This is a genomic window from Kineosporiaceae bacterium, assembly GCA_016713225.1.
Classification (GTDB): Bacteria; Actinomycetota; Actinomycetes; order Actinomycetales; family Kineosporiaceae; genus JADJPO01.
The window spans coordinates 461,372-692,057 of sequence record JADJPO010000003.1 but is presented as its reverse complement, the minus strand read 5'-3'; the positions used below and the strand labels follow the sequence as shown (position 1 = coordinate 692,057).

The following is a 230,686-nucleotide window of genomic DNA, read 5'->3' as shown; positions in this document are numbered from 1 at the left end:
GCGAAGTTCTCGCGGAACAGGTCCTCGTGCTCTCGCAGGGCGGTGTCGGTGTCGAGGAACAGCACGCCCTTCTCCTCCAGGTCCTCGCGGATCTGGTGGTAGACCACCTCGGACTCGTACTGGGCTGCCACCCCCGCGATCAGCCGCTGCTTCTCGGCCTCGGGGATGCCCAGCCGGTCGTAGGTGCGCTTGATGTCCTCGGGCAGCTCCTCCCACGTGGTGGCCTGCTTCTCGGTGGAGCGCACGAAGTACTTGATGTTGTCGAAGTCGATGCCGCTGAGGTCGCTGCCCCAGGTCGGCATCGGCTTGCGGCCGAACAGCCGCAGGCCCTTGAGCCGCATCTCGAGCATCCAGTCCGGCTCGTTCTTGAGCGCCGAGATGTTGCGCACGACCTCTTCGTTCAACCCTCGACGAGCGGTGGCACCCGCGGCGTCCGGGTCGGCCCAGCCGTACTCGTAGCGGCCGAGGCCCTCGAGTTCGGGGCGGGCTGTGGTGGTCATCGGCTCTGCCTCTCGGTGGACGGCTGGTGCGCTGAGGACGGGTGGTTCGGTGAGGACTCGCGGGGCGTGGGGTTCTCGGGGACGTAGGTGGTGCACACGTGCTCGCCGTGGGCCAGGGTGGCGAGTCGTTGCACGTGCACCCCGAGCAGCCGTGAGAATGCGTCGGTCTCGGCCTCGCACAGCTCGGGGAACTCGCGGGCGACGTCCTGCACCGGGCAGTGCCCCTGGCACAACTGGACCCCGAGCGAACCCGCTCCGGTGGCCGGGACGGGGACGGGACGGGTGGTGGCGGCATAGCCGTCACTCGACAGCGCCTCGGCCAGCGCGCTCGCCCGGTCCGACGGGCTCTGTCCCGCGGCCTCCACGGCATCACGGTGGCGGTGCTCGAGGTCGGCGACGCGTAGGTCGGCGAAGCGGCGGACGGCGTCCGGGCCGGCCACATCGGACAGGTACCGCAACGCGGAGTTGGCCAGGTCGCCGTACCCGGTGGTCATCTCGGCGTGACCGGTGTCGGTCAGGACGAAGGCACGCGCCGGGCGGCCTCGGCCCCGCTGACGGGGGGCCGTGGTCTGCCAGGTGGTCACCAGCCCGGCGGCCTGCAACTGGTCGAGCTGGCGCCGCACGCCGGCCGTGGTCATGCCCAACTGGTCGGCGATGTCGGCAACGGTCACCGGCCCGCGGCGCAACACCACCTGGGCGATGCGGTCGCGGGTGCGCTCGTCGCTCTCGGGGAGCGGTGGCGACTGCCCGATGAATTTCACGACATAAGTATTGCGTTAATCGCGGCACGTCTCAACTCGGGCTCGAGTTGCCCCGCCGGACGGGCACGGAACAGTGCCGACCTAGACTGCCGACCGTGACCCCGGACGCCGCGTTGCAGCTGGATGAGCTCACGGTCCGCTACGGCGGTCGGGACGGCCGGATCGCGGTCGACGGATTGAGCCTGATCGCCCCGCTGGGTCGGGTGACAGCCCTGCTGGGGCCCAACGGAGCCGGCAAGACCACGACCGTCGAGTGCTGCGAAGGCCTGCGGCAGGCCACCTCCGGGCAGGTACGGGTGCTCGGTCTGGACCCGGTCGCCGACCACCGTCGGCTGCGGCACCGGGTGGGTGTGATGCTGCAGGACGGCGGGCTGCCCACCGGTGCCCGGGCCGGCGAGGTGCTCCGGCACGTGGCCTCGCTCCACGAGAACCCCGAGGATCCCGCGGAGCTGATGCACCGGTTGGGCCTGACCGAACACGCCCGCACCATGGTGCGACGCCTGTCCGGCGGCCAGCGGCAGCGTCTGGCGATGGCACTGGCCCTGGTGGGCCGGCCCGACCTGGTCTTCCTGGACGAGCCCACGGCGGGCCTCGACCCGCAGTCGCGCCACGCCGTCTGGGACATCGTGCGTGAACTGAGTGGGCGCGGGGTCAGCGTGGTGCTCACCACCCACTTGATGGACGAGGCGGAGACCCTCGCCGATCACGTGGTCGTGATCGATCGCGGCCGGCTGATCGCCGAGGGCAGTCCGGCCGAGCTCACCGGTGGCTCGGCCGACGCCCTGACCTTCTCGGGGCCGGCCGGGCTCGACCTGATCGATCTGGCCGCAGCGTTGCCGGCCGGGGCCACCGTGGCCGAGACCGCAGCAGGTCAGTACAAGGTGTCGTCCCACCCCGACTCCCCACTGGACGCCGCTGCGGTGGCTGCGGTCACGGCGTGGTGTGCGGCGCATCACGTGTTGCCCGAAGGGCTGACCCTGGGGCGGCGCAGCCTCGAGGACGTGTTCTTGCACCTGACCGGACGGGAGATGCGATGACGGCCACGGCCCGGGCGCTCGCCCAGGCGCAGTTCGACACCCGGATCATGCTGCGCAACGGCGAGCAGCTGTTGCTGACCATGATCCTTCCCTCGCTGATCCTGATCCTGCTCAGCCGGGTGGCGCTGCCGGGGGTTCGGCTGCAGCCCGGCGAGCACTGGGTGGACCTGATCGCTCCCGGCGTGCTCGCGTTGGCGGTGATGTCGATCTCGTTCACCGGGCAGGCCATCGGGACGGGCTTCGACCGACGTCACGGTGTGCTGCGGATGCTGGCCACCACCCCCCTGGGACGCAGCGGGCTGCTCACCGGCCGCATGCTGGCGGTGCTGGCCGTCGAGGTGGTGCAGGTCGTCGTCCTCGGGGTGCTGGCCACGGCGCTCGGCTGGCAGCCGCGCCTGGCCGGGGTGGGCGCCGCCGTCGTCCTGATCCTGTTGGGCACCGGCGCCTTCGTGGCGCTGGGCCTGCTGCTCGCCGGCACGCTGCGGGCCGAGGCGGTGCTCGCGGGCGCGAACCTGGCCTGGGTGCTGTTGCTCGCCGGTGGTGGCGTGATCGCGCCGAGCAGTGCCATGGGGTCGTGGGGACAGGTGGCCCGCTGGCTGCCCTCCGGTGCCCTGGGTGACGGGTTGCGAGCAGCGCTGATCGACGGTCGATGGGACGGTTTCGCCGTACTCGTCCTGGCGGCCTGGACGATTGTGGCCACGGCCATGACGATCCGGTTCTTCCGCTGGGAGTGAGCAGTTCTAGGCTGCAGTCATGACGACCGGAACAACCCCGGACCAGCTCTCCGTGTCGACCTCCGCCCCCTGGGGCGCCGCGCGCATCGCGCTGCTGGCCAACCTTGTCTCTCAAGTACTGATCGTGCTCACCGGCGGTCTGGTTCGGCTCACCGGATCGGGCCTGGGCTGTCCGACCTGGCCGCAGTGCACGCCGGGCTCCTTCACCCCGGTGGCGCACCAGGCCGAGGGCTATCACAAGAACATCGAGTTCGGTAACCGCACCCTGACGTTCCTGCTCACCGCCGCAGCCATCGCGGTGTTGGTGACGGTTGTGCGGGTCAACCGTCAGCAGTGGAAGGCGGCCTCGCTGCCCCTGCTGCTGGTGGTGGCCCAAGCAGTGCTCGGTGGCGTGACGGTGCTGCTCGACCTGTCGCCGTCCATCGTGGCGGCCCACCTGCTGCTGTCGATGGTCTCGATCGCGATCTCGACCTGGCTGTGGTTGAGCCTGCCGCCGCGGGCACCCTTCGCCGAATCGGCCCCACCTGCCGTGGCCCGGCCGCTGGTATCGCTGGCAGCAGCCAGCGGCAGCGCCGTGCTGGTGCTGGGCACCGTGGTCACCGGATCGGGTCCGCACTCCGGGGACGCCGACACCCCAGCTCGCTTCGGCTTCGACCCTCGTCTGGTGAGCATGATCCACTCGGGGTCCGTCTGGATCTTCGTCATCGGGCTGGTGTCGCTGCTCGTGATCCTGCGCCGCGCCGGCGCCACCGGGGCGCTGTACCGCTGGGCACACATCGCCTTCGGCATCGCCGTGGTGCAGGGCGTGGTGGGCTACGTGCAGTACGCCACTGGCCTGCCGTGGGGTGTGGTGGCGGTGCACATGCTGCTCGCCGGTCTGATCGTCATCCCGGTCACCGCGATGGTCGAGACGCTACGCCGATACCCCCGCACTCGCTGACCCCCGGCGACCTCACTGACTCGGTGATCATGCAATCCGTGCACGCTCGTGAAGCTCTTCACGAGCGTGCACGGATTGCATGATCACGAAGAGGCGGGACTCAGGCCCGTGCAGCCCGGTGGATCGGGCCGTGGGTCTCGGCACAGCACGTCGCGGCGGCATCGGCAGCCTCCGCCACGTGGTCACCGAGATGGTCGACCTGCAGCGTGGTGTGCCCGATCTGGTGCTCGGTGCGCAACAGCTCCTCGATCGCCGTCCGGATGCCGTGGCAGTCGCCGTGGTCGGCCACGATCACGTGCGCGCTGAGTGCTGCCTGCCCCGAGGTGATCTGCCACAGATGCAGGTCGTGCACCTCGACCACGGCGGGCAGGCCCACCAACTGGGTCCCGATCGCGTCGACGTCCATGCCCGCCGGTGCCGCTTCGAGCAGGATCCGGCTCGACGCACGTACCAGTCCCGAGCCGGAGGTGACCATCAGCACGACGACGATCAACGACGCGATGGCATCGGCTCGGGTGAACCCTGTGAGCACCATGACCACTCCGGCCGTCAGCGTGGCCAGGAAGGCGAACAAGTCGTTCAGGATGTGCTGGAAGGCACCCTGGACATTGAGGCTGGACCGGTTGGCGCGCGAGATGCAGGCCACGGCCAGCAGATTCACCACAACCCCCACGGCGGCGGTCACCAACACCAGACTGCCGACCACCTGGGGAGGGTTCACCAGCCGCCGAACCGCTTCGACGGCCAACCATGCGCCCAACAGCAGCAGGGTCCAGCCGTTGGCCTGCGCAGACAGGATCTCGGCACGCTTCAACCCGAAGGTGTATCCGCCCTGGGGCGGGCTCTGAGCCAGCCGCATGGCGATCAGCGCGAGCACGAGCGACATCGTGTCGGTGAGCATGTGTGCGGCGTCCGAGAGCAGCGCGAGCGAGTCGGCGATCAACCCGACCACCACTTCGCCGAGCATGAACACCATGATCAGAATCAGGGCGGCGAACAGCCACCGGCGATCGGCATCGGGGCTGATGTCGTGTCCGTGATCGTGCCCGTGCTCCCGGCTGTGCGCGTGGCCGTCAGCGGTCATGGCGACGTCAGAACAGTGTGATCCGCAAGAAGGGGTCCACCGCCACGGCGGTGAAGAGCAGCGTCAGGTAGGTGATCGAGAGATGGAACAGTCGCATCGGTGCGAGCACCACCGTCGCGCCCGCGGCCGATCGCTTCGCCCGCGAGAGCAGTCGATGAGCCTCCAGGAGGAACATCGCCCCGGCGACCACGGCGGTGCCTGCATAGATCAACCCGGTGGCCGGCACCAGCAACAGCGAACAGGCGACCATCGCCCAGGCGTAGATCACCGATTGGCGCGCCACGGTGACCTCGGAGGCGACCACCGGCAGCATCGGCACCCCGGCCGCCGCGTAGTCGTCTCGGAAACGCATCGAGAGCGGCCAGTAGTGCGGCGGCGTCCACAGGAAGATCACACCGAACAGCACCAGTGGCTCCCACGAGATGCTGTCGGTCACGGCAGCCCAGCCGATGAGCACCGGCATGCACCCGGCAGCGCCACCCCACACGATGTTCTGCGATGTCCGCCGCTTGAGCAGCAGGGTGTAGACGAAGACGTAGAACAGGATGGCGCCGAGGGCCAGCATCGCCGACAGCGGGTTCACGGTCACCATGAGCAGCACGATCGACAGCGCGCCGAGCAGCACACTGAAGACCATGGCGTGCCGGGGCGCGATCACCCCGGTGGCCAGGGGCCGGTGGGCGGTCCGGTTCATCACGACGTCGATGTCGCGGTCGAAGTAGCAGTTGAGCGCATTGGCGCTGCCGGCAGCCAGCGTTCCGCCGACCACCGTCATGATCATGGTGAACACCGAGGGCAGGCCACCCGCCGCCAGGATCATCGTGGGCACGGTGGTCACCAGCAGGGTCTCGATGATCCGAGGCTTGGTGAGGGCCACGTAGGCCTTGGCCATGGTCGCGAAGGACGGCCGCGGCCTGGACTCGAGGCGCACCTGGTCCGACGGGATCGCGTGTACGCGGGGATCGACGGTCGTCACGGCGTCCTTTGCTGATCGTTCCGGCGGGGCTGGTGGGACGGACTCACTCTACGCGGCCCCCCGCCGCATCGAGTGCCACGGCTCGCAGTTGCCACGATCGGCGGCGTGGGGACGGCGCCGGAAGGCCGGGACCGGCCGCTGTGGCACGGTGCGTCCGCCACATCTGCGCAGGAGATCGCCGTGGCCTCCGGGGTAGGCTCCGGCCTGGGAGAGCCGGCCGGGGCCGGGCATGAAGACCGATGTCGATCTTCACTGAAGTCGGACCTGACTCGGACCGAGAACACACACCTGCGCACCATCGGCCCGACTGCTACCCCAGAGCCCTCACCCACAGCGACACCACTTCACCGACAGCCGACCCGGTCAGCCAACCGGGCGGCATCTCGAGCCGAGGATTGACGTGACCATCGACCACGAACTCGACCAGCGCCTCGACGGCCGCCCGAGCACCGGCCTGACCTGGGGCGAGCTGGACCGCCGCGCCGTGGACACCGCCCGGCTGCTCGCCGCCGACGCCGTCCAGAAGGCCGGCAGTGGCCATCCGGGCACCGCGATGAGCCTCGCCCCGGTCGCCCACCTGCTCTACCACTACGTGATGCGGCACGACCCGGCCGATCCGCACTGGGCCGGGCGCGACCGGTTCGTCCTGTCCTGTGGGCACTCCAGCCTGACCCAGTACATCCAGCTCTACCTGACCGGCTACGGCCTCGAGCTCGCCGACCTGCAGGCACTGCGCACCTGGGGTTCGCTGACCCCAGCCCACCCCGAGGTGCGCCACACCGCCGGAATCGAGATCACGACCGGCCCGCTCGGGTCGGGACTGGCCAGCGCGGTCGGCATGGCATACGCCACCCGATTCGAGCGCGGCCTGTTCGACCCCGATGCCGCACCGGGCAGCAGCCCGTTCGACCACACCATCTGGGTGCTCGCCTCGGACGGCGACATTCAGGAGGGCGTGTCCAGTGAGGCGTCGTCCCTGGCCGGCCTGCAGCAGCTCGGCAACCTGGTGGTGGTCTACGACCGCAACCGGATCTCGATCGAGGACGACACCCAGGTCGCGCTCGGAGAGGACACCGCCGCCCGCTACGCCGCGTACGGCTGGCACGTGCAGACCGTCGACTGGACCGGCGGCGCCGGCCCGGAGAGCGGCAAGGCCGGGACCTACCGGGAGGACGTCCCGGCGTTGTTCGACGCGTTGCAGGCGGCGAGGGCCGAGACCGGACGCCCCTCGCTCATCGTGCTGGACACCGTGATCGCCTGGCCGGCCCCGAACCTGATGAACACCGGCAAGTCGCACGGTTCTGCCCTGGGCACCGCCGAGATCCAGGCCACCAAGACCCTGCTCGGGTTCGATCCCGAACAGACCTTCCAGGTGGACGACGACGTGCTGGCTCACACTCGCGCCGTCCGCGATCGCGGTGCCGCCGCCCACGCGGCCTGGAGCACCCGGTTCGAGCAGTGGTCGGCGACAGCCGGCCCCGACCGCGTCGCCCTGTTCGAACGGTTGCGCGAGCGCCGCCTGCCCGAGGGCTGGACGGCGGCGCTGCCCACCTTCCCGGCCGGCAAGGACGTCGCCACGCGCAAGGCGTCCGGCGAGGTGCTCAACGCCATCAAGGATGTGCTGCCCGAGCTCTGGGGCGGCTCGGCCGACCTGGCCGAGAGCAACAACACCACGCTCGAGGGCGAGTCCTCGTTCCTTCCGGCCTCGATCAGCACGCAGGCGTGGGGTCAGGGCGACCCGTACGGGCGGGTGCTGCACTTCGGCATCCGCGAGCACGCCATGGGCGCCATCCTCAACGGCATCGCCCTGCACGGCGGCACCCGGGTCTACGGCGGTGCCTTCCTCGTGTTCAGCGACTACATGCGGCCCTCGGTGCGCCTCGCCGCGCTGATGCAGTTGCCGGTGACCTACGTCTGGACCCACGACTCGATCGGCCTCGGCGAGGACGGCCCGACCCATCAACCGGTCGAGCACATCGCCAGCCTGCGCGCGATCCCCGGGCTGGACGTCGTCCGGCCCGCCGACGCCAACGAGACCGCGTGGGCCTGGCGGATGGCGCTGGAGCACGCCGACCGGCCGACGGCGTTGTGCCTGAGCCGGCAGAACCTGCCCACCGTCGACCGCACGAACGGCGAGTTCGCCGACGCCGCCGGGGTGGCCCGCGGCGGATACGTGCTGGCCGAGGCATCCGGCGGCGCCCCGGCCGTGGTGTTGGTGGCCACCGGATCCGAGGTGCAACTCGCCGTTGAGGCGCGCCAGCAGCTCGAGCAGGAGGGCATCGCCACCCGAGTGGTCTCCCTGCCGTGTCGGGAATGGTTCGACGCCCAGGACGCTGGGTACCGCGACCAGGTGTTGCCGCCCGCCGTACGCGCCCGGGTCTCGATCGAGGCCGGGGTGGGCCAGGGCTGGCGCGAGGTCGTCGGTGATGCCGGGCAGATCATCTCGCTGGAGCATTTCGGTGCCTCCGCCGCCCCGGCCCGGTTGTACGCCGAGTTCGGCTTCACCGTCGAGGCGGTCGTGGCGGCTGCCCGGCAGAGCCTGCAATCCGTCGATTCCACGGGAGGGACCCGATGAGTGCGACCAACCCCGCCGTCGCCGCGCTGAGCGCGGCCGGAGTCTCGATCTGGCTGGACGACCTGAGCCGCGAGCTGATGGCTTCGGGTGAACTCGCCCGGTTGGTGGCCGAGGCCGGGGTGGTCGGGGTCACCACCAACCCGACCATCTTCGCCACGGCGCTGGCCAAGGGCGACCGATACACCGACCAGGTGCGCGCGCTGGCGGCCCGGGGCGCGGATGTCGACCAGGCGGTCTTCGAGATCACCACGGACGACGTCCGCTCGGCGTGCGACCTGTTGCGTCCGGTCTACGAGGCGACCGACGGCCGCGACGGCCGGGTCTCGATCGAGGTGGACCCTCGGCAGGCTCGCGACGGGGCGGCCACCATCGCCACGGCCCGTCGGCTGTGGGCCACCGTCGACCGCCCCAACGCCATGATCAAGATCCCCGCCACGATCGAGGGGCTGCCCGCCATCACCGCGGCCCTGGCCGAGGGCATCAGCGTCAATGTCACGTTGATCTTCAGCCTCGACCGGTACCGCGCCGTGATGAATGCCTGGCTCAACGGGCTCGAGGGAGCGCTGCAGGCAGGTCGGGATCTGTCGCGGATCGACTCGGTGGCCTCGTTCTTCGTCTCCCGGGTGGACACCGAGATCGATCACCGGCTCACCGCGCTGGCCACGCCGGAGGCGCTCGCCGCCCGCGGTGAGGCGGCCCTGGCCAATGCCCGGTTGGCCTACCAGGCCTTCGAGGAGGTGACCTCCACGGCACGGTGGCAGACCCTGGCCGCCGAGGGCGCGCGCCCGCAGCGCCCGTTGTGGGCCTCCACGGGGTCAAGGAGCCGAGCTATCCCGACACCCTGTACGTCAGCGAACTCGTGGCACCCGGCACGGTGAACACCATGCCGGGCAAGACCCTCGACGCCGTGCTCGACCACGGCCCCCTCGCCACCGAGGGTGGCGCCGCCCCTGACACCGTGCGCGGCACCTACGACGAGGCGGCCGAGTTGCTCGACCGACTCGCTGCGCTGGGGATCGACTACGCCGAGGTCGTCGACACCCTCGAACACGAGGGAGTGGACAAGTTCGCCAAGAGCTGGGCCGATCTGCTGGCCACCGTCTCGGACGAGCTCGCCCGAGCCGCCGCCCTCGACGAGGGCGAGTCCGGTCAATGAGCCCTGCCGCCATCACCAAGGGGCGCAACCCGCTGCGCGACGAGCGCGACAAGCGGCTGCCGCGGATCGCCGGACCGTGTGGTCTGGTGCTCTTCGGGGTCACCGGCGACCTGGCCCGCAAAAAGCTCATGCCGGCGATCTACGACCTGTCACACCGAGGGTTGTTGCCACCGGGCTTCTCGCTGATCGGGTTCGCCCGTCGCGACTGGGCCGACCAGGACTTCGAGCAGATCGTGCACGACTCGGTGCGCCAGTACGCCCGGACGCCGTTCCGCGAGGCCGTCTGGCGCCAGCTCGCCGAGGGCTGCCGGTTCGTACCGGGCGAGTTCAGCGACGACGCCGCCTTCGACGAGCTGGCCAAGGTGGTGGACGAGCTCGACTCGGCGCGCGGCACCATGGGCAACTGCGCCTTCTACATGTCGATCCCGCCGAAGTTCTTCCCGGTGGTCACCAAACAACTCGCGCGCTCGGGCCTGTCCGAACCGGTCGGCGACCAGTGGCGCCGGGTGGTGATCGAGAAGCCGTTCGGCCACGACCTGGCCTCGGCTCGCGAGTTGAACACGGTGGTCGAGGCGGTGTTCCCGCCCGACGCGGTGTTCCGGATCGACCACTACCTCGGCAAGGAGACGGTGCAGAACCTGTTGGCGATGCGGTTCGCCAACCAGATGTTCGAGCCGATCTGGAATGCCAACTATGTCGACCACGTGCAGATCACCATGGCCGAGGACATCGGCATCGGCGGCCGGGCCGGGTACTACGACGGCATCGGTGCGGCACGTGACGTGATCCAGAACCACCTGCTGCAACTGCTCGCGCTGACGGCGATGGAGGAGCCGGTCTCCTTCGACGCCCAATCCCTGCGGGCCGAGAAGGAGAAGGTGCTCAGCGCCGTCCGGCTGCCACCCGACCTGGCCAAGCACACCGCCCGCGGTCAGTACGCGGCCGGGTGGCAGGGCGGTCAGAAGGTGATCGGCTATCTCGAGGAGGAGGGCATCTCCCCCGCCTCGGCGACCGAGACCTTCGCGGCGATCCGGGTGGACATCGACACCCGCCGCTGGGCGGGGGTGCCGTTCTACCTGCGCACCGGCAAACGACTCGGACGGCGGGTCACCGAGATCGCCGTCGTGTTCAAGCGGGCGCCGCACCTGCCGTTCGAGCACACCGCCACCGAGGAACTCGGCAAGAACGCCATCGTGATCCGGGTGCAGCCCGACGAGGGCGTGACCATCCGGTTCGGCGCCAAGGTGCCGGGCACCCAGATGGAGGTGCGCGACGTCTCGATGGACTTCGGGTACGGCTCGGCCTTCACCGAGGCCTCCCCCGAGGCCTACGAGCGGCTCATCCTCGACGTGCTGCTCGGTGACCCGCCGCTGTTCCCCCGGCACGAGGAGGTCGAGCTGTCCTGGCAGATCCTCGACCCGATCACCCAGTTCTGGGCAGCCAAGGGCACCCCCGAGCCGTACGGCTCGGGTACCTGGGGGCCGCCCTCGGCGGACGCGATGATGGCCCGCGACGGGCGTTCCTGGAGGCGGCCATGATCATCGACCTGCCCGACACGACCACGGCGGCGCTGAACCGCAAACTGGTCGAGCTGCGTGACAGCGGCGGCGCGGTCGCCCTCGGGCGGGTGCTCACGCTGGTCATCGTGACCGACGACGGCGAGACCGAGTCGGCCATCGGCGCGGCCAACGACGCCAGCCGGGAGCATCCCTGCAGGGTGATCACCGTCGTGCGCGGCACCCGACGCGGGGTGAACCGGCTGGACGCTCAGATCCGGGTCGGCGGGGACGCCGGGGCCAGTGAGGTGATCGTGCTGCGGCTCTACGGGCCGCTGGCCGAGCACGGTCACAGCGTGGTGGTGCCGTTGCTGCTGCCCGACGCTCCGACCGTGGCCTGGTGGCCCGGGATCCCGCCCGAGACACCCTCGACCGATCCGATCGGTGCCATGGCCCAGCGCCGGATCACCGACGCCGCGATGGCCGCCAAGCCGGCCAGGGCTCTGGCCCAGCGATCCGCCACCCATCGCCCGGGCGACACCGACCTGGCCTGGAGCCGGATCACGTTGTGGCGCGGCCTGCTCGCGGCCGCCCTGGATCAGCCGCCCTACGAGCCGGTGCGTTCGGCCACCGTGACCTCGGGGGTCGACAGCCCCAGTGGCGACCTGCTCGCGGCCTGGTTGGCGTTCTACCTGAAGTGCCCGGTCAAGCGGATCCGCACCCAGGCCGGCTCGGGGTTGACCGGGGTACACCTGGACCGCGCCTCCGGCCCGATCGATCTGGTGCGCCCCGACGGCCACGTGGCGCACCTGACTCAGCCGGGCCAGCCCGAACGACGCATCGCCCTGGCTCCCCGCGCCGATCGCGACTGCCTGGCCGAGGAGTTGCGCCGGCTCGACCCGGACGACGTCTACGGCGAGGTGATCACCAAGGGTATGGCCCTGCTGGCGGCCAAACCCACCACCAAACCCACCACCAAGCCCACGACCAAACCGGCAGCCGGATCGGCAGCCAAACCGGCGGCCACCAAGAAGCCGGCAGCGGAGGCCACGGCGTGACGGCGCCGACTGTTGTCGTCCATCGGGACAGCGACGTCCTGGCTCACGCCGTGGTGGCGCGGCTGGTGACCCGGCTGGTCGACGTCCAAGCGGCGCGGGGGCACGCGCACCTCGTGCTCACCGGGGGCGGGACCGGCATCTGGTGTCTGGCCTGTCTGCGCAACAGTCCGGCCTGTGACGCGATCGACTGGTCGGCACTCGACGTCTGGTGGGGCGACGAGCGCTTCCTGCCCACCGGGCACCCCGATCGCAACGCCACCCAGGCGCGAGAGGCCTTGCTGGACCACGTGCCGATCCCGGCCGAGCGGATCCACGAGATGCCGGCCTCCGACCACGCGGTGGACGTCGACGATGCGGCTGCCCAGTACGCCCAGACCCTGAAGCAGTACGCCCGCCCGGAGGATCACGCCGAGGTTCCCTCGTTCGATGTCCTGCTGCTCGGCATGGGGCCGGACGGTCACGTGGCCTCGCTGTTCCCCGAGCACCCGGCCCTGTACGCCGGCGTGGACGACGGACTCACCGTGATCGGGGTTCGGGGCAGTCCCAAGCCGCCCCCCGAGCGGGTCTCGCTGACCATGCCGGCGATCCGGGCCGCGCGAGAGGTCTGGCTGGTCGTCGCGGGAGCGGACAAGGCCTCGGCGGCCGCCGCGGCGTTGACCGGGGCCGGTGAGTTGGCCCTTCCCGCAGCCGGTGCCCGAGGCCGGGCCCGCACCCTGTGGCTGATGGATCGCGCCGCCGCACCCCGGATCTGAAACCCCTCGGTGATCAGGTAATCCGTGCACCTCTGCGCCGTTCGGCCGATGGATCGGCCTGGGCAGCGTGCACGGATTACCTGATCACCGAGGGTTGGGTCAGCGAATGATCTTGCGGCTGCGCAGCGACTCCAGGGCTTCGGCCAGGATGGCCTCGCCGTCGGCGTCGCTCCGCCGCTCCTTCACATACGCCAGGTGGGTCTTGTAGGGCTCGTTCTTGGGTGCCGAGGGCGGATTGTTCTGGTCCTGACCGGCCGGGAAGCCGCAGCGCGGGCAGTCCCAGGTCTCCGGCGGCGAGACACCGGCCTCCTCCGAGAAGCTGGGCTGGGTCTCGTGGCCGTTGGCGCACCAGTACGACACCCGGAACCTGGGGGCCGTCTCCCCCCGCTCGGCCTCGCCCATGGGCCCGGCACCGACACGACTCCCCCGGATGGCGTTGCCACTGGCCACCGATGTTCCTCCTCAGGTCGAGAACTTGCCGAACCGCGCGATTACGCGGCGAATCGATCCATCACGCCGAGCAGGATGATGACCACCGTCCACACCAGGGCGATGGCGATGGTGAACCGGTTGAGGTTCCGCTCGGCCACGCCGCTGGAGCCCAGCGACGACGCCGAGCCGCCCCCGAACATGTCGGACAGACCGCCGCCACGACCCTTGTGCAGCAGGATCAACAAGGTCAGCACCAGACTGGTCAGCAGCAGGAGGACCTGCAGCGTGATTCGAGCCGCCGTCATGCGCTCAGCCTAAGCGATGTCCGGGCGTGCTCCCGCCATGGCGCATCGCAGCAGTTGCGAGAGCTCACGCCGTGACGTGGCTGCGGTACCGGGCGATCGAGGCGAACTCCGCGGCGTCCAGGCTCGCGCCACCGACCAGGGCGCCGTCGACGTCCGGCTCGGACATGATCGAGGCGACGTTGCTCGCCTTCACCGACCCGCCGTAGAGCACCCGGACGCCGGCCGCCAGCTCGGCCGAGTAGAGCTCGGCCAGCTTGGTGCGAATGGCGCCGCAGACCTCCTGGGCGTCGGCCGGGGTGGCCACCTCGCCGGTACCGATGGCCCACACCGGCTCGTAGGCGATGACGATGCTGGCCGCCTGGTCGGCGGGCAGACCCTCGAGACCACCGACGACCTGCGCCAGCGTGTGCTCGATGTGCCGGCCCTCCTTGCGGATCTCCAACACCTCGCCCACACACATGATCGGGGTGAGCCCGTGCTTGTAGGCCGCCTTCACCTTGGCGTTCACCACGGCCTCGTCCTCACCGTGGTATTCGCGGCGCTCGCTGTGACCGATCACGGCGTAGGTGCAGCCGAGCTTGGCCAGGAACGCCCCGCTGATCTCACCGGTGTAGGCGCCGGAGTCGTGTGCGGAGATGTCCTGTGCGCCGTACTTCAGGCCGAGCTTGTCGCCGTCGACCAGGGTCTGCACCGAGCGGATGTCGGTGAACGGCGGGATGACCGCCACCTCGACCTGCTCGTAGTCGTGCTTGCCGTCGGAGAGCGTCCAGGCCAGCTTCTGCACCAGGTGGGTGGCCTGCTGGTGGTCCAGGTTCATCTTCCAGTTGCCCGCCATCAGCGGGACGCGCGTGGTCGCCACGAATCAACCTTCCAGGATCGAGATGCCGGGCAGGGTCTTGCCCTCGAGGTATTCCAGCGACGCGCCGCCGCCGGTGGAGATGTGGCCGAAGGCCGAGTCGGCAAAGCCGAGCTTGCGCACCGCGGCAGCCGAGTCGCCACCGCCGACCACGGTGAGACCGCCGTTGGCGGTGACCTCGGTCAGCACCTGGGCCACGGCCTTGGTGCCGGCCGCGTAGGGCTCCATCTCGAACACGCCCATCGGGCCGTTCCAGAACACGGTCTTCGCGTCGGCGATCTTGGTGGTGAACAGGGCAGCCGACTGCGGGCCGATGTCCAGGCCCATCCGGTCGGCGGGGATGGCGTCGACGCCGTACACGTCGTGCTCGGCGTCGGCGGCGAAGGCGGTCGCGGCGACCACGTCGACCGGCAGCACGACCTCGACGCCCTTCTCGGCAGCCGTGGCCAGGTAGCCCCGCACGACGTCGAGCTGGTCGGCCTCGAGCAGGCTGGTGCCGACCTCGTGGCCCTGCGCCTTCAAGAAGGTGAAGAGCATGCCACCACCGATGATCAGCCTGTCGGCCGTGTTCATCAGGTTGGCGATCACGCCGAGCTTGTCGCTCACCTTGGAGCCACCCAGGACGACGACGTAGGGACGCGCCGGGTCGACGGTCAGTCGGCGCAGCACCTGCACCTCGGCGGCCACCAGACCACCCATGGCGTGCGGCAGCCGCTGGGCCACGTCGTAGACGCTGGCCTGCTTGCGGTGCACCACGCCGAAGCCGTCCGAGACATAGACGTCGGCCAGAGCGGCGAGCTGGTCGGCGAACGCGCCGCGCTCGGCCTCGTCCTTGCTGGTCTCACCGGCGTTGAAGCGGATGTTCTCGAGCACGGCGACATGCCCGTCGGCGAGGTCGGCCACCACCTGTTGCGCCGACGGACCCACGGTGTCGGTGGCGAAGGCCACCGGGCTGCCGAGCAACTCGCCCAGCCGCGCGGCCACCGGAGCCAAGGTGAACTTGGGGTCCGGGGCGCCCTTCGGCCGGCCGAGGTGCGCCACCACGATGACCTTTGCACCGGCGTCCGTCAGCGCCTTGATCGTCGGGAGCGAGGCCCGGATGCGGCCGTCGTCCGTGATGGTCGTACCGGTCTGCTTGTCGAGCGGGACGTTCAGGTCGGAGCGGACCAGGACGCGCTTGCCGCGCACGTCACCCAGGTCGTCCAGCGTTGTCATGACTTCGGCTCCCAGTTGCGGCGAGATGTGGCTGCAGGGTGGTGACGTGCTGATGCCAGTCGGGTGGGCGTGCGCCGTGGCGCACGCCCACCCGAGTGTGGCTGTGGTCGTGCGGACGGATCAGGCGCCGACGATCTTGGTCAGGTCGACGAGACGGTTGGAGTAACCCCACTCGTTGTCGTACCAGCCGACGATCTTGGCCTGGTTGCCCTGCACGGTGGTCAGCCCGGCGTCCAGGGTGCAGGAGGCCGGCGAGGTCACGATGTCGCTGGAGACGATCGGGTCCTCGGTGTACTCCAGCACGCCCTTCAGCGCGCCTTCGGCAGCCTTCTTGTATGCCGCGTTGATCTCTTCCTTGGTGGTCTCGCGACCGAGCTCGACGGTGAGGTCGGTGGCCGAACCGGTCGGCACCGGCACGCGCATGGCGTACCCGTCGAGCTTGCCCTTGAGCTCGGGGATCACCAGGGCGATCGCCCGAGCGGCGCCCGTGGTGGTCGGGATCATGTTGGTGGCGGCGGCACGCGCCCGACGCAGGTCCTTGTGCGGGAAGTCGAGGATGACCTGGTCGTTGGTGTACGCGTGGATCGTGGTCATCAGGCCCTTGACGATCCCGAACTCCTCCAGCAGCACCTTGGCCATGGGGGCCAGGCAGTTGGTGGTGCACGAGGCGTTGGAGATGACGTGGTGCTTGGCCGGGTCGTAGTCGCCGTCGTTGATGCCGATGACGAAGGTGGCGTCCTCGTTCTTGGCCGGAGCCGAGATGATGACCTTCTTCGCGCCGGCCTCGATGTGGGCCTTGGCCTTGGTGGCGTCCGTGAAGTGGCCGGTGGACTCGATGACGACGTCCGCGCCCAGCTCCTTCCAGGGCAGCGCACCCGGGTCGCGCTCGGCGAGCGCCTTGAACGACTTGCCGCCCACGGTGATCGACTCGTCGTCGTAGGACACGTCGAGGCCGAGCCGGCCGAGAATGGAGTCGTACTTGAGCAGGTGAGCGAGCGTCTTGTTGTCGGTGAGGTCGTTGACCCCGACCACCTCGATGTCCGCACCCGAGGCGAGCAGAGCTCGGAAGTAGTTGCGGCCGATGCGGCCGAAGCCGTTGATGCCAACCCGAACGGTCACGTCAAGATCCTCCCTGGACGCCGGTGACGGCGTCGCTACGTGTGGTCAGATACGGCAACCCTATGGGTTACCCCTGCGTACGACCCAACCGGGCCCGGCGCTCGCAGGTGCAGGTCGATGGTCCCGAAGGTCCACCCGGCCGGATCGCATCAGAACGTTTTCATACACTGTTCAACCCACGGTCGCGTGACCGACGTCTCGTCGGCCGCGCGTCGTCGTGTTCGTGGGTGAACCGGTCAGGCGTCGAGCATGTCCGGGGTGAGATTGGCCTCCGTGCCCGGCACGCCGAGCTCGCTCGCCCGCTTGTCGGCCATCGCCAAAAGCCGCCGGATGCGGCCCGCGACGGCGTCCTTGGTCATCGGCGGATCAGCCAGCTGGCCCAGCTCCTCGAGGCTGGCCTGCTTGTGTTCGAGCCGCAGGGTGCCGGCGGCCCGCAGATGGTCGGGCACCTCCTCGCCGAGGATCTCCAGTGCCCGCTCTACCCGAGCCCCCGCGGCCACCGCCGCGCGAGCCGAACGCCGCAGATTGGCGTCGTCGAAGTTCGCCAGCCGGTTCGCGGTCGCCCGGACCTCGCGGCGCATCCGCCGCTCTTCCCAGGCCATCACGGCGCCGTGGGCCCCCAGCCGGATCAACATGGCGCCGATGGTGTCGCCGTCGCGGATCACCACTCGGTCGATGCCGCGCACTTCGCGGGCCTTCGACTGCACCCCGAGCCGACGGGCCGCGCCGACCAGCGCCAACGCGGCCTCCGGACCGGGACAGGTCACCTCGAGCGCCGAGGACCGTCCGGGCTCGGTGAGCGACCCATGGGCCAGGAAGGCGCCGCGCCAGGCCGCCTCGGCATCGCAGGTGGCTCCCGAGACCACCTGAGGGGGCAGCCCCCGCACCGGCCTGCCGCGCGAGTCCAGCAGACCGGTCTGGCGGGCCAGGGACTCGCCGTCCCGCACCACGCGGACGACGTACCGGCTGCCCCGGCGCAGTCCCCCGGGAGCCAGCACGATGACGTCGCTGGTGTGGCCGTAGACCTCGGCGATGTCCTTGCGCAAGCGCCGGGCGGCATGCCCGGTGTCCAACTCGGCCTCGATCACGATCCGGCCGCTGACGATGTGCAGCCCACCGGCGAAACGCAGGGTGGCGGACACCTCTGCCTTTCGGCAGCAGGGCTTCGTCACCGGGAGCCGGCTGAGCTCATCCTTCACCAGCGCCGTCAGAGCCATGGCTGACATCCTGCCATCGCCTCCGCTGCCGTACGGCCGGGCTGCTGATCCCAATTGACGATCCTGGGCCTCCACTGTTCGGCCCCCGTTGCGCCCAACGCGCGCTGATCGGGGGGTGGTTCGGGTCATCGGCCGGCCTCGCGGACCACGTCGCCGACCACTCCGGCGAAGGCATCGCGGTAGGCGGCGGCCAGGCGCAGGGCGTCGTGGCGGGCGGTACCGTCGCCCAGCCCGACCTGGCGCATCACCAGCCGGGCGCCGAGCCGGCGCGCGACACGGTCGAGGGCCTCGGCGTCCTCGACAGCCGAGGGGTCGGCCAACACCAGGTCGATGGTCAGCCCCGGCGCATGATCGGCGAGCACTTCGAGGTGAGCTTGGGCACTCAGCCCCCGCGTCTCGGCCTGAGCGCTGAGGTTCATGGTCACGCATCGCCGGGCGGAGGTCTCGTGTAGCGCGACGGCCAGCTCGGGCACCATCAGGTGCGGCAGCACGCTGGTGAACCACGAGCCCGGCCCGAGCACCACCCAGTCGGCGTCACGGACAGCCGCCACGGCCTCCGGACACGCCGGGGGCCGGCGGGGCACCAGGTGGACCTCGGCGACGTCCCCGGCGGTCTTGGCGACGGCCACCTGCCCACGCACGATGCGTACGGCGTCCGGATCGGCCGCGTCCAGACCGCGCACCGAAGCCTCGATCTCGAGCGGGACGGCCGCCATCGGCAACACGCGGCCGCGCGCACCGAGCAACCGGCCCACCCAGTCCAACCCCGCCACGGGATCCTCCAGCCGTTGCCAGAGGGCCACGATCAGGAGATTGCCCAGGGAGTGATTGTCCATCGGGCCGGTGCTGTGGAATCGGTGCTGAAGCACATCACGCCACAGTCGCCCCCACTCGCCGTCCTCACACAGGGCCGACAGCGCCATGCGCAGGTCGCCGGGGGGCAGCACGCCGAACTCGCGGCGCAGCCGTCCGGAGCTGCCGCCGTCGTCGGCCACCGTGACCACCGCCGTGAGCCGATCGGTCAAGTGGCGCAATGCCTGCAGCGAGGCAGCCAGACCATGGCCACCCCCCAGCGCCACGACAGCGCCCGGGCCACTGCGCCCGATCACTCCCGCCCCAGGTCTCGATGGACCGTGGTGGCGCGCACGCCCTCCGCGCCGAGCATTCGCGCCAGCGCCTCGGCCATGGCCACCGATCGGTGCTTCCCCCCGGTGCACCCGACAGCGATGGTCGCGTAGCGCTTGTTCTCGCGAACGTACCCGCCGAGCACCGGCTGCAGGGTCTGGGCGTAGTACTCGAGAAACTCCTTGGCCCCCTCCTGCGAGAGCACGTAGCTGCTCACCGAGGTGTCCAGACCGGTCCGTGGCCGCAGCTCGGGGATCCAGAACGGGTTGGGCAGGAAGCGCACGTCGGCGACATGATCGGCGTCCAGCGGAATGCCGTACTTGAACCCGAACGACATCACGGTCAGCCGTAGCCCTGGGCCGCCGGCGTCACCGAAGGCCTGCGCCACCTTGGCCGACAGCTGGTGCACGTTCAGGTGAGAGGTGTCGATCACGGTGTCGGCCCGGCCCCGCAGCTCGGTGAGCAGCTCACGTTCGCGTTGGATGCCGTCCAGCAGCCGGCCCTCGCCCTGCAACGGGTGGGGGCGGCGCACGGATTCGAACCGGCGCACCAGAGCGCTGTCCTCGGCGTCCAGGAACAGCAACCGGTGGCCGATCCCCCGTTCGGCCAGTTCGGCCAGGGCCTGGTTCAGCGCCGAGAAGAACGACCGGCCCCGGACGTCGACAGCGACCGCCAGGTGGCCCACCTCGGGAGCGGTCTTGCTGACCAGGTCGACCAAGGAGGAGATCAGCGCCGGCGGCAGGTTGTCGACCAGGTACCACCCCAGATCCTCGAGCACCTTGCCCGCGGTCGACCGGCCGGCCCCCGACATCCCGGTGATGACCAGCAGTTCCGCGTTCTCACTCAAGAAGCTCTCCCGTCGCCGCGTCGAATGCCGGCATCGCCGCCGGCTGCTCGGGACCCCTCCCGAGTTCGCTGCCCACCCCGACATCAGTGCCCACCCCGAGCGCCGCCATGACCGATGCTGCCACGCTCGGACCGATTCCCGGCACCGAAGCGATGTCTTGCAGGTCGGCTGCCCGCAACCGCTTCACCGAACCGAAGGCCGTCAGCAGCGCCTTCTTGCGCACCGGGCCGAGACCCGGGACGGCGTCCAGCTCGCTGACGGTCATCGCCTTGCTCCGCCGTTGCCGATGGTGGGTGATGGCGAATCGGTGCGCCTCGTCACGCAGCCGCTGCAGCAGGAACAATCCCTGGCTGCTGCGCGGCAGCACCAGCGGCAGATCCTGTTCCGGCAGCCAGACCTCCTCGAGCCGCTTGGCGAGCCCACACAGCGCCACGTCCCCGATGCCCAGTTCGGTCAGCGCCCGCGCCGCGGCGGCGACCTGTGGCTGGCCCCCGTCGACCACCACGAGGTGAGGTGGATAGGCGAACCGGCGGCGTTCGGCCGGTTCGCCGTCCACGGTGGGCTCCTCGGCCAGACGGGTCTGGTCCTCGAGGTAGCGACGGAACCGACGGGTGATCACCTCATGGATCGAGCTCAGGTCGTCGCTGCCCTCGCGCACCGTGAACCGGCGGTACTCCGAGGTCCGGGGAAGGCCGTCCTCGAAGACCACCATCGAGGCGACCACGTGCTGGCCCTGGATCGTCGAGACGTCATAGCACTCGATCCTCAGCGGCGCCTCGGCGAGCCCCAGGGCTTCTTGAATCTCTTGCAGGGCAACGCTTCTGGTGGTCAGGTCGCCGGCCCGCCGAGTCTTGTGCAACGCCAGCGCGGCGCTCGCGTTGCGCGCCACGGTCTCCATCAGGGCACGCTTGTCCCCGCGCTGTGGCGTCCGGATGTGCGCCCGGCTGCCGCGCAACCGGCTCAGCCAGGCCTCGAGCAAGTCGGCCTGGGCCGGCGCCTCGGGCACCAGGACCTCACGCGGTACCGGGGTGCCACCACCGGCGCCGCCGGCCTCTGCGACGTCACCGGCCTCGCCGTAGACCTGCTGCAGCAGGTGCTCGATCAGGTCGGCCGTGGAGAGATCCTCGACCTTCTCGACCACCCAGCCCCGTTGACCGCGCACCCGGCCGTCCCGCACGTGGAACACCTGCACCGCGGCTTCCAGATCGTCCTCGGCGAGACCGAACACGTCGGCGTCGGTGCCATCGGGCAGCACCACGGCATTGCGTTCCAGGGCGCGGCGCAGCGCTGCGGCATCGTCGCGCAGCCGCGCGGCCCGCTCGAACTCGAGCGATTCGGCGGCGTCGGCCATGTCACGCTCGATGCGGCGCAGGAACCGTTGGGTCTGACCGGACATGAAGTCACAGAAGTCCTGGGCCAGCTGCCGGTGCTCCGCCGCATCCACGGTGCCCACGCACGGCGCCGAGCACTTGCCGATGTAGCCCAGCAGGCACGGGCGGCCCACCTGACCGGCCCGTTTGAAGACCCCGTTGCTGCAGGTCCGCACCGGGAACACCCGCAACAGCAGATCCACCGTCTCGCGGATGGCCCAGGCATGGGCATAGGGCCCGAAGTATCTGGTGCCCTTGCGTTTCGCGCCGCGCATCACCTGGACCCGGGGATAGGTCTCGCCCATGGTCACGGCCAGGTACGGATATGACTTGTCGTCGCGGTACTTGACGTTGAACCGCGGGTCGAACTCCTTGATCCAGGCGTACTCCAACTGCAGCGCCTCGACCTCGGTGGCCACCACGGTCCACTCCACAGAGGCCGCGGTCAGCACCATCGACTGGGTACGTGGGTGCAGCGTGGTGAGGTCGGCGAAGTAGGAGGTCAGCCGCTGGCGCAGGCTCTTGGCCTTGCCGACATAGACCACACGACCGTGTTCGTCCCGAAACCGGTACACCCCTGGCGATTCGGGGATCTCCCCCGGCCGGGGTCGGTAGTTCGCCGGGTTGGCCACGGCGGCGACCCTAGGCCTTGGCGGCGGCCTTGCGGGGCCGAGCTGCTGCCGCCGTCCGCCGTCCACCCGAGGTACCGATCGTCGAACCGGACGAGGACGTCTCCGCCGAGGCGGCGCGCTTGGCCGGTGGCTTCCGGGTCGGCTTTCCCCGGCCCGACAACACCGGGGCGAGGAACCGTCCGGTGTGGCTGGCCTCGACTCGGGCCACCTGCTCGGGGGTACCTTCCGCGACCACCAGGCCGCCGCCCGAGCCACCCTCCGGCCCGAGGTCGACGATCCAGTCCGCGCTCTTGATCACGTCCAGGTTGTGTTCGATGACGATCACCGTGTTGCCTTTGTCCACCAGGCCCTGCAGGACGGCGAGCAACTTGCGGATGTCCTCGAAGTGCAACCCCGTGGTCGGCTCGTCGAGCACGTAGACGGTGCGCCCGGTGGACCGCTTCTGCAACTCGGCGGCGAGCTTGACCCGCTGGGCCTCACCCCCGGACAGCGTGGGTGCCGGCTGCCCCAGCCGGACATAGCCCAGACCGACCTGGGCCAGGGTGGTCATGTGCCGGGAGATCGCCGGCACCGCGGCGAAGAACTCCGCGGCCTCCTCGATCGGCATGTCCAGCACGTCGGCGATGGTCTTGCCCTTGAAGTGCACCTCGAGCGTCTCGCGGTTGTACCGCGCCCCGTGACACACCTCGCAGGGCACGTAGACGTCCGGCAGGAAGTTCATCTCGATCTTGATGGTGCCGTCACCCGAGCAGGCCTCGCACCGGCCACCCTTGACGTTGAACGAGAACCGGCCCGGCTGGTAGCCGCGCACCTTGGCCTCGGTGGTCTGCGCGAACAGCTTGCGGACGTGATCGAACACCCCGGTGTAGGTCGCCGGGTTGGACCGCGGGGTACGACCGATGGGGCTCTGGTCGACGTGCACCACCTTGTCGAGGTGCTCCAGGCCGGTGACGTTCTTGTGGCGGCCGGGCACCTGACGGGCACCGTTCAGCTTGTTGGCCAACACGGTGTAGAGGATGTCGTTGACCAGGGTCGACTTGCCCGACCCACTCACCCCGGTGACCGCGACGAAGCAACCCAGCGGGAAGGAGACGTCGATCCCCGCCAGATTGTGTTCCCGCGCGCCCACCACGGTGACCCGACGGGTCTTGTCGACCGGACGGCGCACCAGGGGCAGGGCGATCTCGCGACGTCCGGACAGGTACTGCCCCGTGAGCGAGTCGGGGTGGGCCAACAACTCGGCCACGGACCCCGAGTGCACCACCTGCCCACCGTGTTCGCCGGCGCCCGGGCCGATGTCGACCGCCCAGTTGCTCGCCCGGATCGTGTCCTCGTCGTGCTCGACGACGATGAGCGTGTTGCCCAGGTCGCGCAGCCGCGTCAGGGTCTCGATCAGCCGGCGGTTGTCGCGCTGGTGCAACCCGATGCTCGGCTCGTCGAGCACGTACAGCACCCCGACCAGGCCGGAGCCGATCTGGGTGGCCAACCGAATCCGTTGCGCCTCGCCACCGGACAGCGTGCCCGCCGCCCGATCGAGGGAGAGATAGTCGAGCCCGACGTCGAGCAGGAACCCCAGCCGGGCGTGGATCTCCTTCAGCACCCGGTCAGCGATCTGCCGCTCGCGCGAGGTGAGGTCGAGCGCACCGAGGAAGTCGGCCGCCCCCCGGATCGGGAGGGCGCACACCTGGGCGATCGAACGGCCCCCGACCAGCACCGCCAGCGACTCCGGCTTGAGCCGGGCGCCCTGGCAGGCCGGACACGGGATCTCGCGCATGTAGCCCTCGTAGCGCTCCCGGCTCCAGTCGGACTCGGTCTCGGAATGGCGACGCTGGACGAAGGAGACCGCGCCCTCGAAACCGGTGGAGTACGAACGCTCCCGACCGAACCGGTTGCGGAACTTCACGTGCACCTTGTGGTTCTGGCCGTGCAGCAGGGCCTGCTTGGCCCGCTGCGGCAGAGCCCGCCACGGGGTGTCCATCGAGAAGCCCAGGTCATCGCCCAGGGCAGCCATCAACCGGGTGAAGTAGTCGGCACTCCCCTGGGTCCACGGAGCGATGGCGCCTTCGGCCAGGGTCAGGTCCTCGTCGGGGACGATCAGCTCGGGGTCGACCTCGAGCTTGGTGCCGATGCCGGTGCACTGAGCGCAGGCGCCGAACGGGTTGTTGAACGAGAAGGTGCGTGGCTCGATCTCGAACGAGCTCAGTTGGTGCTCGTTCGGGCAGGCCATCTTCTCGCTGAACCGGCGCTCCCGGTCAGGGGAACCCTCGGCCTCGTCGACCAGGTCGATGGTCAGGATGCCGCCGGCCAGCCCCAACGCCGTCTCGACCGAATCGGTCAACCGCCGCTTGGCCGAGGACTTGGCCACCAGCCGGTCGATCACCACGTCGATCGAGTGCTTGAGCTTCTTCTCCAACTGCGGCGGCTCGCTCAGCGAGACCACCTCACCGTCGACCCGAGCCCGCGCGAACCCCTTGGTCTGCAACTCGCGGAACAGGTCGGCGTACTCGCCCTTGCGCTCCCGGACGACGGGGGCCAAGACCTGGAACCTGGTGCCCTCGGGCAACTCCAGCAGCCGGTCGACGATCTGCTGCGGGGTCTGCCGCTGGATCGGCTCGCCGCAGGTCGGGCAGTGTGGCCGGCCCGCCCGCGCCCACAACAGGCGCAGGTAGTCGTACACCTCGGTGATCGTGCCCACCGTCGAGCGAGGGTTGCGGTTGGTCGACTTCTGGTCGATCGAGACCGCCGGGGACAGCCCTTCGATGAAGTCGACGTCGGGTTTGTCCATCTGCCCCAGGAACTGCCGGGCATACGCCGACAGTGACTCGACGTACCGCCGCTGGCCCTCGGCGAAGATCGTGTCGAAGGCCAGAGAGGACTTGCCCGACCCGGACAGACCGGTGAACACGATGAGCGCGTCACGCGGCAGGTCGAGCGAGACGTCCTTGAGGTTGTGCTCGCGGGCGCCCCGCACCACCAGTCGATCGGAGGCGCGGCCGGAGAGAGTATCGGTCACGTTCCTCATGCTAGGTGGGCCCACCGACAATCCCCGACTCAGCCCCGAACCAGCCCCGAACCAGCCCCGGCTCAGCCCTCCAGCAGCGTCTGTCCCAGGTAGTGCCCCTCGTCCACCCCTGGTGCGATGGCATACACCGCCGAACCGATGTGGGTGATCCAGGTGTTGAGCAGGTCCTTGCCCGCCAACCGGCGCTGAACCGTGACGAACGCGGCGTCGGCATCGGCCTGGAACGCGGCGAAGAGCAGCCCGACGTCGGGCACCCCCGCGCCGTCCATGCCCTCGTCGTAACTGAACGGACGGCGCAGCATGGTCTCGGCCGCAGTGGCGGCCTTGGCCAGCCTCACGTGCGCCAGCGGTTCGATCACCGGAAAGCCGAAGTCGTCGACGGCGTCCAGATCGGGGACGTCCTCCTCGCGGGTTCCGGTGAGCGGTGCCCCGGTGTCGAGCCGACGGCCCATGATCTGTTCCTTGCCGTCTCGGTCGAAGGCATCCCAGGTCTCGAGATGCATCGCGATCCGGCGCAGCACGAGCACGGTTCCCCCCGAGAACCACCGCGGCCCGGAGGCCCACACCGCCTGGTCGAACGCTGCCGTCCCGGGTGTGGGGTTGACCGAGCCGTCGACCTGGCCCATGAGATTGCGGGCCGTGCCCCGGGCCGTGGCCCCTGGTGAGGCGAACCCGCGCTGGACCCACCGCAGGGTGCCGAACGCCCGCTGGTCCTTGGCGAGCATCCGCACCGTGTGAGCCAGCGTGGTGGGATCGTCGGTGCAGATCTGGGTGACCAGATCGCTCTGACCCCACCGGGGCTGCAGCTTGTCACCGCTGAATGCCGGCAGCTCACGAACACTGGCCGGGCGCTGGGCAGCGGTACCCGTGGCGTCGAAGAACCCGGGCCCGAACCCGACGGTGATGGTGAGCCGAGCGGGCCGGGTGGCCAATTCCGGTTCGGTGTCACCGAGCGCCGGACGCCCCTGGGTGAGCCGCCGGGCATCGTCGGTCAGGACCCGCATCAGCCGGACGACGTCTGCTCGGCTCGTACCGCGTGCCAGATCGAGGCCGAGGAAGGCACCGAAAGCCTGGGGGCGGGTGGCGATCCCTGCCTGATGGACACCGTGGAAGGGCACCACCTCATCGGAGGGGGAGGATTCTGGCGAGGTGACGGAGGTGCTGCTGCTGGGGCGGTGGGTCGAAGCGAGCGCGAGGCCAGCAGCGACGGCGCCCCCGGCGAGGGCTGCCGACGAACCGGTCAGCAGCCCCCGACGGGAGATCTCGGTCATGGCACGAAGTCCCTTACATGCCCGACATGGACGCGCTGGCGGACGGCTTGTAGCTCTCGTTGCCGGCGGAGAACGGCTTGCCCAGGCCTGTCACCTCCACGGTGGAACCGTCGGCCAGCTTCAGCATGACCTTGACCTCGTCACCAGCCTTCACGGCCTTGGTCAGTTTCATGAGCATGATGTGATCCTTGCCCGGCGCCAGGGTGTGGGTGCCACCGGCGGGGATCTCGAAGCCGCCGGCCTTCGGCTGCATCTTCATCTCACCGTCGACCATGACCACTTCGTGGGTCTCGATCATTCCGGCGATGTCGCTGCTGCCCCCCACCACGGTGACAGGGGTGGTGCCGGTGTTCTTCAGGGTGCCGAACATCCCGGTCATGCCGGAGTCGACAGCCTTGACCCACCCGTCGGTGAGCGTCAGGGCGGCGGCTGCGGCGGGGGCGCTGGTCGCCCCGGCGGAGCTGCCGGCAGTGCTCGCGGGTGTGGTCTCCGACGAACTACATCCGGTGAGCAGCCCACCGGAGACGACAAGGGCGAGGGTGAATCCGGCCAGCGCCGGACGACGTGCAGAGATCTTCATGATCGTGTGGTTCTCCTCTGGCGTGACGGACACGCCGATCGGTCCCGACCCGCGCCGTTGGGCGGGTCGGGCGGATGGTTCGGGTCGGATCCGCGTGCGCCCTCGAAGGACGTCGCGGTGTCAGGCGTGGACGCGGCCCAGAACCGGAGGACCTCGAAGACCCGGCCCGCCCTGGACCAGCCCGGCTGCCAGGAGGAGAACACGAGGGCAACTGACCGGCACGGCGGTCGGTGTCGCTGTAGCGGGCGCCCAGCGAACGGCGAACCAACCCAGCCAGCGACGCAACAGCGCGAAAGCGCGTTCACCGCGCCCCGCGATGACGGCGGTCACCGCCGCGGCCGCGGCGTGGCCGAGCACCATCCGGACGACGTGCGGGCCGGTCGGCGTCATCGTCGCCGAGCGGTGCAGCGTCGGCTCGGTGGTCAGCAGGACGACGTGCTGAGCGAGTTGCATCGCCGTCAGAGCAGAGGCGATGACCCACCAGGGCTGACGTCGCGAGCCCAAGGGCAGCACGCCGGCCACAGAGATCAGCACCAGCAGGCCCCAGGAGGAACGGGGGGCGTCACCGAGCAGGGCCGCGAGGGTGAGGCCGGACACCAGGGAATGGGCGGTGGCGGAGAGCACGCAGCCGATCACCGCGATCGCGACCGTTCGCCCAACCCGTACCACGTGCCTCAGGTTACCCCCTGCCCAGCCATAGGCAGCCTGCTCTGTGGCCTGCGAGGCTGAGGACGACCAAGGACAGCACAGAGCGCGGGAGGACTCATGCCGTACACCGGTTCCGTTCAGCCAGGTGGCCCGACCGACGTCCGCGAACTGGACGACGTCGTGATCCGCAAGGCGAGTGTGTCGGAGCAGGACAACAACGCCTACCTGATCACCTGTCGGGTGACCGGGTACCAGATGTTGATCGACGCTGCGGACGATGCACCACGGCTGCTGGCCCTGATCGACGAGGGAGGCGCCCGCGGACGCCGTGGGCTGCAGGTTCTGACCACACACCGCCATTGGGACCACCACCGTGCCCTGTCCGAGGTGGCCCGAACCACCGGAGCATGGACCCTGGCCGGCGTCGAGGATGCGCCCGAGCTGCCGCAAGCCCCGGACCAGGCGCTACGGCACGGGGACACCCTCGGACTGGGCGAGCTGCGGCTCGACGTCATCGCGTTGCGCGGTCACACCCCGGGATCGATTGCGGTGGTACTCCACGCCGCAGATGGCAGCCGCCATGTGTTCACCGGCGACAGCCTCTTTCCCGGGGGACCCGGCAAGACGGACTCGCCCGAGGATTTCCGCAGTCTGATGACCGATCTGGAACGGCGGGTCTTCGACTCGTTGCCGAACGACACCTGGGTCTACCCCGGTCATGGCAACGACACCACCATCGGTGCCGAGCGTGGATCGCTGCCATCGTGGTGGGCCCGCGGCTGGTGAGGTCGATCTGCGCTAGCTCTGGTCGCCGGCCTGGTCTCGCGCCTTCAGGGCCTCGTGCCGACGGCTGTGCGCCAAGCTGGCCACGGTCGTGATTGTCAAGACGGCAACAATCACACTGAGCGAGACCCAGATCGGGATCTCCGGAGCCCACCCGACCGACTGACCGCCGTTGATCCACCCCACCTCATTGAGGTGTAGCGCCTCGAGGACCAGCTTGACCCCGATGAAGCCCAGGACGACGGCGAGCCCGATCGACAGGTACACCAGTCGGTCGAGCAGGCCCCCGAGCAGGAAGTAGAGCTGACGCAGGCCCATCAGGGCGAAGATCGTCGCGGTGTAGACGATGAACGGGTCCTGCGTCAGCCCGAAGATCGCCGGGATCGAGTCGAGAGCGAAGAGCACGTCGGTCGTGGCGATCGCCAGGAACACCAACACCATCGGGGTCAGCGCCTTCGTCCCGCCGAAGGTCACCAGCAGCTTGCGTCCGTCGTAGGTCGGCGCGATCGGCAGCACCCGGCGTGCCTTGCGGATGAGGATGTTCTCCTCGAAGTCGCTCTCCTCGGTCTCGCCCTGTCGGGCCAACTGGATCGCGGTGTAGATCAAGAACGCGCCGAACAGGTAGAACATCCAGCTGAAGCGCTCGATGGCCGCGGCTCCCACGACGATGAATCCGCCACGCAAGACCAGCGACAGGATGATCCCCACCATCAGGACCTCTTGCTGGTGGTGGCGCGGAACCGAGAACCGGCTCATGATCACCACGAACACGAAGAGGTTGTCCACCGACAGGCTGTACTCCGTCAACCAGCCGGCGAGGAACTGACCTGCCTCTTGGGTCCCTGCCACCCCCAGCAGAATCAGGGCGAAGACGAGTGCGAGGCCGACGTAGAAGCCCACCCAGGCCGTGCACTCACGCATCGAGGGAACCCTGGACGACCTCGCCACCAGCACGAGGTCTGCGATCAGGAGCACCGCCAACACGGCAAAAGTCGTGACTTCGAACCAGAGGGACAAGGCAGGAGACCTCCCGAAGCACGGACGTGTCTCACGATGGTAGTCGCCAGTACCGGGCCGACCCAGAATCCGCCCCGCGCTCGACTCGGCTCACCGGCCGGCAGCCCGCATGCCCCGTAGCTCCTTCTTCAGCTCGGAGATCTCGTCGCGCAGGCGAGCTGCGAGCTCGAAATGCAGCTCCGCCGCAGCGGATTTCATCTGGTCGGTGAGTTGCTGGATCAGATCGGCAAGGTCGGTTGCAGGCAGATTGCGCAGATCCGCGGCGTGGGTGCCGGCGCCACGGGCACCGCCGCCCATGCCCGGCACCGGCGCCTTGCCGCGGCTGCGCTGCCGCCCGGCACCGATCAGCTGTTCGGTGTCCTCCTCCTCGCGGGCGATCAGGTCGGTGATGTCGGCGATCCGTTTGCGCAACGGCGCCGGATCGACGCCTCGTTCGAGGTTGTAGGCCACCTGCTTCTCGCGCCGCCGATTGGTCTCGTCGATCGCCTGGGCCATCGAGGGAGTGACCGTGTCGGCGTACATGTGGACCTCGCCCGAGACGTTGCGGGCCGCACGGCCGATGGTCTGGATCAGCGACTTGGCCGACCGCAGAAAGCCCTCCTTGTCGGCATCCAGAATGCTCACCAGCGACACCTCGGGCAGGTCGAGCCCCTCGCGCAACAAGTTGATCCCGACCAGGACGTCGTACTCCCCCTGGCGCAACTCCCGCAGCAGCTCGACCCGGCGCAGCGTGTCGACCTCGGAGTGCAGGTAGCGGACCCGAACCCCCTGGTCGAGCAGGTAGTCGGTCAGGTCTTCGGACATCTTCTTGGTCAGCGTCGTGACCAGCACCCGTTCGTGACGCGCGGCGCGATCGCGGATCTCACCGAGCAGATCGTCGATCTGCCCCCGGGTCGGCTTGACCACCACCTTGGGATCGATCAGCCCGGTCGGGCGAATGATCTGCTCCACCACTCCCCGGCCCTTGGCCAGCTCGTAGTCGCCCGGCGTGGCGGACAGGTAGATCGTCTGGCCGATCCGGTCGAGGAACTCCTCCCACTTCAGCGGTCGGTTGTCCATCGCGCTGGGCAACCGGAAGCCGTGATCGACCAGGGTGCGCTTGCGGGACATGTCGCCCTCGTACATCGCCCCGATCTGCGGCACCGTGACGTGGGACTCGTCGATGACCAGCAGGAAGTCCTCGGGGAAGTAGTCCAGCAAGGTGTTCGGCGCCGTCCCCGGGCCTCGGCCGTCGATGTGCCGCGAGTAGTTCTCGATGCCGGCGCAGGAACCGACCTGGCGCATCATCTCGATGTCGTGATCGGTTCGCAGCCGTAGCCGCTGCGCCTCGAGCAACTTCCCCTGCCGATTCATCTCCTCCAACCGCTCGGCGAGCTCGGCCTCGATGCCGGTCAGGGCGCGTTCCATCCGCTCCGGGCCCGCCACGTAGTGAGTGGCCGGGAAGACGTACATCTCCTGCTCTTCACGGATCACCTCACCGGTCATCGGGTGCAGGGTGTAGATCCGATCGATCTCGTCGCCGAAGAGCTCGATGCGCAGAGCGAGCTCCTCGTAGACCGGGATGATCTCGATGGTGTCGCCCCGGACCCGGAACGTGCCCCGGGTGAAGGCGAGATCGTTGCGCGTGTACTGCATGGTCACGAATCGTCGGAGCAGGTCGTCGCGCTCGACTTCTTGCCCGACCTTCAGCCGGGCCATGCGGTCGACGTACTCCTGCGGGGTGCCGAGGCCGTAGATGCAGGACACCGAGGCGACCACGACGACGTCGCGCCGGGTCAGCAGCGAGTTGGTCGCGGAGTGCCGCAACCGCTCGACCTCCTCGTTGATCGAGGAGTCCTTCTCGATGTAGGTGTCCGTCTGCGGGACGTAGGCCTCGGGCTGGTAGTAGTCGTAGTACGAGACGAAGTACTCGACCGCGTTGTGCGGCAGCAGCTCACGGAACTCATTGGCGAGTTGGGCCGCCAGGGTCTTGTTGGGCGCCAGCACCAGCGTCGGGCGCTGCACCTTCTCGATCAGCCAGGCGGTGGTGGCCGACTTACCGGTACCGGTGGCACCGAGCAGGACCACATCCCGCTCGCCTGCCTCCACCCGGCCGGCGAGTTCGGCGATCGCCTGGGGCTGGTCGCCACCGGGTTCGTACTCGGCGACCACCCGGAACGGGGCGACGGTTCGCTGCAGGTCCGTGACGGGGCGCATGTCTCACACCGTAAGCGCCACCACCGACAACCAACGCGTCGGCCTCAGTCTGCGAGGTGGACCGGCGTGCCCGCCCAGGCGGGGTCGCAGGTCAGGAAGGCCACCGCCGGTGTCGTCTCGGACGTCGGGGCATAGCCTGCCCGCTCGACGGCCGCGGCCAATTCATCGGTGGGCTCCGCGCCGCCTACCTCGAAGCCCGTCCCGAGGACGCTCACCACAGCCCGCTCCCCCACGGACCGTTGCAGTCGTGCCGCCAACCGGGCCCGCACGTGGTCGTCCGGCCGGTGACCGACACCTTCCGCCGGCCGGTGCATGGCCAGGTTCGTCGCGAACGGGGCCAGGCGTCGCCGCCAGGCGGCGTCCACCAGGTCCAGCAGATCGGCACTGCCCCGGGTGTTGTCCAGCCAGATGTCGGCCACCTGACGCCGAGCGTCGTCCGAGACCTGCGCCGCCACCCGTGATCGAGCCTCGGCGGCGGTCATGCCACGGTCGGTGACCAGGCGCCGGATGCGTTCGTCGACGTCTGCGTGAACCACCATCACCAGGTGGTAGTCGGCGGCCATCTGCTTCTCGACGAGCAGCGGCACATCGTGCACCCCGACCGAGTCGCCCGGCACGGCGGCGAACGCTGCCGCCGTGGCGGTGGCGATCCGAGGGTGCGTGATCGCCTCGAGCCGGCGGCGGGCTGCTTCGTCGCTGAACACGATTCGGCCGAGTGCGGCGCGGTCGAGTTCACCGGAGGACGTCACCACCTGCGGCCCGAAGGTCGCCACCACCTCGGCCAGTCCCTCGGTTCCGGGGGCCACCACCGCGCGGGCCATCTGATCTGCGTCCACCACGACGGCGCCCAACTCGGCCAGCCGTGACGCGACGGTCGACTTGCCCGCCCCGATGCCACCGGTCAATCCCACCCTCAGCACGGCACCGAGCGTACGTCGCGGGGGGCGAGGTGACGACGACACGTACGTCCCGCATCACCCTGACGCGAGCCCTGCCCTGGGGATTCGAGAGGTCAGTACGCCCCGCGCCGGGCCAGAACTGCCACCACGGTCCGGGCGATGATCGACAGGTCGAGCCCGAGCGACCAGTTCTCGACGTAGCCGAGATCGAGCCGCACCGATTCCTCCCAGGTCAGATCCGAGCGCCCCGAGACCTGCCACAACCCGGTGATGCCCGGCTTGACCAACAACCTGCGGTGCACGTCCTTCTCGTAGGCGGCCACCTCGCGGGCCAACGGCGGGCGAGGCCCGACCACCGACATGGTGCGGCAGAGCACGTCGAACAGCTGAGGCAACTCGTCCAGGGAGTACTTGCGCAGGAACGCCCCGACCCGGGTCACCCGCGGGTCGTCCTTCATCTTGAACAGCGGCCCACCGCCGTGCTCGTTGAGGTGGGTGAGCTGAGCGAGTCGCTCCTCGGCGTCCACGTACATGCTGCGGAACTTGGTCATCTTGAACGGCCGGGAGTCCTTGCCCACCCGTTCCTGGCGGAAGAACACCGGCCCGCGCGAGTCGATCCTCACCGCGATCGCCACAGCGATCATCACCGGAGCGAGCAGCACCAGGGCAACACTGGCGAGGATCATGTCGAGGCCGCCCTTGGCCACCCGCCGCAGGCCGGTGAACTCCGGCTCGTCGACCGACAGCAGGGGGACGCCCCCGATGGTCTGCAGGTGCATCCGTGGCACCGCGACCTCGGTCAGTCGCGGGGCGACGAACAACTGGATGCCACTGCCCTCGAGGTCCCAGGAGAGGCGCCGCAGGTCGTCCTCGCCGATCTCCGACCAGGCGGTGATCAAGATGGCGTGGGCATGGTGGCGCCGGACGATGGCCTGGGCCTCGTCGGGGGTACCCGCCACCGGCACGCCGGCCACGGTCTCCCCCTTGGCACTGCGTAGGCAGGCGGCCACCACTTCGACCCCGCCGTCAGGTTGGCGGCTCAGCCGCGTGATCAGTTCGTCGACCGACCGTTCCAGACCCACCACCACCACGCGGTGGGTGCACCGGCCTCGCCGGCGCAAGGCGTAGAGCACCTGGCGAGCCACCGTGTGCGCGAGCTGCGTGGCCACCGCCGCCAGCGTCGAGCCGGCCAGCACCAACCCTCGCACCTCGGCCCGGGTCGCGTAGGCGATCGTGCTGCCGAGGGCCAGGACGATCAAGCTGGACGCCGCGAGGCGCTGGAACTCCTGGTTGCCGACGCCGATGAAGCGGTGCTCGTACGTGCGGGCGAGAACCGCCACCGCCGGGACCAGGGCACCGAACGGGAAGGCCCACCAGACGGACTCGCCGTCCCCGACCAGGGCGATGCCGGCCAAGCAGGCCAGCACGGCCAGCACCAGGTCCGCCCCGACCACCACCAGCGTGTACGGCCGTAACCAGGCCGCCGACACCCGTTGACGCGCCACCCACTGCGAGGGATCGCGCCGCGAATCCGCCGGCGCGCCCGCCAGCTCGAACTGTCGCCGGGCCTCGCTGTCGGCCTCGCGGTCCCGAACGGACTGCATCTTGGCGGCCAACGCCCCGTCCCGCGAACTCATGGGGTCCTGGGACACCCGGGGGGCGGGTGCCGAGGGGGCCGCAGCGGTCTTCCCGGGCGGCTTGAAGGCTCCGTCCTGGCTCATGACTCCTCTTCGCCCCAAACGCCGACCGACCGTCGACCTGTGAATCGGTCGACGGTCGGTGCGGCTTGAGACGATTCGAGCCCGGTGTGCGCGGCCCGAGGTGAATCAGTACCCGCCGGTGAGCTTCTCGCGCAGAGCAGCCAGGGCCTCGTCGGAGGCCAGGGTTCCCTCGGCGACGGGAGCCTGCGAGCTGTAGGTCGACGGAGCCTCGCCGGTCTCGGTGCGAGCCTCGGCATCGGCCTTGGCGGCGTCGTCCATCTGCTTGCGGTGCGCCTCCCAGCGTGCGTGGGCCTCGGCGTACTGCCGCTCCCACTCCTCACGCTGCGACTCGAAGCCGGGCATCCACTCCTGGGTCTCGGAGTCGAAGCCCTCGGGGTACTTGTAGTTGCCGGCCTCGTCGTACTCCGCCGCCATGCCGTACATCGACGGATCGAACTCCGCGGTGTCGCCGGTGGCTCCCTCGTTGGCCTGCTTGAGCGACAGCGAGATCCGGCGCCGCTCCAGGTCGATGTCGATCACCTTGACGAAGATCGCATCGCCGACCTGCACGACCTGCTCGGGGATCTCCACGTGACGCTCGGCCAGCTCGGAGATGTGCACCAGGCCCTCGATGCCCTCGTCCACTCGGACGAACGCGCCGAACGGAACCAGCTTGGTGACCTTGCCCGGCACGACCTGACCGATCGCGTGGGTCCGGGCGAACTGCTGCCACGGGTCTTCCTGGGTGGCCTTGAGCGACAGCGAGACGCGCTCGCGGTCCATGTCGACGTCCAGCACCTCGACGGTGACCTCCTGGCCGACCTCGACGACCTCACCCGGGTGGTCGATGTGCTTCCAGGACAGCTCCGAGACGTGCACCAGACCGTCGACCCCACCGAGGTCGACGAAGGCGCCGAAGTTGACGATCGAGCTGACCACACCGGAGCGGACCTGGCCCTTCTGCAGCGTCTGCAGGAAGGTCTGGCGCACCTCGGACTGGGTCTGCTCCAGCCACGCACGACGGGACAGCACCACGTTGTTGCGGTTCTTGTCCAGCTCGATGATCTTGGCCTCGATCTGCTTGCCCACGTACGGCTGCAGATCGCGGACCCGACGCATCTCGACCAGCGACGCCGGCAGGAAGCCGCGCAGGCCGATGTCGAGGATCAGGCCACCCTTGACCACCTCGATGACGGTGCCGGTGACGATGCCGTCCTCTTCCTTGATCCGCTCGATCGTGCCCCAGGCGCGCTCGTACTGCGCACGCTTCTTGGACAGGATGAGCCGGCCCTCCTTGTCCTCCTTCTGGAGAACCAGGGCCTCGATCTCGTCGCCGACGCTGACGACCTCACCGGGGTCGACGTCGTGCTTGATGGACAGCTCACGCGAGGGGATGACGCCCTCGGTCTTGTAGCCGATGTCCAACAGGACCTCGTCGCGGTCCACCTTGACGATCGTGCCGGCAACGATGTCGCCGTCATTGAAGTACTTGATCGTCTCGTCGATGGCGGCGAGGAAGTCCTCCGCGGTGCCGATGTCGTTGATGGCGACCTGCGGGGTGCCCTTGGGGGCGGAGATGCCGGCCGTAGCGGCGGCTGCAGAGTCCAGGGTGGGGCTCATCGTCGGGCTGGTGGTCATGAAGTAGGGGCTCCGATGCGGACAGGTGTCGAGTGCGGACAAGGAGAACTGGGATGGTGGAACAGACGGTGCAAGGCGTGCGATCGGATCGCGGCTCCGATCGCTTTCGGATCAAGGCCAGTCTCGGTCCGCGCACACGCTGTGCGCCATGGTTACCGTACCCTTCGGCCGGATCACAGGTCAAAGCACGCCAGGGGGTGGATTTAAACCATTATGTCCGGCAATCGTGACGGCCTTCCGGAGGCAGGCTATGCCCCTGCGGGCGCCGAGGAGAGCGTGCTGGCGAATCGGGCGTGGTGGGACGACGAGGCGAGCGAGTATCTCGCCGACCACGGTGCCTTCCTGGGTGCGGATCGCTTCGTCTGGGGACCCGAGGGACTGACCGAGGACGAGGCCCAGTTGCTGGGGCCGATCGGTGACCTGATCGGACGACGCGTGCTCGAGATCGGCTGTGGCGCGGCCCAGTGTTCCCGGTGGCTCGCCACGCGCGGCGTTCAGGCGGTCGGCATCGACCTGTCGATCGGGATGCTGAACCAGACCGGGCCGGTGGCGCCGGGCGACACCGCCGACCTGGACGACGCCGCAGACCCGGACGGCGCCTCGCGCACACCGGGTCTGGTGCAGGCCGACGCCCGCCGCCTGCCGTTCGCCGACGCCACCTTCGATCACGCCTTCAGTGCCTATGGAGCCGTCCCGTTCGTGGCCGACCCCGAACAGATCATGAGTGAGGTGGCGCGGGTGCTGCGTCCGGGCGGTCGCTGGGTGTTCTCGGTGACCCACCCGATGCGATGGGCCTTCCCGGATGACCCCTCCGAGCGGGGTCTGACCGCGGTGCGCTCGTATTTCGACACCCGCCCCTACATCGAGCGAGATGCCGCCGGTCGGCTGAGCTACGCCGAGCACCACCGCACCCTGGGTGAGCGCATCCGCGACATCGTCCGGGCCGGGCTCGAGCTGGTCGACCTGATCGAGCCGAGGTGGCCCGCGGGGCACGACCGGATCTGGGGCGGGTGGAGCCCGCTGCGGGGTCGACTCCTTCCCGGAACCGCGATCTTCGTCGCCCGTAAGCCCACGTGAGGCGACCGGGCGGCCGGCACCCCGGCCGACCTCCGGATGACAGCCGATCAGTGGCCGGCTTCGTGCCAGGAGCGTCCGATGCCCACCGACACCTCGAGCGGGACGGACAGCTCGGCGGCCCCGGCCATCGAGGCCCGTACCAGCTCCTCGACGACCTCGCGCTCACCGGGTGCCACCTCGAGCACGAGCTCGTCGTGCACCTGCAACAGCAACCGGCTGCGCAGACCCGCCTGGGTCAGACCGCGGTCGAGGGCGAGCATGGCGATCTTGATGATGTCGGCGGCGCTGCCCTGGATCGGGGCGTTCAGCGCCATCCGTTCGGCCATCTCGCGGCGCTGCCGGTTGTCGCTGGTCAGGTCGGGCAGGTAACGGCGCCGGCCGAGGATGGTCTCGGTGTACCCGGTGCGCCGCGCCTGGGCGACGATGCCCTGAAGGTAGTCGCGCACTCCCCCGAAGCGATCGAAGTAGTCCTCCATCAGCGTCTTGGCCTCGTCCACCGGGATGTTGAGCTGACGGGACAGGCCGAACGCGCTCAGGCCGTACGCCAAGCCGTAGGCCATGGCCTTGATCTTCGAGCGCATCGCCGGAGTCACCCCGTCCGTCGGGACGCCGAAGACTCGGGATGCCACGAAGTTGTGCAGGTCCTCCCCCGACCGGAACGCCTCGATCAAGCCCGCATCAGCACACAGGTGCGCCATGATCCGCATCTCGATCTGGGAGTAGTCCGCCGTGAGCAGACAGTCGTACCCCGGCCCGACGATGAAGGTCTCGCGGATCCGCCGTCCCTCGTCGGTACGGATCGGGATGTTCTGCAGGTTGGGATCCGTGCTCGACAGTCGGCCGGTCGCGGCGATGGTCTGCTGATACGTGGTGTGGATGCGGCCGTCGTCCGAGACCGACCGCAGCAAACCCTCGACGGTGACCCGCAGTTTGGAGGCGTCCCGATGGCGCAACAGGTGCAGCAGGAACGGGTGCTCGGTCTTGACGTAGAGCTCGGCGAGCGCCTCGGCGTCCGTGGTGTAGCCGGTCTTGGTGCGCTTGGTCTTGGGCATGCCGAGCTGGTCGAACAGCACGGTCTGCAACTGCTTGGGTGATCCGAGGTTGATCTCGGAGTCGATCACGGCGAACGCCTCGGTGGCCGCCGCCGCCACGGCCTCGGCGAAGTAGCTCTCCAAGGCCTGCAGGGCGTCGGTGTCGATCGCGATGCCGGCGTGTTCCATGCGGCCGAGCACCCGGACCAGCGGGAGCTCGACGTCCGACAACAACCCGGCCCCGCCGCGGTCGGCCAGCTCGACGTCCAGCGCCGCGGCCAGTTCCAGGACGGCGCGCGCCCGGACCATCGCAGCCTCGGACGCCGCACCGTCCGCCTCGCCGGCGGTGACCGCGTCGACGTCCAGGGTCAGTTGCACCTCGTCGGGCACGGCGGTCGTCCCGGCGGTCTCGACCCGCAGCTCACGCCCGAGGTGGCGCAGACTGAGGTCGGCCAGGTCGAAGCTGCGCTGATCGGGACGACACAGGTAGGCGGCCAGGGCGGTGTCGCACACCACGCCGTCCACCGCGAGACCACGAGCCTCGAGGGCGGTGACCGGACCCTTGGCGTCGTGGAACACCTTGTGACGAGCCGGATCGGCGAGCCACCCGGCCACGGCCTCGGTGGCCTGCTGATCGGCGTCCACCAGATCGATGAAGCCGGCAGCGCCATCGGCGCTGGCCAGCGCCAGCCCTCGGGCGTCGCCGGTGCCCCGGCCCCACTGGCCGACCACGTGCACCCCGGTGCGGCTGCCGGCCGGTGCGTGCTCGGCGAGCCAGAGCGCGGTCTGCTCCCCGGTCAACCGGGACTGGTCGAGCGCGAAACCGCCCTCGGCCTCGGGCTCGGGTGCCGCCAGGTAGTCGAACAACCGGTCGCGCAGCACCCGGAACTCCAGACCGTCGAAGACCCGGTGTACCTCTTCGCGGTCCCAGGAGCGCCAGTGCAGGTCCTCGATGCCCAGCGGCAGGTCGAGGTCGTCGACGAGGCGGTTGAGCCGCCGGTTGGTGAGCACCTGCGCCAGATGCTCACGCAGCGTGCCGCCCACCTTGCCCTTGATCTCGTCGACGTGGGCCACGATGCCGTCCAGGTCGCCGTACAGATTGATCCACTTGGCGGCGGTCTTGGCGCCCACGCCCGGCACGCCGGGCAGGTTGTCGCTGCTCTCGCCGACCAGGGCAGCCATGTCGGAGTAGCTCTGCGGCCCCACGCCGTAGCGCTCCTGGGTGACGGCCGGCGTCATCCGGATCAGCTCACTCACCCCACGTACCGGGTAGAGCAGGGTCACGCTGTCGCTGATCAGCTGGATCGCGTCGCGGTCACCCGTCGAGATGACCACCTCGAGCCCCGCTGCACTGGCCTGCCGAGTGAGGGTGGCGATGACGTCGTCCGCCTCGTAGCCCTCTTTCTCGAGGACCGGCACCCGCAGCGCGGCGAGCACCTCCTTGATCAACGCCACCTGGCCGGAGAACTCCTGCGGCGAGCTGGAACGGTTCGCCTTGTAGTCGGGGTAGACCTCGCTGCGGAATGTCTGCCGCGAGATGTCGAAGGCCACCGCGACGTAGTCCGGCGCCTCGTCGCGCAGCACGTTGATCAACATGGAGGTGAAGCCGTACACCGCGTTGGTGCTCTGGCCGGTGCTGGTGGAGAAGTTCTCGACCGGCAGGGCGAAGAACGCCCGATAGGCCATGGAGTGCCCGTCGACCAACAGCAGTCGAGCCGGCCGGGCGGCGTCCGGGGCGGCGCGCTTCGACGTCGAGCGCGGCGAGGTGGAGGAGGCAGGGGTGCGCGTCGCGGTGGGGCTCACGGATGCCACCCTAGGGGCCATGTCCGACAGTGCGAACCTGGCCGATCAGTTCAACGCCTCCTCGCCCGGCACCCTGGCCGAGCGCATGGGAATCGTCTTCACCGAGGTCACCACCGACCGCGTGGTGGCCACCATGCCGGTGGCCGGGAACACCCAGCCCTACGGGCTGCTGCACGGCGGTGCCTCGTGCGTGCTGGCCGAGACGGTCGGGTCGGTGGCCGCGGTGGTGCACGGCCTGCCGAACGGCCGCATCGCGGCCGGCATCGACATCAACGCCACCCATCACCGCGCCGTCCGATCGGGCACGGTCACCGGGGTGGCGACACCGCTCTCGCTCGGCTCGTCCCTGGCCAGCTACCAGGTCGAGATCACCGACGAGTCCGGACGACGCACCTGTACCGCCCGGATCACCTGCATCCTGCGCGAACGCCCCCCCGGCGACCCCACCTGACCCCCCCAACCCGCGCCCGAACCGCACCCCCAAACCTGCTCATGCTCCGCAGGTGCCCGCCCATGCTCCGCAGGTGACGCGGATGGCGGGCACCTGCGGAGCATCGACGCGTCACCTGCGGAGCATGAGCGGGTTCTTGTGCGGACTCCGGGTGGCAGGGGGTGGGTCAGCCGCCGAGGTAGGCGCGGGTGACCTCGTCGTCCTCGGCCAGGCGGCGCGCTGCGCCCTCCAGCTTCAGCGATCCCGATTCGAGCACGTACGCGTAGTCGGCAATGCCCAACGCCGCCAACGCGTTCTGCTCCACCAACAAGATGGTCACGCCCTGGTCGCGGATCGTCTGGATGGTGTCGAAGATCAGGTCCACCAGCACCGGGGCCAGACCCATCGACGGCTCGTCCAGCAGCAGCAGCTTCGGCCGACCCATCATCGCCCGGGCGACGGCCAGCATCTGCTGCTCGCCGCCGGACAGGGTCCCGGCCTTCTGCGCGATCCGCTCCTGCAACCGGGGGAAGAGCTCGAGGACCCGCTCACGATCGGCGGCGATCTCCTCCTTGTCGTTGCGCAGGAACGCCCCCATGTCGAGGTTCTCGTCCACGGTCATCTTCGGGAAGATGCGTCGACCCTCGGGTGAGTGGCAGATGCCGGCCTCGACGATGGCGTGACCGGACATCGACGTCGCGGCCATGCCGTTGAAGGTGATGCTGCCCTGGCGCGGCTTGAGCAGGCCCGAGATGGTGCGCAACGTCGTCGACTTGCCGGCGCCGTTCGAGCCGATCAAGGTCACGATCTCACCCTGGCGAACCTCGACGCTGACGCCCTTCACCGCGGCGATGGCGCCGTAGTAGACGTGCAGGTCGTCGATCTTCAACAGGACGTCGCCGGTCCCCCGGGTGTCTCCGGCGGCCGGAGTGCTGCTCTGCGCGCTCACTTGTCGCTCCTGTAGCCCTCGGTGCCGGTCTTGCCCAGGTAGGCCTCCACCACGCGCTGGTCGTTCTTGATCTCGTCCGGCGTGCCTTCGGCGATCTTCTTGCCCTGATCGAGCACCGTGACCCGCTCGCTGACCTTCATGACCACGCTCATGTCGTGTTCGATCAGCAGCACCGACAGGTCCATCTCGTCGCGCACCCGGTACACGAACTCGACGAATCGGGCCGACTCCTGCGGGTTCATGCCTGCGGTGGGCTCGTCGAGCAGCAGGATCTTGGGCTTGAGCGCGAGCGCACGAGCCACTTCGAGCCGCCGCTGGTCGCCATAGGACAGGTTGCGCGCGTACTCGTCCGCCACCTTGGGGATGCCGACGAAGGCGAGCAGTTCACGAGCCCGGTCGCGTCCCTCCCGCTCCTCACGACGCTGGCGTGGCGTCTTGAGCACGGTGCCGACGATGCCCGACTTCATGTGCGAGTGCATCGCCACCATGACGTTCTCCTCGGCCGTCATCAGGTTGAACAGCCGAATGTTCTGGAACGTGCGGGCCAGCCCCAAGTGGGCCACCTGGTGGGTCGGCAGACCGGTGACGTCCTTGTCGCCCAGGTGAACCCGGCCGGACGTCGGGTGGTACAGACCCGTGAGGATGTTGAAGAACGTCGTCTTACCGGCCCCGTTGGGCCCGATCAGACTCACCACGGATCCGTGCGGGATGGTGAAGGTGACGTTGTCCACCGCCACCAGGCCACCGAACCGGATCGTGATGTCGTCGGCCCGCAGATCGAGGGCGGACGACAGTGTGCGCTCGACAGGTTGTGCGGTCATGACTGGCCACCCTCCATGTCGGCCCCGACGGCTTCGAGTTCACCGCGTTCGGGCTCGGCGAGAACCTGTTTGGTGCGGGTCTCGGGGATCAGTCCTTCACGACGGAACAGCATCATGAGCACGAGGATCAGGCCGAACAACAAGAACTGGTAGTTCTTGAAGTTGACGTTGGTGCCGGCCGCCTCGTTGAACGTGTCGCCGAACTTCTCGAGCCCCGTGGAGTTGATCCACGCCAGCGCCAGCGCACCGACGGTGACCCCCCAGACGTTGCCCATGCCACCCAGCACCACCATCGCGAGCAGGATGATCGAGATCGCGAAGTCGAACCGGCTGGCATAGATGCCGTTGACGTAGGTCGCGAAGGCGACCCCACCGATCCCGCCGGCGAAGGCACCGACGGCATAGGCGGCCAGCTTGGTGCGCATCAGCGGCACACCCATCATGGACGCCGCCAGCTCGTCCTCGCGGATCGCCAGCCAGGCGCGGCCGAGCCGCCCCTCACGGATCCGCAGCGACAGGAACACGATCGCCGCCGCCAGCAGGCAGTAGACCAGGAACTTGAACGGCAGGTCCTCGGCGCGCAGCCCCAACTGATCCGGTACGCCGGGGATGTAGCTGAACGGCCAGGTCGGGATGGTGTCGATCGGGGTGATGCCCTTGTCTCCGTTGGACAGGTTGAAGTTGCCCCCGGAGCCCAGTCGCTCACCGTTGCGGAAGATCTGCGGGATGATCTCGCCGAACCCGAGGGTGACCAGCGCCAGGTAGTCGCTCTTCAGCCGCAGCGTCGGAGCTCCGATGAGGACGCCGAAGAATGCGCAGATCAGGCCGGCGATCGGTAACACCAACCAGAAGTTCAGGTGGATGCCCCGGTCGAGCCCCTCGATCGCGGGCGGGTGCCCGAGGAAGTTCACCTTCAGCCCGGCCCAGCTCTTGTCGTTCATCATCTCCGAGGCGAACGGCGACATGAACCAGCCCGCCACATACCCGCCGATGGCCCAGAACGCCACATAGCCCAGGTCGAGCAGACCGGCATAGCCGACCACGATGTTGAGGCCGAGGGCGAAGATCACCCAGAGCACCATCTCGCTGGCAGCCGAGACCGACAGCCACTTGCGGAAGAAGGTGGCCGTCTCACCCCCGACCGCCGGAAGGATCTTCCAGTAGAGCAGGAAGAGCACGATGACCGCCACGGTGAGCCCGAGCGCCCACCGCAGGTTGGAGCGGCGAGCGTGCGCCGCAGCGTCCTTGACCGAGACCGTCGGCCCGGCAGGAGAGGGAGTGGTAGCGGTCGCCATGATCACACCTTCTCCGTGGTCGGCTTACCGAGGATGCCTTCGGGCTTGAACACCATCACCATGATCAGAATCGCGAACACGACGGTCTGTGACCAGGCGTTGCCCAACAGGAAGGCCTCGTTCAGTTGCTGGATGAAGCCGATGACGAAACCGCCGAGGACGGCGCCGTTGAGATTGCCGATGCCGCCGAGCACCGCCGCGGTGAACGCGATCAACCCGAGCTGGAAGCCCAGGTCGTACCGCGTGGTACCGATCGACTCGAGCCAGAGCATGCCGGCAGCACCGGCCAGCGCGCCGCCGAGGGCGAAGGTGAAGGCGATGGTCCGGTCGACGTCCACGCCCATCAGCCGGGCGGCGTCCTGGTCCTGCGCGGTGGCCCGCATGGCCTTGCCCTGCCGGGTCTTGTTGACCAGGAAGGTCATCGCCAGCAGCAGGGGGATGGTGATCGCCAGCACGACGATCCCGGACCACTCGACCTTGGCCCCGCCCAGGCTGAATCCGCGGTCACCCAGGATGGTCTTCCAGTTGCGCTGGCCCGACCCGTTCATCTGGATGCCGACGGACTGGTAGATGAAGCTCAGACCGACGGCGGTGATCAGCGGGGCGAGCTTGGGAGCACGTCGCAACCGGCGATAGGCCACGCGTTCGGCAAGGGTGTTCACGCCCGCCGCCGCGGCCATGGCCACCAACATGGCGCCGATCATGAGCAGGAAGGCCGTCACACTGGGATCGACCTTCGAGAACCACGAGACCATGATCAGACCACTCATGACCGTGGTGAGCATGAACAGGTCACCATGCGAGAAGTTGATCAGCTCGATGATGCCGTACACCATCGTGTACCCCAGGGCGACCAGCGCGTAGAGCGCGCCGAACTTCAACCCCCGGAACACGACGGTCAGGAAATCAGCTGGTTCGGTGAAGCCCTTGTACAGGACCCACACCCCGGCCCCCGCCAGCAACACGTACGACAGGACCCGGATCATGAGTGCCCGGGTCTCTGCTGACGTGCGCGTAGAGGTAGCCGAGGCCGTGGCCGTCGCTTGACTCATGCGCTGTGGCCCTTCGCTCGATGGACGCAGCCGACATTCTGGCTGGCGGAACAGTACTCACTAACAGGGCTGGGCGGGGAGCATTCGCTCCCCGCCCAGCCCCATCGATCACCGATCAGGAGACCGGCTGTGCCTGGACGAACGCTTCCTTGCCTGCCTTGAGCTGCAGCACGGAGATGTCCTTGGCCGAGGTGTCACCCGTGGCCGGGTCGATCTTGATCTCCTTGCCGATGGCGGCCTTGTCGGCGGGAATCGTGATGCCCTCGCCGCTGAAGACCGCGTCGTTGACGCCCTTGCGGGTGCCGTCGGACTTCTCGATCGCGGCCAGGATGACCTGCACCGCCGCCACGCCGTACAGCGCGTAGCTGGTGGCCGGCTCGGCACCGTACTTGGCCTTGTAGTCGTCGAGCAGCTTCTTCGCCGCACCACCGTTGGCCAACAGCTGGTCGGTGGGCAGACCACCGAAGGTCAGGTAGAGACCCTCACCCTGGGCCAGCTTCTGCAGCTCCGGGTAGCCGGTGAAGCCGTCGGGCGCCATCATCTTGACGGCGGTGTTGTCGCCGAGGACCGAGACCTTGTCCTTGACCAGCTGGCCACCGTTGTTGTCGTAGATGCCGGCCAAGTAGATCAGGTCGGGCGCCGCCGCCTTGATCTTGGTGAACAGCGAGGCGTAGCTGGTCTGCTTGGCGTCCCACGGCTCATTGCCGAGCACGGTGATGCCCTGCTTCTTGGCCTCGTCCTCGAAGGCCTTGCCGACACCCTGACCGTACGTCTGGTTGTCGTTGAGGATGTAGACCTTCGTGGTGCTCAGCTTCTGCTTGGCGAACTGAGCAGCCGCAGAACCCTGGTAGTCGTCGGTGGTGATGACGCGGGCGTAGTTGCGCTTGCCGGCCGGGAAGTACTTCTCCGGCTCTCCGGCGTCCCACTTCTTGGTCAGACCGGGGTTGGTGTTGGCGTGCGACACCATCAGCATCGGACCGTTCGGGTCCGCGTTGAGCACCGGCACCTCGATCTTGGCGCAGCCGGAGTTGTACGTCCCCATGACCGCGACCTCGTCGGCGTTGGCCACGTGGTCGGCCGCGTTCTTGGCGCACGTCGCGTCGTCCCAGGCACCCTTGGCCGCCGTCGAGTCGTCGTACGTCTTGAACTCGACGTCGTACTTGCCGGCCTTGTTGCCCACCTGCTCGAGATAGAGCCGGATGGCGTTGTTGGTCGAGTCGGAGGCGTCCTTCGAAGCGCCCTGCAGCGGCAGGTCGCTCGAGATGATCAGCTTCTTGCCACCACCTCCGCTGCTGCTGCCGGTGGAGTCGCCGCCTCCGCAGGCCGCGAGAGCCATCGATGCCAGCGCGACACCAGCGATGGCCCGAATGGACTTTTTCATGTGCATACCTCTCCCCATGAGCCCGGTCCTGGGCTGCCGTTGGATCGGGAAACTACCACCCGCTTCGGCAGCGCAGGCCGCAAGCGCGTCACCTCGAGGTCAAGGCTCGACAACGATTTCGCGGGGTCACGGCGCGACGACCGGCACATTCGCCGGGTCTGCCCGCCGGTGTTCCGGCGTCCTGCCGTGCCACAGCACGACAGGACGCCGGACATGCCCCGTTGCGACCCGGTTACGACCGATCAGCCGACCGGCTGGGCCTTCAGGAAGGTCTCCTTGCCACCGGTGAGGGTGAGGATGGAGATGTCCTGCGAGGTGAGGTCACCCGACTTGGTGTCGATCTTGACCTCCTTGCCGGTGAGCGACTTGTCGGCGGGGATGGTGACCCCGTCGCCGGTGAACACCGCGTCGGTGACACCCTTGCGGGTACCGTCCGACTTCTCGATCCCGGCCAGGATCACCTGGGTCGCCGTCACGCCGTACAGCGCGAAACTCGACGTGAGCTCCTTGCCGTACTTCGCCTTGTAGGCGTCGAGCAGCTTGGCTGCCTCGCCGCCGGCGGCCTTGAGCTGGTCGACGGTCAGACCGGTGAAGCTGAGGAAGAGTCCCTCGGCCTGCGCCAGACCCTGCAGCTCCGGGTACCCGGTGAAGCCGTCCGGTGCCATCATCGGCACGGCCTTCTGGTCGCCCATGACCGAGACCTTGTCCTTGACCAGCTGGCCACCGTTGTTGTCGTAGATGCCCGCCAGGTAGATGGCGCCCGGGTTCATCGCCTTGATCTTGGTGAACAGCGAGGCGTAGCTGGTCTGCTTGGCGTCCCACGGCTCGTTGCCGAGCACCTTGATGCCCACCTTGCCGGCACCTTCGACCAGGGACGTCGCCACGCCCTGACCGTAGGTCTGGTTGTCGTTGAGCACATAGATGCTCTTGATGCCCTTCTCCGCCAGGAAGGCAGCCGCCGCCTCACCCTGGTAGTCGTCGGTGGTGATGACGCGGGCGTAGTTGCGCTTGCCGGTCGGGAAGTACTTCTCCGGCTCTCCGGCGTCCCACTTCTTGGTCAGACCGGGGTTGGTGTTGGCGTGCGACACCATCAGCATCGGACCGCTCGGGTCCGCGTTGAGCACCGGCGCGATGATCTTGGCGCAACCGGAGTTGTACGTCCCCATGACGGCGACCTCGTCGGCGTTGGCCACGTGGTCGGCCGCGTTCTTGGCGCACGTCGCGTCGTCCCAGGCACCCTTGGCCGCCGTCGAGTCGTCGTAGCTCTTGAGCTCGACGGTGTACTTGCCGGCCTTGTTGCCGATCTGCTCCAGATAGAGCTTGATCGCGTTGTTGGTCGAGTCGGAGGCGTCCTTGGACGCACCCTGCAACGGCAGGTCCGTGGCGATGATCAGCTTCTTGCCGCCGTCGCCACTGCTGCTCTCGGAACCCCCGCCGCAGGCGGTCAGGGCCAGTGCCGCCATCAGCACCACCGCAACCGCGGGCCTCGGATTGACCATTGATGCCTACCTTCACACTCGCCGGGTCAGTGGTCGCCCGGATCGGCGGAAGGTATCACCTCGATGTTTCCGCCGAGGACGAGCGCGGACTATCCGCCGTCAGGTCGCGCCTGGCGGACCGCGGCCGATCCCTCCGCCGGGGTCGTCGAGGCGAGAATCGCACTCGCGACCTCACGCATGGTGAGGCGCTTGTCCATTGAGGTCTTCTGGATCCACCGGAAGGACTCGGGTTCGCTCATGGCGAACTTGGTCTGCAACAGACCTTTTGCCCGATCGATGAGCTTGCGGGTCTCGAATCGCTCGGTGAGGTCGGCGACCTCGGACTCGAGCGCGGTGATCTCCTGATGGCGGCTCAAGGCGATCTCCAGCGCCGGGATCAGATCGGTGGCATTGAACGGCTTGACCACGTAGGCCATCGCGCCGGCGTCCCGCGCCCGCTCGACGAGCTCACGCTGCGAGAAGGCGGTCAACATGACCACCGGGGCCACCCGTGCCCCCACGATCCGTTCTGCCGCCGAGATGCCGTCCAGCACGGGCATCTTGACGTCCATCACCACGACGTCGGGACGCAGCTCCTCGGCGAGGCGCACGGCCTCCTCGCCGTCCCCGGCCTGGCCCACCACCTCGAAACCGGCCTCGGCCAGCATCTCGACGATGTCGAGACGGATCAGGGCCTCGTCCTCGGCGACCACGACCCGGCGCGCGGCCGGTGTCGTGGCCAGCGGCGCCGCCGCCTCGGCGGCAGGGGAGGTCGGGTCGGTCGGGTCGATCGCATCGGCTACCACGGCATCAGCCTAATGAGTCGGAGACGGGCTCGGGAGTCGCTAGAGTCTGCGTGAACGAGTTCGTTGCCGGGTTGGTGGAATTGGCAGACACAGCGCACTCAAAATGCGCCGCCGAAAGGTGTGCGGGTTCGAGTCCCGCACCCGGCACTCTCACGCTCACTCAGCGGTACTCCTGGCGGTAGGCCGGGGACATCCCCCGCACCGCATCGCCCATGCGGTGCAATCGCATCGCGTTCAGCGAACCGGGGATCCCGGGCGGTGAACCGGCCACGATGACGACCAGGTCGCCCACCTGACACCGTCCGGTCTCGAGCAACAACTCGTCGACCTGGGCGACCATCTCGTCGGTGTTCTCCACCACGGCCGTCAGGAAGGTCTCCACACCCCAGGTCAGGGTCAGCTGGGAACGCACGGCCGGGTCGGGGGTGAACACGGTCAGGGGGATCGGCGAGCGCAGCCGGGCCATCCGCCGAGCGGAGTCGCCCGACGTGGTGAAGGCCACCAGGTGCCGGACGTCGAGCAACTCACCGACCGCTGCCGCCGCGAACGTGATGGCACCACCCTTGGTGGTCGGCCGCGTTCCCAGGGCCGGGATCTGGTCCAGGCCCTGGTCCTCGGTGGTCTCGATGATCCGGGCCATGGTGCGCACGGCCTCCAGCGGGTAGCGGCCCACGCTGGTCTCGCCGCTGAGCATGATGGCGTCTGCGCCGTCCAGGACGGCGTTGGCGCAGTCCGACGCCTCGGCCCGGGTCGGGCGGGGCAGGGTGATCATCGAATCCAGTACCTGGGTGGCGACGATGACCGGCTTGGCGGCCCGCCGGGCGAGCGACACGGCGCGCTTCTGCACCATCGGCACCTGCTCCAGCGGCAGTTCGACCCCGAGGTCGCCGCGGGCGACCATGATGCCGTCGAAGGCCTGGACGATCTCCTCGAGGTTGTCCACGGCCTGCGGCTTCTCGATCTTGGCGATCACCGGCACCCGGTAGCCGACCTCGTCCATGATCTTGTGCACATCGGCGGCGTCGGCTGCCGACCGCACGAACGACAGCGCCACCATGTCGACCCCGAGCCGCAGCCCGAAGCGCAGGTCGTCGGCGTCCTTCTCCGACAGCGCGGGCACGCTCACGGCGACCCCGGGCAGGTTGAGGCCCTTGTGGTTGCTGACCGCTCCGCCCACCTCGACCCGGGTGATCACCTCGGTCTCGGTCACCGTGGTGACACTCAACGCCACCTTGCCGTCGTCCACCAGGATCAGGTGGCCGGGGCGACAGTCACCGGGCAAACCCTTGTAGGTGGTCGAGGCCCGCTCGGCGGTGCCGGGGATGTCCTCGACGGTGATGACGAACCGGTCGCCCTCGCCGAGCGTCACCGGACCGTCGGGGAACTCCCCCAGCCGGATCTTCGGACCCTGCAGGTCCACCAGCACGCCGACGGCCTTGTGGACGGCGTCGCTGGCGGCCCGGACCTCCTCGTAGCACAGCCGATGCTCGTCGTAGGAGCCGTGGCTGAAGTTGAGTCGGGCAACGTCCATCCCGGCGCGGACGAGATCCTCGACCCGCCCTGCGACGGCCGGACCCAGAGTGCAGACGATCTTGGCTCGACGCATGGCCGATGTGATCCCTCGATGCAGTGGACGACGGCCGACGGCCGGTCACGGTGGACGGTCTGAGCGACGGTCGAAGCGACAGTCAGATGGTGAGCTGGCGCGCCGATGGCGAGATGGGCGCAGGCAGCACGGTACTCCCCGTGAGCCACCGGTCGACCGCGGCCGCACACGCGCGTCCCTCGGCGATCGCCCAGACGATCAGCGACTGGCCCCGGCCCGCGTCCCCGGCCACGAAGACGCCGGACACCGAGGAGGCATAGCTCTCGTCCCGCACGATGTTCCCCCGCCCATCCAGTGCCAGGTCGGCCTGCTGCACCAGTTGATCGACCAGACCGTCACGCTGCGGCCCCAGGAAGCCCATGGCCAGGGTCACCAACTGGGCGGGGAGCTCACGCTCGGTGCCCGGCACCGGGTTGAACGCCCCCCCGGAGAACTCCACCTCCACCAACTGCAACGCCCGCACCCGGCCGTCCTCGTCGCCGAGGAACGCCTGGGTCTGCACGGCATAGACCCGGTCGCCACCCTCTTCGTGCGCACTGCTGACCCGGTAGGTCATCGGGTAGGTCGGCCACGGCTGGCTCTCGGGGCGATCCTCCGGCGGGCGCGGCAGGATCTCGAGCTGGGTCACCGAGCGCGCCCCCTGACGCAACGCGGTGCCCAGGCAGTCGGCCCCGGTGTCACCGCCACCGATGACCACGACGTCCAGGCCCTCGGCACTGATCACCGGCTGGCCCTCCAGCGGCTCCTCGCCCAACGCGGCGCGGTTCGCCGGCGGCAGGTACTGCATCGCCTGCACCACGCCGTCCAGTTCGCGGCCCGGCACGGGTAGGTCACGCCAATCGGTGGCACCGATCGCCAGCACCACCGCGTCGTAGCGATCGCGCAGTGCCTTGGCCGAGACGTCCCGACCGACGTCGACCCCGGGCCGCAACCGGGTGCCCTCGGCCTCCATCTGGGCCAGCCGCCGGTCGAGGTGGCGCTTCTCCATCTTGAACTCGGGGATGCCGTACCGCAGCAGGCCGCCGATCTTGTCGGCGCGTTCGTACACGGCCACCGTGTGACCGGCGCGGGTCAGCTGCTGAGCCGCCGCCAGTCCCGCCGGACCCGAGCCCACCACGGCAACCGTCTTGCCGGACAACCGCTCCGGGGGCTTCGGGACGACCCAACCGGCCTCGAAGGCGGCATCGATGATCGAGACCTCGACCTGCTTGATGGTCACCGCGGGCTGGTTGATGCCCAGTACGCAGGCGGTCTCACACGGAGCCGGGCAGAGCCGGCCGGTGAACTCGGGGAAGTTGTTGGTCGCGTGCAACCGCTCGACGGCGGCCTGCAGGTCGCCACGCCAAGTCAGGTCGTTCCACTCCGGGATCAGGTTCCCCAGCGGACATCCGTTGTGACAGAACGGGATCCCACAGTCCATGCACCGCCCGGCCTGCCGCTTCAGCACCGCCGGCTCGCCGGGCTCGTAGACCTCGTTCCAGTCGAGCAGGCGCACCGGCACCGGACGACGCGCCGGCAGCTCCCGCTCGCGGGAGTCGAGAAAGCCCTTGGGGTCAGCCATGCGACGCCTCCATGATCCGCTTCCAGACGATGTCGCCGTCCAGGTCCAGTCCCTCGAGTTCGGCCACGCGGCGCACCTCGAGCACCCGCGCATAGTCCCGTGGCATGACCGTCGAGAAGCGCTCTCGTCCGGCGGGCCACTCGGCGAGCAGCCGCTTGGCCACCGCCGACCCGGTCTCGTGGTGGTGCCGCTCGAGCAACACGTGAACCTGCTCGGCCTCCTCGTCGGTCAGCGGGCGCACCGACACCAGCTCGGAGTTCACCCGTTGCGTGCGCAGATCGAGCACGAACGCCACCCCGCCGGACATGCCGGCGGCGAAGTTGCGGCCGGTGCGGCCCAGGATCAGCGCCACCCCGCCGGTCATGTACTCGCAGCCGTGGTCACCCACCCCCTCGACCACCGCGGTGGCGCCGGAGTTGCGCACGCAGAATCGCTCCCCCACCTGACCCCGCACGAACAGCTCGCCGCCGGTGGCGCCGTAGGCGATCACGTTGCCGGCGATGATGTTCTGCTCGGCCGGGAAGGGTGCCGCCCGGTCGGGCCGCACCACGATGCGCCCGCCCGACAGGCCCTTGGCCAGGTAGTCGTTCGCGTCGCCGAACAGACGCAGCGTGATTCCTCGGGGCAGGAAGGCGCCGAAGGACTGGCCGGCCGAGCCCGTCATGGTGATGTCGATGGTGTCGTCCGGTAGGCCGTCGACGCCGTACCGCAGGGTCACCTCGTGCCCGAGCATGGTGCCCACGGTGCGGTTGACGTTGCGCACCGGCACCTCGAAGGCCACCGGCTGGGCGTTCTCCAGGGCATCGGTGGCCAGCGCGATCAAGCTGTGGTCCAGCGCCTTGGCCAGGCCGTGGTCCTGCTCGCTCACGCAGCGCCGGGCCATCTGCGCGAAGGCCTCCGGCGGCTCCACCTGCGCCAGGATCGGGGTGAGGTCGAGTCCGGCCGCCTTCCAGTGACCCACCGCCTCGGCGGTGTCGAGCAGGTCGCTGCGCCCGATTGCCTCGTCCAGGCTGCGCAGACCGAGCGCAGCCAGGTAGGCGCGCACTTCCTCGGCGATGTACTCGAAGAACGTGACGACGAACTCGGGCTTGCCGGTGAAACGCTTGCGCAACTCGGGGTTCTGGGTTGCCACGCCGACCGGGCAGGTGTCGAGATGACACACCCGCATCATCACGCAGCCCGAGACCACCAGCGGGGCGGTGGCGAAGCCGTATTCCTCGGCGCCCAACAGCGCCGCGATGACGACGTCACGGCCGGTCTTGAGCTGACCGTCGGTCTGCACCACGATCCGGTCACGCAACCCGTTGAGCACCAACGTCTGTTGGGTCTCGGCCAGGCCGAGCTCCCACGGACCACCGGCGTGCTTGAGCGAGGTGAGCGGGCTGGCCCCGGTACCACCGTCGTGCCCCGAGATCAGGACGACGTCCGCGTGGGCCTTGCTCACACCGGCGGCGACGGTGCCCACACCGACCTCGGCCACGAGCTTGACGTGGACCCGGGCCGAGGGGTTGGCGTTCTTCAGGTCGTGGATCAGTTGGGCCAGATCCTCGATGGAGTAGATGTCGTGGTGCGGCGGCGGCGAGATCAGGCCCACCCCGGCCGTGGAATGCCGGGTGCGGGCCACCCACGGGTACACCTTGTGAGCCGGAAGCTGCCCACCTTCACCGGGTTTGGCGCCCTGGGCCATCTTGATCTGCAGGTCGTCGGCGTGGGTCAGGTACATGCTCGTGACACCGAAGCGGCCCGAGGCCACCTGCTTGATCGAGCTACGCCGCTGCGGGTCGAGCAGCCGGTCGACGTCCTCGCCACCCTCACCGGTGTTCGACTTCGCCCCCAGGGCGTTCATCGCGATCGCCAAGGTCTCGTGGGCCTCACGCGAGATGGAGCCGTACGACATCGCGCCGGTCGAGAACCGCCTGACGATCGAGGCGACCGACTCGACCTCGTCCAGGGGCACCGGCGGCAAGGCGCCCTCCCGCAGTCGGAACAGCCCGCGCAGGGTCATCAGCCGCTGCGACTGCTCGTCGACCCGCGCGGTGTACTGCTGAAAGACGTCGAAGCGGCGCTCGCGCGTGGCGTGCTGTAACCGGAAGACGGTGTCGGGATCGAACAGGTGCGGCTCGCCCTCGCGGCGCCACTGGTACTCGCCCCCGGTCTCGAGCCGGCGGTGCGGTGCCCGGATGCCGTCGCGGGGGTAGGCCCGAGCGTGACGGCGAGCGACCTCCTCGGCCAACACGTCCAGGTCGATGCCGCCCAGTCGCGAGGTGGTGCCCGGGAAGTACGTCTCGACCAGCTCGCGGCCCAGACCGATCGCCTCGAAGACCTGGGCGCCGGCGTAGGAGGACACCGTCGAGATGCCCATCTTGCTCATCACCTTGAGCACGCCCTTGCCCAGAGCCTTGATCAGGTTCTTGACGGCCTTCTCGGGCGCGATCCCGGTGATCACGCCGGACCGGACCAGGTTCTCCACCGTCTCCATCGCCAGGTAGGGGTTCACGGCGGCGGCGCCGAAACCGATCATCAGCGCCACGTGGTGCACCTCGCGCACGTCGCCGGCCTCGACGATCAATCCGATGCGGGTGCGGGTCTTCTCGTTGATCGTGTGGTGGTGCACCGCGCTGGTCAGCAACAGCGACGGGATCGGGGCCAGGTCGGCGGTGGCGTCCCGGTCGGACAGGACGACGAAGCGGGCGCCGCCCGCGATCGCCGCCGAGACCTCGGTGTAGATCTCCTCGAGTCGCTGGCGCAGGCCCTCGCCACCCCGGGCCACGGGGTAGAGCCCCTTGATGGTGGCCGTGGCATAGCCGGGCAGGTCGCCGTCCTGGTTGATGTGGACGATCTTGGCCAACTCATCGTTGTCGATCACCGGGAAGTCGAGCACCAGCTGGCGGCAGTGCGCGGGTGTCGCCGCGAGCGGGTTGCGCTCCGGGCCGATCGAGGTGCTCAGCGCGGTGACCAGTTCTTCACGGATAGCGTCCAACGGCGGGTTGGTGACCTGCGCGAACAGCTGGCTGAAGTAGTCGAACAGCAACCGCGGGCGCTGAGAGAGCACCGCGATCGGGGTATCGGTACCCATTGATCCGATCGGCTCGAGTCCGGTGCGGGCCATCGGGGTCAGCAGGATGCGCAGTTCCTCCTCGGTGTACCCGAACGCCTCCTGGCGACGGGTGACCGAGGCGGGGGTGTGCACCACGTGCTCACGCTCGGGCAGGTCGTGCAGGAAGATCCGCCCGGCGTGCAGCCACTCGTCGTACGGGTACTGCCCGGCGAGCTCGCTCTTGATCTCCTCGTCGTCCACGATCCGACCGTGGTCGGTGTCGACCAGGAACATCCGGCCCGGCTGCAGCCGGCCCTTGCGGACGACGCGGGCCGGGTCGACGTCCAGCACGCCGACCTCGCTGGCCAGCACCACCAGGCCGTCCTCGGTGACCCAGTAGCGGGCCGGCCGCAGGCCGTTGCGGTCGAGCACGGCACCGATCACGGTGCCGTCGGTGAACGCGACACAGGCGGGGCCGTCCCAGGCCTCCATGAACATCGAGTGGAACTCGTAGAAGGCCCGACGGGCCGGGTCCATCTCCTCGTGCTTCTCCCACGCCTCCGGGATCATCATGAGCACCGAGTGCGGCAGGCTGCGCCCACCCAGGTGCAGCAGCTCGAGCACCTCGTCGAAGCTCGCCGAGTCGCTCGCCCCGTCGGTACAGATCGGGTAGAGGCGCTTCAGGTCCCCGGGGATGACGTCGCTGGCGAGCATGCTCTCGCGGGCGTGCATCCAGTTGCGGTTGCCCTTGACCGTGTTGATCTCACCGTTGTGCGCCATCAAGCGGAACGGGTGGGACAGCGGCCACGACGGGAAGGTGTTGGTCGAGAACCGCGAGTGCACGATGGCCAGCTCGGTGGCGAACCGACGATCCGACAGGTCCGGGAAGAACGGCTCGAGCTGACCGGTGGTCAACATGCCCTTGTAGATCAGCGTGCGGGCGGACAGCGAGGGGAAGTACACCTCGACCTCGTGCTCGACCCGCTTGCGCAGGCAGAAGGCCATGCGCTCGAGGGCCATGCCGACCACGCGGCCGCGAGCCGAGGTGACGAACAAGTGCTTGAACCGGGGCTGGCACGCCCGGGCGGTGTCGCCGACCAGACCCTGGGTGATCGGGACGTCGCGCCACCCCAGCACCGCGAGGCCCTCCTCGGCGGCGATCCGTTCGATGGCCGCGACGGCGTCACTGCAGCGCTGGTCGTCGTCCGGCAGGAAGGCGAGGCCGACCGCGTAGCCGCCCGGGTCGGGCAGCGGGAAGTCGACCACCTCGCGCAGGAACGCGTCCGGGATCTGGGTGAGGATGCCTGCGCCGTCGCCGGTGTCGACCTCGGCGCCGACCGCGCCCCGGTGGTCGAGGTTGCGCAGCGCCGTCAGGGCGTGCTCGACGATGTCGTGACCGCCCTCGCCGCGCATCGTGGCCACGAACGCCACGCCGCAGGCATCGTGCTCGTGCTCACCGTCGTAGAGGCCCACGGGGGCAGGCCGGGTGGTGAACAGGGGCGCAGACGTGGGCATGCACATCACCTCGTCGTCCAGGTGCGCTGAGCGCAGCTCGAACGTGCGCAAAAAGCGCACAGGGGAAACTGGGGACGCCGATGGCCCGCGGGTTCTGTCACTCTAACTGGTGGAGGCCCGCTCGACCATGCTCTCTCGGCCCGGTCGCTGACGTGCGGAGATGACGATGTAGGTCACAGCGCCGACGAACACCACGATCGAGGTCCAGACGTTCAGGCGCAGGCCCAGCACGTGGGTCGCAGGATCGGTGCGGAGCATCTCGATCCAGAATCGTCCGGCGGTGTAGAGCGCGACGTACCAGGCGAACAACCGGCCGTGGCCGATCTGCCACCTGCGGTCCATCCAGAGCAGCACCAGGCATACCCCGACGTTCCAGAGCAGCTCGTAGAGGAACGCGGGGTGATACAGACCCGGTAGCAGCCTGGCGTGGCCCTGCGCATCGAGCAGCGCCTGCCCGGCCGCCTGGTCCCACTCGTGGATCTGCAACCCCCACGGCAGCGTGGTCGACGAGCCGTAGAGCTCGTTGTTGAACCAGTTGCCCAGTCGCCCGATCCCCTGCGCCAGCACGATCCCCGGAGCGATCGCGTCCCCCACCATCGGCAACGGCACCTTGTGGCGCCGGGCGCCGATCCACCCGCCCACCCCGCCGAGCACGACCGCGCCCCAGATACCGAGGCCGCCCTCCCAGATGCGCAGCGCCTTGGCCGGGTCGCCATCCGGGCCGAAATAGGCCGACCAGCTGGTGATCACGTGATAGATCCGCCCGCCGATCACCCCGAACGGCACCATCCACACCGCGAGGTCCATGATCAGGCCGGGCTGCCCACCACGGGCCTGCCAGCGCCGCTCCCCCAGCCAGATGGCCGCGACGATGCCCAGCAGGATGCAGAACGCGTACGCCCGGATCGGGAAGACGCCGAGGTACCACACCCCTTGCTCGGGGCTGGGGATCGAGAACAGTCTCACACCGGGCTCACACGGGGCTACCGGCACAGGCGGCCGACAAGGCTCGCGCCAGGTCGCGCACGGCCTCGATCCCGACGGCCGGGGACGGCGCCTCGGCCAGTGCCCTCACGAACGCCGACCCCACGATCACGCCGTCGGCGTACTCGGCCACCTCGCCGGCCTGGGCGGGGGTGGAGACCCCCAGCCCGACACACACCCGCTCGGCTCCCGCCGTGCGGGTGCGCTCCACCAGGCCGCGGGCACCGGACGAGACCGACTTGACGCCGGTGACCCCCATCAGGGACGCCGCGTAGACCCAGCCGCGGCAGGCCGCCGCCGTCGAGGCGAGCCGAGCCGGGGTGGACGACGGGGCCACCAGGAACACCCGCTCCAGACCGTGGGCATCGCTGGCGGCGATCCAGTCCGCGCCCTCGTCCGGGATCAGGTCGGGGGTGATCAACCCGGCGCCCCCGGCCGCCGCCAGGTCCTTGGCGAAGGCGTCGACGCCGTAGCGGTCGACGAGGTTCCAGTAGGTCATCACCAGGGCGGTGGCTCCCCCGGCCGACAGCTCCTCGACCGCGCGCAGCACGTCGGCGGTTCGGGTGCCCCCGCGCAGCGCGGCGTCCACCGCGTGCTGGATCACCGGGCCGTCCATCAGCGGATCCGAGTACGGCATGCCGAGTTCCAGGACGTCGGCGCCCCCCTCGACGGCGGCACGCGCCGCCGCGATCGAGGTCGGCACGTCGGGGAACCCGATCGGTAGGTAGGCGATCAGGGCGGCTCGCCCGGTGGCCTTCGCCGCGTCGATGGCGGCGGCGCTGGACCGCGCGACGGCCGCGCTCACGGCGTCACCAGTCCGAAGTAGCGGGCGGCGGTCTCGACGTCCTTGTCGCCGCGGCCGGACAGGTTGACCAGCACCACGCCGTCCGGGCCGAGCTCACGCCCGGCGGTGATCGCCCCGGCCAGCGCGTGAGCACTCTCGATCGCCGGGATGATCCCCTCCGTGCGACAGAGCAGCTGGAACGCCGCCATCGCCTCGGCGTCGGTCACCGGCAGGTAGGTGGCGCGGCCGGTCTCGGCCAGCCAGGCATGCTCCGGGCCGACCCCGGGGTAGTCGAGCCCGGCCGAGATCGAGTGGCTCTCGATGGTCTGACCGTCGTCGTCCTGCAGGATGAAGGTGCGGCTGCCGTGCAGCACCCCGGCGGTGCCGCCGGTGATGGACGCCGCGTGCCGACCGGTCGCGACGCCGTCCCCACCGGCCTCGAGGCCCACCAGCCGGACGCCGGGGTCGTCGAGGAAGGCGTGGAAGATGCCGATGGCGTTCGATCCGCCGCCGACGCAAGCCGTCACGACATCGGGCAACCGGCCGATCAGGTCGAGCACCTGGGCCCGGGCCTCGTCACCGATCACCTTGTGGAAGTCGCGCACCATGCTCGGGAACGGGTGTGGACCCGCCACCGTGCCGATCAGGTAGTGGGTCTGCTCGACGTTGGTCACCCAGTCGCGCATCGCCTCGTTCATGGCGTCCTTGAGGGTGCGCGAGCCCGCGGTGACCGGTACGACCGTGGCGCCGAGCAGGTTCATCCGGGCGACGTTCAGGGCCTGGCGCCGGGTGTCCTCCTCGCCCATGTAGACCACGCACTCCAGGTCGAGCAGGGCCGCGGCGGTCGCGGTGGCCACCCCGTGCTGACCGGCGCCGGTCTCGGCGATCACCCGGGTCTTGCCCATGCGTTGGGTCAGCAAGGCCTGACCCAGCACGTTGTTGATCTTGTGGGACCCGGTGTGGTTCAGGTCTTCGCGCTTGAGCAGCACCCGGGCACCACCGGCATGTGCCGCGAACCGGGGCACCTCGGTCAGGATGCTCGGCCGGCCGGTGTAGGTGCGGTGCAGCCGGTCGAGCTCGGCGGCGAAGGCCGGATCCGCGGACGCCTTCGCGTAGGCGACCTCGAGCTCGTCGAGCGCCGCGATCAGGGCCTCGGGCACGAACCGCCCGCCGAACCGGCCGTAGTAGGGGCCCGTCTGCTCCGAGAGCATGCCGCTCACTTGCGCGCCGCCCGCAGTGCCGGGTGCGCCCCGGCGGCGACCAGATTGGCCACGGCGGCGCGCGGGTCGGCGCCGGTCACCAGGCTCTCGCCCACCAGGACGGCGTGCGCCCCGGCGCGGGCGAAGGTGTGCACGTCATAGGGGCCACGCACCCCGGACTCGGCGACCTTCACGATGCCGTCCGGGATGGTCGGCGCCACCCGCTGGAACTGGTCGCGGTCGACCTCCAGCGTGCGCAGATCACGGCAGTTGACGCCGATCACCCGTGCCCCGGCGTCCACCGCGCGGGGCACCTCGTCGACGTCGTGCACCTCGACCAGGGCCGTCATGCCCAGAGAGTGCACCCGTTCGACCAGGGACACCAGCGCATCCTGGTCGAGGGCTGCCACGATGAGCAGCACCAGGTCGGCGCCCGCTGCTCGGGCCTCCCAGACCTGATAGGCCGAGACGATGAAGTCCTTGCGCAGGATCGGGATGTCGACTGCTCGCCGCACCGCCTGCAGGTCCTCGATGCTGCCGCCGAAGCGGCGCCGCTCGGTGAGCACGCTGATGGCGCTGGCTCCGCCGGACTCGTAGTCGCGCGCCAGAGCCGCTGGATCGGCGATGGCCGCCAGGGCGCCCTTGCTCGGGCTCGACCGCTTGACCTCGGCGATGACCCGCACCGCATCGGCATCCTCGAGCGCGGCGAGGGCGGCCAGAGCGCCCGGCTGACGCTCGGCCTGCTCTTGCAGCCGCTCCAGCGGAACGGACTGCTGCCGCTCGACGAGGTCCTCCCGTACGCCCGAGATGATGTCGTCGAGAACAGTCACGGATCCCCCTGGTCGGCGGCGGTCACTACGTCACGATCGTACCGACCCCGACGGCGTGCTCCGACCGCCGTCCGGGTCCGGACGACCCGTAGAGATCAGCGGTGACCAGCGACGCCGTAGCCCATGGCCGACATCACCTTGCCGAGGATGGCTCCGACGACGACCACGACACCACCGGCGATCGACAGCGTCATGCTGCCGACTGCCACGCCCCAGCACGAGACCAGCGCGCCCAACATGATCACGATGACGCTGGTCCACGCGGCCACACTGTTCCCGTGACTCTCGTGCACCTCGTGCGCAGCCTGAGTGTTCACCATGGTGCTTGCTCCTTTCAGCTGTGGGTCATTGTTGCAGGCTGGTGCGGTGTGCGGCTGTAGCCACCGACGTCCGGTAGCTGCGGCGCGTCAATCGGTCGGATCCTCACCACGGCTGATCGCCTCCCACAGCGGTTCGGGCGATTCATCCCGGGCGCTCCGGGTTCGGGCCGCACCCGGCGCCGCCGTGGCTGCCGCTGCGGCGGGGCGTCCCGTCGTCCACCGAGCGGCCCCGAGCCAGACCCCCAGCGCCGCAACGGCGATGACCACGCCACCGGCCAGGCCCACCGCCACCCAGGCCGTGACCACGGCCGCCGGCGGGACGGCGTCCACCAGACCCGCGGCACCGCGCGTGGCCTCGCGGGCCACCGTCGCCGGGTCGGTCAGCACCCCTGTGGCCAACGCCACGACGCCCAGACCGGCCAGGGCGAGCAGGACGGCGCACACGCGGGCCAGGCGCCGTCCGGCCAGGGTCACGGCGACCGCACCGGCGGCGGCGACCAACGCCAACGCGAGGACCCCTGGGGCCGACTGCTCGCCCGAGAGCGAACCATCGGTGACCGCGGTGACCACCCCGGTGGCCGGTGCATGATCGAGCCTCACCCAGGTTCGGCCCTGGGCCAGCACCACGATGCCGGCGCCCGCCAGCACCCCCAGCACCGTGCTGCGTCGCGTCAGCCGGGTGAGCCGGCTCATGATCCCGGCGCCCGCAGGGTCGAGGCCGTCGCCACGGCACGCAGCACCGCGGCGGCCTTGTTGCGGCACTCGTCGTGCTCGCGTTCGGGCACCGAGTCGGCCACGATGCCGGCACCGGCCTGCACGTGGGCCACCCCCTCGCGGATCAACGCGGTCCGGATCGCGATCGCCAGGTCCATGTTTCCGGCCAGATCGAGATAGCCCACGACACCGCCGTACAGGCCGCGGCGCACCGGCTCGAGCTCCTCGATCATCTCCATGGCGCGAGGTTTGGGCGCGCCGGACAGCGTGCCGGCGGGGAACGTCGCCTGCAGCACGTCGTACGCACTGCGCCCCGCCGAGAGGTCACCCTCGACCACCGAGACCAGGTGCATCACGTGGCTGTACCGCTCGACCTGCATGAAGTCGACGACCTCGACCGAGCCCGCCCGGCACACCCGCCCCAGGTCGTTGCGGGCCAGATCGACCAGCATGATGTGCTCGGCGCGCTCCTTGGGATCGGCGAGCATCTCGGCGGCCAGGGCGTTGTCCTCGGCCGCGGTCGCGCCGCGCCAGCGGGTGCCGGCGATCGGGTGGGTGACCACCCGGCCATTGGTGACGGTGACCAGCGCCTCGGGGCTCGAGCCCACGACGTCCAGCCGCCGACCCTCGGGGTCGATGGCGCGGTACAGGTACATGTACGGGCTGGGGTTGGTGGCCCGCAGGATGCGGTACACGTCCAGGGCGTCGGCCGGGCAGTCCAGATCGAAGCGCTGGGCCAGCACCACCTGGAACACCTCGCCGTCCCGGATCCCCTCCTTGCCGGCCAGCACGGCGTTCAGATAGTCGCGCTCGGTGGTGCGCGCGCTCGGCTCGGCAGCAGACGCCGCGTGTACCGCAACGGTCGAGGGGGCCGGCGCCGCGAGCTGGGTGGTCATCCGTTCCAGGCGCTGGACGGCGTCTGCCCAGGCCTCGTCGACCCGCTCGTCGGTGGCGTCGTAGTTCACGGCATTGGCGATCAGCAGCACGGTGCCGTCGCTGTGGTCGAGCACCGCCAGATCGGTGGCCAGGCTCATCGACAGCTCGGGCACTCCCAACTCGTCCACCGTGGGCGTGGTGGGTTCGGGGATGCGCTCCCAGCGGCGTACGGCGTCCCACGAGACGAACCCGACCATGCCCCCGGTGAGCGGTGGCATGCCGGGCAACCGCGGCGTGGCCAGGGTGGCCACGGTGTCCCGCAGCGCCAGCAACGGGTCGCCCGCGGTCGGCACACCGACCGGAGGGTTGCCGATCCAGTGCGCCGTGCCGTCCCGGCTGGTGAGGGTGGCCCCGCTCGCGGCGCCGACGATGCTCCACCGCGACCAGGCGCCCTGCTCGGCGGATTCGAGCAGGAACGTGCCGGGAGCGTCACCGGACAGCTTGCGGTACACCCCGATCGGGGTCTCGCCGTCGGCCAGGAACCGGCGCACCACCGGGATCACCCGGCGGTCCTTGGCCAGGACCCGGAAGGTGTCGAGGTCGGGCCAGACCTGGCCGAGCGGCACCGAGGCGAGGGTGGTTTCGGAGACGGTCTGGCTCATCGGATGGCCTCGGAGGGGTCGGGGAGCAGATAGGTGTCGAAGCACGAGCGCGTGCCGGTGTGGCAGGCGGCGCCGACCTGATCGACGCTGACCAAGAGGGCATCGCCGTCACAGTCGAGGCGGATCGCCTTCAGCCACTGCACATGCCCGGAGGTGTCGCCCTTGCGCCAGTACTCGCCGCGACTGCGACTCCAAAAGGTGACCCGACCGCCGGCCAGGGTGCGACGCAGCGCCTCGTCGTCCATCCAGCCGACCATCAACACCTCACCGGTGTCGTGCTGCTGGACGACGGCACACACCAGGCCGTCGCTGGTGCGCTTCAATCGCTCGGCGATCGCGGAGTCCAGCGTCGCGGCCGGCACGGGGAAACCTTCGGTGGACACGACCCGATCCTTTCATCCCGGTGAGCATCGGTGCCGCCCGTGATCGTCCGATGGGAGCGATCTACTGCTCGCTGCTGCGTCGTTCCAGGACGCCGAGGTCGCGCTCTGCGAACTCGCGGTGGGACCACTCCTCACTGATGATCGCCCCCAGGCATCGGCGGACCGGGAACGACTCGGATTCCGGGTAACCGGGCTCGGCGACCGGCGTCGTCCCGGCGTCGAGCTGCTCGTCGGTGAGCTCGTCGAGCACCCGGGCGACCGTCCCCATCCGGTCGGCGCGGACGGCGAGGATCTGCTCGAGCGAGGGGCGCGCATCGTGGTCGTTCGGCACGTGCGGTGTGTCCGGAGGCATCTCGGTGTGGGGCAGGCCGAGCGGGTGATACGGCACCGGCTGCCCGAGGACGGCGCGCAGCACCCAGGCATCGGTCGCGAACACGAGGTGGCGCAAGGTCTCCACGAACGAGTACTCCCCGTCGACCCGCTCGTGGAGATCCTCCTCGGGCAGCGCACGGGCGCGCTGTACCGCGGCGTCCCAGCGTCGCGCGACGACCTGCCACGCCGTCCGGAACCCGTCGGCGTCGTGGGGTCTGGTGAGCGCCCGGTCGGGGTCGCGACGGTCGAGTTCGGCCTCGACGAGCGGGCCGACGTCGACACCGTTGACGACGAGCCCGTCGACGTAGCCGTCGATGTCGACCCGCTGGAGGAATGCGCCGCGCAGGACGACGTCCTGGAAATAGACGTTGTGGAACCGCGACCGGCTGAAGTCGACCTCTTCGAAGCGGCTACCGCTCCAGTCCTGACGCAGGTGGTCGGTCATGGGGCGATCCTGCCACGGGCCGACCCGCGCACCCAGCTGGCGTGCAGGCGTTGATAGACCTCACAACGGGTCAGCAACTCCTGATGCGTGCCGACGTCGACCACGTGGCCGGCGTCCACCACCACGACGAGGTCGGCCGCCTCGGCCGTACTGAGCCGGTGCGCGATGGCGACGAAGGTGCGCCCGGCGGTGACGCCGTCCAGGGCACGTTGCAGCCGCACCTCGGTGCCGGGGTCGACTGCGGAGGTGGCCTCGTCGAGCACCAGCAGGTCGGGATCGGCGAGGTAGGCGCGCGCGAGCGCGACCAGTTGCCGCTCCCCCGCCGACAGGGCCTCACCTCGCTGGCCGGCGTGGGTGGCCAGACCGTGCGGCAGGCCGTCGACCCAGTCGGCGAGACCGAGTTCGGTGATCGCCAACACCAGGTCGTCGTCGCTGGCCTCCGGCCGCGCCCAGCGCAGGTTCGCGGCGATGCTGGCGTCCAGCAGGAACCCCTCCTGCGGCACCAGCACGACGCGAGAACGCAACGACGAGAACGCGATCCGACGCAGGTCGATGTCATCCAGCAGTACTCGACCAGTGGTCGGATCCATCAGGCGGGTCAACAGCTTGGCCAAGGTCGTCTTGCCCGATCCGGTCTCGCCCACCACGGCGACGCGCTGCCGGGGCGCCAGTGTCAGGCTCACGCCGGTGAGCACGGGCGGTCCCTCCGGGTAGTGGTAGCCGACGTCCTCGAAGCGCACCCGGATCGGCCCGCGCGGCAACACCACGCCGTCCGGTGGATCGACCACGTCGGCCGGGGTGTCGAGCACGTCCAGCACGCGCCGCCAGCCCGCGGCAGCGTTCTGTAACTCGTTGAGGATCTCGGTGCCCATCTGCACCGGCCCGGTGAACAGCTGCACCAGGAACAGGAAGGCGGCCAGCCGGCCCAGGGTGAGGTCGCCGTCCATGCCGGTCCAGGTGCCGACCCCGGCGACCGCGGCCACCACCAGGCCCGAGACCAGCACCCCACCCGAGAAGCTGGCCGCGACCAGCACCTGAGCCCGAGAGGCCGCCCGGGCGTGGGCGTCGATGGCCTCGTCGATGCGTGCCTGGGTGCGATCCTCGATGGCATAGGCCCGGATGGTGTCGGCCCCGACCACCGACTCCGAGATCGCGGCCAGGGTGTTGCCCACCCGTTCGCGCACCCCCAGGTAGGCGCGGGCGACGATGCGCTGCAGCCGCGGCAGCGTGAGGAACAGCGGCAGGAAGCAGCCCCAGACCAGCAGCGTGAGCTGCCAGGAGTAGATCGCCATCACCGTGGTCGCGATCAGGATCTGCCCGCCGGACAGCACCAGCATCAAACCGCCGAACTGCACGAACGCCGAGATGGTGTCGACATCGGTGGTCACCCGCGCCACCAGGGTTCCCCGGCGCTGACTGTTCTGGCTGAGCACCGACAGGTCGTGAACATGGCGAAACGCGCTGGTACGCAACGTCGCCAGTCCGGCCTCGGTGGCTCGGAAGATCCGGACGTTGGCCAGGTAGGACGCCACGGAGGCAACGATCACCCCGGCCAGGGCGAGTGCCGCGACGACGGCGACGAATCCGGGCCTCGGGCCTGCCGGACCGCGGATGCCGCGATCGAGCGTCTGCTGCACGGCGATCGGGACGACGATGCGCCCCAGCGTCGAGACCAGGGCCACCGCGAGCGTCACCCGCAGGCCGCGGGTGATCTCCGGGGTGGACCGCAACCCGCGGCGCACGGTCGCCCAGGCCGAGCCACGAACCGTGCCGCTCACGAGGCCTCGTCCGCGCGCACCCGGGCCCGGTCCGCGGCGTCCCGTTCGTAGGCGGTGACCAGCGCCCGATAGCCCGGCAACCGCGCCATCAGCTCGGTGTGGCCGCCCCGGCCGAGCACCCGTCCGTGCTCGAGGTAGATGACCTCGTCGGCCAGGGTGATGGTGGCCATCCGGTAGGCGATCACGATCACGGTGACCTCGCCGGCGGCACCGGCGCGCAGCCCGTTGAGGATGGCCGCCTCGATGCGGGGATCGACCGCCGAGGTGGCGTCGTCCAGCACCAGCAGGCGGGGCGAGCGCACCAGCGCCCGGGCGAGTGAGATCCGTTGCCGCTGGCCGCCGGACAGCGAGGTACCGCGCTCGCCGAGGCGCGTGTCGAGCCCGTCGGGCAAGGCCCGGACGGTGTCCGCGACGGCGGCCGTCTCGAGCGCGCGCCACACCTGCTCGTCCGGCAGGTCGGCGCCCAGGGTGACGTTGCCGCGCACGGTGTCGTCGAACACGAAGGCGTTCTGCCCGACCAGGGCCGCTGTCGCGGCCACCCCACCGCGGCGCACGGACCGGACATCCTGACCGTCCAGCAGCACCCGACCCTCGCGGGCATCGACCAGTCGGACCAGCACCGAGGCCAGGGTGGACTTGCCCGACCCGGTCGGCCCGACGACGGCCACGGTCGAGCCGGGCTGCACCTCGAGGTCGACGCCGTGCAGCACCGGGAACAGCTCGTCGGCGCCGTCGTCCGTGGTGCCCAGGTAGGCATACCCCACCTGGTGGGTCGCCAGGTCGGCCGGCCCGTCGATGACCGGCTCGGCCTCCCCGTAGGCCATCGAGCCCCCGGCCTGTAGCACGGCGCTGGTGCGCCGCCAGCCGACCACGGTGCGTGGCAGTTCACCGAGCACCCAACCCAGCGAACGCACCGGCCACGAGATCAGCGCCAGCAGATAGGCGACCTGGACGACGTCCCCGGTCTGGGCGTCACCCGAGGCCACCCGTGCCGCGCCCAACACCAACACGGCGAGGGTGCCGATGGTCGGCAGGGACTCGATCAGCGGGTCGAACAGGCCCCGGGTGCGCCCGACGGCGACGTTCGCGTCCCTCAGCCGGTGGGCGACCTCGGCGAAGCGAGCGGTTTCGGCACCCTCGCGACCCAGCGCCTTGACGCTCAGCGCGCCGTCGAAGCTCTCGTGGGCCACGGCAGAGACGTCACCGCGCAAGGCCTGCGCCCGCATCACCAACGGTGACATGTGCCGCTGGAAGATGGTGTTCGCGATCATCAGGGCGGGCAGCACGGCCAAGCCGATCAGGGCCAGCACCGGGTCGGCGGCGATCATCGCCACCGCCCCGACGATCAACATCACGGCCACGCCGAGCGACATCGGCAGCGGGGCGAACACCTGCCAGGTCGCCTCGACGTCCGCGTTCGCCGTCGAGAGCAACTGCCCGGCGGGGTGGCGGTGATGCCAGGACAGCGGCAGTCGCAGGTACTGGCGGGTGATCGCGCGCCGGTAGCGGGCCTGCAGCCGGTACATCGTGATGCCCGCAGCCGCACGTCGCAGCACCACACCGATCGCCGTGAACAGGGCCACGGCGGCCAACGCGGCCACCGCACCCCACAGCTGGGCCGGCGGCACCGAGCCGTGGGTGAAGGCGGGGGCGAGCACCGACTCGGTGACCCGGCCGAGCAGCCAGCCACTGCCCGCGGTCCCGATGCCGTAGGCGGCACTGCCGATCACCGACAGGGCGAAGATGCCCGGTTCGTCACGGATGCCCCGCCACACCACGGCCAGGCCCGCCCGCACCACTGCGGTGTGCGGGCCTGACCGCTCATCGGCCGTATCGGCGTCGCTCACCACGATGGGCCAGCCTCTCACGTACCCCGGGCGCGGCGCGGGCCGGGGCGTGACACGATCGAGGTATGCCGTCCTTCGCTGCCCAGGAACGCCAGGCTCTCGTCGATGCGCTGGTCCACGCCGGGTCCGAGGCCCCCACCCTGTGTGAGGGCTGGACGACCTATGACCTGGCAGCCCACCTGGTCGCGCGCGAACACCGCCCGGACGCCGGGCTGGGCCTGGTGATCCCGGCGTTCGGTGGCTACACCGAGCGGGTGCGGCTGAGCTACCGGCAGCATGCCTACGAGGATCTGCTCGAGCACATCCTGATCGGGCCGCCCTGGTACAGCCCGTTCGCGCTGCCCGGGGTGGACGGCGCGGCCAACCTCGCCGAGCACTTCGTGCACTGTGAGGACGTGCGTCGGGCCGAGACCGGTTGGCAGCCGCGTGTTCTCGGCGATGCGCTGCAGGAGGCGCTGTGGAAGGTGCTCACCCGCATGAGCAAGATGGCCTTCCGCAAGGCAGCCGACCCGGTGCGCCTGATCCGGCCCGATGGGGCCGAGATCAGCGTCGGATCCGGTGGCCAGCCGGTGCGGCTGCACGGCGAGCCGGCCGAACTGCTGCTCTACGCCTTCGGCCGGACGTCGGCCGCCACGGTACGCATCGACGGACCAGAGGCGGCGGTGGCCCGGTTCGAGAGCACCCCGTTGGGCCTGTAGACCTCAGCGGACGACGATTCCCCGGGCCGCCATGGCGGCCTTGACGTCCCCGATGGTCAGTTGACCGAAGTGGAACACGCTGGCGGCCAGGACGGCGTCCGCGCCGGCGGCCACGGCAGGCGGGAAGTGCGCGACCTCACCCGCGCCCCCGCTGGCGATCAGCGGCACGCTCACCTCGCGACGCACCGCCTCGATCATCTGCAGGTCGAAGCCCGACTTGGTGCCATCGGCGTCCATCGAGTTGAGCAGGATCTCCCCTGCGCCCAGCTCGGCCGCACGGGCAGCCCAGGCCACGGCATCGATGCCGGTGCCGCGGCGTCCGCCGTGGGTGGTGACCTCGTAGCCGGAGTCGGTGCTCGTGCCCGCGGGGCACCGCCGCGCATCGACCGAGAGCACCAGCACCTGGGCTCCGTACCGATCGGCGACCTCGGCGATCAGTGCGGGGCGGGCGATGGCTGCGGTGTTGATCCCCACCTTGTCGGCGCCGGCGCGCAGCAGCCGGTCGACGTCCTCGACGGTGCGGACCCCCCCGCCCACGGTGAGCGGGATGAAGACCTGCTCGGCGGTGCGGGACACGACGTCGTAGGTCGTGGCCCGGCTGTCGGCCGAGGCGGTGACGTCCAGGAAGGTCAGCTCGTCGGCGCCCTCGGCGTCGTAGCGACGGGCGAGCTCGACCGGGTCACCGGCGTCCCGCAGATCGACGAAGTTGACGCCCTTCACCACGCGTCCGGCATCGACGTCGAGGCAGGGGATCACACGAACGGCCACGGACATGACCCAAGCCTAGGCTCAGGGCCGACCGCGCCCGAGCCGAAGCTCGGGGCATGGCCATGTTCGGGCCGCGGTGGTCGTACCCTGATCAGGTGCGCTTCGCCGCGAGGGCAGCAACGTCTGGGCAGCGCCGTCTGACGGCGCTCGCGATGTTCGCCGTGCCGGTGGCGCTGGTCGCGCACCTGCTGACCACGGTGCCGGCCCGGACCGAGTGTCTGCCGGCACGGGGCTGGGCTTCCCGGTTGGGCGTGCACCTGGCCTTGTTGCAGCCCGATCCGGGGTGTTCGTCCGGCACCTGGGCCATCACCGCCAGTGGTGCACTCCTGGTGTTCGCGGCGCTCGGCGTCCTGCTCGTGGCGACCGTCGATCGCGGACGCACGGCGCGCCTTCTGCTGAGTCGGGTGATCCAGCTGCTGTTGCACCTGGATCGACCGATCGTTGCACCCCGTGCCTGGCCGGCGATCGCCGCGCCCACGGGGTCGATGCGGGGACGGCACCCGAGTGGGTGCTGTGCGTTGCGGGGACCGCCGACGGCCTGACGCACCGTCGCGATCCCGCATGTCCCCCCACCCATCGTGGAGTTTCCATGACACGACTCATGGCGTGGCAGCCCTGGCTGACCACGCTGGCCCGGCTCACCCTGGCCGGGGTCTGGTTGACGGCCGGTTGGCCGAAGTTGATCGACTCGGAAGGCACCGTACGTAGCGTCCGGGCCTTCCAGCTCCTGCCGGAATCCCTGGTGCGGCCGTTCGCCTACGGGCTGCCGATGCTCGAACTCGTGCTCGCCGTCCTGTTGGTGATCGGCCTGGGTACCCGGGTCGCCGGACTGCTCACGGCGGGGCTGATGGTCATGTTCCTCTTCGGCATCGGCGCTGCGTGGGCTCGCGGCCTGTCGATCAACTGCGGCTGCTTCGGCAACACCGGATCGGCGGTCGTCGATCCCGTTCCGGGCTACATCAAGGACATCCTGCGCGACCTCGGCTTCCTGGCCTTGGCCGCCTTCATCACCTGGCGGCCGCTCAGCCGTCTCTCGCTCGACGCCCGCCTGGGCCTCACCCCGATTGGAGTCACCTCATGACCAACGCCCGCACCGCCAAGTCGACCCGAGAGAAGGCGGCCGAGCTGCGCGCCGAGGCCGCCAAGGCCGAGGCCAAGCGCCGCAACCTGACCATCACGGGGGCGATCATCGCCGTGATCGCGGTGCTCGTGGTGTCGTACATGCTGATCAGGTCGGCCAAGGACAGTGCCGACCAGCGGGACGCCTCGACGGCTGCGGCGGCCAACGCCGCCCCAGCGAACCTGCTCAACGGCGGGGTGTTGTACGGCAGCAGCACGGCCAAGGTCACGATCGAGATGTACGAGGACTTCTTGTGCCCCGCCTGCAAGAACGCCGAGACCGCCAACGCCGCCCAGATCGATCAGTGGGTCAAGGACGGCACCGTGAAGGTGATCTACAAGCCGGTGGCGATCCTCGACCACCTGTCGGCTGATGAGTACTCGACCCGTGCCCTGAACGCCGCGGCGGCAGTCGTCAACAGCAAGCCGGACGCCTTCCTCGCCTTCCACAAGGCGCTGTTCGACAACCAGCCCGCCGAGAACGGCCCCGGGCTGCCGGACGCCAAGCTGGTCGAGCTGGCTGTTGCCGCCGGTGCGGACAAGGCCGTCGTCGAACCGGCGATCACCGGGCAGACCTACAAGGGATGGACCGCCAAGGTCACCGACGACTTCTCCAAGGCGGGGTTCAACTCGACCCCGACCATCGTGGTGAACGGCAAGAAGATCGAGAGCTACGCACCCGAGGTACTCAAGACCGCAGTGGACGCCGGACTCGAGGGCTGACCCGGCCAGGCGTCGAGGGGCCGCACCCACAGGATCGTGGGTGTGGCCCCTAGTCGTCGCGCGAGGTCCGGCTGCCCAACGCCACCAACGTGGCCAGCCGCTTCGCCTCGGCCTCACCCACGGCGCCATCGGCCCGCTGGATCGCCATCACGGCGAGTGTGTCGCCGTCGGCCAGGTCGAGCATCACCCACGGGTTGCCGCCACCGAGGCGGACCGCCACGATCTGCGCCCACTCCAGGCTGGTCGTGCGGATCAGGTTGTGCACCACCAGGCCCGAGGCCGAGGGCAGCGCCCGCACCTCTCCCAACCGCCACAGCATCGCACCCACGGCCAGCCCGATCACCACGAGCTCGCCCTTGTCGAGATTGGTGTAGGGCTCGGGCAGCCAGATGGCGAGCCAGAGCAGCATCCCGAACTGCGCCACGCCGATCACCGCAGCCACGATCCGTCCGCGCCGAGAGCGGAACGGGCGGTACAGCTCGGCGGGGACGGCGCCGCGTCCCGAGGTGGGGTCGGGAGTCGCATCAGGGTTCAGAGCCATCGTCGTTCCCCTCACAGCCGACAGGCGTGAATGCTCGTCACCAGGATGGCCCGGGCACCCAGGGCGTACAGGTCATCCATGACGTGATTGGTCACATCGCGTCGCACCATGACCCGAACCGCCACCCAGCCCTGGTCGTGCAGCGGCGAGACGGTGGGCGATTCCAGACCCGGAGTGATCGCGCAGGCCTTCTCGACCAGTTCGACCCGGACGTCGTAGTCCATCAGCACATATTGCCGTGCGACCAGCACCCCTTCGAGTCGGCGAACCAGCACCTCGAGCCCGGGGTGGTCGGCCGAACCGCCACGACGCACCAGCACCGATTCGGACTGCAGGATCGGGTCACCGAAGACCTCGAGACCCGCGGCCCGCAGCGTGCCCCCGGTCTCGACCACATCGGCGATCACGTCGGCCACCCCGAGCTGGACGGCCGTCTCGACCGCGCCGTCCAGACGCACCACCTGGGCAGTCACCTCGTGGTCGGCCAAGTGCTGGGAGACGAGCCCGGCGTAGCTGGTGGCCACGCGCCGACCGGCCAGGTCGGCCACGCCGGTGAACTGCCCCGGGCGGGCGGCGAACCGGAAGGTGGACTCGGCGAACCCGAGCGGCATCACCTCGCGGGCATCGGCGCCGGAGTCCAGCAGCAGGTCGCGACCGGTGATCCCGACGTCCAGGGTGCCGGCCCCGACGTACACGGCGATGTCCCGCGGACGCAGGTAGAAGAACTCGATGTCGTTCTCGCGATCGAGCAGCATCAGCTCCTTGGGATCGCGCCGCTGGCGGTAGCCGGCCTCCTTGAGCATGTCGGCCGCATCGGCAGACAGCGAGCCCTTGTTCGGGACGGCGACGCGCAGCATCTCTGGTTCCTCGGGTTGCGTGGTGTGAGTTGATCGGGTGCTGATCGGGTGTTGATCGGGACGGTCGGACCGGGACGTCCGACAGCGATCACAGATGCGCGTAGACGTCGTCCAGGGTCAGGCCCTTGGCGAGCATCAACACCTGCAGGTGGTAGAGCAGCTGGGAGATCTCTTCCGCGGCGCGGTCGGCCCCCTCGTGCTCGGCGGCCATCCAGACCTCCGCGGCCTCTTCGACCACCTTCTTGCCGATGGTGTGCACCCCGGCGTCCAGGGCCGCCACCGTGCCGGACCCCTCGGGCCGGGTGAGTGCCCGCTCACTGAGCTCGGCGAACAGTTGGTCGAAGGTCTTCACGCACCCGAGCCTAATGGAGCCCGCGGCACGCCTCCGGCCGGTGGCCAGGGGTGGCCCTGGTCACCGGCCGGGTGCTGCGCTCGGCAGGTGGCCCGGCAACTGCCGAACAGCTGCCGAAGAGGTGCCGAGGAGGTGCTCAGGACGCCGCCGGTGCCACCTCGCGATCGGACACGTCCGTTGCGGTCTCGGTGCGGCTGGCCCGCAGCCACACCACGAAGCCGTAGATCACGAAGACGGCGTAGAAGGCGTACAGCACCGCGGTCGGGATGTAGTTCGAGTGCAGCAGCAGCGGCACGCCGACCAGGTCGACCCCGATCCAGCACAACCAGAACTCGTTCCAGCCCTTCGCCATGGCAAAGGTGGCCATCATCGAGCCCATGAAGATCCAGGCGTCGCACCAGTAGTACCAGGGCGGTGCCGGCCAGCCGGCGCCGATCTGGGCGAAGACCCACTGGACGACGAGCACCCCCGCCGCCCAGGTGCCCACCAACGCCAGCCGCTCGGTGGTGGTCGCCCACCGCGGCACGATCGCGGGCCGGTCGGCGCCGCGGTTCTGCTGCGAGGTACGCCAGCGCCACCAGCCGTAGGCGCTGGTCAGGATGAAGAAGATCTGCCGGCCGGACTGGCCGAACAGCGGCGTCCGCTCCCCCACCTGGGGATCGAGGATCGCGTTGATGTAGACGAAGAACAGCAGCACGTTGGCGGTGATACCGACGGGCCAGGCCCAGACCTTGCGCTTCATGCCGCCGACGGCGGAGGCCAGGCCGATGAGTACGCCGATGAGCTCCAGCCATCGCAGCTGGTATTCACCCATCTGGATGCTGGCCTCGGAGAGCCGGGTGAGAAAGTCGATCATGGTGTCCGTCCTGTGTGAGCAATCCGGTTGGACGAACTCCGGGGAAACGTACGGTCACGCCCACCGACGTTCGACGAGCACCGTTGCTCGAGATCGATCGTCGGCACAGGAGTGCCGCGCGTGCTGCCTCCCATCCGGACTTTCACCGTCGGTCCTGGAGTTCCACCAGGTCAACCGGCCGCTGGCTGCGGTCGGGTCGCGGACTGTCACCGCCGGTTCGGAATTGCACCGACCCCGGAGCACGCGTGTAACAGGGAAAGTATGCCTCAGCCGCAGGCGAGCGTGGCGAGGGTACGCAAGCTGTCGATCGCCGCGGCGGCGTCCGGGGCGTTGTAGACCGCCGACCCGGCGACGAAGACGTCGGCCCCGGCCTCGGCACAGCGTTCGATGGTCCGCTCGTTCACGCCACCGTCCACCTGCACCCAGACGTCGAGCCCGGACGCCGCGACCGCCTGCCGCACCCGGCGCACGGTGGGCAGGGTGTGCTCCAGGAAGGGCTGGCCGCCGAAGCCCGGTTCGACCGTCATCACCAGGATCATGTCGAACTCGCCGAGCAGCTCCAGGTAGGGCTCCACCGAGGTCGACGGTTTGAGCGCCAGGCCGGCTCGTGCCCCCAGCGCACGGAGTTCGCGGGCCAGCCGGATCGGGGCGAGCGCTGCTTCGGCGTGAAAGGTCACGCTGCGCGCGCCGGCATCGACATAGCCGGGTGCCCACCGGTCCGGGTCCTCGATCATCAAGTGGCAATCCAGCGGCACCGGACTCACCTTGGCCAGCGCCTCGACCACGGGGCGCCCCAGGGTCAGGTTGGGCACGAAGTGGTTGTCCATGACATCCACGTGCGCCCAGTCGGCCGATCCGATCGCCGCCAGCTCGTCCGCGAGACGCGTGAAGTCGGCCGACAACAGGGATGGCGAGATCTGCACACCCATCTCGGGTCGCTCTCCTCGTGCACTCAGCGGCGATGGCGCCGGGCCTCAGCGGCGGTTGCCGTGCCCGTCGTCCCCGGTCGACCAGCGTTCCCAGGCGTTGAGCCAGACTGCCTCGGTGGCGGCCTGTTCGCGAATCCGTTCGCGCGCCCGGTCGGGATCGTCCGGCGGGCGGGTGGTGCTCAGCACCCACACTCTGCCCCACCACTCCTGCGCCCGGCGGCTCGCCACGTCGGAGTCGAACACGGTGAACCGTGACATCTCCTCCAACGCGCGCACCGCCCGGCTGCGGTCGCTGAACCAGGCCGCGCGCTCGGCCAGCCGCTGCGCCTGGTGGACCATCGAGTTCACGGCATCGGCCGCGTCGGCCGTGGACTGCTTGCCGTAGTGGGCCTGGGTGCGTACCGCGGCCTCCCACAAGGCATCGGTCTCGCTCGACCGGACGGCGGCCTGGCCCCGCGCATGATCGTTCAGCCAGGCGTGCAGCAGCGAGACGTGGGCGTCCAGACCCTGGGCGGGCTGGTCCTGCGCGACGGGCTGCTGCGTCATGAACGCCGCCGCGGCCATGGCCTTGAGCTGGTGCTCCTCCCAGGCGTTCACGTACGGGCGCAGTTCGCGCACCTCGCTCAGCTGCAACGTGCCGGGGTCGACGCCTCGCGCCACCACCGTCACGACGCGGCCGGGGCTCGCGGTGATGTGTGCCGCCCACAGCCGACCCTGCCGTCGCAGGTGGGCCGGGACGGGCAGCCCCTCGACCACGATCAGGCCGTCGACCTCGAGCGGGATGTTCAACCGCAACCCACCCGCTGGGGTCAGCTCGGGGGCGGTCGGGGGGTCCTGGGTGACCTGCTCGCCGAGGCGATGGGCCTCGGCCGCCAGCAGACCGGCCAGGTCGTCCAGCGGACGTCCGGGCTCGCCGCTGCGGACCAGCACGAATCGGCCGGCCGAGCCCTGCGCGTCGCCGAATCCGAGCGACAGGCGGTCGACCCGGCCACCGTTCTCACCGATGTCGACCAGCCGGGACGGTGTCAGCGCCGGGTGGCTGAGCCCCATCACGGCGAACGCGGGCGGCACCCGCAGCAGTTGGCGGACATGGTCGACGAAAGCCGCCCGGGCGATGGCGTCCTCGGGGCCGCCGATTCCCTCGACGCTCATGTCCCGCTGGCTCCTTGTGTGGGGTGGTCTGGCCCGGTCGATGGTACGCGGCGCAACAGGGCAAGGTACATGGCGTCGGTGCCGTCGCGGTGCGGCCACAACTGCTGATCGGGCGCCACCCGCTCGACCACGTCGGCCCCGAGGCGGCGCAGCACGTCGTCCACCACCATTGTGGTCTCGGCCGGGTGCGGCGAGCAGGTCACGTACCCGACCACGCCACCGGGACGGACGACGTCCAGCGCCGCGCGCAGCAACGCCCGCTGCAGCGGGGCCAGACCGGCCAGGTCGGCGGGGGTACGGCGCCAGCGCGCCTCCGGACGACGCCGCAACGCACCCAGCCCGGTGCAGGGGGCATCGACCAGCACCCTGTCGAAGCCTTCACCGGCCTGACCCGGTCTGACCAACTCGTCGGCGGCCTCACGCCCGTCGAGCTGCAGCACCTCGACGATCGGCGAGGCCCCGCCGTTCGCGTCGGTGGCACCGTCGGCACCGTCGGCACGGGCAGCACTGTCGGCTCGCTGCACCCCGGCCAGGGCGGCACGCACCAACTCGACCCGGTGCGGGGCGAGCTCGGTGGCGGTCAGCCGGGCCTGCCCGGGTACCTCGCCGCGGGCGCGGCGTCCGGCCAGCACCGACGCCAGCAGAGCGGCCTTGCCACCGGGCCCGGCGCACAGGTCCAGCCAGGCGCCCTGATCGGCACCCTCCAGGGGCGCGTCGGCCAGGGCGAGCGCGACCACCTGGCTGCCCTCGTCCTGGACCCGAGCCCGGCCCTGCCGGATCGCCGGCAGCGCCCCGGGGGCACCCGTGATACGCACCGCATACGGGCTGAGCATCCCCGGGACGCCGTGCAGTTCATCGGGACTCGCCAGCCCGGGCAGCGCTGCGACGGTGACCTCGGGCGCCCGGTTGTCGGCCGCGAGCAGCTGCTCGAGCTCGGCGGCCGGGCGGCCGTGGTGGCGCAACGCATCGCGCAGGGCGCGCACGATCCACTCGGGGTGGGAATGGGTCAACGCCAATCGGGCGTCCTCGTCCGGCGGGGCGAGCTCGGTCAGCCAGCCGGCCAGGTCACGTTCGCTGACCCGACGCAGCACCGCGTTGGCGAAACCCGCTGCACCCTGGCCGATCTCGGATCGCACCAGGTCGACGGTGGCAGCCACGGCGGCGTGGGTCGCCACGCGCGTGGCCAGCAGTTGGTGCGCGCCCAGGCGCAGCGCATCGAGCAGCGGCGGGTCGATCTCGCGGTGGGCACAGGCCGCCAACACCGCGTCGTAGGTGCCCTGCCCGCGCAGCGCGCCATAGGCCAGCTCGGTGGCGAAGGCGGCGTCGCGCCCGTGCAGGCCCGACTCGCGTAACAGCTTGGGCAGCACCAGGTTCGCGTAGGCATCATCGGCGCTGACGGCGCGTAGGGTGCGCCAGGCGATGACGCGCGGCGCATCGATCCGGCGCCGGGCGACCTGGCGGGTCGAGGGCCGTGCCCGCTCAGCCATCGAATCTCTCCCCTGTCTGCGGCCGGACGCCGCGCGCCCAGTCGGCCGCGCTCATCGGACGTTTGCCGGCCGCACGCACCTCGCCCAGGCACACCGAGTCGGAGCCGGTGCCCACCCAGACGTCGCGTTTGCCGGCCAGCACTTCGCCGGCACCCAGAGCCAGCGCAGCCTCGCTCGGCGGCGGGGTGCCCGTCGTCCGCAGCGGCGCCAGGCCGACGCGCTCGCTGCGCCAGGTGGTCCAGGCGCCGGGTTCGGGGGTGCAACCGCGAATACGGCGGTCGATCGCCACAGCCGGCGCCTGCCAGTCGATCCGGGCGTCGTCCGCGGTGATCTTCGGCGCCAGGCTGACGCCGTCCTCGGCTTGTGCGCGCGCCTCGAGCAGGCCCTTCTCGACCCCGTCCAGGGTGTCGAGCAGCAGGCGGGCACCGGCCTCGGCGAGGCGGCCCAGCAGCTCGCCGGAGGTGTCGTGGGGGCGGATCCGTTCGGTCAGCACGCCATAGACCGGGCCGGTGTCCAGGCCCTCGTCGAGCCGGAAGGTGGTGGCCCCGGTGATCTCGTCGCCGGCGATCACCGCATGTTGCACCGGCGCGGCGCCGCGCCAGGCCGGCAACACCGAGAAGTGCAGGTTGATCCAGCCGTGCGGCGGTACCGCCAGGGCATCGGGGCGCACCAGCGCGCCGTAGGCCACCACCGGCACACAGTCCGGCGCGAGGTCGCGGATCGCCTGCAGCGCAGCGGGTTCGGTGAGCTTGGCCGGCTGCAGCACCGGCAGCTCGTGCTCGTCCGCCCAGGCCGCCACGGGTGAGCGCACCAACCGGCGACCCCGGCCGGCGGGGGCATCGGGGCGAGTCAGGACGGCCACGAGGTCATGGCGTGAGTCGGCGATCGCCTCGAGGGCGGGCAACGCGACGGCCGGCGTCCCGGCGAAGATCAGGCGCATCAGCCGCGGTCAGAGCGCGCGGCCGAAGGTGGCGTGCGGGCTGGTGCGCACGGTCGGCGCCGGCTGGCCCATCCACTCCGCCTCGCGGATCGCCTTGAGCGCGAGCTTGCGCTGGGCGCGGTCCATGCGGTCGATGAACAGGACGCCGTCCAGGTGGTCGGTCTCGTGCTGGATCGCCCGGGCGAGCAGCTCGCTGCCCTCGATGGTCACCGGCTCGCCGTGCTCGTCGAAGCCCTTGGCCACCACCCGCAACGCCCGCGGGGTGTCGAACACGATCCCCGGGAACGACAGGCACCCCTCGTCACCCTCCTGCAGCTCACTCGACAGGTCGAGGTCGGGGTTGATCAGGTGCCCGAGGGTGTTGTCGACGTAGTAGGTGAACACCCGCAGGCCCACGCCGATCTGCGGTGCCGCGAGCCCCGCGCCGGGCGCGTCCATCATCGTCTCGGCGAGGTCCTTGATCAGTACCCGCAGTTCTTTGTCGAAGTCGACCACCGGCTGCGCAGGCGTGCGCAGGACCGGATCGCCGAACAGGCGGATCGGCTGGATGGCCACGGGGTAGTCCTCACAACATCGTCGAGTGGGCAGGTCATCGGCGGGCAGGCTCGATCGCCGAGCCAGCCCAGTCTAGGTGGCCGACCGTGCCGCCTGCCGGATCAGCCCGTCAGCGACGCAGATCCAACGCGATGTCCAAGACCGGGGCCGAATGCGTCAAAGCCCCGACGGCCAGGTAGTCGACTCCCGTCTCGGCGACCTCACGGGCGTTCTCCAGCCGCAGCCCGCCACTGGACTCGGTGCGGGTGCCATAACGCCGCGCTATGGCAACGGACTCACGGGTGGCATCCAACGTCATGTTGTCCAGCAGGATCAGCACCGCGCCGGCGGCGCAGGCCTGCTCGACCTGCTCGGGCAGCGTGCACTCGACCTCGCACACCACGTCGGGTGCCATGGCGCGTACCGCCTCGAGAGCGGGCACGACTCCCCCGGCCGACAGCACGTGGTTGTCCTTGATCAGTGCCTGGTCGCTCAGCCCCATCCGGTGGTTCTGCCCGCCGCCGCAGCGCACCGCGTACTTCTGGATCACCCGCAGCCCGGGCGCGGTCTTGCGGGTATCGCGGATCACCGCCCCGGTGCCGGCCACCGCCTCGACCCACGCCGCGGTCAGGGTGGCAATGCCCGAGAGCATGCAGAGCACGTTCAACGCGCTGCGCTCACCGGTCAGGATGGCGCGCACCGGGCCACTCACCTCGGCGAGCACGTCGCCCCGCTGCACCCGGCTGCCGTCGACCACGCGCGGGTCGAACACCACCCCGCCGACCTTGTCGAACACCGCTCGCGCGACCGGGATCCCGGCAACCACGCCGTCCGCTCGAGCGACGATCTCAGCCACCCCGAGCGCGTTCACGTCGATGGTCGCCAGGGTGGTCACATCCACCCCACCGGCCAGGTCCTCGGTCAGCGCCAGTTCGGCGATCCGCATCGCCTCACCCTCGGGCAGGGCCAGGGCCGTGGTCATCGGGAAACCTCCGCGATCAGGGCCGAGGCGGGCTCGGCCGGTTCGAGCTGATGGTCGGGCACCGGTTCATCCTGCAGCCGGACGACGACCCCGTCCTGCACGGTCGACCGCACCCGGCAACGCCAGGCCTCGCTGGGGCCGTCGGCGTCGCTGCGCCGGTGGCAGCCGCGACTCTCGGCCCGGACCCGCGCGGCGGCCACCAGGGCCACCGAGATGGTGTGCAGGTTGGTGGCCTCCCAGGCGTACAACCCCGGCTCGGCGCCTGGGTCGGCTGGGTGGGCGGGGTCGGCTGGGTCGGCTGAGTCGGCGGTGGAGGGGGCCAGATCGTCCAGCAACTGGGCCAACGCGTCCAGTTCCTCCGGACGACGCACCACGCCGGCCCAGCGCACCATCGCCTCGGTGAGCTCCTGGCGCCGGCCGGGATCGACCAGGCCGGCACGTCGGAGCTCAGGGGTCGGTGTCCGGCGCGGTGGCGGTTCGGTCAGGAGCGTCCGGGCCAGTCGCCGGGCGACCACCATCGCCTCCAGCAGTGAGTTCGAGGCCAACCGGTTGGCGCCGTGAACCCCCGTGCAGGCCACCTCGCCGACCGCGAACAAGCCGGGCAGCGAGGTCCGGCCGGACATGTCCGACCGCAACCCCCCGCAGGCGTAGTGCGCCGCCGGGGCCACGGGGATCGGCTGGGTGACCGGGTCGACCCCGGCCGCCCGGCACCCGGCCACGATGGTCGGGAAGCGCCGCAGCAGCTTCTCCTCCCCGAGGTGGCGTGCGTCCAGATAGAGGTGGTCCACCCCCAGCTCGGCCATCCGGGCGGCCATGGTGGCCGCCACGACGTCGCGCGGGGCCAGATCCTCGCGGGGGTGCTTGCCGGCCATCACCCGCCGGCCGTCGGCGTCGATCAGCACGGCGCCCTCGCCCCGCACCGCCTCGGAGACCAGCAGGTGGCGCCCCGCGTCGTCCGAGACCGCGGCCAACGCGAGCACCGTGGGGTGGAACTGCACGAACTCGAGGTCGGCCGCAACCGCCCCGGCCCGCAACGCGGCGGCCAGCCCGTCGCCGGTGGCGACCCAGGGGTTGGAGGTCTGGGCGAAGACCTGCCCGTAGCCGCCCGTGGCCAGCACGACCGCCCGGGCGTGGATCTCGCCGATCTCGTGGCTGGCGTCGTGGTGACCGGTGCCGGTCCAGCGGGACACCCGCGCACCCACCACCGTCGGCCCGGCGCCGTTGACTCCGTTGACTCCGCCGACACCGTCGTCGGTCAGCAGGTCGAGCAGAAAGGTGCGCTCCCAGACCTGGACGTCGTCCGCGGCCATCACCGCCGACTCCAGCGTTCGCTGGATCTCGAGCCCGGTGGCATCACCACCGGCGTGCACGATGCGCGGCCAGGAGTGCCCGCCCTCGAGGGTGTACGACAGCGCGCCGTCCGCGGTGCGGTCGAACGCCGCCCCGCTGGCCAACAGCCCCGCGACCGCTGTGGGGCCTTCCTCGACCAACACCCGGACGGCGTCCGGGTCGCACAACCCGGCACCGGCGATCAGGGTGTCGGTCAGGTGGTGCCTCGGGTCGTCGCCCGGGCCGTCGGCGGTGGCCACGCCGCCTTGCGCCCACCGGGTGCTGCCTTCGCGGAGCCGGGCCTTGGTCACCACATCGACCCGTAACCCGTGCTCGCTCAAGGCCTGTGCCAGCGCCAGGCCCGCGATACCCGACCCGACGATGAGCACGTCGGTGGTCGAGGTGAGCGCGACCGGCCCGCAGGCCAACCGCTGGACGACGCGCTGTTGGGCGGCAGCGTGCGCCATCACTCCCCGCCTCGGGAGGGCTGACCGATGGCGATCATCCGCTCCACCGAGGTTCGCGCTGCCGCCGCGATGGCCGGGTCGACATCGACCTCGTCGGTGCCGGTGATCAGGCAGTTCAGCAGCTTCTCCGGGGTGATCATCTTCATGTAGTGGCAGACTGCCTTCTCGCTCACCGGCAGGTACTGCGTGCCGGTGGTGTTGCGCTTGCGCAGTTGATGCAGCATGCCCGTCTCGGTGGCCACCAGCACCCGGGGGCGTCCACCCGGCCGCCGGCCACCTCGGCCATGCCGCCGGTGGACAGGATCCGGACCCGTTGCGGGGCAACCGTGCCACTGGCCACCAGCTCCAAAGCGGGTGTGGCACAGGCGCATTCGGGATGCACCAGGACGTCCGCCTCGGGATCGGCCAGGAGTTCATCGACCAGCATCTTCCCCGTGATGCCCTCGTGCACATGGCATTGCCCGGCCCAGATCTTCAGGTTGGTGCGCCCGGTCACCCGACGCACGTGCGCACCCAGGTGACGGTCGGGCAGAAACAGGATCGGTGTCTCGGCCGGGATCGACCGGACGACATCGGCCGCGTTGGACGACGTGCAGCAGATGTCGGTCTCGGCCTTCACCGCGGCGGTGGTGTTGACGTACGCCACGACCACGGCACCGGGATTGGCCTGCTTCCAGGCCCGCAGTTCCTCGACGTGGATGGTGTCGGCCAGCGAACACCCGGCCTTCGCATCGGGGATCAGGACGCGCTTGTCGGGTGAGAGCAGCTTGGCCGTCTCGGCCATGAAGTGGACGCCGCAGAACACGATCTCGCGCTGAGGTGCCGTCGCGGCGATCCGCGACAGCGCCAGCGAGTCCCCCACGTGATCGGCAACGTCCTGGATGGCGGGCAGTTGGTAGTTGTGCGCCAGGATCACCGCATCGCGCTCGGTGGCACGTCGACGCACCTCGGCGGCCCACTCATCCGGCGTTCGGCCGGCGATCAGCCCCGGCTCGGTGGTGCTGTCTGGCTCACTCATCGACTCCACACCTGGTCTCCTCGGGCCGACCCTAGTTTTCGCTCAGTAGGCGATAACCGGGCTACAGTAACATCTTCCCGTGCCAGGGCAAACCCGGCCCGCGTCGAGTGGGCCATCGTCGGTCGGCGGGTTCGACCACGAGGTCCTGGCCGCCGTCCTGCAGGTACGAAGCGGCCGATTGCACGTGCTGCTGTGGTGTCGGGCCAAGGCGCCGCACAGCGGTCGCTGGTCGTTGCCCGGCGGTCGCCTCGGCGCCACCGAGGACCTGCGCGCCTCGATCCGACGTCAGCTGGCCGAGAAGGTCGACGTCCGCGAACTCAGTCATCTCGAGCAGCTCGAGACCCTGGGCGCACCGAACCGGGTGCCGACGGTCCGCACCGTGGCCACCACCTACCTGGGTCTGGTGCCCGGCAACGCCGAGCCGGCCGTACCTGCCGACACCCGCTGGCACGCGGTGGACGATCTGCCGCAACTGGCCTTCGACCATGCGGCCATCATCGAAACCGCTTGTCGCAGATTGCGTTCCAAGCTGTCGTACACCAACGTGGGTTTCGCCCTGGCACCACGCACGTTCACCATGTCGGAGCTCGTGACGTACTACCGGGCGGCGCTGGGCCACGAGGTGGACGCCACCAACCTGCAGCGCATCCTGGTGCGCCGCCAGCAGATCGAGGCCACCGGCGAACGGGTCGGCTCGGGGCCGGCCGGCGGGCGTCCCGCCGCCGTCTTCCGGTTCCGCAGTCCGGAGCTGCAGATCACGGACGCCTTCGCGGTGCTGCATCCCCCCACCGCCCACTGACCCCAAACGCGTCATGCTCCGCTGGTGACCTGCCGTACTCCGCTCGGAACGCCCCTCAGCGCCTACCCAGGGAGCATGAAGCGGCAGCCGCGGAGCATGAGCGGGTTTGTCAGCCGATGTCGCGGGGGTCCACCCGGACCCGCACCGAGGCCCGTTCGCGGCGGGCACTGCGCGCCACCAGGGCCGCGCGCAGACACCGGGCCGCGGCGGGCAGGTCCTGCGGCCGCACCCGGATCACCCACCGCACGGTGGGCTCGTCCACCGGGAGCACCGGCTCGTCGTCCGGCACGGTGCCGGCACCGGTCTCCAGCAGGATCGGCCCCAGCCGATCGGCGGCAGGCCAGCCCTCCTCGGCCGTCGCGGCGTCCAACAGACTCGCCACGGCCGACCGCTCGCCGTCCAGTGTCACCAGCGTCCACGCCGGCGGCAGGTGGACCTCGTCGCGCTCGGCGAGCAGCCGCTGGGCGAAACCCAGCGGATCCTGGCGCACCAGCGCCTGAACCGCGCCCACGGCGGGGTCCGAGACCACCAGCACCACAGTCCCGGACGCACTGGCCGGACGCACCAGTGCCGCGGCCGCGGCCCACCGGCCCAACGCCTGTTCGTCGGCGCGCAGATCGGCCCGGGCCAGCATGAGGTCACCGTCCAGCAGCACGGCTGCGGCATAGCCGCCGGCGGCCGACGCCGACGGCTCGACGCCGGGAGTTGCCACCACGATCACCGCCCGCTCGCCCACCGTGGGCAGTTCTCGGTCGGGGCGCGCGATCACCACCGGCACCCCCGGGAATGCTCGGCCGAGCTCCTCCCGGGTGCGATCGGCACCGATCCGACGGGCGCGCAACGTCCGGCCACCGCACTGCGGGCAGGCCCACCCCGGCAGGTGGCGTCCGCACCAGCGGCAACTGATGCGTTGGGTGGCGTCCTCGACCTGCACCGGTCCGGCGCAGTGCGGGCAGCGAGCGGGGGTGCGGCAGGTCGCACAGGCCACCGCCGGCACATACCCCGTTCGGGGCACCTGGATCAGCACCGGACCGGCACGCAACCCCTGCTGGACGACGCGCCACGCCTGCGTCGGCAGGCGCACCCCGGTCGGCCCGCCCGCGGCGTCCTGGTCGCCCACCGCCGAGATCCGGGCCCAGGCCGACCGTCGCCGGGGCCGGTCGGGCTCGATCGGCCGCGCCCATCCGGAGGCGACCAGCTCGGCCGCCTCGGCGGTGACCGACCAGCCGCCGATCAACGCGGCGGCGTCCGCCTGCTCGGCTCGCAACACCAGCACCTCGCGACTGTGCGGGTAGGGCGCACGTTGCTCGGCGTGGCTGTCGTCACCGTCCTGCCAGATGGCGACCAGCCCCAGGTCCCGGATCGGGGCATAGGCGGCCGATCGGGTCCCGATGGCCACCGACACCTCGCCGCGCAGACAGGCCAGGAAGGCGCGGTACCGCTCGGCCGGACCGAGGTCGGCCTCGAGGCGAGCGTGCCGGCCCGGGCCGAGCACCGAGGTCAACACCCCGTCGAGCACCTCGACGTCGCGCCGGTCGGGTAGCACGACGATCGCTCCCCGACCCGAGGCCACCGTGGCGGCGCAGGCTGCCGCGACCGCTCGAGCCCAGTGCTCGGCGCCGGGCAGGGCAGCCCAAACGGCTCGCGGTGATTCGCCTCGGCTCAGCCGCGCCAGGAACGCCGCGCCTGCCGGGTAGTCCGCCCAGTGCTGATCAACCCGCTCATGATCGCCGTCAGATCGCCGTGTGCTCCGGCTCGACGGTCGCAAACGGCGATCCAACGGTGATCGTGGTGAATGGGCCGTCTCGGTGGCCGCGTGACGGGGCGGGACGGCGAGCCGCAGCACGTCCGACATCGTGCCCAGATAGCGGTCGGCCACCCCGCGGGCCAGCCGCGCGACGTCCGCGGTCAGCACCGGCTCGGCCGAGACCACCCGCTGCAGCGGGCTGAGCCGTCCCGGGTGGTCCGTCTCGGCCACCCGGTCGAGCACGAACGCGTCGACGTCCTGCCCGGCGAACCGAACCCGCACCCGGGCGCCGGGTACCGCAGCGGCGCCCATGCCGTCCGGCACCTGGTAGTCGAAGGGACGGTCCAGGTGCAGCAGGGGCAGGTCGATGACCACCCGGGCGATCGGGCTGGACGGCCCGGTCAACCCGGTCAGGCCGCTCGACACAGCCTTCACAGGCTCAGGCGGGCGGTGAAAGGTGCACGGATTGCCTGATCACCAACCGTTGCAGGGGCCATGCCACACGACTCAGGCGACGGCGGAGTGCAACGCCTCGACCCGGTTCGTCCGCTCCCACGGGAAGTCCAGACCGGCATCGGTGCGGCCGAAGTGCCCGTACGCCGCCGTCGCCTTGTAGATCGGCCGCAGCAGGTCGAGGTCGCGGATGATCGCCGCCGGGCGCAGGTCGAAGACCTCACGCACCGCCTTCTCGAGCCGGGCCGGGTCGACGGTCTCGGTGCCGAAGGTCTCGAGGTAGAGGCCCACCGGGTGCGCCTTGCCGATGGCGTAGGCGACCTGTGCCTCGCACCGGCGAGCCAGACCCGCGGCCACCACGTTCTTGGCCAGCCACCGCATCGCGTAGGCGGCCGAACGGTCGACCTTCGACGGGTCCTTGCCCGAGAACGCGCCACCACCGTGGCGGGCCATGCCACCGTAGGTGTCGACGATGATCTTGCGACCGGTCAGACCGGCATCACCCATCGGGCCGCCGATCTCGAACCGCCCGGTGGGGTTGACCAGCAGCCGGTAGTTCGAGGCGTCGATCGCGACCTCGTCCAGCACCGGCTTGACCACCAGGGTGGCCACGTCCGGGGTGAGCAGGTTCTCGAGGGAGATGTCGGCGGCGTGCTGGCTCGACACCACCACGGTGTCCAGGCCGACCGGGCGGTCGCCGTCGTAGGCGATGGTGACCTGGGTCTTGCCGTCCGGGCGCAGGTAGGGCACCTCGCCGCTGCGCCGCACCTCGGACAGACGCTGCGCCAGGCGGTGGGCCAGCCAGATCGGCAGCGGCATGAGCTGGGGGGTCTCGTCGCAGGCGTAGCCGAACATCAGGCCCTGGTCGCCGGCGCCCTGGGCGTCCAGCGGGTCGACTGGTCCGGTAGAGGCTTCGACTCGGGTTTCATACGCGGCGTCCACGCCCTGCGCGATGTCGGGTGACTGCGACCCGATCGAGATCTCGACGCCACACGAGTTTCCGTCGAAGCCCTTGGTCGAGGAGTCATACCCGATGCCCAGGATGGTCTGGCGCACGATCGAGGGGATGTCCACGTAGGCCTCGGTGGTGACCTCACCGGCCACGTGCACCAGACCGGTGGTGACCATGGTCTCGACGGCGACCCGGCTGCGCGGGTCGGCGGCGAGCAGGCCGTCCAGGATGGCGTCGGAGATCTGGTCGCAGATCTTGTCCGGGTGACCCTCGGTCACCGACTCGGACGTGAACAAACGGTGTGTCACGGTACTCCCGTCAGGTGCAGCGGCTGCTGTCTTGGTCATCACTCTAACGGCGGTACGACGAGTGGCTCACCCGTGCCGTAGCACGGCGTCCCAGATCGCCTCGGCCGCCTCGTCCTTGCTGCCCGCCGGCACCGGGTGCACTCCCCCGGCGGCGTCCAGGATCGTCACCTCGGTGACGTCCCGTCCGAACACCTTGCCGGACGAGACGTCGTTCACCACGAGCAGGTCACACCCCTTGCGGGCCAGCTTGGCCAGGCCGTGGGCCAACACGTCGCCCGTCTCGTCACCGGTCTCGGCGGCGAAGCCCACGATCACCGCGGCGGCCCGCTCGCGCACCAGCTCGGCCAGCACGTCGGGGTTCCTGACCAGCTCGATGGTCGGTGCGCTGTCGTCGTCCGCGGTGGTGTGGGTCTTCTTCAGCTTGTGCTCGGCGATGGCCGCCGGGCGGTAGTCGGCGACGGCGGCGGCCATGACCACGGCATCCGGACGGCGCCCGTCCGGCGTGGGCGCGCAGGCCGCCAGCACGGCCTGCCGCAGCTCGAGCGCGGTGCCCACCTCGACCACCTCGACCCCGGCGGGCGGCGACAGCGCGACGTTCGCCGAGACCAGGACGACGGATGCGCCCCGGGCGGCGGCCGCAGCGGCCAGCGCATAGCCCTGACGACCCGAGGAACGGTTGCCGAGGTAGCGCACCGGATCGAGCGGTTCGCGGGTGCCGCCGGCACTGATCACCACGTGGCGTCCGGCCAGGTCGGCAGTGGCCCCGGCGCCCCGGCGGTGGCCGGCGAGCAGGCGGGCGGCCGCGGCAGCGATCGCCTCGGGTTCGGGCAGCCGGCCCGGCCCGGTGTCGGCGCCGGTGAGCCGTCCGCTGGCGGGCTCCAGGACGACGACCCCCCGCTCACGCAGCAGGGCCACATTGGCCCGGGTGGCGGGGTGGTCCCACATCTCGGTGTGCATCGCCGGCGCCATGAGCACCGGGCAGCGCGCCGTCAGCAGGGTGGAGGTGAGCAGGTCGTTGGCCTGGCCGTGCGCGGCCCGGGCGAGCAGATCGGCCGTGGCGGGGGCGACCAGAACCAGGTCGGCCTGTTGGCCGAGGCGCACGTGCGGCACCCGGTGCACGTCGTCCCAGACGCCCGTGGCGACCGGGTGGCCCGACAGCGCCGCCCAGGTGGCCTCACCGACGAAGTGCAGCGCGGCGTCGGTCGGGACGACGGTGATGTCGCAGTCGTGATGCTCGGCGAGCAGGCGCAGCAGCACCGCCGCCTTGTAGGCGGCGATCCCCCCGCTGACGCCGAGAACGACGCGCGCTCGCGCGCCGTCGCCCACGGGGCTCAGCCCTCGGTGGGCTCGGCGGTGAGCAGGCCCTCGTTGATCTCACGCATGGCCACGGACAGCGGCTTCTCCTGCACGTGGGTCTCGACCAGGGGGCCGACGTACTCGAGCAGGCCCTCGCCCAGCTGGGAGTAGTACGCGTTGATCTGGCGCGCCCGCTTGGAGGCATAGATCACCAGGGCGTACTTCGAGTCGACGGTGGCGAGCAGGTCGTCGATCGGGGGGTTGGTGATGCCCTCGGGTGCCGCAACGGTTCCGGACACAGTGCTCCTTGCTGGAACGGACGGGGTGCTGAGATGTCGGTCGACGGTCACCCCAGAGGGTGCGCCGTCGGACGCAGCCCCATGCATTCTACGAGCTGATCGGCCGCCTGGTGCACATCGTGGTTCACGATGGTGAGGTCGAACTCCGATTCGGCCGCCAGTTCCTCGCGGGCCGTGGCCAGCCGGCGCTCCCGCTCGGCGGCGTCCTCGGTGCCCCGGCCCACCAGCCGGCGAACCAGTTCGTCCCAGGACGGCGGTGCCAGGAAGACGAAGAACGCCTCCGGCATGCGCTCGCGGACCTGCCGAGCGCCCTGCAGATCGATCTCCAGCAGCGCCGGTCGTCCGGCGGCCAGTACCTGCTGTACCGGACGGCGCGGCGTCCCGTAGCGGTATCGACCGTGGACGACGGCCCACTCGAGCAGTTCGTTGGCCGCGACCATGCGGTCGAACTCGGCGTCGTTCACGAAGATGTAGTGCGTGCCGTGTTCCTCGCCCGGGCGGGGCGGGCGGGTGGTGGCGGACACCGACAACCACACCTGCGGGTATCGCACTCTGACGTCGGCCGAGACCGTGCCCTTGCCGACCGCGGTCGGCCCGGCCAACACCGTCAGCCGTGTCGTGGAAACCCCCGGGTCCCCCTCGCTCACCGTCGCCGGTCAGCGAGAGAAGCGCTCGACGAGCGCAGCAACCTGGTTCGTGCCCAGGCCCCGCACCCGGCGAGATTCGGAGATCCCGATCTCCTCCATGATCTGTCGGGCGCGCACCTTGCCGACGCCGGGCATGGCCTCGAGCAGGGCGGAGACCTTCATCTTGCCGATGATCTCGTTCGCCTGGCCCTCACGGATCACATCACCGAGGGAGCCCTGGGAGTACTTCAGCCGGTTCTTCACCTCGGCGCGGGCACGCCGGGCTTCGGCGGCCTTGGCCAGCGCAGCCGTGCGCTGCTCGGGGGTCAAGGGGGGCAGTGCCACAGGTTTCACCTCGGTCGATCATGTGTCGGCGTGAGATCGCAGGTCAGAACCTACCCACTCGTTGGCACACCGGGCAACGCGATCAGGCGATATCGCCTGACTCAGGGTGGTTGATTGTGCACCTAACGCCATAGTTGGGCCTCAGACCAGCCTCGCGAGAGCCCCTTGTGGTGAGCTGACAGCCCGCCGAGGGGTCAGCCGAGGCTCCGTGAGGCGATCTCACGCGCCAGTCTCTCGATCAGGTCGTACGGAATCGGCTTCACGTAGCGGAACTTCACCGTGTCCTTGGTGGAGCGGTACGGCGCGACCTCCAGCTCGAGGTCGCCGTCCAGCACCGGTACCGGGTAGAGGCCGACGTGGCTCTTCCAGCCGGCAAAGTGCAGCCCGTACCGTCCCTCCAGCATCACTGCCGGCATGCCGTAGCGGATCTTCTCAGTGCTGCCCGGCATCCCTCGCAGGATGGCCTCACGGACCTGGCGCAGCAGCAACTGCACGGGTTCATCGAAGCCGGCGAGGTAGTCCTCGACAGTGGTGGCGGCGGCAGGCATGGCGTGAGGGTAACGATCCTCGCCCACAGACGTGCGAGGTTGCTCGGCCGCCGAAGCCCCACCCACCTCGGTGATCATGCAATCAGTGCACGTTTTGTGCACGGATTGCATGATCACGAGGGGTTTGGGGATCAATTGCATGATCACCAAGGGGTTAGCGCAGGGCGGTGGTGACCTCGTGCAGGGTCGTGGTGGCGGCCTCACGCAGGCCGTCGATGCTCGGACCACCTCGCAGAACCTCGCGGCTGGAGCTGGGCAGCACGGTGGACAGCGATGTCCCGAAGACCTGGCGCAGCTCGGCCGGACCGGCCCCCTGTGCCCCGATTCCCGGCGCCAGGAACGGGCCGTTGACGGCGCTCAGGTCATGGGCCGCGCCCGCCCCACCCACGGTGGCCCCGACCACGACGCCGACCGAGCCCATCGGTGCGATGCCGGCGTTCTCGGCAGCGACCGCGTCCAGCATGGTCTGGGCGACCGTACGGCCGTCGACCCCCCGGGCGTGCTGCACCTGCGGACCCTCCGGGTTGGAGGTCAACGCGAGCACGAAGACCCCGCGTCCGGTGGCGGCGGCCAGGTCGAGCACCGGCCGCAACGACTCGAAGCCGAGGTAGGCCGAGACCGTCACGGCGTCGGCGGCCAGCGGCGAGGCGTCACCGACGAAGGCATCCGCATAGGCGGCCATCGTCGAGCCGATGTCACCGCGCTTGGCGTCGGCGATCATCAGCGCACCTGCCGACATCCCCTCGGCCAGAACGCGTTCCAGCACCGCCACGCCTCGAGAACCGTGCCGCTCGAAGAACGCGCACTGTGGCTTGAGTACCGCCACCCGATCGGCCAGAGCCTCGACGACGGTCATCGAGAACCGCTCCAGACCGGCGATGTCGTCGTTGAGCCCCCACTGCGCGAGCAGCCCGGGGTGGGGGTCGATCCCCACACACAGCGGGCCCCGGCCGGCCATGGCGTTGGCCAGGCGCGCACCGAACGGCTCGCGCCCATCGATCAGCTCAGACATGGGCCCTCCCGATGACGTCCGTGAAGCGGCTGAACCCTCGCTCCGCCAGGGCCGTCCGCAACTCCCCCACCACCCGCTCCGGCGCCGAGGGATCGTTGAAGGTCGCCGTGCCCACCTGAACCGCGCACGCCCCCGCCGCGACCAGCTGCAGCGCATCCAGCCCGGTGCGCACTCCCCCGATACCGACGATCGGCGCCGGACGCAGCGCCCCGGCTCGCATGGCCGCGTGCACCTGATAGATGCAGCGGACGGCGATCGGGCGGATCGCCGGACCGGACAGGCCCCCGGTGATCCCGGCCAGCACCGGACGCAACGTGTCGGTGTCGATCACCATGCCGAGCGTGGTGTTGATCATCGCCAGGCCGTCGGCGCCGGCGTCCAGACAGGCCTTGGCGATGGCGACGATGTCGGTGACGTCCGGCGACAGCTTGGCCAGCACCGGCACCCGGCCGGCCACCACCTGCACCACCCCGGAGACCACCTCGGTACTCGACCCCGGGTCGCAGGCGAAGACCAACCCCCGGTTGGCCACGTTCGGGCAGGAGATGTTGACCTCGATGGCGCTGACGCCGCCGTCCGGGCCGAGATCGGCCAGCCGCGCGGCGAGCTCGACGAACTCGGCGGCGTCCCCCCCGGCGATCGAGACCACGGCCCGCGCCTTCTGCTCCCGCAGCCACGGCAGGTCCTTGTCGAGGAAGGCCTCGATACCCGGTCCCTGCAGCCCGATGCTGTTGAGCATGCCGGACGGCGTCTCGGCCATGCGCGGCGTCGCCCGCCCGGGTCGGGCCGCCCGGGCGATGGACTTGGTGACCACCGCCCCGAGCCCGGCGACGTCCAGGAAGGGCTCCAACTCGCGCCCCGCCGCGGAGCATCCGCTGGCGGTCAGCACCGGGTTGGGAAGCTCCAGCGAACCGATGTGGGTGGACAGGTCGACATCGCTCACCTCGACGTGCGCCAGCTGACGCTCCACGTGGCGCTCCACGGCGGTCATCGGCCGGCCCCCTCGAGCCCGGGGATCTGATCCCAGACGATGGCCGCGGCGTCGAAGGTCGGCCCCTCGGTGCAGGTTCGCGTGTTGCGCACCTCACCGTCCGCGCCGCGGATCGGCAACACACAGGTCATGCAGACCCCCACTCCACAGGCCATCGACTCCTCGACGGCGCACCAGGTCGGCGAGCCCTGGGCCGCTGCCACCTGGCTCACGGCCCGCAACATCACCATCGGCCCGCAGGCGTACACCTCCGCCGGCTGCGCGCCCCCGGTGGCAGCGGACGCGGCCGCCAGTGCGGCCGGCACCGCGTCGGTGACCCGACCCGGCAGGCCCGCGCTGCCGTCGTCCGTCGTGACGTGGACCCCGGCGCCCAGCGCACGTGCCTGCTCGACCCCCGCCAGCCGGCCCTCGGTGGCCGCGCCGAGCACCAATTGCACCGAGGCGGCCGGACGACCCCGGCGGATCAGCTCCTCGGCGAACCACAACAGTGGCGCCGCCCCGTAGCCCCCACCGACCAGAACGACCCCGGCCCGCGGTGGAACGGGCGGGAACGGGCCACCGAGCGGACCGACCAGGTCGAGTGTGGCGCCCGGTGTGCGTTCGGTGAGCCAGGTGCTGCCCGCCCCGCGCGCTGCGATCAGCAACTCGACCGCTCCGTCGCGCACCCCGGCGATCGAGAAGCAGCGGCGCAGCAGCATGGCGCTGGTGGCACCGCCGACGCTCAAGGCCACGAACTGACCGGGCTGAGCCTTGCGCGCCACGTCCGCAGCGTCGAGCGCCAGCCGGAAGTAGGCGCCCTCAGGCTGTACCGAACGCAGTCGGACCTCCTGCTGGACCGGACGTTCCATCACGACTGGGCTCCCTTCTCGACCTCGGCCACCTGCAACGACCGCCCCTTGGCGAGAACCGCGGCGTGCTCCTGCAGCGAGGCCACGTGCACCTCACCGTCCCGGTCGACCTCGATCGCCTGCACCGCGGCCGCCAGTTGTTGCACGGTGGTGATGATCGGTTTGTCCATCGACGTGGTGGCCGAACGGATCTCGTACCCGTCGTGGCGGGCCGCGGGCCCGCTCGGGGTGTTGACCACCATGTCGATCTCGTCGGCGTTGATCAGGTCGACGATGGTCGGCTCACCGTTGGGCCCCGGCCCCGAGCTGTGCTTGCGCACCACCTCGCAGGCGATCCCGTTGCGGCGGAACACGTTCGCGGTGCCCTCGGTGGCCAACAGCCGGAATCCCAGCTCCACCAGGCGTTTCACCGGGAAGATGATGGCCCGCTTGTCGATGTCCGAGACCGAGACGAAGACCGTGCCGCTGGTGGACAGACCCCCGTAGGCGGCCTTCTGTGACTTGGCGAAGGCCCGCGGGAAGTCGGGGGCGATGCCCATCACCTCACCGGTGGAACGCATCTCGGGCCCGAGCAGGGTGTCGACCACCTTGCCCTCGGTGGTGCGGAACCGCTTGAACGGCAGCACCGCCTCCTTCACCGAGACCGGCGCGCCGTCCGGCAGGGTGCCACCGTCGCCGTACAGCGGCAGCATGCCCTCGGCCCGCAAGTCGGCGATCGTCGAGCCCAGCATGATCCGCGCCGCGGCCTTGGCCAGTGCCACCCCGGTGGCCTTGGACACGAACGGCGCCGTCCGGCTGGCTCGCGGGTTGGCCTCCAGGACGTAGAGCACCCCACCGGCCAGGGCGAACTGCACGTTGAGCAGGCCGAGCACCCCGATGCCGTCGGCGATCGCCTCGGTGGCCAGGCGCACCCGGTCCATCTCGGCCACGCCGAGGGTTGCCGGCGGCAACACACACGCCGAGTCGCCGGAGTGGATGCCGGCCTCCTCGATGTGCTCCATGATCGCCCCGAGGTAGAGCTCGTGCCCGTCGTAGAGCGCATCGACGTCGATCTCGATGGCATCACCCAGGAACCGGTCGACCAGCACCGGGTGCTCCGGGCTCACCTGGGTGGCCCGGCCGATGTAGTCCTCGAGCATCTCCTCGTCGAAGACGATCTCCATGCCGCGCCCGCCGAGCACGTACGAGGGCCGCACCAACACCGGGTACCCCACCTGATCGGCCACCGCCTTGGCCTCGACGAAGCTGGACGCCATGCCGTGTTCGGGGGCGCGCAGCTTGGCCCGGGCCAGCAACCGGCCGAACGCGCCGCGCTCCTCGGCCCGGTGGATCGCCTCGGGCGAGGTGCCCACGATCGGCACCCCGTTGGCCTCCAGCCGGGCCGCCAGCCCCAGCGGGGTCTGCCCGCCCAGTTGCACGATCACCCCGACCAGCTCACCGCTGCGTTGCTCGGTGTGCACCACCTCGAGCACGTCCTCGAGGGTCAGCGGTTCGAAGTACAGCCGGTCGGAGGTGTCGTAGTCGGTCGAGACCGTCTCGGGGTTGCAGTTGACCATCACGGTCTCGAACCCCGCGTCGCGCAACGCGAACGAGGCGTGCACGCAGGAGTAGTCGAACTCGACCCCCTGCCCGATCCGGTTCGGTCCCGACCCCAGGATGATCACCTTGCGGCGTCCCGACGGCGCGACCTCGTCCTCGTCGTCGTAGCTCGAGTAGTGATACGGCGTGGACGCCGCGAACTCGGCCGCGCAGGTGTCGACGGTCTTGTAGACCGGTCGCACCCCCAGGGCCTGCCGGACGCCGCGGACGACGTCCTCGCTCATCCCCCGCAGCGACCCGATCTGCGCGTCGGAGAAGCCGTGCCGTTTGGCTTCGCGAATCACCTCGGCGCTCAGGGGCTCGGCGGCCTTGACCATCGCCGCGGTCTCGTCGATCAACACCAACTGGTCGAGGAACCACGGGTCGATGTCGGTCAGCTCGTGCAGCTGCTCGACACTGGCGCCACCGCGAATCGCCTGCTGCACCTGCACCAGCCGGCTCTCGGTCGGGATGCGCACCGCCTGCAGCAGGGCCTCGAGCTCGGCTCCGGACGGCGCCGGCCCGTTCCAGTGGAAGCTCGCGTCGCGTTTCTCCAACGAACGCAAGGCCTTCTGCAGCGCCTCGGTGAAGCACCGCCCGATCGCCATCGCCTCGCCGACGCTCTTCATGGTGGTGGTCAGCGTCGGGTCGGCCGAGGTGAACTTCTCGAAGGCGAACCGGGGCGCCTTGACCACGACGTAGTCGAGCGTGGGCTCGAAGCTGGCGGGAGTCTTCTCGGTAATGTCGTTCGGGATCTCGTCGAGGGTGTACCCCACGGCGAGCCGGGCTGCGATCTTCGCGATCGGGAAACCCGTTGCCTTGGAGGCCAGAGCGGACGACCGCGACACCCGAGGGTTCATCTCGATGACGACCACACGGCCGTCGTCCGGGTTGACCGCGAATTGGATGTTGCACCCGCCGGTGTCGACGCCGACCTCGCGGATCACGGCGATGCCGATGTCGCGCAGCCGCTGGTACTCGCGGTCGGTCAGCGTCAGTGCGGGCGCCACGGTGATCGAGTCACCGGTGTGCACGCCCATCGGGTCGAGGTTCTCGATCGAGCAGACCACCACGACGTTGTCGTTGCGGTCGCGCATCAGCTCGAGCTCGTACTCCTTCCAGCCGAGGATCGACTCCTCGAGCAGCACCTCGGTGGTGGGTGAGTACTGCAACCCGGTGCCGGCGATCCGCTCCAGCTCCTCGGGGGTGCGCGCGATGCCCGAACCCAAGCCGCCCATGGTGAACGAGGGCCGCACCACAACCGGGTACCCGAGCTCGGCCACCGCCTCGTGGCACTCGGCCATCGAGTGACAGATCCGCGACTTCGCCACCTCGGCGCCACACCGCTCGACCACGCCCTTGAACTGCTGGCGGTCCTCACCGGCCTCGATGGCCGACACGCTGGCGCCGATCAGCTCGACGTCGTAACGCTCCAGCACCCCTGCGGCGTGCAGGTCCATCGCGGCGTTCAGCGCGGTCTGCCCGCCCAGGGTGGGCAGCAGCGCGTCGGGCCGTTCCTTGGCGATGATCGCCTCGATCACCTCGCGGGTGATCGGCTCGACGTAGGTGGCGTCGGCGAACTCGGGGTCGGTCATGATCGTGGCGGGGTTGGAGTTGACCAGGATGACGCGCAGCCCCTCGGCGCGCAGCACCCGGCACGCCTGGGTTCCGGAGTAGTCGAACTCGCAGGCCTGGCCGATCACGATCGGACCCGAGCCGATCACCAGGACGCTGTTCAGATCGGTGCGCCTGGGCATCAGCGAGTTGCTCCCGTCATCAGATCCGCGAATCGGTCGAACAGGTAGGCGGAGTCGTGCGGACCGGCCGCCGCCTCGGGGTGGTACTGCACCGAGAAGGCCGGCACGTCGAGGCAGCGCAGCCCTTCGACCACGCCGTCGTTCAGCCCGACGTGGCTCACCTCGGCGGCCCCGAACGGGGTCTCGAACGGGGCGTCCAGGGGGGCGTCCACAGCGAAGCCGTGGTTGTGTGCGGTGACCTCGACCCGCCCGGTGGCCCGGTCCATCACCGGCTGGTTGATGCCCCGGTGGCCATAGCCCAGCTTGTAGGTGCCGCGCCCGAGCGCCCGGCCGAGCATCTGGTTGCCGAAGCAGATGCCGAAGAACGGGATCCTGCGGCCCAGCACCTCACCCAGCAGGGCCACCGGCCCGACCGAGGCCGCCGGGTCGCCGGGTCCGTTGCTGAAGAACACCCCGTCCGGCTGGACGGGGAGCACGTCCTCGATGGTCGAGGTGGCGGGGAGAACGTGCACCTCGATGCCCCGTTCGGACATCAGGCGCGGCGTCATCGCCTTGATACCCAGGTCGAGCGCCGCCACCACCAGCCGTCTGGTGCCCTGCGCCGCCACGACATACGGCTCGCAAGTGCTCACCTCACCGGCCAGGTCGGCACCGGCCATCGGCGGTGCGGCCATCACCCGGGCCACCAGACCGGCGGCCTGGGCGGGATCGCGCAGGCCCGGATCGCCCAGCGCATCGCCCGAGAAGATCCCGGCTCGCATGGCCCCTCGTTCTCGCAGGTGCCGGGTGACCGCACGGGTGTCGATCCCGCTGATGCCGACCACCCCGGCAGCTGCCAGGTCATCCCCCAGCTCGCGGCGCGAGCGCCAGTTGGACGCCCGGCGAGCGGGGTCACGCACGACGTAGCCCGCGACCCAGACCCGGCTGGACTCGCCGTCCTCGTCGTTCATGCCCGTGTTGCCGATGTGCGGCGCCGTCATGACCACGATCTGCCGGTGATACGACGGATCGGTCAGCGTCTCCTGGTAGCCACTCATGCCCGTGGCGAACACCGCTTCGCCCAACGTGGAACCCGTTGCGCCGTAAGCGTTCCCGATCCAGGTCCGGCCGTCCTCGAGCACCAGGACGGCCCGGCCACCGTTCGCCACGGCGCTCACGCCCCCACCTCCACGTCGTCACGGCACGGTTGCGGCCGGCCGTCGAGCACCGTCGCTCGCCCTCGGTAGAAGGTCGCCACCACGCGCCCGGGCAGCTCCCGGCCACGCCAGGGACTGTTGCGTCCGCTCGTCGCCATCGCCTCGGGATCGACCACGGTGCGCGCCGCCGGATCGACCAGGGTCAGGTGGGCCGGCTCACCCACGGCGAGCGGGCGGCCCTGGGTGGTCAGCGAGCCGATCCGTGCCGGCACGGCCGACATCCGGTGCGCCACACCGGCCCAGTCCAGCAACCCGGTGTCGACCATGGTGTGCTGCACCACCGAGAGCGCCGTCTCGAGCCCGGTCATGCCCATCGCGGCCACGGCCCACTCGCAGTCCTTGTCCTCGACCGGGTGCGGCGCGTGGTCGGTGGCCACGATGTCGATCGTGCCGTCGGCCAGGCCCTCACGCACCGCCTCGACGTCGGCCCGGGTCCGCAGCGGCGGGTTCACCTTGAACACCGGGTCGTAGCTGCACACCTCGACGTCGGTGAGCATCAGGTGATGCGGGGTGACCTCGGCGGTCACCGCGATCCCCCGTTGCTTGGCCCAGCGCACGATCTCGACCGACCCTGCCGTCGAGACGTGGCAGATGTGCAACCGCGAGCCGACGTGCCCGGCCAGCAGCACGTCGCGGGCGATGATCGCCTCCTCGGCGACCGCCGGCCAGCCGCGCAAACCCAGCCGGGCCGAGATCTCCCCCTCGTGCATCTGGGCGTCCTCGGTCAGCCGCGGTTCCTGGGCGTGCTGGGCGACCACGCCGTCGAAGGCCTTGACGTACTCCAGGGCGCGGCGCATCAGCACCGCGTCGCTGACGCACTTGCCGTCGTCGGAGAACACCCGCACCGCGGCAGCCGAGTCGGCCATCGCCCCGAGTTCGGCCAGCCGCTCGCCGTTCAGCCCCACCGTGACCGCACCGACCGGCCGGACGTCGACCCAGCCCGCTCGTCGGCCCAGGCTCCAGACCTGCTCCACCACGCCGGCGGTGTCGGCCACCGGCGAGGTGTTGGCCATCGCGTGCACTGCGGTGAACCCGCCACGGGCCGCGGCCAGGGTGCCCGAGGCCACCGTCTCGGCGTCCTCGCGACCCGGTTCGCGCAGGTGGGTGTGCAGGTCGACCAAGCCGGGCAGCGCGACCAGGCCGGCGCCGTCCACCCGCACCACGTCCCGCGCCCTGTCCCGCGCCCCATCCCGCGCCCTGTCCGATGCGAGGTCCGGGCCGAGCGCGGTCACGTCGAGGCCGGCCCCCATCGCGGCGATCACGCCGTCGCGCAGCAGGAGGTCGACCGGTTCACCCCCCAGCGGTCGAACAGCAGTGATCAGATAGCTGGAGCTGGTGGGGCTCACGAGTCGTTCCCTCCGGACAGGAGCAGGTAGAGCACGGCCATGCGGACGGCGACACCGTTGGCCACCTGCTCGACGATGGTCGAGCGCGGTGAGTCGGCGGCGGCAGCGGAGATCTCCAGCCCGCGGTTCATCGGGCCGGGGTGCATCACGATGGTGTGGCCGGGCAACCGGGCCAGGCGCACGGCGTCCAGGCCGTAGCGGCGCGAGTACTCCCGGGCCGAGGGGAAGAACGCGGCGTTCATCCGCTCGGCCTGAACCCGCAACATCATCACGGCGTCCAGGTCACCGATCGACCTGCCGGCCAGCGTGGCGTCCAGGTCGTAGGAGACCTCGACCGGCCAGGCCTCGACACCCACCGGCAACAACGTCGGCGGGGCCACCAGCACCACCCGGGCACCCAGGGTGTGCAGCAGCAGCACGTTCGAACGGGCCACCCGGCTGTGCAGCACATCGCCCACGATGGCCACGGTGCGTCCGGCGAGATCGGCCCCGACCCGGTCGGAGCCCACCAGGTGTCGGCGCAGCGTGAAGGCGTCCAGCAGGGCCTGGGTGGGGTGCTCGTGGGTCCCGTCGCCGGCGTTGATCACCGCGCCGCGCACCCATTGCGCCTGGGCGAGCCGGTGCGGGGCACCCGAGGCCGAGTGCCGGATCACCACCGCGTCGGCGCCCATGGCCTGCAACGTCAACGCGGTGTCCTTCAGGCTCTCGCCCTTGGACACGCTGGATCCCTTGGCCGAGAAGTTGATCACGTCCGCGGACAACCGCTTGGCCGCCGCCTCGAACGAGATCCGGGTGCGCGTCGAATCCTCGTAGAACAGATTCACCACGGTGCGCCCGCGCAGGGTGGGCAGCTTCTTGATCTCGCGCTGCTGGGTCGCCACCATCTGCTCGGCGGTGTCCAGCACCTGCACGGCATCGGCCAGATCCAGATCGGCCGCGCTCAGCAGGTGGGAGAAGCCGCGGCTCATCGCTCGCCCGCCGCGAGCTGCTCGATGGCGACCTCGTCGCGGCCGTCGATCTCGGCCAGGCTCACCTGCACCCGTTCGGCCAGGGAGGTGGGCAGGTTCTTGCCCACGTGATCGGCCCGGATCGGCAGCTCCCGATGCCCCCGGTCGACCAGCACCGCCAACCGGACGGCGCGCGGGCGGCCCAGGTCCGACAGCGCGTCGAGCGCGGCCCGGATGGTGCGCCCGGAGAACAGCACGTCGTCCACCAGCACCACCACCCGGTCGTCGATGCCGCCCTCGGGCACCGCGGTGGCCCCCAACGGGCGCATCGGGTGCTGGCGCAGATCGTCGCGATACATGGTCACGTCGAGGCACCCGTGCGGAATCGGATGCCCCTCGATCTCGCCGAGCCGGCGGGCCAGGCGTTGGCCGAGGGTCACACCGCGGGTGGGGATCCCGAGAACGACGAGCCGGTCCGAGCCCTTGTTCTGCTCGAGGACCTCATGGGCGATGCGAGTGAGTGCCCGGGCCACATCGGCCGATTCGAGCACGGTGCGCGCGCTGACCACGCGAACCATCCCTTCCCCGCCTCACCGGACGGGCTTAAAGGAACTGGTGATGACGCCTGCGAGGCTACCAGCGGCTCGTCAGCGCCATGCCGGAACCGTGGTGACCACCGGCCCCGGGAGCGGTGAGCTGTGCCACCTGCAGCCGTCACCGCACCGTCAGGTGCCATTCACCCGTTCGGCGACCGCATTTCCGGCAAAAGCGCCCGTTCAGCGCACCTGCTCGAGATTCAATGCGTGAGATTCGGCGATCCCGCTTGACGGGGACGATAACTCTCCGTGACCATCACCGCATGGCCTCCGATTACGCACGGGCACTGGGTGCCCGCCTCCGCGCCATCCGTACCCAGCAAGGTTTGTCCCTGCACGGTGTCGAGGAGAAGTCCGAGGGCCGCTGGAAAGCGGTCGTCGTCGGCTCCTACGAGCGCGGTGACCGAGCCGTGACCGTCCAGCGACTCGCTGAGCTGGCGGACTTCTACGGCGTCCCCGTCCAAGCCCTGCTGCCCGATGCGGCACCGACCGGCAGCAGCGAACCGCCGCCGAAGTTGGTGCTCGACCTCGAGCGGCTCCAGTCGGTGCCGGCCGAGAAAGCCGGCCCGCTCGCGCGCTATGCGGCGACGATCCAGGGTCAGCGCGGTGACTACAACGGCAAGGTGCTCTCGATCCGCACCGACGATCTGCGCACGCTGGCCGTCATCTACGACGTGCCGCCGGCCGTGCTCGCCGAGCAGCTGATCGCCTGGGGCGTGCTCAACGCCGACGCCCGGCGTGCGGTGGCCGCCGAGGAGTGACCCACGGTGAGGGCGGTCTCGGGCGCGATTGTCACAGCCCGTGCCGCCCTCACGGTTGGGGGCCTGGTTCAGGCTCCCGCCTTCACATCCAGCAACCGAGCCAGCAGCCCGTTGACGAAGGACGGCGAGTCGTCCGTCGACAGTTCCGTCGCCAGCCGAACGGCCTCGTCGATGGCGACCGCATCGGGCACCTCGTCGTTGTAGAGCAGTTCCCACGCCCCGATCCGCAGGATCGCGCGGTCCACGGCGGGCATCCGATCGAGCGTCCAGCCCACGGCGTAGGTCGACAGCAGCTCGTCGATCCGGGCCGACCGGGCCAGCACTCCCTCCACGATCTGCGCCGTGTAGCCGGCCGGCGCCGTCGCCGCGGAACGCTCGGCCGTCAGGGACGCCACGGACGTGCCCCGGACATCGGCCTCGAACAGGACGTCCAGAGCGCGTTTGCGCGCCTTGCCCCGGGCGCTCACCGGGTCAGCTGACCCGACCGAGGTAATCCCCGGTGCGGGTGTCGACCTTGACCTTGGTGCCGGTCTCGAGAAACAGGGGAACGGCGATCTCGTAGCCGGTCTCGACCGTGGCGGGCTTGGTGCCACCGGTCGAACGATCGCCCTGCAGGCCGGGCTCGGTGTAGGTGATCTCGAGCACCACGGAGGTCGGCAGCTCGACGTAGAGCGGGGTGCCCTCGTGGACGGCGACCATCGCCTCCTGGTTCTCCAGCAGGAAGTTCGCGGCGTCCCCGACCGTGGCCGCACCGATGTGCAACTGGTCGTAGGTCGAGGAGTCCATGAAGACGAAGTCCTCGCCGTCCTTGTACAGGTACTGCATGTCCCGCTTGTCGACGGTGGCCGTCTCGACCTTGGTGCCGGCGTTGAAGGTTCGGTCCACGACCTTGCCGGACAGCACGTTCTTCAACTTGGTGCGCACGAAGGCGCCACCCTTGCCGGGCTTGACGTGCTGGAACTCCACCACGGCCCACAACTGGCCGTCGATGTTGAGCACCAAGCCGTTCTTCAGGTCGTTCGTTGTTGCCACTGTCGCTGCCTTCGTCGAATCGGAATCGGCCGGCCGCCCATGCTACCGGGCGCGCACCTGCTCATAGACCTGCGCGAGCAGCTCCTCGGTGGGGCCGACCAGCCGGCCCGGGCGCGCCACGTCGTCCAGCACCACGAACCGCAGCGTGCTGCCGCGCGTCTTCTTGTCCCGGCCCATCAGGGTCACCAGGTCCCCCCAGCCGGCGTCCCCGGCGTAGCCGGTCGGCAACCCCAACGAGGTCAACACCTCCCGGTGGCGCGTGACCAGCTCGGGCGAGGTGCGCTCCACCAACCGGCCCAGCTCGGCGGCGAACATCATGCCGACCGCCACGGCCTCGCCGTGACGCCAGGTGTAGGCCGAGGCCTGCTCGATGGCATGGCCGAAGGTGTGCCCGTAGTTCAGGATCTCGCGCAGCGAGGACTCCTTGAGGTCCTGGGTGACCACATCGGCCTTCACCGCGATGGCGCGGTGAACCAACTCGGCGAGCACCTCGCCGTCGACGGCCAGCGCGGCCTGCGGGTCGGTCTCGATCAGACGCAGGATCGCGGGGTCGGCGATGAACCCGGCCTTCACCACCTCGGCCATGCCCGCCACGAGATCGGCGCGCGGCAGCGTGAGCAGGGTGTCGAGGTCGCACAACACCCCGCCGGGAGGATGGAAGGCCCCGACCAGGTTCTTGCCCTCGGCGGTGTTGATGCCGGTCTTGCCGCCCACCGCGGCGTCCACCATGCCGAGCAGGGTGGTCGGCACGTGCACCACGCGGACGCCGCGCAGCCAGGTGGCCGCGACGAATCCGCTCAGGTCGGTCACCGCTCCCCCGCCGACGGCCACGATGGCGTCGGAGCGGGTGAACGAGGCCTGGCCCAGGAGCGCCCAGCAGTCGGTGAGCACCTGGGCCGTCTTGGCCTGCTCGGCATCGGGCAACCGGTGAGCGATGACCTCGTGACTGGCCTGGCGCAGTTGATCGACGGCGCGGTCGGCCGTGGCCGACACGGCCTCCGCCGAGAGCACCATCACCCGTTGCGCCCCGGCCACCAGAGCGGGCAACTGGTCCAGCAGGTCGTGGCCGACGACCACGTCGTAGGCACCTGCCTCGGCCGGCTCCCCCGGAAAGCCGCCCCCGACCCGGATTCGCTTCACGTCGTCCTCTCCTCCAACTGTGCGTCGATCAGATCGGTGACCTGTTCGATGGTGAACCCATCCGTACTGATCACGAGGGTGGCCAGGTCGCGGCACTGCGCGCGGCGCTGGTCCGCCAACCGCTGCCAGGTGGCCCGAGGGCTACCCAAGCCGGCCGGCACGGCCTGGGTCTGCCAGCCGAGACGTCGCGCAGCATCCGGCAGCAGCACGTCGAGGAACACCAGCGCCACCCCAGCCGCCGTGGTCCCTCGCAGGGCGGCAGCCACCTGCTCGTGCTCGAGTGCTCCGCCGCCGACGACGACCACGGCCGGCGATCCGGGCACCGCGCCGGCCCTCAGGTCGGCCAATGCTGCGAGCACCACGGCCCGCTCGGCCTCACGAAACGCCGCCTCGCCCCCGCTCACGAAGAGGTCGGCGACCTCGGCGCCGAGCAGCCGTTCGGCGTCCCGGTCGCTGTCGCGCACGAGGAGCCCGTGCCGTTGCGCGAGCAGCCGCGCCACCGAGGACGCCCCCGATCCGGGCAATCCCGTCAGCACCACGCCGCGCGGGAGCGCGGCATCACTCGACCCGCTCACGCGTGCTGCGGACGCAGTAGCTCGGGCAACGACTCGAGGTAACCACGCACGTTTCGGGCCGTCTCGGCCACCGAGTCACCGCCGAACTTCTCCACCACGGCATCGGCCAGGACCAGCGCGACCATGGCCTGGGCCACCACGCCCGCGGCGGGGACGGCACACACGTCGGAGCGTTGATTGATCGCGATGGCCGCCTCGCCGGTGGTGACGTCCACGGTGTCCAGGGCGCGGGGCACCGTCGAGATCGGCTTCATCGCCGCCCGGACCCGCAACGGGTCACCGGTCGACATGCCGCCCTCGATGCCCCCGGCCCGCCCGGTGCGCCGCACCAGACCCACCCCGTTGCGCTCGATCTCGTCGTGAGCGACCGAGCCGCGCCGCGACGCCGTCAGGAAGCCGTCGCCGACCTCGACCCCCTTGATCGCCTGAATGCCCATCAGGGCGCCCGCCAGCCGGGCATCGAGCCGGCGGTCCCAGTGCACATGGCTGCCCAGGCCCGGGGGCAGACCGTAGGCGAGCACCTCGACCACACCACCGAGAGTGTCACCGGCCTTACGGCAGGCGTCGACCTCGGCGACCATGGCGGCGCTGGTGGCAGCGTGCGCGCACCGCATCGGGTCGGCGTCCAGCGCTGCGGTGTCGGCCGGTACCGGCCACGGGGCATCCTGCGGAACGGCGACCGGGCCGATCCCGACGGTGTGCGAGACCAACGTGATGCCTGCGGCCTGGGCCAGGAACGCCTCTGCCACGGCACCGAGCGCGACCCGGGTGGCGGTCTCGCGGGCCGAGGCGCGTTCGAGGATCGGCCGGGCGTCGTCGAAGCCGTACTTCTGCATGCCGACCAGGTCGGCGTGGCCCGGGCGGGGCCGGGTGAGCGGTGCGTTGCGCGCCTGCGCGGCGAGCAGGTCGTCGTCCACCGGGTCGGCCGCCATCACGGTCTGCCACTTGGGCCACTCGGTGTTGCCCACCTCGATGGCCAGTGGCCCACCCTGGCTCACCCCGTGGCGCAACCCGCCCAGCACGCGGACGGCGTCCGCCTCGAAGGCCATCCGCGCGCCGCGGCCGTAGCCCAGGCGGCGGCGCTGCAGCGCAGCGTCGATGTCGCCGGTGGTGACGTGAACTCCGGCGGGAAGGCCCTCGAGCACCCCGATCAGGGCAGGTCCGTGGGACTCACCCGCGGTCAACCAGCGCAGCATGGCTCGATCCTGCCATGTCGCGCAGCTCGATCCGGTGCCTACCCGGCGGGTCCCTCGTGCCCCCTGCTCAGCTCAGCTGAAGCGACCGGCCCTCGCAGACCGAGGTGCCGCCACCGGCGGCGCCCGTCCGCTCGACCATGGCGCAGGTGCTGGGGTTGGCGGGGTCGACCAGCACGAAGGTCACGCCGCTGGTGCTCTCGCCCGCGTTGAGGGTCACCGGAACCGAGCCGTTGACCACCAACGTCGCCTGCGCCCCGCTCACCGAGGCGACGAAGACATACGTGGGGGTGGCCGTGACGGTGGTGGGCACCGTCTTGGTGACCGTGGGGGTGACCCGCTTGGTCGCGGTGACGGTGGCCGTGGACGTCGTGGTGACGGTGGCCGTCGTGGTCGAGTCGTTCGCCGTGGCCCCGGTGGTACCGGTGCCGGCCGTACCCGTGGCGGCGGTGGGCTTGGCGGTGAACGGGTCGCGGGTGGCCAGGACGACCGGCGCGATGTCCAGCGTGCTGGCTCCGGGGCTCGGCTCCGTGAGTGGGCTCGGGGTGGTCGAGGACACACTGGCCCCGGGCGCCATGGTCGGTTGCGCGACGGCTGCCGGCTCCTGCGAACTCGCTGCGAGCACCGCGTAGCCCACCCCACCGAGCAGCGCGAGTGCCGCCACCGCGCCACCGACCAGGTAGAGCGGCTTGATCGTGCGTGCCGGGGCGGCTTCGGGCTCGGGCGCCGGCAGCTGGTGGCCTGCCTCGGGGTCCGGACCACCAAAGGTCGGCGTCGGGCTCTCGGTCATGACTGCTCTCCCACTCGGGTCGCGGGGCCGGCGGACAACGCGGCGGTCTGGGGCGTCGAGCTCGCGCCGGTGCCACTCGCCGGTGTGTTCGTGCCGGTCGAACCGGTCGTGCCGGTCGAGCCGGTCGAGCCGGTCGAGCCGGTCGAGCCGGACGTGCCGGACGTGGTGGTCGGCGCGGTCGCCGCGGCGTCGGGCAGGGCGAAGACGCGTCCGGTCACGGTCATGACCACGCCGGTGGCCGAGTCCTCGGCGTCGGTTGCCTCTTGCACCGCCATCTGCAGGCTGCTGATGGCCAGGACGCGAACCAGCTCGGTCTGCAGCTTCTTGAGGAACAGCACCTGCTGGAAGTACTCACCATGGGACACGATGGTGACCGGGAGCTCGATCACCCGCAGGCCACCGGCGCTGCCGGCTGCCGGGGAAGCCGGGGCACCGGTACCGGCGGACGGCGCCGGGGTCGACGCGGCCCCCTGGCGCTGGGTCATCGTCTTGGCCGCAGCGGGAGTCAGGCTCACCAGGTCCACACCAGAGGCCGTGGCCGCAGCGTCCACGCTGCGAACCAGGGCCGGCATCGCCGCATTGATCGGCATCTGGGCCTGGATCTGGGCGAGTTCGGCCCGGCTCTTGCCGAGCTCGGCGAATTGCGCCCGGAGTTGTGCCACCTCGAGTTGCAGGGCGTCGTTCTGCGACTGTCGCTCCTCGGCCTGGGCGCGGATGTCGGCAGCCTCGGCTCGGCGTGGCGAGATCAGCAGCAACCAGGTGGCCGCCATGATCGCGGCGCACAGCAACGCGGTGGTCGCCGTCCAGCGGGATGTCTTGCTGCTCAACATCTCAACGGGCCTTTCGGTCGTACCTGTGGGACAGGGCGTCCGGCTTCACGGTCACCGAGGCGGCGAAGTCGATGTTCGCGGTGGTCCGTTCATCCTGCGTGTGGACGGCCGACTGCAACCGGCTCACATCCATGCCCGTGACGCTGGCCACCGAGGTCAACCACTGCGCGACGTCGGGGAAACGCTTGGCGGTGCCGGTCACACTGATCTCACCGATCCCCTGTGCCGCCAGCGCGTCCGTGACCGGTTGGCCGGCTGTTCCCTCGGTCAGGGCGAGGTCGAGGGTCCCGAGCCACACAGAGGCAGGAGTCGCGACCGACAGCTCGTCCAGGAAGCGGTACCAGAGCACATCACCGGCCATCGCGGTCTCGCGAGCGGTGCGGGCGGCGTCCACCTTGGCCAGCACGCGAGGCACCTCAGCGTATTGCGCTTCCTGCTTGTGCAGCTCTTGGGTGCGAGCCTCGACCACGGCGAGTTCGGCGTTGGCGACACCGACCTGGTGCTGAGCCCAGAAGGTGCCGAGGATGCCGATCAGCGCCACACCGATCACCGAAGCGGCCAGGATCCCCTGGATGCGACGGAACCGGCGGCTCTCGATGATCTCCGGAGGCAGCAGGTTGACGCGGGGCACAGTGGCCCACTCCACCCGGTTCCGGGTGACGGTGGCCTCCTGCCCCACGGGCATGGTCATCGTCATCAGATCGCTCCCAGTGCGAGTCCGACCGGCACGGCGGCCAACGGCTTGACGAAGTCGAGTTGGCTGTCATCGAGCCCGGTGCGCCCGATGCGCAGGTTGGCCATCGGATCACCCGCGACCACCGGAACCCGGGTCGCGGCACCCAGGCGCGGCACCAACCCGGCCAGCCGGGATCCCCCGCCCGAGATCAGGATCCGCTCCACCGGGGCGCCGGGGTTGGAGGCCGCGTAGTAGTCCAGCGACCCCCGCACCTCGTCGACGAACTCCTGCGAGACGGCGTCCACCACACGACTGACGGCGGCTGTCTCCTCCGTGGGGGGTGCGAAGGCGACCTGTTGCTTCATCGCCTCCGCATGTCCCAGTGGGACGCCGAGACGTTCGGCGATGGCGTCGGTGACGTCCTGACCGCCCATCAGCAGGATGCGCACGAAGCGCGGCAGGCCCCCGCTGTAGACCACGATGTTGGTCACCCGAGCACCGACGTCGATCAGGGCCTCGGTCTCGACCTCGGCATGTGACTGCTTGCCCAGCGCCCGCAGAACGGCGAAGGAGGTCAGGTCGACCGAGACCACGTCCAGACCGGCCTTCTCGGCACACCGGACATTGGCCAACACGGTGTCTCGGGAGGCCGCCACCAGCAGCCCCCGCAGCTTGCGCGCCCCGGCCGAGTCGGTCAACTCCTCCAGCGGGAAGAAGTCGAGCACGGCCTGGTTGGCGTCGATCGGCAGGTAGTCCTGCACCTGGAAGGCCAACGACTCGCGCAGTTCCTCGCGCTCCATCCAGGGCAGATCGAGCTGGCGCACGATCACCCGTTGGTTGGCCACCCCGATGACCACCCGGTGATGACTGAACCCGGTGGCCTTCCACAATTGCCGCAGGCACTGGCTCGTGGCCTCGATGTCGACGACCTCGCCGTCCCGGATCGCTCCCTCGGGCAGGACCACCTGCCCGAAGCGTTCGAGCGTGATCCCACCCCGACCGTACGAGAGCTCGACAGCGCGGACGACTGACGTCCCGATGTCCAGCCCGATGGCGGTCTTGCCGGCCATGGCCCACCCCTTCGATCCCACTGCGCGTCCCGCGCTGCGGCGGTCGGATCCCGCGAATGAGCCATCGGCCCAGGGGGTTTGGCCCTTGACGCCGGGGGGTCAGTGTCGCCCGGACGGCGGCGACCCGAACGGCGCAATCGGACGGCGCGAGGTGGGGTCAGCCCAGCCCGGTCAGCCCAGCCCGGTCAGCCTGAGATAGGCGTGGGCGAGTTGCTCGCCCCAGATCAGTCCGACCCAGGTGCCGGCCAACATGTAGGGCCCGTACGGGATCTTCCGTTTCAGCCCACCGCCGTGCACGGCCATGAGCACCACCCCACCCAGGGCACCGAACAGGAAGCCCGCGAAGGCGCCCACGGCCAGTGCCCCCCACCCCACCCAGGCCAGGTAGCCACCGATCAGGCCCGCCAGCCGGACGTCGCCGTAGGCCATCCCGGCGGGGTACACCTGATGCAGCAGGCGGTAGAGCAGCCACAGGCCCACCCCACCGAGCAGCATCCGGACGGCGGCCGGCCGGTTGCCGGCGAGCAGCGCGGCGCCCCCCAGCAGTGCGGCACCGATCCACCAGGACGGGACCACGATGACCGTGGGCAGCCGCTTCACGTCGATGTCGATCAGCGCCAGCGCAATGCCGGCCAGGGTGAACCAGGCCAGCGCCACCCAGGCGAGCAACCAGGCGGGGCTCGGCGCGGAATTGTCGCCCAGAGGCCAGCCGGCGGTGCCCGAGCGGTGCAGCATCCAGGCCGTGACAGCGGCCAGCGCCATCGCGGAGCCGGCCTCGACCAGGGGGTAGCGGCGACTGATCGGCAGACCACAGCACCGGCTTCGGCCGTGCAGCAGCAGCCAGGACACCACCGGCACGTTGTCCCGAGGTCCGATCGCCCCACCACAGCGGGGACACCGGCTGGCCGGCGAGACCACCGACTCCCCCGCCGGGACCCGTGCGATCACCACGTTGAGGAAGGAGCCGAACAGCAGGCCCGACACACCGGCGACGGCGACCAGGAGGATCATCACGTCCCGACGCTATCGCCCGGCATCAGCCGTCCGTGACATTCTCGTACTCCCACTGCGCCGACAGCGGTTTGAGGAAGTAGGTCGGCTGAATGGCACCACCGGCGAACCGCGCGTCGTACTGATAGTCCTTGAGGTAGCCGGTCCGCCCAGCACCGCCGCTGGTCCCGACGGTGCCGCGGTAGTTCTGCGCCAGGGAGCCGTACAGCGTCAACGTGCCCAGGTCGGATCCAGCGTTGTACTGCTGCACGATGAAGCTGTCCTGAATGGTCAGGATCGCCGCGTCGATCCGATTGATCCGCTGGGTCGTCGTCAGCAGTTCGGTGTTGCCGCTGACCGGGTGGTAGACCCAGGCGCTGTGCCCCGGGATCAGGCCGATGATGTCGGTGCTCTCCGGATCGAGCGTGGGGTCGTTGGCGCAGACCAGGTCATCGGTGATGATCACGTCCTGGGTGGATCCCACGGTGACGTTGCCGCTGACCGTTCCGCCGATGTAGGCGGTGCCCAGGTTGCAGGCATAGCTCGGGGTCACCCCCGTGGTGGTCTCGTTGTAGGTGATACCGGCGATCACCCGGCTCTTCGGGAAGCCCCGCGCCTGCTGATTGGCCTGGGTACAGGCCGAGGTCAGATCCTGGATGAAGATGGCGGGCGCCAGGTTCACGGTCTGGGCGGAGGTGCGGTTGGCGGGATTGAAGCACTCCGGACGATTGGCGACGGTGGTACCCGGGCTGTAGACCGTCATGGTGGTGCCGCTGAACGTGATGTGCGTGGCCCCGAAGTACACGCAGCCGAAGTCGTTCGCGTTCTGGGCGAGTTCGGTGTTGGACGCCGGGATCTGCACCAGGGGGTTGTAGACCGGAGTGTTCGCCGGGAAGCTCGCCGAGCCGTTGACCCGGTAACAGCTCGACCCCGAGCACTGGGTGGTCGGAGACGTGCCGAACGGGGTCATGGTCGAGGTGGTCGCCCGGCCGCTGAAGGTGACCGAGCCACCGATCATCGGGGTGTCGTTGGTGTGCATGGGGCCGTTGATCCGGTCGCCGTTGGCGAACTGGATCTCGCTGCAGCTACCGGAGTTGCGCCCCTGCCACCAACGCCTGGTGCACGCGACGGAGGTGCTGCCGGTGTACAGCGGGCTGAGGTTCTCCTTGTCGGAGAAGTACACGTAGTTCAGGAAGCTGCCGGGCTGGAAGGTCGCGGTCAGGGTACGACTGACCCCGTTCGCACTGCCGATCGCCCGCACCACGAGCCGCCCGCCGCTGCCGGTCTGGTTGGGCGTGCGGACCACCTGGTAGCGGAACCGGGCACCGGTCTGAGTGCCGGGGATGGTCGTGCCGGAGGTCGTGAGGGCAGCGTTGGTGGTGTCCGTGCTCTGCCAGTAGCCCTGGTTGTTGATCAGCCGGGACAGGTAGTCGTCGAGTCCGGCCTGTGCGGCGGCCATGGCCGCCTTGGCGTCCTGATCGGTGCGCGTCGGCTTCTGTTGTTGCAGCGCCATGGTGAGACTCACCAACAGGAAGGCGGTGAGCATCAGCATCACGGCCACCGTGAACAAGAGCGCCATGCCCTCGTCGGAACGGTCGCGCTGCCCAGGGGTCGACATCCTCATGAGATCTTCCCGATCCGGATTGCATTGCTCTGATTGACGAGTGTGATCGATTCCGAGACGGCCGCCGGGGCGACCTCCAGCTTGTCCTGCGCCCGCACGCGCAAGGTCACCTGAACCGAGGCCACCATGCGCAGCGTCGCCTCGTCGCCCGGGAGCGTTGCCCCGCTCGTGGGCACCGACAACGCCACCGGTGCGGTGTCCATGTCGACCCGGAGCCGGTGGAACGAGAACAGCACCTCGCCCGCGATGTTCACCGGGCCCGGGGCGACACAGCGTGTGGTGGAGGCCGACGCCGGGAACGCACCCCCGGTGTAGGGGATCACCGTTCGCCGCAGGCATTGCGAGGTGCTGTCGACCTCGTAGGTGATCTGGGAGAACACCGGCGTGGCGCCACCGTCGCGCGAGTAGAACACGATCTTGCGCGGCGAGGCGAAGGCAAAGGCGCTCTGCGAAGTACCGTTCGGCGCCGGAACGGCCACCCGCAGATCGCGGCTGAGCATCTCGGTCATGATCCGGGCGTCGGCCTGTTGGGCGGTGCGCGCATCCGCGAACCGTCGTTCGCGCAGGGTGGTGGTCAGCATCGTGGCGCCCAGGATGAACACGATCGAGGTGATCACCATGGACACCAACAGCTCGGCCAGACTGAGTCCGGCATCGTCCGTTGCGGGGAACAGCCGGCGGCCCGGCCGGCGGCTGGGGAACATCGATCGCGACACCTCAGCCCACCGACACCGTCGAGCTGACATTGCCGGCGGTCAGCGACACCGACTGCGGACGCGTGCCACTCGGCACGGTGAGCGTCCACGCTCCCGGCGGCAACGCAACCCTGGAGGTATTGCCCATGGCCGGCATCACGCCCAGCGTGATCACCTCACCGCCGGCGCAGTAGGCATCGGCAGCATGGGTCGCCGTCACCGTCTTGCCCACCGCAGCGGCGTTGTCGGGGCGGAACCGCACTCCCGCCAGCGAGACGTTCACGTTCGCCGTCTGGCCGGTGACGACGCTGGTGAGCGGGAGCGAGGCGGGCCGAGCGTCCTGACAGGACCCGGCCCACGCGCCGTAGGCCGCGGGGAACAGCCGCGTGGCGGTGAAGCCCGAACTGGTTGCCGAGCTCAGGCACGCCTGCGAAGGGGTGGCCGTGGCGCAGTTCGGCGGGCTGCGCCGAGTGGTGGCACTGGGCCACAGGGTGGTGGTGAGGTACGGCTGAAACGCGTTGGCGCCGTAGGAGGCGGGCATCGACGTGCCGGACGGCCGGACCAGGGTCGCGGTGAGCGATCCCGGCTCGCCGAGGCTCAGCGTCGTCTTGATCACCGAGTTCGCCACGATGCCGCTACCGGTGTCGGTCACGCTGTCGAGGCCGCTGATGTCCACCATGCCGCTCCGCGAAGCCGTCGCGTAGACGTTGCTCGAGGCGGACAGATTGGTGAACACGGCGCAGCCGTCCGCGCCGGTGGTCTCGGTGTCCAGCGTCGTCCCGCTGGAGGTGCGCAGGACGACCTGAGCGTTGGGTACCGGTGACCCGGAGGAGTCCAGGACGTAGGCCGCCAGGGATCCCTTGGCCGTGTCGAGACCACCGCTGCTGGCGTTGAAGCCCAGGCTGCGCATGGTCTCGGTGGTGACGGGTTCGGTGTTGCCCATGTTGGCCCAGGTGACCGTCACGGTGACGCGCTTGGCGGCCAGCCGCCCGGTGCCGGTACAGGCGGACACGGCGCCGTTGTAGGTGGTGTAGGTGGCGTCCTGGGTGATCGTGTAGACGGTGCCGCCCACGGTCTGGGTGGGCAGGACGACGCGACCATCCGGGATGTCGACCGCCGAGACCTGGCGCAGCGCCTCGGCTTGACTCGCCGCGAGATTGGCCGCCGCGGTGCGCCGGCCCGAGTCGGCGGTCAGTCCCAGGGTGCCGAAGACCAGGCTGGCCACGACGAGTGCCCCGATGCCCATGATCGTGGAGGACACGACGGCCTCCATCAAGGTGAAGCCCTCGTCAGACCTGATGTGTCGCCTCACGACCTCGACTCCGTCTCGACGCTCGACAGTGGTGGCCGAACCTTCGCGGCCCGGACGAACCAGGGGCGACACCGCGGCGCGGGGCCGCCCCTGGCACAGCCCGTGGGATCAGGCGATGTCCGCCGCCGCACAGGCACCGCTGGACAGCCCACTCTTGGGCGAGTACTTCCAGGTCTGGGTGCCGCCGTTGGTGTTCGTCAGCTGGACGCACCACTTGGTCTTGTCGGTGGCGTGGAACGTCGTGGTCGGCGCGCCGATGGTGGCCTGGCTGGCCCGGCCGACGACCTTGGCGTTGACGGTGTACTGGTTGTTGGCGTCCTTGCCCACGGCAACCTCGCCGGTGGGGTCGCCGTCCACGTAGTAGGTGGCGATCTCCTTACCGATGGTGGTGACGTCGGCCTTGGTCGCGGTGTCCTGAGCCTTCTCGCGCTGGCTGAGGAAGACCGGGATGGCGATCGCGGCCAGGATACCGATGATGATCATGACCACCAGGAGTTCGATGAGGGTGAAGCCCTCGTCCTTCTCGGCCATGGACTTGCGAATGCGAGCGAGCATCGAGTGCTCTCCTTCGACTCAGCTGGTGAGGCCGTGGAACCCGTTCGCAGACATAGGGTCCGGGCCGGATCGTGATGACAGGTGAGACGTCGACACAGCGTGGTGAAGGCTTGAGTCGGATCAACCGAACGGGCCAATGGATCACAGTCGGCAACAATCCCTCATCCCACTGCGGACGGATCGCCGACACAGTGCAGGGGCGGCCCCGCAGTTGCGGGGCCGCCCCTGGCGGAACTCGATGGATCAGGCGACGTCTGCCGCTGCGCAGGCACCGCTGGCGAGGCCGCTCTTGGCCGAGTACTTCCAGGTCTGGGTGCCGCCGTTGGTGTTCGTCAGCTGCACGCACCACTTGTTGGCCTTGTCGGTGGCGTGGAACGTCATCGTCGGCGCGCCGATGGTGGCCTGGCTGGACCGGCCGACGACCTTGGCGTTGACGGTGTACTGGTTGTTGGCGTCCTTGCCCACGGCAACCTCGCCGGTGGGGTCGCCGTCCACGTAGTAGGTGGCGATCTCCTTACCGATGGTGGTGACGTCGGCCTTGGTCGCGGTGTCCTGAGCCTTCTCGCGCTGGCTGAGGAAGACCGGGATGGCGATCGCGGCCAGGATGCCGATGATGATCATGACCACCAGGAGTTCGATGAGGGTGAAGCCCTCGTCCTTCTCGGCCATGGACTTGCGAATGCGAGCGAGCATCGAGTGCTCTCCTTCGACTCAGATGGCGAGGCCGTGGAACCCGTTCGCAGACATAGGGTCCGGGCCGATTGCGATGACAGGGGAGGTATCGGCTCACCGAGCCGACGACTTGAGCCGGATCGCCCGAACGGGCCAGCGAGTCCCGCTGAACGACCCGAATCGTCGCGGACGCCCTACTTGATCAGGTTGAAGACCGAGAAGATGGGCATGTAGAGCGCAATGATCATCCCGCCGATGATCGTGCCCAGGACGGCGATCATCAGGGGCTCGATCAGGCTGGTCAGCGCCTCGGCCGTCGCCTCGACCTCCTGGTCGTAGAAGTCGGAGATCTTGTGCAGCATGGTGTCCATCGCCCCGGTGTCCTCACCGACGGCCAACATCTGCACCACCATCGGCGGGAACACCTTGTGCTCGGTCAACGGCGCGGTCAGCGACTCCCCCCGCCGCACGTTCTCCTCGACGGCCTTGGAGGCGTCACGGATGACGATGTTGCCGCTGGTGTCACCGACGATCTCGAGACTCTGCAGGATCGGGACACCCGATTGCAGCATGGTGCCCAGATTGCGGGTGAACCGGCTGATCGCGACCTTCTGGAACAGCGAGCCGAACACCGGCAGCCGCAGCTTCATCGGGTCGACCACCCGCCGCACACCCTCGCGGTTCTTCACCCGGCCCCACACCACGACACCGACGATGCCGAGCACCAGCAACACCGGCGCTCCCAGTCGTAGCGAGTCCGACAGGAACACGAGCACCTTGGTGGGCCCCGGCAGCTCCCCGCCGAGATCCTTGAACATCTTCGCGAAGATCGGAACGATGAAGATCAGCATGCCGATCACGGCGACCACGGCGATCACGAAGACGACCGTGGGGTAGGTCATCGCCGATTTGATCTTCGACCGGAGCCGTACCTCGGCCTCGTAGTTGGCGGCGATCTGCAGCAGGACCGAGTCGAGGAAGCCACCCACCTCGCCGGCCCGGGTCATGTTCACCAGCAGCGGGGGGAAGACCTCCGGATGGCGGGCCATCGCGGTGGACAGCGACTGCCCGGCCTCGACCGCTCCCCGGACCTCGCCCAGGGTCTTGGCCAGCTTGGCGTTGTCGGTCTGCTCGGACAGGATCGCCAGAGCACGGAGTAACGACAGACCTGAGTTGATCATCGTGGCGAACTGGCGGCTCATCACCGCCAGGTCCTTCAACCCGACCCCGCCACCGAACGGCAGCGAGATCTCGCGGTTCATGCCCGAGTTGGCCTCGCGGATGGAGATCGGCGCATAGCCCATCCCCCGCAGCTTCTGCGCCAGGGCAGCCTCGGTCGGGGCGTCGAGCTTGCCGTTGACCAGCTTGCCCTTGCGGTCGCGGACGGAGTACTCGAAGGTCTTGGTGGCCGTGCTCATCACTGATCTCCTGGCGCTCAGAACCGGCCGACGAGGCGGTTGAAGTCCTCGACGTGGTGGCACTTCTCGCGACCCTGATCCATCGTGATCCGCCCGGTGCGCACCAACTCGGCCAGATGCTGGTCGAGCGTGTGCATGCCGTACTGGGCTCCCGCCTGCAGGGCGGAGTAGATCTGATGGGTCTTGCCCTCGCGGATCAGGTTGCGGATGGCTGGGGTGGCGACCATCACCTCGGTGGCCGCTGCCCGGCCTCGCCCGTCCCGGGTCTTGCACAGGGTCTGACACACCACACCCTGGATCGCCCCGGCGAGCTGCACCCGCACCTGCTGCTGCTGGTGCGGCGGGAACACGTCGATGACCCGGTCGATGGTCTGGCCGGCGTCCTGCGTGTGCAGGGTGGCGAAGACCAGGTGGCCGGTCTCGGCGGCGGTCAGCGCGACCGAGATGGTCTCGAGGTCACGCATCTCACCGACCAGGATGATGTCGGGGTCCTGGCGCAGCACGTGCTTGAGCGCGTTGCCGAACGAGAGCGTGTCCTCGCCCACCTCACGCTGATTGACCATGCACGACTTGTGCCGGTGGAGGAACTCGATCGGGTCCTCCACGGTCATGATGTGGTCCTTGCGGGTGCGGTTGGCCAGGTCGACCAGTGCCGCCAGCGTCGTCGACTTGCCCGAGCCCGTCGGACCGGTCACCAGCACCATGCCGCGAGGTAGCGCCGCGAAGTTCGAGACGGACGGCGGGATGCCGAGCTTCTCGAGCGAGTGGATCTCGTACGGGATGCGGCGGAAGGCTGCACCCAGCGCCTCACGCTGGCGGTAGACGTTCACCCGGAACCGGGCCTGCCCGGGCAGGGAGTAGGACAGGTCGAGTTCGAGCTCGGCCTCGAATCGCTCTCGCTGCTTCTGGGTGAGGATGGCGTAGATCACCCGTTGCAGGATCTGCGGCGTCAGGATCTGCTGATCGGGCAACTCGACCAGGTCGCCGTTGACCCGTGCCAGGGGTGGTGCGCTGACGGTCAGGTGCAGGTCGGAGGCACCCATCTCGATCATGGTGGTGAGCACGGAGCTCAGGTCGAGGTCGTTCTCCTCCACCTGCTGTTCGGTGCCCTTGCGCTCGAAGCCACCACCGTGGGGCGACGGAGCAGGTGAAGCCACGGCCTGCGGCGTGGGATGGGCCTGCTGAGCCGGCTGGGGCGGCTGGGCCGACTGAGTGCTGTGCACGGGGGCGGGAGGCATCGGGGGCTGCGGCGGCGGAGCCAGGGTCGGCACCGGAGCAGCGGGCTGCATCGGGACCGGCGAGGGCGCCAGCGTTGGTGTCGCCGGCGGATACTGCGGCTGCGCGCTGTGCTCCAACGTCGCTCCTCGATGGCAGGGTGGTGCCCGATTGGCTCTCAGTGGTGGATCGGTCGCTGCCGCGGCGCGCTTGAGGCTCGAGAGCCTCAGGCCACCACGCGCAGCACCTCCTCGAGCGAGGTGAGGCCGTCGCGCACCTTGTACATGCCATCGGTGCGCAACGAGTGCATCCCCTGGGCCTTGGCCACGTCGCCCACCTCCGCGGCGGCTGAGCGTGCGACGCACAGGCGCTCGATCTCCTCGGAGACGACCATGACCTCGTGCAGTGCCAGTCGGCCCTTGTAACCGGTCTTGGCGCACGCCGCGCAACCCGCCGGCCGGTGCAACTGGGGCAGCGGCTCCCCCGGCTGCCAGGGGTAGCGAGCAGCCAGCAGTTCCTTCTCGCTCGGCTGGTAGGCCTCCTTGCACTTCACGCACAGCTTGCGCGCCAGCCGTTGCGCCAGAACACATTCCACCGCAGATCCGACCAGGAAGGGTTCGATGCCCATCTCGGTCAATCGGGTGATCGCCGACGGCGCGTCATTGGTGTGCAGCGTCGACAACACCAGGTGACCGGTCAGGGCGGCCTCGATGGCGATCTGCGCGGTCTCGTGATCGCGGATCTCGCCGATCAGCACGACGTCCGGGTCGGAACGCAGAATGGAGCGCAGGGCGGCGGCGAACGTCAGCCCCGCCTTCGTGTTCACCTGCACCTGGTTGATGCCCGGCAACCGGTACTCGACCGGGTCCTCGACCGTGATGACGTTGATCTCGTCCCGCGCGATCGCATTGAGGGTCGCGTAGAGCGTCGTGGACTTCCCCGACCCGGTCGGGCCGGTGACCAGCAACATCCCGTACGGCTTGCGGTAGCTGGTGGCGTAGCGCTCATAGTTGGCCGGGTCGAAGCCCAGGTCGGGCAGCGCCAACCGGGCGGTGCTGTTGTCCAGCACCCGCATGACCACCTTCTCGCCCCACACCGTGGGCAGCGTGGCCACGCGCAGATCCATCTTCTTCCCACCGGCGGTGACCGACAGCCGGCCGTCCTGGGGCACCCGCCGGATCGCGATGTCCATGTCCGACATGATCTTCAGCCGCGAGATCACCCCGGACTGGATCGACCTGGGTGAACGCATCACCTCGTGCAGCACTCCGTCGATGCGATACCGCACCCGGACGTCGTGTTCGGCGGGCTCGATGTGGATGTCCGAGGCACCGTCACTGATCGCCTGAGTGATCAGCAGGTTCACGTAGCGCACGATCGGGGCGTCGTCGATCACCTCGGCGACGATGGCCGCGTCGTCATGATCGGCGTCCTCGGACAACGCGGTGCTCAGATCGTCCAGGTCGCCGTCGGCGCGGCAGTACCGTTCGATCGCCGCGAACAGGTCCTCGCGCGTGGCGACCACCGGCCGCGGTTCCAGGCCGGTCAGTGAGCGGACGTCGTCCACGGCGAACACGTTGCCGGGATCGGCCATGGCGAGCAGCAGCCGGCCCTCCTCGACCCCGATCGGCAGGACCGCGTAACGCCGGCACACGGCCTCGGAGACCAGGCTCACGGTGTGACCGTCGACCGGGTGCTCGGCCAGGTCGACGAACGGCAGGCCGATCTGCGCGGCGAGGGCCTGCACCAACTGAGCCTCGGTCAGGACACCGTGCTCGACCAGGATGCGGCCCAGGCTGCGCCCCACCCGCTCGTGCTCGTCGTAGGCAGCTGCCAGCTGCCCCTCGTCGACGAGGCGTGCGTCGAGCAGGATGTCGGCCAGTTGTCTCACTGGCGCCCGCCACGGCGACACGGCCTCATGCACCGGATGTCGGCCCCCCAGGCCTCGAGCTTGAGCTCGGGCAGGTACTCGTGCTCGTGCTGAGGTGCGCTAGCCCGCCCGGCCCCGCGATGCCGCTCGGCGGTCCAGCTCGAGCTGTCCGGCGGCGCGCATCACGTCGAGCGGTGGACGCAGCCTCGTCATCAACCGAACCTGGCCCTCGGCCTGATGGACGAGCATCGAGAACCCCCCGCTGACCTCCCCGCCCGCCACCAACCAGGCGCGGGCCAGTGGGGTCGGCCACGGGTCGTACCGGACGTCGAGCAGGACCGGGACGGCGGGCGTGGACGCCACCGCGCCGGCGAGGTCCTCGGCCAGGGCGTCACCCGCCTGACCCGGCAGGGTCGAGATCACCACAGCACCCGGCGGCAGCGAGGCCAGACGCCGGGCCGCCGTGGCGACGTCCAGGCTGTCGAGTTCGGGGGCGACGCCGAGCCGCCGGGCTGCGGCCAGCAGGGGAACTGCCCGCTCGCGGGAGCGAACCAGCACCACCGGCACGGGACAGCCCAGGTCGCGCAGCGCAGCCAACGAAGACGCCGCGGTGGCGCCACCACCCAACACCACGGCGTGCTCGACTGCTGTGGCCCCAGCCTCACCGAGCGCGTGGATGATCCCGTAGACGTCGGTGTTGTAGCCCTGCAGGCGGATTGCCGACGCCGAGGATCCGGAGCCCTCGACGACCACGGTGTTGACGGCGCCGACCTGTGCCGCCAGGTCGCTCTGGCCCGCCAGGTGAGGTTGCACCGCCCGTTTGAGCGGCATCGTGAGCGACAGACCCGCCCAGCCCCCGTCCACCGTCGCCAGGAAGCTCGCCAGGTCGGGCTCGTCGACGTCGAACGACTCGTACGTCCAGGTGTTCAGACCCAGCGCCGCGTAGGCGGCGCGGTGCATCAGGGGCGACAGCGAGTGCGCGATCGGGTGGCCGAGAACCGCCGCCCGCCGCCCGGCGGTCACCTCAACGCCCCGGGTTGGCGGCCAGCCACTTGTCGAGCTCGGCCTTGAGGACAGCGAACTCCGCTTCGGTGGTGGCGTACTTGGTCTCGCCCGTGTCGGGGTTGACCGCCACGAAGTACAGCCACGGGCCCTCGACGGGATTGAGCACCCCCTGGATCGCGACCACCCCCGGGCTGCAGATGGCCCCCACCGGAAGGCCGGCGTGACGATAGGTGTTGAACGGCGAATCGACCGTGAGGTCCTTGAGCGAGACCGCGACCTTGCGCCGGTTCAACGCGTAGTTGACCGTGGTGTCCAACTGCAACGGGCGCTTCTGGGCGATCCGGTTGGCGAAGACCCGGGCGATCTTTCCCGCATCCTCATCCGATCCGCGCTCGGCCTCCACCAGGCTGGCCTCGATGATCACAGCCTTCCACCGCGGGGGTTCCACCCCGAGCTGAGTCAGTTCCGCCTTCGTCTTCTGCACCATGTCGGCGATGAGATCGAGTGCGGTGGTCTGCGGGGAGATCTCGTAGGTCGCCGGGAACAACCATCCCTCGACCCGGCCACCGGCCTCGGCCGGCAGGCCGATCTCGGCCGGCTGCTTCACGGCCGCCTGGAAGTCCGCGAGGGGGATGCCGCTGCCCTTCGCCAGGGCGTCGAGGATCTCGACGAGACGCAGACCCTCCTTCACCGTCACCTTCTTGACGACACGATTCGCCGGATCGGCCAACACCTGCAACGCTCCGGCGGCGCTCATCTGCTTGCGCAACGTGTACACCCCGGGTTGGATCTTCGAGGCCCGAGCGTCCTTGTCGGCCAGCGACACGAAGGAGTCGGCCGTCTTGACCACGTCGGCCTCTCGCAGCACCCGACCGATGGCTGCGCCGGTGGCCCCCTCGGGGATGGTCACGCTGACCTGACCGGTGCCCGGGCCGGGGTAGTCGTCCGGGGCGAACAGTGAGTTGATCAGCGGGCGGATCGTGAACCAGGCCAGGCCGGCGGCGGCCACGAGAACGCCGAGGCCGATGATCACCGATACTCGACCCCGACGCGAGCGGGTGCGCCGGCGTTTCTCGCTCTCGCGCGCCGCCCGTCGCTGCCGCACGGGGGGCGGGGACGACGCGCCCAGGGGCATGTCGTTCACGACGGCGGTGCCTCCGCTCTCTGCGCGCCGGACTCTCCGGCGTCGTCCCCCTGCCCACCCTGCCGAGCGGTGGTCGTACTCGCCACCGGCTGTCCGGGTGGTCGCCCGGTGGCGCGTTCGGCGTCCAGGGCAGCCTGCAGGATCACCACCGCGGCCGCCTGGTCGATCACCGGACGACTGCGTCGCTGCTTCCTGCCGGCGTCGCGCATCGAGCGGGCTGCGGTCACCGTGCTCAGCCGTTCATCAACCAGCCGGACGCCGACCGGCGCCACTCGGCGCGCGACGGCCTCAGCGTATCCGCGGGCCGCAGCCGCCGCAGGCCCCTCGGCACCGGCGAGGGTCAGCGGTAGCCCGATCAGCACCTCGAAAGCCCGATACTCCGCCACGAGCTCAGCCAACTGGTCGATATCCGTGGTCGGACCGTTACTGTCCGCAGCGCGAGCCAGGGTGCACTCGGGGACCGCCAGCATCCCGTCGGGATCGCAGCGGGCCACTCCGACGCGCACGCTGCCGACATCGACAGCGAGCCGGACACCACGTCTCACCGCCGAGTGACGATCTCTCCGACGGCGTGTTCGACCCGCTGCAGCGCCTCGGACAGCTTCGAGACATCGGAGCCACCGCCCTGGGCCACCTCGGGCGAGCCGCCACCGCCGCCACCGAGCACAGCGGAGGCCTGCTTCACCAGGTCACCGGCCCGTACCCCCCAGCGCCGTGCCTCGTCGTTGGTGGCCACGACCACCAGCGGCCGTCCCTTGGAGCGGCCGGCCACGGCGACGACCGCCGGCGTGTCGACCGGCATCCGGCCCCGGACGTCGAGGGCCAGCGAGCGCAATTCGTCGGTCGAGACGTCCCCGGCGTCATGCGTCACCACGCGGACCCCGAACACCTCGGCTGCCCCGTCGACCAGCGCGCCGGCCCCGGCGAGCACCGCCGCCGCCCGCATCGCGTCGATCTCCTTGGTGGCATCGCGCAACTGGGCCACCAGCGAGGCCACCCGGTCGGTGAGCTCCTCCGGGCGCACCTTGAGGGCATCGGTCAGCTGTGAGACCAGCAGGTGTTCCCGGGCGGCGAACTGGTAGGCGTCCACGCCCACCAGAGCCTCCACGCGGCGCACCCCGGAGCCGATCGACCCCTCGCCGAGCAGCCGGACCATGCCGAGCTGCCCCGAGCGCGGCGCATGGGTGCCGCCGCACAGTTCGCGGGTCCACTCCCCCACCGAGATCACCCGAACCCGGTCGCCGTACTTCTCGCCGAACAACGCCATCGCCCCGGCCGCCCGGGCCTGCTCCTGGGTCATCACCTCGGCGCGCACCTCGAGGTCCTCGATGAGCAGGGCATTGACCCGCGCCTCGACATCACGCACGGCACTGGCGGGCAGCGCTGCGTTGGCGTGGAAGTCGAATCGGAACCGGCCCGGAGAGTTCTCCGAACCGGCCTGGGTCGCGGTGTCCCCCAAGGCCTCTCGGATCGCCTTGTGCACCATGTGGGTCGCCGTGTGAGACCGGCTGATCGCCTTGCGGCGTTCGACGTCCACCTCTGCCCGCGCCGGGGCACCGACCTTGACCTCACCGCTGAGCACTCGGGCGCGGTGCACCACCAGGCCGGTGATGGGCGACTGCACGTCGTCGACCTGGATGACCGCACCATCGAGCTCGATCAGGCCGCCGTCGGCGAGCTGACCGCCGCCCTCGGCGTAGAACGGGGTGCGCTCGAGGATCACCTCGACGTTCTGCCCCTCGTGCGCCACGTCGGCGCGTACGCCGTCCACCAGCAGCGCCCGTACCCCGGCCTCGCCCGTGAGGTGGTCGTACCCGATGAACTCGACCGGCGCCCCGAGGGTCTCGGCGATCGAGCGGTAGACCGTGGTGTCGACGTGGCCGGTCTTCTTGGCCGCGGCGTCGGCGCGGGCGCGCTGACGCTGCTCGGTCATGAGCCGGCGGAACTCGTCCTCGTCGACGCTCAGGCCCTGTTCTGCCGCCATCTCGAGGGTGAGGTCGATCGGGAAGCCGTAGGTGTCGTGCAGCTGGAACGCCTGGGCACCCGAGAGCACCACCGGACCGGTGCCCGCCCCTGACGCCGACTTCGCCTCGCGCACCGCGACGTCCAGGATCGTGGTGCCGGAGCTCAGCGTCTGGCGGAACGCCTCCTCCTCGGCGGCGACCACCTGACTGATCCGCGAGAACTCGCCCTCGAGCTCGGGGTAGGACGCCTTCATGACGTTCTTCGAGACCGTGGTCAGATCGACCAGCGTGGGGTCAGCGACACCCAACAGCCGGACGGCGCGCACCACCCGACGCAGGATGCGTCGCAGCACGTAGCCGCGGGCCTCGTTGGACGGCGTCACGCCGTCCCCGATCAGCATCAGGCCACTGCGGACGTGGTCGGCGATGACGCGCATCCGGATGTCGTCGCTCGGGTCTCCCGCGGCGGTGGCAGCGCCGTAGCGCTTGCCCGACAGCTCCTCCATGCGCGCGATGACGGGGAAGACCTCGTCGATCTCGTACATGTTGTCCTTGCCCTGCAACAGGTAGGCGACACGCTCCTGCCCGAGACCGGTGTCGATGTTCTTCGCCGGCAGCTCCCCGAGGATCTCGTAGCCCTCCTTGCCCGGACCCTCGCCCCGCAGGTTCTGCATGAAGACCAGGTTCCAGAACTCGAGGTAGCGGTCACCGGCGTCCCAGTCACGATCGGCACCGAACTGCGGACCGCGATCGATGAGGATCTCACTGCACGGGCCGCAGGGGCCGGGTACGCCCATCGACCAGTAGTTGTCCTTCATGCCCAACCGCACGATGCGGTCGTCGCTCAGTCCCGCGACCTTCTTCCACAGCGCGATCGCCTCGTCATCGTCGACGTAGACCGAGACGTAGAGGTCCTTCTCGGCGAAGCCGAACCCGCCGTCCGCGATCGGCTTCGTGGTCAACTCCCACGCGAGCTCGATGGCGCCTTCCTTGAAGTAGTCACCGAACGAGAAGTTGCCGTTCATCTGGAAGAACGTGCCGTGCCGGGTGGTCTTGCCGACCTCGTCGATATCCAGGGTGCGCACGCACTTCTGCACGCTGGTCGCCCGCGGGTAGGGCGGGGTCTCCTGCCCGAGGAAGTAGGGCTTGAACGGCACCATGCCGGCGTTGACGAACAACAGCGTGGGGTCGTCGTAGAGCAACGGCGCGCTCGGCACCACGGTATGGCCACGGCTCTCGAAAAAGCTCAGCCAGCGACGACGGATCTCTGCGGACTCCATGACGTCAACGGTCCCTTCAGCGATCGCGCTCTGTCATCGGGTTTTCCAGCAGGTCACGGGCCTGCTCGGGGGTCAACGTGGGTCGGGCCGCACCGGTCGGGTCGTCCGGGTCGTCGACGCCGAGAGCGACGCGCAGCTCGGCCTCGCGTTCGGCCATGCCCTCGCGCACGATGTCGCCGAACTCGCGGGCACGCTCGCCGAGCGCGCCTCCCGAGGCCAGGGCGCCGAGTCGCCGGACGGCGTACACCCCCAGGGCGGCGCCCAGCAGCACCCAGAACAGGCGACGGATCAATCCGAACATGGTGCCTCCCCTGCTTTCGTCGGCGTTCAGCGTTCAGTCGTCAGGGTCGTTCAGTGGTCAGTGGTCAGTGGTCAGCGGGTGGCGCGGCGCGCATCGCGCGCCTTGCGCCCGTTGACGGCCTGCCGGACGCCGTAGCTGAAGGCCGCGACCTTGACCACCGGCGAGCCCAAGGTCGCCGCGAACAGCGAGGTCAGCGCCGAGATGTTGGTGGACACCTGCGCCACATTGGAGGTGATGGTGTCGACCTTGGTCAGCTGCTGGTTGGTCGTGGCCACGGTGGTGGTCACCTCCGACAACAGCGGCGTGGTGCCGTCGCTGACCCCACGGACGGTCAGCCGGGTCTCGTCCAGTACCCGCCCCAGCTTGATCAACGGCACCCCGAGGAAGCCGACCAGCAGCAGGAACGCGCAGGCAATGATGAGCAGAGCGACGTCGCCGACATCCATGCCGCGACCCTATCGCGCTGGTGTGACAGCTCATGTCGGACGCCACCCACCCTCGGTGATCATGTAATCCGTGCACGCTCGTGAATTCCTTCACGAGCGTGCACGGATTACATGATCACCGAGGATCTCGGCTCGACGGGGGGCGGCGGATGATGGCCCGCAGTCGCTCCAGCCGGGCGGCGATCTCCCGTTCGGCGCCCCGCTCGGTGGGGTGGTAGTACTCCGCGTCGGCGATCGCGTCGGGCGCGTACTGCTGTTCCACCACTCCTCGCGGATCGTCGTGGGCATAGCGGTAGCCGGTGCCGTGCCCGTGGCTGCGTGCCCCCGGGTAGTGCGCATCGCGCAGTGGCGCCGGAACCGGACCCGACCGGCCCGCGCGGATGTCGGCGATGGCCGCGTCGATGGCCAGGTAGGAGGCATTCGACTTCGGTGCCGTGGCGAGGTGAACCACCGCCTGGGCCAGGATGATCCGGGCCTCCGGCATGCCGATCATGGCCACGGCCTGGGCCGCGGCGACAGCCGTCTGCAGCGCGCTGGGGTCGGCCATGCCGATGTCCTCGCTCGCCGCGATCATGATGCGGCGCGCGATGAAGCGGGGGTCCTCCCCCGCCTCGAGCATCCGGGCCAGGTAGTGCAGCGAGGCATCCACGTCACTGCCGCGCATCGACTTGATCAGTGCGCTGGCCACGTCGTAGTGCTGGTCACCCGCGCGGTCGTAGCGCACCGCGGCCCGGTCGATGGCCTGCTCGGCCATCACCAGCGTGATCCGGTCCTCCCCCGCCGACAGCGCCGCACCGGCCGCCGCCTCCAGGGCCGTCAACGCGCGCCGCGCGTCCCCCCCGGCGATGCGCACCAGGTGCGCTGCGGCGTCCGGTTCGATCGCCAGCGTGCCCCCGAAGCCGCGCACGTCGTCCAGGGCGCGCTGCACCAGGGTGCGGATGTCGTCGTCGTCCAACGGCCGCAGGGTGAGCACGAGCGAGCGCGACAACAACGGCGCGACCACGCTGAACGAGGGGTTCTCGGTCGTGGCCGCGACGAGCACGACCCAACGGTTCTCCACTCCCGGTAGCAACGCATCCTGCTGAGCCTTGGTGAATCGGTGGATCTCGTCCAGGAACAGCACGGTCTGGCGGCGATTCAGCTGCGAGAGGTCGCGGGCGTCGTCCATGACCGCCCGCACGTCCTTCACCCCGGCGGTGACCGCCGACAACTCCACGAAGCGGCGTCCGGTCGCCCGCGAGACCACATGGGCCAGGGTCGTCTTACCGGTGCCCGGCGGACCCCACAGGATCACCGAGGCCGGCCCTGCCCGCCCGGACTCGCCCGGGGTGGTCTCGGCCAGCCGCCGCAGGGGCGAGCCCGGCTCGAGCAGATGGGCCTGGCCGACCAGTTCCTCGACGGCGCGCGGCCTCATCCGTACGGCCAGGGGGGCGGTACCCACCGGACGGCCGGCATCGTGCCCACCGTCAGGCCCCATGTCGGGTCCGGAGTCGGGGTCGGGTGCGAACAGGTCGTGCACACCTGCCACGCTATCTGCCGTGCTGCATTGGTTGGGTGGGCGGATCCATCGATCGGCCCGTTGGTTCGTGGCTGTCTGGCTCATCCTGCTGGTGTTCGCTTTCGCGGCCGCCAGCGGCGCGTTGGGCTTCACCGGCCTGTTCGAACGGCTGAAGGCGGGCGATGCCCCCACGGTTCCCGGCGAGAGCCGGGACGGCCAGGATCTGCTGGCCAGGGCCGATCCCGGCCAGACCTCGGTCATCCTGCTCGCCGAGGGCATCGACCCGGCGGCCCCCACCTTGCCCACGGTGCTGCAACCGGCCCGCGCCGAACTCTCCGCCGTACCGAACGTGGCGATGGTGGTCGACCCGTTCTTCCCCCCGGCCACCGCAGCCGCGCCGTCGATGTTCGTCTCCACGAACCGGACGGCGATCATCGTCAGCGTGCGCCTCGCACCCGAGCTGAGTGGGCCGGCGCAGGACGCGGTGACCGCGACCGTCGAGGATCACCTGAACCGCCTCGGCGCGCAGCTACGCACCGTGGGCGCCGACCGGATCACCATCGGCGGCGTCCAGCAACTGGTCGACGAGGTCAACAGCCAGGTGCAGGAGGACCTGCGCATCGGCGAGGCGATCGCCCTACCGATCAGCCTGGCGGTGATGGTGCTCGTGTTCGGCGGCCTGCTGGCCGCCGGCCTGCCGATCATCGGCGCGATCGCCTCGATCGGGGGCGGCCTGGCGAGCCTGCTGCTGTTCTCGCTGGCCATCGAGCTGGACTCGAGCGTCCCGAGCGTGGTGAGCGTGCTCGGGTTGGGGCTGTGCATCGACTACGGCCTGCTGCTGGTGAGCCGGTTCCGGGAGGAGGTCCGCCGGCTGCACCTGGAGAACGGGGATCGTCGGCGCCGTCCGGACGACGAGGTGATGCGGGGCGCCCTCGAGCACACCCTCGGGACGGCGGGACGTACCGTGCTCTTCAGCGGCATCACCGTCGCGATCAGTCTGTCCGGCCTGCTCTTCTTCCACGCATCGATCCTTCGGGCGGTCGGCGCGGCGGGGGTCAGTGTGGTCGTGGTGGCCGTCCTGGTGGCCATCACCCTGGTGCCCGCCCTGCTCGCCCTGGGCGGCACCCGATTGGTGCGCCCGGGCATCACCCACTGGATCCCGGGCCTGAATCGGCTGGCCCGGCGGCTGGGTGACATCGCCCCCGAGGAGGGTGCCTTCTCGCGGCTGGCCCGGCGGGTGCAGCGGCGTCCGGTCGTGGTGTTCCTGGGTTGCCTGATGGCCCTGGCAGCCGCCGCGTGGCCGGTGCTGGGCATCGAGGTGGTCACCACGGGCACCTCGATCCTTCCCCCCGCCTCCCAGCAACGACACCTGTTCGACACCATGGAAGCCTCCTTCCCCGCGCTGAATCCGGCCCCCATCCGGATCGTGGGCCGCGACGCCGCGGCGGTGAAGGCGCTGGCCGCCCGCGCCGCCTCGGTCGAGGGGGTCTCCACCGTCGAGCCGGTGCAAGTGATCGGTGAGGGGGCCGACCGCATCGCCGTCGCCGGGGTCCGGCCGGACGGCGACCCCCGCCTCAGCGCGGGCCGGGACGTGGTCGACCGGATCCGGGAGCTGCGCGGCGACAACAGTCCGATCCTGGTGACCGGCGAGACCGCGGTGGTGCGCGACTTCATGGCCGACATCGCCCACCGCGCTCCCCTGGCGGTCGGCGTCGTGGCGCTCACGACGGTCGTGCTGCTGTTCCTGATGACCGGCTCGATCCTGATCCCGATCAAGGCGCTGGTGATGAACACCGTCTCGCTCGGGGCGAGCTTCGGCGTCCTGGTCTGGATCTTCCAGCAGGGCCACCTGGAAGGGTTGCTGGGCTTCACCTCGACCGGCGGCATCGACCAGACCGTGCCGGCGCTGGCCTTGGCCTTCGCGTTCGGGCTGTCGATGGACTACGAGGTGTTCCTGCTGTCTCGGATCAAGGAGACCCGTGATCAGCTCGGCGGAGCCGGCCCCGGCGTCAACGACGCCGCGGTGCGCCAGGGGCTGCAGCACTCGGGCCGCATCATCACCTCGGCCGCACTCATCGTGGTGATCGTCTTCGCCGGGTTCGCGGCGGGCAAGCTGCTCATCATCAAGCAGCTCGGGGTTGCCCTGGCGGTGGCGGTCGCGGTCGACGCCACGCTGGTTCGCATGCTCTTGGTACCCGCGACGATGACCCTGCTGGGCGAGTGGAACTGGTGGGCGCCCGAACCGTTGCGCCGATTGCACGAACGGTTCGGCATCCGCGAGGGCTAGCGGGCCGGGCGGCCGGCCGTCAGCGGGCGGCCGCGAAGACCGCCTCGATGACCCGCAGGTTGGCGATCGAATCCTGCGGGCTCACCGCCGGTGGCGCGCCGTCCAGCACGTGGGCGGCGAAGGCATCGGCCTGGGTGGCGTACTGGTCGGCCACCGGGATGTCGATGCGCCGTACGGCCGGGTCGACCGGCGGCGCCCCGCCGTGGGTGAGCGTCAGGTGGGTCGGCCGGTCGGTCGGGATGTTGAACGGGATCCACAGCTCGATACGTCCGGCCTCGCCCATGATGTGCACCCATTGCCCGTCCTCGATCGAGGTGGCACAGGCGAACGTCGCACTGCCGGTGGGGAATCGCAGCAGCCCGGCGGTCACGGTGTCGGTTCCGAACGTGCCTCGAAGCGTGACGACGCTCCAGGGTGGCGCCGACCACCTCGGGTTCGGCATCGAACAGCCAGCGCGCCGAGCTGATCGCGTAGCAGCCGACGTCGTAGAGCGCGCCGCCACCGAACTGGACGACGTTGCGGATGTCGCCGGGGTCGAGGTTGTGGTAGCCGAAGAAGGTCTGGACGTGCCGCAGGGTGCCGATCTCGCCCGAGGCAACCAGGCGCTTGGCCTCGAGCCAACTCGGATGGGTGCGGTACATGAAGGCCTCGACCACCTTCACCCCGTGGCGTTGGGCCTCGGCGAACACCGTCTCGGCCTCGGCCGCGGTCAGCGCGAACGGCTTCTCGGCCAGCACGTGCTTGCCCGCCCGGATCGCCGCCAGGTTCCACTCGGCGTGCAGGTGGTTGGGCAACGGGTTGTAGACGGCGTCGATGTCGGGGTCGGCCAACAGCGCCTCGTAGGAGCCGTGGGCGCGTGGGATCCCCAGGCGGGCCGCCGCCGCCTCGGCGGTGCTCGACGAGCGCGAGGCGATGGCGTCCACCCGGCACCGGGTGGACGAGGCGATCCCCGGGATCACCTTGGTCGTCGCGATCATGGCGGTCGAGATCACGCCGAGGCGCAGCACGTCGGTCATGCGGGCATTGTGACCGGTTCGGATCGGGTGTGGTGCCCGCGATCCGAACCGGTCGGGCGAGTCGACTCAGACGAACAGCAGCTGAGCGCCCTTGGTCAGCTCGATGAAGTCGGCCGCGGTGATGATGCCCTCGACGTCGTCGCGCAGGTCGGGCATGTCCACCTTGAACATGTCGGCCGACAACTTGCAGGCCCACAGGTGGCCACCGGCCGCGGTGATCAGGTCGAGGAACTCCGGGCACCTCGGGCACGCCGAGGTCGGCGATCTGCTTCTTGAGCATCTTGGTCGCCATGCCGGTCATGGCCGGGGCCAGCGCTTGCGGCATGTGCAGGTCGCTGCCGGGCAGGTGCATCGCGGCGTTGCCGGCGGGGCTGAACTGCAGGTCGTTCATCCGGGACTTGATGATCATGTCGAAGCCCCAGAAGGTGAAGAAGAGGTGCGTCTCGACGCCCTCCCCCAGCGCGGCATTGCCCAGGATCAGCCCCGGGTAGGCCATGTCGAGGTTGCCCTTGGAGCAGATGATGGCGAGCTTGCGATCCTCGTCATCGTCGTCGAACGACGGGATGATCGGGGCGGTTTCGGCGGTCATGGCGTGACTTCCCTTGCAGGAGTGTGTGTTCGAGGGGTGTGGACGGGGCTCAGACGCAGCCGTGTGGCTTCGGCACGCCGGCGATGTAGGACATCTTGCGTCCCGGCTTCTTCGGGAACAGGACGAACTGCTCCTTGATCGGGATGCCTGCGACCTGCTGCACCCGGCGGGTTGTGGGGGTCTCACCCTGGGCCTTGAAGTCCTCCCGCAGGAAGTGGATGACCTTCCAGTGGGCATCGGTCAGGTCGATGCCGATGTTGGCGGCGAGCACCTTGGCCAGGTCCTCGTCCCACTCGTCGTACTCGGTGAGGAAGCCCTCGTCGTTGACGGTGATGGACTTTCCGTTGATGGTGGTGACCGGCATGGCTGCTCAGCCCTTTCGTGACGGGTTCTTGTGGTCCTTGGACTTCTTGCGGGCGCCCGGCTCGGCCTCACCGGCAGCCCCCCAGGTCGCCGAGCACCGCGAGGGTGCGCGACAGACCGCGCCGCACCTGCGGATCACGCATCTGCGACAGCAGTTTCACGGCGGATGGCGGTGGTGCCTCGTCGACCTCCTGGATGTCGGAGATCGCGGTCGAGAGGAAGTGCATGATCTGCGGCTGGGTCATCTGCTGCACCGTCTTGAGGATCAGCACCACGTTGGCACCCAACGCCTTCAGGTCCTCCTCGCCGAAGGAGGTGACGACCTCGTTCGCCACGTGCGCCCCGCCCCGCAAGAAGGTGAAGTACCCTTCTCCTCCGCCTGGGCCAGCGCCGACGACAGGGCGCCGACCCCGGCCCCGGTCAGTGAGGTCGCCTCGTGCACCAGTTCACTGGCCGGGCCCACCTGGCTCAGCAGGGCCTCGAGCTGGGGCAACGCCCGAACCGCGGTGCGGGCGAAACGCAGCAGGTCCTCGACCGTCACCTCGGTGCTGAGCTCCTCCAGCTCACGCGAGGCCACCGTCATGGCGCCTTGCGCGACCGGCATGAGCTCGTGGGTCAGTTCGCGCCAGCGGTCACGCTCGAGGGCCGTGGCCTCCAACTGGTCGGACACCCGCACCAGCTGAGCCTCGATCCGGTCCAGTCGATGAGCGAGGTCAACCGCCTGGTCAACGGGAACCGTTGTGGCCGTGGACATCACACGTCCTCCCGCATCTTCCCGGCCATCGACATCAGGGCGGGCACCGGCAACTCCTTGCCGGGCAGCAGGATGTTCCAGTAGATCCAGCGGAACATGACCTTGCCCCAGTGGTTCATCTCGGTCTCCTTCAGCAGGCTGAAGGGCCGACCCCGGGCAGCGGGTACTTGCCGGGCAGTGGCTCGGTCTCGTAGTTGAAGTCGATCAGCAGACCCTTGCCGTGACCGGTCTCGATGAAGCAGTTGGCGTGGCCGTCGAACTTGTTGGTCATCGCCAGGCCCTGCACGTGGCGCAGGAAGTTCTCGGGGAACAGGTCCATGGCGAAGTGCGCCACCGAGCCGGCCTTGGAGGCAGGGATGTCACTCGCATCGCCGATGGCGAAGATGTTGTCGTACTTCTTCGAGAGCAGGGTCTCCTTGTCCACCGCGACGTAGTTCAGGTCGTCGCCCAGCCCGGAGCGGGCGATCATGTCCGAGCCCATGTTGAGGGGGACGGTCACCAGGAGATCGAAGGGGATCTCCCGCTCGTCGTAGGAGACCAGGGCCTTGGCCTCGGGATCGATCCGCTCGACCATGAAGTCCGACTCCAGCAGGATCTTGCGGTCGTCCAGCATGTCCCCGAGGTACTTGCTCGCCACCGGCTTGGTGAAGGCGCCCTCGAGCGGGGTCACATAGGTGATCTCGACCCGGTCACGCATTCCCTGTTCGGTGAAGAACGCGTCCGCCAAGAAGGTGAACTCCAACGGTGCCACCGGGCACTTGATGGGCATCTCGGTGATGTGCACCACCAGCCGACCGCCCTGCCAGCCACGCAGCTTCTCGGCCAGCGCGCAGGCTCCCTCGTAGGTGTAGAACTCGTGAACCGTGTCTCGCCAGACGGCCTCGTCGTCCATGCCCGGGGTCTGGTCCGGGCGAGGAGTCGTACCGGTCGCGATGATCAGGTAGTCGTAGTCCAGCCGGGCTCCGTCCATGAGCAGCACGTGGTTCTCATCCGGCACGATCCGGTCGACCTCGGTGGTCACCAGGTCCACCCCAGCGGGCAGGAAGCGCTTCGTCGGCTTGCGCACCTCATCGGGCTGGTAGATGCCGAACGGCACGAAGAGGTAGCCCGGCTGGTAGTAGTGCACCTCGTCCGGGTCGACGACAGTGATCTTCCACTCAGAGGCGGACAGACGAGGCCGCAGCTTGTTCACCGCCATCGTGCCCGCCGTACCGGCACCGAGGACCAACAGGCGCTTCATGATGCGTTCCTTCCCTGAGGGATGTGCGAGGTCTGTGATGGTTGTGGAGTCCGGGTGTGGACCCGGGACAATGTGGCGGCCACCCTGGGCAGTGCTGCCAGTACGCGAGCCCGCTCGGCGTCGTCCAGGTCGTAGAGGCCCTGGGGCACGCCGACCGGGTCGGGCGAGTCGGCGGACATCCTGGGGGCGATTCCGCCGGCCAGGACCATGCCGACGAGCGAGCTTCCGGAGCGGATGAACGCCCGCGCACACTCGAAGCCGTGTTGACCGGTGTGCAGCGTGGGCTCGAACCGGGGGTCGTCGGCCAGTTGCTGCCACTCCTGAGCGCAGGTCTCCAGCAGCGTCGGATCGTCCAGGCGCTCCGCGAACCAGGGGCAGGGGTTGGACACCTCGGTGATCGGAACACCGTCCATATCGGTGACCACCATCATCACGCCGAGCAGATCGGCAGCGACCTGGGTGACCGCGGCCGCGAGGTCGACGTCGAGCGACGACCGCACGGCAGGCTCATCGACCCTCCGGGCCGGGAGGATCTCGGCGACACTCGCCGTCCCCAACGGGGCAGATCCATCGAGTAGTGCCTGGATGTCCGCCGCCGGGAACCGCCACTGCCGCCCGATCTTGATCGCCGACAGCCGGCCGTCCTCCGCCATCCGGTAGACGGTCGAACGGTCGACATGAAGCAGCTCCTGCACGTCATGCGCACTCAGCAGTGCCTTTCCTGCCGTCTTCTGCCGCTCCTGCATGTCATGCACATTAGGCAATCGGGCAGGCCCACTCCCCGGCTGAAGGTCCCTCGCACCCCCTGCCACCCAGTGATCCGCCTCACCCCGTGATCATGCAATCCGCGCACAAAACACCCGTGATCATGCAATCCGCGCACGCCTGTGGATAACTTTCGAGGCACTTGACCGATTTCGGTCAGGCTGGCCAGGTGGCTAGTCACCGCGCCCTCTACCTCCTGGCCTGCCTGCCCCGGACACCCTTCCTGCGCAGGGCCGCAGTCGACAGCGGCCATTCCCGCCGCGCCTTGAGCCAGCTGCTCGAGGAAGGTCTGTTGCGCGAGCCCCTTCGTGGCGTCCTCGTCCGTGCGGATGCGGAGGACGACGTCGGTCTCCGGGCGGCGGCCGCCGCCCTCGTTCTGCCTCCTGGCGCCGCCGTCTGCCGAGCGACCGCGGCCTGGTTGTTCGGCATCGATGCTCGGCGACCGGGAACGCATCGCGACCTGCCGCCCCTCGAATGCGCCGTCCCCATCGGACACAGCCCGGTGCGCCGCCCTGAGATCCGTTGCTACACCACAGATCTGCGCGATGAGGATCTCACGACCGTCCAGGGAGTCCGCTGCGTGCGGCCGGCCCGGACCGCCATCGACCTGGCGCGCTGGTCGATGCCGGGCGTCGGACTCCGGGGTGCTCGATGCCATGGCGCGCCGCAACCTGGTGCAGCCGACCGAGCTCGGCGCGCTGGTCGAGCGGTGGAACGGCGCCCGATACATCGATCAGGCTCGCCGCCTCATCAGCTGGTGCGATCCGCGCGCGGAGTCCCCCGGCGAGTCGTGCACGCGGCTGCGGCTGCTCGAGGCCGGATTCCCGCCGCCGCAGCTCCAGATCAGTCTGCAGGACGAGCTCGGTCGAGAGGTGCGGCGGCTCGATCTCGGCTACCCGAACGTGCGCTACGCCATCGAGTACGACGGCGAGGAGTTCCACGATGCCCCCGGCGCCGCGGAGGCCGATCGGCTGCGCCGCGACGAGGTGGCCCACCGATGGGGGTGGACCATCCTGCCCGTTCGCAAGAACCTCGTCTTCGGGCCATCCATGGCACTGGAGTTCGCCGTCGGCGAGGCCTTGGGTATGAGCCCGAGCATCGGCCGCCGCGCGTGGTGACCAGAACGTGCACGACTTGCATGATCACCACACAAACGTGCACGGATTACATGATCACCGGGGGGTGGGGGTGTCGGGGGGGGGGGTGGGGGTGGGGGCGGGGGTGTCGACGCCGGCTTCCTTGCGCTGCTCCGGGGTGATGGGGGCTGGGGCGCCGGTGAGCGGGTCGAAGCCACCACCGGACTTCGGGAAGGCGATGACGTCGCGGATCGACTCGGCCCCGGACAGCAGCATCACCACGCGGTCCCAGCCCAGGGCGATTCCGCCATGCGGCGGGGCGCCGTACTTGAACGCCTCCAACAGGAACCCGAACTTCTCCTGCGCCTGCTCGCCGGTGATGCCCATGACGGCGAACACCCGCTCCTGGACGTCGCGGCGATGGATACGGATCGACCCACCGCCGAGTTCGTTGCCGTTGCAGACGATGTCGTAGGCATAGGCCAACGCGGCGCCCGGGTCCTCCTCGAACCGGTCGATCCACTCCGGGGTGGGCGAGGTGAAGGCGTGGTGCACCGCCGTCCACGCCCCGCCGCCCACCGCGACGTCCCCGCTCGCCCGCGCCGCAGCGCTGGGCTCGAACAGCGGGGCATCGACGATCCAGACGAACGACCAGGCGGACTCGTCGATCAAGCCCACCCGGCGAGCCACCTCGAGCCGGACGGCGCCCAGCAGCGCGCGCGAGGCGGCCGTTGCCCCGGCGGCGAAGAACACACAGTCCCCCGGCTTCGCACCGACCTGGGCGGCCAAGCCGGCACGCTCGGCGTCCGTCAGGTTCTTGGCGACCGGACCACCCAGGGTGCCGTCCTCACCGACCAACACGTACGCCAGGCCCCGGGCGCCGCGCTGCTTGGCCCAGTCCTGCCAGGCGTCCAGCGTCTTGCGCGGCTGCGAGGCGCCGCCGGGCATGACCACGGCGCCGACGTACTCGGCCTGGAACACTCGGAAGGACGTGTTCGCGAAATAGCCCGTGCAGTCGACGAGTTCGAGTCCGAATCGCAGATCGGGCTTGTCGCTGCCGTAGCGGGCCATCGCGTCGGCGTAGGTCATGCGGGCGATCGGCAGCGTGATCTCGTGCCCGATCAGCCGCCACATCGCCACCAGGAGCTGCTCGGTCAACGCGATGACGTCGTCCTGCTCGACGAAGCTCATCTCGATGTCGAGCTGGGTGAACTCCGGCTGCCGGTCGGCGCGGAAGTCCTCGTCGCGGTAGCAGCGGGCGATCTGGTAGTAGCGCTCCATGCCGGCGACCATGAGCAGCTGTTTGAACAGCTGTGGGCTCTGCGGCAGGGCGTACCACGAGCCGGGCGACAACCGAGCGGGCACGACGAAGTCGCGCGCGCCCTCGGGGTCGAGCGGGTCAGGGTCGGGGTCTCGATCTCGACGAAGTCATGGGCGTGCAGCACCTCTCGCGCCGCCCGGCTCACCTCGCTGCGCAATCGCAGTGCCGCGGCCTGCTTCGGCCGGCGCAGGTCGAGATAACGGTGGCGCAGCCGCGCCTCCTCGCCGATCTCGATGTGCTCATCGATCTGGAACGGCAACGGGGCCGCCTCGCCGAGCACCTCGACATCCTTGGCGACGACCTCGATCTGCCCGGTCGCCAACGCCTCGTTCTCGTTTCCCTCCGGACGCCGGTTCACCTCACCGGTGACCCGCAGGCAGGACTCGGTGCGCAGGTGCGCGGCCAGCGACTCGTCGCGCACCACCACCTGAGCGGTGCCCGAGGCGTCGCGCAGATCGATGAAGGCGACGCCGCCGTGATCGCGCCGCCGTGCCACCCACCCGGCGAGTGATGGTCTGGCCGACGTGGTCGACTCGCAGCGAGCCGGCCTGATGGGTGCGCAACACGGTACGGATCCCTTTCGTTCACGGTGGGTCCGTCGATCCTACGCGGGCACGGGCCGCGCGCCGTTCACGATTCACCCCGAGCGGCCCGCGCCGCGAACCTCACCAGCGCTCGTGTACGTGCTCGCGAATGTGCCGGTCGTAGACGTCCCGGACGGCGGTGAGCTGCTCGGGCGTCAGCGGGGCGAGTTCGGCGGCCTCGGTGTTGAACCGCGACTGGCGAGCCGTACGCGCACCGGGGATCACCACGCTCACGCCCGGCTGGTCGATGACCCAGCGCAACGCGAAGGCCGCCATCGAGACACCCTCGGGCACCACGGCCGACAACTCCCGGGCCGCCTTGACCCCCACCTCGAACGGCACGCCGGAGAAGGTCTCGCCGATGTCGAACGCCTGGCCCTCGCGATTGAACGTGCGGTGATCATCCGGCCCGAAGACGGTGGTCTCGTCATAGCGCCCCGCCAGCAGGCCGCTGGCGAGCGGCACCCGGGCGATGATGCCGACGCCGGCCTCGCGGGCCGCCGGCAGCACGGCGTCCAACGGCTTGAGCCGGAAGGCGTTGAGAATGATCTGAATGGTCGCCACGTTCGGCCGGGCGATGGCGGCCAGGGCTTGCTCACAGGTCTCGACCGAGACCCCGTAGGCGGCGATCGCGCCCTGCCCGACCAACGTGTCCAGAGTGTCGAACACGGCGTCCGCGGCATAGACCTCGGGTGGCGGGCAGTGCAGCTGCACCAGGTCGAGGGTCTCGGTGCGCAGGTTGGTGCGGCTCCGGTCGATCCAGGCCCGCAGGTTCGCCGGGGTGAAGGCCTCGGCGACGTGCGGATCGGCGCGTCGTCCGGCCTGGTGGCGACCATCACCTCCACCTCCGGACTGATCGCCCGGAACCGGGCGATCAGCTGCTCCGCTGCGCCCATCGCCGTAGACGTCGGCGGTGTCGAAGAAGGAGCCTCCGGCGTTCACGGCGGCGTCCAGGATGGCAAGGGCGTCACGATCGTCGAGCTGACCCCAGTCGGCGCCCAGCTGCCAACAGCCGAGCCCGATCACACCGATATCGCGGCCGGTGCGGCCGAGTGTGCGGTTCTCCACGCAGGTCACGATAAGCCCACCCCCGCCCGAGCAAGGTCAAGTCGGGCCAGCGGAACGCCGATCCCTCGTTCGTGTTGAGCCTGGACGACCGTGCCCGGATGCGGGCTGCGCTGGCCTTCGACATCGTGCTGTTCGCGGCGTCCTGCCCGACGTGTGGCGGCGAGGCGGAATGGCTGCAACAACGCGAGGACACCCGACTGCGGACCCAGATCACCTGTTTCACCCCGAATTGCGTACCCCCTGAGGGTGTTCCAGAGGTACCCCGGCCCCGCCGGGAGGCGGCGGATCCGGCTGACAACGGCTAGTCCGCGCTGATGATCCGGGGTTCAGGTCCGCGGCCGGGGGCTGCCAGGTGGCCGGGTCGGCGTCCACCTGCTCACCGCTGCGAATGTCCTTGACGCTCCCCGATGAGATATCTGCGGACGGCGCGTCGCCGACGCCCGCGGCCGGAAACCACACGTACGGGATGCCGCGCCGGTCCGCGTACCGGATCTGCTTGCCGAACTTGTCGGCGGACGGCGCCACCTCGGCGGCGATCCCGCGCCGGCGCAATGCCGCGGCCACCCGACCGGCGGCCACCCGAGAACCCTCGTCGGTCAGGGCCACCAGGACGCACGTCGGCACGCTGCGGCTCGCCGTGAGCTGCCCTCGGGCGAACAACGGCCCCAGGGTGCGAGTGAGACCGAACGAGATCCCCACGCCGGGATAGGTCGTGGACCCGTCGCTGGCCAGCGACTCGTAGCGCCCGCCCGAGCAGACCGAGCCCAGGTGCTCCAGCGAGGCCATCCGGGTCTCGTAGACCGTGCCGGTGTAGTAGTCCAGACCGCGAGCGATCCGCAGGTCGGCGTGGATCCGCACCCGCTCGGTCGCCAGCGCCGCGGCACCGTCGATCACCGCCACCAGTTCGGCGATGCCCTGATCGAGCAGGTCGTGCTTCACCCCGAGGGCGCCGACGCGTTCGGCGAAGGAGCTGTCGGGCGTGCAGATCTCGGCCAGGTCCAGGCACGCCTGGGACTCGGCGGCACTCAGTCCGACCGCCCGCAGCAGGTCGCGCACGCCGTCCGGGCCGATCTTGTCGAGCTTGTCCACCGCGCGCATCACCGCGGGCACGTCCTGGGCTCCCAGGCCCAGGTAGAACCCCTCGATGAGCCGCCGGTTGTTGACCTGCAGGGTCAACGGCGGCACCGGCAGGGCCGCCAGCGCCTCCGTCATCACCTGGGCGATCTCGACGTCGTGGTGGAACGGCAAAGACCCGGCGCCGACGATGTCGACGTCGGCCTGGCAGAACTCGCGGTAGCGACCCTCCTGGGGTCGCTCCCCCCGCCACACCTTCTGGATCTGGTAGCGCCGGAACGGGAACTGCAGCTTGCCGGAGTTCTCCAGCACGTACCGCGCGAACGGCACCGTGAGGTCGAAGTGCAGACCCAGACGCTTGGCCTCGGCATGGGCGGCCTCGGCCCCCTCGCCCCCTTCGTTCTCGTCGGCGTGCAGCCGGCGCAGGACGTAGACCTCCTTGTCGATCTCGCCCTTGCGCAACAGCTCGGCCAACGGCTCGGCGGCCCGCGTCTCGATCGGGGCGAACCCCCAGGACTCGAAGGTGCGCCGGAGCGAATCGATGACCTGCTGCTCGACCATGCGCTGAGGCGGCAGCCACTCGGGAAAGCCGGACAGCGGTGCGGGTCGTGCCATCGGTCAGCCTCTCGCTTCACGCAGGTAGGGGTTGCTCGCCCGCTCCCGGGCGATGGTGGTCGCCGGCCCGTGCCCGGGCAGCACCAACGCGCCGTCCGGCTGGGCCAGCACCTTGGTGCGCAGCGAGCGCATCATGGCCGCGTGGTTCCCGCCCGGCAGGTCGGTGCGCCCGATGCTGCCCGCGAACAGCACGTCGCCGCTGATCAGGGTCGAGGTGATACCGCTGTCGGCGGGCACGCCCTCGGGAACGGCGTCCAGCGCGAACATCACCGAGCCCTCGGTGTGGCCGGGCGCGTGGATCACCGTGGTGGTCAGCCCCGCCAGCTCGACCTGCTCGCCGTCGCCCACCAGCCGGACGTCGTCCGGCTCGGTCCAGCGGCCTTGTCGCCGAACTGCTGCTCGAGCATCATCACGAGCTCGGGATCGAGGGTGCGCAGCGGGTCCTTCAGCCGGTAGCGGTCATCGCCGTGGATCAGCGCCGGCACACCGTGGCCACCGCACACCGGGGTCACCGAGTAGACGTGGTCGGCGTGCCCGTGCGTCAGCAACACCGCGGCCGGGCGCAGCCGGTACTCGGCAAGTACCTCGGCCAGGGTGTCGAGCACCCCGATCCCGGGGTCGATGATCAGGCACTCCTGCCCCGCCGAGGGCGCCAGGAGGTAGCAGTTGGTGGCGAAGGCCGCCGCGGGGAATCCGACCAGGAGCACGCCGAGAGCCTACCCAGTACCGCCGATCCGCCCGGCGCCCGGCCGAAGGACGGGCGAACACCCACGTCAGGGCCGATGCCGCCTACACTTGCCCCGCACACCGACGGGTAGGGAGGGTGGGCGTGTCGCCCAGCAGCCGCGAGAAGGAATACGCCCGACGCCGCTACGAGAAGTGGCAGGAGCGTCAGGACACCAAGGCCGCGCAACTCGCGGCAGCCCGTCGACGGGCCGTGATCGCCTCGGTCGCGGTCATCGCCGTGCTGGGCATCGTCGGCGCGGTGGCGTTCTTCGCCCAGCGATCCGACTCCTCCCAGACGGCGGCGGCGCAGCCTCGGCGGCCACGAGTGCTTCGGTGGATGCGAACAACCCGTGCGCCAAGCCCGCCGACACCCTGCCTGCCGCGACCACGTTCGAGAAGGCGCCGGACGCCGCGACGGCGCAGGGCAAGACCTGGAAGCTCGCGGTCGAGACCAGTTGCGGCGACCTCGCGATCACCCTGGACGGCGCCAAGGCACCCCAGGCGGTGGCCAGCACGATCTTCCTGGCGGACAAGGGGTTCTACGACAACACCCGGTGCCACCGGCTCACCACCGAGGGGATCTTCGTCCTGCAGTGCGGCGATCCCCAGGGCACCGGCGGCGGCGGTCCGGGCTACAGCTACGGCCCGGTGGAGAACGCCCCCGCGAACAACGTCTATCCCGCCGGTACGGTGGCCGTGGCACGCCAGGGCGGCAAGGGCGACAGCATCGGTAGCCAGTTCTTCCTGGTGTACAAGGACTCGACCATCCCCAGCGATTCAGCCGGTGGCTACACGGTGATCGGAAAGATCGTCGGGGGGATGGATGTGGTGGAGAAGGTTGCGGCAGGTGGAGTGCTCGGCGGCGGGAGCGATGGCGCCCCGGCCCGGGCCGTGGCCATCACCGGGACAACGGTCAGCTGACGAAGGACGGGCAGCGGTGAGTGCAGAGCAGTGGGGCCGGGTGGACCCCGATGGCACGGTCTGGGTACGCACGGCCGCAGGTGAGCGTGCGGTCGGCTCCTACCCGGGTGCCGCCGAGAGCGATGCGCTGGCCTACTTCGCCCGCAAGTACGACGACCTGTCGGCCCAGGTCTCGCTGCTGGAGCAGCGGATCGCGGCCGGCCATGTCACGGGATCGGCCGCGTCGTCCGCGATCGCCAAGTTGGTCGCGGCGATCACCGACGCCAATGCGGTCGGCGATCTGGAGGCGCTGCTGACCCGGCTGACGGCGCTCGAGCCGCTGGCCGAGGCACGCAAGCACGAGGCCGATCAGGCCCGGGCCGCCGCCAAGGCCGAAGCCCTGGCCGTACGCACCGGGCTGGTGGAGGAAGCCGAGGCCCTGGTCGCCGTCGAGCCCGAGCGGTTGCCGTGGAAGGCCTCCGGTGACCGGCTGCGCGAGCTGTTCGACCTGTGGCGCACCATGCAGCGCGAGAACCGCCTCGACAAGCACACCGAGGACGAGCTCTGGAAGCGCTTCAGCCACGCGCGCACCACCTTCGACCGCAGGCGCCGCCAACACTTCGGCGCCCTCGACGAACAGCGCACTCAGGCGCGCAGCGTCAAGGAGAAGATCGTGCTGCGGGCCGAGGAACTGTCGGCCACCACGGACTGGAACGCCGGTGCCTCCGGGTTCCGCGAGCTGATGAATCAGTGGAAGGTCGCCCCCCGCGCGGGTCGACGCGACGAGGAACAGCTGTGGGGCCGGTTCCGGGCCGCCCAGGACACCTTCTTCGCGGCGCGCAACGTCGCCGTCGACGAGGCCGACTCCGCGTTCCGGGCCAACCTGGAGGTCAAGGAGTCGCTGCTGGTCGAGGCCGAGGCCCTGCTCCCGATCAAGGACGTCGCGGCGGCCCGTTCCGCGCTGCGCGACCTGCAGGACCGCTGGGACGCCGCGGGCAAGGTGCCCCGCGCCGACATGGGCCGGGTGGAGGGTCGGCTGCGGGCCGTCGAACAGGCGATTCGGGACGCCGAACAGGTGCGTTGGACACGCAGCAACCCCGAGGCCCGGGCCCGGGCGCAGGACGCCGTCGCCCAACTCGAGCACACCATCGCCTCGTTGCAGACCAAGCGGGACAAGGCGCTGGCGGCGGAAAACCAGCGCGGCGTCACCGAGGCCGAAGCCGCCATCGCCGCCCGTCAGGAGTGGTTGGAGCAGGCTCGCGCCGCCCTGGCCGAGTTCGGCGGCTGAGTCCCCACCGCTCCCGCACCACCGTAGGCCGGGCTCGCAACAACCTCGGCGTTGCGTCCACACGAGGCCTCGGCAGCGGAGTTGTCCACAGGCGCCGTGGACTGGGTGGCGTGCAGGTCGATGCCCGCGCCACAGTCGACTCATGACAGCCGACACCATCGATCTCGCCCAACCGTTCATCCCCGAGGACCGGCATCGGGCCGAGATGAGTCGGCTCGTGGGCGACGGCCTGCTGCGGCGGGTCACCGGGCGCGTCCTGGTGCGCTCCGATGTGCCGGACACGCTGGCATTGCGCGCACGCGCCGTCCAACTGGCCCTCGCCGGGCCCGGACCGCGCTCCAGCGACGAGGTGATCGACCGGGGCGTGGTCGGGTTTCGGACCGCGCAGTGGGTCCATGCGGGCGGTGACTGCGGCCCCGAGGACTGCGGCATCGACCTGGTGATCGCGCCCGGCACCCACCGGCCACGTCTGCGTGGGGCCGTGGTGCACGAGCACCGGCTCGGGCCACGCGATGTCGACACGATGTGCGGGGTACGCCTCACCACTCCGGTGCGCACCGCCGCCGACCTGGTCCGCACCCTGCCGGGCGATCAGGCGCTCGTCGCGCTCGACCGGCTTCGCATCACGTGCGGGGTGCGCGCGATCGACGTGGTGGAGCAGTTCGACCGGATGCCCCGGTGTCGCGGCGTGGCCCGAGGCCGGCGCCTGGTGCATGCCTGGGCCACCTCGTGGGCCTCAGCCGCGCTTGGCGGATGACACCCCGGTGATCCGATAGGCGTCGACCACACCCTCGACCTTGCGGACGGCGGCCATCACATGGTCCAGGTGCGTCGGGTCGCCCATCTCGAAGGTGAACTTCGAGATCGCCATCCGGTCACCGCCGGTGGTCAGGTTGGCCGCCAGGATGTTGAGGTGGTTGTCGGACAGCACCCGGGTGATGTCCGCCAGCAGCCGGTTGCGGTCCAGGGCCTCGACCTGGATCTGTACCAGGAACAGGCTGCCTGTGTTGCGCGACCACTCGACCTCGACGATCCGCTCCGGCTCGGCCTGTAGGCCGCTGATGTTGCCGCAGTCGGCGTGGTGCACCGAGACGCCGCTGCCGCGGGTGACGAACCCGATGATCTGGTCGCCGGGCACCGGGGTGCAGCACTTGGCGAGCTTGACCCAGACGTCCTCGACGCCTCGGACGATGACCCCCGGACCGCCCAGTCGGGTCCGGCGGGCCCGACTCGGGGTGGCCGCCTCCGCCAGGTCCTCTTCGGCGCCCTCCTCACCGCCCAGGGTCTGAACCAGGCGCGTGACCACGCTCCCCGCTGCGGCGTGGCCCTCGCCCACCGCGGCGTAGAGCGAGGAGACGTCGGGGTAGCGCATCTCTTGGGCGAGCGAGACCAGCGACTCGTGGGACAGCAGTCGCTGGATCGGCAGCCCTTGCTTGCGCATCGCCTTGGCGATGGCATCCTTGCCCTGCTCGATGGCCTCCTCGCGCCGTTCCTTGGAGAACCACTGCCGGATCTTGTTGCGGGCCCGGGGACTGCGCACGAAGGTGAGCCAGTCGCGGCTCGGGCCCGCGCCGTCCGCCTTCGAGGTGAAGATCTCGATCATGTCGCCGTTGTCGAGCATGCTCTCCAACGGGACCAGCCGGCCGTTGACCCGAGCGCCCATGCAGCGATGACCGACCTCGGTGTGCACCGCGTAGGCGAAGTCGACCGGCGTCGAGCCCGAGGGCAGCGCCACCACGTCGCCCTTGGGCGTGAAGACATAGACCTCTTGGGCGTTGATCTCGAACCGCAGCGAGTCGAGGAACTCCCCCGGGTCGCTGGTCTCGCGCTGCCACTCGAGCAACTGGCGCAGCCAGACCATGTCGTTGGCCGAGCTGTCGCCGTCACGCCCGGTGCGGTTCGGATCGTCCTTGTACTTCCAGTGCGCCGCGACGCCGTACTCGGCACGTCGGTGCATCTGGTGGGTGCGGATCTGAATCTCGACCTGACGCCCCTCGGGACCGATCACCGTGGTGTGCAGTGACTGGTACATGTTGAACTTGGGCATCGCGATGTAGTCCTTGAACCGCCCCGGCACCGGGTTCCAGCGCGCGTGCAACGCCCCCAGCACGGCGTAGCAGTCACGGACGGACTCGACCAGCACCCGTACGCCCACCAGGTCGTAGATGTCCGCGAAGTCGCGGCCACGCACGATCATCTTCTGGTAGACGGAGTAGTAGTGCTTGGGGCGACCGGTGACGATCGACTTGATCTTGGCGGCACGCAGATCCGCGCTCACCTGCTCACGGACCTGGGCCAGGTAGTCCTCACGGGCCGGCGCCCGCTCGGCCACCAGGCGCACGATCTCGTCGTAGATCTTGGGATAGAGCGTGGCGAACGAGAGGTCCTCGAGTTCCCACTTGATGGTGTTCATGCCGAGCCGGTGAGCCAGCGGGGCATAGATCTCGAGCGTTTCGCGCGACTTGCGTTCGGCAGAAGCCTGCGGCACGTACCGCCAGGTGCGGGCGTTGTGCAACCGGTCGGCCAGCTTGATCACCAGCACCCGGATGTCGCGGGACATCGCCACGACCATCTTGCGCACGGTCTCGGCCTGCGCCGCATCGCCGTAGGTGACCTTGTCGAGCTTGGTCACCCCGTCGACCAACATCGCGACCTCTTTGCCGAACTCCTTCTCGAGCGCATCGAGGGTGTAGGCGGTGTCCTCGACCGTGTCGTGCAACAGCGCGGCCACCAACGTCGGTGCGGTCATGCCCAGCTCGGCCAGGATCGAGGCCACGGCGACCGGGTGGGTGATGTACGGGTCGCCACTCTTGCGCTTCTGCCCGGCGTGGGCCTTGGCCGCCACGTCGAAGGCACGTTCCAGAATGCTCAGGTCGGCCTTGGGGTGGGTGGCTCGCACCGTGCGCAAGAGTGGGTCGAGCAGTGGTGAGGTACTCGACCCCCGGCCCGAGCCGAAGCGGGCGATGCGCGACAACACCCGGCTGGTGGTGGGCAGGGCCTCGCTACCCGCGATTTGGCGATGCCGGGGCTGCGCTGCAGGGCCGGTGGCCTCGGCCGGTTCGGCGGCAGGCGCATCCGGCGAGCCCACGACATCCGTCGCTGCTGCGGTCACTGCCTCCTCGGCCATCTGCCGAGTGTACGAGGTCAGAGTGAGAGGAGTGCCCGTACGCCGCACCCTTGCAGCCGACGGCGGCCCTCCAGGGCGATCAACTCGATCAGCACGGCCACGTCGACGACCTCGCCCCCGAGGCGGCGCACCAGGTCACAGGCAGCGGCCGCGGTTCCCCCGGTGGCCAACACGTCGTCCAAGACCAGAACCCGTTGGCCCGGGTGGATCGCGTCGGTGTGGAGCTCGATCTCTGCCTGACCGTACTCGAGGTCATAGGCCGCGGCCACGGTGCTGTGCGGCAGCTTGCCGCGTTTGCGGGCCGGAACGAACCCAACGCCCAGGGCCAGGGCCACCGGCGCCGCCAGGATGAACCCGCGCGCCTCGATCCCCACCACGACGTCGATCGTGGCCACACCAGCAGCACCGCGATACGGGGCAGCGAACGCCTCGACCACCTCGGCGAACGCCGGCCCGTCGGCGAGCAGCGGGGTGATGTCACGGAACATGATCCCCGGGGAGGGGTAGTCGGGGATCTCCCGGATCCGCGAGAGCAGATCGAGGGCCATGCTCACCGGCCCTTGCGGCGCGGCTGCTGTCGCTGACCGCGGGCGACCTCGCCCGAGGGTTCGCTCGTCAACGGATCACCCGAGGCCACCACCCCGGCGGCCACCGGCTCGGCCACCTCGCCCCGCGGCCCCTCGGCGCGACGCCGGCGCACCCGCTCGGCCTGTGCCTTCAGCTCGGGCTCACGCTCACGCAACTGCACCAACAACGGGGTGGCGATGAAGATCGAGGAGTAGGTACCGGCCGCAATCCCGACGAACAGCGACAGGGCGATGTCCTTCAGCGTGCCGGCACCCAACAGGTAGGCGCCGATGAACAGGATCGAGGCCACCGGCAGCAGCGCCACCACCGAGGTGTTGATCGAACGCACCAGGGTCTGGTTCACCGCGAGGTTGGCCGCCTCACCGAAGGTGCGCTTGCTGGACGTCGCGATGAACTCGGTGTTCTCGCGCACCTTGTCGAACACCACGACGGTGTCGTACAGCGAGTAGCCCAGGATGGTCAGGAAGCCGATCACCGAGGCCGGGGTGACCTCGAAGCCCACCAGGGCGTACACCCCGACGGTGAGGATCAGGTCGTGGATCAGCGCCACCAGACCCGAGACGGCCATGGTCCAGGTGCGGAAGTACACCGCGATCACCAGCGCGACCAGCGCCAGGAAGACGAACAGGCCGATCAGCGCCTGGCGGGTGACGTCGGATCCCCAGGTGGGGCCGACGAAGCTGCGCGAGACGCTCTCCGGCGGAACCTGGTAGGCCTTGGCCAGGGCGTTCTGCACCGATGTCAGCTCAGCATCGGTGATCTTGTCGGACTGCACCCGGATGCTGTCCGAACCCAGCTTCGTCACCAGGGGCCGGGCGCCGGGCACGACGGAGGTGACGGCCTCCGCGCCGACCGTGTCACTCGTGATGGCCGTGCCGGAGATCCGGAACTCGGTGCCGCCCCGGAACTCGATGCCGGGGTTCAGCTTGTTGATGCCGACCGCAGCGATACTGATGATCATCAAGACGGCGGCGATCAGGTACCAGAGCCGGCGCCGACCGACGAAGTCGATCGAGCGGCGTCCGGTGTAGAGGTCGTTGCCGAAGGCGGCGAAACTCGGCATCAGGCGTTCCCTTCCCCGGCGTCGCCGTCCGGCGTCGAGGCGGGTGGTCCGTCGAGAACCTTGGTGGACGTCGCGCCCCCCGATCGTTCGGCGGCGGCACGTTCGGCCGCGGCACGACGTTCGGCGATGGTCGAACCGGGCGTGGCTGGTGCCACACCCGCCTTCTTCACCGGCGGCCGGGTGGTGCCCCGACCGGTGTACTGCACCGCACGGCCCAGGTGCTCGGCGTCGAAACCGGACAGCCTGTGGCCGCTGCCGAAGAAGTGGGTGCGCGACAGGAAGGTGACCATGGGCTTGGTGAAGAGGAACACCACGAGGACGTCGATCACCGTGGTCAACCCGAGGGTGAACGCGAATCCGCGCACACTGCCCACGGCCAGGACGAACAGCACCACAGCGGCCAGCAGGCTCACGGCGTCCGAGATCAAGATGGTGCGCCGGGCGCGTTGCCAGGCCAACTCGACCGCGGTGGCCAAGGCTCGGCCCTCGCGGACCTCGTCACGGATGCGTTCGAAGTACACGATGAACGAGTCCGCGGTGATGCCGATGGCCACGATCAGACCGGCGATACCGGACAGGCTGAGCCGGAGCCCCGCCCGCCAGCCCAACATGACGACGATGCCGTAGGTGATCACCCCGGCGACGATCAGGCTGAAGACCGTCACCATGCCCAGGGCGCGGTACTGCAGCAACGAGTACACGACCACCAGCACCAGGCCGATCAGCCCGGCCAGCAGCCCGTTGCGCAACTGTTCGGCGCCCAACGTGGCCGAGATCTGGTTCTCGGTCGCCACCTGGAACGAGATCGGCAGCGCACCGAACTTGAGCTGGTTGGCCAAGGTCTGAGCCGTGACCTGCGTGAAGTTTCCGGTGATCTGCGCCCGGCCGTCCACGATCGCCGACTGCGTCACGGGCGCCGAGATCACGCCGTTGTCGAGCACGATGGCGAATCGGTTGCGCGGGTCCTGGAGTGCGACCAATCGGGTGGTCACTTTGCCGAACTGGTCGGCGCCGGTGCTGTCGAACTCGAGGTTGACCTGCCAGTTGTTGGTGGTCTGACCCTGCTGGGTCACCTCCAGCCCGGCGGTGGCCCCGGTGACGTTCTTGCCGCGCACCTCGACCGGGCCGAGCGCGTACTTGCTGCCGTCGTCCTCGCAGGCCACGAACGGCTTGGCCGGGTCGTTGACCTGGTTCTGGGACTTCAACCGCCCGGCGGCCGTGCTGCAGTCGGTGGCGTCCCACACCGTGGCCACGTCAGCGGTGAGCCATGCCTCGTCGCTGGCATCGGTCGGTTTGGGGTTCGGGGACGTCGCGGGGCTGGCTGCGGCGCTCGCCGCACCGGTCGGCGTGGGGGTGCCGGCCGCCAGCAGCCCGCCACCGTTGGCCGATGAGGTCACCGAGGGGTTGCCGGACGCTGCTGCCGAGGCCTTGCTCGACGCTGCCGGGCTCGGGCTCGCCGAGCCGGAGGGTGTACCCGTCGGGGTCGGGGTGGGCACTGTCGGTTGCTGTGCCACGAGCACCGGCCGGAACTCGAGGGCGGCCGACTTGCGGATCGACTGCCGCGTGGCCTCGTCGATGTTCTTGCCGGGCAGGGTGACCACGATGCTGTCGGTGCCCTGCGTGGTGATCTCGGCCTCGGTCACACCCGACCCGTTCACCCGCTGCCGGATGATCTTGACCGCTTCCTCGATGGTCGTCGCCGTGATCTGGCCCGACTGGCCTGCCTGAGGCACGGCCTTGAGCACCATCTCGACGCCACCGTCGAGGTCGAGGGCCAGCTTGGGTGTCCACTGACCATTGCTCCAGAGGGCGCCGCCGGCGATCAGGCCGTACAGGACGGCCACGATGCCGAGGAGCACGCCGAGGGAACGCCCCGGCCGGGAGTACGTACGAGCCACGCGTCTCTTCTCTCGTTACGAGCCTGCCCTCAGGCGGGCTCGTCCTTGGTCTCGGTGCCCTGCTCGGACCCGGTCTCGTGCTCGGCTGACACCGTGCCGGCGGCCGCGCTCACGATCCGGGCCACGGCACGCCGGTCCCACCGAGAGGTCTGCCCGGGGGCGGTTTCGACGGTGACCTTCTCGTCGTCCAGCGCCACCACGGTCGCGTAGAGGCCGGAGGCCATCATGACCTCGGCGCCGGGAGCCAACTCGGTCTGAATCGTGGCGAGCTCGCGGCGCTGGCGGTTGCCCCTTCGGATGACGAAGAAGGCCATGACCAGCACGATTGCGAGAAAGAGCACACTGGGGTCGAAGGCAGGCACGCGGCGAGTCTAGCCCGCCGGGTCGGGTGCTTCGTCGAACAGCGCCTGCTGCTCGATGGTCGCCGGTGAGGTGGCGTGTCGCGGTGGACTCGAGCCCAGATGCCGCCAGGTGGCCGCGGTGGCCACTCGGCCACGCGGCGTCCGGCCGATCAGGCCCTCACGCACCAGGAACGGCTCGGCCACCGTCTCGACGGTCTCGGCCTCCTCCCCCACCGCGACGGCGAGGGTCGACAACCCCACCGGACCGCCGCCGAAGCGATGACACAGCGCCTCGAGCACCGACCGGTCGAGGCGGTCGAGGCCGAGTTCGTCGACCGCGTACACCGCCAGCGCGGCCCGCGCGGCCGCCTCGTCGAGTACCCCGTCGCCACGGACCTGTGCCCAGTCGCGCACCCGACGCAACAACCGGTTGGAGATGCGCGGCGTCCCGCGGGATCGGCGGGCGATCTCGCGCCCGCCCTCGGCGGTCAACCGGACGCCGAGCAGGCGGGCCGAACGGGTCAGCACCTGTTCGAGCTCGTCCGGGGAGTAGAAGTCGAGGTGGCCGGTGAAGCCGAACCGGTCGCGCAGCGGCCCGGGCAGCATGCCGGCCCGCGTGGTCGCCCCGACGATGGTGAACGGCGGCAGGTCGAGCGGGATCGCGGTGGCCCCCGGCCCCTTCCCCACCACGATGTCGACCCGGTAGTCCTCCATGGCGACGTAGAGCATCTCCTCGGCCGGACGCGCCATGCGGTGGATCTCGTCCAGGAAGAGCACCTCGCCCTCCTCCAGGGAGGACAGGACTGCCGCCAGGTCACCGGCATGTTGGATCGCCGGACCGCTGGTCACCCGCAGCGGCGCACCCAGTTCGTGGGCCACGATCATGGCGAGGGTGGTCTTGCCGAGCCCGGGTGGCCCGGAGAGCAGGATGTGATCGGGGGTGTGGCCACGGCCCCGGGCCGCCTCGAGCACCAGGGAGAGCTGGTCGCGCACCACACGTTGGCCCACGAATTCGTCCAGCATCTTGGGACGCAGGGCGCTCTCGGCCGCGCGTTCCTCGGCGTCCGCGCCGGCCTCGACCAGTTCGCGGGTTCGCAGCGCCTCGACCGACAGCTCGTCCGACAGCGCCTCCCCCGCGCGCGGGGTGCTCACGCCGTCCGCCCGAGGTGGCGCAGCGCCGCACGCAGCACACGCGCGACGTCCGGGGTGGCGTTCGAGGCTGCGCCGCCCACGCCGACCTCGGCCCCGACCACGTCGACGGCGTCCGCAGCCTGCTTGGCCGACCACCCCAACCCCACCAGGGCCTCGACCACCTGGTCGTGCCAGGCTGCGCCGACGCCGGCTGCCGGCAGCACCGACACCGCAGCCCCGGACGGCGCGCCCAGCCGATCGGTCAGCTCGAGCACGATCCGTTGGGCGCCCTTGCGCCCGATGCCGGGCACCTTCATGAGCGAGGTCAGATCCTGCGCCGCGACCGCCGTCCGCAGCCCGTCCGGGGTGTGCACCGCGAGCATCGCCAGCGCCAGTCGTGGCCCGATACCCGACACGGTCTGCACCACCTCGAAGGTGTCGCGCTCATCAGCGTCGGTGAAGGCGAACAGGGTCAGCGCGTCCTCGCGGACGACCAGGCTGGTGGCCAGCTCGGCCTCGGCCCCGACCCGCAATGTCGCGAGAGTGGCCGGCGTGGCCTGCACCAGCAGCCCGACCCCACCCACCTCGACCACCGCGGCGTCCAACCGGACGGCGAGCACCCGACCACGCACCGATGCGATCACCACGACCTCCTCACCAGCGCCTCACCCGCGCCGACCCACCGCCGAACAGGTGTACGAAGGTCACCGTAGCGCCCGATGCGACGACAACCGCTGGACGACGCGCAGACACGGGCGTGGATTGGCGACCGCAACGTGCCCGCGCACCACCCCGCGGTGATCATGTAATCCGCGCACGCTCGTGAACGGTTTCACGAGCGTGCGCGGATTGCATGATCACGGGGGAATTGTGCACGGATTGCATGATCACGGGGGGTGGGTAGAGCGCGGGGTGGGTCAGGCGCGGCGGCGGGTGCGGTCGGCCGCTCGCGCCGCCTCGACCCAGCGGCGCTGCGCAGCGGTTGCCGGGGCCAACCGGCCGGCGGAGGTGGTTCCGTCGCGCCACAGGTGACAGATCGCCAGCGCCAGGGCGTCGGCGGCGTCCGCCGGGGTGGGGCGGGCGGGCAGCGAGAGGATCTTGGTGACCATGGTCGCCACCTGGGCCTTGTCGGCCCGGCCGGACCCGGTCACGGCCGCCTTGACCTCGCTGGGGGTGTGCAGGGCCACCGGGATGCCGACCCGGGCCGCCGCGGTGATCGCCACGCCGGCGGCCTGCGCCGTCCCCATCGCAGTGCGGACGTTGTGCTGGCTGAACACCCGCTCCACGGCCAGGACGTCGGGGCGCAGCTGGTCGAGCCAGCCCTCGATCGCCTCGCTGATGCCCAGCAGTCGAGCCGACAGCTCGGCCTCCGGCGGGGTGCACACCACGTCGACGGCGACCAGCTCGACCTTGCGGCCGGGACGGCCGTCGACCACGCCCAGACCACATCGGGTCAGGCCGGGGTCGACGCCGAGAACTCGCATGCTGCGAGTCTCAGCCCACCGCCTCCATGATCTCGTCCGACACGTCGAAGTTGGCGTAGACGTTCTGCACGTCGTCGCTGTCCTCCAGGGCGTCGATCAGCCGGAAGATCTTGCGGGCGCCCTCCTCGTCCAGGGGCACCTCCATGCTGGGCACGAACTCGGCGTCAGCGGAGTCGAAGTCGATCCCGGCCTGCTGCAGCGCCGAACGCACCGCGACCAGGTCGGTCGCCTCGGTGACCACCTCGAACGCCTCGCCCAGGTCGTTGACCTCCTGCGCGCCGGCCTCGAGCACTGCATCCAGCACGGCGTCCTCACTGACCCCCGCGGCCTTGGGCACCACGATGATGCCCTTGCGGGTGAACAGGTACGACACGCTGCCCGGGTCGGCCAGGTTGCCGCCGTTGCGGGTCAGGGCGGTGCGCACCTCGGCCGCCGCGCGGTTGCGGTTGTCGGTGAGGCACTCGATCAGGACGGCGACGCCGTTGGGGCCGTACCCCTCGTACATGATCGTGTGATAGTCGGCGCCACCGGCCTCGGCCCCCGAGCCGCGCTTGACGGCTCGGTCGATGTTGTCGTTGGGCACCGAGGCCTTCTTGGCCTTGTAGATGGCATCCCACAGCGTCGGGTTGCCGTTGGGGTCACCACCGCCGGTGCGCGCCGCCACCTCGATGTTCTTGATCATCTTGGCGAACATCTTGCTGCGCTTGGCGTCGACAACCGCCTTCTTGTGCTTCGTGGTGGCCCATTTGGAGTGGCCGGACATTCAGTTTCCTTCCGTGCGCAAACACCTGCCGACCAGGTCGACGAAGAGTCGATGGACGCGCGTGTCCCCCGTGATCTCCGGATGGAACGCGGTCGCGAGCAGGGCACCCTGCTGGACTGCGACGATCCTACCCTCGTGGCGCGCCAGCACCTTGACGCCGTCGCCGACCTGCTCGACCCAGGGCGCCCGGATGAAGACCGCGCGCACCGGGTCGCCGTCGATGCCCTCGACGGTCAGGTCCTCCTCGAAGCTGTCGACCTGGCGACCGAAGGCGTTGCGCCGCACGGTCATGTCGATGCCGCCGAAGCTGAGCTGCCCCTCGATCGCGTCCTCGACCCGATCGGCGAGCAGGATCATGCCGGCACACGAGCCGTAGGCCGGCATGCCGCCCTTGAGCCGGTCCAGGATCGGCTCACGCAGCTCGAAGATCCGGGTGAGCTTGTCGATCGTGGTCGACTCGCCGCCGGGGATGACCAGGGCATCGATCTCGGCCACCTCGGTCGGACGGCGCACCCGCACCGCCCGGGCACCCGCCGACTCCAGCGCCCGGACGTGCTCGCGGACGTCGCCCTGAACCGCCAGGACGCCGATCGTGGGCCTCACCAGCCGCGCTCGGCCAGCCGGTGCGGCTCCGGGAGCTCCTCGACGTTGATGCCGACCATGGCCTCGCCGAGACCGCGCGAGACCTTGGCGATCACGTCGGGGTCGTCGTGGAAGGTGGTGGCCTTGACGATCGCGGCCGCCCGGGCCGCCGGGTCGCCGGACTTGAAGATGCCGGACCCGACGAACACGCCATCGGCACCCAGCTGCATCATCATCGCGGCATCGGCCGGGGTGGCGATGCCACCGGCCGTGAACAGCACGACCGGCAGGCTGCCCCGCTCGGCCACCTCGGCGACCAGGTCGTAGGGCGCCTGCAACTCCTTGGCGGCGACGTACAGCTCGTCCTTGCTCATCGAGGTGAGCCGGCGGATCTCACCGGTGATCGAGCGCATGTGGGTGGTGGCGTTGGAGACGTCGCCGGTGCCGGCCTCACCCTTGGAGCGGATCATGGCGGCGCCCTCGTTGATCCGGCGCAGGGCCTCGCCCAGGTTGGTCGCGCCGCACACGAAGGGGACGGTGAAGGCCCACTTGTCGATGTGGTTGGCGTAGTCGGCGGGCGTGAGCACCTCGGACTCGTCGATGTAGTCCACCCCGAGCGACTGCAGCACCCGGGCCTCGACGAAGTGGCCGATGCGAGCCTTGGCCATCACCGGGATCGAGACGGCGGCGATGATGCCGTCGATCATGTCGGGGTCGCTCATGCGCGAGACGCCACCCTGGGCGCGAATGTCGGCCGGGACGCGTTCGAGGGCCATGACGGCCACGGCGCCGGCGTCCTCGGCGATCTTCGCCTGCTCGGCGGTGACCACATCCATGATCACACCGCCCTTGAGCATCTCGGCCATGCCGCGCTTGACCCGGGCGGTGCCGACGACGGGCGCGCTGGAACTGGAGCTGGAGGTCATGCAGACACGGTAGACGCCGATCGGCCTGGTAGTACAGTCCACTTGCATGCACGTAGACCAGGCCAATACCACCATTCGAGCCACCGGCCTGGCCGTCCCGTGGCAGGACGACGTGCAGCACGCCGGTCCGGCGCACCAACGCCTGGCGGCCCTGTTGCGCACCGAGATCAACACCGGCCGGCTACGACCCGGCGAGCGGCTGCCGCCCTCGCGCGCGCTGGCCGAGCAACTCGGACTCTCGCGCTGGGTGGTCACCGAGGCCTACGACCAGCTCAAGGCCGAGGGCTACCTGACCGGGTTGGTCGGGTCCGGTACCCGCGTGGCCGGCAGTGCCACCGGCCCGGACGCCGCGGCGCCCCCGCCGTCCACCCGGGGTTCGATCACACCGGCGGTCACCTCACCCGCGGCGCCGTCCCGACCGGACGCCACGCCCGCACGGCCCATCACGCTGGACCTGTCCCCCGCGTTGCCGGAGCTGTCCTCGTTCCCCCGGGCGGCCTGGCGGGCAGCGACCGCTCGCGCGCTCGACCGGGTCAGCGACGACCAACTCGGCCACCCCGACCCGGCCGGCACGCCCCAGTTGCGCCGCACCCTGGCCGACTACCTGCGCCGGGTCCGTGCGCTGGACCTGCCCGCCGACGGCAGCGCGGTCCTGATCACCCAGGGCGTGGGCAACGCGGTCGACCTGATCTGCCGGCAACTGGCGGCCGCCGGCGCCCGCCGGGTGGCGATCGAGAACCCCAGCTGGCCCCGCCTGCGTCAGATCGTGGCCGGCAACGGGCTGCACGCCGTCCCGATCGGGGTGGACGGTGAGGGCCTGCGCGTCGAGGAGCTGCTGCGAGCCGATGCCGAGCAGCGGATCGATGCGGTGTTCGCCATGCCCACCCACCAGTTCCCCACCGGGGTACCGCTGTCGGCCGGACGCCGCGTGGCCCTGGTGCGATGGGCCGCCACCGGTGGCCGGTGGATCATCGAGGACGACTATGACGCCGAGTTCCGCTACGACCGTCGTCCGGTCGGCGCCGTCGCGGCCCTGGCACCCGACCAGGTCGCCTACCTGGGTTCGGTGAGCAAGACCCTCTCGCCGGCGCTGCACCTGGGCTGGATGGTCGCCCCCAGCCGTCTGCTGGCCGGGATCGCCTCGGCCAGAGCGGGATTGGGTGCCCTCACGCCCACCATCGAACAGCTCGCCCTGGTGGACTTGATCACCTCTGGCGCCTACGACCGGCACCTGCGCCGGATGCGCCGCCGCTACCAGCTCCGTCGTCGCGCTCTCCTGGAGGCGTTGCACCGCCAGGTTCCGGGTGAACCGGCCCCGAGCATGGACGCGGGCCTGCACGTGCTGTGGCGCCTGCCCTCGGCCTGCAGCGAGGCGACGGTGATCGAGCGGTGCGCGGCGTCCGGGCTCGCGGTGGCCGGCGAGTCCGCGTGCCGCGTCGGCCCCTCCCCCGGCCAGGCATCCGCACCCCCCGGACTGGTGCTGGGCTACGGCAATGTCCCCGAACACCGTGCGGACGAGATCGCCCGGATCATCGCCGCCGCCACCGTGGTCTGACACCACGTTCGTCGGAGAATGTGCACGGATTACATGATCACCGACGAATGGGGGTGGCTGGGTCGAGCAGAACCGGCGAGAAACCCGCATGCGTCAGACCTGCGACAACCCCGGCGGCAAGGCATCGTCGAAATCGATCATCTGTGGCACGGGCGCCCGGCCGGCCAGATGGGCCCACCGCACCACCCGTTTGTCGCGCACCCGTTGGGCCTGGGCCACGGCGTCGTTGTGCAGCCGCCGGGCGAGTTGCACCCGGGCACACGACTGCACCAGTTGGCGCCGTGCGTCGTCCGCGAACGGGGTCTGCCCCGGGCCACCCACCAGCGGCGGCCAGGCACGATCGGCCGCCGGAGCCTCCGACGGCTCCGGGAAGGCCATCACCAGAGCGCGTGAGACCTCACTCTCCATCGGTTCGAGATACGGCGGGACGTCGAGCGGGTCGCGCGCCTCGCCCGCCCGCCCCTCGTCGTCCTGCTCCGCCGCGGTCAGCGCCTGTGAGGCGGCGGCGGTGACCAGCAGGGCGCTGGCCGGGTCGAGATAGCGGGCGGCCTCGATGGCGGCCATCCGCCGCCGCAACAACTGCACATCCAGCGCGGTGCGGGCCGCGGTCACCTTGGCGTGCAACCGGTCGAGCCGGCTGGCGGTGTAGCTGAGGTACCAGCCGAGCACCAGCAGGACGACGAGCAGCGGCCACCAGGTCTCGATCATGCTCTGCTCACCACCGGGGTCCCGGCCACCATCTGGTACACCTCGAGCACCTCGCCGGTGACCCGCGACCAGTCGTATCGGGTCACCGCGACCCTGGCCCGTTCGGCGAGCAGGTGGCGACGCGGTTCGTCGTCCGCCAGGTCGCTCAGGGCCTGCGCCAACGGCTCGGGCTCGCCCGGGGGCACCAGCACCCCGAGCCGACCCTCACCGAGCACCCGGCGAAACGCGCCCAGGTCGCTGGCCACCACGGGCGCGCCGGCGCTCATCGCCTCGACCAGCACGATGCCGAAGCTCTCGCCCCCGGTGTGGGGGGCGACGTAGGCGGTGACCGACCGCAGCAGCCGGGCCTTGGCCTCGTCGTCCAGCGCCCCGAGCAGTTCGACCGCAGCGGCGTGCTCGCCCAACTCCTCGAGCATGGGTTCGGCCTCACCCCGACCCAGCACCAGGAAGCGCGCCGCCGGATGCCGTTGCCGCACCGCCGGAACCGCAGCCAGCAACACCTCGAGCCCCTTGCGGGGCTCGTCGAGCCGGCCGACGAAGGCGAACGTCGGCGCGGACGACGTCCCCTGCCACCGCGCGCAGGGTTCGGCCCGGGCGAAGGCCGCGACCTCGACACCGTTCGGGATCACCACCGCGTCGCCGCCGAGGTGTTCGACCAGGGTGCGCCGGGCGTCCTCGGACACCGCGATCCGGGCCGAGATCTTCTCCAGCGAGGGCCGCAACATCGGCTGGGCCATCTGCATCGCCCGCGATCGCACCGTGGCGGTGTGGAAGGTCGCCACGATCGGCCCCGTGGCCAGCCACAGCGCCAGCAACGACAGCGAGGGGGTCACCGGCTCGTGGATGTGCACCACGTCGAAGTCGCCCTCGGCCAGCCACCGGTGCACCCGCGCCGCACTCACCGGGCCGAACGTGAGCCGGGCCACCGACCCGTTGTACTTCACCGGGACGGCGCGTCCGGCCGCCTCGAGATAGTCCGGTACCGGGGTGTCGTCGTCCGCCGGCGCCAGCACACTCACGGTGTGACCGGCCGCGATCAGGTGCTCCGCCAGGTCACGCACGTGGTACTGCACTCCACCGGGAACGTCGAAGGAGTACGGGCAGACCAGGCCGATCCTCACGCAGGGGCAGCGGGGTCGGCGGGCACCAGATCGGCGACGAACACCCGCTGCAGCATGTGCCAGTCCTGGGGGTGAGCGGCGATCCCGGCGGCGAGCGCATCGGCGCACGCCTGCGTCATCGAGGCCACCCGCTCGGCACGCCCCCCATCGACCGGCGGCAGCACCTCGGGGTGGAAGTGCACCACGATCCCCCAGCGGGCCGGCGAACCCGCCGGGAGCCGCTCGTAGCGGATCGAGACCGGGTGCAGCGCGGCGCCGGTGACCAGGGCCAGCGAGGCCGGCCCGGCAGCCATCCGCGCGGTCTCGCCGAACAGCGTGATCGGCACCCCGGTGGCGGTCAGGTCGCGATCGGCGAGCAACGGGACGAAGCCGCCCTTGCGCAACCGGCGGACCAGCAGCCCGAAGACGTCCACGCCGCCCCCGGAACCGCCGATCGGCAGGATCTCCATGCCGAGTTGTTGCCGGATGGTCAGGAAGCGCTGATAGACCTCGTCGGGGCGCAGCCGCTCGGCGACCGTGGTGACCGGGGCCATCGCCAGGGTCGACCAGGCACCGGCGTGGTCCCAGTTTCCGCTGTGCGACAAGGCCATCACGACGCCACGACCCTCGGCGAGCGCCTCGCGAACCGGCGCGTCGCCCTCCGCACGACAGGTCGCCAGGATCCGTTCGGTCGACCAGTCGGGCAGCCGGAAGGTGTCGCAGTAGTAGCGCAGATAGGAGTGGAGCCCCTTGCGGGCCAGGATCTTCAGCCGCATCGGCGACAGATCCGGCACGACGCGTGACAGGTTCAGCTCGAGCTGCCGGGCGGCCTGCCCCTGCCGCAACCAGATGAACTGGGCGATCACCGAGAAGATCAGATAGGCGACACGTTCGGGCAGCAGCCGGACGATCCGCCACCCGGCGGTGTACGCCCAGACGTTCACCCGGTCGCTCATCGGCTCAGGTTAATCGTTTCCAGCCGGAGTCGTGACCGAGAGAGCCTGACGGCGTACCACGACCATCCGCTGCACGACGGTGATCGCGCTCGCCACGGCCAGCACGGCGAGGACGACGCCCAGCACCGGCTCGGGCAGTCCCAGGCCGGTGTCCCAGCCCAGGCCGACCAAACCGGTGGTGACCAGGACGGCGACCAACCGGTCGGCCCGTTCGGCGATCCCGACGCTGGCGGTCATACCCAGTCCCTCGGCGCGCGCCCGCGCGTAGGAGACGACGCTACCCAGCACCAGGCACAGCAGGGCCAACGCGGTCATCAGTCGGTCCCGGCCCGTGGTGCCGCCGGCGTAGTAGAGCACCAGACCGCCGAACACCGCGGCGTCCCCCACCCGGTCCAGGGTGGAGTCGAGGAAGGCGCCCCACCGGCTGGAGCGGTTCGACATCCGCGCCATGATGCCGTCGACGGTGTCGGCGAAGACGAACGCGGTGATCACCAGCGTGCCCACCAGGAACTCACCGCGGGGGTAGAAGCCCAGCGCCCCGAAGCAGACGCCGAGGGTGCCCACCAGGGTCACGACGTCCGGGCTGATCCCCAGCGAGACCAGCGCCCGGGCGACGGGGGTCAGCAGCCGGGTGAACAGGGCACGGGCGAAGCGGTTGAGCATGGCCAGGGCACTCTATCCAGTCTCGAGCCCGAGCGGCGGGACATCCCCCTCGCCCGGACGCCCTCCCGCGCGGGGTACACGGTGCGGAGCAGAGCGTGGCGATCAGGGCTCGACCTTCGTCCTCCACGGGTGCAGGATCGCGGGGGTAGAGGTTTGCCGAGCACCCGCGCGGGAGCCGACGACGAGGAGGTCGTACCCATGGCGAGCAATGTCAGGGCCCGTGGAGCCGAGGTCACCCATGTGAGCCCGGACCGGATCCGCAACGTGGTGCTGGTGGGCCACGCCGCCGCGGGTAAGACAACGCTGATCGAGGCGCTCTTGTTGGGCACCGGGGCGATCGGCCGGGCCGGGCGCATCGAGGACGGCACCACCGCCAGTGACCACGAGGACATCGAACACCGCACGGGACGCTCGGTCTCGCTGTCGGTGTGTGCGACGACCTCGGCCGGGGTCAAGATCAACCTGATCGACACCCCCGGACACGCCGACTTCGTGGGTGACGTGCGCGCGGGCCTGCGGGCCGCGGACGCCGCGCTGTTCGTGGTCTCGGCCGTGGACGGTGTGGACGGCATCACCCGGATGTTGTGGGAGGAGTGCGCCGCCGTCGGCATGCCGCGGGCCGTGGTGGTCTCTCACCTCGACGCCCAGCGCGCCGACTTCGACGACGCCCTGGCGATCTGCCAGCGCACCTTCGGTGACGGCGTCCAGCCGCTCTACCTGCCGGTGCTCGATGCCCCCGGACGTGAGGTGCCCGCCGGGCTGATCGGGCTGTTGTCGCAGGCGGTCTACGACTACTCGGGTGGCGCGCGCACCGAGCGTCCCGCCGATGACGAGCAGCGCTCGGCGATCGAGGCGGCCCGGTCGACCCTGATCGAGGGCATCATCCAGGAGTCCGAGGACGACACGCTGCTCGACCGCTGGTTGTCCGGCGAGGACGTCGCGCTCGACACCCTGATCGCCGACCTCGAGAAGGCCGTGGCGCGCGGTTCGTTCCACCCGGTGATCCCGGTCATCTCCCCCTCCGGCATCGGCATCGCCGAGCTGCTCGAGGTGTTGGTGCGGGGATTCCCCTCGCCGCTGGAGCACCCGCTGCCCTTGGTGACGCTGCCCTCGGGCGAGCCGCGCGAACCCATCAGCTGCGACCCGGCCGGCCCCTTGGTGGCCGAGGTGGTCAAGACGACCTCCGACCCGTACGTGGGCCGGTTGAGCATCGTGCGGGTGTTCTCGGGCACGCTGGTGCCCGAGGCCACGGTGCACGTCTCGGGCCACTTCGGCCGGTTCAGTAGTGAACGCGCGGCGTCCGGTCACCCGGACCACGACCTCGACGAGCGGGTCGGTGCCCTGTCGCAGCCGCTCGGGGCGACGCTCAACCCGATCGATGCCGGGGTCGCGGGCGATGTCCTGGCCATCGCGCGGCTGTCGAAGGCCGAGACCGGCGACACGCTGTCCGACCCGGCCGCCCCGGCGCTGATGGAGCCGTGGCTGATGCCCGAGCCGTTGCTGCCGAGCGCCCTGGTGGCCAAGTCGAGCACGGAGGACGACAAGCTGATGCAGGGCCTGGCGCGGATCGTCGCCGAGGATCCGACGGTGCGGGTGGAGGTCAACTCCGACACCCACCAAATGGTCGTCTGGACCATGGGTGAGTCGCATCTCGAGGTGGTGCTGGACAAGCTGCGCGCACGCCACTCGCTGGAGCTGGACAGCGAACCGGTCAAGGTGGCGCTGCGCGAGACCCTGGCCAAGGCCGGCGCCGGGCACGGCCGCCACGTGAAGCAGTCCGGTGGACACGGTCAGTACGCCGTGTGCGACATCGAGGTCGAGCCGTTGCCGGCGGGGTCGGGTTTCGAGTTCGTCGACAAGGTGGTCGGCGGATCGGTGCCCCGCCAGTTCATCCCCTCGGTCGAGAAGGGGGTGCGGGCCCAGATGGATCGGGGCGTCGCCGCCGGGTACCCGATGGTCGACCTGAGGGTGACCCTGGTCGGCGGCAAGGCCCACAGCGTCGACTCCTCCGACGCCGCCTTCCAGATGGCTGGTTCGCTGGCCTTGAAGGAGGCCGCTGCGGCCGCCGGGGTGGCGATGCTCGAACCGGTGGACGACGTTCAGATCATCGTGGACGACGAGTACGTCGGCGCGATCATGGGTGACCTGTCGTCGCGGCGTGGCCGGGTGACCGGGACGACGTCGATGGGCCACGGCCGCACCCAGGTCTCGGCCGAGGTACCGGCGATCGAGCTGACCCGCTACGCCACCGACCTGCGCAGTCTGGCCCATGGCACCGGCACGATGGCCCGCAGCTATGTGCGGCACGCGCCGATGCCCCAGCACCAGGCCGAGAAGGTCATCGCCAACAGCTGAGCCACCCGGAGGGGTCAAGTAACCGGTGATCATGCAATCCGTGCACAAACCGTTGGTGATCATGCAATCCGTGCACGCGTCACGACGTCAGAGGTAAGCGACCCTCGACCTCACCGTCGACGATCCGGCCGGTGAGTTCGAAACCCCGGCGCCGGTAGAACGGCGCCGGGGTGCCCGACCCCTCTACCCAGCTGACCAACAGTTCCGCGTGACCGGCTGCGCGCATTTGACCGATGAGGTCCTCCAGCGCGCGCAACCCGATGCCCCGCCGCTGGTGACGCCGATCGATCAGCAGCCGCCACAGGTAGGGCACCGGGTGGGCCGGCGTCACGTCGGCGATCATCACGAACCCGGCCGCCTCACCATCGGCCTCGATGCCCCACATCACCGGCTGCACCGGGGCACCGTCGACGTCCTCGGGGAACAGCGCGTCGGTGAACGAGTCGAGCATCGGCGCAACGAACCGCTGCTGCGAATGATGGGTGGCGAGCCGCCGATACTGCTGCACGTTCTGGGTGGTCAGCGAGATCAAGCGGACGTCGTCCGGCGGCGTCAGCGGGCGATCGCGCCAGGCGCGGTAGTCCTGGGCCGTCGCCCCGTAGGTCATGTTGTCGGTCCACTCACCGCGCCAGAGGAACGAGAGCCGGGTGTGCGACTCGAAGGTCAGACCGAGGTTCTCGAGCACCCGCTGTGAGGCGATGTTGGCCGGGTCGAGCTCACCGAACAGCCGGACGACGCCCACCCGCTCGACCAGGTCGTCGGCCATCGCTCGGGCCGCCTCGGTCGCAAACCCCTTGCCCTGGAAGGGGGTGGCGAGGGTGTACCCGATCTCGGCCACCGATCCGGTGGGGTCGAGGTGACAGCAGACGTCACCGATCACCGTTCCGTTGAGCTCGACGGCGAGTTGGGTCCACTCCCCCGGCGCGACGTCGTCCCGCTCGTCCTGGTCGGCCAGATCCTGCCGAGCCCGGTCGAGGGTGTAGGGCAGGTCCCACAGTTGGTGCCTCGCCACGGCCGGATCGTTGCGATAGGCGGCGAACACCTCGGCGTCCGACACGCGCATGATGCGTACGGTCAACCGCGGCGTCGTGATGGGGAACGGCGAGGCCATGGCAAGATCGTAGGCCGAAGCGCACAGCGCTGCTGCTCAGGACGACGCCGAGGGTCCGCTCGGACGACGGCCCCGCCACCCAGTGCCCACGGCGCAGGTGTCAGGCCCCTGTCGGCCAGGCCTCGGCGAGTCGCTTGCGGGTGTCGGCGAGCAGTTCGGGCAGCGCCTTGGTGCGCCCGATGATCGGCAGGAAGTTCGCGTCACCACCCCAGCGGGGCACGACGTGCTGATGCAGGTGGGCGGCGATGCCGGCACCGGCCACGGCGCCCTGGTTCATGCCCAGGTTGTAGCCCTGACACCCCGAGACCGCGCTGAGCACCCGCATCGCGGTCTGGGTCAGCTCGGCGACCTCGACCGTCTCGGCAGGGGTCAGGTCGGGGTACATCGACACGTGCCGGTAGGGGCAGACCATCACGTGCCCGGTGTTGTACGGGTACAGGTTCATCACGACGTAGGCGAGCTCGCCACGGGCCACCACGAGGCCGTCCTCATCGCTGCGTCCGGGGGCGCGGCAGAACGGGCACTGCGGGCCGGCGTCCGCGGTGGCGGGCTTGTCCTCGCCCCCGAGGTAGGCCATGCGGTGCGGCGTCCAGAGTCGCTCGAAACCGTCCTGAGCCCCGGCGAGCTGCCAGGGTTGCGACCCGGGGGTCGATGCGTCCAGCGTCATGTCGTCGGCTCCTCCCGCAGCCCCGGCGTGAATCCCCGGAACTGGTCACCGAGGTAGCGCAGCACGCCCCGGTCGCCGATCGCGATCCGGGCGTGATCGCTGCCCGCCAGGTACAACTCGACCGTACTGCCGTCGTCCAGCCGTGCGCTGATGCCGTACACCACGCCCTCGGGGCGGTCCTCCTCCCAACGCTCGGTCACCGTCGCCGGTGCGCTGGCCACCGCATCGGCCGCCGAGCCACGCCACCGGCGCAGCGCCCCGCCGAGCAGCGTGTACCCCAGCGCCAGGACGGCGGCCGCGCCGATGAAGACCAAGACGACGAACCCGGAACCGAGTTCACCGCTCATAGGGCACGACCGGTGATGTCCCGGGCGAATCCCTGATACCGGGTGCCCTGACGCGTGAGCATGCCGTGATCGCCCTCGGCCAGCTGACCGTAGTGCTCGCCCGACATCGCCAGCTCGAGGCGTTCGGCGGTGGGCAACTCGAAGGTGGCGAAGTACGAGGTCGACGACGAGGAGTCCCCGGAACCGCCGTGCACGTTGGTGCGCTTGGTGATCACCACGGCCCGTAGCGTCTCGACCGGGGCCGCGTTGTTCCGCGACCACCGGATCAGCGCGTGCACGATCCCGACGATGATGAAGCCGACGACGAGCGCCCCGATGACGGCGACGAGGATGGGCACGGCGTCGAACAGCACCGAGTCCGACACCGGCTACACCTGAACCCGGGTGCGCACCGCCTCGACGATCCGGGTGATCGCCTCGTCGACCGGAACGCCGTTGTCCTGCCGACCGTCACGGAACCGGAACGAGACCGCACCGGCCGCGACGTCGTCCCCGCCGGCGATCAACTGGAACGGCACCTTGGCCTTGGTGTGGGTGCGGATCTTCTTCGGGAAGCGGTCGTCGCTCTCATCCACCTCGACCCGGATCCCCTCGGCGCGCAGACGTGCCGCGACGTCCTGCAGGTAGGGCGCGAAGTCGGCCGCCACGGGAATGCCGACCACCTGCACCGGGGCGAGCCAGGGCGGGAAGGCCCCGGCGTAGTGCTCGGTGAGCACCCCGATGAACCGCTCGATCGAGCCGAACTTCGCCGAATGGATCATCACCGGTTGCTGGCGGGTGCCGTCGGCGGCCTGGTACTCCAGACCGAAGCCCTCGGGCTGGTTGAAGTCGTACTGGATGGTCGACAACTGCCAGGTGCGCCCGATCGCGTCCTTGGCCTGGACCGACACCTTCGGACCGTAGAACGCCGCGCCACCCGGGTCCGGCACAAGGGTCAGCCCGGTCTCACGGCAGGCCTGCTCCAGCACGGCGGTGGCGCTGGCCCAGTCCTCGTCCGAGCCGATGAACTTGTCCTTCTTGTCGCCGTCCTCGTCGCGGGTCGACAGTTCCAGGTAGAAGTCGTCCAGGCCGAAGTCGCGCAACAGGCTCAGGACGAAGTTCAGCAGGTGCTTGATCTCGGCCGGCGCCTGCTCCTTGGTGCAGTACGAGTGCGAGTCGTCCTGGGTCATGCCGCGCACCCGGGTCAGGCCGTGCACCACACCCGACTTCTCGAAGCGGTACACCGACCCGAACTCGAACAACCGCATCGGAAGCTCGCGGTAGGAGCGGCCCCGCGAGCGGAAGATCAGGTTGTGCATCGGGCAGTTCATGGCCTTGAGGTAGTAGTCCGACCCCTCCATGCTCATCGGCGGGAACATGGTGTCGGCGTAGTACGGCAGGTGCCCGGAGGTATGGAACAGACCCTCCTTGGAGATGTGCGGGGTGCCGACGTAGAGGAAGCCCTCCTCGATGTGCCGGCTGCGGACGTAGTCCTCCATCTCGCGCTTGAGCACGCCACCCTTGGGGTGGAACACCGCCAGGCCCGAGCCCAACTCGTCGGGGAAGCTGAACAGGTCGAGCTCGACGCCGAGTTTGCGGTGATCGCGGCGTTCGGCCTCGGCGAGCCGGTCCAGGTGGGCCTTGAGGTCGTCCTTGGTGGCCCAGGCGGTGCCGTAGATCCGTTGCAGCTGAGGGTTCTTCTCACTGCCCCGCCAGTAGGCGGCGGCGCTGCGGGTGAGCTGCCATCCGTTGGCGAGCAACCGAGTGGTGGGCACGTGCGGCCCGCGGCACAGGTCCTTCCAGGCCACCGAGCCGTCGCGACGCAGGTTGTCGTAGATGGTCAGCTCGCCGGCCCCGACCTCGACCGAGGCCCCGTCGTCGTCGGTCGCCGACCCGCCCTTGAGGCCGATCAGCTCCAGCTTGTACGGCTCGGCGGCGAGCTCGGCGCGAGCCTCGTCGTCGGTGACCACCCGTCGGCGGAACCCCTGGCCTTCCTTGACGATGCGGGCCATGGTCTTCTCGAGCGCGCGCAGGTCTTCGGGGGTGAAGGGCTGCTCGACGTCGAAGTCGTAGTAGAAGCCGTCGCGCACCGGCGGGCCGATGCCCAGGCGCGCCTGCGGATTGGCCTGTTGCACCGCCTGGGCGAGCACGTGCGCACAGGAGTGGCGCAGCACGGCCAGGCCCTCGTCGCTGGTCACCAGCACGGGCTCGACCACGTCGCCCTCGTCGACCACGTGCGCCAGGTCGCGCAGCACCCCGTTGACCCGAGCCACCACGATGGCGCGGTCCTCGAACAGCTCGGCGCAGGTGGTACCGGCCGCCACCGTTCGCTTGTCCTCCGCAGACGCAGCTTCAGACGCAGCTACAGATGCAGCTACGGACTCGGCGGAACGGACGACGATGGAGACCTCGGACACGACGGACCTCTCGCAGATCGGAACAGCGGCCGGGCCGGTGGTGGGCCCGTGTTCGATCGTATCGGCGTGGCCGGTGAGCCTTCACCTCACTATCGCCCCACGCGGCGAATGCCCTGTCAGCCGCCCTGGCCGGGTGGCGGCGGCGGGGACGGCGTCCGTTGGGCCGGCGGTTGCGGCTGGGCCGGCGGTGGCTGGACGCCGGGCCACCCCGGCCCCGGTGCACCCTGCTGGGGCGGCGGGTACTGCTGCTGGGGCGGCGGGTACTGCTGCTGGGGGTACTGCTGTGGTGGGTACTGCTGTGGTGGGTACTGGTGTTGCGGTGGGTACTGCTGCTGAGGCGGGTACTGCGTCTGAGGCTGCTGCGGCGGGTGGTTCGGCGGATAGGGCATCGGCCAGGGCAGCTGTCCCTGATCCGGCAGCGCGATCACCGCGGGACGACGGTTGCGACGGCGCGCCATCACCCCGCCCACACCTACCGAGGCCAGCGCGAGGACGCCGACCCCGGCCCCCGCAGGCAGCAACCAACTCGGCAGATCCGCCGATCGTCCGGCCGAGCCGGCCGGGGTCTTGTCCTGTCCCGCAGCGATCGCTGCCTGGCTCTTGTCGATGAACTGCGCGGCGTACGGGTGGCCCGGGTAGAGCTCGATCACGGTACGGAATTGCGCGAGCGCCCCCGAGTACTCCTGGCGGTAGTAGGCATCGACCGCTTGCGCGTACAGGGTGCTGGTCCGACTCGCGGCGGGCGCCACCGACTTCTCGGCGAGTTGTTCTCGCACAACGCTGACCGGCACCACGAACTCCTGTCCGGCCACGGCGACCCCGTCCGGCCCGACGGCCCCGGCGACGAGCACCCCGACGACCTTGCCGAGCTCGTCCAGCACCGGTCCACCGGAGTTGCCCGGGCTCGCCGGGGCCTGGGTCTGGAAGACCGGCATGCCGTCCTTGGTGCTCTTGACCGCCGACAGCGGCCCCTGGGTGACCGTCGGCTGCAACTGCGAGTCCAGCGACATGCCCGCCAGGAACGTCGACGCGGCCGGATAGCCCACGACATACAACGTCGATCCCGTCGTGACGTCGGCGTCGTTGCCCAGAGCCAGCGTCGGCATCGCCGTCTGGCCCTCGATCTTGAGCAGCGCGACGTCCTTGCCGGGGAACGGTTCACCCACGGCGACGACGGTGGCCGGGTGCTCCTGCGGGGTCTTGGAGGCCCCGACCCCCACCTGCGCGCTCACCTTCATCGTCACATCGCTGACGGCCACGTTCTTGGCCAGCCAGGTGGTCATGGCCGCGCTGAGCCGGTCGAGTTGGTCGGCCGTGAACGGGGTGTCACTGTCGGCCAGTGACTTGACGAAGCGGGTGTTCATGCCGCTCAGCGTGGTTCGGGCGAACTGCGTCTGCAGCTCGGTCTTCTCGGCCTCGACCACATGCGCCGCGGTGACGATGTAGCCGTCCGGCGTGATCACCCAGCCGGTACCGACGCTCGACAGGGCACCGTCGTCAGTGAAGATCCGCTTGGTCGACTCGAAGTAGCGGAACGGGGTGCGCACGATGTCGGCCACCACGGCCTCGATCACCGCGTCCTGGCTGGCCTCGATCACCCCGGCCTGGGCTTGCTTCAGCAATCGCTGGAACAGGGCGTCGACCGCCGTCTGGTTCAGCTGCGGCTCGGCCACCGAGACCGTGGCGCTGTAGTCGGTCTGGATCAGCTGCACCCCCGGGAACGTCTTGGCCGCCAGCAAGGTGGCCGGGGTGGCGGGCGCCTCAGGCGACCACGACACCGCTCCGGACGGCGCCGGCGCGCTCGAGGCGGTGGGGGTCGGCGTGCTCGCAGCGTGTGCCGGAGCGGCGACACCGAGGCCGATCAGCGCGGACAGGCCGAGGCCCGCTGACAGGGCCAGGACGACGGCGTGCCAGGAGCTGGCTCGCCGCAGCGGCGGGACGGTCACGGATCGTGGGGCCACAGCAGTCTCCCAGCATGCGCGGCGACAGATCGACTGCACCCTATGTCACCGACTATCGGTGATGTGTCAGAAACAACCCCAGCGGGCCTGATGCGACCCTACCCAGCGTCATCAGGGGCCGGCGGGGGGCACCACCGGCAGGCCGGGGGGCGCGCCGTCCTCGATCAACCGGCGAAGCCGGTCGACGTCCAGGTGATCGGCGACCAGATCAGCCAGGACGTCGAGCCGCCGAGCGCGCACCGCCGCCAGATCGGTGTCCGGGGCGGGGACGAAGTCGCGCCCCGCCGTGCCCGCGACCTGCTGCAGGAAGGCGCGCCGAAACGCATTGCTCTCCAGCGCGGCGTGCCAGGTCGTGCCCCAGGTGTTGCCGTGGCGGCACCCGTCGAGGAAGGCCCTCGCACCGTCGTCCACCCTGACCTGCCCGTGGTGGATCTCGTACCCGGTGTCGACCATCTCACCGAGGGCCTCACCGCTGACCCGGCGCACGGTCTTGGCCGTGGTGAACTCCACCACGGCGGGCAGCAAGCCCAGGCCGGCCACCTCACCGGCGGCGGACTCGACCCGGTCGGTGATGGTGCGGGCCAGCATCTGATAGCCCCCGCAGATGCCCAGGATCGCCCCGCCGGACGCCGCGCGCGCCGTGAGCGCGTCGGCCAGACCGCGCTCGTGCAGCCACCCCAGATCGGCCACCGTGGCCCGGCTCCCGGGCAGCACGACCAGGTCGGCCTCGGCCAGCGCACCGGGGGACGTCGTCCAGCGCACCTGCACCCCGGGCTCGGTGGCAAGGGCATCGACATCCGTGGCATTGGAGGTGCGCGGCAGGTGGATCGCGACCACGGTCAGGGTGTCGCGCCCGAGGGGCGGCCCGGCGAGTGGCGGCGCGAGGTCGAGCGATTGCGAGTCCTCGACGTCCAGCGTCAGGCCACGCAGCCAGGGCAGCACGCCCAGCACCGGCCGACCGGTCAGCCGTTCCAGCATCGCCGGGCCGGGCTCGAGCAACCGTACGTCGCCCCGAAACCGGTTGATGACGAAGCCCGCCACGAGCGCCTGATCGGCCGGTTCGAGCAGGGCCACCGTGCCGAACAGGGCCGCGAACACACCCCCGCGCTCGATGTCGCCGACCACGACCACCGGGATGTCCCGCTCACGGGCCAGCCCCAGGTTCACCAGGTCGTAGCGGCGCAGGTTGATCTCGGCCGCTCCCCCGGCCCCCTCGCAGACCACGACGTCGTGACGCGCCGCCAGCTCGTCGAACGAGGCCAGCACCACGCCGCGCAGATGATCGCGACGCTGCGGGTAGCTCATCGCCGTGACCTCGCCGTCGGGCCGGCCCCGCACCAGCAGGTGGCTGTGCGTCTCGCCCCCGGGCTTGAGCAGGATCGGGTTCATCGCGACCTCGGGCTCGAGCCCGCAGGCGGCAGCCTGCAGCCCCTGGGCCCGGCCGATCTCGCCGCCGTCGGCGGTCACCACGGAGTTGTTGGACATGTTCTGGGCCTTGAACGGCGCCACCGAGACGCCGTCACGATGCAGCCACCGGCAGATTCCCGCCGTGAGCACGCTCTTGCCGGCGTCCGAGGTGGTTCCGGCCACCAGCAGCGATCCCATCGCCCCTACTCTGCCAGCCATGTCCCTCGCCTCGACCCCACAGCAGACAATCGAGCCCACCGCCCGCCGGGTGCGCACCGTCGACTATCACACCGGCGGCGAGCCGTTCCGGATCGTGCTGGACGGCGTGCCCGAGATCCCGGGCACCACGGTGCTCGACCGCCGCGCGTATGCCTCGACCCACGACGAGGTGGACGTCGTCCGGCGGTTGCTCTGCCAGGAACCGCGCGGCCATGCCGACATGTACGGCTGCTTCCTGGTGCCCCCGAACCCGGTGGCGGAGGGTGAGCTGCCCGCTCACCTGGCCGTGCTGTTCTGGCACAAGGACGGCTACTCCACGGCCTGCGGACACGGCACCATCGCGCTCGGGGCGTGGGCGGTGCACTCGGGTCTGGTGGCGGCCGAGCCGGACGGCGAGACCGAGGTGCGCATCGACGTCCCGTCGGGGCGGGTGATCGCCCGAGTGCGGTGCACCGGGGGTCGGGTCAGCGCCGTGACGTTTCGCAACGTGCCGTCGTGGGTGGTGGCCCGGTCGGTTCCGGTGCCGACCTCGCGGGGTCACGTCACGGTCGACGTCGCCTACGGCGGGGCGATCTACGCCACGCTGCCCGCCGCGGCAGTGGGGCTCGCGGTCACTCCCGAGCACTATGGCGAGCTGATCGCGATCGGGCGCGAGATCAAGTGGGCCTTGAACGAGCACGAGGTGGCGCGTCACCCGAGTGACGAACGCCTGTCCGGCATCTACGGGACGATCCTGGTCGACGACCTCGGCGAGCTGGAAACCGGCCCCCACCAACGGAATGTGACGGTGTTCGCGGACGGCGAGGTGGACCGCTCACCGTGCGGGTCGGGAACTTCGGCCCGGCTGGCGCTGCTCGCCGCCGAGGGCCGTGTCGGTGGCAACAAGGTGCTGACGCACGATTCGATCGTGGGTTCGCGGTTCATCGGGCGGGTGGTGTCGAGCGCGCACGACGGGGTGCGTCAGGTCGTCGTCCCTGAGGTCACCGGGACGGCGTTTCGCACCGGCGAACACACGTTCGTCCTCGATCCGGACGACGATCTCGGGACGGGTTTCGTGTTGCGCTGACCAGACCGATGGTCAGATCTTGACGCCCACCCCGCACAGTGCCCGCAACGGCAGGGTGGTCCCGGACGGATTGCGCCACTGGGTGATGTCCGCGAGGGGTTCGGTCAGCTCGAACCCCTCGAAGAGCGCTTCCACCTCGGCGTGATCGCGGACGTACAGGGAGGCCGACGAGTTCTGGTACATGGACTCGGCGACCGCCACGGTGGTCGGGTCACTGCCGTCGCGGCTCACGGCCGAGATCGCCAGACAGCTACCCACCGGGACGGCGTCGCGCAGGCGGGCGACCAGGGCGGGCGCCTCGTCGATGCCGACGAAGTGCAGCACGGCGATGAAGAGCAGCCCCACCGGCCGGTCGACGTCGATCAGGCGATGCAACTCGGCGTCCGCCAGGATGGCCTCGGGGTCGCGCACATCGTGAGCCAACGTGATCGTGCCGGTGGCGGTGCTGAGCAACGCGCGATTGTGGGCCAGTGCCACCGCGTCGTTGTCGAGGTAGGCCACCGTCACGGCGTCGTCCAGCGTCCGGGCGAGTTCGTGGACACTCGGCGAGGTGGGGATGCCGGCGCCGATGTCGATCAGCTGCCGCACGCCGCGCTCGCCGACCATCATGTCGATCGCCCGCCGCAGGAATCCCCGGTTCGCCTGAGCCAGGTCACGCATGTACGGCGCGACCTCGAGCAATCGTTCGGCGGCCTGGCGGTCGATCTCGTAGTTGTCCTTGCCGCCGAGCAGATAGTCGTACAGCCGCGCGGCACTCACCTGGCTGGTGTCGATGAACGGCGCGGGGGCAGTTCCGGCGTTGGTCAAGGCAACCCCCCGATGCACTCTCGATACGACGAGACCAGCATCCTGCCGTCTCGTGGTGACCCCCGCACATCATGACAAAGAGTGATGGTCGATACCAGACCTGTCACGGATCAGATCTCGATCGTGTGCGCCCGGTCGAGCAGGGCTCGGTAGCCCTGCAGCGTGGTGCGCAGATCCTCGGTCGACGGCGTCCCCGCGCTCCACTGGCTGTTCAGGTCGTCGCGGCGTCCCTGCAGGCCACGGCAGGCGCGGTCGACTGCCTCGGCGACGAGAGCTCGAGCCTGCTCGACCGCGGCCCGCGGATCATCGACGAAGGTGGCCTGGATCTCGTGCCAGCGTGCGGTGATCTCATCGCCGCCGCTCGCCGCCGGCGGCCGTTCGGCCGCGGATGGGGTCGGCGGCGCGCCCTCGGCGGTCATGCGCGCATTCGCTTCGCGCTCCATCGCATCTTGGTCGGTCATCGTCGACCCTCCCGGTCTGGTGTGCTCTCCCAACGTGATCCGGTCGTCACGGGCTCGTGGCCGGACAGCGGTCGCAGCAGGTCGTCGAACAGCGATCGGTAGCGCAAGAGGGCCTCGCGTAGGTCCTCGGTACTCGCCCGCCGGTCGAGGTTGCGCACGTGAATCTCGTGCGCAACGCGATAGTCCTGCACCATCTGCGGGTGGTCGACCGAGACCAGCTCGGCCTGCTCCTCGAAGTCCGTCACCGGGTAACCCCGCTGCTCCATCACCTCGGTGAGCAGCCGCTCTGCCTCGTCGACAGCATCCGCCGGGCGATCGACGAACCGCTCCTGGGTCGATCGCCACCGCTGGGCGTACGACAGCCGCTCGGGCTCGGACAACGTGATGAGGTGCAGTTCGTCGTGGCGACGTGTCCGGCCGGCCAGATCGGCCTCACCGCCCCGCAGCCCTGCGGCCTCGACCGCCCGGTTGTACTCCGGGCCGAACCGTTCCTGTAGAGCGGTGCTGCGCCGGCGGGCCAGCGTCATCAACGCCACGGCCACGACGACGACCAACGCCACGACAGCGATCCACGTCCAGGTACTCATCGGATCCTCCTGATCCTCGAACCTCAACGATTCGAGGCGGTACCCGGAGCACGTGACCCGAAACCTCCCGCTAGGGTGGCGCGGGCTCGGGCAGACCGAGCCGCGAACCACGCCGGCCAGCAGCCACGGGAGCGGAGATGAAGCAGGACGGGATCATCCACGCCGAGCTGAGCGGGTTGATCGCTCGACTGGGGCACACCGACAAGGTGGTGGTGGCCGACCGTGGTCTGCCGCTCCCGCGTGCTTTGCCGGTGGTCGATCTGGCGCTGGTGCCCGGGATTCTCGACTTTCGCACCGTGCTCGACGCCTTGCTCGAGGAGATCGTGATCGAGGCCCACCTGGTGGCCACCGAGGCCGGTGGCGGCCCGGTCGCGCAGTGGCTGGAGGAACGCTCCGATCGACTGGGCCGGCTCAAGGCCGTGCCCCACGAGGAGTTCAAGCTCGCCCTGCCCGACACGGTCTTCGCCATCCGCACCGGCGAACAGACCCCCTACGCGAACGTGGTGTTGCGCTGTGGCGTCCCGTTCTGAGGGGTGCCCGGGGGCTGATCCGAGGTTGGCCTGCGCCGTCACGCGGCCGGCGGCCGGATCGCGGTGAGGTGACGACGGGTGGTGGCGACGACGTCGACCACCACGATCACCACGACCACCAGCAGACCGAACCGCACCGTGTCCTCGGCAGCCTCTGCCCGGAAGATCCGCCCGGCGAACAGCCACCACGACAGCAGCACCAGCCAGCCGAGGTTGGTGGCCAACGCGAGGCGCCGGGTCTGCCGGTTCCAGCGACCATCGCGCAGCACGGCGGCGTAGAGGCCGAAGTCGATCGCCCACAACAGCAGCACCCACGGAGCCCGCTCACGCAGGAAGTCCGGCGTGAAGGCGAAGGCCTCCAGCACGGGTTGGGGCAGACCGGGCGCCCAGGTGTCGAGCCAGGGCAGGGCGATCAGGATCGTCGCACCCACCACCCAGAAGGTGAGCGCCAGCACCAAGCCCGGGCGATGGACCTGGTCGCGATCCAGGGCGCGTGGCGGCGTCCAGGGCTGATCCGCGCGGCGACTGCTCACCGCGGCGGCAACGAGGGTGAGGGCGATCAGGAAGCCTGGCCACCAGAACGCACCGAGGCCCCAGGTGAGCCACCAACTGGCCAGCCGGCCAGCCCAGGAGGTGGTGCCCTCGGCCTGCAGACCGCCCCGGAGGACGACCGGCAACGTGATCGCCCACTGCACGAGGACGCCGCCGAGCGCCACCCAGGCGAAGCGGGGGGCGTCGGCCGGCCGGATCACGGTGAAGCCGGAGGGCCGGTAGCGGTCCGCCACGTCCAGCGGGCGGCCGAAGGCCGTGAGCAACTCCATCGTCATCGCCGCATCGGCCGGGCGACCGGTGTCGGCGGCCCTGCCGGCGAGGTCCTCCAGGAGCAGCGAGCGGAGCTCGAAGCCCACGTCCTGGCGTTGGCTGCGCGGCAGATGACGCACGACGTCGCGGACATACCCCTCGATGATTGCCTCGGGATCCATGTCAGTCCTCTTCCTGCAGTAAGCGATCCACGACCGATGTCAGCGATCCCCAGGCGGCACTCAAGGCGCGGAAGGCCTCGATCCCCGGGGTGCTCAGCACGTAGTAGCGGCGCGGCGGGCCATCCTCGATCTGCCACTCGGAGGCGAGCAGTCCCTGACCCTCCAGGCGCCGCAGCAGCGGGTAGAGCGTGCCCTCCTCGATCGGCATACCGCGCCCGGCGAGCGCCTGGCGCAGCGAGTAGCCGTACTGCCGCGTCTGCAGCTGGGAGAGCACGGCCAGCACCAGAACGCCCTTGCGCAGGTCCTGTTCGAGCTTGCCCAGCTGCTCCGGGGGCGCATCTACCATGTCGACTACATTACATAGGCTCACACAGTACGTCCACCGCACGTCCGCCCAGGTGACTACTCTGGGCGTGGTGACCGGATGTGAGGGGATCGATACCGTGCGACATGACCCGGGGGGAGTCCGCCGGTGAGGGCCGTCGCGCTGCGGGCAGGTGGCGCTGCAGCCCTGGTCACGATCGCCTCGGTCATCGTCGTCGCGTCGTCCGCGCGGGCGCAGAGCCCGCGATCGGCATCGGCCGCTGCGGCCGACACCACCGTGACCGTTACCGGCTCCGGGTTCGGGCACGGGGTCGGGATGTCGCAATTCGGTGCTCTCGGCATGGCCAGGGCCGGGGCGTCGGCGGGCACGATCCTGCGGCACTACTACACCGGCACCACCGTCGCCGCTCACCCGGACGCCATGGACCTGCGGGTCAACGTGGTCGACCGCGGAACCTCGGTCGAGCTGCGTACCGAGGCGATCTCTCGCGGGGGCGGCGCGATGCACCTCGTGGACGGCGGACGGCGAGTGAGCGCGCTGCCGCCGGGCAGCGCCGTCCGGGTCGACGTGGCCGGCAGTCGGCTCGCCGTGACGGTGACCCCGCCGGCCGGCACGGCTCGATCGTTCACCACCGGCGCCCTGACCGTTCGCTGGTCCGGCGCCCGCGGGCTGCGCGGGCCGGCCAGCGCGCTCGCGGTGTCGTCGGCCAGCGCGAACGCAGCGTCGACGTCGGCCAAACAGCGGCGGTACCGGTACGGCGTCCTGCAGGTGCTGCCGGTGCGACGGGCCGACTCGGACGCCGTGACCCGGGTGCGTCTCGCGGCGGTCCTCACGCTCAACCTGCATCGGGAGTACCTGCGCGGGCTCGCCGAGGTGCCGCAGTCGTGGCACAGCTCAGCATTGAAGGCGCAGGTGATCGCAGCACGGACGTACGCGCTGAGCGACTACCGCGGCGGCACCTCGACAGCATGCGGCGGCTGCCATCTGTGGGACGACTCGCGCAGCCAGGTCTACCGCGGCTGGGACGCCGAACGCCTCGCCCCCCGCTGGGTGCAGGCGGTCACCGCGACGCAGACCTCGTCCCGCAGCGCCCTCGTGGTGCTCCACCGGGGCATGCCGATCCGTGCCTACTACTCCTCCTCATCCGGTGGGCGAACCCGCGACGCGCGGTCGGCGTGGGGAACGGCGGTGCCCTACCTGCGCGGCGCGCCCGACCCGTGGAGCCTCACCAGTGGCACCAACCCCAAGTACGCCCGGTGGCACCGCACGCTGCCGATCGCCCAGGTGGCCGCGGCCTTCTCACTGCCGGACGTCGCCTCGATCGTCGTCAGCACGCGGGATCGCGCCGGGGCGGCGGTCGCGGTGACCGCGACCTCCGCTGACGGCACCCGGTCCACGGTCAGCGGGACGACGTTGCGCTCACGCCTGCGGCTACCGGCCGTCTGGTATCACGCGTTCGCGCTGTCCTGACACGCCACGGGCCGGTCCGAGCACTCCGGAACCGGCCTGCTACCTGCGACTTCGTGATGGGCGATACGGGGATCGAACCAGTGACCTCCTCAGTGCTGTCAACAAACGATCTTGGAGCGGGGATGGGCTACGTCGTCGAGCGGGTCGGTGACGGCGGCCGCAGGCGATAAACGGCCATGTACCGCGACATCGGGGGCGACGCCGATCGGCAGGCAGCGAGGCCGGCAGCAACTACGTCAGTACGTCGAGGAGACCTGGTTCCCCCACCATGTGCTCGAGGCCCGGACGAGGGAGAATTACACCTACCTGCCGCCGCCTATCCGTTCACATCACCTGGCTGGGGTAACGCGCCCAGCTCAGTCGACCCCGAGCAGGCGCAGGCCGTGGTTCGTCACGAAGTCCTGATAGTCCTTCAGGTTTCCCGTCGCCAGCGGCAAGTCATAGGTCAGGCAACAGGCCGCAACCCACATGTCGTTCACTGGCCGGGGGCGCCCCCGACGCGACGCCGCCGCCGACAGCACGCCCCACGTCGCCGCGACAGACTCATCGCCGGGCAGGACAGGGATCCCCGACATCCAGTCCGCCAGTTCTTGACGGCTCCGAGCGCCCCATTGCCGGATCTCGACCCATTTGGCCAGCTCCCCGAACGTCACGAAGGTGATCACTGGACGTCGACCGATCAGCCGACCGGCCAGCGACCCAGGCAGTCTGCCCTTGTGCGACAACGACGCTACGTCGGTGTCCAGGACCACAGGCTGCATGGACGATCAGGACAGGTCTCGGTGCCGCTCGGCGTAGGTGAAGGCGACGAACTCCTCCACCTCCTTATCCGAGGTGAAGGTATCGGCCGCCAGATCTTCGATCCCCCGGATCGGCTTGGTCCCCTTGGCGACCAACAACTCCTCGAGAGATACCCGGGGACGCGGACGCGGGACGTCCGGGGTGTCCATCGCCGACGTGCTCACGCCACGCACCTCCCGCCACAAGCGACTCCAGACCAGCATACGAGACGAGCCATCCTTCCGGTCGCTGCTCCACGGGGAGCGCCGGTTCGCGTCGCGACGGCGGCAGATCGACGGAGCCACCATCAGAAAGCCGAGAACGGACTCGAAAGATGCGGCCGCGCAAGGCCCCCTGCGTGCGCCCCTGTTCGTTGACTGCCGCCTACGTTCGTCAACAATCTGTCAACAAACGATCTTCAGGCCGGTTCCGACGTTTCGGAAACCGGCCTGTGACCTGGGGGTTTGGAGTGGGCGATACTGGGATCGAACCAGTGACCTCCTCGGTGTGAACGAGGCGCTCTCCCGCTGAGCTAATCGCCCGTGGTGCTGCACCGCGATCGTAGCGAACGGACGCCGTCCGCCACCAATCAGATCCGACCCCGATGCGCGCCCCGGCGCTCAATTCCAGTCGCTGTACTGCTCCAGCCCGGGCAGCGGCGGGACGATCTGGCCGGGAATCCACGTCGGCAAGCCGATGAATCGCGCCGTCAGGTACAGCACCAGGCCGACGAACGCGGCCGTGGCGAGCCCCACCGCCAGCCGCACGTACCAGGACTGCCGCCCCATCCACTCGGTCCAGGCACGCACCTGCACCCGGACGACGCCGAGCAGTCGCCGTGCCCAGACGAACTCGGATCCCAAGATCAGCAACCCTAGGATCACGACGAACCAGCCGGGCCCCGGGAAGGGCACCATCAGTAGTCCGACGATCACCACCGCCGCCCCAACGATCCCAACCGTCACTCTGTATGCATGACCGATCACTGGCTGTGATTTCACACGATCTCGGGCATTCCGCACTCGCCGGAACGCTCTGGACAGAATTTGACCGCCAGAGGAGGGACGCGCCGTCGTATCAGGACCCACGGAGGCACCAAGAGTGGAATGCTGTTCATCGCGAGACGGTTCGACAGGCACGCTTTCACTGTAAGTCGCAGCCCCGAGGTTTCACCGGAGGTGGCGAAGGGAAAGGTGCCGACGTCGGGCCGACAGGGGGCCGAACCGAGATCGAGGAGCAGCATGCACCCGCACGTGGACGTCGAGGCGTCGGTCCATCTTCGCCTGGTCGTCGCTGACGCCGACGCGGTGCCGCTGCCCGTCAGCCTTCGGTACAGCGCCGCCGACCCGTACGCCGTCCGCGCCGTGTTCTCCGGCGACGGCATGGAGGTCGAGTGGGTCTTCGCCCGCGATCTGCTGCGTACCGGCCTGATCTCCCCCGTCGGCGACGGGGACGTTCACGTCTGGCCCTCCTGGGGTACCGGCCGCGAGCTGCTGATGATCTCGCTGACCTCCCCTGACGGCCAGGCCGTGCTCGAGGCCGCTGCGGACGACGTCCGTGCCTTCCTCGACCGCACCGCTGCCGTGGTGCCGGACGGCGAGGAGAGCGCCCACCTCGACCTGGAGTCCACGCTCGCTCGACTGCTCTCCTGACGGCTCGGCACGCGCTTCACGTTCCGATTCCCCGGTTCTGGGGGTCGGGACGTTGCACGTTTGCGACCGATTGACCCGGGCGAGGGATCAGGGGTCCATGCCCTTGGCGGCGTAGCGCTCGAACAGCTCCACAGCCGTGCGTCCCAGCGTGCTGCCGGGCACCGGGCGCCCATCCATGGTCTGCACCTGCTGCACGTTGCGCGTCGAGCTGGTCAGCAGGACGTCGCGCGCCCGAGACAACGCGGCCACCGGCACATCGCGCTCGACCACGGGCAGACCATCGGCCACCGCCCACTCCAGGAACAGCTCGCGGGTGATACCGGCCAGGCACCCGGAGCTGAGCGGCGGGGTGACCAGCACGCCGTCCAGATCGAGGACGACGTTCGACCCGGTGCCCTCGCACAGGTTGCCGGCCGTGTTCGGCAGCAGCGCCTCATGGGCGCCCTGGTCGTGGGCACGCTGCAGCGCGACCACGTTCTCGGCGTAGGAGGTGGTCTTCGCGCCCGCGACCGCCGAGTGCTCGTTGCGAGCCCACGGCACGGTGACCGCGGCGATCCGATCGGGCCAGGGTGAGGCGGCGCTGATCGCCAGCACCAGCGTCGGCGCGGCGTCGCCGCGGTCGGAGCCGAGCGGCCCCGCTCCCCCGGTGAGCGTGATCCGCAACCGTCCCAGCGGTAGCGATGGCCGAGCGACCAGCAACTGCGTCGTGGCGGCGCGGACCACCTCGGGAGCCGGGCAGGTCAGCCCGAGGACGGCGGCCGAGCGCTCCAGGCGGCGCAGATGGCGGCTGAGCGCGAACACCTCGCCGTGGAGCACCTTGCAGGTCTCGAACACGCCGTCGCCGACGGTCAGGCCGTGATCGAGCGCGCCGACCCGCGCCGCGGCGGCGTCCATGACCTGCCCGTCGATCCACACCGTCGTGGTCATCGTGCTCACTGCCTGACTCCTCGTCTGCTCTCGGCCCCGTGTCCGGCTCCGCTCGCGCCGTGCTCACCGGCGGGTTGGGAGGCCAGGCCCACCAACCGTGCGGCTTTCAGCTCGGTCTCGGCCCACTCGCCGTCCGGGTCGCTGCCCCAGGTGATGCCGGCGCCCGTGCCGAACCAGAGGCGTCCCCCATCCCACCAGAAACTGCGGATCCCGACGGCCAGAGTCGCGGTTCCGGCGTCGGCATCGACCCAGCCCACCGCCCCGCAGTAGGGGCCGCGCGGCACCGGCTCGAGGTCGGTGATGGCGCGCAGGGCACTGCTCTTGGGAGCCCCCGAGACCGAGCCGGGTGGCATGGTGGCCGCCAGCAGTTCGGTCCAGCCGGCCTGGTCGGCCAGGCGGCCCTGCACCGTCGAGACCAGGTGCACCAGTCCCGGGTGGTGTTCGACCTCGAGCAGGCCCGTGACCTCGACGGTGCCGGGGCGGCAGGTGTGCTGCAGGTCGTTGCGCACCAGGTCGACGATCATCACGTTCTCGGCGGTGTCCTTGGGCAGCAGGTCGGCGACGGTGACCCCGGTGCCCTTGATCGGCGAGGAGGCGATCACCTCGCCGTCGCGGCGCAGGAACAACTCCGGGGACGCCGAGACCACGCGGGCAGCCGGGTGGCCGTCGAGCGCCGGGACGTCGATGACCCCCGCAAACGGGGCCGGGTTGCCGGCCGCGAGCACCTGGGCCAGCGCCCACGGGTCGTTCGCGGCGTCGTCCAGGGGCGGGACGTCGGTGGAGACCAGGCGACAGAGATTGACCTGGTAGACCTCGCCCTCGTGGATCCGGCGGCGGATCTCGTGGACGCCTGCGACGTAGCCGGGGCGGTCCAGGGACGTCGTCCACGTGCCGGGCAGGCCGGGCCAGGGGCAGCGCGGTGGCGGCAGCGGCGCGGGACGCCGGTGGGCGAAGCGCCACAGCCGGACGTCGCCCTCGAAGGTGAGCACCACGGCCCACCAGCCACCCCCATCCAGGACGGCGACGTCATCGCTCACCTCGACCACGCCGGTGGCCAGAACGCCGCCGAACCAGGCGCTGCCAGAGGGGTTGTCGAGCCGTGGGGACACGTGCGCACGCTAGTGGTTGGACGCTCGGCGCGCCGGTCGGCTATGGTCTGAACCGCTGCTTCGGAGCAACGGCCTCGGCCGAGCGACGAGGCGAGCATGCGGACGTGGCTCAGTTGGTAGAGCATCACCTTGCCAAGGTGAGGGTCGCGGGTTCGAATCCCGTCGTCCGCTCGAAAGGGTTCACCCGGAACACGGTGGAGTGGCCGAGAGGCGAGGCAACGGCCTGCAAAGCCGTCTACACGGGTTCAAATCCCGTCTCCACCTCGCAGCATCGGCCCCCTGGGCCGGTGAAGCTCGAGGGCGATTAGCTCAGTGGGAGAGCGCTTCCTTGACACGGAAGAGGTCACTGGTTCAATCCCAGTATCGCCCACCAACGGGAACAGGCCCCTGACCAGCGGAAACGCGGGACAGGGGCTGTTTGAGATGCGTGCCGAACACGTGCCGGACGCGGGCCTCTGGGCCTCACGCTGACAGACTCGCCGAGGCCTCGATCCGATGGAGGTCGAACGTCAGCAGGCAAGGCTCCGCGGCCGCGGCGTTGTCGGTCTTGGGCGAGTGACCGGACCGGCCGGACTGACGGTCGACGAGCGTTCGCTATCTTCTCGAACAATGCGCTGGCGTGTGCGATGACTGCATGAATTCAACTCGTCAGTGATGCATAAACCCCGGAAGCCAGTAAACTGACGATGAAAGCGACAGGCCCGGCCAACATGAACCCTGTGCGGATTCTTGCGGAAGCGATTCGGTTCTCACTAACCAGCTCAAAAGCTGGATATAGCCGGCGAGTCACAGCGGTGTCGTTATCCTCAAGTATTTCCGTGGAGATGAATAGCGAGAGAATGACAATTCCCATACCGATCGTTGTAACAGCTCCCGCGTTCAGCCCTCGGAGTCTGCCACTCGCTACAACGACAGTTCCCACCAAGGCGGCGATACTCAATGCCACGGTGAACCGGCCATAGTGAATGCTCTGCCCACTTGGGCACCCCTCGGTCGACTTCCTCCGATAATTGGGCGAAGTAGGCCTTCGTCCTCTTGATATCTCCGGTCTTCACGCTGAGAGCGATCATCGGGCTGGGCCCTTCACGTGGAAGCTCCAGCTCAATTGCCCCGCCCGCCTCGCCACCGAGCACGAGGCCGCTTGCTGACCGTGAATCAAGTTGCGGCATCATGACTTGCAGTTCATCAGTTGATTGGCCGTCGGCCTCACGAATAGTCATTGAGATCCTCACGGGTGCGGGTGCAGGGTCAACATCGGCCGTGTCGATGGCGAGTGGGTCGCGACTGCGATCAAGGGCAGCGGCTTCCTTTTTCGCATGATCCTCCTCCAGCTCTCGGACCAGGTCGGCAAGGCGTCGCAAGTCAGCCAAAGTGCCCTGCCAGGCGAACCATTCTCGACTCTTTCTATATGAACTCACTCATAGCCCCATTTCGTCAGCAAATCACTATCGCCAGTCATACGGAGCGCCGGTCGCAGATGTAGCGCCCAAGCGAACCCTTCAGAGCACACTGTCGATCGTGTCGCTCTCGGCCGCGAGCCTGAGAACCCGGTCGACTTCTCGCCCAAGGTCGTTCACGCGGTACGTCACGATGCTGAACGACGTAATCGCATCGAGAAGGCCAAGAGCGTTAAGCATGTATGTGACGGAGCCTGCGAGTTCGCTTGGCAGGCCAGCGCGTACGGCGACATTGATCTCAGGAGCAGCTTCTCCGCGTTCCTGCGCGACTTGACCTTGCTCGTCTCTTTCGATCATGGAGTGCAGCACGGCCACGTGTGCCGCCTCGAGCTTGCCCAGAACCTCGGCCAGAAGTTCTGCCTCGTCGATCATTCGTCCATCACCACGCACTTGGTCGCCAAGCACGCAGCCAAGCGCACGCAGCTTCGGCTCGTACGCCGAGCACTGAACAGCGATAAGCGATCGGGCGGCTAATGCAGAGAGGCGAGGATCGCCGGCGAGGCGGGTCATGAACTCCTCGTCGGTAAGGCGCGACTGGCTAACGGCAATGGCTTCGAGTCGCCTGGGCCGCCCAAAGACCTCAGCCCCCATCCTGGATAGAGCAACGGTCAGTGGAGATTGGAGTGCCCCAGCTGCGACGCTCCCAGTCCCCGGCGGTGCCCCACTCAGCTCGAACAGCACACCAGCGAGGGCGGCAAACCCTCCGCCGAGCGCTTGCATGGCAGACGATGGCTGGTCGTTTTCGGTGCTCACGTGATCCAGGATAAGAGCACTGCGCAGTCAATCGATCACGAGGCGTGCAACATGGGCTCGGGTCTCGTGAGCCGTTCCCAACCAGGACATATGGTTCGAAAACGTGCAAACCGTAGCGAGATCCACGAGCGGAGGCTCCTTTGACGGGTCCTGTAGATCCGATGCGATCCTCGAGGGATGGCCCAGATAGCGTTCCTCACCGATGGTCCACTCGCCGGGGATACCGTCCCCGTCGACCTGACCGAGGGACCCCTGCCCCGCAGTTCCTCATCTTGCCGGTCCCCGTCTTGGACGAAGCCCGGGAGGAGATGGCCTGGCGGGACGTTCGGTATGCCCGGCTGCAGCTGCTTCTTAGCCGGAGCGACCCTGGCGCGCCATGGGACCACGTCCTGTGGGACGCGACCTAGTCCACGTGACCGGTGTCACGGTGATCGTGACGTCAGTTGAGGGTTCAGCCAGGCCTCGCGGCAGGGGGCTCGGTGGCGGTGGGGAGCTTGCCCCGGTTTCCCGGACACCTTGATGTTGCCCCGGTTCTACGGACACGGGGCTGAGGAGTCGAGGGTTTGTTGGTGGTGGGTGTTCTCGAACTGTTGGGGGCTGATCCAGCCCCGGGTGACCAACTCAGTGCCGCGCATACCATCCGTCTTCTGAGCGTGCTGGTTGGTCCCTCGCCTACGATTCGTAGCATGTTCGATCGCCTCGGGCGCATCGTCCGTCGGGATCGAGTGAAGTACTACGGAGATTGTCCGAGCTGCCAGCACGACTGGCGGGAACACCCCGGAGGGCACTTCGGTACCGCGCTCGATCAGGCCTGCCGTGAGTGCCAGTACGAGTTTGACCATGAGGAGCGGAGACGTCGGAGCCCCGATGTCGCCGGCCGCCTCGGGTCGATCTCCAGCTCGTACACCTAGAGATCCAGGCGAGCCTTCATCGCAGACCAGGACTCCATCGGGAGGTCCTCACCGTGCTGCAGCCGCTCCGCACGATCCAGCATCCGACGGTGCCGCTCCGGATCTCGTGACAGCGACGCCACCCGGTCCCACCGCTCCAGCATCTCCAGTACCGGAGTCAGCTCCAGGGTCTCCATCGCCTCACGCATCACCTGGCGATACTCCCGGTCGAAATCCCCCGCCTCCTCGGGCAGGAGAGAGAGCCGGATCGCCCGCGGAGAGCGACCCTGCACGCCCGCGACGGGGTCGGGCTGCGCGATCGACATGCCGACGACGATACCCGCGCAACGTTCACCAGACGATGACAGGCGCCAGGAGGCTTCGCCGTCCCTGACGGCAGAGTCCGGCGCCAGCCGCACCGCGCACGCGGCCTCGATCACCGTGACCGCGCCACTTCCGCATGGCGACGATCAAGGTCGTACGGGCGAGGCGTAGATGCTGCTCTAGGGCGGCCACGGACCTGCCGATGGATGGTGCCTGAGAGGCAATCTTCTGCTGGCAGGAGCAACCGGCATGGCAGAGTGGCATAGACCTGGCAACTTGGCATGGTCTGCCTTAAGGTGAGACACATGGCAGATTCGAAGGTGGACGGCAGCCCAGTGAGCCCGGAAGGGCGAGTTGTGATCCCTGCTGAGATTCGCCGTGCGCTGGGAATCGCGCCAGGGGACCGCGTGCGCTTTGTCATGACGGGTGGTGAGGTCCGGCTGATCTCTCCCCGTCAGTTGACGATGGCGGTCTGGGCCAACAACCACGGCGGGGACGCCGGTGACTCGGTCGCCTACGTGCGTCCGCCGCGAAGTGAGGACCAGCAGGCTCGACAGGCACGCGAGGACAGGGTCGCGGAGGCCGTCGGCGTCAGTGCCGATCAGGACCCGGACGAGGTCGCCGAGCGGGTGCTGGCCGAACTCGGGATCTGAGTCGTACCGTGACGACCGCCCTGGTTCTCGACTCATCCACTCTCCTGACGTGGATCCTGCAGGAACCGCAGTGGCAGGTGGTGGAGACGATCCTCTCCACCCCTGACACTGACGTGGTCCTGCCCAGCGTGGGATTGGTCGAGGTGGTCGAGACGGCCCGCCGGAAGGGAAGCGTCAACACCGGCGTGATCGCCCAGCTCATCGCCAGTCGAGGCGTACGTGTCGTCGCGCCCGAACGAGACATGCTCCTACGAGCTGCCGAGCTTCTGGAACTCTCGAAGCAAAACCCGGGCCCGGTCAACCGGCACGGGGTGGCCGCGACTCTCTCCCTGGGTGATTCCATGATCATCGCCACGGCCGAAGGCCTGCGTTGTCAGGTTGTCTCGAGGGACAGCTACTGGGACCAGCTCGCGGCAGACGGCCATATCACCGTGAAGGTCGTCACCTTCTAACCCGATACGCGAGACTCGACCGTCGCGATGCGCCGGAGCAGGCTCGTGTCAGCCGCAGGTGCTGCGCCTACAACCCGAGCATGAAGCCGTTGCGGACGGCGTCGTTGACAGCATGCGCCAGTGCCGGCCCGGCGAGGTTACGGGTGCGACGCCACGCGAAGGACAGCGGGACGCCGAGCAGCACGTGCACCGCGACCAGTTCGATCGCCTGAAGCGGCAACGGCAGACCGTGGGAGACAGGCAGGTGCCACAGCCCCCACAGGACCGATACGAACACGGCAGACCGCCAGCCGCGCTGCCCGCCGTCCTCGTGCCCGTGCACGTGCGGGTCGATCGCTCCCCGGAAGGAGACCTCCTCCAGCAGGAAGCTCGCGGGGAAGTACAGCGCGGTGTACTTCACGACCGCTGCCACCACCGCTGCAGCCGACAGCGGCACGCCGGCGACAACGTGCATCGCCGAATAGACGAGTGCAAACCCGGTGGCGCCGATCGCGATGGGCAGCGCGGCCGAACGCAGCGCCCCGAGCACCGTTCCGGCACGCAGGGCGAACGCCGCGCAACCTGCCCCGACGACGGCCGCGAGGTACCACCCGGCCACCACCCAGTCCTGACTCGCCACGGCGCGGACGGCGTACACCGCAGGTAGCAGGACCAGCGCGGCGGCCATCGCGAGCGCCCTGCCGTCCCACCGGACCGTGCTCGTGGCGGGGGCGAACAGCTCGCGCAACGGGCGGCGGCGGACGAACAGCTGGAACACCATCGTCAGCGGGATCCCCAGCAGGAGATACCCGTTGCTGTCGATCGGCAACAGGTAGCCCGCCGCCATCCACAGGGCCACGAAGGCGATCGCTTCCGCGGAACGGCGCCGCGGCGAGCTGTCGAGCCGACCGGTGCGACCGCGAGCCGCGGGTGTCGTCCGAGGGCTGTGCAGGGACATGGCGTTCTCCTCCTCCGGTTCGGGCGGCAGCGATCGCGGCGGGTGCTCAGACGGTGATGACGACCTTGCCTCGGGCCTTGCCGGCCACGAGGTGACGGACGGCGTCCGCGGTGGCGCTCAGACCGAAGGGACGGTCCGTGAACGAGGCGAGCTTGCCCGCCACGGCATGCGCCGCAAGGCGCTCCAGGCCCGAGTAGTGCTCCTTGTTGGTCACCATCGTGAGCCGCTGGGAGACCAAGGGATTGAGCAGCACCGCCTGCACCTGACGGCCCATGCCCGGGCTCCACCTGGCGCCGTTCTCGCCGCCGACGATGGCCAACGTCCCCTTCGACATCAGAGCGCGTCGCAGGCGGGCGACCGGCGTCATGCCTCCGATGTCCAGCACGACGTCGAACGTGCGCGAGCCGTCGGCGAAGTCCTCCTGCGCGTAGTCGATGACCTCCGCCGCACCGAGATCCCTGACGAGCTGCGCCTTGGCGGCGCTGGCGACCCCGGTGACGGTCGCGCCCGCCGCGACCGCGAGCTGCACGGCATAGGTCCCCACCCCACCGGAGGCACCGATGACGAGTACGGTCTGCCCGGCCTGGACTCCGGCGACGTCGAGCGCCCGAAGGGCCGTCAGTCCCGAGACCGGCATGGCCGCAGCCTGAGTGAACGTGAGGTTCGACGGTTTGTGGGCCAGCTTGCTCTCGCGCGCCACGGCGTACTCCGCGAACGCGCCGCGCGCGATACCGAAGACCTCCTCACCGACGCCGAAGCGCGTGACGTCCGGACCGATCGCCACGACGGTCCCCGCAACATCCCGACCGGGCACCTGGTTCCTCGGCCTGCGCAGCCCGACGACGGCGCGCATCAGATACGGCTCCCCCGTCATCAGATGCACATCGCCTCGGCTGAGGCCGGCCGCGTGCACGCGCAGCAACACTTCGCCGGCTCCGGCCGTGGGCTGATCGATCTCGCGCGAGTCCAGCACGTCGGCCGAGCCGTAGGTCTCCTGGACGATCGCCTTCATGGTGGTCATCTCTCTCATCTCCTCGGGGTGAGTGCGCCTCGTGGCGCTGTGTCGACACTGACCGGCGAGGCTGCCGGGTCGCGCCGGGGAAATCGCCGGGTTCGACCTAGCGGGAGGGCGACGCACCGGTCCGCACCGACGAGACCACGTCCCGGATGGCCGCGCTCGACGAGGCGGCCGCGGTCCGGTCCGCGACGAGCATCTCGTGCGTGGCGCCGTCCACGGTGTGGTGCCTCGAGTCGGTCGACAGCCGAGCCAGCTCGTCCTGGTTCGCGAACCAGCGCTCGTCACTGCCACTGCCCGCGGTGAGGACGAACAGTGGAATGTCCCCGAGGCTGCGCAGCTCACCGGCCTCCTGCATCGACGGGCTGCCCTGCACGTACTCGTCGATCGTCGAACGCAGCGTGGCGGGGGTCGAGATGCTGGCCCGCACCTGCTCACGCTCCGGGGAGGGCAGCGTGCCGTAGGAGATCTGGCTGTACAGCCGACCGAGGCCGACGCGCGACCCGATGGACGCGAGGGCGGCGGCGCGGACCAGGAGGTCGTTGCGGCCGGCGGGCGCGGCCGCCCCAGGTGCCGGCGACGCGGGCGCCGCCGAGTCGATGAGCACCATCCCGGCGACATCCGCCGGGTACCGCGCGGCGTGAGCGAGCACGTAGAGACCACCGAAGGAGTGGCCCGCCAGCACGTACGGGCCGGGGACGTGAGCGTTGTGCAACAGGGTGTGCAGGTCGTCCGCGACGCGGGCGGCGTCCTGGGGGGTGTCGACCGGGTCGCTCCAGCCGCGGCCGGGGCGGTCGTAGACGCACACGCGGGTGGTGCGGGCCACGGCGGGCGCGATCCAGGCAGCCATGGTCGAGGCCATGTCGCCGGCACCGGGCTGCAGGACGACGGTCGGGCTGCCGGTGCCGGTGCAGCGCAGGTGCATCCGGTGCCCGTTGACGTCGATCAGCTGACCAGGCATCGGGTAGTGGCTCGCGTCGTAGGCCTCGAGGGCCGTCTCGATGCCACCGCCGACGGACGCCAGCGCGAGGACGGCCAGGACCGGGTAGACCATGACGCGTGCGCTCGTGGAGTGCAGCCGGCGGCGTGCACCGACGAGGCTGACGACGACCAGCGCCAGCAACGCCGGGGGCCACACCCACTGGAGCAGCTGCTGGGCCGCCGTGCCGAAGGCGATGAGCAGCAGCCCGCCCAGGCCCAGGAACAGGGCCGGTGCCGCAGCCCAGCGCTGGGGCTGATCGGTGATGCGGACCGAGAGCACGGCGAGCAAGGCCCAGCCGAGCGCGAAGCCGCACAGGATCGCGCCGGTCGCGCCGGTCTCGTCGGCGGGGATGAACGGGGCGAAGACGAGCAGTACCCCGGCCACCAGGCCGGTGGCCAACGAGCCGGCCACGATCCGGCCGAGGCGCCCCTTCGGGGCGTTCGGGTTCGCGGGCGCGGACCCGACGGGTGTTTCGGTGTGCACCGACTGGCGGACTGAGGGGTTCATGGCTTCCTTCTCCCGACGCTGTGTGGTGGTTCCTGACCCCTTCACCGTGCGTCCGGGCCACACCAGGTCGCGCCGGTCATTTCGCCGGGTTTGACCTCGATCCGGTTACGCTCGCCGCGTGCTCGCGGGTCGAGAAGCCGAGCGCGCCGCGGTTCGGGGACTGCTGGACCAGGCGCGCAACTCCTGCGGGTCTGCCCTCGTGATCCACGGGCTGCCGGGAGTCGGCAAGTCCACGGTGCTCGCGGCCGCTGCCGCCGAGGCGGACGGGTTCACCGTGCTGCGGACCTCGGGGATCGAGTCGGAATCGCCGCTGGCGTTCGCAGCCCTTCAGCGACTCGTGCGTCCCGTCCTGCGCCTCGCCTCACGCCTGCCCGCGCCGCAGGCACGGTCGTTGCGCCGGGCCTTCGGTGAGGAGGACGGCGAGGTCGACCGGTTCCTGGTCTTCCTCGCCGCCTTGAGCCTGCTGGCGGAGGCAGCGGAGCAGGCACCGGTACTGGCCGTCATCGATGACGCCCACTGGCTGGACGACGCCTCCGCCGCTGCGCTGCTCTTCGTGGCACGCCGTCTTCAGGTCGAGCGGATCGCCCTGTTGTTCGCCGCTCGCGACGGCGACGTGCGTCGCTTCGAGGCCGGGCTGCCTGACCTCACGCTGGGCGAGCTGGACGCGACCGACGCCGGCGTCCTGCTCACCACGCTCGCAGGCATCCCCGTTCCAGGCGAGGTACTCGACCGCCTCGTCACCAGCACCGGCGGCAACCCGCTCGCCCTGGTCGAGCTCGCGAACGCACTCCCGGCCGATCAGCTCAGCGGCCGGGACCCCCTGCCGGCCCACCTGCCGTTGACCCAGGGGGTGGAACGCGCCTTCCTCGATCGAGTCGGACGCCTGCCCTCGGGCGCGCAATCGTTCCTGTTGGTCGCGGCAGCCGACGACTCCGGCCGGGTGGCCATCGTGCGGCAGGCAGCGCTCGCCCTCGGCGCCTCACCCGAGGCGATCGACGCTGCCGAGGACTCCGGCCTGGTCAGGGTGATCGACGGCGCCGTGACCCTGCGCCACCCCTTGGTGCGTTCCGCGGTATACGGCGCGGCGACGAGCAGCCAACGCAGAGCGGCCCACCGGGCGCTCGCCGATGCTCTGGTCGGCACCGGGGACGTCGACCGGCGTGCGTGGCACCGCGCAGCAGCGGTCGAGGAGCCCGACGAGTCCGTCGTCGCCGACCTCGACCACGTCGCCGAGCGTGCCGCCCAGCGCGGCGGCCTGGAAGCTGCCTCGGCGGCCTGGGAACGGGCGGCCGAGCTCACGGTCGCCGCAGGGCCGCGCGCGACCCGGCTCGTGGCCGCTGCCGGTGCCGCATGGGCCGGTGCCCAACCACGGCGGGCCCGCGCCCTGGCAGAGGCCGCCCGAGCGGCCGCCGACAGCGTCGTGGTGCGCGCCGACGTCGATCGGCTCCGCGCCCGGATCGAGTGGAACATCGGGTCGGGGCCGGTGGGACACCGGATCCTGCTGCAGGCCGCTCGTGACGTCGCCGGAGCGGACCTCGCCCGGGCCACGGTGATGGCCCGGATGGCGGCCGCCGCCGCCACCTTCGGCGCCGACTCGGGCATCGACATCGATCCGACGGAGTTCGTCGGCGACCTGGACTGTCTGCCGTCGGGCGCAGCGCGCGCGTCGGCCCTGCTGCTGTGCGGCTTCGCCCACATCGCCCGCGGCAACCTGCGCGACGCGACAGCCGAGTTCCGGCTGGCCTTCGCCCAGGACCTGGCCGGCGGGGACGTCGACCTGGTGCCGAACCTCGGTCTGGCCGCCCTCTACATCGGGGACGACGATGTCGCCCTGCGCGAGTACGGCCGGTTCGTGGCCCACGCGCGGGATGCGGGGGCACCGGTCACCATCCTGTTCGGGCTCGCCCGTCGCGCTCCGGCGGAGATCAGCACCGGCGACTGGCGCACCGCTGCCGCCGGCTCGGCCGAGGCGCTGGACCTCGCTCGGGGGACCGGGCAGGACGCACTCGGCAGCCTGCCGTTGGCCTGGCTCACGCTGTTGGCCGCGCTGCGCGGCGACCAGCCCGAGTTCGACCGCTGTCTGACCGACTACGACCGACCGACCCGGAGCCGGGACGTCGGCCTGACCAGCATCGTCAGCCGCGACGTGATGCTCTGGGCCCGGGGTGTCGCCACAGCCGACACCCCGGACGCCGCCCTGTATCACCTGGAGCAGATCACCCACGCGATGGTGAAGCACATGTCGGCGCTGGACCGTGTGGAGGCAGCCGCACGAGCCGGTCGAGCCGACCTGGTGCGCGCGTGGGCGGACGAGCTCACAACCCTTGCCGAACTCACCGCGGCACCCTGGGCGATGGCATCCGCCGCGCACGCTCGTGCCCTGCTGGCCGACGGATCCGAGGCACAGACGTGGTTCGAGCGCGCCCTCGACGCGCACGCCCACTCCCCCCGCCGGGTCGACCGGGCCCGAACAGAGCTGGCGTTCGGCGAGTTCCTCCGACGCTCGCGTCGTCGGGTCGATGCGCGCGAACACCTCCGCGCCGCGCTGGACACCTTCGAGGACGTCGGCGCATCGCGCTGGGCCGCGCGGGCGCGACACGAGCTGCGGGCGTCCGGCGAGACCGCACGCAAGCGGGACTCCATCACCCCCGCCGACCTCACGCCCCAAGAGCGACACGTCGCCGAACTGGTGCGGCAGGGACTGAGCAACCGCGACGCTGCCGCCCACCTGTTCCTGTCACCTCGGACGATCGACTTCCACCTGCGCAACGTGTTCACCAAGCTCGGGGTGTCCTCCCGCGCGGAACTCGCGGCACTCGGCCTGTCCTGAGCATCAGCCGGCGTTTTGGACGTCCCCTCCGGGGTGTGGCTGGCAACACTCGCGTCGATGTCGTTCGCCCCTGGCCGGGGATGATCTCGCGGCGAAGCATGGAAGCGCCGGACCTCAGCTGTCGGCGCACGGGACAACCCATGGGCGGGTGGGTTCCTGATGACGACCATGCTTCTCATCCTCGTGACGGCCATCGCGCCCTGCCCCTTCGACGCGGCCGGCTCGGCCGGCGATCCCCTGGTGTGGTCGGCGCCCGTTGCCCTCCTGGTGGCAGGCGTCCTCGCCGTCCCGGTATCGGTCGGGTTGCTGTTCCTCTACCGCCGAGCGGTCGTCCGCCGCATGCGGACAACGGCCGTTCCGTCCGGCTCTCGAGCGCTCGCCGAGCCCCCGCTCGCCCCGGCGGCTCTCCCACCGCCGTTGTTGATCGCCGTATCGGAGGCTGACGGCCCGGCCGGGCCGGACCCGGCGGCAGAGCCCTTCGTCCACGGAGCCTTTGGCGATCTACGACGAGCGGGCGCCGTCCAGCTGGCCGGTGGCGCCGCCTTCGGCGTGGTCGCCGCGGTGACCTTCCTGAGGGCCACGGCGACGGACTTCACCCTCCTGCGGTTCCTGGTGCTGTTCTGGGTCGGCGCCTGGCCCGGGGTGCTCACGGCCAGTCTCGCCGCGACCGTGCGCTGGCGTGAGCGGGTCGAGCTGGTCGCCGGCTACGGCATCGGCTACGCCGTGCTCATCGCCGCCGTGGTGCTCCAGAGTGACTCGAGTTCCGTGGGCCAACTCCTCCGGCTATGGGTGCTCACGGACCTTGCTCAGACGCTGTTGATCTGCGCCTATCTCGCCCGCCGGATTCGCGCCGTCGGCCCGCTGGTGTTGTCCTCGATCTTCATCGCCGACCTCGGCCTGTTCATGCTGATCGGGGCCGCCATCTCGGACACCCCGCTGAGCACTGGGCTCAGGCTGGGGTACAGCCTGGCGCACCTTCCCCCGGGTGGGCTGGACCTGGCGATCCTGGTCCTCGCCCTGGGAGTGTGCGCCGTGGCCGCGCTGGCGATGTTGTCTTTGATCGGACGCCGCTACCGCGACAAGGCGGTGAGCGACCAGTCCATCACGCTCGACGCCCTGGTGCTCATCTTCGGTGCCGCGCACGGCGCGGACCTGTCGTACGAGGGGTGGTACTGGGCGTTCGCCGGCCTCGCGGCCTTTGCTGCCTATCGCATCGTCACCACGCTGTGCTTCCGATGGATCAGTCGCCGTCCACGCGCTGACGGTCGTCTGCTGGTGCTGTTGCGCGTCTTCGCCCTGGGACGACGCGAGGTGGGGCTGCTCGACGTCCTGGGCAGCCTGTGGCGCAGGCAGGGACCCATCGCGCTCATCGCCGGGCCGGATCTGGTGTCGACCACGGTCGAGCCACACGAGTTCCTCGACTTCGTCAGTGGTCGGCTGGACCGGAACTTCGTGCACGACCAGACCGACCTCGCGCTGCGGCTGAGCACGCTGGATCATCGGGTGGACCCGGACGGTCGGTATCGGATCAACGAGTTCTTCTGTTTCGAGGACACCTGGCGCAGCGCCGTCGCGTCCCTGGTCGTATCCGGTGACGCGATCCTCATGGACCTGCGCGGATTCTCGGCCGCCAACTCCGGGTGCATCTACGAGCTGGGACTCCTGCTCGACCTGGCTCCTCTCACCAAATCCATTCTCCTGGTGGACGAATCGACCGACGAGCGGTTTCTGCACGGGACGCTGCACCAGCTCTGGGCCAGGGTCTCCGGCGACTCGCCGAACCGGCGCGAGCGCACCCCGGCGGTTCGCCTGGTGCGCGCCCGATCCAGTGAGCCGGCCGACAGCGCTCGGGTGCTGCTCCGCGCGCTGCCGGCGGCCTCGAGCCGTTCGAGTCATCCGGGCCGTCATGCCGCTCGAGGCAACGCGGTCGCTCAGCCATGAGATTCAGGGGGTTCGTCATGTTCAACCAGATCGGACGGCTCAGGTCCTACGGTGCGATCGGGCTCATCCTCTGCGGGTCGGTCGCCGGGTGCTCCACCGACGCCACGCCCTCCGACTCGACGACGACAGCCTCGGCCGCGCCGAGAACCGCAACGCATCAGCCGAGTCGGACGAAGCACGTGATTCGTACGGCTGAATCGGACGACACCGGTGACGGCGAGGAGTCGTGGTTCGACAACGCCGACAAGGTCTGTGCCGACGTGGTCTCCACGAGGGGATCGGCACCTCGGGCGCAATCGGGAAACCTGGACGACGACATGGCGCTCTACTCTGCCTGGCTCGCGGACTCGACCGGAGCTGCGGCGTCCGGACTGTCCCGCATCGGGTCGACGCCGTCCAGGGCTACCACCCTGATTCGCGGGCTGCGGCAATACTCCGAGCTCTCGACCGAGGCGGCCACGATCTATGCCGGCCATCCGGTCTTCTCACAGCGACTCATGGACATCATGACCGAGCAAACCGAGCTCACCACGACGCTGAGCTTGGGGTTCACCCTGGCAGGGGCTCGCGCCTGTGCCTCAGTCGTGGACTTCTGAGCGAGGGGCAGTGGCGGGCCGTCTCACCGTTCAGCCGGTGTAGTGGACCGCCGGGTTGAGGATCTGGCGGCCCCACAGCTGAGCGCGATCGGCCTCGGTCAACTGGGCGGCATCAGCGGCATCGCGCCACTGCTCCGTGATGACGGTGACCTGATGCTCGATGATGTCGGCGGCCTGCGAACGAGTGAGGTGGTAGATCTCAGCCGCAGCGACGCACGTGGCGAACCGGCTCTCGCGGCGCCCATCCCGGGTGATGGCCATCGCCTGAGCGGCGCTCTCCCCCGATCGCAGTTGCGGGCAGACGTCGTACGCCGGGGTCAGGGTGAGTTGCTCCCCGTCCCAGAACGCGGCGTGGTTGCGAGCGTGGTCGTCGGTGTTGGACACGCAGATGTTGAACACGATCCGGGCGAACAACTCGCGTAGCGTCGCATCCGGGTGGATGAACCGTGCCCGGATCAGATCCGCCAGATCGGGGTAGGTGGCCCACCGGCCTCCATCTCGTCCAGCCCGAGCAGTGTCAGCCCGGACACGACCAGCCGGCGTCCTTCCCCGCCATCAGTGTTGGTGACGCGGTCGAACCGTTCGACGAGCAGGACGTCGCGACCCAGCGCCTGGGTGAGGGAGGTGTGGGCGACGTCGAGCCCCACCCGAGCCGCGAGGTCCATCGCGACAACCTCGGCCCGCACCACGGGGTAGGGGTCCGTCTGAGTGGAGAGCTTCGCGATCAACCGGCGACCTCGGAAAGGGCCGTCATCGTTGTCGTGCAGCACGACTTTGGGACGCGCTCCCCCGATGGACGTGCCACGCATCAGAGCCTCGTCGAGGTCAGGGGAGAACCGCTCACCGGCAAGGAACCTCTCGGTGGCCGCTTGTACCTCCTCCAAGGTGGCCGAGCTGGATCGTGGGACGTACGCATCTGGGCTCTCTTGGAAATCCAGCGCACCGATCCGATCACTGTTGGACTCGCGGAGATAGGTGAGCAGCCCGAGCTCGTCGGGGTCGCGGCTGCGATCGAGGCGGCCGACGTGACGGGCCAGGATGACTCGCTGGCCCCAGGCGTCCGGTCCGGCGTCGCGGATGGCACCGGCAACCCGCATCGCACCCTGCGGACGCTGGCGGCCACGCCGGAGCGGGAGTTCTGGCAAGGACAGCGGGATGGCCCCAGGACGATCCAGGTAGCTGCGGCCGTAGTTGAAGGTGATGACCTCGCCCTCAGAGACGAGCCTGCCCGCAGGGACCGGGTCGACCGCACCGGGCAGCCAAACCCATACGAATGCCTCGCTGGGCGTCGAGGTCAGCGGTGTCTGCAGACCCATCAGAAGTCGTCCTGGACCTGCGCTGGCCGGGCACGGACCCGGGCCGGCAGAAGCGCCAAGCGGTCGCGGCTCTGGGCAACGAGCGCCGACAGTTCCTCGGGCCCAGCGCCGAACAGGTCGATGCCGAGCAGGGAGGCAAGTTCGAAGACCACGCCGATGGTCGCTGTGGGTGCCCCGCGCTCGATGCTGCGCAATGTGCCATCGGAGATCCCGGCGCGCTCGGCCAGCTCTGCCTGGGTCCAGCGGCGGGCACGTCGAGCGCGGGCAATGTCCAAGCCCAAGACGCGAACGGCCTCTTGGGTCTGCGGCGAGTACGTGTGCGCTCTTCGCACTCCCATCACCTCCTAACCGCAATGTATCAGGGTTATCGGCTCTAAACCATTATTCATTGAGCTATTCTTATGGCTCATCGGCACGAGTGCACCGATGTCCACGGGCCGCCAGGGTTCGCGAACTGGCTCGAACCGCGCCAAGGTGGATGGCCACCTCAGAATCGGAGCCGACGACGTGAGCCCCCTGACGACCAGCGCGTTCGACCTGCCGGACCGCCTCGCGGCCAAGGCCGACCCGCTGCTCGTCGCCGTCGACGAGCAGCACTTCGTGGCGCTCGCAGAGACTCTCGAGCACTCCCTCGCCGATCTGTCGGCCCGACTCCAGGCCGAGCTCGCTGCCCCCGGGGGCAGCGGTCAGGAGGCCATGGACCGTGACCTCGAGGTCCATCGGCTGTCGGCCCGGCTGCGCACCCTGCGGCGCTTCGGCCTGGACCTGTGCCTGGGGCGCATGGTCGCTGCCGACGACCCCGAACCGGTCTACATCGGGCGCCTCGGCCTCACCGACAGCACCGGCCGCCAGCTGCTCGTGGACTGGCGCTCCCCCGTGGCCGAGCCGTTCTTCGGCGCCACCCACGCCAACCCGATGGGATTGGTCAGCCGCCGCCGCTACCGCTGGACCCGCGGCCGCATCAACGACTACTGGGACGAGGTGTTCACCGCCGCCGGGCTCGAGCACAACGCAGCCCTCGATGACCAGTCCGCCTTCATCGCCAGCCTCGGCAGCAATCGCTCGCCCCGCATGCGTGACGTCCTCGGCACCATCCAGTCCGACCAGGACGCCGTCATCCGCGCCGGTTCGCGTGGCGCCCTGGTGGTCGATGGCGGGCCGGGAACGGGCAAGACCGTTGTCGCCCTGCACCGTTCCGCCTACCTGCTCTACTCCGACCCACGCCTGAGCCACCGCCGCGGCGGGGTGTTGTTCGTCGGCCCGCATCAGCCCTATCTCGACTACGTCGCCGACGTCCTGCCCAGCCTCGGTGAGGACGGCGTCCAGACCTGCACCCTGCGCGACCTGGTCACCGAGGGAGCCACCGCGGTCCCCGAAGCCGACCCGGACGTCGTCCGCCTGAAGTCCTCGGCGCAGCTCGTCAGTGCGGTCGAGGCGGCCGTCCGGTTCTACGAGGACCCACCTACCGCGGGCCTGACCGTCACCACCGCCTGGTCGGACGTCTGGCTGAGCCCCGATGACTGGGTCGAGGCCTTCGACACCCCGGACGTCGGCACGCCGCACAACGAGGCCCGCGAGGTGATCCTCGAGGCGTTGGTGGCGATCCTGATGGACAAGGCCGACGGCGAGGACGACGAGGTCACGCCCGACATGCTGCGTACGGCGTTGCGGCGGAACAGAGAACTGCTCACCGCGGTGCACCGCGCCTGGCCGCTGCTGGAGGCGACCGACCTCGTCGGCGACCTGTGGTCGGTGCCGGCGTTCCTACGCCATTGCGCGCCGTGGCTGAGCCCGACGGACATCCGCGCGCTGCAACGCCGCGACCCCCAGGCGTGGACGACGAGCGACCTGCCCCTGCTGGACGCCGCCCGCCAGCGGCTCGGTGACCCACGGGCGTCACGACGCGCCCGGCGTAGGGCCGCGCTGCTGGCGGCCGAGCGCGAGGAGATGGACCGGGTCGTCGAGCACCTGATCAACTCCGACGACTCCGAGATGCTCGTCATGTCGATGCTGCGCGGGTCCGATCTCCAGACCGTCCAGGTCGACGAGGCCGGCCTGCCGCAGGCCACCCCCGACCACCTCGCCGGGCCGTTCGCTAACATCGTGGTCGACGAGGCCCAGGAGCTGACCGACGCCGAATGGCAGATGATGGTGCTGCGCTGTCCGTCGCGCAGCTTCACGATCGTGGGTGATCGTGCCCAGGCCCGGCACGGGTTCACCGAGTCGTGGCGGGAACGGTTGGAACGCCTCGGGTTCCACCAGATCAACCAGGCCACGCTGAGCATCAACTACCGCACCCCCGAGGAGGTCATGGCCGAGGCGGAGCCGGTGATCCGGGCCGTGCTGCCGGACGCCAACGTGCCGACGTCCATCCGCCGGACCGGCGTTCCCGTCGTCCACGGGTCGGTCTCACGACGCGACGCGATCCTGGATGCCTGGCTGAGCGCGCACAGCGACGGGATCGCCTGCGTCATCGGCGATCCCACGTTCGAGACCACGTCCCGCGTCCGCTCGCTGACCCCGGAGCTGTCCAAGGGTCTGGAGTTCGACCTCGTGGTCCTGATCGACCCGGATTCGTTCGGCACCGGCATCGAGGGTGCCGTCGACCACTACGTCGCGATGACCCGGGCGACCCAGCAGCTGGTGGTCCTGACGAGCTGAGCCCGTGCGGCGCCGCCCGCAGATGATCAAGTTTCTGCCGCCGGCCGTCGATGTGAAGCCTGGGGCACCGAGCGCCCCGCTTCGGCCCCGGTCGGAGCTCGGCATCGAGAGGCCCTACGGTGCACCACCTTTGGCATGTCCTGACCACCGGCACGATCATCGCCGCAGCTGCCGCGCCCGCCGGTGGGGCGGGCCCCGCCTAGGCCGCTGCCGCAGCCCCACCCACGGTGAGCGTCCGGGCGGTCAGCTATGACGCACCGGGAGCCACCATTCCCCTCACCGTCGCGGTGACCAGCGTGCCGACCGGCACCACGGTGCGGTTCCGCGTGCCCGGCGGCTACTGCAATCCCCAGCCGGACGGCGCGTGGAGCCACGGATCGCTGCGCGCCCAGGTCTGCTACATCCGGTTGCCGTCGCGAGTCTGGACCGGGAAGATCACCGCCTTCGCCGTCCTGACCCGCACCGCCGATGGCCAGGTCAGCGAGGTGCGGGGCAGCACACCCAAGAAGGTCTACACCGCGGGACCGGCGTCCGGAGCACTGCCCTGGCGTCAGGTCGACCTCATCGAACACTGCGGCAACACCAGCCGATCCGTCTGGCTCACCTTCGACGACTACCTCCCGAGCTCGACGACAACCCGGCAGATCATCGCCACCCTGGCACGCAACCATGTCAGGGGACGCTTCTATCTCAACCGCGTCTCGACCGCCGACCGCGCCGCCCTGATCGCGGCGGGGCACGTCGTCCAGAGCCACACCCGTGATCATGTGGCGCTCAACCGGCTGACCTCCACTCAGATCACCGCTCAGCTCCGCAACGGCCCACGGCCCAGCGCCAAACCGGCTCAGGTGCGCCCGCCGTACGGCGCCGGCTCGTTCAGCACCTACGTCACGGCGTCCGTTGGTTCCGCGGGCTACCAGGTCTGCCGCTGGACCTCGGACACCAGCGATTGGGCGGGCGCCAGTGCCACCCTCATGCGCAGCAGGGTTCAGTACGGCGACGCGACGACCCGTCCGGCCACCGCCGGTGGTGTGGTGTTGATGCACGCTCCGCCCTTCAACGCGGCGAGGCTCCAAGCGGTCATCGACGGCATCCGTGCCCGAGGCCTGCAGCCCGAGCCCGGCCGCTGAGGCTGAGCCGGATACCGAAGTCGATCACCGACCCGCGAGCCGGTTGACCGCCTCGACCACGGGCGCGGCGCCGTCCTCGGTGGCGATCACTCGGGCCAACGCTGCAGCCCGCTCGGCGAAGCCGCGATCGGTCACCGCTGCACGGATCGCGGCCCCGAGGTGGTCCGCGGTCAGTCGCCGGAAGGGCACCGGGGCCGGCCCCACCCCCAACGCGGCTACCCGCCCACCCCACAGCGGTTGGTCGGCATAGACGGGCGTGGTCACGGTCGGGACCCCCGCCCGCAGACCGGCCCCCGTCGTCCCGGCACCGCCGTGGTGAACGACCGCAGCGACCTTCGGCATCAGCCAGGCATGCGGCACCGCGCCGATGGTCACGATGTCGTCGCTACCGTCGATCTCGATGCCGGCCCACCCCGATTGGACGACGGCGCGCACCCCGGCCCGGCGCACCGCCCCCTCGATCGCGCGGGTCAACCACGGCCCGGCGCCAGAGGCCATACTGCCCAACGTCACCAGCACGGGCGGGTCGCCGGCGGCCAGGAACGCGCTCAACTCGGCGGGCGGAACCCAGCCCGTCGGCTCGGGCGGCCACCAGTACCCGGTCACCTCGAGCCCCGGACGCCAGTCGTCCGGTCGCGGCAGCACGGCCGGGCTGAAGCCGTGGAAGATCGGCCAGCGCTCGGCGCGCAACCGGCGACGGGTGGCGATGGCCGACTCGGGGGGCAGCCCGAAGTGCTCGCGGATCCGCGCCCCGGCGCGCGTGTACGGGTAGAGCCCGGCCGTGAGCAGCTCACCGATCCACCGGTTGCCGAACCGCCCGAGGGAACGCCCCGAGTTGGTCATCGGGCAGGGCAGCGCCCCGGTGGGTTCGAACGGCTGCAGGTACACCCCCAGGCTGGGCACACCACGACCTTGTGCTGCGTGCACGGCGAACGGGGTGGCGCCCCCGACCAGTACCACCTCGGCGTCGCGGGTCGCCTCGATCGTGCCCTCGGCGACGGCGAGCAGGTAGCGGCTCAGCTGCGGTATCCGGCGATTGAGGTACCAGGGCGGGGTCGGACGGTCGGCCGCGGGCACCGAGATCACGCTGAGCAGGTCACCTGGTAGCTCGTGGAAACCGAGCCCTGCACCGGTGACCAACTCCGCCATCGGTGCGTGCGCCGCGATCGAGACCTCATGGCCCGCTTCGCGCAGCCGGACGCCGAGCCCTGCATAGGGCGCGACGTCCCCGTGACTACCCGAGGCCACGATCACCACGTTCACGCCGACACGCTACTGGCGCCGTGCCGCGCCGGTTACGACTCCACCCGAACGTTCAGAAGGGTGGCGGTTCGGGCCAGGCGCCGGGGAGGTCGCCTTCGGTGGCCAAGGGCGGTGGGGTGTCGGGTGGTTCGCTGACGTGGTGTCCGGACGGCGTGCGCCAGGTGACCTGTCCGGTGGTCGGGTCGAGGGTCGGGGTGAACCCGGCGTGGTGCTTGAGCAGGTGGTGGAACCGGCACAGGGGCGCCAGGTTCTTCTCTTCGGTCGTGCCGCCCGTGGCGTGGGCGGTGAGGTGGTCGAGGTCGGCCTCGATGGCGGGACGTCCGCAGCCGGGGTGGGAGCACCGCGGCCGGGCGGCCTTCACCAACGCCGTGACGAACGGGGACGGTGTGTACCCCGGGTCGGTGGCGGCGCGGCCGATGGCGATGAGGGTGCCGTAGGTGGGGGAGTCGGGTCGGTCGTCGAGGACCTGGCAGCGCCACAGCGCGCGTTGGCCGTACTTGTCGAGGATCGCCGCGAGCGCGTCGGTGGGGATGGGTCCGTGGCCGGCCGCTTCGACCCATCCGGATCCGGTTGGTGGTGGCTGTCCGGCCCAGAGCGCGGTGAGGACCTGGAACGGGATGGTCACGTTCAACGACACCTTGGGTTCGACCCGGATCCCCGGGCAGGCCGGTGCCGGGGCGCTGACGGCCCCGCCGCCGAGCAGGCCACCACCGGTCACGTCGCCGCCGGTCCCGTCGTCACTGACCACGTCGTCACCGGTCTCGTCCTCGCCTGTCGCCGGGGCCGTGGTCGCCTCGGTCGGTTCCGGTGCGTGCGGGGTGTCCGTGTGCCGGGTGGTGGTCGCGGCGTCAGGGTCACCGTCGCCGGCGCTGGCGGGTGCGGTGGGCAGCAGTGGGGGGATGGTGGCGGGGTCGGTGACCAGGTCGAACATGACCTGTGCCATCGAGCTCGCTTGCCGTTCGCGTTGCCCCACCGAGCCACCACCCCGGGGGCCATCACCCCTGCCCGCAGCGGTGCCCGTGTCGGCGCCTGAAGGGCAGGTGGCGGCCCGCACCCGGTGCAGCAGCGCAGCATGCAGCTCAGCGACGTTGGTGATCGAGCCCCGGTAGGTGATGGTGGCCTGGCCGTAGCCCTGCTGACGAACCTTGACCGTGTCCGGCTCCGCCGCGGCGTCGTCCAGGATCCGCCGATACGCCACCGCATCGGCCTGCGCGATCAGCCGCTCGATCCGGTTCTTCAACCCCACGGCGCCGAGCTGCTCGGCGACCGGCAGGATCATCTGTTCCACCCAGTCCCGCGCCCGACCCGCCGCGAGGCGTCCGGTCTGGCGGGCCACCTCCCGCGCCCGGGTCGTGGAGATCGTGCCCTCCAGCAGCGCCCGGTACAGCCGGCCGTGGTCCTCGGGCCAGGTCGCCAACATCTCCACCCGCGCCCGGAGTCCCGACGGACTGATCCGCGCGACGGCGGCGACCTCCTCGATCGCCGCCGTCAACGCCCGCTCCTCGGGGTCACGGACCCACTCCGGCAGGTTCACCTCGACATCCAGGTCCAACTCGTGCGGGTGCCGCGCCTGGTACCGCCACGCCAACTCCCGGGTCAGCTGGGCTTGGGTGAGTTCGATGTGGGTGATCGCCTGCCGGCACGCCACCGCCGCCGACACCACCTCAGCATCCGACAGTCCCGACGGCTGCGACTGCGCCAACGTCACCGCCGCAACCGTCACCAACGAGGGCTCCACGGTCCCCGGGGTCAGGAACGTCCGGCAGATCCGCCCCGCCACCGCGTCCCGGTCGTCCTCGTTCTCCGGTCCACCGTCGGTGAACCAGTCCCACACCGCAGCCCGCGCCGACAACCGCTCCTCGCGCCCCGCCAGCTGCTCCCGCTGCACCGAGTTCTCGGCCCGCAATGCCTCGACCTCGCCGCGTAACGCCTCGACCTCGACGCTGAGCCGAGCCACCTCGGCGTCCGCGTCGTGCAGGAGATCGGGCGTGAACATGCCCCGATTCTACTGGAACACCTGTTCGATCGCTACATGGCGGAGCGCCGAATCGCCTTGCCTCAGAAGGGGTTGTGTGCCCCGAACGCGAATGATGTGGCACCCGCCACAGCCCCCACCGGTACGACCAGCGCCCGCGGGCGCCTCATCGTTGACACGGGTTCGCCTCCCGGCAGGACCGTCCAGCCACCAGCACCCGTCACGGAGTGAGTCCGATGAGCGCCACCTCGATCTTGTCGCAGAACCTGCGCGACTTCGTCTACCTGCCGACCACTGTCTGGCGCGAGTTCTTCCGCCCGACGTTCTACTTCGGCTGCAACGTCAACGACATCGACACCGAGCACGAGGTGTTGGGCGACGTCGGCAGCTACGGCAAGCAGCTCAATCGCGTCCTCGATGCCCTCATGGTGCTGATCGAGATGGACGACGACCGCATCGAGCGGCTGAGCATCGACCAGAAGGAGGCGATCTATGCGCTGCGGACCCTCCACAAGGACGCCTCGCGAGCCAGTGCGCGAGCCGAGGCCCGAGCGAACTGAACGCCGAGGGACCGGATGCCCCGCGAGCCCGTGCCCGACCACGGAGCGGGACTGACGCTCAGGACTCCCGCGAGGCCATTCCGGCAGACACCCGCAGGTCGATCAGCCGATCGGTCGGCAGGACCACGACCTTCGGAGCCACCCGGGCTGCCGGGATGACGGGCGCGGCCGGACGGCGTCCGAAGCGACGCTGTACCGGTCGCTCCACGACGAACCACGAGACGATGGCGAGCAGAGCCGTGCCACCGAACTCCACACTCGCGGTCGCGGCCGGGCCCCAGCCCTGGGCCTGCACCAGGTCGAACACCGGCAGATGGAACAGGTAGATCCCGTAGGAAATGCGTCCCACCCCGGCCAGCGGCGCCCACGACAGCATCCGACTCGGCCGGGACGTCTGATCGGTGACCAGGTGCCAGACCAGGGCTGCGGCCGCCAGCCCGGCCAGGGTCAGACCCACCAGATAGGTGGCCCCACCCTGGATCGTGAGCGTGGCCGACAACCCCAGCAAGACCGCCGCGGCGAGGTAAGCGGTCCACGGTGAGCTGCCGAACGCCGGTACCCGGGTTCGGCGGCGAGCCAAGGCCACGAGGGCACCCAGCAACAGGCCGTCGGCGTGGGTGACCGTCGCGAAGTAGGGCCAAATCGAGTGCGTGGCCAGCCACCCCGAGGCACGCATCACCACGATCCAGAGCACCGCGACCGCCAGCCAGCGCATCAGCCGCGACCGTCGTCGCAGCATGGCCAGCAGCAGCAGCGGCCACACCAGGTAGAACTGCTCCTCGATGGCGAGCGACCAGGTGTGCACGATCGGGCCGAGCGCGTCGACGTCCAGCGCAGCGACCCAGTTGGCCGAGTACACGGCGGCAGCCGTCACCGCACCCGCGGTCGGCCAGGTGGCCCTACCGGCCAGCGGCCCGATCATGAGCGGGACCGCGACGAGCAGCATGAGGACGAACGCCGGAGCGAGCCGGATCGTGCGCCGACGGTAGAAGTCGAGCAGATCGATCCGCCCGGTCGCCTGCCACTCGGTCAGCAACAGGTCGGTGATCAGGTACCCGCTCAGCACGAAGAAGACGTCGACCCCGATGAACCCGCCGTGGGCAACGTTCACCGCATGCGAGGCCAGGACGGCCAGCACGGCGAGCCCTCGCAGGCCGTCGAGCGCTCTCAATCGGCGAGCCATGCACGATCCCCTGACGACGTAGGAACCCCTGCACGCCCCCGTTGGCAGCGCTACGGATTCAACCATCTACCCAACGTCATGACCATCGCATGAATAGCCCAACGTTACGGCTGGCTTTACCCAACGATGACCCTCAGCTCGGCGCTCATTACCCGCCGAAGGCACGCAGGTGGTTCTGCGAGCCGGCCGTCAGGTTGGCGTAGACCTGCCGGACGTCGGCAGCCGTGACGCCCGCAGTGGCCTTGGCCAGGTCGGCGATGTCCATCCGCTCGATCGTGCGCCCGACCTCGAGGGCCGCGTCCAGGGACACCGAGCCCTGTGCGACCAGCTTGGTGTAGAGCGAGGCCATCGCCGGATCGGCGAACTGGCCCTCGGCCTTGCCGGCCGTCGGATCCGCCAGGCCGTAGCGGTCGAGGAGGGTCCGGACGGCGTCGGCGTGACGGGCCTCGGATCCGGCGATCCGGGTGAACCGGGAGTCACCGCTGCTCGCGGCGAGGGCGACGTACACGTCGTGGGCCAGCTTCTCCTCCTCTGCCATCGACAACAAGGCCGCCTTCTGATCGGCGGTGAGCGTGCCGGAGGCCGGCAGCGCCGCGTGATCGCCACCGTTGCCCACGCCGTTGCCCATGCCACGGCCCTGACCGCCCTGACCATTGCCCCGGCCATTGCCCTGACCATTGCCCTGACCATTGCCCTGGCGCATTCCCTGTCCCTGCGCCCCGGCCCGGCCCGAGCCCGTGCCGTTACCCAGGCAGTCCGCGGAGCAGGTCTGAGTGCTGCTGGTGGGGGTGGCGGCGGTGCCCGTGGTACCGGCCAAGGCCGTCGTCCCGGCCAGAACGGCAGCCGCGAGGGCTCCACCGGCGATGGCTGTGACGGCAACTGTGCGACGCATCTCGATCTCCCGATGTCGGCCGGCGGGGTGCCGGCGCTGGTGTCGTGCTCGGGTTCAACACTCGGCCCCGATCTCGAGGGAGCCGCGGAGTTCGTGTGGAGACGATGTGGAGACTCACCGCCTCACGCTGGGTCGAGGGCCAGGGGGTCGACCATGATGTCCCCATGGCCACGGTGCTCGTCGTCGAGGACGACCGCGACATCCGCGAGGTGCTGCGCCGCTATCTCGAGCGCGCCGGTCACGCCGTGCTGACCACCGCCTCGGGGGCCGAGGCGCTGCGCATCGTCGAGGACGGCGGTACCGACCTCGTGGTGCTCGACCTCGGCCTACCCGACGTCGACGGGCTCGAGGTGCTGCGCGCCGTCCACCCCCGTGGCCATCCGCCCGTGCTCGTCCTGACCGCCCGCAGCGAGACCGACGACCGCATCAGGGGCCTGTCGCTGGGCGCGGACGACTACGTCACCAAGCCGTTCAGCCCCACCGAGGTCGTCCTGAGAGTGGGCGCGATCCTGGCCCGCACCACCGGATCGGTCGATGATCCCGACCGCACCTCGTTCGGCGAGGGACGGCTCCTCATCGACAGCGGCCGCCACGAGGTCGTGGTGGACGGCCGCACCGTGGATCTGACCGCCACCGAGTGGGGGGTGCTGGCCACGCTGGCGTCGGTGCCAGGGCGACCGTTCTCGCGCTATGAACTGGTCAACCGGGTTCGTGGCTACGAGTTCGCCGGCTACGAGCGCAGCATGGACTCGCACGTGAAGAACCTGCGCCACAAGCTCGGCGATGCCGCGGGGCTCGTGGAAACCGTTGTCGGCGTGGGCTATCGGCTGGGCGTGCGGCGTGACGACTGACCCGCAGGCCCCGGCTCCCACCGCACTCGGCCACCTCGGCCGGCGCCTGGTGGCCGCGTTCACCGCAGTCGCCGCGCTGGCCATCGCGCTGGTCACGGTGGCCGCCCTGATCGGCACCGATCGCGGGCTGACGAGCCAGGTGCATCAGCAACGGCAGGAGTTCGCCGACAACCTGGCCGCCGCCGCGGCGGCCGCCTACGCCCGGGCCGGCGCGTGGGACGCCGCTGATCTCGACGAGCTGCGCGCCGCCGTCCTCGGCAGTGGTACCCAACTCTCACTGACCGCCGCCGACGGCACCGAGCTGGCCGTGTTCGGCGGCGGCCGGCGCGGCATGGGGGCGGGTATGCGTCAGGGCGCCGACGGCGAATCGGCCGCCGTGGTGTCGTCCCCGGTCGTCGTCGACGGGGTCCGGGTGGCGGCCATCCGCTTGTTCTACCCGGCCACCACCGTCATCGCCGGCCGCCCGGTCGCCTGGTCGTGGGTGCTGGCGGCCGCGGTGGTCGCGCTGGCCCTGGCCCTGGCGGCGGGCCTGCTCGCCGCACGTTCCCTGACCCGACCGGTGCAGGCGTTGATCGCCGTCTCGCGGTCGTATGCGGCCGGGGACCTGTCGGCGCGGGTGGCCCTGCGGGGTTCCGGTGAGCTCGGAGCACTGGCCGATGCCTTCGACGAGGCGGCGAGCGCCGTCCAGGACGCCGAGACCCAACGCCGACAGATGGCCGCCGACGTCGCCCACGAGTTGCGCACCCCGCTGGCAGCGCTGCAGGCCGGCCTCGAGGAGCTGCGCGACGGTTTGGTCCCGGCCGAGGTCGACACGCTGGCCCGCCTGCACGACCAGAGCCTGCGGTTGGCGCGGGTCGTCACCGATCTCGCCGACCTGTCCTCTGCCCAGGCCTCCGGGCACTCGCTGCGGTGGGAACCGATCGATCTCGCGGCCCTGGTGCGCCAGGAGTGTGCCGAGCGCGCTGCCCTGGTGCGAGCCGCCGAACTCGACCTGCAGCTGGACGCCGCAACCCCGGCCCGAGTGCGTGGCGACCGTGGACGATTGCACCAGGTGGTGGGCAACCTGCTGGAGAACTGCGTACGGCACTGCCGGCCCGGCGACACGGTGACCGTGCGGGTCGATGCACCGGCCGCACCGGACCCGTCGCAGCCGGGCCTGGTGCGGCTGACGGTCCGCGACACCGGCCCCGGCATCGACGAGCCCGATCTGGCCCACGTGACGACGCGATTCTGGCGGTCCTCACGCGCTCGCACCGGATCGGTCGGAAGCGGGCTGGGGCTGGCCATCGTGGCCGAGCTCGTGCGCGCCCATCACGGCCGGATCGAGGTCACCTCGCCTGGGCACCTTGGCACCGTGGTGATGGTCGAGTTGCCCGCCGAGCCCGAACCGGCTCCTGGGTTGCGGCCGGCACCGGATGGGTACTCCTAGGGGTATGACCCAACCCAGGGACGGCGCACCAGGACTCGACCAGGACACCGACCAACAGTTGACGGATACCGAGCGATTCGTCGACGACCTGATCGACCCCGATCAGCCGATCGATCAGGACTACACCTTCGGCGACGAGCAGGACGCCGAGCTCGACGCGGGCTACAGCCCACCCGACCACGCCCGCGGGGTGAATCTGTTCGGCACCACGGCAGCCGAGCAGCAACGGGGGGAAAGCCTCGATCAACGCCTGGACCAGGAGCTGCCCGACCCCAATCTGGCCGCGGACCTGGCCCCGGCAGCCGTCGACGAGGACGGTGTGCCGGTGGCCGAGAACCTCGACGACGGCGAGGTGGGGACCGAACGTTCGGGACGCCTGGTCGCTCCCGACGAGGGCCTGGCCGAAGATCGTGAGAAGGACCTGATCGCCGACGACATCGGTATCGACGCCGGCGCTGCCTCTGCCGAGGAGGCCGCGGTGCACCTGATCGCCGACCACAGCCGAGGCTGACCCCGGCCGGATCGGTGTCGGTCCGCAGCCGGACTGCGGACCGACACTAGGCTCCCGCCCATCGACCGACGGGTGGGAGGAGTCGATGATCGCGGTCACGGCCACGGGGGTCTTCGGTGCCCTCGGCGTGGCGGCTCTGGCCACCGTCGTACCGGCGCTGTGGCGCTGGACCCAACTCTTCAGCACCTTCGTGCACGAGACCGGGCACGCCGTGGTCGCTCTGCTGAGCGGCCGGCTGGTGACCGCCGTCGAGATCTTCTTCAACGGGGGCGGCTGTACCACCAGCTACGGCGCACCCGGCCCGCTGCTGATCCCGGTGACCGCCGCGGGGTACGCCGCTCCCCCACTGATCGGGCTGGCCCTGGTGGCCGCGCTGGTGAACGGGGCCTCGGTCTCGACCCTGCTCCTCATCGCTCTGCTGCCCGTGGTGGCGATCCTGGTGCTCAGCCGCAACCTGGGCGCCGTGCTCGTGGTCGGCACGGTGATCGCCGCCCTGGCGATCCTGATCCACCGTGCCGGACCGATCTCCCAGACCATCGCGGTCCTGATCGCTGCCTGGTTCCTGCTGCTGGCCGGACTGCGTGACAACATCGAGTTGGTGCGGGTGATCAACCAGGGCAGGGGCGATGACGCGTCCGCGCTCTCCGAACTCACCGCTCTGCCGGCCGAGGTGTGGGTGGGAGCCTTCGTCGCCGTCGCTGCCCTGTGCATCTATCAGGCCGGGCGGTGGCTCTTCGGGTGAGCCGAGCAGCCCGCTCCCGGGCTCACTCCTGTTCGGCGGGCGGCTGTGCCAGTGGCGGCGGTGCCCCCACCCGTTGCTGCGGATCGGGGGTGACCGGACGCTCGGCGGCATGCATCTGCGGTGCGCGACGCGCCGCCGTCCGGGCCGGATCGGGCCAGATGCTGTCGAAGGTGGCGTTCAACGCCGCCCCGATCAGCACCGCGATCGCGAGGAAGTAGAGCCAGATCAACAACACGATCGGCGCCGACAACGGACCGTAGATCGAGGTACCGCCCACCGATTGCGCCACGATCACGCGCAGCACGGCGCTGGCCACCGTCCAGATCACCAGGGCCAACACCGCTCCGGGGATGTCCTTGCGCCAGGGCACCCGCACCGGCGTGGCCACGTGGTACAGCGTGGTCAACAGCACGACCGAGAACACCACGACGATGGGCCAGTACAGCGATTCCAGCCAGCCCAACGACGGCAGACCACCGATCCGCGAGCGCAGGAACTGCCCGATCAACCCCGGCCCCACCAGCACCAGCGGAAACGCGACCGCACCCAGGATCAGGGTGAGCAGGTACATCGAGAACGACAGCGCGCGGGTGCGCACGATCCCCCGCTGACCGCCCAGGCCGTACATGATCGACACGGTGTCGACGTAGACGTTGAGGGCGCGCGACCCCGACCACAGCGACAGCACGAAACCCAACGAGACGATCTCGAGGCGGCCGTTGGTGGCCACGTCGTCGAATGTGGGCAGGATCACCTCGCGCACCGCCTGGTCACTGAGCACGGTGCCGGCCAACTCGCCGATGCGGCTCTTGAGCCGCCCGACCACGTCCGCGCCGAGCCAGTTGCCCGCATAGCCCAGGCTGGCGACCAACCCCAGCACCAAGGGAGGCAATGACAGCAGGGCGAAGAAGCCGGCCTCCGCGGCCAGGCCGGTGACCCGATACCGCAGGCAGGTACGCACGGTTCCAGCGGTCAGTCGGGCCAGCGCGGACCCGGTCCGGCGCCACCCGACCCGCCGCACGTCACGCACTCCCGGCCACGTCCCCGGTGCCCGGCGCACCGTCACCAGCGAGTCGGGGGCATGCACGCCCTGCCTCCGTCATCGCCACCTCTGCCATGCCTCAGCCCGCACACGCCACCCACGGTAACCATGTCCGGGATCACTGGCCTCCGGGCGCGCCGGGGAGTGACCGGTATGACCCGGCGCCCGCCCCTGGGTACGGTGACGACGTGCCGGACTCCGAGGATCGTGCCGCCGACCCGGCGTCCGAGCCTGTCGATCTGTACTCCACGGACGCCGCGCTGGTCGAGGCGGTGCGGCGACACGGGGCCGAACAGCACGCCGGTCGGCTGCGCGATCTGGCCGCGGTGGCGGGGTCGGCGCGCTCACTTCGCTGGGCGGAATTCGTCGACCGGTATCCCCCGACACTGCGTACCCACGACGCGTTCGGCAATCGGGTCGACGAGGTCGAGTACCACCCGGCATGGCATCGCCTGATGCAGGCGGGTGTCCGGGCAGGGCTCTCCGCCACCCCGTGGTTACGCACCACAGAACCGCCGCACCAGCCCCACACGGTGCGCGCCGCGGCCCTGCTGCTGTGGGCCCAGATCGACATCGGCCATCTCACGGCACTCAGCGCCACCCATGCTGTGGCCCCCGCCCTGGCCCAGGACGAGGCCCTGTCGGCCGAGTGGCTGCCGCGGTTGGCCTCGCGCGCCTATGAGTCGGGGCTGCGTCCCCCGGCGCGCAAGCTCGGTAACACCGCGGGGCTGGCGGTCACCGAGCGCTCCGGCGGTACCGACCTGCGCAGCACCACCACGGTGGCGCGCCCCGAGGGCAGCGACGGCGCGTCCTACCTGCTCACCGGGCACAAGTGGTTCGTCTCGGCACCCATGAGTGATGCCTTTCTGGTTCTGGCGCAGACCCATGGCGGCCCCACCACGTTCCTGGTGCCTCGGGTGCTGCCCGACGGCGAGCGCAACCCCTGGCACCTGCAACGGCTCAAGACCACCCTCGGCACCCGCTCGACCGGCATCGCCGAGGTGGACCTCGACCAGACCTGGGGCCGGCGGTTGGGCGATGAGGGACGCGGCCTGCGCAGCCTCGCGATCGCGACCACGGCGCTGCGTCGCGACGGGGTGGTGATCTCGGCGGGCATGATGCGGGCCTGTGTGGTGCGCGCCATCCAGCACGCCCGCGGACGAGAGGTCTTCGGGTCGCCCCTGGTGGACAAACCCCTGATGCAGAACGTCCTGGCCGATCTGGCGGTCGAGTCCGAGGCCGCCACCACCCTCGCGATGCGGCTGGCCGCCGCCGCGGACGCGGGCGAGAACGACCTGCTGCGGGTCATCGTCCCGGTCGCCAAGTACTGGGTGGCCAAGCGCGTTCCGCACCTGGCCGCCGAGGCCCTGGAGTGTCTGGGCGGCAACGGCTATGTCGAGGATCACGGTCTCGCCAGGGTGTACCGGGCGGCCGTGTTGCCCTCATTGTGGGAGGGCACGGGAAACCTGACCGCCCTGGACGTGCTGCGCACGATGTCGTTGCAGCCACGGGCGATGGAGGTGCTGCTCGGCGAGATCGACCGCGGCCGCGGGGCCGACTCGAGGCTCGATCAGGCGATGGACGACGTCGCCGCGTTCCTGCAGGCCGCCGCCCGCGAGGCCCGCCGTGACCCGGCTGCCGTCGAGGCCGGCGCCCGGTGGATGGTGGAACGGCTGGCCATTGCGCTGCAGGCCTCGCTGGTGGTGCGGTATGCACCAACGGCTGTCGCCACCGCCTATCTGGCCACGCGGGTCGCGGGGGGCGGCGGGTTCCTCGCCGGCACCTTGCCCGTCGGGCGGCGCACGACCCAGGCGATCGTCGACCGGGCGCTGCCGCACTGAGGAGAGGACGTCATGGAGATCTGGCCCGGTAATCCCTACCCGTTGGGCGCCACGTTCGACGGCGCCGGCACCAACTTCGCGCTGTTCTCCGAAGTGGCACAGCGCGTCGAGCTGTGCCTGATCGACTCGGCCGGCGGTGAGGAGCGGATCGACCTCACCGAGGTCGACGCCTTCGTCTGGCACGGGTACCTGCCCCGAGTGGGCCCCGGCCAGCGGTACGGCTATCGCATCCACGGCCCCTACGACCCGAGCTGGGGTCACCGCTGCAACCCGGCCAAGCTGCTGCTCGACCCCTACGCCAAGGCGATCGAGGGTCAGATCGACGGCGACGAGGCGCTGTTCTCGTACACCTTCGAGGACCCCAACGCCTTCAACCAGACCGACAGCCTGGGCCACACCATGTTGTCGGTGGTGATCAACCCGTTCTTCGACTGGGGCACCGACCGGCCACCCCGCCACGAGTACCACGAGTCGATCCTCTACGAGGCCCACGTCAAGGGCCTGACCATGACCCATCCGGGGGTGCCGGACGAGATCCGCGGCACCTATGCCGCCCTGGCCCACCCGAGCGTGATCTCGCATCTGACCGATCTGGGCATCACCGCGATCGAGCTCATGCCCGTGCACCAGTTCGTGCAGGACACCACGCTGGTCGCCAAGGGCCTGTCGAACTACTGGGGCTACAACACGATCGGCTTCTTCGCCCCGCACAACGCCTACTCCTCGGCGGGCCAGCGCGGCCAGCAGGTGCAGGAGTTCAAGGCCATGGTCAAGGCGCTGCACGAGGCCGACATCGAGGTGATCCTCGACGTCGTCTACAACCACACCGCCGAGGGCAACCACCTGGGGCCGACGCTGTGCTTCCGCGGCATCGACAACAACGCCTACTACCGGCTGGTCGATGGCGACCGGACGCACTACTACGACACCACCGGCACCGGCAACAGCCTGCTGATGCGCCACCCGCACGTGTTGCAGCTGATCATGGACTCGCTGCGGTACTGGGTGCTCGACATGCACGTCGACGGCTTCCGGTTCGACCTGGCCGCCACGCTGGCCCGCCAGTTCCACGAGGTGGACCGGTTGAGCGCGTTCTTCGACATCGTGCAGCAGGACCCGGTGGTCTCTCAGGTCAAGCTGATCGCCGAGCCGTGGGACGTCGGCGAGGGTGGGTACCAGGTCGGCAACTTCCCGCCGCTGTGGACCGAGTGGAACGGCAAGTACCGCGACACGGTGCGCGACTTCTGGCGCGGTGAGCCCTCGACCCTGGGCGAGTTCGCCTCACGCATCAGCGGATCGTCCGACCTGTACCAGGACGACGGCCGCCACCCGATCGCGAGCATCAACTTCGTGACTGCCCATGACGGCTTCACGCTGCGCGACCTGGTCTCGTACAACGAGAAGCGCAACGAGGCCAACGGCGAGGGCGGCGCGGACGGCGAGGGCCACAACCGCTCGTGGAACTGCGGCTCCGAGGGCCCGACCGACGATTCCGCGGTGATCTCGCTGCGCAGCCGTCAGCACCGCAACTTCCTGACCACGCTGCTGCTGTCGCAGGGCGTGCCGATGCTCGCCCACGGCGACGAGCTGGGCCGCACCCAGCAGGGCAACAACAACGTCTACTGCCAGGACAACGAGCTGTCGTGGGTCGACTGGGATCTCGACCAGGCCCAGGCCGACCTGCTCGCCTTCACCGGCCGGTTGGTGCGGCTGCGCCGCGACCACCCGGTCTTCCGCCGTCGGCGGTTCTTCAAGGGGTCGGCGTATCAGGGCGGCACGAGCGCGGTGGGTGACATCGCCTGGTTCACGCCGTCCGGCATCGAGATGACCGAGGAGGACTGGCGCAACGGATACGCCCGCGCCATGACGGTCTTCCTCAACGGTGAGCGGATCCAGGAACCCGACACCCGGGGTCTACGTGTGGTGGACACCTCGTTCCTGGTGGTCTTCAACGCCCATTACGAGGCGCTCGACGTGACGATCCCGGCCAAGGACTACGGCGCCTGGTGGGCAGTTCTGATCGACACCGCGGACGACGAGCTCGACCGGTCCGACGGCGGCGACACCTACGCGCCCGGCGACGTCCTGCCGGTGGAGTCCCGTTCGATGGTGGTGTTGCGCGCCACACCGCCGGACACCGACCGCCCGACGAACCGGGGTCCGGCCATCCGGCCGATCAGCGGTGCCGTTCCCCCACCCACGCCGGCGCTGCGCCGCCGCCACGACGATCCCCAGGTGCCGCCACCGGCGCCGACCACCCGCCGGTCGCGGAGGCGGAGCCCGTGATCGTCCCGACCGCTACCTACCGGCTGCAGGTGCACTCCGGGTTCGGCTTCGACGACGTCGCCGCACTGGCCCCCTACCTGGCCGATCTCGGGGTCTCGCACGTCTACCTCTCCCCGATCCTGCAGCCGGCGCCGGGGTCGAGCCACGGCTACGACGTGATCGACCACTCGCAGCTCAACACCGAGGCAGGGGGGCGTGAGGCCTTCGACCGGATGAGCGCCGCACTGCGTGCGCACGGCCTGTCGGCCGTGGCCGACGTGGTGCCCAATCACATGGCGGTGCCCACCCCGGTACGGCTGAACGCGGCCCTGTGGTCGGTACTGCGTGACGGACCCAGTTCGCCGTTCGCCCGCTGGTTCGACGTCGACTGGAGCGTCGAACACCGTGCGGTGCTCATGCCGGTGCTCGGCGAACGCATCGGCACCGTGCTCTCGCGCGGGGAGTTGCAGGTCGAGTCGCTCGACGACGAGCCGGTGCTGCGCTACGGCGATCACGTCTTCCCGCTGCGATCGGGCACCGCCGGGCTGCCGCTCGAGGAACTGGTCGACCGGCAGTGGTATCGGCTGGCCTGGTGGCGGGTCGGCGCGGAGGAGCTGAACTACCGGCGGTTCTTCGATGTCGACACCCTGGCGGCGGTGCGGGTCGAGGACGGCGATGTCTTCCACGCCACGCACGCCCTGCTGCTCGACCTGGTCGCCGCGGGCGACCTGACCGGGCTGCGGATCGACCATCCGGACGGGCTGGCCGACCCGGCCGGCTACCTGGCTCGACTCGCCGAGGCTCCCGACGCCCCCTGGGTGGTGGTCGAGAAGATCCTCGAGGGCGACGAGCGTCTGCCCGCCGACTGGGCCTGTGCCGGCACGACCGGATACGACGCGCTGCACCGGGTCGGGGGTCTGTTCGTCGATCCCTCGTGCGCCGCCCCGCTGGCGGCGCTGCTGACCGAACTCACCGGCGACTCCCCCGATTTCGCCGGGGTGGTCGAGGAGGCCAAGCGCGAGGTCATCGAGGGCACGCTCTACGCCGAGGTGTCACGCCTGGTCGACCTGGCCGCCGAGATCTGCCGCGACGAGGTGGTGCTGCGCGATCACACCCCCCGCCAGCTCCTGGCCTGCCTGGTCGAGCTCCTGGTGGCGATGGATCGCTACCGCGCCTACGTCGTCCCGGGAGTGGCGGCGCCACCCGAGGCGGTGGAGGTGATCGACGCCGCCTGCGAGATCGCCCGATCACGCCTGCCGCAGTTCTCCCACGAGACCCTCGACCTGTTGCGCGACCTGGTGCTCGACCGCCCGTTGCCGGTACGCCCCTCGCCCTGGCTCGACCAGCGGCGCGCCGAGTTCGTCGTCCGGTTTCAGCAGACCTGTGGCCCGATCATGGCCAAGGGCGTCGAGGACACCGCGTTCTACCGCTGGCACCGGCTGGTGGCACTCAACGAGGTCGGCGGCGATCCCAACCTGGTCGGGGTGCCACCGGAGGACTTCCACGACTACGCCAGCCGGATCCAGCGGGACTGGCCCGCGACCATGACCACGCTGTCGACCCATGACACCAAGCGGTCCGAGGACGTGCGAGCGCGGCTCTACGCGCTGACCGAACTGTCGGCCGAGTGGGCCGAGGCGGTGCGGGGCTGGACCGAGTCGGCCGGGCGCTACCGCAGCAGCGACGCCGCCGTCCCGGCGCCGGACACGGCGACGGTCTACCTGTTCTGGCAGAGCCTGGTCGGCACCTGGAACGACCACGGCGCCTCGCCCGACCGGCAGGCACACCACGAACCGCACGAACATCACGAACCGCACGAACCACTCGGTCCGCCGGAGGCCACCCGCCTGGTGCGCTATCTCGAGAAGGCCACCCGTGAGGCCAAGCGATACACCTCCTGGACCCATCCCACGCCCGGCTACGACGACGCGGTCGCCGACTTCGCCCGTGACGTGCTGGACGACGCCGAGCTGATGACCGAGGTGGGGGCGTTCTGCGAGCAGTTGCGCGCCCCCGCCCGGGTGGCGCTGCTCGGTCAGAAGTTGGTGCAACTGACCATGCCCGGGGTGCCCGACGTCTATCAGGGCTGTGAGCTGGTGGACCTGTCGCTGGTCGACCCGGACAATCGCCGTCCGGTGGACTACGCCCGGCGGCGCGAACTGCTCGCGGGCCTGGACGCCGACACCGACGACGACGCCGACACCGTGCCCGCCGGCGCGTGGCGGCCGCTGGATGCCGAGAAGCTCCGCGTGACCGCGGCCGCGCTGCGACTGCGCCGCCACCATCCGGAAGCCTTCGTCGGCCCGCTGGCCGGCTACACACCGGTGCCGACCACCACCGGCAACGCGGTGGCCTTCGCGCGCACCCGCGACGACGAACCCGTCGCGGTCACCGTGATCACCCGGATGCCGGTCGCGCTGGATCGGCGCGGTGGCTGGGGCGAACACACCGTGACGCTGCCCGAGGGTCGCTGGCGCGATCTGCTCACCGGACGAGAGCTGGACGGCGGATCGTGCGCTCTGGGTGAGCTGCTCGCCACCCTGCCGGTGGCCTTGCTGGCCCGGCCTGATCCCGGTAACTGATCTGTAACGTTGCCGGAACACACGTTGGCAATGCTGAATCCATGTTGGCTCTGATCAGGATCTGCCTGCCCGACCGTCCCGGCTCACTCGGCCGCCTCACCTCGGCGCTCGGCACCGCCGGCGCGGACATCGAGGCCGTCGACGTGCTCGAGAGCGAGGGTGGTCGGGCACTGGACGACGTGACCGTCACCGTGCGCGATCTGTCCCACCTGTCCGCCGTGACCTCTGCCATCAGTGGGCTGGCCGGGATCGACGTGGTCGGCGTGCGCTCGGGGGTGCCACCGGTCAGTGGGCACGCCGACCTGCAGCTGGTCGAGCAGGTGCTGACGCGCCCGAACTCGGCCCTGCGCACCCTGGTGGACGGCGCCCCGCCTGCCCTCGGCGCCGACTGGGCCGCCATCCTGGACTACGCCGGCGACCTGCGCGGGGTGCTGGCCCGCAGCGACCATGCGCCGGCCGAAACGCAGATCCTGCCCGCTGGTCCGTTGCGCCTGGCGTCGGTCGACCTGCGCCGCGACCGGTCGCCCTCGGCGGGCGGCGGTGCCCTGGTGCCGCTCGGACTGCCCGACCCCACCGATGGCGGGATGGGTCTGGCCCTGTTGCTGGCACGCGACACCGGCTACGGGTTCCACCGCAGTGAGCTGTGGCGGTTGGGCCAACTCGGACACGTGCTGGCGGTCGCGCTGAGCTCCGACGCGACCTCGGCGGTGCCGATCCCGGTCTGACCGGTCTGACCGGTCTGAAGGGTCTGACCGGTCTGACGGGTCAGATCAGAGCCCGGCCAGGCGCGCCTTCTCGGCCTCGACGTCGAAGTCGGCCGGCGGCCAGGTCGGGTCGAGCTCGGTGAGGGTGTCGAGCAGCAGCCGCTGCACCGCCCACCGGGCGTACCACTTGTTGTTCGCGGGCACCACGTGCCAGGGCGCCGCCTCGGTCGAACACCGGGTCAACGCCGCCTGGTAGGCCTCCTGGTACTCGTCCCAGTGCGCCCGCTGGTCGAGGTCACCGGGGTTGTACTTCCAGTACTTGTCCGGGCGATCGAGCCGGGCAGCCAAGCGCGCCTTCTGCTCGTCCTTGCTGATGTGCAGCATCACCTTCAGCACCGTGGTGCCCTTGGCCGCCAACTGTTCCTCGAACCGGTTGATGGTGGCGTAGCGCCGCATCCAGGTGGCGCGGGGCACCAGACCGAGCACCCTGGCGATCAACACGTCCTCGTAGTGCGACCGGTCGAAGACCCCGATCTGGCCGGCGCTCGGCAGGGCGTTGCGGATGCGCCACAAGAAGTCGTGGGCCCGCTCCTCGGCCGTGGGCGCCTTGAACGCGGTGTACCGGATGCCCTGCGGGTCGACGCTCGAGACCACGTGGCGCATGATGCCGCCCTTGCCCGAGGTGTCCATGCCCTGGACGACGAGCAGCACCGAACGCGTTCCGCCGCCGCGGGACTCGGCCCAGAGCCGCTCCTGCAGATCGGACAGCACTGGGGTGCCGGCAGCGAGCGCCTTCTCGGAATCCGAGCGCGACCCCGGGAAACCGGGGGTTCCCGCCGGGTCGATGCTCGACAGCTCGAAGCCCTCACCGACGCGCAGCACCTCGCCCAGGGCACGCTTCGTCGACGCCGATCCCTTGACCTTGGCGGCCTTGTCGGCCTTCCCGTTGTTCTTCGACTTGGACATGGCGCCGATCATCGCAGGCACCCCGTGGCCGATGTCACCCATCCCGCGGATTAGACCGCGCCCGCGTGTCTTGACAGGGTTGGGCGATGCACGTCTTCCGGCTCTGGTCACCGCAGGCGCACGGCGTGAACCTTCACGTGGGCCCGGCTGTGGATCTGCCCGGGGATCGGTCACGGGACGACGTCCGGCGCGAGCTCACCGACGTCCGCCCGATGCGGGCCGAGCATGACGGTTGGTGGCGGCTCGACGTCCCCGAGGCCGGGCACGGCACCGACTATGCCTTCGCCGTCGATCGGGGCGACGGTCCGGGCGCCCCGCGACCCGACCCACGCACCCGATGGCAGCCACACGGCGTCCATGCCGCCAGCCGCGTCTTCGACCCGGCACGCCACCAGTGGTCGGCAGCGGAGGCGGCGTGGCCGAACCAGGCGCGCGAGCTGCTGGGAGCCGTGTTCTACGAGGTGCACGTCGGCACCTTCACCCCGGAGGGGACGCTGGCCGCGGCGACCGAGCGGCTGGATCACCTGGTGCGACTGGGCGTCGACGTCGTCGAGCTGTTGCCACTGGCGCCGTTCGAGGGCGAGCGCGGCTGGGGTTATGACGGCGTGGCGCCCTACGGCGTCCACGAGTCCTACGGCGGGCCACGGGCACTGCAGCGCTTCGTCGACGCCTGCCATGCCCGCGGGCTGGCGGTGTGCCTCGACGTCGTCTACAACCACCTCGGACCGGCGGGCAACTACCTGGCCGAGATCGGTCCCTACTTCAGCCGGGTCCACACCACGCCCTGGGGTCCGGCGGTGAACCTGGACGGCGAGGACTCGGCCCCGGTGCGCCGCTGGGTGATCGACAGCGCCCTGGCCTGGTTCACCGATTTCCACCTCGACTGCCTGCGCCTGGACGCCGTGCACTCCCTCGTCGACGACTCGCCGCGACACATCCTGGCCGAGTTGTCCGACGAGGTGGCCGCCCTGTCGGATCGACTCGGCCGGCCCTTGACCCTGATCGCCGAGAGCGATCTGAACGACCCGGCCACGGTCGAGCCGACCGCCGACGGCGGCCTGGGTATGCACGCCCAGTGGAGCGATGACCTGCACCACGCGTTGCACGCCTGGATCACCAGCGAGAAGCAGGGCTACTACGCCGACTTCGGCGACGAGCTGACCGTCGCCCGGACGTTGACGCGGGTGTTCCGTCACGCCGGCGACTTCTCCAGCTTCCGCGGCCGGGACTGGGGCCGCCCGGTCGACCCGGGGTTGCATCGTGGTCACCAGTTCCTCGGCTACCTGCAGAACCACGATCAGGTGGGCAATCGCGCCCTCGGCGACCGGATCAGCGCCCAGGTGGGGCTCGGGCGGGTGGCCGCGGGCGCCGCTCTGGTGCTCACCTCACCGTTCACGCCGATGCTGTTCATGGGTGAGGAGTGGGCGGCGTCCACCCCCTGGCAGTACTTCACGGACTTCGACGCCGAGCTCGGTGCCGCGGTGCGCCGTGGCCGCTACGCCGAGTTCGCCGATCAGGGCTGGTCGGATCTCGAGATCCCCGACCCGCAGGCCGCCGCCACCCGGGACGCCTCGGTGCTCGCTTGGGCCGAGTCCGATCTGGGCGAGCACGCCGCGATGCTGCGCTGGTACACCGCCCTGATCGCGCTGCGCCGGCGGGAGCCGGATCTGCGGGCCGACGACCTCGACGCCGTGAGCGTGACCGTGGGCCAGAATTGGCTGGTGGTGCACCGTGGCGGATTCGACGTCCTGGTCAATCTGTCACCGGTGGTGGTCGACCTGCCCGTCCCCACGACCGCCGACGTGGTGCTCGCCTGGCCGAGCAATCTGACCCTGGTGCCCGGGTCGGGCAGTCTGCGGCTGCCGGCTGACAGCGTCGCCGTGGTGCACCTGGCGAGCCGGGCATGATCGGGACGCCGCTGCCTCCGGTGCTGGCCGACATCGCCGAGGAGTTCGGTGCCCTCGCTCCCGGCGACCGTTTGCAGATGTTGGTCGACTTCGCCGACGAGCTTCCCGAGTTGCCGGCCCACATCGCCGCACGCCGCGACGAGATGGAGCCGGTCGCCGAGTGCCAGTCGCCGGTGTTCGTGCTGGTCGAGCTCGACGAGCACGAACGGCTCGGTGATCTCGACGACCCGGCTGATCCAACGCCACGCGGGGTCCACGTCCACGTGCGGGCGCCGGCGCAGTCCCCCACCACGCGGGGCTTCGCCGCCGTGCTCTGCCAGGGCTTGGACGGCGTGAGCGCCGCCGCGGTGCTCGGGCTGCCGGACGACCTACCCGACCGGTTGGGGCTGAGCGGCGTGGTGAGTCCGTTGCGCCGCAACGGAATGGCCGGGCTGCTGCGCCGCATCAAGCGGCAGGTCCGCGAACTCACCGAGCCCGCCGCCGCTGTCGGTACCCCGGTGCCCCGATGACCCTGCTGCGCCGGGTGGTACCGGACCCGGTCGTCATCGGCGACCCGTCGGGTGGCGACGCCGAGGCGGTGCGCGCGGTCCTGGCCGAGCTGTACGCCTACCCACAGCCGGTCCCCGAGCGTGGCTGGGTGCGAGCCAACATGGTGGCCACCCTCGACGGGGCGGCGTCCGGCCCGGACGGGCTGTCGGGCAGCATTTCGGGGCCGGCCGACCGCGCGGTGTTCACGGTCCTGCGGGGCCTGGCCGACGTCATCGTGGTCGGGGCCGGCACGGCCCGCGCCGAGGGCTATCGGGTGCCGGTGGCCAAGCCCGCCTTCGCCGCCCTGCGATCCCGGCTCGGGCAGTCGCCCGCGCCGGTGTTGGCCGTCCTCAGCCGCACCGGCTCGTTGCCCGCCTCGCTGGCCGCTGGGGCTCACGGGCCCGATGGGGAGGTGCTCGTGCTGCAGGGCGACCTGCACCACGCCATCGCCGGCCTCACCGGGCGTGGGCTGCGTCGGATCCTGCTCGAGGGCGGCCCGCAGGTGCTCGGCCAGGCCCTCACGGCGGGACTGCTCGACGAACTGTGCCTCAGCCTGTCCCCCGTGCTGGTCGGCGGCGCGGGCCCACGGATCATCTCCGGTGCCCCGGCATCGGCGCGGCTGCGGATGGCTCAGCTGCTCGAGGGGGACGGCATGCTGCTCGGCCGGTGGCTGATCGAGCGGACATCAGCCGAGTCGACCTCGCCTTCGGCGCCGGGTATGTGACGATCAGGACCATGCGGATCCTGCACGTCACCGATGCCTACCTGCCCAAGCAGGGCGGCATCGAGGTGCAGGTGCGCGATCTGGCCACCCACCAGCAGCTCGCCGGGCACGAGGTCGAGGTGTTCACGTGCGCTCCGCCGGACGGGTCACGGCCGGGTTGGGGCTGGACCGCCGGGCCGACCCCTCGCCGCGACGCGGCCGAGCCACCGGTGTGGCGCGCCGCCGTCCCGTGGCCTCACGTGCCACTCAGCAACGCCGCCGTCCACCGCCTGCTCGACGAACGCCGTCCGGACGTCGTGCACGTTCATCTGTCGGTGCTCTCACCGCTCGGCATCCTGGCCGTGCGGGCGGCCGCGCACCGCGGCATCCCGGTGGTGGTGACGCTGCACTCACTGTGGTGGTGGGCCAGCACGCTGTACCGCTGGGCCGATGTGCTCACCGGGTGGGGCGACTGGGCGGTGCAGTGGACAGCGGTCAGCGATCTGGCGGCGGCTCCGCTGCGCCACATCCTGGGGTCTCGGGCCGAGGTGGCGGTGCTGCCCAACGGCGTGGACGCCGCGGCGTGGGCACCGCGCACCGATCCCGATCCCGATCCCGATCCCGATCAGGAGCCTGCTCGCGGGTCCGGCGCCGTCGAGCAGGTGCAGGTCGTCAGCGTGATGCGGTTGGCACTGCGTAAGCGCCCCCGCGCCCTGTTGCGCGTGGTGCGCGACGCCACAGCCCTTCTACCCGACGGGATCCGGCTGCGGCTCGTGGTGATCGGGGACGGGCCTCAACGACGTGCGGTGCGACGCCGAATCCGGCGCTACGGCCTCACCGACCACGTCATGCTGCCCGGACGACTCGATCACGACGCCATCCGTGAGGTCTACCGTCACTCCGACCTGTACCTGGCGCCGGCCACGCTGGAGTCGTTCGGCATCGCTGCCCTGGAGGCCCGCTGCGCAGGACTGCCGGTGATCGCTCGCCGCCGTACCGGCATCGCCGACTTCGTCACCGACGGGGTGCACGGCCGGCTCGCCCACGACGACGCCGGGCTGACGCGGGCGCTGGTCGAGTTGGCCACCGACGCGGCCAGGCGCTCCGAGATGGCCGAGCGCAACCGCACCGTCCGGCCCGAGCACTCCTGGGACGACCTGCTGCAGCGCTGTGACCTGGTCTACAAGCAGGCCCACGAACTGTCGCTCGGCTAGTCCCGCAACAGGAAGCGCGCCACGGCGGCATCCCACGCCTCGGAGTCGACATTCCACTCCTTGGTGTGCCGCGCCCCGCGGAACGAGACCAGGTGCACCAGGTCGGGCCGCGCCAGGGCGAGCCGGCGCGAGGGACCCGACGGCACGAACTCGTCGTCGTCGCTGTGCAGTACCAGCATCGGCACCACGAGTTCGTCCGCCCGCGCCACCCAGTCCATCCGGTCCAGCGGCAGCGCGGTTTCGAGCTGGGCGAGCCGACGCCCGTGGGAGTGGGCCAGCAATGCCTGCGACAGCCGCCCGATGCGGTAGGGCACGCGGTTGACCCGGGCGTGGTGATCCAGGACGTCACGCCAATCGATGACCGGGCCATCGAACACGACGGAACCGACCCGGTCGCGGGTCCAGGACCGATCGAGCAACTGCAGCACGATGGCCCCGCCCATCGACCACCCCATCAGCACCACGTCACGGGCACCCTGGGTCAGCGCGTGGACGACGGCCGCCTCGACGTCACGCCACTCCGACTCCCCCAGGTGATAGCGCGAGCGGCGGGCCGGAGTGTCGACGTCCCGGTCGTTGCGGTAACTGACCACCAGCGAGGCGAACCCGAGCCGGTGCACCACCGGCAGCGCCCGCAGGCACTCCTCCCGGGTCGCGCCGCGCCCGTGCACCATGATCACCCAGGTGCCGTTGCGCGGCTCCGAGTCCGCAGGGGGCACCAGCCAGGCGGGCAACGGCCCGAGGTCGCTGTCGACGGTGACGTCGTGATGCTCCAGACCGAGCGCGCTGCGCGGCGTCCCGGCGTAGAGGTACTGGTTCCAGCGGGCGCCACCCTCACGCAGGTGGCCCTGGTCGACCCCGAGCACGCGGCGGGTCACGGTGCCCGAGTGCTCGTCGTGATCGATCACCTCGCCGAGCCGGGCGTGGCCCAGGCCACCGTCCAGCCAGAGGCCGTAGCGTCCCGGGGCGATCGTCTCCTCACTGGCGCGCAACGTCACGGTGCCGGCACCCACGCCGAGCACCTGGACGTCGTCCGCCCGCTCGCCGACCTCGGGGGTGACCGCCCGCCGGGCGAGCACCGTGGCCAGCGCCGACACGCCGGCGGCACCCAGCGCCGCCGTGGCCGCCCCGACCGCCGCGGGCAGGACGGCCCGCCGCGCCGTCCTGGCCAGGGTCAACTTCGCCCGCGCATCTGCTTGTAGGCCTCGGCGAACAGCAGGAACGAGGCCAGCAACGACAGCGTCAACAGCAGTCGCGGCGCGCGAGGGTTGGCCAGGGTGGCCAGACCCAGCCAGACGGCCAGGCCCATCACGAAGTACATGACCTGGGGACCTTCGCGCATCCTCTTGGCGGGCGGCTCGTCCGGCGACGGAACAGACACCGGCGTCAAGGCCCCCGGACGGCCCACCGGCAACGGGTGCGCGACCACGTCGATCGAGTCGGCGACGATCTCGTCGGACGCGGCCTCCTCGGCGTCGTGACGCCGGGTCTCGATGATCAAGATCGCCTGCGCGACCAGGATGAGCGAGGCCACCAGGGCCGGGACGCGCAACCAGCCGGACGTGCCGATGGCACGCTGGTCGACCAACCCCAGGCCCGCCCCCAGGGTCAGCACCACCAGAGGCTCGACCAGAGCCAGCGCCCGCTTCACCGGATCCACGGTACTTGTCCCGCTCGCGCGTGAGGGGCGCAATTGGTACCACGCCGGTGCCCGCCGCGAGCCCTGTCCGGCCGTGTGGCGCGCCGGTGGGAGGCGTTCGGTGCCCAGGATCACCTGGGGCGCCGGTGCCGGACGGTCCGACGATGCCGGCCGGTAGAACGGTGCCTGGTCGCGCGTCATCGCGATCGGTGCCCACGGCGCGAATGCCGCGATATCAGCACGTCCCACACGTCCCACACATCCCACACGGTAACCGACCCGCGACGCACCCTGAAGGTCCGGGCAGGTGAAGCGCCGACCCGCCTCAGGGCAGCGCCGCGACCAGGTCGCCCAACGCCACCCGTGGGCCGGTGTAGAACGGCACCTCTTCGCGCACGTGACGCCGGGCCTCGACCGCCCGCAGCTCGCGCATCAGGTCGACCATGCGGTGCAACTCGTCGGCCTCGAATGCCAGCAGCCACTCGTAGTCGCCCAGGGCGAAGGACGACACGGTGTTGGCACGCACGTCGGCATAGCCCCGGGCCGCCATGCCGTGCTCGACCAACATGGCGCGGCGCTCCTCCTCCGGCAACAGGTACCAGTCGTAGGAGCGCACGAAGGGGTACAGGCACAGGTACCCCCGAGGCTCCTCACCGGCCATGAAGGCCGGCACGTGCCCCTTGTTGAACTCGGCCGGGCGATGCATCCCGACCACCGAGAACACCGGGTGCAGTTGCGAGCCGAGCCCGGTGCGCCGCAGTGCCCGGTAGGCCTGTTGCACGGTCTCGACCTCGGGAGCATGCCACCACACCATGAGATCGGCGTCGGCCCGCAATCCGGCCACGTCGTACCAGCCACGCACCACCAGATCCTTGGCCGCCAGCGCCTCCAGGGCGTATTCGACCTCCTCGGACAACGCCCGCCGATCCGCCCGGTGCCCGGTCGCCGGATCGGTGAGCGGTTCCGCCGCGAACACCGACCACATGGTGTAGCGGATGGTGTCGTTGATCTGGCGCGCCGAGGGGGTGCTCATGGCCCCATTCTGGCCGATGGCGCTCGGGCCGACGGCGCATCGGTACCGCCGCGGCATCGGTTCGCGACCCAAACGTGATCTCACGCAGGGAACCTCGGGGGCGAGCCGCGCATCTCACGGCACGACCGCCCACACAGGTACGTCAAGCCCAGTCCAGTCCAGTCCAGTCCATGCAACCAGGAGGGGTCCCGCCGTGACCACGCCCCGCTCGCCCCGCCCAGCCGGCACCCCTCGGGTGTCCGGCGTCCGGCGGGCTGCCACTGCCCTGGCCATCGGCCTGACCCTGCTCGGCACCGGGCTGCTCGCCGGTTGCGGCAGTGGATCCGAGACGTCGAGCGGCTCTGCCGCCGGGGGCGAGGCCCCCGCTGTGGCCGCGCCCGCCGAAGGGATGGCCGATCAGGCCGGCGGCGCGGGTTCGGCGGCCGGCGCCAAGCAGGAGGCCGGTGCGACCGCCGCAGCCGCAGCCGCCGCCGAACGACGGATCGTCCGGAACGCCGAGATCACCATCGAGGTGAAACAGCTCGCACCCGCCGCCACCCGGGTCCGCCAGCTGGCCACCGATCTGGGCGGTTTCGTCGCCACCGAGAGCACCGGCTACTCCGCCCCTGTCGGTGCCAAGTCCGACACCACCTCGGGCAGGGAGGTGGTGCGCGAGGCGCAGATCGGGCAATCGGTGCTGGTGCTGCGCGTGCCCGAACCGAAGTTCAATCAGGCCCTCGACCGCTCCGCCGGGGTGGGCACGGAGGTCAGCCGAACCTCGACCGCCGAGGACGTCACCGGCGATATCGCCGATCTGGCCAGTCGCACCGCCACCCAGAAGGCGAGCGTGGCCCGGGTGCGACAGCTTCTCGCCGACGCCAAGAACCTCTCGGACGTCGTGCTGCTCGAGTCCGAGCTGACCAAACGTGAGGCCGAGCTCGAGGCACTCCAGGCGCGCCTGGCCACCCTCGCCGACCGGGCCGACCTGGCCACGCTGACGGTGGTGCTGCAGACCCCCGACGTGGCCCCCGCCGAGGAGGAGAACCGCTTCACGCGAGCCCTGGCCAGCGGGTGGGACGCCCTGGTGTCGGCCACAGCCGTGCTCGTCACCCTGATCGGGGGGCTGATCCCGTTCGCCGTGGTCGGCGCCCTCATCGGGATCCCACTCTGGCGGTGGCGTCGCTCGCGGCGGCGTCCGGCTCGCCAACCTGCGCCCCTCGCGCCGCCGGCCCCGCAGGATCCCCTGATCCCGGCCGGCCTCGGCGCCGCGTCCGGCTCACAGTCACCCCAACCACCCCAACCACCCACTCCCTGACCCAACCCTCGGTGATCATGCAATCCGTGCACGTTTCGTGCACGGATTGCATGATCACCACGAGGTCTTCAGAGCGAGTGCACCAGGTCGACGACCCGGGCCAACACGTCCGGGTCGGCGGAGGGTGGTACGCCGTGCCCCAGGTTGAACACGTGCCCTGGCGCTCGGCGTCCGGCCTCGACCGTGGCACGTACCCGCTCGGACAGCACCTCCCAGGGAGCGAACAGCAGCGCCGGATCGAGATTGCCCTGGACGGCGTAGGCCGGGCCGAGACGGCGGCTCGCCTCCTCCAACGGCACCCGGAAGTCCACGCCGACCACCTCGGCGCCCGCCGCGCCGATGTCGGCGAGCAACTCCCCGGTGCCGACGCCGAAGTGGATCCTCGGCACGCCGGGGTGCGCCCGGTGGACGGCGGCCAGCGTGGTGGCCGAGGCCGGCTGCACGAAGCGCCGGTAGTCGGCCGCGGGCAGCGCCCCCACCCAGGAGTCGAACAGCTGGACGGCGCGTGCCCCGGCCGCGATCTGCACCTGCAGGAACGTCGCCGAGATCGCCGCCAACCGCTGCATCAGGGCATCCCACAACGGCGGATCGCCGTACATCAACGCCTTGGTCCGGTGCAGGTCTCGGCTCGGACCACCCTCGATCAGATAGCTGGCCAACGTGAACGGAGCCCCCGCGAACCCGATCAGCGGGGTGGAGCCCAGCTCGGCGACCACCAGCCGCACCGCCTCGGCGATGTCCGGCACCTGCGCGGGGTCCAACTCGGGCAACCGGTCGAGGTCGGCCGCGGTGCGGAACGGTTCGTCCACCACCGGCCCCACGCCCGGCCTGATCTCGACCCCCAGGCCGACCGCAGCCAGCGGCACCACGATGTCGGAGAAGAAGATCGCCGCGTCGACGCCGTAGCGGCGTACCGGCTGCAGGGTGATCTCGGCCACCAGCTCCGGTCGGCGGCACGACTCCAACATCGCCACGCCCTCGCGCACCCGGCGGTACTCGGGCAGTGACCGGCCGGCCTGACGCATGAACCAGACCGGCGTGTGGCTCACCGGACGGCGGTGACAGGCATCGAGCAGGGCGGACGTCGTGGGCATCGGGTCGTCGCGGGGCGGGGTCACAGACCCGATGTAATCACGCTGCTGCCGGACCGGCGGCGCCGGATTCGCCCTCAGCCGACCGAGACCAGCGCCACCCCGCCGAGCGCGGCGACCACCCCGGCGACCTGGACCGGTCGCAACCGCTCGGCCAGGAAGACCCGGGCCAGCAACACCGTGGCCACCGGGTACAGCGACCCCAGCACCGCCACCACGCTGACCAAGCCCATCGTCGAGGCAATACTGAAGATCAGGTTCGCGGCGCCGTCCGCGATCCCCACCGCCGCGAGCATCGGCAGGTCCACCGGACGCACCCCGCCCAGGCTGGCAGCGGCCACGGCCAGTGCTCCGAACAGCAGCAGCGAGGCCAACCGCATGCCGATCGCGGTGTAGAGCGGGCTGGAGGTCGCCCCGTGGTCCATGCCGACGAAGGTGAGCCCGAACAGGAAGCCGGCCACCGCCGCCAGCACCACGCTGGACGAGCTGGCCCCACCGGACAGCTCCGGCCCGCTCGCCGCCACCGCCCCTGCCAGCGCCACGCCCATGCCGATCCCCTGCAGCAGGGTCGGGGTGTGACCGGCCAGCAGGTCGGCGACCACCGGAACCAGCGCACCGAGCCCGGCGATCGGGGAGACGACCCCCATGGTGCCGGTCGACAACGCCCGGTAGAAGCAGACCAAGCCGCCCGCCCCGGCGACGCCGCTGAGCATGCCCCAGACCAACCACGGTCCGTCCGGCAGGCCGGTCCGGGTGAGCAGGGCACCGGCGACCAGGTCCACGAAGGCCGCCGCCTGAGACCAGCCCACCACGACCAGGGCGGGCAGCCGCCGACTGGCCAGTCCGCCACCGAAATCGGCAGTCCCCCAGAGCAGTCCGGACAGCAGGGCGAGAGCGGCGGCCATCGGGCGAGGGTAACCCTGCCCGGCCCACCTCCGGTGCCGCCTCCGGCCCCCTCGCCCCGGGCTCGGGTGATCGTGGGAGCACGACACTCCGAGGTATGGCCCCATCCGTCCGCGCGTCGTGACCTCGACAGCGGGGGCGTGCCCCGTACGCTGCCGTCCGTGGCCCTGCGCAGGATGCCGGACGACGCGCCCGAGGAGTTTGCGGCCGCGATGCAGAGCTTGCGCTCAGTGCGCTTACGGCCCGAGATCGTCCTCGAGGAAGTGCCTGCTCCGCAACGCATCGCCCCCCATGCGGTGGCGGTGAGCGCCGACGTACTGCAGGACGACGAAGAACTCGCCACCGGCCGATTCGTGTTGCTCTACGACCCTGCGGGCCAGGATGCCTGGGAGGGCCGGTTCCGGGCCGTCACCTTCGTGCGGGCGGCACTCGAACCGGACCTCGGCGCCGACCCGATGATCGGCCAGGTCGGCTGGACCTGGCTTCAGGAGTGCCTCGACGCCGCCGGCGCCGAGTACACCGCCGCGGGGGGAACCGTCACCCGAGTGGTCTCCGAGAGCTTCGGTGCGCTGGCCCAGCGTCCGGCGACGGTCGAGATCGAGGTACGGGCGTCCTGGACGCCACTCGCGGACGTCGCCTCGCACCTCGAGGCGTGGGCGGCCCTGTTGTGCACCGTGGGTGGGCTGCCACCACTGCCGGCCGGCGTGGCCCCGCTGCCGCGCCGTCGCAGCTGACCGCCCGAGCCGATCCGGGCCGCCCCGAGCCGAATCGGGCTCGCGCGCCGTGACGAGCGGACCAGCTCGCAGCCCTGCCGTCCTCAAGGCCCCCCAGGGGGGTGCCGATCCATTTCGGGTAAGCCCCCGGCCTTCCCAGGCCGCTGGACATGGAGGTCGGCGTGACCACGATGGTCGAACGAGCTGGAGTCCCGGTGCCTCGCCCTGGTCGATTTGCTGCGATGGTCGTCGTGGCCACCCCGTCACTGCGGGACTCGGTAGCCCACACCCTGCGCGTGTTGGGTGCGCGTCACGTGCTCGAGGTGGGGACGGTGGCCGACGCCCGGGTGAAGTCGGGTGCCGGGATCGCCGACATCTGCGTGGCGGAGGCAGCACTGCCGGACGGCTCGGGGATCACCCTGATCCGCGAACTGCGTGCCGCGGGCTGGGTGCGTGCGTTGGTGCTCAGCACGGCCGACGATCCCTACAGCGTGCGGGCAGCCATCGGTGCCGGTGTCCGGGCCTACCTGGTCTCGGCAGCAGCCTCGGCGGCCCCGCGATCCACCGCCGACCGCGGCGATGGCGTCGACTCCCTGTCCGCTCGGGAGATCCAGGTGCTGCAACTGGTGGCGGACGGCAAGTCCAACAAGGACATCGGCGAGGAGCTCGGACTGTCCGCCCTCACCGTGAAGAGTCATCTGGCGCGCATCGCGCGCAAGCTCGGTACGGGTGATCGTGCCGAAATGGTGGCCACTGCCCTGCGCTCCGGAGCCATCGCATAGGTTGGCACCGTGAGTGAGGGTGCGCCTGAGGTCGGAGCCGAGATCGAGGCGCCCCCGCCTGCGCCGCCGCTGACCCGTCTGGACGTGCCACGGGACGGCACCCCGGCCGTCATCGCCGACCCGCACGCCCTGGCCACCGCCGTCGCCGCTCTGGCCGCCGGAACCGGGCCGGTCGCGGTGGACGCCGAGCGTGCCTCCGGTCACCGCTACGGCCAACGGGCCTTCCTGGTGCAACTGCGCCGCGAGGGCGCCGGCACCCTGCTGGTCGATCCGGCCGCACTGCCGGATCTGTCCCCGCTGGGCGCGGCGATCCAGGACGCCGAGTGGATCCTGCACGCGGCAGGACAGGACCTCCCGTGCCTGGCCGAGGTCGGCATGCGGCCCAGCCGACTGTTCGACACCGAACTCGGCTCGCGCCTGGCCGGTCTGGCCCGGGTCGGCCTGGCCGCTGTGGTCGAGCAGCTGCTCGGGCTGGGGCTGGCCAAGGAGCACTCCGCCGTCGACTGGTCCACCCGGCCACTGCCCGAGCCCTGGCTGCGCTACGCCGCGCTCGACGTCGAGGTGTTGATCGAGCTGCGGGACGTCCTGGCCGCCGACCTCGAACACCAGGGCAAGCTCGCCTGGGCGCAGGAGGAGTTCGCCGCCCTGGCCGCCGCCCCGCCACCGCCGCCGCGGGTCGACCCCTGGCGGCGCACCTCCGGTCTGCACCGGCTGCGCACCCGGCGCCAGTTGGCTGCCCTGCGCGAGCTGTGGCTGGCGCGGGAACAACTGGCCCGCGACCAGGACGTCTCCCCCGGACGTCTGGTGCCCGATTCCTCGCTGGTCGAGGCCGCCTCGGCCCGACCCACGAACGCTCGCGACCTGGCGGCGCTGACCACGTTCACCGGGCGGGCCGCCCGGCGCCAGCTGCCGCTCTGGGTGGAGGCGCTCGCCCGAGCAGCCGCCTTGCCGGACGCCGAGCTCCCCCCGCAGCACCTGCCCGCCGACGGGCCGCCGCCCGCCCGGGTCTGGGCCGACAAGGATCCGGTGGCCGCCGCCCGGCTCACCCGCGCGCGCGCCGCGATTCAGGTGATCGCCACCGAGCACACGCTGCCGGTCGAGAACCTGATCAGCCCGGACGCCGTCCGGCGGCTGTGCTGGTCGCCCCCGGAACCGGTCGAGGTGGAGGCGGTCCGGGCCATGCTGGCTGATCTCGGGGTCCGTACCTGGCAGCTGGACCTGACCGTGGACACCCTGACCGAGGCCCTGGGCTGAGCGGGTCTGCCAGCCCGAGAGACGGTGTGACCGAGCCGATGTGCGCCCTCGTCCATCGGCCCACCGCCGACTGATAACCTCCCCGAGCCGCCCTGGTGGCCTCGCCATCGACGACACTCCGGGAGTCCTCCCCGTGCCCAGCCGACGCACTGCAGCAGTCCGCGCTGCCAGTTTGCCGTCGCTGCGCGCCATCGGATTCGGTGCCACCGCCATTCCCGTCAGCGCCGTGAGCCACTGTCTGGCCGGGGGCAGCACCCCCAGCCTGCTCACCGTCGTCCTGGCCTGGACGATCGTCGCCCTGGCCCACCGGCTGGCGCTGGCCCGCACCGAGCAGTCCTGGCTCGTGCTGGCCGCCACGCTCACCCTGATCCAGCTCGGCCTGCACCTGCTCTGGGCCGGCGCCGAGCCGAGGCCCTCGACCGGCCATCCCCTGCCACACGTCGCAGCGCAGGTCGCCCAGGTTGCCCAAGCCGCCGGCCACGGCCTCGGCCACGACGGGCTCTCGGGACGCATGGTGCTGGCGCACGCCGTCGCGGGTGCGCTGCTCGGCTTCCTGCTGCGGTGTGGTGAGGCCGCTCTGTGGTCCACGGCCCGTCACCTCGCGCACCGGCTGTCGCTCGTCGTGCACGTCTTGCGCGCCCTGGCCGGGACCACGACGATCGACCCCTGCGACTGCCCTGCGCGGTGGCAGGCCTGGCCCACCCCGTGGCTCGACCCCGCCACCCGCCGCCATCGGGTCAGCGGTGGCCGGTACTGGCGCGGCCCTCCGGCCGTGCTGCCGGGCCTCTGCGCCGCCTGACCTTCGGCGCGGCGGCGGGGGCACTCACCCCTGCCTGAGCAGGCCGACGAGCCTGCTCACCCATCACCTCACTCATCACGCGAACGCCGCCCGCCGCTGCGGTGCGCCGTCCGTGGTTCTCGTGCTGCGCGCTCGATGGAGCGCGCCCTCATCCTCAGGAGTACCGCTATGTCGACCACCTCCGATCACGGCACCGCCGTGACCACGACCGAGGAGGTGCCCGACGTCGCCCACGACGAACGGGCCACCACCCCACGCACCGGGAATGGGGTGTTCCGCGCCTTCTGGCGCTGGCACTTCTACGCCTCCGTCCTGGTCATCCCGATCATGGCCATGCTGGCCCTGACCGGCCTGATCTACCTGTTCCGCTGGCAGATCGACCCGGTGATGCACCCCGGGGTGCTCACGGTGAGCGTGCCCGAGCACGGTGCGCCGA

General features: G+C 70.2%; 204 protein-coding genes, 5 tRNA genes, 8 pseudogenes and 1 riboswitch (2 of these 218 cut by a window edge). Of the genes and pseudogenes, 58 read left to right on the top strand and 159 right to left on the bottom strand.

The window, feature by feature from the left end; genetic code table 11:
• Together sufB and IPK24_14185 are read right to left on the bottom strand one after the other, a co-directional pair.
• On the bottom strand, positions 1–500 hold the start of the coding sequence (gene sufB / locus IPK24_14190) for a Fe-S cluster assembly protein SufB (GenBank protein ID MBK8076674.1). It extends 913 nt beyond the left edge of the window; only the first 500 of its 1,413 coding nucleotides appear in the window; it begins with the start codon at positions 498–500; the stop codon falls past the left edge of the window.
• A complete protein-coding gene (locus IPK24_14185; protein MBK8076673.1) occupies positions 497–1,261 on the bottom strand; it encodes a MarR family transcriptional regulator in 765 nt (254 codons plus the stop codon). Before IPK24_14185 ends, sufB begins: the two co-directional genes overlap by 4 nt.
• 95 nt (positions 1,262–1,356) lie before the next feature.
• On the opposite strand from IPK24_14185, the gene IPK24_14180 reads away from it, so the two are divergent.
• The 3 genes from IPK24_14180 to IPK24_14170 are packed head-to-tail and all read left to right on the top strand — an operon-like array spanning position 1,357 to position 3,972.
• A complete protein-coding gene (locus IPK24_14180; GenBank protein ID MBK8076672.1) occupies positions 1,357–2,298 on the top strand; it encodes an ABC transporter ATP-binding protein in 942 nt (313 codons plus the stop codon).
• Positions 2,295–3,032, top strand: coding sequence for an ABC transporter permease (locus tag IPK24_14175; protein MBK8076671.1), 738 nt, complete (start codon positions 2,295–2,297; stop codon positions 3,030–3,032). Before IPK24_14180 ends, IPK24_14175 begins: the two co-directional genes overlap by 4 nt.
• Positions 3,033–3,051: 19 nt before the next feature.
• Entirely contained in the window at positions 3,052–3,972 is a 921-nt protein-coding gene (locus IPK24_14170) for a COX15/CtaA family protein (protein ID MBK8076670.1), read from the top strand.
• 100 nt (positions 3,973–4,072) lie between these two features.
• Here IPK24_14170 and IPK24_14165 read toward each other — a convergent pair whose 3' ends face one another.
• Positions 4,073–5,056, bottom strand: a complete 984-nt coding sequence (locus tag IPK24_14165) for a cation transporter (protein ID MBK8076669.1) — start codon at positions 5,054–5,056, stop codon at positions 4,073–4,075.
• Positions 5,057–5,063: 7 nt separating this feature from the next.
• Positions 5,064–6,032, bottom strand: a complete 969-nt coding sequence (locus tag IPK24_14160; protein MBK8076668.1) for a protoheme IX farnesyltransferase — start codon at positions 6,030–6,032, stop codon at positions 5,064–5,066.
• A gap of 406 nt (positions 6,033–6,438) precedes the next feature.
• Here IPK24_14160 and IPK24_14155 point away from each other — a divergent pair, with 406 nt between their 5' ends.
• From IPK24_14155 to pgl, 5 genes and pseudogenes are all read left to right on the top strand, one after another.
• Complete coding sequence (locus IPK24_14155; GenBank protein ID MBK8076667.1) at positions 6,439–8,607, top strand: transketolase; 2,169 nt, start codon at positions 6,439–6,441, stop codon at positions 8,605–8,607.
• A pseudogene (gene tal / locus IPK24_14150) lies at positions 8,604–9,763 on the top strand (transaldolase). Before IPK24_14155 ends, tal begins: the two are co-directional and overlap by 4 nt.
• Positions 9,760–11,301, top strand: a complete 1,542-nt coding sequence (locus IPK24_14145; protein ID MBK8076666.1) for a glucose-6-phosphate dehydrogenase — start codon at positions 9,760–9,762, stop codon at positions 11,299–11,301. The pseudogene tal and the gene IPK24_14145 overlap by 4 nt, the downstream one beginning before the upstream one ends.
• Positions 11,298–12,317, top strand: a complete 1,020-nt coding sequence (opcA, locus tag IPK24_14140; protein ID MBK8076665.1) for a glucose-6-phosphate dehydrogenase assembly protein OpcA — start codon at positions 11,298–11,300, stop codon at positions 12,315–12,317. Before IPK24_14145 ends, opcA begins: the two co-directional genes overlap by 4 nt.
• A complete protein-coding gene (gene pgl, locus IPK24_14135) occupies positions 12,314–13,069 on the top strand; it encodes a 6-phosphogluconolactonase (protein ID MBK8076664.1) in 756 nt (251 codons plus the stop codon). Before opcA ends, pgl begins: the two co-directional genes overlap by 4 nt.
• A 99-nt stretch (positions 13,070–13,168) precedes the next feature.
• Here the strand turns inward: pgl and IPK24_14130 are convergent, their stop codons facing one another.
• The 13 genes from IPK24_14130 to IPK24_14070 all read right to left on the bottom strand — a co-directional run bounded on the left by IPK24_14130 (position 13,169) and on the right by IPK24_14070 (position 27,729).
• Positions 13,169–13,519, bottom strand: coding sequence for an RNA polymerase-binding protein RbpA (locus IPK24_14130; protein ID MBK8076663.1), 351 nt, complete (start codon positions 13,517–13,519; stop codon positions 13,169–13,171).
• A gap of 41 nt (positions 13,520–13,560) precedes the next feature.
• The gene (secG, locus tag IPK24_14125) at positions 13,561–13,806 is read right to left on the bottom strand and encodes a preprotein translocase subunit SecG (protein MBK8076662.1); all 246 of its coding nucleotides are present in this window, start codon (positions 13,804–13,806) and stop codon (positions 13,561–13,563) included.
• A 64-nt stretch (positions 13,807–13,870) separates the two neighbouring features.
• Positions 13,871–14,665, bottom strand: coding sequence for a triose-phosphate isomerase (locus tag IPK24_14120; GenBank protein ID MBK8076661.1), 795 nt, complete (start codon positions 14,663–14,665; stop codon positions 13,871–13,873).
• A gap of 3 nt (positions 14,666–14,668) precedes the next feature.
• Positions 14,669–15,877, bottom strand: a complete 1,209-nt coding sequence (locus IPK24_14115; protein MBK8076660.1) for a phosphoglycerate kinase — start codon at positions 15,875–15,877, stop codon at positions 14,669–14,671.
• Positions 15,878–15,997: 120 nt separating this feature from the next.
• Positions 15,998–16,996: a type I glyceraldehyde-3-phosphate dehydrogenase gene (gene gap / locus IPK24_14110; protein MBK8076659.1), complete on the bottom strand. Its 999-nt coding sequence runs from the start codon at positions 16,994–16,996 to the stop codon at positions 15,998–16,000.
• Positions 16,997–17,232: 236 nt separating this feature from the next.
• Positions 17,233–18,213 carry a DNA-binding protein WhiA gene (gene whiA / locus IPK24_14105; GenBank protein ID MBK8076658.1) on the bottom strand — a complete coding sequence of 327 codons (981 nt, stop codon included), beginning with the start codon at positions 18,211–18,213 and terminating at the stop codon, positions 17,233–17,235.
• Between the two features lie 125 nt (positions 18,214–18,338).
• Positions 18,339–19,322, bottom strand: a complete 984-nt coding sequence (gene yvcK / locus IPK24_14100) for a uridine diphosphate-N-acetylglucosamine-binding protein YvcK (GenBank protein ID MBK8076657.1) — start codon at positions 19,320–19,322, stop codon at positions 18,339–18,341.
• Positions 19,319–20,269, bottom strand: a complete 951-nt coding sequence (rapZ, locus tag IPK24_14095; GenBank protein ID MBK8076656.1) for an RNase adapter RapZ — start codon at positions 20,267–20,269, stop codon at positions 19,319–19,321. Before rapZ ends, yvcK begins: the two co-directional genes overlap by 4 nt.
• Complete coding sequence (gene uvrC / locus IPK24_14090) at positions 20,178–22,187, bottom strand: excinuclease ABC subunit UvrC (GenBank protein MBK8076655.1); 2,010 nt, start codon at positions 22,185–22,187, stop codon at positions 20,178–20,180. Before uvrC ends, rapZ begins: the two co-directional genes overlap by 92 nt.
• Before the next feature lie 10 nt (positions 22,188–22,197).
• Complete coding sequence (gene uvrA, locus IPK24_14085) at positions 22,198–25,209, bottom strand: excinuclease ABC subunit UvrA (GenBank protein ID MBK8076654.1); 3,012 nt, start codon at positions 25,207–25,209, stop codon at positions 22,198–22,200.
• Positions 25,210–25,271: 62 nt separating this feature from the next.
• Positions 25,272–26,480 carry a Dyp-type peroxidase gene (locus tag IPK24_14080; protein ID MBK8076653.1) on the bottom strand — a complete coding sequence of 403 codons (1,209 nt, stop codon included), beginning with the start codon at positions 26,478–26,480 and terminating at the stop codon, positions 25,272–25,274.
• A 13-nt stretch (positions 26,481–26,493) separates the two neighbouring features.
• Entirely contained in the window at positions 26,494–27,060 is a 567-nt protein-coding gene (locus IPK24_14075) for a copper chaperone PCu(A)C (protein MBK8076652.1), read from the bottom strand.
• Positions 27,061–27,180: 120 nt separating this feature from the next.
• Positions 27,181–27,729 carry a hypothetical protein gene (locus IPK24_14070; GenBank protein MBK8076651.1) on the bottom strand — a complete coding sequence of 183 codons (549 nt, stop codon included), beginning with the start codon at positions 27,727–27,729 and terminating at the stop codon, positions 27,181–27,183.
• Between the two features lie 96 nt (positions 27,730–27,825).
• On the opposite strand from IPK24_14070, the gene IPK24_14065 reads away from it, so the two are divergent.
• Entirely contained in the window at positions 27,826–28,494 is a 669-nt protein-coding gene (locus IPK24_14065) for an MBL fold metallo-hydrolase (protein MBK8076650.1), read from the top strand.
• 12 nt (positions 28,495–28,506) lie between these two features.
• On the opposite strand, the gene IPK24_14060 is transcribed toward IPK24_14065, so the two are convergent.
• From IPK24_14060 to rpsA, 5 genes are all read right to left on the bottom strand, one after another.
• Positions 28,507–29,508 carry a TerC family protein gene (locus IPK24_14060; protein MBK8076649.1) on the bottom strand — a complete coding sequence of 334 codons (1,002 nt, stop codon included), beginning with the start codon at positions 29,506–29,508 and terminating at the stop codon, positions 28,507–28,509.
• Between the two features lie 90 nt (positions 29,509–29,598).
• Positions 29,599–31,704 (bottom strand): excinuclease ABC subunit UvrB, encoded by a 2,106-nt coding sequence (gene uvrB, locus IPK24_14055; protein ID MBK8076648.1) that lies wholly within the window; start codon positions 31,702–31,704, stop codon positions 29,599–29,601.
• A 44-nt stretch (positions 31,705–31,748) separates the two neighbouring features.
• Positions 31,749–32,624: a dephospho-CoA kinase gene (locus IPK24_14050; GenBank protein MBK8076647.1), complete on the bottom strand. Its 876-nt coding sequence runs from the start codon at positions 32,622–32,624 to the stop codon at positions 31,749–31,751.
• Positions 32,625–32,716: 92 nt separating this feature from the next.
• Entirely contained in the window at positions 32,717–34,324 is a 1,608-nt protein-coding gene (locus IPK24_14045; GenBank protein ID MBK8076646.1) for a sugar transferase, read from the bottom strand.
• A gap of 105 nt (positions 34,325–34,429) precedes the next feature.
• The gene (gene rpsA, locus IPK24_14040) at positions 34,430–35,923 is read right to left on the bottom strand and encodes a 30S ribosomal protein S1 (protein MBK8076645.1); all 1,494 of its coding nucleotides are present in this window, start codon (positions 35,921–35,923) and stop codon (positions 34,430–34,432) included.
• Between the two features lie 231 nt (positions 35,924–36,154).
• Between rpsA and IPK24_14035 the strand changes: the two genes are divergently transcribed.
• Positions 36,155–37,018, top strand: a complete 864-nt coding sequence (locus IPK24_14035) for a methyltransferase domain-containing protein (protein ID MBK8076644.1) — start codon at positions 36,155–36,157, stop codon at positions 37,016–37,018.
• 47 nt (positions 37,019–37,065) lie between these two features.
• On the opposite strand, the gene polA is transcribed toward IPK24_14035, so the two are convergent.
• Positions 37,066–39,873 (bottom strand): DNA polymerase I, encoded by a 2,808-nt coding sequence (polA, locus tag IPK24_14030; protein ID MBK8076643.1) that lies wholly within the window; start codon positions 39,871–39,873, stop codon positions 37,066–37,068.
• Here polA and IPK24_14025 point away from each other — a divergent pair.
• Positions 39,872–40,303: a hotdog fold thioesterase gene (locus IPK24_14025; protein ID MBK8076642.1), complete on the top strand. Its 432-nt coding sequence runs from the start codon at positions 39,872–39,874 to the stop codon at positions 40,301–40,303. The two genes, polA and IPK24_14025, sit on opposite strands and share 2 nt — an antisense overlap.
• Positions 40,304–40,469: 166 nt before the next feature.
• Here the strand turns inward: IPK24_14025 and IPK24_14020 are convergent, their stop codons facing one another.
• The 7 genes from IPK24_14020 to IPK24_13990 all read right to left on the bottom strand — a co-directional run bounded on the left by IPK24_14020 (position 40,470) and on the right by IPK24_13990 (position 48,064).
• Complete coding sequence (locus IPK24_14020; protein MBK8076641.1) at positions 40,470–41,174, bottom strand: ABC transporter ATP-binding protein; 705 nt, start codon at positions 41,172–41,174, stop codon at positions 40,470–40,472.
• Between the two features lie 53 nt (positions 41,175–41,227).
• A complete protein-coding gene (locus IPK24_14015) occupies positions 41,228–42,052 on the bottom strand; it encodes an ABC transporter ATP-binding protein (protein ID MBK8076640.1) in 825 nt (274 codons plus the stop codon).
• Entirely contained in the window at positions 42,049–43,347 is a 1,299-nt protein-coding gene (locus tag IPK24_14010; GenBank protein MBK8076639.1) for a branched-chain amino acid ABC transporter permease, read from the bottom strand. The genes IPK24_14015 and IPK24_14010 overlap by 4 nt, the downstream gene beginning before the upstream one ends.
• Positions 43,348–43,349: 2 nt before the next feature.
• Positions 43,350–44,333, bottom strand: coding sequence for a branched-chain amino acid ABC transporter permease (locus IPK24_14005; GenBank protein ID MBK8076638.1), 984 nt, complete (start codon positions 44,331–44,333; stop codon positions 43,350–43,352).
• A 181-nt stretch (positions 44,334–44,514) separates the two neighbouring features.
• Positions 44,515–45,780 carry a branched-chain amino acid ABC transporter substrate-binding protein gene (locus IPK24_14000; GenBank protein MBK8076637.1) on the bottom strand — a complete coding sequence of 422 codons (1,266 nt, stop codon included), beginning with the start codon at positions 45,778–45,780 and terminating at the stop codon, positions 44,515–44,517.
• A gap of 242 nt (positions 45,781–46,022) precedes the next feature.
• Positions 46,023–47,279, bottom strand: coding sequence for a branched-chain amino acid ABC transporter substrate-binding protein (locus tag IPK24_13995; GenBank protein MBK8076636.1), 1,257 nt, complete (start codon positions 47,277–47,279; stop codon positions 46,023–46,025).
• An 89-nt stretch (positions 47,280–47,368) separates the two neighbouring features.
• A complete protein-coding gene (locus IPK24_13990; protein ID MBK8076635.1) occupies positions 47,369–48,064 on the bottom strand; it encodes a response regulator in 696 nt (231 codons plus the stop codon).
• A 65-nt stretch (positions 48,065–48,129) separates the two neighbouring features.
• Here IPK24_13990 and IPK24_13985 point away from each other — a divergent pair.
• A tRNA-Leu gene (locus tag IPK24_13985) sits at positions 48,130–48,211 on the top strand.
• 13 nt (positions 48,212–48,224) lie between these two features.
• Here IPK24_13985 and pyk read toward each other — a convergent pair.
• The 14 genes from pyk to IPK24_13915 form a co-directional block, all read right to left on the bottom strand.
• Positions 48,225–49,670 (bottom strand): pyruvate kinase, encoded by a 1,446-nt coding sequence (gene pyk / locus IPK24_13980; GenBank protein ID MBK8076634.1) that lies wholly within the window; start codon positions 49,668–49,670, stop codon positions 48,225–48,227.
• Positions 49,671–49,752: 82 nt separating this feature from the next.
• Complete coding sequence (locus IPK24_13975; protein ID MBK8076633.1) at positions 49,753–51,231, bottom strand: glutamate synthase subunit beta; 1,479 nt, start codon at positions 51,229–51,231, stop codon at positions 49,753–49,755.
• Positions 51,224–55,783: a glutamate synthase large subunit gene (gene gltB, locus IPK24_13970; protein ID MBK8076632.1), complete on the bottom strand. Its 4,560-nt coding sequence runs from the start codon at positions 55,781–55,783 to the stop codon at positions 51,224–51,226. The genes IPK24_13975 and gltB overlap by 8 nt, the downstream gene beginning before the upstream one ends.
• A gap of 102 nt (positions 55,784–55,885) precedes the next feature.
• Entirely contained in the window at positions 55,886–56,749 is an 864-nt protein-coding gene (locus tag IPK24_13965; GenBank protein MBK8076631.1) for a prolipoprotein diacylglyceryl transferase, read from the bottom strand.
• Between the two features lie 7 nt (positions 56,750–56,756).
• Positions 56,757–57,572 (bottom strand): tryptophan synthase subunit alpha, encoded by an 816-nt coding sequence (locus IPK24_13960; protein ID MBK8076630.1) that lies wholly within the window; start codon positions 57,570–57,572, stop codon positions 56,757–56,759.
• Positions 57,569–58,762 (bottom strand): tryptophan synthase subunit beta, encoded by a 1,194-nt coding sequence (trpB, locus tag IPK24_13955; GenBank protein ID MBK8076629.1) that lies wholly within the window; start codon positions 58,760–58,762, stop codon positions 57,569–57,571. Before trpB ends, IPK24_13960 begins: the two co-directional genes overlap by 4 nt.
• A gap of 5 nt (positions 58,763–58,767) precedes the next feature.
• Complete coding sequence (trpC, locus tag IPK24_13950; protein MBK8076628.1) at positions 58,768–59,580, bottom strand: indole-3-glycerol phosphate synthase TrpC; 813 nt, start codon at positions 59,578–59,580, stop codon at positions 58,768–58,770.
• Positions 59,581–59,675: 95 nt separating this feature from the next.
• Entirely contained in the window at positions 59,676–59,900 is a 225-nt protein-coding gene (locus IPK24_13945; protein ID MBK8076627.1) for a hypothetical protein, read from the bottom strand.
• Positions 59,901–59,987: 87 nt separating this feature from the next.
• Positions 59,988–60,593 carry a Trp biosynthesis-associated membrane protein gene (locus IPK24_13940; GenBank protein MBK8076626.1) on the bottom strand — a complete coding sequence of 202 codons (606 nt, stop codon included), beginning with the start codon at positions 60,591–60,593 and terminating at the stop codon, positions 59,988–59,990.
• Complete coding sequence (locus IPK24_13935) at positions 60,590–62,152, bottom strand: anthranilate synthase component I (GenBank protein ID MBK8076625.1); 1,563 nt, start codon at positions 62,150–62,152, stop codon at positions 60,590–60,592. Before IPK24_13935 ends, IPK24_13940 begins: the two co-directional genes overlap by 4 nt.
• Positions 62,149–62,535, bottom strand: a complete 387-nt coding sequence (gene hisI / locus IPK24_13930; GenBank protein MBK8076624.1) for a phosphoribosyl-AMP cyclohydrolase — start codon at positions 62,533–62,535, stop codon at positions 62,149–62,151. Before hisI ends, IPK24_13935 begins: the two co-directional genes overlap by 4 nt.
• A gap of 61 nt (positions 62,536–62,596) precedes the next feature.
• Entirely contained in the window at positions 62,597–63,352 is a 756-nt protein-coding gene (locus IPK24_13925) for a DinB family protein (GenBank protein MBK8076623.1), read from the bottom strand.
• On the bottom strand, positions 63,349–65,130 hold the full coding sequence (locus tag IPK24_13920; GenBank protein ID MBK8076622.1) for an ABC transporter ATP-binding protein: 1,782 nt from the start codon (positions 65,128–65,130) through the stop codon (positions 63,349–63,351). Before IPK24_13920 ends, IPK24_13925 begins: the two co-directional genes overlap by 4 nt.
• Positions 65,127–66,929, bottom strand: coding sequence for an ABC transporter ATP-binding protein (locus IPK24_13915; GenBank protein MBK8076621.1), 1,803 nt, complete (start codon positions 66,927–66,929; stop codon positions 65,127–65,129). Before IPK24_13915 ends, IPK24_13920 begins: the two co-directional genes overlap by 4 nt.
• 113 nt (positions 66,930–67,042) lie before the next feature.
• Here IPK24_13915 and IPK24_13910 point away from each other — a divergent pair, with 113 nt between their 5' ends.
• Complete coding sequence (locus IPK24_13910) at positions 67,043–67,675, top strand: TIGR03085 family protein (GenBank protein MBK8076620.1); 633 nt, start codon at positions 67,043–67,045, stop codon at positions 67,673–67,675.
• A 3-nt stretch (positions 67,676–67,678) separates the two neighbouring features.
• Here the strand turns inward: IPK24_13910 and hisF are convergent, their stop codons facing one another.
• On the bottom strand, positions 67,679–68,449 hold the full coding sequence (gene hisF, locus IPK24_13905) for an imidazole glycerol phosphate synthase subunit HisF (protein ID MBK8076619.1): 771 nt from the start codon (positions 68,447–68,449) through the stop codon (positions 67,679–67,681).
• An 89-nt stretch (positions 68,450–68,538) separates the two neighbouring features.
• Here hisF and IPK24_13900 point away from each other — a divergent pair, with 89 nt between their 5' ends.
• Genes IPK24_13900 through IPK24_13890 form a run of 3 tightly spaced genes read left to right on the top strand, consistent with a single transcriptional unit; the run spans position 68,539 to position 70,285 of the window.
• Positions 68,539–68,985, top strand: coding sequence for a hypothetical protein (locus IPK24_13900; GenBank protein MBK8076618.1), 447 nt, complete (start codon positions 68,539–68,541; stop codon positions 68,983–68,985).
• Between the two features lie 47 nt (positions 68,986–69,032).
• Positions 69,033–69,524 (top strand): DoxX family membrane protein, encoded by a 492-nt coding sequence (locus IPK24_13895; protein MBK8076617.1) that lies wholly within the window; start codon positions 69,033–69,035, stop codon positions 69,522–69,524.
• A complete protein-coding gene (locus IPK24_13890; GenBank protein ID MBK8076616.1) occupies positions 69,521–70,285 on the top strand; it encodes a thioredoxin domain-containing protein in 765 nt (254 codons plus the stop codon). The genes IPK24_13895 and IPK24_13890 overlap by 4 nt, the downstream gene beginning before the upstream one ends.
• A gap of 49 nt (positions 70,286–70,334) precedes the next feature.
• Here the strand turns inward: IPK24_13890 and IPK24_13885 are convergent, their stop codons facing one another.
• The 12 genes and pseudogenes from IPK24_13885 to nadA all read right to left on the bottom strand — a co-directional run bounded on the left by IPK24_13885 (position 70,335) and on the right by nadA (position 81,729).
• A complete protein-coding gene (locus IPK24_13885; GenBank protein MBK8076615.1) occupies positions 70,335–70,694 on the bottom strand; it encodes a PH domain-containing protein in 360 nt (119 codons plus the stop codon).
• A gap of 143 nt (positions 70,695–70,837) precedes the next feature.
• Positions 70,838–71,683, bottom strand: coding sequence for an ATP phosphoribosyltransferase (locus IPK24_13880; protein MBK8076614.1), 846 nt, complete (start codon positions 71,681–71,683; stop codon positions 70,838–70,840).
• A gap of 88 nt (positions 71,684–71,771) precedes the next feature.
• The gene (locus IPK24_13875) at positions 71,772–72,035 is read right to left on the bottom strand and encodes a phosphoribosyl-ATP diphosphatase (protein MBK8076613.1); all 264 of its coding nucleotides are present in this window, start codon (positions 72,033–72,035) and stop codon (positions 71,772–71,774) included.
• Positions 72,036–72,171: 136 nt separating this feature from the next.
• Entirely contained in the window at positions 72,172–72,891 is a 720-nt protein-coding gene (locus tag IPK24_13870) for a nicotinamide mononucleotide transporter (protein ID MBK8076612.1), read from the bottom strand.
• Between the two features lie 116 nt (positions 72,892–73,007).
• A riboswitch (FMN riboswitch) is annotated at positions 73,008–73,138 on the bottom strand.
• Positions 73,139–73,157: 19 nt separating this feature from the next.
• The gene (rpe, locus tag IPK24_13865) at positions 73,158–73,820 is read right to left on the bottom strand and encodes a ribulose-phosphate 3-epimerase (protein ID MBK8076611.1); all 663 of its coding nucleotides are present in this window, start codon (positions 73,818–73,820) and stop codon (positions 73,158–73,160) included.
• A 45-nt stretch (positions 73,821–73,865) separates the two neighbouring features.
• Complete coding sequence (locus IPK24_13860) at positions 73,866–74,972, bottom strand: hypothetical protein (protein ID MBK8076610.1); 1,107 nt, start codon at positions 74,970–74,972, stop codon at positions 73,866–73,868.
• Positions 74,969–76,459, bottom strand: a complete 1,491-nt coding sequence (locus tag IPK24_13855) for a hypothetical protein (protein ID MBK8076609.1) — start codon at positions 76,457–76,459, stop codon at positions 74,969–74,971. The genes IPK24_13860 and IPK24_13855 overlap by 4 nt, the downstream gene beginning before the upstream one ends.
• A complete protein-coding gene (locus IPK24_13850) occupies positions 76,452–77,399 on the bottom strand; it encodes a methionyl-tRNA formyltransferase (GenBank protein MBK8076608.1) in 948 nt (315 codons plus the stop codon). The genes IPK24_13855 and IPK24_13850 overlap by 8 nt, the downstream gene beginning before the upstream one ends.
• A 9-nt stretch (positions 77,400–77,408) precedes the next feature.
• On the bottom strand, positions 77,409–77,954 hold the full coding sequence (gene def, locus IPK24_13845; protein ID MBK8076607.1) for a peptide deformylase: 546 nt from the start codon (positions 77,952–77,954) through the stop codon (positions 77,409–77,411).
• Between the two features lie 109 nt (positions 77,955–78,063).
• Positions 78,064–78,915, bottom strand: a complete 852-nt coding sequence (locus IPK24_13840; protein ID MBK8076606.1) for a carboxylating nicotinate-nucleotide diphosphorylase — start codon at positions 78,913–78,915, stop codon at positions 78,064–78,066.
• On the bottom strand, positions 78,912–80,711 hold the full coding sequence (locus IPK24_13835) for an L-aspartate oxidase (GenBank protein MBK8076605.1): 1,800 nt from the start codon (positions 80,709–80,711) through the stop codon (positions 78,912–78,914). Before IPK24_13835 ends, IPK24_13840 begins: the two co-directional genes overlap by 4 nt.
• Positions 80,711–81,729, bottom strand: a pseudogene (gene nadA / locus IPK24_13830) (quinolinate synthase NadA). The gene IPK24_13835 and the pseudogene nadA overlap by 1 nt, the downstream one beginning before the upstream one ends.
• A gap of 145 nt (positions 81,730–81,874) precedes the next feature.
• Here nadA and IPK24_13825 point away from each other — a divergent pair.
• A complete protein-coding gene (locus IPK24_13825) occupies positions 81,875–82,528 on the top strand; it encodes an NUDIX hydrolase (GenBank protein ID MBK8076604.1) in 654 nt (217 codons plus the stop codon).
• 109 nt (positions 82,529–82,637) lie between these two features.
• Here the strand turns inward: IPK24_13825 and IPK24_13820 are convergent, their stop codons facing one another.
• From IPK24_13820 to pyrR, 15 genes are all read right to left on the bottom strand, one after another.
• A complete protein-coding gene (locus IPK24_13820; protein MBK8076603.1) occupies positions 82,638–84,644 on the bottom strand; it encodes a primosome assembly protein PriA in 2,007 nt (668 codons plus the stop codon).
• Positions 84,645–84,782: 138 nt separating this feature from the next.
• Positions 84,783–86,027 carry a methionine adenosyltransferase gene (locus IPK24_13815; protein ID MBK8076602.1) on the bottom strand — a complete coding sequence of 415 codons (1,245 nt, stop codon included), beginning with the start codon at positions 86,025–86,027 and terminating at the stop codon, positions 84,783–84,785.
• A gap of 27 nt (positions 86,028–86,054) precedes the next feature.
• The gene (coaBC, locus tag IPK24_13810) at positions 86,055–87,314 is read right to left on the bottom strand and encodes a bifunctional phosphopantothenoylcysteine decarboxylase/phosphopantothenate--cysteine ligase CoaBC (GenBank protein MBK8076601.1); all 1,260 of its coding nucleotides are present in this window, start codon (positions 87,312–87,314) and stop codon (positions 86,055–86,057) included.
• 5 nt (positions 87,315–87,319) lie between these two features.
• Positions 87,320–87,583, bottom strand: coding sequence for a DNA-directed RNA polymerase subunit omega (locus IPK24_13805; protein MBK8076600.1), 264 nt, complete (start codon positions 87,581–87,583; stop codon positions 87,320–87,322).
• 47 nt (positions 87,584–87,630) lie between these two features.
• Entirely contained in the window at positions 87,631–88,230 is a 600-nt protein-coding gene (gene gmk, locus IPK24_13800; GenBank protein MBK8076599.1) for a guanylate kinase, read from the bottom strand.
• Positions 88,231–88,239: 9 nt separating this feature from the next.
• Positions 88,240–88,554: a 30S ribosomal protein S13 gene (locus IPK24_13795; GenBank protein ID MBK8076598.1), complete on the bottom strand. Its 315-nt coding sequence runs from the start codon at positions 88,552–88,554 to the stop codon at positions 88,240–88,242.
• Between the two features lie 194 nt (positions 88,555–88,748).
• Entirely contained in the window at positions 88,749–89,102 is a 354-nt protein-coding gene (locus tag IPK24_13790; GenBank protein MBK8076597.1) for a DUF1801 domain-containing protein, read from the bottom strand.
• Positions 89,103–89,256: 154 nt separating this feature from the next.
• Positions 89,257–90,114 carry an orotidine-5'-phosphate decarboxylase gene (gene pyrF, locus IPK24_13785; GenBank protein ID MBK8076596.1) on the bottom strand — a complete coding sequence of 286 codons (858 nt, stop codon included), beginning with the start codon at positions 90,112–90,114 and terminating at the stop codon, positions 89,257–89,259.
• The gene (locus IPK24_13780) at positions 90,107–91,105 is read right to left on the bottom strand and encodes a dihydroorotate dehydrogenase (GenBank protein MBK8076595.1); all 999 of its coding nucleotides are present in this window, start codon (positions 91,103–91,105) and stop codon (positions 90,107–90,109) included. Before IPK24_13780 ends, pyrF begins: the two co-directional genes overlap by 8 nt.
• On the bottom strand, positions 91,102–91,956 hold the full coding sequence (locus tag IPK24_13775) for a dihydroorotate dehydrogenase electron transfer subunit (GenBank protein ID MBK8076594.1): 855 nt from the start codon (positions 91,954–91,956) through the stop codon (positions 91,102–91,104). Before IPK24_13775 ends, IPK24_13780 begins: the two co-directional genes overlap by 4 nt.
• Entirely contained in the window at positions 91,953–95,288 is a 3,336-nt protein-coding gene (carB, locus tag IPK24_13770; GenBank protein ID MBK8076593.1) for a carbamoyl-phosphate synthase large subunit, read from the bottom strand. The genes IPK24_13775 and carB overlap by 4 nt, the downstream gene beginning before the upstream one ends.
• Complete coding sequence (gene carA / locus IPK24_13765; protein ID MBK8076592.1) at positions 95,288–96,436, bottom strand: glutamine-hydrolyzing carbamoyl-phosphate synthase small subunit; 1,149 nt, start codon at positions 96,434–96,436, stop codon at positions 95,288–95,290. The genes carB and carA overlap by 1 nt, the downstream gene beginning before the upstream one ends.
• 5 nt (positions 96,437–96,441) lie before the next feature.
• A complete protein-coding gene (locus IPK24_13760; GenBank protein MBK8076591.1) occupies positions 96,442–97,830 on the bottom strand; it encodes a dihydroorotase in 1,389 nt (462 codons plus the stop codon).
• Entirely contained in the window at positions 97,827–98,798 is a 972-nt protein-coding gene (locus IPK24_13755; protein ID MBK8076590.1) for an aspartate carbamoyltransferase catalytic subunit, read from the bottom strand. Before IPK24_13755 ends, IPK24_13760 begins: the two co-directional genes overlap by 4 nt.
• Entirely contained in the window at positions 98,795–99,355 is a 561-nt protein-coding gene (gene pyrR / locus IPK24_13750; protein MBK8076589.1) for a bifunctional pyr operon transcriptional regulator/uracil phosphoribosyltransferase PyrR, read from the bottom strand. Before pyrR ends, IPK24_13755 begins: the two co-directional genes overlap by 4 nt.
• Positions 99,356–99,636: 281 nt before the next feature.
• Here pyrR and IPK24_13745 point away from each other — a divergent pair, with 281 nt between their 5' ends.
• Positions 99,637–100,134, top strand: a complete 498-nt coding sequence (locus IPK24_13745; protein MBK8076588.1) for a transcriptional regulator — start codon at positions 99,637–99,639, stop codon at positions 100,132–100,134.
• A 68-nt stretch (positions 100,135–100,202) separates the two neighbouring features.
• Here IPK24_13745 and nusB read toward each other — a convergent pair whose 3' ends face one another.
• From nusB to IPK24_13620, 25 genes are all read right to left on the bottom strand, one after another.
• Complete coding sequence (nusB, locus tag IPK24_13740) at positions 100,203–100,601, bottom strand: transcription antitermination factor NusB (protein ID MBK8076587.1); 399 nt, start codon at positions 100,599–100,601, stop codon at positions 100,203–100,205.
• A 4-nt stretch (positions 100,602–100,605) separates the two neighbouring features.
• Positions 100,606–101,166 carry an elongation factor P gene (efp, locus tag IPK24_13735; GenBank protein MBK8076586.1) on the bottom strand — a complete coding sequence of 187 codons (561 nt, stop codon included), beginning with the start codon at positions 101,164–101,166 and terminating at the stop codon, positions 100,606–100,608.
• A 42-nt stretch (positions 101,167–101,208) separates the two neighbouring features.
• Positions 101,209–102,297: a 3-dehydroquinate synthase gene (locus tag IPK24_13730; GenBank protein ID MBK8076585.1), complete on the bottom strand. Its 1,089-nt coding sequence runs from the start codon at positions 102,295–102,297 to the stop codon at positions 101,209–101,211.
• A 5-nt stretch (positions 102,298–102,302) separates the two neighbouring features.
• Positions 102,303–102,881: a shikimate kinase gene (locus IPK24_13725; protein MBK8076584.1), complete on the bottom strand. Its 579-nt coding sequence runs from the start codon at positions 102,879–102,881 to the stop codon at positions 102,303–102,305.
• Positions 102,878–104,077 (bottom strand): chorismate synthase, encoded by a 1,200-nt coding sequence (aroC, locus tag IPK24_13720; protein MBK8076583.1) that lies wholly within the window; start codon positions 104,075–104,077, stop codon positions 102,878–102,880. The genes IPK24_13725 and aroC overlap by 4 nt, the downstream gene beginning before the upstream one ends.
• Before the next feature lie 67 nt (positions 104,078–104,144).
• The gene (locus IPK24_13715; protein MBK8076582.1) at positions 104,145–104,864 is read right to left on the bottom strand and encodes a hypothetical protein; all 720 of its coding nucleotides are present in this window, start codon (positions 104,862–104,864) and stop codon (positions 104,145–104,147) included.
• Positions 104,861–105,694: a type 4a pilus biogenesis protein PilO gene (pilO, locus tag IPK24_13710; GenBank protein ID MBK8076581.1), complete on the bottom strand. Its 834-nt coding sequence runs from the start codon at positions 105,692–105,694 to the stop codon at positions 104,861–104,863. Before pilO ends, IPK24_13715 begins: the two co-directional genes overlap by 4 nt.
• Before the next feature lies 1 nt (position 105,695).
• Entirely contained in the window at positions 105,696–106,391 is a 696-nt protein-coding gene (locus IPK24_13705; protein MBK8076580.1) for a PilN domain-containing protein, read from the bottom strand.
• Positions 106,391–107,440: a type IV pilus assembly protein PilM gene (pilM, locus tag IPK24_13700; protein MBK8076579.1), complete on the bottom strand. Its 1,050-nt coding sequence runs from the start codon at positions 107,438–107,440 to the stop codon at positions 106,391–106,393. The genes IPK24_13705 and pilM overlap by 1 nt, the downstream gene beginning before the upstream one ends.
• 171 nt (positions 107,441–107,611) lie before the next feature.
• Positions 107,612–108,451 carry a prepilin peptidase gene (locus IPK24_13695; protein ID MBK8076578.1) on the bottom strand — a complete coding sequence of 280 codons (840 nt, stop codon included), beginning with the start codon at positions 108,449–108,451 and terminating at the stop codon, positions 107,612–107,614.
• Between the two features lie 25 nt (positions 108,452–108,476).
• Positions 108,477–110,054 carry a hypothetical protein gene (locus IPK24_13690; GenBank protein ID MBK8076577.1) on the bottom strand — a complete coding sequence of 526 codons (1,578 nt, stop codon included), beginning with the start codon at positions 110,052–110,054 and terminating at the stop codon, positions 108,477–108,479.
• On the bottom strand, positions 110,051–110,758 hold the full coding sequence (locus IPK24_13685) for a hypothetical protein (GenBank protein MBK8076576.1): 708 nt from the start codon (positions 110,756–110,758) through the stop codon (positions 110,051–110,053). Before IPK24_13685 ends, IPK24_13690 begins: the two co-directional genes overlap by 4 nt.
• A 13-nt stretch (positions 110,759–110,771) precedes the next feature.
• Entirely contained in the window at positions 110,772–112,010 is a 1,239-nt protein-coding gene (locus IPK24_13680; GenBank protein MBK8076575.1) for a hypothetical protein, read from the bottom strand.
• Between the two features lie 159 nt (positions 112,011–112,169).
• Positions 112,170–112,616: a prepilin-type N-terminal cleavage/methylation domain-containing protein gene (locus IPK24_13675; GenBank protein ID MBK8076574.1), complete on the bottom strand. Its 447-nt coding sequence runs from the start codon at positions 112,614–112,616 to the stop codon at positions 112,170–112,172.
• Positions 112,617–112,859: 243 nt separating this feature from the next.
• Positions 112,860–113,309: a prepilin-type N-terminal cleavage/methylation domain-containing protein gene (locus IPK24_13670; protein MBK8076573.1), complete on the bottom strand. Its 450-nt coding sequence runs from the start codon at positions 113,307–113,309 to the stop codon at positions 112,860–112,862.
• A 173-nt stretch (positions 113,310–113,482) separates the two neighbouring features.
• Entirely contained in the window at positions 113,483–114,706 is a 1,224-nt protein-coding gene (locus IPK24_13665; GenBank protein MBK8076572.1) for a type II secretion system F family protein, read from the bottom strand.
• A gap of 17 nt (positions 114,707–114,723) precedes the next feature.
• Entirely contained in the window at positions 114,724–115,944 is a 1,221-nt protein-coding gene (locus tag IPK24_13660) for a type IV pilus twitching motility protein PilT (protein ID MBK8076571.1), read from the bottom strand.
• A 203-nt stretch (positions 115,945–116,147) separates the two neighbouring features.
• On the bottom strand, positions 116,148–117,812 hold the full coding sequence (gene tadA / locus IPK24_13655; GenBank protein ID MBK8076570.1) for a Flp pilus assembly complex ATPase component TadA: 1,665 nt from the start codon (positions 117,810–117,812) through the stop codon (positions 116,148–116,150).
• 99 nt (positions 117,813–117,911) lie between these two features.
• Positions 117,912–118,814, bottom strand: a complete 903-nt coding sequence (locus tag IPK24_13650) for a shikimate dehydrogenase (GenBank protein MBK8076569.1) — start codon at positions 118,812–118,814, stop codon at positions 117,912–117,914.
• A 1-nt stretch (position 118,815) separates the two neighbouring features.
• Entirely contained in the window at positions 118,816–119,940 is a 1,125-nt protein-coding gene (gene mltG, locus IPK24_13645; protein ID MBK8076568.1) for an endolytic transglycosylase MltG, read from the bottom strand.
• A complete protein-coding gene (gene ruvX / locus IPK24_13640) occupies positions 119,937–120,485 on the bottom strand; it encodes a Holliday junction resolvase RuvX (GenBank protein MBK8076567.1) in 549 nt (182 codons plus the stop codon). Before ruvX ends, mltG begins: the two co-directional genes overlap by 4 nt.
• Positions 120,482–123,184 carry an alanine--tRNA ligase gene (alaS, locus tag IPK24_13635; protein MBK8076566.1) on the bottom strand — a complete coding sequence of 901 codons (2,703 nt, stop codon included), beginning with the start codon at positions 123,182–123,184 and terminating at the stop codon, positions 120,482–120,484. The genes ruvX and alaS overlap by 4 nt, the downstream gene beginning before the upstream one ends.
• Before the next feature lie 16 nt (positions 123,185–123,200).
• Complete coding sequence (locus IPK24_13630) at positions 123,201–123,485, bottom strand: hypothetical protein (protein ID MBK8076565.1); 285 nt, start codon at positions 123,483–123,485, stop codon at positions 123,201–123,203.
• Positions 123,486–123,556: 71 nt separating this feature from the next.
• A complete protein-coding gene (locus tag IPK24_13625) occupies positions 123,557–123,931 on the bottom strand; it encodes a DUF948 domain-containing protein (protein ID MBK8076564.1) in 375 nt (124 codons plus the stop codon).
• Positions 123,932–124,046: 115 nt separating this feature from the next.
• Positions 124,047–125,408: a replication-associated recombination protein A gene (locus IPK24_13620; protein ID MBK8076563.1), complete on the bottom strand. Its 1,362-nt coding sequence runs from the start codon at positions 125,406–125,408 to the stop codon at positions 124,047–124,049.
• Between IPK24_13620 and IPK24_13615 the strand changes: the two genes are divergently transcribed.
• Positions 125,407–127,716, top strand: a complete 2,310-nt coding sequence (locus IPK24_13615) for an MMPL family transporter (GenBank protein MBK8076562.1) — start codon at positions 125,407–125,409, stop codon at positions 127,714–127,716. The genes IPK24_13620 and IPK24_13615 overlap by 2 nt on opposite strands.
• 19 nt (positions 127,717–127,735) lie before the next feature.
• Here IPK24_13615 and IPK24_13610 read toward each other — a convergent pair.
• The 7 genes and pseudogenes from IPK24_13610 to IPK24_13580 form a co-directional block, all read right to left on the bottom strand.
• Positions 127,736–128,732: pseudogene (locus IPK24_13610) on the bottom strand (Gfo/Idh/MocA family oxidoreductase).
• Positions 128,733–128,798: 66 nt separating this feature from the next.
• Positions 128,799–129,321 (bottom strand): annotated as a pseudogene (locus IPK24_13605) (DsrE/DsrF/DrsH-like family protein).
• Positions 129,322–129,370: 49 nt separating this feature from the next.
• Entirely contained in the window at positions 129,371–129,685 is a 315-nt protein-coding gene (locus IPK24_13600; protein MBK8076561.1) for a TusE/DsrC/DsvC family sulfur relay protein, read from the bottom strand.
• 67 nt (positions 129,686–129,752) lie between these two features.
• A complete protein-coding gene (locus tag IPK24_13595) occupies positions 129,753–130,019 on the bottom strand; it encodes a DUF1641 domain-containing protein (protein ID MBK8076560.1) in 267 nt (88 codons plus the stop codon).
• Positions 129,977–130,438, bottom strand: a complete 462-nt coding sequence (locus IPK24_13590; protein MBK8076559.1) for a hypothetical protein — start codon at positions 130,436–130,438, stop codon at positions 129,977–129,979. Before IPK24_13590 ends, IPK24_13595 begins: the two co-directional genes overlap by 43 nt.
• Positions 130,438–131,678, bottom strand: a pseudogene (locus IPK24_13585) (NAD(P)/FAD-dependent oxidoreductase). Before IPK24_13585 ends, IPK24_13590 begins: the two are co-directional and overlap by 1 nt.
• The gene (locus tag IPK24_13580) at positions 131,675–132,424 is read right to left on the bottom strand and encodes a helix-turn-helix domain-containing protein (protein MBK8076558.1); all 750 of its coding nucleotides are present in this window, start codon (positions 132,422–132,424) and stop codon (positions 131,675–131,677) included. Before IPK24_13580 ends, IPK24_13585 begins: the two are co-directional and overlap by 4 nt.
• Before the next feature lie 161 nt (positions 132,425–132,585).
• On the opposite strand from IPK24_13580, the gene IPK24_13575 reads away from it, so the two are divergent.
• The gene (locus IPK24_13575; GenBank protein ID MBK8076557.1) at positions 132,586–133,701 is read left to right on the top strand and encodes a hypothetical protein; all 1,116 of its coding nucleotides are present in this window, start codon (positions 132,586–132,588) and stop codon (positions 133,699–133,701) included.
• On the opposite strand, the pseudogene aspS reads toward IPK24_13575, so the two are convergent.
• From aspS to IPK24_13555, 4 genes and pseudogenes are all read right to left on the bottom strand, one after another.
• A pseudogene (gene aspS, locus IPK24_13570) lies at positions 133,616–135,406 on the bottom strand (aspartate--tRNA ligase). The gene IPK24_13575 and the pseudogene aspS sit on opposite strands and share 86 nt — an antisense overlap.
• A gap of 99 nt (positions 135,407–135,505) precedes the next feature.
• The gene (locus IPK24_13565; GenBank protein ID MBK8076556.1) at positions 135,506–136,492 is read right to left on the bottom strand and encodes an aldo/keto reductase; all 987 of its coding nucleotides are present in this window, start codon (positions 136,490–136,492) and stop codon (positions 135,506–135,508) included.
• Between the two features lie 219 nt (positions 136,493–136,711).
• Entirely contained in the window at positions 136,712–138,181 is a 1,470-nt protein-coding gene (locus IPK24_13560; GenBank protein MBK8076555.1) for a histidine--tRNA ligase, read from the bottom strand.
• Positions 138,182–138,184: 3 nt separating this feature from the next.
• Positions 138,185–138,888 (bottom strand): annotated as a pseudogene (locus IPK24_13555) (MBL fold metallo-hydrolase).
• A 172-nt stretch (positions 138,889–139,060) separates the two neighbouring features.
• On the opposite strand from IPK24_13555, the gene IPK24_13550 reads away from it, so the two are divergent.
• From IPK24_13550 to IPK24_13540, 3 genes are all read left to right on the top strand, one after another.
• Positions 139,061–139,828 (top strand): peptidylprolyl isomerase, encoded by a 768-nt coding sequence (locus tag IPK24_13550; GenBank protein ID MBK8076554.1) that lies wholly within the window; start codon positions 139,061–139,063, stop codon positions 139,826–139,828.
• Positions 139,779–141,095 (top strand): DUF349 domain-containing protein, encoded by a 1,317-nt coding sequence (locus tag IPK24_13545; GenBank protein MBK8076553.1) that lies wholly within the window; start codon positions 139,779–139,781, stop codon positions 141,093–141,095. The genes IPK24_13550 and IPK24_13545 overlap by 50 nt, the downstream gene beginning before the upstream one ends.
• A gap of 142 nt (positions 141,096–141,237) precedes the next feature.
• A complete protein-coding gene (locus IPK24_13540; GenBank protein MBK8076552.1) occupies positions 141,238–141,852 on the top strand; it encodes a hypothetical protein in 615 nt (204 codons plus the stop codon).
• Here the strand turns inward: IPK24_13540 and IPK24_13535 are convergent.
• The 11 genes from IPK24_13535 to pdxS all read right to left on the bottom strand — a co-directional run bounded on the left by IPK24_13535 (position 141,832) and on the right by pdxS (position 152,998).
• A complete protein-coding gene (locus tag IPK24_13535; protein MBK8076551.1) occupies positions 141,832–144,222 on the bottom strand; it encodes a bifunctional (p)ppGpp synthetase/guanosine-3',5'-bis(diphosphate) 3'-pyrophosphohydrolase in 2,391 nt (796 codons plus the stop codon). The two genes, IPK24_13540 and IPK24_13535, sit on opposite strands and share 21 nt — an antisense overlap.
• 17 nt (positions 144,223–144,239) lie before the next feature.
• Complete coding sequence (locus IPK24_13530; GenBank protein MBK8076550.1) at positions 144,240–144,770, bottom strand: adenine phosphoribosyltransferase; 531 nt, start codon at positions 144,768–144,770, stop codon at positions 144,240–144,242.
• Between the two features lie 2 nt (positions 144,771–144,772).
• Positions 144,773–145,873, bottom strand: coding sequence for a protein translocase subunit SecF (gene secF / locus IPK24_13525; GenBank protein ID MBK8076549.1), 1,101 nt, complete (start codon positions 145,871–145,873; stop codon positions 144,773–144,775).
• Positions 145,873–147,732 carry a protein translocase subunit SecD gene (secD, locus tag IPK24_13520; GenBank protein ID MBK8076548.1) on the bottom strand — a complete coding sequence of 620 codons (1,860 nt, stop codon included), beginning with the start codon at positions 147,730–147,732 and terminating at the stop codon, positions 145,873–145,875. Before secD ends, secF begins: the two co-directional genes overlap by 1 nt.
• A 68-nt stretch (positions 147,733–147,800) precedes the next feature.
• Entirely contained in the window at positions 147,801–148,133 is a 333-nt protein-coding gene (gene yajC, locus IPK24_13515) for a preprotein translocase subunit YajC (GenBank protein MBK8076547.1), read from the bottom strand.
• Between the two features lie 9 nt (positions 148,134–148,142).
• A complete protein-coding gene (gene ruvB / locus IPK24_13510) occupies positions 148,143–149,237 on the bottom strand; it encodes a Holliday junction branch migration DNA helicase RuvB (protein MBK8076546.1) in 1,095 nt (364 codons plus the stop codon).
• Between the two features lie 23 nt (positions 149,238–149,260).
• Positions 149,261–149,887: a Holliday junction branch migration protein RuvA gene (gene ruvA / locus IPK24_13505; GenBank protein MBK8076545.1), complete on the bottom strand. Its 627-nt coding sequence runs from the start codon at positions 149,885–149,887 to the stop codon at positions 149,261–149,263.
• Positions 149,888–150,160: 273 nt separating this feature from the next.
• Positions 150,161–150,727, bottom strand: coding sequence for a crossover junction endodeoxyribonuclease RuvC (ruvC, locus tag IPK24_13500; protein ID MBK8076544.1), 567 nt, complete (start codon positions 150,725–150,727; stop codon positions 150,161–150,163).
• Positions 150,728–150,737: 10 nt separating this feature from the next.
• Positions 150,738–151,490 (bottom strand): YebC/PmpR family DNA-binding transcriptional regulator, encoded by a 753-nt coding sequence (locus IPK24_13495; protein MBK8076543.1) that lies wholly within the window; start codon positions 151,488–151,490, stop codon positions 150,738–150,740.
• The gene (gene pdxT / locus IPK24_13490) at positions 151,491–152,093 is read right to left on the bottom strand and encodes a pyridoxal 5'-phosphate synthase glutaminase subunit PdxT (GenBank protein MBK8076542.1); all 603 of its coding nucleotides are present in this window, start codon (positions 152,091–152,093) and stop codon (positions 151,491–151,493) included.
• Positions 152,090–152,998, bottom strand: a complete 909-nt coding sequence (pdxS, locus tag IPK24_13485; GenBank protein MBK8076541.1) for a pyridoxal 5'-phosphate synthase lyase subunit PdxS — start codon at positions 152,996–152,998, stop codon at positions 152,090–152,092. The genes pdxT and pdxS overlap by 4 nt, the downstream gene beginning before the upstream one ends.
• Positions 152,999–153,044: 46 nt before the next feature.
• On the opposite strand from pdxS, the gene IPK24_13480 reads away from it, so the two are divergent.
• Entirely contained in the window at positions 153,045–154,553 is a 1,509-nt protein-coding gene (locus IPK24_13480) for a PLP-dependent aminotransferase family protein (GenBank protein MBK8076540.1), read from the top strand.
• A 93-nt stretch (positions 154,554–154,646) separates the two neighbouring features.
• On the opposite strand, the gene IPK24_13475 is transcribed toward IPK24_13480, so the two are convergent.
• Genes IPK24_13475 through IPK24_13460 form a run of 4 tightly spaced genes read right to left on the bottom strand, consistent with a single transcriptional unit; the run spans position 154,647 to position 157,980 of the window.
• A complete protein-coding gene (locus tag IPK24_13475) occupies positions 154,647–155,261 on the bottom strand; it encodes a hypothetical protein (GenBank protein MBK8076539.1) in 615 nt (204 codons plus the stop codon).
• Positions 155,258–156,382 carry a glycosyltransferase family 4 protein gene (locus tag IPK24_13470; protein ID MBK8076538.1) on the bottom strand — a complete coding sequence of 375 codons (1,125 nt, stop codon included), beginning with the start codon at positions 156,380–156,382 and terminating at the stop codon, positions 155,258–155,260. Before IPK24_13470 ends, IPK24_13475 begins: the two co-directional genes overlap by 4 nt.
• On the bottom strand, positions 156,379–157,317 hold the full coding sequence (locus IPK24_13465) for a phosphatidylinositol mannoside acyltransferase (GenBank protein MBK8076537.1): 939 nt from the start codon (positions 157,315–157,317) through the stop codon (positions 156,379–156,381). Before IPK24_13465 ends, IPK24_13470 begins: the two co-directional genes overlap by 4 nt.
• Before the next feature lie 9 nt (positions 157,318–157,326).
• Positions 157,327–157,980, bottom strand: a complete 654-nt coding sequence (locus IPK24_13460) for a CDP-alcohol phosphatidyltransferase family protein (GenBank protein MBK8076536.1) — start codon at positions 157,978–157,980, stop codon at positions 157,327–157,329.
• Between the two features lie 198 nt (positions 157,981–158,178).
• Here IPK24_13460 and IPK24_13455 point away from each other — a divergent pair, with 198 nt between their 5' ends.
• Complete coding sequence (locus IPK24_13455; GenBank protein ID MBK8076535.1) at positions 158,179–160,335, top strand: elongation factor G-like protein EF-G2; 2,157 nt, start codon at positions 158,179–158,181, stop codon at positions 160,333–160,335.
• Positions 160,336–160,414: 79 nt separating this feature from the next.
• Here IPK24_13455 and IPK24_13450 read toward each other — a convergent pair whose 3' ends face one another.
• The 7 genes from IPK24_13450 to IPK24_13420 all read right to left on the bottom strand — a co-directional run bounded on the left by IPK24_13450 (position 160,415) and on the right by IPK24_13420 (position 168,443).
• Positions 160,415–161,446 (bottom strand): GNAT family N-acetyltransferase, encoded by a 1,032-nt coding sequence (locus IPK24_13450; GenBank protein ID MBK8076534.1) that lies wholly within the window; start codon positions 161,444–161,446, stop codon positions 160,415–160,417.
• A 100-nt stretch (positions 161,447–161,546) separates the two neighbouring features.
• A complete protein-coding gene (locus IPK24_13445) occupies positions 161,547–162,113 on the bottom strand; it encodes an HIT domain-containing protein (protein ID MBK8076533.1) in 567 nt (188 codons plus the stop codon).
• Positions 162,110–162,460 (bottom strand): hypothetical protein, encoded by a 351-nt coding sequence (locus IPK24_13440; protein ID MBK8076532.1) that lies wholly within the window; start codon positions 162,458–162,460, stop codon positions 162,110–162,112. Before IPK24_13440 ends, IPK24_13445 begins: the two co-directional genes overlap by 4 nt.
• Positions 162,457–162,813 (bottom strand): DUF2500 domain-containing protein, encoded by a 357-nt coding sequence (locus IPK24_13435; GenBank protein ID MBK8076531.1) that lies wholly within the window; start codon positions 162,811–162,813, stop codon positions 162,457–162,459. The genes IPK24_13440 and IPK24_13435 overlap by 4 nt, the downstream gene beginning before the upstream one ends.
• Positions 162,814–162,828: 15 nt before the next feature.
• On the bottom strand, positions 162,829–164,841 hold the full coding sequence (locus IPK24_13430) for a threonine--tRNA ligase (GenBank protein ID MBK8076530.1): 2,013 nt from the start codon (positions 164,839–164,841) through the stop codon (positions 162,829–162,831).
• 131 nt (positions 164,842–164,972) lie between these two features.
• Positions 164,973–166,817, bottom strand: coding sequence for a trypsin-like peptidase domain-containing protein (locus IPK24_13425; protein ID MBK8076529.1), 1,845 nt, complete (start codon positions 166,815–166,817; stop codon positions 164,973–164,975).
• Positions 166,818–166,928: 111 nt separating this feature from the next.
• Positions 166,929–168,443: a cobyric acid synthase gene (locus IPK24_13420; GenBank protein ID MBK8076528.1), complete on the bottom strand. Its 1,515-nt coding sequence runs from the start codon at positions 168,441–168,443 to the stop codon at positions 166,929–166,931.
• On the opposite strand from IPK24_13420, the gene IPK24_13415 reads away from it, so the two are divergent.
• Complete coding sequence (locus IPK24_13415; GenBank protein MBK8076527.1) at positions 168,442–169,509, top strand: proline racemase family protein; 1,068 nt, start codon at positions 168,442–168,444, stop codon at positions 169,507–169,509. The genes IPK24_13420 and IPK24_13415 overlap by 2 nt on opposite strands.
• A gap of 12 nt (positions 169,510–169,521) precedes the next feature.
• Here IPK24_13415 and IPK24_13410 read toward each other — a convergent pair whose 3' ends face one another.
• The 3 genes from IPK24_13410 to IPK24_13400 form a co-directional block, all read right to left on the bottom strand.
• A complete protein-coding gene (locus IPK24_13410; protein ID MBK8076526.1) occupies positions 169,522–170,316 on the bottom strand; it encodes an SAM-dependent methyltransferase in 795 nt (264 codons plus the stop codon).
• Positions 170,317–170,426: 110 nt separating this feature from the next.
• The gene (locus IPK24_13405) at positions 170,427–170,777 is read right to left on the bottom strand and encodes a hypothetical protein (protein ID MBK8076525.1); all 351 of its coding nucleotides are present in this window, start codon (positions 170,775–170,777) and stop codon (positions 170,427–170,429) included.
• A complete protein-coding gene (locus tag IPK24_13400; protein MBK8076524.1) occupies positions 170,774–171,364 on the bottom strand; it encodes a hypothetical protein in 591 nt (196 codons plus the stop codon). The genes IPK24_13405 and IPK24_13400 overlap by 4 nt, the downstream gene beginning before the upstream one ends.
• 137 nt (positions 171,365–171,501) lie before the next feature.
• Here IPK24_13400 and rbsD point away from each other — a divergent pair, with 137 nt between their 5' ends.
• Entirely contained in the window at positions 171,502–171,894 is a 393-nt protein-coding gene (gene rbsD / locus IPK24_13395; GenBank protein MBK8076523.1) for a D-ribose pyranase, read from the top strand.
• 38 nt (positions 171,895–171,932) lie between these two features.
• Here the strand turns inward: rbsD and IPK24_13390 are convergent, their stop codons facing one another.
• Both IPK24_13390 and IPK24_13385 read right to left on the bottom strand, forming a co-directional pair.
• On the bottom strand, positions 171,933–172,877 hold the full coding sequence (locus IPK24_13390; GenBank protein ID MBK8076522.1) for a hypothetical protein: 945 nt from the start codon (positions 172,875–172,877) through the stop codon (positions 171,933–171,935).
• Position 172,878: 1 nt separating this feature from the next.
• Positions 172,879–173,223, bottom strand: a complete 345-nt coding sequence (locus IPK24_13385) for a PadR family transcriptional regulator (GenBank protein MBK8076521.1) — start codon at positions 173,221–173,223, stop codon at positions 172,879–172,881.
• Positions 173,224–173,349: 126 nt separating this feature from the next.
• On the opposite strand from IPK24_13385, the gene IPK24_13380 reads away from it, so the two are divergent.
• Complete coding sequence (locus IPK24_13380) at positions 173,350–174,672, top strand: SpoIID/LytB domain-containing protein (protein MBK8076520.1); 1,323 nt, start codon at positions 173,350–173,352, stop codon at positions 174,670–174,672.
• A gap of 356 nt (positions 174,673–175,028) precedes the next feature.
• On the opposite strand, the gene IPK24_13375 is transcribed toward IPK24_13380, so the two are convergent.
• The 4 genes from IPK24_13375 to IPK24_13360 all read right to left on the bottom strand — a co-directional run bounded on the left by IPK24_13375 (position 175,029) and on the right by IPK24_13360 (position 176,438).
• Entirely contained in the window at positions 175,029–175,433 is a 405-nt protein-coding gene (locus IPK24_13375; protein MBK8076519.1) for a type II toxin-antitoxin system VapC family toxin, read from the bottom strand.
• 6 nt (positions 175,434–175,439) lie between these two features.
• Complete coding sequence (locus IPK24_13370; GenBank protein MBK8076518.1) at positions 175,440–175,622, bottom strand: hypothetical protein; 183 nt, start codon at positions 175,620–175,622, stop codon at positions 175,440–175,442.
• Positions 175,623–175,922: 300 nt separating this feature from the next.
• Positions 175,923–175,994, bottom strand: a tRNA-Val gene (locus tag IPK24_13365).
• A 78-nt stretch (positions 175,995–176,072) separates the two neighbouring features.
• A complete protein-coding gene (locus IPK24_13360; GenBank protein ID MBK8076517.1) occupies positions 176,073–176,438 on the bottom strand; it encodes a TIGR02611 family protein in 366 nt (121 codons plus the stop codon).
• A gap of 255 nt (positions 176,439–176,693) precedes the next feature.
• On the opposite strand from IPK24_13360, the gene IPK24_13355 reads away from it, so the two are divergent.
• Complete coding sequence (locus IPK24_13355) at positions 176,694–177,104, top strand: SsgA family sporulation/cell division regulator (GenBank protein ID MBK8076516.1); 411 nt, start codon at positions 176,694–176,696, stop codon at positions 177,102–177,104.
• An 87-nt stretch (positions 177,105–177,191) separates the two neighbouring features.
• Here IPK24_13355 and IPK24_13350 read toward each other — a convergent pair whose 3' ends face one another.
• Both IPK24_13350 and IPK24_13345 read right to left on the bottom strand, forming a co-directional pair.
• Entirely contained in the window at positions 177,192–178,031 is an 840-nt protein-coding gene (locus IPK24_13350; protein MBK8076515.1) for an aminotransferase class IV, read from the bottom strand.
• 5 nt (positions 178,032–178,036) lie between these two features.
• Complete coding sequence (locus tag IPK24_13345) at positions 178,037–179,068, bottom strand: anthranilate synthase component I family protein (protein ID MBK8076514.1); 1,032 nt, start codon at positions 179,066–179,068, stop codon at positions 178,037–178,039.
• A 170-nt stretch (positions 179,069–179,238) separates the two neighbouring features.
• Here IPK24_13345 and IPK24_13340 point away from each other — a divergent pair.
• The 3 genes from IPK24_13340 to IPK24_13330 all read left to right on the top strand — a co-directional run bounded on the left by IPK24_13340 (position 179,239) and on the right by IPK24_13330 (position 179,513).
• Positions 179,239–179,311: transfer RNA gene (locus IPK24_13340), tRNA-Gly, on the top strand.
• A 22-nt stretch (positions 179,312–179,333) separates the two neighbouring features.
• Positions 179,334–179,404: transfer RNA gene (locus IPK24_13335), tRNA-Cys, on the top strand.
• 34 nt (positions 179,405–179,438) lie between these two features.
• A tRNA-Val gene (locus tag IPK24_13330) sits at positions 179,439–179,513 on the top strand.
• 1,126 nt (positions 179,514–180,639) lie between these two features.
• On the opposite strand, the gene IPK24_13325 is transcribed toward IPK24_13330, so the two are convergent.
• Together IPK24_13325 and IPK24_13320 are read right to left on the bottom strand one after the other, a co-directional pair.
• On the bottom strand, positions 180,640–181,350 hold the full coding sequence (locus tag IPK24_13325; GenBank protein ID MBK8076513.1) for a hypothetical protein: 711 nt from the start codon (positions 181,348–181,350) through the stop codon (positions 180,640–180,642).
• Positions 181,351–182,257: 907 nt separating this feature from the next.
• On the bottom strand, positions 182,258–182,566 hold the full coding sequence (locus IPK24_13320) for a hypothetical protein (protein ID MBK8076512.1): 309 nt from the start codon (positions 182,564–182,566) through the stop codon (positions 182,258–182,260).
• 303 nt (positions 182,567–182,869) lie between these two features.
• On the opposite strand from IPK24_13320, the gene IPK24_13315 reads away from it, so the two are divergent.
• Positions 182,870–183,217 (top strand): AbrB/MazE/SpoVT family DNA-binding domain-containing protein, encoded by a 348-nt coding sequence (locus IPK24_13315; protein ID MBK8076511.1) that lies wholly within the window; start codon positions 182,870–182,872, stop codon positions 183,215–183,217.
• Between the two features lie 8 nt (positions 183,218–183,225).
• A complete protein-coding gene (locus IPK24_13310; GenBank protein ID MBK8076510.1) occupies positions 183,226–183,669 on the top strand; it encodes a PIN domain-containing protein in 444 nt (147 codons plus the stop codon).
• Between the two features lie 67 nt (positions 183,670–183,736).
• Here IPK24_13310 and IPK24_13305 read toward each other — a convergent pair whose 3' ends face one another.
• The 3 genes from IPK24_13305 to IPK24_13295 all read right to left on the bottom strand — a co-directional run bounded on the left by IPK24_13305 (position 183,737) and on the right by IPK24_13295 (position 187,110).
• Entirely contained in the window at positions 183,737–184,606 is an 870-nt protein-coding gene (locus tag IPK24_13305; protein ID MBK8076509.1) for a CPBP family intramembrane metalloprotease, read from the bottom strand.
• A 46-nt stretch (positions 184,607–184,652) separates the two neighbouring features.
• A complete protein-coding gene (locus IPK24_13300) occupies positions 184,653–185,618 on the bottom strand; it encodes an NAD(P)-dependent alcohol dehydrogenase (protein MBK8076508.1) in 966 nt (321 codons plus the stop codon).
• A gap of 106 nt (positions 185,619–185,724) precedes the next feature.
• Positions 185,725–187,110, bottom strand: a complete 1,386-nt coding sequence (locus tag IPK24_13295) for an alpha/beta hydrolase (GenBank protein MBK8076507.1) — start codon at positions 187,108–187,110, stop codon at positions 185,725–185,727.
• 118 nt (positions 187,111–187,228) lie between these two features.
• Between IPK24_13295 and IPK24_13290 the strand changes: the two genes are divergently transcribed.
• The 3 genes from IPK24_13290 (at position 187,229) to IPK24_13280 (ending at position 192,477) form a co-directional block, all read left to right on the top strand.
• A complete protein-coding gene (locus IPK24_13290; protein MBK8076506.1) occupies positions 187,229–189,940 on the top strand; it encodes an AAA family ATPase in 2,712 nt (903 codons plus the stop codon).
• A gap of 159 nt (positions 189,941–190,099) precedes the next feature.
• Positions 190,100–191,881 (top strand): hypothetical protein, encoded by a 1,782-nt coding sequence (locus tag IPK24_13285; protein MBK8076505.1) that lies wholly within the window; start codon positions 190,100–190,102, stop codon positions 191,879–191,881.
• A gap of 179 nt (positions 191,882–192,060) precedes the next feature.
• Complete coding sequence (locus IPK24_13280; GenBank protein MBK8076504.1) at positions 192,061–192,477, top strand: hypothetical protein; 417 nt, start codon at positions 192,061–192,063, stop codon at positions 192,475–192,477.
• A gap of 30 nt (positions 192,478–192,507) precedes the next feature.
• On the opposite strand, the pseudogene IPK24_13275 reads toward IPK24_13280, so the two are convergent.
• A pseudogene (locus IPK24_13275) lies at positions 192,508–193,793 on the bottom strand (type II toxin-antitoxin system HipA family toxin).
• Entirely contained in the window at positions 193,793–194,068 is a 276-nt protein-coding gene (locus IPK24_13270) for a helix-turn-helix transcriptional regulator (protein ID MBK8076503.1), read from the bottom strand. Before IPK24_13270 ends, IPK24_13275 begins: the two are co-directional and overlap by 1 nt.
• A gap of 232 nt (positions 194,069–194,300) precedes the next feature.
• Here IPK24_13270 and IPK24_13265 point away from each other — a divergent pair, with 232 nt between their 5' ends.
• The gene (locus IPK24_13265; GenBank protein ID MBK8076502.1) at positions 194,301–196,454 is read left to right on the top strand and encodes an AAA family ATPase; all 2,154 of its coding nucleotides are present in this window, start codon (positions 194,301–194,303) and stop codon (positions 196,452–196,454) included.
• A gap of 227 nt (positions 196,455–196,681) precedes the next feature.
• Positions 196,682–197,584: a polysaccharide deacetylase family protein gene (locus IPK24_13260; protein ID MBK8076501.1), complete on the top strand. Its 903-nt coding sequence runs from the start codon at positions 196,682–196,684 to the stop codon at positions 197,582–197,584.
• 24 nt (positions 197,585–197,608) lie between these two features.
• On the opposite strand, the gene IPK24_13255 is transcribed toward IPK24_13260, so the two are convergent.
• Together IPK24_13255 and IPK24_13250 are read right to left on the bottom strand one after the other, a co-directional pair.
• Positions 197,609–198,847, bottom strand: coding sequence for a glycosyltransferase family 1 protein (locus tag IPK24_13255; protein ID MBK8076500.1), 1,239 nt, complete (start codon positions 198,845–198,847; stop codon positions 197,609–197,611).
• A gap of 52 nt (positions 198,848–198,899) precedes the next feature.
• Positions 198,900–200,843, bottom strand: coding sequence for an HNH endonuclease (locus IPK24_13250; protein ID MBK8076499.1), 1,944 nt, complete (start codon positions 200,841–200,843; stop codon positions 198,900–198,902).
• Between the two features lie 215 nt (positions 200,844–201,058).
• Between IPK24_13250 and IPK24_13245 the strand changes: the two genes are divergently transcribed.
• Positions 201,059–201,382 (top strand): hypothetical protein, encoded by a 324-nt coding sequence (locus IPK24_13245; GenBank protein ID MBK8076498.1) that lies wholly within the window; start codon positions 201,059–201,061, stop codon positions 201,380–201,382.
• Positions 201,383–201,440: 58 nt separating this feature from the next.
• On the opposite strand, the gene IPK24_13240 is transcribed toward IPK24_13245, so the two are convergent.
• Positions 201,441–202,565, bottom strand: a complete 1,125-nt coding sequence (locus IPK24_13240; protein MBK8076497.1) for an acyltransferase — start codon at positions 202,563–202,565, stop codon at positions 201,441–201,443.
• A gap of 148 nt (positions 202,566–202,713) precedes the next feature.
• Positions 202,714–203,457 carry a DUF2202 domain-containing protein gene (locus IPK24_13235; GenBank protein MBK8076496.1) on the bottom strand — a complete coding sequence of 248 codons (744 nt, stop codon included), beginning with the start codon at positions 203,455–203,457 and terminating at the stop codon, positions 202,714–202,716.
• A 164-nt stretch (positions 203,458–203,621) separates the two neighbouring features.
• Here IPK24_13235 and IPK24_13230 point away from each other — a divergent pair, with 164 nt between their 5' ends.
• The 4 genes from IPK24_13230 to IPK24_13215 all read left to right on the top strand — a co-directional run bounded on the left by IPK24_13230 (position 203,622) and on the right by IPK24_13215 (position 206,990).
• Positions 203,622–204,308, top strand: coding sequence for a response regulator transcription factor (locus tag IPK24_13230; GenBank protein MBK8076495.1), 687 nt, complete (start codon positions 203,622–203,624; stop codon positions 204,306–204,308).
• Positions 204,298–205,737, top strand: coding sequence for a HAMP domain-containing histidine kinase (locus IPK24_13225; GenBank protein MBK8076494.1), 1,440 nt, complete (start codon positions 204,298–204,300; stop codon positions 205,735–205,737). The genes IPK24_13230 and IPK24_13225 overlap by 11 nt, the downstream gene beginning before the upstream one ends.
• A 4-nt stretch (positions 205,738–205,741) precedes the next feature.
• Positions 205,742–206,248 (top strand): hypothetical protein, encoded by a 507-nt coding sequence (locus tag IPK24_13220; GenBank protein MBK8076493.1) that lies wholly within the window; start codon positions 205,742–205,744, stop codon positions 206,246–206,248.
• Between the two features lie 85 nt (positions 206,249–206,333).
• A complete protein-coding gene (locus tag IPK24_13215; protein MBK8076492.1) occupies positions 206,334–206,990 on the top strand; it encodes a M50 family metallopeptidase in 657 nt (218 codons plus the stop codon).
• A 22-nt stretch (positions 206,991–207,012) separates the two neighbouring features.
• On the opposite strand, the gene IPK24_13210 is transcribed toward IPK24_13215, so the two are convergent.
• The gene (locus IPK24_13210) at positions 207,013–208,020 is read right to left on the bottom strand and encodes a YihY/virulence factor BrkB family protein (protein ID MBK8076491.1); all 1,008 of its coding nucleotides are present in this window, start codon (positions 208,018–208,020) and stop codon (positions 207,013–207,015) included.
• Between the two features lie 86 nt (positions 208,021–208,106).
• Here IPK24_13210 and IPK24_13205 point away from each other — a divergent pair, with 86 nt between their 5' ends.
• From IPK24_13205 to IPK24_13190, 4 genes are read left to right on the top strand one after another with little or no spacing between them, the layout of a single operon-like run.
• On the top strand, positions 208,107–209,873 hold the full coding sequence (locus IPK24_13205; protein ID MBK8076490.1) for an acyl-CoA dehydrogenase family protein: 1,767 nt from the start codon (positions 208,107–208,109) through the stop codon (positions 209,871–209,873).
• A 12-nt stretch (positions 209,874–209,885) separates the two neighbouring features.
• Positions 209,886–212,159, top strand: coding sequence for a glycogen debranching protein GlgX (gene glgX, locus IPK24_13200; GenBank protein ID MBK8076489.1), 2,274 nt, complete (start codon positions 209,886–209,888; stop codon positions 212,157–212,159).
• Positions 212,156–214,720, top strand: coding sequence for a malto-oligosyltrehalose synthase (gene treY / locus IPK24_13195; protein MBK8076488.1), 2,565 nt, complete (start codon positions 212,156–212,158; stop codon positions 214,718–214,720). The genes glgX and treY overlap by 4 nt, the downstream gene beginning before the upstream one ends.
• A 41-nt stretch (positions 214,721–214,761) precedes the next feature.
• Positions 214,762–215,445 (top strand): ACT domain-containing protein, encoded by a 684-nt coding sequence (locus tag IPK24_13190; protein ID MBK8076487.1) that lies wholly within the window; start codon positions 214,762–214,764, stop codon positions 215,443–215,445.
• 45 nt (positions 215,446–215,490) lie between these two features.
• On the opposite strand, the gene IPK24_13185 is transcribed toward IPK24_13190, so the two are convergent.
• Positions 215,491–216,402 (bottom strand): polyphosphate kinase 2 family protein, encoded by a 912-nt coding sequence (locus tag IPK24_13185; GenBank protein MBK8076486.1) that lies wholly within the window; start codon positions 216,400–216,402, stop codon positions 215,491–215,493.
• A 74-nt stretch (positions 216,403–216,476) separates the two neighbouring features.
• On the opposite strand from IPK24_13185, the gene treZ reads away from it, so the two are divergent.
• The 4 genes from treZ to IPK24_13165 are packed head-to-tail and all read left to right on the top strand — an operon-like array spanning position 216,477 to position 220,742.
• Positions 216,477–218,297, top strand: a complete 1,821-nt coding sequence (treZ, locus tag IPK24_13180; protein MBK8076485.1) for a malto-oligosyltrehalose trehalohydrolase — start codon at positions 216,477–216,479, stop codon at positions 218,295–218,297.
• Positions 218,294–218,806: a SufE family protein gene (locus IPK24_13175; GenBank protein MBK8076484.1), complete on the top strand. Its 513-nt coding sequence runs from the start codon at positions 218,294–218,296 to the stop codon at positions 218,804–218,806. Before treZ ends, IPK24_13175 begins: the two co-directional genes overlap by 4 nt.
• Positions 218,803–219,549, top strand: coding sequence for a dihydrofolate reductase family protein (locus tag IPK24_13170; protein ID MBK8076483.1), 747 nt, complete (start codon positions 218,803–218,805; stop codon positions 219,547–219,549). The genes IPK24_13175 and IPK24_13170 overlap by 4 nt, the downstream gene beginning before the upstream one ends.
• The gene (locus IPK24_13165) at positions 219,492–220,742 is read left to right on the top strand and encodes a glycosyltransferase family 4 protein (GenBank protein ID MBK8076482.1); all 1,251 of its coding nucleotides are present in this window, start codon (positions 219,492–219,494) and stop codon (positions 220,740–220,742) included. Before IPK24_13170 ends, IPK24_13165 begins: the two co-directional genes overlap by 58 nt.
• On the opposite strand, the gene IPK24_13160 is transcribed toward IPK24_13165, so the two are convergent.
• From IPK24_13160 to IPK24_13150, 3 genes are all read right to left on the bottom strand, one after another.
• Positions 220,739–221,914 carry an alpha/beta fold hydrolase gene (locus tag IPK24_13160; protein MBK8076481.1) on the bottom strand — a complete coding sequence of 392 codons (1,176 nt, stop codon included), beginning with the start codon at positions 221,912–221,914 and terminating at the stop codon, positions 220,739–220,741. The two genes, IPK24_13165 and IPK24_13160, sit on opposite strands and share 4 nt — an antisense overlap.
• Positions 221,915–221,916: 2 nt before the next feature.
• A complete protein-coding gene (locus tag IPK24_13155; GenBank protein ID MBK8076480.1) occupies positions 221,917–222,393 on the bottom strand; it encodes a hypothetical protein in 477 nt (158 codons plus the stop codon).
• Positions 222,394–222,706: 313 nt separating this feature from the next.
• Complete coding sequence (locus tag IPK24_13150) at positions 222,707–223,414, bottom strand: chlorite dismutase family protein (protein MBK8076479.1); 708 nt, start codon at positions 223,412–223,414, stop codon at positions 222,707–222,709.
• Positions 223,415–223,607: 193 nt separating this feature from the next.
• On the opposite strand from IPK24_13150, the gene IPK24_13145 reads away from it, so the two are divergent.
• The gene (locus IPK24_13145) at positions 223,608–224,708 is read left to right on the top strand and encodes a DUF4349 domain-containing protein (GenBank protein MBK8076478.1); all 1,101 of its coding nucleotides are present in this window, start codon (positions 223,608–223,610) and stop codon (positions 224,706–224,708) included.
• A gap of 68 nt (positions 224,709–224,776) precedes the next feature.
• On the opposite strand, the gene hemE is transcribed toward IPK24_13145, so the two are convergent.
• Positions 224,777–225,802 (bottom strand): uroporphyrinogen decarboxylase, encoded by a 1,026-nt coding sequence (gene hemE / locus IPK24_13140; GenBank protein ID MBK8076477.1) that lies wholly within the window; start codon positions 225,800–225,802, stop codon positions 224,777–224,779.
• Positions 225,803–225,876: 74 nt separating this feature from the next.
• Positions 225,877–226,704 carry a DMT family transporter gene (locus IPK24_13135; GenBank protein ID MBK8076476.1) on the bottom strand — a complete coding sequence of 276 codons (828 nt, stop codon included), beginning with the start codon at positions 226,702–226,704 and terminating at the stop codon, positions 225,877–225,879.
• Between the two features lie 174 nt (positions 226,705–226,878).
• Between IPK24_13135 and IPK24_13130 the strand changes: the two genes are divergently transcribed.
• From IPK24_13130 to IPK24_13110, 5 genes are all read left to right on the top strand, one after another.
• Positions 226,879–227,436 carry a DUF3000 domain-containing protein gene (locus IPK24_13130; GenBank protein ID MBK8076475.1) on the top strand — a complete coding sequence of 186 codons (558 nt, stop codon included), beginning with the start codon at positions 226,879–226,881 and terminating at the stop codon, positions 227,434–227,436.
• 170 nt (positions 227,437–227,606) lie between these two features.
• Positions 227,607–228,197 (top strand): response regulator transcription factor, encoded by a 591-nt coding sequence (locus tag IPK24_13125; protein MBK8076474.1) that lies wholly within the window; start codon positions 227,607–227,609, stop codon positions 228,195–228,197.
• 9 nt (positions 228,198–228,206) lie between these two features.
• A complete protein-coding gene (locus IPK24_13120; protein ID MBK8076473.1) occupies positions 228,207–229,451 on the top strand; it encodes a ribonuclease D in 1,245 nt (414 codons plus the stop codon).
• Between the two features lie 133 nt (positions 229,452–229,584).
• Complete coding sequence (locus IPK24_13115; protein ID MBK8076472.1) at positions 229,585–230,250, top strand: hypothetical protein; 666 nt, start codon at positions 229,585–229,587, stop codon at positions 230,248–230,250.
• 168 nt (positions 230,251–230,418) lie between these two features.
• Positions 230,419–230,686: the beginning of a PepSY domain-containing protein gene (locus tag IPK24_13110; GenBank protein MBK8076471.1), read on the top strand. The gene runs 1,295 nt beyond the window's last position; 268 of the gene's 1,563 nt are visible here — the first part of the coding sequence; it begins with the start codon at positions 230,419–230,421; its stop codon lies off the right edge, out of view.

Coding starts and splice junctions, on each gene's coding strand:
- IPK24_14175 (MBK8076671.1), top strand. CDS start 2,295: ATGACGGCCACGGCCCGGGCGCTCGCCCAGGCGCAGTTCGACACCCGG.
- IPK24_14170 (MBK8076670.1), top strand. CDS start 3,052: ATGACGACCGGAACAACCCCGGACCAGCTCTCCGTGTCGACCTCCGCC.
- IPK24_14165 (MBK8076669.1), bottom strand. CDS start 5,056: ATGACCGCTGACGGCCACGCGCACAGCCGGGAGCACGGGCACGATCAC.
- IPK24_14145 (MBK8076666.1), top strand. CDS start 9,760: ATGAGCCCTGCCGCCATCACCAAGGGGCGCAACCCGCTGCGCGACGAG.
- opcA (MBK8076665.1), top strand. CDS start 11,298: ATGATCATCGACCTGCCCGACACGACCACGGCGGCGCTGAACCGCAAA.
- secG (MBK8076662.1), bottom strand. CDS start 13,806: ATGACGGCGGCTCGAATCACGCTGCAGGTCCTCCTGCTGCTGACCAGT.
- IPK24_14115 (MBK8076660.1), bottom strand. CDS start 15,877: ATGACAACGCTGGACGACCTGGGTGACGTGCGCGGCAAGCGCGTCCTG.
- whiA (MBK8076658.1), bottom strand. CDS start 18,213: ATGGCTCTGACGGCGCTGGTGAAGGATGAGCTCAGCCGGCTCCCGGTG.
- rapZ (MBK8076656.1), bottom strand. CDS start 20,269: ATGTCGGGGTGGGCAGCGAACTCGGGAGGGGTCCCGAGCAGCCGGCGG.
- uvrA (MBK8076654.1), bottom strand. CDS start 25,209: ATGAGGAACGTGACCGATACTCTCTCCGGCCGCGCCTCCGATCGACTG.
- IPK24_14080 (MBK8076653.1), bottom strand. CDS start 26,480: ATGACCGAGATCTCCCGTCGGGGGCTGCTGACCGGTTCGTCGGCAGCC.
- IPK24_14075 (MBK8076652.1), bottom strand. CDS start 27,060: ATGAAGATCTCTGCACGTCGTCCGGCGCTGGCCGGATTCACCCTCGCC.
- IPK24_14065 (MBK8076650.1), top strand. CDS start 27,826: ATGCCGTACACCGGTTCCGTTCAGCCAGGTGGCCCGACCGACGTCCGC.
- uvrB (MBK8076648.1), bottom strand. CDS start 31,704: ATGCGCCCCGTCACGGACCTGCAGCGAACCGTCGCCCCGTTCCGGGTG.
- IPK24_14045 (MBK8076646.1), bottom strand. CDS start 34,324: ATGAGCCAGGACGGAGCCTTCAAGCCGCCCGGGAAGACCGCTGCGGCC.
- rpsA (MBK8076645.1), bottom strand. CDS start 35,923: ATGAGCCCCACCCTGGACTCTGCAGCCGCCGCTACGGCCGGCATCTCC.
- IPK24_14035 (MBK8076644.1), top strand. CDS start 36,155: ATGTCCGGCAATCGTGACGGCCTTCCGGAGGCAGGCTATGCCCCTGCG.
- IPK24_14025 (MBK8076642.1), top strand. CDS start 39,872: ATGTCCGACAGTGCGAACCTGGCCGATCAGTTCAACGCCTCCTCGCCC.
- polA (MBK8076643.1), bottom strand. CDS start 39,873: ATGGCCCCTAGGGTGGCATCCGTGAGCCCCACCGCGACGCGCACCCCT.
- IPK24_14015 (MBK8076640.1), bottom strand. CDS start 42,052: ATGACCGCACAACCTGTCGAGCGCACACTGTCGTCCGCCCTCGATCTG.
- IPK24_14010 (MBK8076639.1), bottom strand. CDS start 43,347: ATGGCGACCGCTACCACTCCCTCTCCTGCCGGGCCGACGGTCTCGGTC.
- IPK24_14005 (MBK8076638.1), bottom strand. CDS start 44,333: ATGATCCGGGTCCTGTCGTACGTGTTGCTGGCGGGGGCCGGGGTGTGG.
- IPK24_14000 (MBK8076637.1), bottom strand. CDS start 45,780: ATGAAAAAGTCCATTCGGGCCATCGCTGGTGTCGCGCTGGCATCGATG.
- IPK24_13995 (MBK8076636.1), bottom strand. CDS start 47,279: ATGGTCAATCCGAGGCCCGCGGTTGCGGTGGTGCTGATGGCGGCACTG.
- pyk (MBK8076634.1), bottom strand. CDS start 49,670: ATGCGTCGAGCCAAGATCGTCTGCACTCTGGGTCCGGCCGTCGCAGGG.
- IPK24_13975 (MBK8076633.1), bottom strand. CDS start 51,231: ATGGCTGACCCCAAGGGCTTTCTCGACTCCCGCGAGCGGGAGCTGCCG.
- gltB (MBK8076632.1), bottom strand. CDS start 55,783: ATGCCCACGTCTGCGCCCCTGTTCACCACCCGGCCTGCCCCCGTGGGC.
- trpB (MBK8076629.1), bottom strand. CDS start 58,762: ATGCTCTCGGAGCAGACGGGCCCCTACTACGGCCGGTTCGGCGGGCGG.
- IPK24_13945 (MBK8076627.1), bottom strand. CDS start 59,900: ATGGTGAACACTCAGGCTGCGCACGAGGTGCACGAGAGTCACGGGAAC.
- IPK24_13940 (MBK8076626.1), bottom strand. CDS start 60,593: ATGAGCCGGCTCACCCGGCTGACGCGACGCAGCACGGTGCTGGGGGTG.
- IPK24_13935 (MBK8076625.1), bottom strand. CDS start 62,152: ATGAGCCAGACCGTCTCCGAAACCACCCTCGCCTCGGTGCCGCTCGGC.
- IPK24_13925 (MBK8076623.1), bottom strand. CDS start 63,352: ATGACCGACCACCTGCGTCAGGACTGGAGCGGTAGCCGCTTCGAAGAG.
- IPK24_13910 (MBK8076620.1), top strand. CDS start 67,043: ATGCCGTCCTTCGCTGCCCAGGAACGCCAGGCTCTCGTCGATGCGCTG.
- hisF (MBK8076619.1), bottom strand. CDS start 68,449: ATGTCCGTGGCCGTTCGTGTGATCCCCTGCCTCGACGTCGATGCCGGA.
- IPK24_13895 (MBK8076617.1), top strand. CDS start 69,033: ATGACACGACTCATGGCGTGGCAGCCCTGGCTGACCACGCTGGCCCGG.
- IPK24_13890 (MBK8076616.1), top strand. CDS start 69,521: ATGACCAACGCCCGCACCGCCAAGTCGACCCGAGAGAAGGCGGCCGAG.
- IPK24_13885 (MBK8076615.1), bottom strand. CDS start 70,694: ATGCTGCTCTGGCTCGCCATCTGGCTGCCCGAGCCCTACACCAATCTC.
- IPK24_13880 (MBK8076614.1), bottom strand. CDS start 71,683: ATGCTGCGCGTCGCCGTCCCGAACAAGGGCTCGCTGTCTGCCGATGCG.
- IPK24_13870 (MBK8076612.1), bottom strand. CDS start 72,891: ATGATCGACTTTCTCACCCGGCTCTCCGAGGCCAGCATCCAGATGGGT.
- rpe (MBK8076611.1), bottom strand. CDS start 73,820: ATGGGTGTGCAGATCTCGCCATCCCTGTTGTCGGCCGACTTCACGCGT.
- IPK24_13860 (MBK8076610.1), bottom strand. CDS start 74,972: ATGAGCGTCGAGGGAATCGGCGGCCCCGAGGACGCCATCGCCCGGGCG.
- IPK24_13855 (MBK8076609.1), bottom strand. CDS start 76,459: ATGGCTGAGCGGGCACGGCCCTCGACCCGCCAGGTCGCCCGGCGCCGG.
- IPK24_13850 (MBK8076608.1), bottom strand. CDS start 77,399: ATGCGCCTGATCTTCGCCGGGACGCCGGCCGTCGCGTTGCCCGCCCTC.
- IPK24_13840 (MBK8076606.1), bottom strand. CDS start 78,915: ATGACCACGGCCCTGGCCCTGCCCGAGGGTGAGGCGATGCGGATCGCC.
- IPK24_13835 (MBK8076605.1), bottom strand. CDS start 80,711: ATGGCGCACGCTGCCGCCCAACAGCGCGTCGTCCAGCGGTTGGCCTGC.
- IPK24_13815 (MBK8076602.1), bottom strand. CDS start 86,027: ATGACCAAGACAGCAGCCGCTGCACCTGACGGGAGTACCGTGACACAC.
- IPK24_13790 (MBK8076597.1), bottom strand. CDS start 89,102: ATGCCTGCCGCCGCCACCACTGTCGAGGACTACCTCGCCGGCTTCGAT.
- pyrF (MBK8076596.1), bottom strand. CDS start 90,114: ATGTCTGAGCTGATCGATGGGCGCGAGCCGTTCGGTGCGCGCCTGGCC.
- IPK24_13780 (MBK8076595.1), bottom strand. CDS start 91,105: ATGACCGCCGTGGAGCGCCACGTGGAGCGTCAGCTGGCGCACGTCGAG.
- carB (MBK8076593.1), bottom strand. CDS start 95,288: ATGCCCAGGCGCACCGATCTGAACAGCGTCCTGGTGATCGGCTCGGGT.
- IPK24_13755 (MBK8076590.1), bottom strand. CDS start 98,798: ATGAGCCGCGGCTTCTCCCACCTGCTGAGCGCGGCCGATCTGGATCTG.
- pyrR (MBK8076589.1), bottom strand. CDS start 99,355: ATGGTTCGCGTGGTCAGCGCGCGCACCGTGCTCGAATCGGCCGATGTG.
- IPK24_13745 (MBK8076588.1), top strand. CDS start 99,637: ATGGCCTCCGATTACGCACGGGCACTGGGTGCCCGCCTCCGCGCCATC.
- aroC (MBK8076583.1), bottom strand. CDS start 104,077: ATGCTGCGCTGGTTGACCGCGGGTGAGTCCCACGGACCTGCCCTGATC.
- IPK24_13715 (MBK8076582.1), bottom strand. CDS start 104,864: ATGACCGAGAGCCCGACGCCGACCTTTGGTGGTCCGGACCCCGAGGCA.
- pilO (MBK8076581.1), bottom strand. CDS start 105,694: ATGTTGAGCAGCAAGACATCCCGCTGGACGGCGACCACCGCGTTGCTG.
- IPK24_13705 (MBK8076580.1), bottom strand. CDS start 106,391: ATGACGATGACCATGCCCGTGGGGCAGGAGGCCACCGTCACCCGGAAC.
- pilM (MBK8076579.1), bottom strand. CDS start 107,440: ATGGCCGGCAAGACCGCCATCGGGCTGGACATCGGGACGTCAGTCGTC.
- IPK24_13695 (MBK8076578.1), bottom strand. CDS start 108,451: ATGATCCTCCTGGTCGCCGTCGCCGGTGTGTCGGGCCTGCTGTTCGGC.
- IPK24_13690 (MBK8076577.1), bottom strand. CDS start 110,054: ATGAGGATGTCGACCCCTGGGCAGCGCGACCGTTCCGACGAGGGCATG.
- IPK24_13685 (MBK8076576.1), bottom strand. CDS start 110,758: ATGTTCCCCAGCCGCCGGCCGGGCCGCCGGCTGTTCCCCGCAACGGAC.
- IPK24_13675 (MBK8076574.1), bottom strand. CDS start 112,616: ATGCTCGCTCGCATTCGCAAGTCCATGGCCGAGAAGGACGAGGGCTTC.
- IPK24_13670 (MBK8076573.1), bottom strand. CDS start 113,309: ATGCTCGCTCGCATTCGCAAGTCCATGGCCGAGAAGGACGAGGGCTTC.
- IPK24_13665 (MBK8076572.1), bottom strand. CDS start 114,706: ATGAGCACGGCCACCAAGACCTTCGAGTACTCCGTCCGCGACCGCAAG.
- IPK24_13660 (MBK8076571.1), bottom strand. CDS start 115,944: ATGCCTCCCGCCCCCGTGCACAGCACTCAGTCGGCCCAGCCGCCCCAG.
- alaS (MBK8076566.1), bottom strand. CDS start 123,184: ATGGAGTCCGCAGAGATCCGTCGTCGCTGGCTGAGCTTTTTCGAGAGC.
- IPK24_13630 (MBK8076565.1), bottom strand. CDS start 123,485: ATGTTCGGATTGATCCGTCGCCTGTTCTGGGTGCTGCTGGGCGCCGCC.
- IPK24_13625 (MBK8076564.1), bottom strand. CDS start 123,931: ATGGATGTCGGCGACGTCGCTCTGCTCATCATTGCCTGCGCGTTCCTG.
- IPK24_13615 (MBK8076562.1), top strand. CDS start 125,407: ATGTCGGGTCCGGAGTCGGGGTCGGGTGCGAACAGGTCGTGCACACCT.
- IPK24_13620 (MBK8076563.1), bottom strand. CDS start 125,408: ATGGGGCCTGACGGTGGGCACGATGCCGGCCGTCCGGTGGGTACCGCC.
- IPK24_13600 (MBK8076561.1), bottom strand. CDS start 129,685: ATGCCGGTCACCACCATCAACGGAAAGTCCATCACCGTCAACGACGAG.
- IPK24_13590 (MBK8076559.1), bottom strand. CDS start 130,438: ATGTCCACGGCCACAACGGTTCCCGTTGACCAGGCGGTTGACCTCGCT.
- IPK24_13580 (MBK8076558.1), bottom strand. CDS start 132,424: ATGCAGGAGCGGCAGAAGACGGCAGGAAAGGCACTGCTGAGTGCGCAT.
- IPK24_13560 (MBK8076555.1), bottom strand. CDS start 138,181: ATGGCACGACCCGCACCGCTGTCCGGCTTTCCCGAGTGGCTGCCGCCT.
- IPK24_13545 (MBK8076553.1), top strand. CDS start 139,779: ATGGCGCCCCGGCCCGGGCCGTGGCCATCACCGGGACAACGGTCAGCT.
- IPK24_13540 (MBK8076552.1), top strand. CDS start 141,238: ATGACAGCCGACACCATCGATCTCGCCCAACCGTTCATCCCCGAGGAC.
- IPK24_13535 (MBK8076551.1), bottom strand. CDS start 144,222: ATGGCCGAGGAGGCAGTGACCGCAGCAGCGACGGATGTCGTGGGCTCG.
- IPK24_13530 (MBK8076550.1), bottom strand. CDS start 144,770: ATGGCCCTCGATCTGCTCTCGCGGATCCGGGAGATCCCCGACTACCCC.
- secF (MBK8076549.1), bottom strand. CDS start 145,873: ATGCCGAGTTTCGCCGCCTTCGGCAACGACCTCTACACCGGACGCCGC.
- ruvC (MBK8076544.1), bottom strand. CDS start 150,727: ATGCGAGTTCTCGGCGTCGACCCCGGCCTGACCCGATGTGGTCTGGGC.
- IPK24_13495 (MBK8076543.1), bottom strand. CDS start 151,490: ATGTCCGGCCACTCCAAATGGGCCACCACGAAGCACAAGAAGGCGGTT.
- pdxS (MBK8076541.1), bottom strand. CDS start 152,998: ATGACCTCCAGCTCCAGTTCCAGCGCGCCCGTCGTCGGCACCGCCCGG.
- IPK24_13480 (MBK8076540.1), top strand. CDS start 153,045: ATGCACGTAGACCAGGCCAATACCACCATTCGAGCCACCGGCCTGGCC.
- IPK24_13475 (MBK8076539.1), bottom strand. CDS start 155,261: ATGATCGAGACCTGGTGGCCGCTGCTCGTCGTCCTGCTGGTGCTCGGC.
- IPK24_13465 (MBK8076537.1), bottom strand. CDS start 157,317: ATGAGCGACCGGGTGAACGTCTGGGCGTACACCGCCGGGTGGCGGATC.
- IPK24_13460 (MBK8076536.1), bottom strand. CDS start 157,980: ATGCTCAACCGCTTCGCCCGTGCCCTGTTCACCCGGCTGCTGACCCCC.
- IPK24_13455 (MBK8076535.1), top strand. CDS start 158,179: ATGGCGAGCAATGTCAGGGCCCGTGGAGCCGAGGTCACCCATGTGAGC.
- IPK24_13450 (MBK8076534.1), bottom strand. CDS start 161,446: ATGGCCTCGCCGTTCCCCATCACGACGCCGCGGTTGACCGTACGCATC.
- IPK24_13445 (MBK8076533.1), bottom strand. CDS start 162,113: ATGACGCTGGACGCATCGACCCCCGGGTCGCAACCCTGGCAGCTCGCC.
- IPK24_13440 (MBK8076532.1), bottom strand. CDS start 162,460: ATGAGCGGTGAACTCGGTTCCGGGTTCGTCGTCTTGGTCTTCATCGGC.
- IPK24_13415 (MBK8076527.1), top strand. CDS start 168,442: ATGTCCCTCGCCTCGACCCCACAGCAGACAATCGAGCCCACCGCCCGC.
- IPK24_13420 (MBK8076528.1), bottom strand. CDS start 168,443: ATGGCTGGCAGAGTAGGGGCGATGGGATCGCTGCTGGTGGCCGGAACC.
- IPK24_13405 (MBK8076525.1), bottom strand. CDS start 170,777: ATGACCGACCAAGATGCGATGGAGCGCGAAGCGAATGCGCGCATGACC.
- IPK24_13400 (MBK8076524.1), bottom strand. CDS start 171,364: ATGAGTACCTGGACGTGGATCGCTGTCGTGGCGTTGGTCGTCGTCGTG.
- rbsD (MBK8076523.1), top strand. CDS start 171,502: ATGAAGCAGGACGGGATCATCCACGCCGAGCTGAGCGGGTTGATCGCT.
- IPK24_13390 (MBK8076522.1), bottom strand. CDS start 172,877: ATGGATCCCGAGGCAATCATCGAGGGGTATGTCCGCGACGTCGTGCGT.
- IPK24_13385 (MBK8076521.1), bottom strand. CDS start 173,223: ATGGTAGATGCGCCCCCGGAGCAGCTGGGCAAGCTCGAACAGGACCTG.
- IPK24_13375 (MBK8076519.1), bottom strand. CDS start 175,433: ATGCAGCCTGTGGTCCTGGACACCGACGTAGCGTCGTTGTCGCACAAG.
- IPK24_13370 (MBK8076518.1), bottom strand. CDS start 175,622: ATGGACACCCCGGACGTCCCGCGTCCGCGTCCCCGGGTATCTCTCGAG.
- IPK24_13355 (MBK8076516.1), top strand. CDS start 176,694: ATGCACCCGCACGTGGACGTCGAGGCGTCGGTCCATCTTCGCCTGGTC.
- IPK24_13350 (MBK8076515.1), bottom strand. CDS start 178,031: ATGACCACGACGGTGTGGATCGACGGGCAGGTCATGGACGCCGCCGCG.
- IPK24_13320 (MBK8076512.1), bottom strand. CDS start 182,566: ATGTCGATCGCGCAGCCCGACCCCGTCGCGGGCGTGCAGGGTCGCTCT.
- IPK24_13315 (MBK8076511.1), top strand. CDS start 182,870: ATGGCAGATTCGAAGGTGGACGGCAGCCCAGTGAGCCCGGAAGGGCGA.
- IPK24_13305 (MBK8076509.1), bottom strand. CDS start 184,606: ATGTCCCTGCACAGCCCTCGGACGACACCCGCGGCTCGCGGTCGCACC.
- IPK24_13300 (MBK8076508.1), bottom strand. CDS start 185,618: ATGAAGGCGATCGTCCAGGAGACCTACGGCTCGGCCGACGTGCTGGAC.
- IPK24_13295 (MBK8076507.1), bottom strand. CDS start 187,110: ATGAACCCCTCAGTCCGCCAGTCGGTGCACACCGAAACACCCGTCGGG.
- IPK24_13285 (MBK8076505.1), top strand. CDS start 190,100: ATGACGACCATGCTTCTCATCCTCGTGACGGCCATCGCGCCCTGCCCC.
- IPK24_13250 (MBK8076499.1), bottom strand. CDS start 200,843: ATGTTCACGCCCGATCTCCTGCACGACGCGGACGCCGAGGTGGCTCGG.
- IPK24_13245 (MBK8076498.1), top strand. CDS start 201,059: ATGAGCGCCACCTCGATCTTGTCGCAGAACCTGCGCGACTTCGTCTAC.
- IPK24_13240 (MBK8076497.1), bottom strand. CDS start 202,565: ATGGCTCGCCGATTGAGAGCGCTCGACGGCCTGCGAGGGCTCGCCGTG.
- IPK24_13235 (MBK8076496.1), bottom strand. CDS start 203,457: ATGCGTCGCACAGTTGCCGTCACAGCCATCGCCGGTGGAGCCCTCGCG.
- IPK24_13230 (MBK8076495.1), top strand. CDS start 203,622: ATGGCCACGGTGCTCGTCGTCGAGGACGACCGCGACATCCGCGAGGTG.
- IPK24_13220 (MBK8076493.1), top strand. CDS start 205,742: ATGACCCAACCCAGGGACGGCGCACCAGGACTCGACCAGGACACCGAC.
- IPK24_13215 (MBK8076492.1), top strand. CDS start 206,334: ATGATCGCGGTCACGGCCACGGGGGTCTTCGGTGCCCTCGGCGTGGCG.
- IPK24_13205 (MBK8076490.1), top strand. CDS start 208,107: ATGCCTCAGCCCGCACACGCCACCCACGGTAACCATGTCCGGGATCAC.
- glgX (MBK8076489.1), top strand. CDS start 209,886: ATGGAGATCTGGCCCGGTAATCCCTACCCGTTGGGCGCCACGTTCGAC.
- IPK24_13190 (MBK8076487.1), top strand. CDS start 214,762: ATGTTGGCTCTGATCAGGATCTGCCTGCCCGACCGTCCCGGCTCACTC.
- IPK24_13185 (MBK8076486.1), bottom strand. CDS start 216,402: ATGATCGGCGCCATGTCCAAGTCGAAGAACAACGGGAAGGCCGACAAG.
- treZ (MBK8076485.1), top strand. CDS start 216,477: ATGCACGTCTTCCGGCTCTGGTCACCGCAGGCGCACGGCGTGAACCTT.
- IPK24_13175 (MBK8076484.1), top strand. CDS start 218,294: ATGATCGGGACGCCGCTGCCTCCGGTGCTGGCCGACATCGCCGAGGAG.
- IPK24_13170 (MBK8076483.1), top strand. CDS start 218,803: ATGACCCTGCTGCGCCGGGTGGTACCGGACCCGGTCGTCATCGGCGAC.
- IPK24_13150 (MBK8076479.1), bottom strand. CDS start 223,414: ATGAGCACCCCCTCGGCGCGCCAGATCAACGACACCATCCGCTACACC.
- hemE (MBK8076477.1), bottom strand. CDS start 225,802: ATGCCCACGACGTCCGCCCTGCTCGATGCCTGTCACCGCCGTCCGGTG.
- IPK24_13135 (MBK8076476.1), bottom strand. CDS start 226,704: ATGGCCGCCGCTCTCGCCCTGCTGTCCGGACTGCTCTGGGGGACTGCC.
- IPK24_13130 (MBK8076475.1), top strand. CDS start 226,879: ATGCCGGACGACGCGCCCGAGGAGTTTGCGGCCGCGATGCAGAGCTTG.
- IPK24_13125 (MBK8076474.1), top strand. CDS start 227,607: ATGGTCGAACGAGCTGGAGTCCCGGTGCCTCGCCCTGGTCGATTTGCT.